This is a genomic window from Hymenobacter norwichensis DSM 15439 (genome assembly GCF_000420705.1).
Lineage (GTDB): Bacteria > Bacteroidota > Bacteroidia > Cytophagales > Hymenobacteraceae > Hymenobacter > Hymenobacter norwichensis.
In genome coordinates, this window is sequence record NZ_ATVL01000010.1 from 57672 (window position 1) to 288357 (window position 230686).

At 56.8% G+C, this 230686-nt stretch carries 199 protein-coding genes, 2 tRNA genes and 1 pseudogene (2 of these 202 only partly in view); 84 read left to right on the top strand and 118 right to left on the bottom strand.

The window, feature by feature from the left end:
* A protein-coding gene (locus G536_RS28705; RefSeq protein ID WP_022825052.1) for a phosphatase PAP2-related protein crosses the window boundary here: on the top strand, positions 1-396 show its 3' portion. It extends 261 nt beyond the left edge of the window; only the last 396 of its 657 coding nucleotides appear in the window; its start codon lies off the left edge, out of view; its stop codon occupies positions 394-396.
* Positions 397-419: 23 nt separating this feature from the next.
* Here G536_RS28705 and G536_RS28710 read toward each other — a convergent pair whose 3' ends face one another.
* The 3 genes from G536_RS28710 to G536_RS0118290 all read right to left on the bottom strand — a co-directional run bounded on the left by G536_RS28710 (position 420) and on the right by G536_RS0118290 (position 3249).
* Complete coding sequence (locus tag G536_RS28710) at positions 420-1376, bottom strand: phytanoyl-CoA dioxygenase family protein (protein WP_022825053.1); 957 nt, start codon at positions 1374-1376, stop codon at positions 420-422.
* Between the two features lie 186 nt (positions 1377-1562).
* Positions 1563-2348, bottom strand: coding sequence for an SDR family NAD(P)-dependent oxidoreductase (locus tag G536_RS0118285; RefSeq protein ID WP_022825054.1), 786 nt, complete (start codon positions 2346-2348; stop codon positions 1563-1565).
* A gap of 85 nt (positions 2349-2433) precedes the next feature.
* The gene (locus G536_RS0118290) at positions 2434-3249 is read right to left on the bottom strand and encodes a phytanoyl-CoA dioxygenase family protein (protein WP_022825055.1); all 816 of its coding nucleotides are present in this window, start codon (positions 3247-3249) and stop codon (positions 2434-2436) included.
* A gap of 168 nt (positions 3250-3417) precedes the next feature.
* Between G536_RS0118290 and G536_RS0118295 the strand changes: the two genes are divergently transcribed.
* The 5 genes from G536_RS0118295 (at position 3418) to G536_RS0118320 (ending at position 7798) form a co-directional block, all read left to right on the top strand.
* Positions 3418-4290, top strand: coding sequence for a WG repeat-containing protein (locus G536_RS0118295; RefSeq protein ID WP_084708697.1), 873 nt, complete (start codon positions 3418-3420; stop codon positions 4288-4290).
* Between the two features lie 125 nt (positions 4291-4415).
* On the top strand, positions 4416-5186 hold the full coding sequence (locus G536_RS30915; RefSeq protein WP_084708698.1) for an energy transducer TonB: 771 nt from the start codon (positions 4416-4418) through the stop codon (positions 5184-5186).
* Positions 5187-5344: 158 nt separating this feature from the next.
* The gene (locus G536_RS30920) at positions 5345-5635 is read left to right on the top strand and encodes an energy transducer TonB (protein WP_169515127.1); all 291 of its coding nucleotides are present in this window, start codon (positions 5345-5347) and stop codon (positions 5633-5635) included.
* Positions 5636-5736: 101 nt separating this feature from the next.
* A complete protein-coding gene (locus G536_RS0118315) occupies positions 5737-7293 on the top strand; it encodes a hydroxymethylglutaryl-CoA reductase (protein WP_022825060.1) in 1557 nt (518 codons plus the stop codon).
* A 43-nt stretch (positions 7294-7336) separates the two neighbouring features.
* Complete coding sequence (locus G536_RS0118320) at positions 7337-7798, top strand: hypothetical protein (RefSeq protein WP_022825061.1); 462 nt, start codon at positions 7337-7339, stop codon at positions 7796-7798.
* A 124-nt stretch (positions 7799-7922) separates the two neighbouring features.
* Here the strand turns inward: G536_RS0118320 and G536_RS0118325 are convergent, their stop codons facing one another.
* Positions 7923-8450: a hypothetical protein gene (locus G536_RS0118325; RefSeq protein WP_022825062.1), complete on the bottom strand. Its 528-nt coding sequence runs from the start codon at positions 8448-8450 to the stop codon at positions 7923-7925.
* A gap of 230 nt (positions 8451-8680) precedes the next feature.
* The gene (locus G536_RS0118330) at positions 8681-9889 is read right to left on the bottom strand and encodes a homogentisate 1,2-dioxygenase (protein ID WP_022825063.1); all 1209 of its coding nucleotides are present in this window, start codon (positions 9887-9889) and stop codon (positions 8681-8683) included.
* Positions 9890-10044: 155 nt separating this feature from the next.
* Here G536_RS0118330 and G536_RS0118335 point away from each other — a divergent pair, with 155 nt between their 5' ends.
* Complete coding sequence (locus tag G536_RS0118335; RefSeq protein ID WP_022825064.1) at positions 10045-11040, top strand: transglutaminase-like domain-containing protein; 996 nt, start codon at positions 10045-10047, stop codon at positions 11038-11040.
* A gap of 283 nt (positions 11041-11323) precedes the next feature.
* Here the strand turns inward: G536_RS0118335 and G536_RS28725 are convergent, their stop codons facing one another.
* Positions 11324-13006: a S41 family peptidase gene (locus tag G536_RS28725; protein ID WP_022825065.1), complete on the bottom strand. Its 1683-nt coding sequence runs from the start codon at positions 13004-13006 to the stop codon at positions 11324-11326.
* Positions 13007-13393: 387 nt separating this feature from the next.
* On the opposite strand from G536_RS28725, the gene ruvX reads away from it, so the two are divergent.
* The 12 genes from ruvX to G536_RS0118400 all read left to right on the top strand — a co-directional run bounded on the left by ruvX (position 13394) and on the right by G536_RS0118400 (position 22579).
* Complete coding sequence (ruvX, locus tag G536_RS0118345; protein ID WP_022825066.1) at positions 13394-13804, top strand: Holliday junction resolvase RuvX; 411 nt, start codon at positions 13394-13396, stop codon at positions 13802-13804.
* Entirely contained in the window at positions 13801-14400 is a 600-nt protein-coding gene (gene def, locus G536_RS0118350; protein ID WP_022825067.1) for a peptide deformylase, read from the top strand. Before ruvX ends, def begins: the two co-directional genes overlap by 4 nt.
* A gap of 109 nt (positions 14401-14509) precedes the next feature.
* Positions 14510-15493, top strand: a complete 984-nt coding sequence (locus G536_RS0118355) for a zinc dependent phospholipase C family protein (protein WP_022825068.1) — start codon at positions 14510-14512, stop codon at positions 15491-15493.
* Between the two features lie 74 nt (positions 15494-15567).
* Positions 15568-15744: a C1orf53 family protein gene (locus G536_RS32510; RefSeq protein ID WP_022825069.1), complete on the top strand. Its 177-nt coding sequence runs from the start codon at positions 15568-15570 to the stop codon at positions 15742-15744.
* 174 nt (positions 15745-15918) lie between these two features.
* Positions 15919-16158 carry a 50S ribosomal protein L28 gene (gene rpmB, locus G536_RS0118365; protein WP_022825070.1) on the top strand — a complete coding sequence of 80 codons (240 nt, stop codon included), beginning with the start codon at positions 15919-15921 and terminating at the stop codon, positions 16156-16158.
* 279 nt (positions 16159-16437) lie between these two features.
* Positions 16438-16620: a 50S ribosomal protein L33 gene (rpmG, locus tag G536_RS0118370; protein WP_022825071.1), complete on the top strand. Its 183-nt coding sequence runs from the start codon at positions 16438-16440 to the stop codon at positions 16618-16620.
* 7 nt (positions 16621-16627) lie between these two features.
* Entirely contained in the window at positions 16628-16789 is a 162-nt protein-coding gene (locus G536_RS31605) for a DUF4295 domain-containing protein (protein WP_022825072.1), read from the top strand.
* 207 nt (positions 16790-16996) lie between these two features.
* Positions 16997-17971: a signal recognition particle-docking protein FtsY gene (gene ftsY / locus G536_RS0118380; RefSeq protein ID WP_022825073.1), complete on the top strand. Its 975-nt coding sequence runs from the start codon at positions 16997-16999 to the stop codon at positions 17969-17971.
* Between the two features lie 270 nt (positions 17972-18241).
* Positions 18242-19555, top strand: a complete 1314-nt coding sequence (gene rimO / locus G536_RS0118385) for a 30S ribosomal protein S12 methylthiotransferase RimO (RefSeq protein WP_022825074.1) — start codon at positions 18242-18244, stop codon at positions 19553-19555.
* Between the two features lie 199 nt (positions 19556-19754).
* Positions 19755-21347, top strand: coding sequence for a bacillithiol biosynthesis cysteine-adding enzyme BshC (bshC, locus tag G536_RS0118390; RefSeq protein ID WP_022825075.1), 1593 nt, complete (start codon positions 19755-19757; stop codon positions 21345-21347).
* Positions 21348-21384: 37 nt separating this feature from the next.
* Positions 21385-21963: a 5-formyltetrahydrofolate cyclo-ligase gene (locus G536_RS0118395; RefSeq protein WP_022825076.1), complete on the top strand. Its 579-nt coding sequence runs from the start codon at positions 21385-21387 to the stop codon at positions 21961-21963.
* Between the two features lie 103 nt (positions 21964-22066).
* Positions 22067-22579, top strand: coding sequence for an ExbD/TolR family protein (locus tag G536_RS0118400; protein ID WP_022825077.1), 513 nt, complete (start codon positions 22067-22069; stop codon positions 22577-22579).
* An 11-nt stretch (positions 22580-22590) separates the two neighbouring features.
* Here G536_RS0118400 and G536_RS0118405 read toward each other — a convergent pair whose 3' ends face one another.
* The 4 genes from G536_RS0118405 to mnmC2 form a co-directional block, all read right to left on the bottom strand.
* Complete coding sequence (locus tag G536_RS0118405) at positions 22591-23019, bottom strand: hypothetical protein (RefSeq protein ID WP_157530755.1); 429 nt, start codon at positions 23017-23019, stop codon at positions 22591-22593.
* A 74-nt stretch (positions 23020-23093) separates the two neighbouring features.
* Complete coding sequence (locus G536_RS0118410) at positions 23094-23696, bottom strand: GDYXXLXY domain-containing protein (RefSeq protein WP_022825079.1); 603 nt, start codon at positions 23694-23696, stop codon at positions 23094-23096.
* Positions 23697-23730: 34 nt separating this feature from the next.
* Complete coding sequence (locus G536_RS0118415) at positions 23731-24939, bottom strand: DUF2157 domain-containing protein (RefSeq protein WP_022825080.1); 1209 nt, start codon at positions 24937-24939, stop codon at positions 23731-23733.
* A 284-nt stretch (positions 24940-25223) separates the two neighbouring features.
* The gene (gene mnmC2, locus G536_RS0118420; protein WP_022825081.1) at positions 25224-25910 is read right to left on the bottom strand and encodes a tRNA (5-methylaminomethyl-2-thiouridine)(34)-methyltransferase MnmC2; all 687 of its coding nucleotides are present in this window, start codon (positions 25908-25910) and stop codon (positions 25224-25226) included.
* Positions 25911-25961: 51 nt separating this feature from the next.
* Here mnmC2 and G536_RS0118425 point away from each other — a divergent pair, with 51 nt between their 5' ends.
* On the top strand, positions 25962-26492 hold the full coding sequence (locus G536_RS0118425; RefSeq protein ID WP_022825082.1) for a thioesterase family protein: 531 nt from the start codon (positions 25962-25964) through the stop codon (positions 26490-26492).
* Positions 26493-26562: 70 nt separating this feature from the next.
* Positions 26563-27630 carry a dual-specificity RNA methyltransferase RlmN gene (gene rlmN / locus G536_RS0118430; RefSeq protein ID WP_026880353.1) on the top strand — a complete coding sequence of 356 codons (1068 nt, stop codon included), beginning with the start codon at positions 26563-26565 and terminating at the stop codon, positions 27628-27630.
* Positions 27631-27636: 6 nt separating this feature from the next.
* Here the strand turns inward: rlmN and G536_RS0118435 are convergent, their stop codons facing one another.
* The 4 genes from G536_RS0118435 to G536_RS0118450 all read right to left on the bottom strand — a co-directional run bounded on the left by G536_RS0118435 (position 27637) and on the right by G536_RS0118450 (position 31878).
* A complete protein-coding gene (locus G536_RS0118435; RefSeq protein WP_157530757.1) occupies positions 27637-28347 on the bottom strand; it encodes a hypothetical protein in 711 nt (236 codons plus the stop codon).
* 106 nt (positions 28348-28453) lie between these two features.
* Positions 28454-29485, bottom strand: a complete 1032-nt coding sequence (locus G536_RS0118440) for a hypothetical protein (protein WP_157530759.1) — start codon at positions 29483-29485, stop codon at positions 28454-28456.
* 505 nt (positions 29486-29990) lie between these two features.
* Positions 29991-30755 carry a type I methionyl aminopeptidase gene (gene map, locus G536_RS0118445; RefSeq protein WP_022825086.1) on the bottom strand — a complete coding sequence of 255 codons (765 nt, stop codon included), beginning with the start codon at positions 30753-30755 and terminating at the stop codon, positions 29991-29993.
* Between the two features lie 154 nt (positions 30756-30909).
* Complete coding sequence (locus tag G536_RS0118450) at positions 30910-31878, bottom strand: YihY/virulence factor BrkB family protein (protein WP_026880354.1); 969 nt, start codon at positions 31876-31878, stop codon at positions 30910-30912.
* Between the two features lie 147 nt (positions 31879-32025).
* Here G536_RS0118450 and G536_RS28730 point away from each other — a divergent pair, with 147 nt between their 5' ends.
* Entirely contained in the window at positions 32026-32868 is an 843-nt protein-coding gene (locus tag G536_RS28730; RefSeq protein ID WP_022825088.1) for a hypothetical protein, read from the top strand.
* A gap of 97 nt (positions 32869-32965) precedes the next feature.
* On the opposite strand, the gene G536_RS0118460 is transcribed toward G536_RS28730, so the two are convergent.
* Entirely contained in the window at positions 32966-33697 is a 732-nt protein-coding gene (locus G536_RS0118460; protein WP_022825089.1) for a DUF3891 family protein, read from the bottom strand.
* A 130-nt stretch (positions 33698-33827) separates the two neighbouring features.
* Positions 33828-34811 (bottom strand): NAD-dependent epimerase/dehydratase family protein, encoded by a 984-nt coding sequence (locus G536_RS0118465; RefSeq protein WP_022825090.1) that lies wholly within the window; start codon positions 34809-34811, stop codon positions 33828-33830.
* 128 nt (positions 34812-34939) lie between these two features.
* Between G536_RS0118465 and G536_RS0118470 the strand changes: the two genes are divergently transcribed.
* Entirely contained in the window at positions 34940-36016 is a 1077-nt protein-coding gene (locus tag G536_RS0118470; protein WP_026880356.1) for a patatin-like phospholipase family protein, read from the top strand.
* Positions 36017-36171: 155 nt separating this feature from the next.
* Here the strand turns inward: G536_RS0118470 and G536_RS0118475 are convergent, their stop codons facing one another.
* The 3 genes from G536_RS0118475 to G536_RS32985 all read right to left on the bottom strand — a co-directional run bounded on the left by G536_RS0118475 (position 36172) and on the right by G536_RS32985 (position 40594).
* Positions 36172-38424 (bottom strand): xanthine dehydrogenase family protein molybdopterin-binding subunit, encoded by a 2253-nt coding sequence (locus G536_RS0118475; RefSeq protein WP_022825092.1) that lies wholly within the window; start codon positions 38422-38424, stop codon positions 36172-36174.
* Positions 38425-38518: 94 nt separating this feature from the next.
* On the bottom strand, positions 38519-39556 hold the full coding sequence (locus tag G536_RS28735; protein ID WP_022825093.1) for an FAD binding domain-containing protein: 1038 nt from the start codon (positions 39554-39556) through the stop codon (positions 38519-38521).
* Between the two features lie 9 nt (positions 39557-39565).
* Positions 39566-40594 (bottom strand): 2Fe-2S iron-sulfur cluster-binding protein, encoded by a 1029-nt coding sequence (locus G536_RS32985; RefSeq protein WP_022825094.1) that lies wholly within the window; start codon positions 40592-40594, stop codon positions 39566-39568.
* A 415-nt stretch (positions 40595-41009) separates the two neighbouring features.
* On the opposite strand from G536_RS32985, the gene G536_RS0118490 reads away from it, so the two are divergent.
* Positions 41010-41396 (top strand): spore germination protein GerW family protein, encoded by a 387-nt coding sequence (locus tag G536_RS0118490; protein WP_026880358.1) that lies wholly within the window; start codon positions 41010-41012, stop codon positions 41394-41396.
* A gap of 121 nt (positions 41397-41517) precedes the next feature.
* On the opposite strand, the gene G536_RS0118495 is transcribed toward G536_RS0118490, so the two are convergent.
* The 4 genes from G536_RS0118495 to G536_RS28740 form a co-directional block, all read right to left on the bottom strand.
* Positions 41518-41880: a hypothetical protein gene (locus G536_RS0118495; protein WP_022825096.1), complete on the bottom strand. Its 363-nt coding sequence runs from the start codon at positions 41878-41880 to the stop codon at positions 41518-41520.
* Between the two features lie 516 nt (positions 41881-42396).
* Positions 42397-42470, bottom strand: a tRNA-Arg gene (locus G536_RS0118505).
* Between the two features lie 125 nt (positions 42471-42595).
* Complete coding sequence (locus G536_RS0118510; RefSeq protein WP_022825097.1) at positions 42596-43306, bottom strand: TVP38/TMEM64 family protein; 711 nt, start codon at positions 43304-43306, stop codon at positions 42596-42598.
* Positions 43307-43378: 72 nt separating this feature from the next.
* On the bottom strand, positions 43379-44305 hold the full coding sequence (locus tag G536_RS28740) for a DUF2167 domain-containing protein (protein WP_022825098.1): 927 nt from the start codon (positions 44303-44305) through the stop codon (positions 43379-43381).
* 213 nt (positions 44306-44518) lie between these two features.
* Between G536_RS28740 and G536_RS0118520 the strand changes: the two genes are divergently transcribed.
* Together G536_RS0118520 and G536_RS0118525 are read left to right on the top strand one after the other, a co-directional pair.
* Positions 44519-45658, top strand: coding sequence for a cystathionine gamma-synthase (locus G536_RS0118520; protein WP_022825099.1), 1140 nt, complete (start codon positions 44519-44521; stop codon positions 45656-45658).
* A gap of 136 nt (positions 45659-45794) precedes the next feature.
* Positions 45795-46787, top strand: a complete 993-nt coding sequence (locus G536_RS0118525) for an MBL fold metallo-hydrolase (RefSeq protein ID WP_026880360.1) — start codon at positions 45795-45797, stop codon at positions 46785-46787.
* 74 nt (positions 46788-46861) lie between these two features.
* Here the strand turns inward: G536_RS0118525 and G536_RS0118530 are convergent, their stop codons facing one another.
* Positions 46862-48409: a T9SS type A sorting domain-containing protein gene (locus G536_RS0118530; RefSeq protein WP_022825100.1), complete on the bottom strand. Its 1548-nt coding sequence runs from the start codon at positions 48407-48409 to the stop codon at positions 46862-46864.
* Between the two features lie 175 nt (positions 48410-48584).
* Complete coding sequence (locus tag G536_RS0118535; protein WP_022825101.1) at positions 48585-49358, bottom strand: TerC family protein; 774 nt, start codon at positions 49356-49358, stop codon at positions 48585-48587.
* 268 nt (positions 49359-49626) lie between these two features.
* On the opposite strand from G536_RS0118535, the gene kbl reads away from it, so the two are divergent.
* Positions 49627-50874, top strand: coding sequence for a glycine C-acetyltransferase (gene kbl, locus G536_RS28745; RefSeq protein WP_022825102.1), 1248 nt, complete (start codon positions 49627-49629; stop codon positions 50872-50874).
* Positions 50875-51010: 136 nt separating this feature from the next.
* On the opposite strand, the gene G536_RS28750 is transcribed toward kbl, so the two are convergent.
* The 4 genes from G536_RS28750 to folP form a co-directional block, all read right to left on the bottom strand.
* Entirely contained in the window at positions 51011-52459 is a 1449-nt protein-coding gene (locus tag G536_RS28750; protein ID WP_022825103.1) for a patatin-like phospholipase family protein, read from the bottom strand.
* Between the two features lie 144 nt (positions 52460-52603).
* Positions 52604-54034 carry a membrane dipeptidase gene (locus tag G536_RS0118550; protein WP_022825104.1) on the bottom strand — a complete coding sequence of 477 codons (1431 nt, stop codon included), beginning with the start codon at positions 54032-54034 and terminating at the stop codon, positions 52604-52606.
* Positions 54035-54493: 459 nt separating this feature from the next.
* Positions 54494-55339, bottom strand: coding sequence for a diadenylate cyclase CdaA (cdaA, locus tag G536_RS0118555; protein WP_022825105.1), 846 nt, complete (start codon positions 55337-55339; stop codon positions 54494-54496).
* The gene (gene folP / locus G536_RS28755) at positions 55336-56217 is read right to left on the bottom strand and encodes a dihydropteroate synthase (protein ID WP_022825106.1); all 882 of its coding nucleotides are present in this window, start codon (positions 56215-56217) and stop codon (positions 55336-55338) included. The genes cdaA and folP overlap by 4 nt, the downstream gene beginning before the upstream one ends.
* Positions 56218-56386: 169 nt before the next feature.
* Between folP and G536_RS0118565 the strand changes: the two genes are divergently transcribed.
* The 6 genes from G536_RS0118565 (at position 56387) to G536_RS30925 (ending at position 63435) form a co-directional block, all read left to right on the top strand.
* Positions 56387-56932 carry a DUF1599 domain-containing protein gene (locus G536_RS0118565; RefSeq protein ID WP_022825107.1) on the top strand — a complete coding sequence of 182 codons (546 nt, stop codon included), beginning with the start codon at positions 56387-56389 and terminating at the stop codon, positions 56930-56932.
* Between the two features lie 139 nt (positions 56933-57071).
* Positions 57072-58172 carry a BT_3928 family protein gene (locus G536_RS0118570; RefSeq protein WP_022825108.1) on the top strand — a complete coding sequence of 367 codons (1101 nt, stop codon included), beginning with the start codon at positions 57072-57074 and terminating at the stop codon, positions 58170-58172.
* A gap of 110 nt (positions 58173-58282) precedes the next feature.
* Positions 58283-59338: an ABC transporter permease gene (locus tag G536_RS0118575; RefSeq protein ID WP_022825109.1), complete on the top strand. Its 1056-nt coding sequence runs from the start codon at positions 58283-58285 to the stop codon at positions 59336-59338.
* A 125-nt stretch (positions 59339-59463) separates the two neighbouring features.
* Complete coding sequence (locus G536_RS28760; protein WP_022825110.1) at positions 59464-59985, top strand: shikimate kinase; 522 nt, start codon at positions 59464-59466, stop codon at positions 59983-59985.
* A 73-nt stretch (positions 59986-60058) separates the two neighbouring features.
* Positions 60059-60733 carry a sterol desaturase family protein gene (locus tag G536_RS0118585; RefSeq protein ID WP_084708700.1) on the top strand — a complete coding sequence of 225 codons (675 nt, stop codon included), beginning with the start codon at positions 60059-60061 and terminating at the stop codon, positions 60731-60733.
* A gap of 275 nt (positions 60734-61008) precedes the next feature.
* Entirely contained in the window at positions 61009-63435 is a 2427-nt protein-coding gene (locus tag G536_RS30925; RefSeq protein WP_157530761.1) for a T9SS type A sorting domain-containing protein, read from the top strand.
* Positions 63436-63517: 82 nt separating this feature from the next.
* Here G536_RS30925 and G536_RS32910 read toward each other — a convergent pair whose 3' ends face one another.
* The 3 genes from G536_RS32910 to nhaA all read right to left on the bottom strand — a co-directional run bounded on the left by G536_RS32910 (position 63518) and on the right by nhaA (position 66154).
* Positions 63518-63649: a hypothetical protein gene (locus tag G536_RS32910; protein ID WP_281170622.1), complete on the bottom strand. Its 132-nt coding sequence runs from the start codon at positions 63647-63649 to the stop codon at positions 63518-63520.
* 193 nt (positions 63650-63842) lie between these two features.
* Positions 63843-64661 carry a phosphatase PAP2 family protein gene (locus tag G536_RS28775; protein ID WP_022825114.1) on the bottom strand — a complete coding sequence of 273 codons (819 nt, stop codon included), beginning with the start codon at positions 64659-64661 and terminating at the stop codon, positions 63843-63845.
* A gap of 179 nt (positions 64662-64840) precedes the next feature.
* The gene (nhaA, locus tag G536_RS0118605) at positions 64841-66154 is read right to left on the bottom strand and encodes a Na+/H+ antiporter NhaA (RefSeq protein ID WP_022825115.1); all 1314 of its coding nucleotides are present in this window, start codon (positions 66152-66154) and stop codon (positions 64841-64843) included.
* A 174-nt stretch (positions 66155-66328) separates the two neighbouring features.
* Between nhaA and G536_RS0118610 the strand changes: the two genes are divergently transcribed.
* The 8 genes from G536_RS0118610 to G536_RS0118650 all read left to right on the top strand — a co-directional run bounded on the left by G536_RS0118610 (position 66329) and on the right by G536_RS0118650 (position 77789).
* On the top strand, positions 66329-67684 hold the full coding sequence (locus G536_RS0118610; protein WP_022825116.1) for a sigma-54-dependent transcriptional regulator: 1356 nt from the start codon (positions 66329-66331) through the stop codon (positions 67682-67684).
* A gap of 587 nt (positions 67685-68271) precedes the next feature.
* Entirely contained in the window at positions 68272-68349 is a 78-nt protein-coding gene (gene kdpF / locus G536_RS33105) for a K(+)-transporting ATPase subunit F (protein ID WP_425402142.1), read from the top strand.
* 82 nt (positions 68350-68431) lie between these two features.
* Positions 68432-70132 (top strand): potassium-transporting ATPase subunit KdpA, encoded by a 1701-nt coding sequence (gene kdpA / locus G536_RS0118625; protein ID WP_022825118.1) that lies wholly within the window; start codon positions 68432-68434, stop codon positions 70130-70132.
* 178 nt (positions 70133-70310) lie between these two features.
* Complete coding sequence (gene kdpB, locus G536_RS0118630; RefSeq protein ID WP_022825119.1) at positions 70311-72356, top strand: potassium-transporting ATPase subunit KdpB; 2046 nt, start codon at positions 70311-70313, stop codon at positions 72354-72356.
* A gap of 307 nt (positions 72357-72663) precedes the next feature.
* Positions 72664-73239, top strand: coding sequence for a potassium-transporting ATPase subunit KdpC (gene kdpC / locus G536_RS0118635; protein ID WP_022825120.1), 576 nt, complete (start codon positions 72664-72666; stop codon positions 73237-73239).
* Positions 73240-73356: 117 nt separating this feature from the next.
* Positions 73357-74499, top strand: coding sequence for a porin (locus tag G536_RS0118640; RefSeq protein ID WP_022825121.1), 1143 nt, complete (start codon positions 73357-73359; stop codon positions 74497-74499).
* 140 nt (positions 74500-74639) lie between these two features.
* Entirely contained in the window at positions 74640-75818 is a 1179-nt protein-coding gene (locus G536_RS0118645) for a histidine kinase (RefSeq protein WP_022825122.1), read from the top strand.
* 174 nt (positions 75819-75992) lie between these two features.
* Positions 75993-77789 (top strand): HAMP domain-containing sensor histidine kinase, encoded by a 1797-nt coding sequence (locus tag G536_RS0118650; protein WP_022825123.1) that lies wholly within the window; start codon positions 75993-75995, stop codon positions 77787-77789.
* Between the two features lie 147 nt (positions 77790-77936).
* Here the strand turns inward: G536_RS0118650 and G536_RS0118655 are convergent, their stop codons facing one another.
* The 27 genes from G536_RS0118655 to G536_RS0118790 form a co-directional block, all read right to left on the bottom strand.
* Positions 77937-79568 (bottom strand): glycoside hydrolase family 32 protein, encoded by a 1632-nt coding sequence (locus G536_RS0118655; protein ID WP_022825124.1) that lies wholly within the window; start codon positions 79566-79568, stop codon positions 77937-77939.
* A 68-nt stretch (positions 79569-79636) separates the two neighbouring features.
* On the bottom strand, positions 79637-81202 hold the full coding sequence (locus G536_RS28785; RefSeq protein WP_022825125.1) for a glycoside hydrolase family 32 protein: 1566 nt from the start codon (positions 81200-81202) through the stop codon (positions 79637-79639).
* A 174-nt stretch (positions 81203-81376) separates the two neighbouring features.
* On the bottom strand, positions 81377-82267 hold the full coding sequence (locus G536_RS0118670; protein ID WP_022825127.1) for a carbohydrate kinase family protein: 891 nt from the start codon (positions 82265-82267) through the stop codon (positions 81377-81379).
* A gap of 134 nt (positions 82268-82401) precedes the next feature.
* Positions 82402-83736 (bottom strand): sugar porter family MFS transporter, encoded by a 1335-nt coding sequence (locus G536_RS0118675; protein ID WP_022825128.1) that lies wholly within the window; start codon positions 83734-83736, stop codon positions 82402-82404.
* Positions 83737-83911: 175 nt separating this feature from the next.
* A complete protein-coding gene (locus G536_RS0118680; protein ID WP_022825129.1) occupies positions 83912-85636 on the bottom strand; it encodes a RagB/SusD family nutrient uptake outer membrane protein in 1725 nt (574 codons plus the stop codon).
* 151 nt (positions 85637-85787) lie between these two features.
* A complete protein-coding gene (locus tag G536_RS0118685; RefSeq protein WP_022825130.1) occupies positions 85788-88949 on the bottom strand; it encodes a SusC/RagA family TonB-linked outer membrane protein in 3162 nt (1053 codons plus the stop codon).
* 345 nt (positions 88950-89294) lie between these two features.
* Positions 89295-92102 (bottom strand): substrate-binding domain-containing protein, encoded by a 2808-nt coding sequence (locus tag G536_RS0118690; protein ID WP_051167037.1) that lies wholly within the window; start codon positions 92100-92102, stop codon positions 89295-89297.
* Between the two features lie 78 nt (positions 92103-92180).
* Entirely contained in the window at positions 92181-93452 is a 1272-nt protein-coding gene (locus G536_RS0118695) for an MFS transporter (protein WP_022825132.1), read from the bottom strand.
* A 24-nt stretch (positions 93453-93476) separates the two neighbouring features.
* Complete coding sequence (locus G536_RS0118700; RefSeq protein ID WP_022825133.1) at positions 93477-93848, bottom strand: DMT family protein; 372 nt, start codon at positions 93846-93848, stop codon at positions 93477-93479.
* Positions 93849-93899: 51 nt separating this feature from the next.
* Positions 93900-95228, bottom strand: a complete 1329-nt coding sequence (locus G536_RS30930) for a HAMP domain-containing sensor histidine kinase (protein ID WP_022825134.1) — start codon at positions 95226-95228, stop codon at positions 93900-93902.
* Positions 95225-95917: a response regulator transcription factor gene (locus G536_RS0118710; RefSeq protein ID WP_022825135.1), complete on the bottom strand. Its 693-nt coding sequence runs from the start codon at positions 95915-95917 to the stop codon at positions 95225-95227. The genes G536_RS30930 and G536_RS0118710 overlap by 4 nt, the downstream gene beginning before the upstream one ends.
* A gap of 162 nt (positions 95918-96079) precedes the next feature.
* Positions 96080-96886 carry an OB-fold nucleic acid binding domain-containing protein gene (locus tag G536_RS28795; RefSeq protein ID WP_022825136.1) on the bottom strand — a complete coding sequence of 269 codons (807 nt, stop codon included), beginning with the start codon at positions 96884-96886 and terminating at the stop codon, positions 96080-96082.
* Positions 96887-97081: 195 nt separating this feature from the next.
* Positions 97082-97855, bottom strand: coding sequence for an enoyl-CoA hydratase/isomerase family protein (locus tag G536_RS0118720; protein WP_022825137.1), 774 nt, complete (start codon positions 97853-97855; stop codon positions 97082-97084).
* A 138-nt stretch (positions 97856-97993) separates the two neighbouring features.
* Positions 97994-100042: a phenylacetic acid degradation bifunctional protein PaaZ gene (gene paaZ, locus G536_RS0118725; RefSeq protein WP_022825138.1), complete on the bottom strand. Its 2049-nt coding sequence runs from the start codon at positions 100040-100042 to the stop codon at positions 97994-97996.
* Between the two features lie 99 nt (positions 100043-100141).
* Positions 100142-101293: a 3-hydroxyacyl-CoA dehydrogenase NAD-binding domain-containing protein gene (locus G536_RS0118730; protein ID WP_022825139.1), complete on the bottom strand. Its 1152-nt coding sequence runs from the start codon at positions 101291-101293 to the stop codon at positions 100142-100144.
* A complete protein-coding gene (locus tag G536_RS0118735) occupies positions 101290-102075 on the bottom strand; it encodes an enoyl-CoA hydratase-related protein (protein ID WP_022825140.1) in 786 nt (261 codons plus the stop codon). Before G536_RS0118735 ends, G536_RS0118730 begins: the two co-directional genes overlap by 4 nt.
* A 159-nt stretch (positions 102076-102234) precedes the next feature.
* Positions 102235-102741 carry a 1,2-phenylacetyl-CoA epoxidase subunit PaaD gene (paaD, locus tag G536_RS0118740; RefSeq protein WP_022825141.1) on the bottom strand — a complete coding sequence of 169 codons (507 nt, stop codon included), beginning with the start codon at positions 102739-102741 and terminating at the stop codon, positions 102235-102237.
* Positions 102735-103526, bottom strand: a complete 792-nt coding sequence (gene paaC, locus G536_RS0118745) for a 1,2-phenylacetyl-CoA epoxidase subunit PaaC (RefSeq protein WP_022825142.1) — start codon at positions 103524-103526, stop codon at positions 102735-102737. Before paaC ends, paaD begins: the two co-directional genes overlap by 7 nt.
* Positions 103526-103813 carry a 1,2-phenylacetyl-CoA epoxidase subunit PaaB gene (gene paaB / locus G536_RS0118750; protein WP_022825143.1) on the bottom strand — a complete coding sequence of 96 codons (288 nt, stop codon included), beginning with the start codon at positions 103811-103813 and terminating at the stop codon, positions 103526-103528. The genes paaC and paaB overlap by 1 nt, the downstream gene beginning before the upstream one ends.
* Before the next feature lie 164 nt (positions 103814-103977).
* A complete protein-coding gene (gene paaA / locus G536_RS0118755; protein WP_022825144.1) occupies positions 103978-104916 on the bottom strand; it encodes a 1,2-phenylacetyl-CoA epoxidase subunit PaaA in 939 nt (312 codons plus the stop codon).
* A 242-nt stretch (positions 104917-105158) separates the two neighbouring features.
* Positions 105159-105320, bottom strand: a complete 162-nt coding sequence (locus tag G536_RS32990; RefSeq protein WP_342664767.1) for a low molecular weight phosphatase family protein — start codon at positions 105318-105320, stop codon at positions 105159-105161.
* Positions 105321-105448: 128 nt separating this feature from the next.
* Positions 105449-105607 (bottom strand): arsenate reductase/protein-tyrosine-phosphatase family protein, encoded by a 159-nt coding sequence (locus G536_RS32995; RefSeq protein WP_342664768.1) that lies wholly within the window; start codon positions 105605-105607, stop codon positions 105449-105451.
* A gap of 1 nt (position 105608) precedes the next feature.
* Positions 105609-106103 carry a GNAT family N-acetyltransferase gene (locus G536_RS0118770; protein ID WP_022825145.1) on the bottom strand — a complete coding sequence of 165 codons (495 nt, stop codon included), beginning with the start codon at positions 106101-106103 and terminating at the stop codon, positions 105609-105611.
* Between the two features lie 54 nt (positions 106104-106157).
* Positions 106158-106616 (bottom strand): DUF6428 family protein, encoded by a 459-nt coding sequence (locus G536_RS0118775; protein ID WP_022825146.1) that lies wholly within the window; start codon positions 106614-106616, stop codon positions 106158-106160.
* 27 nt (positions 106617-106643) lie between these two features.
* Entirely contained in the window at positions 106644-107030 is a 387-nt protein-coding gene (locus G536_RS0118780) for an ArsR/SmtB family transcription factor (RefSeq protein WP_022825147.1), read from the bottom strand.
* Positions 107031-107174: 144 nt separating this feature from the next.
* Positions 107175-108143: an arsenosugar biosynthesis arsenite methyltransferase ArsM gene (gene arsM, locus G536_RS0118785; protein WP_022825148.1), complete on the bottom strand. Its 969-nt coding sequence runs from the start codon at positions 108141-108143 to the stop codon at positions 107175-107177.
* 28 nt (positions 108144-108171) lie between these two features.
* Positions 108172-108981, bottom strand: a complete 810-nt coding sequence (locus tag G536_RS0118790; RefSeq protein ID WP_022825149.1) for a DUF547 domain-containing protein — start codon at positions 108979-108981, stop codon at positions 108172-108174.
* Between the two features lie 185 nt (positions 108982-109166).
* On the opposite strand from G536_RS0118790, the gene G536_RS0118795 reads away from it, so the two are divergent.
* The 6 genes from G536_RS0118795 to G536_RS28820 all read left to right on the top strand — a co-directional run bounded on the left by G536_RS0118795 (position 109167) and on the right by G536_RS28820 (position 118126).
* A complete protein-coding gene (locus G536_RS0118795; protein ID WP_022825150.1) occupies positions 109167-109499 on the top strand; it encodes an arsenosugar biosynthesis-associated peroxidase-like protein in 333 nt (110 codons plus the stop codon).
* Between the two features lie 44 nt (positions 109500-109543).
* Positions 109544-110590: an arsenosugar biosynthesis radical SAM (seleno)protein ArsS gene (gene arsS, locus G536_RS0118800; protein ID WP_026880368.1), complete on the top strand. Its 1047-nt coding sequence runs from the start codon at positions 109544-109546 to the stop codon at positions 110588-110590.
* 162 nt (positions 110591-110752) lie between these two features.
* Positions 110753-111436, top strand: coding sequence for an MIP/aquaporin family protein (locus G536_RS28805; protein WP_071837769.1), 684 nt, complete (start codon positions 110753-110755; stop codon positions 111434-111436).
* Positions 111437-111939: 503 nt separating this feature from the next.
* The gene (locus G536_RS28810) at positions 111940-113622 is read left to right on the top strand and encodes a T9SS type A sorting domain-containing protein (protein ID WP_022825153.1); all 1683 of its coding nucleotides are present in this window, start codon (positions 111940-111942) and stop codon (positions 113620-113622) included.
* Positions 113623-113702: 80 nt separating this feature from the next.
* Positions 113703-116288 (top strand): pectinesterase family protein, encoded by a 2586-nt coding sequence (locus G536_RS30935; RefSeq protein ID WP_022825154.1) that lies wholly within the window; start codon positions 113703-113705, stop codon positions 116286-116288.
* Positions 116289-116407: 119 nt separating this feature from the next.
* Complete coding sequence (locus G536_RS28820) at positions 116408-118126, top strand: T9SS type A sorting domain-containing protein (RefSeq protein ID WP_169515128.1); 1719 nt, start codon at positions 116408-116410, stop codon at positions 118124-118126.
* A 145-nt stretch (positions 118127-118271) separates the two neighbouring features.
* Here G536_RS28820 and G536_RS0118825 read toward each other — a convergent pair.
* The 3 genes from G536_RS0118825 to pheS all read right to left on the bottom strand — a co-directional run bounded on the left by G536_RS0118825 (position 118272) and on the right by pheS (position 120009).
* A tRNA-Asn gene (locus G536_RS0118825) sits at positions 118272-118348 on the bottom strand.
* Positions 118349-118444: 96 nt separating this feature from the next.
* Positions 118445-118918, bottom strand: a complete 474-nt coding sequence (locus tag G536_RS0118830; RefSeq protein WP_022825156.1) for a Rieske (2Fe-2S) protein — start codon at positions 118916-118918, stop codon at positions 118445-118447.
* A gap of 53 nt (positions 118919-118971) precedes the next feature.
* Complete coding sequence (gene pheS, locus G536_RS0118835) at positions 118972-120009, bottom strand: phenylalanine--tRNA ligase subunit alpha (RefSeq protein ID WP_022825157.1); 1038 nt, start codon at positions 120007-120009, stop codon at positions 118972-118974.
* A 252-nt stretch (positions 120010-120261) separates the two neighbouring features.
* Here pheS and G536_RS0118840 point away from each other — a divergent pair, with 252 nt between their 5' ends.
* From G536_RS0118840 to G536_RS0118850, 3 genes are all read left to right on the top strand, one after another.
* Complete coding sequence (locus tag G536_RS0118840) at positions 120262-120723, top strand: hypothetical protein (RefSeq protein ID WP_022825158.1); 462 nt, start codon at positions 120262-120264, stop codon at positions 120721-120723.
* Positions 120724-120791: 68 nt separating this feature from the next.
* On the top strand, positions 120792-121175 hold the full coding sequence (locus G536_RS0118845) for a hypothetical protein (protein ID WP_022825159.1): 384 nt from the start codon (positions 120792-120794) through the stop codon (positions 121173-121175).
* A 304-nt stretch (positions 121176-121479) separates the two neighbouring features.
* Positions 121480-122106, top strand: a complete 627-nt coding sequence (locus G536_RS0118850; RefSeq protein WP_157530763.1) for a hypothetical protein — start codon at positions 121480-121482, stop codon at positions 122104-122106.
* Positions 122107-122238: 132 nt separating this feature from the next.
* Here G536_RS0118850 and G536_RS0118855 read toward each other — a convergent pair whose 3' ends face one another.
* The 6 genes from G536_RS0118855 to G536_RS0118880 all read right to left on the bottom strand — a co-directional run bounded on the left by G536_RS0118855 (position 122239) and on the right by G536_RS0118880 (position 131466).
* Positions 122239-123525: a M16 family metallopeptidase gene (locus tag G536_RS0118855; protein WP_022825161.1), complete on the bottom strand. Its 1287-nt coding sequence runs from the start codon at positions 123523-123525 to the stop codon at positions 122239-122241.
* Positions 123526-123597: 72 nt separating this feature from the next.
* Entirely contained in the window at positions 123598-125043 is a 1446-nt protein-coding gene (locus G536_RS0118860) for a hypothetical protein (RefSeq protein ID WP_022825162.1), read from the bottom strand.
* A gap of 86 nt (positions 125044-125129) precedes the next feature.
* Positions 125130-126665, bottom strand: coding sequence for a hypothetical protein (locus G536_RS0118865; protein WP_022825163.1), 1536 nt, complete (start codon positions 126663-126665; stop codon positions 125130-125132).
* 479 nt (positions 126666-127144) lie between these two features.
* On the bottom strand, positions 127145-129808 hold the full coding sequence (locus G536_RS0118870; RefSeq protein ID WP_033370539.1) for a TonB-dependent receptor plug domain-containing protein: 2664 nt from the start codon (positions 129806-129808) through the stop codon (positions 127145-127147).
* A gap of 231 nt (positions 129809-130039) precedes the next feature.
* On the bottom strand, positions 130040-130831 hold the full coding sequence (locus G536_RS0118875; RefSeq protein ID WP_022825165.1) for a sensor histidine kinase: 792 nt from the start codon (positions 130829-130831) through the stop codon (positions 130040-130042).
* Positions 130810-131466 carry a hypothetical protein gene (locus G536_RS0118880; protein ID WP_022825166.1) on the bottom strand — a complete coding sequence of 219 codons (657 nt, stop codon included), beginning with the start codon at positions 131464-131466 and terminating at the stop codon, positions 130810-130812. The genes G536_RS0118875 and G536_RS0118880 overlap by 22 nt, the downstream gene beginning before the upstream one ends.
* Positions 131467-131845: 379 nt before the next feature.
* Here G536_RS0118880 and G536_RS0118885 point away from each other — a divergent pair, with 379 nt between their 5' ends.
* The 4 genes from G536_RS0118885 (at position 131846) to ytxJ (ending at position 135083) form a co-directional block, all read left to right on the top strand.
* The gene (locus G536_RS0118885) at positions 131846-133834 is read left to right on the top strand and encodes an alpha-ketoacid dehydrogenase subunit alpha/beta (RefSeq protein ID WP_026880371.1); all 1989 of its coding nucleotides are present in this window, start codon (positions 131846-131848) and stop codon (positions 133832-133834) included.
* A gap of 95 nt (positions 133835-133929) precedes the next feature.
* Positions 133930-134235 (top strand): hypothetical protein, encoded by a 306-nt coding sequence (locus G536_RS0118890; protein ID WP_157530767.1) that lies wholly within the window; start codon positions 133930-133932, stop codon positions 134233-134235.
* A 119-nt stretch (positions 134236-134354) separates the two neighbouring features.
* Positions 134355-134657, top strand: a complete 303-nt coding sequence (locus tag G536_RS0118895; protein ID WP_022825169.1) for a hypothetical protein — start codon at positions 134355-134357, stop codon at positions 134655-134657.
* Between the two features lie 84 nt (positions 134658-134741).
* Entirely contained in the window at positions 134742-135083 is a 342-nt protein-coding gene (gene ytxJ, locus G536_RS0118900; protein ID WP_022825170.1) for a bacillithiol system redox-active protein YtxJ, read from the top strand.
* Between the two features lie 112 nt (positions 135084-135195).
* Here ytxJ and G536_RS0118905 read toward each other — a convergent pair whose 3' ends face one another.
* Positions 135196-135603 (bottom strand): OsmC family protein, encoded by a 408-nt coding sequence (locus G536_RS0118905; RefSeq protein WP_022825171.1) that lies wholly within the window; start codon positions 135601-135603, stop codon positions 135196-135198.
* 120 nt (positions 135604-135723) lie between these two features.
* Here G536_RS0118905 and G536_RS0118910 point away from each other — a divergent pair, with 120 nt between their 5' ends.
* Entirely contained in the window at positions 135724-136512 is a 789-nt protein-coding gene (locus G536_RS0118910; RefSeq protein WP_157530769.1) for a hypothetical protein, read from the top strand.
* 200 nt (positions 136513-136712) lie between these two features.
* On the top strand, positions 136713-137606 hold the full coding sequence (gene lipA, locus G536_RS0118915) for a lipoyl synthase (RefSeq protein ID WP_026880374.1): 894 nt from the start codon (positions 136713-136715) through the stop codon (positions 137604-137606).
* Between the two features lie 75 nt (positions 137607-137681).
* Here the strand turns inward: lipA and G536_RS0118920 are convergent, their stop codons facing one another.
* The 3 genes from G536_RS0118920 to G536_RS0118930 all read right to left on the bottom strand — a co-directional run bounded on the left by G536_RS0118920 (position 137682) and on the right by G536_RS0118930 (position 141080).
* A complete protein-coding gene (locus tag G536_RS0118920; RefSeq protein WP_022825174.1) occupies positions 137682-138332 on the bottom strand; it encodes a hypothetical protein in 651 nt (216 codons plus the stop codon).
* Positions 138333-138398: 66 nt separating this feature from the next.
* A complete protein-coding gene (locus G536_RS32285) occupies positions 138399-140357 on the bottom strand; it encodes a hypothetical protein (protein WP_157530771.1) in 1959 nt (652 codons plus the stop codon).
* A 123-nt stretch (positions 140358-140480) separates the two neighbouring features.
* Positions 140481-141080, bottom strand: coding sequence for a DUF4136 domain-containing protein (locus G536_RS0118930; protein ID WP_022825176.1), 600 nt, complete (start codon positions 141078-141080; stop codon positions 140481-140483).
* A gap of 215 nt (positions 141081-141295) precedes the next feature.
* Here G536_RS0118930 and G536_RS0118935 point away from each other — a divergent pair, with 215 nt between their 5' ends.
* Complete coding sequence (locus G536_RS0118935; RefSeq protein WP_022825177.1) at positions 141296-141592, top strand: hypothetical protein; 297 nt, start codon at positions 141296-141298, stop codon at positions 141590-141592.
* A 140-nt stretch (positions 141593-141732) separates the two neighbouring features.
* On the opposite strand, the gene G536_RS0118940 is transcribed toward G536_RS0118935, so the two are convergent.
* A complete protein-coding gene (locus G536_RS0118940) occupies positions 141733-144180 on the bottom strand; it encodes a TonB-dependent receptor (protein WP_022825178.1) in 2448 nt (815 codons plus the stop codon).
* 193 nt (positions 144181-144373) lie between these two features.
* Here G536_RS0118940 and G536_RS28825 point away from each other — a divergent pair, with 193 nt between their 5' ends.
* Positions 144374-145114, top strand: a complete 741-nt coding sequence (locus G536_RS28825) for a MarR family winged helix-turn-helix transcriptional regulator (RefSeq protein WP_022825179.1) — start codon at positions 144374-144376, stop codon at positions 145112-145114.
* A gap of 102 nt (positions 145115-145216) precedes the next feature.
* Here the strand turns inward: G536_RS28825 and gcvP are convergent, their stop codons facing one another.
* Complete coding sequence (gcvP, locus tag G536_RS0118950) at positions 145217-148132, bottom strand: aminomethyl-transferring glycine dehydrogenase (protein WP_022825180.1); 2916 nt, start codon at positions 148130-148132, stop codon at positions 145217-145219.
* A 216-nt stretch (positions 148133-148348) separates the two neighbouring features.
* Here gcvP and G536_RS0118955 point away from each other — a divergent pair, with 216 nt between their 5' ends.
* On the top strand, positions 148349-149566 hold the full coding sequence (locus G536_RS0118955) for an NAD(P)-dependent oxidoreductase (protein ID WP_022825181.1): 1218 nt from the start codon (positions 148349-148351) through the stop codon (positions 149564-149566).
* 42 nt (positions 149567-149608) lie between these two features.
* Here the strand turns inward: G536_RS0118955 and G536_RS0118960 are convergent, their stop codons facing one another.
* The 5 genes from G536_RS0118960 to G536_RS0118980 form a co-directional block, all read right to left on the bottom strand.
* Complete coding sequence (locus G536_RS0118960; RefSeq protein ID WP_022825182.1) at positions 149609-150205, bottom strand: hypothetical protein; 597 nt, start codon at positions 150203-150205, stop codon at positions 149609-149611.
* A 30-nt stretch (positions 150206-150235) separates the two neighbouring features.
* Positions 150236-150985: a hypothetical protein gene (locus tag G536_RS0118965; protein ID WP_033370542.1), complete on the bottom strand. Its 750-nt coding sequence runs from the start codon at positions 150983-150985 to the stop codon at positions 150236-150238.
* Between the two features lie 315 nt (positions 150986-151300).
* Positions 151301-152131, bottom strand: coding sequence for a DUF1206 domain-containing protein (locus G536_RS0118970; protein ID WP_022825184.1), 831 nt, complete (start codon positions 152129-152131; stop codon positions 151301-151303).
* 47 nt (positions 152132-152178) lie between these two features.
* Positions 152179-152775 carry a hypothetical protein gene (locus G536_RS28830; RefSeq protein ID WP_022825185.1) on the bottom strand — a complete coding sequence of 199 codons (597 nt, stop codon included), beginning with the start codon at positions 152773-152775 and terminating at the stop codon, positions 152179-152181.
* 186 nt (positions 152776-152961) lie between these two features.
* Positions 152962-153180: a CsbD family protein gene (locus G536_RS0118980; protein ID WP_022825186.1), complete on the bottom strand. Its 219-nt coding sequence runs from the start codon at positions 153178-153180 to the stop codon at positions 152962-152964.
* 231 nt (positions 153181-153411) lie between these two features.
* Here G536_RS0118980 and G536_RS28835 point away from each other — a divergent pair, with 231 nt between their 5' ends.
* The gene (locus G536_RS28835; protein ID WP_022825187.1) at positions 153412-154977 is read left to right on the top strand and encodes a hypothetical protein; all 1566 of its coding nucleotides are present in this window, start codon (positions 153412-153414) and stop codon (positions 154975-154977) included.
* Positions 154978-155089: 112 nt separating this feature from the next.
* Here G536_RS28835 and G536_RS30940 read toward each other — a convergent pair whose 3' ends face one another.
* Complete coding sequence (locus tag G536_RS30940) at positions 155090-155434, bottom strand: hypothetical protein (protein ID WP_157530773.1); 345 nt, start codon at positions 155432-155434, stop codon at positions 155090-155092.
* 221 nt (positions 155435-155655) lie between these two features.
* Between G536_RS30940 and G536_RS0118995 the strand changes: the two genes are divergently transcribed.
* Positions 155656-156057 carry a hypothetical protein gene (locus tag G536_RS0118995; RefSeq protein ID WP_022825189.1) on the top strand — a complete coding sequence of 134 codons (402 nt, stop codon included), beginning with the start codon at positions 155656-155658 and terminating at the stop codon, positions 156055-156057.
* A 130-nt stretch (positions 156058-156187) separates the two neighbouring features.
* Entirely contained in the window at positions 156188-157219 is a 1032-nt protein-coding gene (locus G536_RS0119000) for a hypothetical protein (RefSeq protein WP_026880377.1), read from the top strand.
* Positions 157220-157228: 9 nt separating this feature from the next.
* Here G536_RS0119000 and G536_RS32290 read toward each other — a convergent pair whose 3' ends face one another.
* Positions 157229-157681 carry an RlpA-like double-psi beta-barrel domain-containing protein gene (locus G536_RS32290; RefSeq protein ID WP_169515129.1) on the bottom strand — a complete coding sequence of 151 codons (453 nt, stop codon included), beginning with the start codon at positions 157679-157681 and terminating at the stop codon, positions 157229-157231.
* Between the two features lie 514 nt (positions 157682-158195).
* On the opposite strand from G536_RS32290, the gene G536_RS28850 reads away from it, so the two are divergent.
* The 3 genes from G536_RS28850 (at position 158196) to odhB (ending at position 164213) form a co-directional block, all read left to right on the top strand.
* The gene (locus G536_RS28850) at positions 158196-159389 is read left to right on the top strand and encodes an L-dopachrome tautomerase-related protein (RefSeq protein WP_022825192.1); all 1194 of its coding nucleotides are present in this window, start codon (positions 158196-158198) and stop codon (positions 159387-159389) included.
* A 240-nt stretch (positions 159390-159629) separates the two neighbouring features.
* Positions 159630-162476 (top strand): 2-oxoglutarate dehydrogenase E1 component, encoded by a 2847-nt coding sequence (locus G536_RS0119015; RefSeq protein ID WP_022825193.1) that lies wholly within the window; start codon positions 159630-159632, stop codon positions 162474-162476.
* Positions 162477-162539: 63 nt separating this feature from the next.
* A complete protein-coding gene (gene odhB, locus G536_RS0119020) occupies positions 162540-164213 on the top strand; it encodes a 2-oxoglutarate dehydrogenase complex dihydrolipoyllysine-residue succinyltransferase (protein WP_022825194.1) in 1674 nt (557 codons plus the stop codon).
* A 604-nt stretch (positions 164214-164817) separates the two neighbouring features.
* On the opposite strand, the gene G536_RS28860 is transcribed toward odhB, so the two are convergent.
* Both G536_RS28860 and G536_RS30025 read right to left on the bottom strand, forming a co-directional pair.
* A complete protein-coding gene (locus G536_RS28860; protein WP_022825196.1) occupies positions 164818-165210 on the bottom strand; it encodes a group III truncated hemoglobin in 393 nt (130 codons plus the stop codon).
* Between the two features lie 162 nt (positions 165211-165372).
* The gene (locus G536_RS30025) at positions 165373-167874 is read right to left on the bottom strand and encodes an MGH1-like glycoside hydrolase domain-containing protein (protein WP_245575857.1); all 2502 of its coding nucleotides are present in this window, start codon (positions 167872-167874) and stop codon (positions 165373-165375) included.
* Between the two features lie 988 nt (positions 167875-168862).
* On the opposite strand from G536_RS30025, the gene G536_RS28870 reads away from it, so the two are divergent.
* From G536_RS28870 to lpdA, 7 genes are all read left to right on the top strand, one after another.
* On the top strand, positions 168863-169513 hold the full coding sequence (locus tag G536_RS28870) for a Crp/Fnr family transcriptional regulator (protein WP_022825197.1): 651 nt from the start codon (positions 168863-168865) through the stop codon (positions 169511-169513).
* Between the two features lie 472 nt (positions 169514-169985).
* Positions 169986-170297, top strand: a complete 312-nt coding sequence (locus tag G536_RS0119045; RefSeq protein WP_245575858.1) for a hypothetical protein — start codon at positions 169986-169988, stop codon at positions 170295-170297.
* 250 nt (positions 170298-170547) lie between these two features.
* Positions 170548-170997, top strand: coding sequence for a hypothetical protein (locus tag G536_RS0119050; RefSeq protein ID WP_022825199.1), 450 nt, complete (start codon positions 170548-170550; stop codon positions 170995-170997).
* 77 nt (positions 170998-171074) lie between these two features.
* A complete protein-coding gene (locus G536_RS0119055) occupies positions 171075-171767 on the top strand; it encodes a carboxypeptidase-like regulatory domain-containing protein (protein WP_022825200.1) in 693 nt (230 codons plus the stop codon).
* A 40-nt stretch (positions 171768-171807) separates the two neighbouring features.
* Positions 171808-172245, top strand: a complete 438-nt coding sequence (locus G536_RS0119060; protein WP_022825201.1) for a hypothetical protein — start codon at positions 171808-171810, stop codon at positions 172243-172245.
* Positions 172246-172439: 194 nt separating this feature from the next.
* Positions 172440-174146: a M1 family metallopeptidase gene (locus tag G536_RS0119065; protein WP_245575860.1), complete on the top strand. Its 1707-nt coding sequence runs from the start codon at positions 172440-172442 to the stop codon at positions 174144-174146.
* Positions 174147-174379: 233 nt separating this feature from the next.
* Entirely contained in the window at positions 174380-175786 is a 1407-nt protein-coding gene (gene lpdA, locus G536_RS0119070; RefSeq protein ID WP_022825203.1) for a dihydrolipoyl dehydrogenase, read from the top strand.
* A gap of 64 nt (positions 175787-175850) precedes the next feature.
* Here the strand turns inward: lpdA and G536_RS0119075 are convergent, their stop codons facing one another.
* The 5 genes from G536_RS0119075 to G536_RS28880 all read right to left on the bottom strand — a co-directional run bounded on the left by G536_RS0119075 (position 175851) and on the right by G536_RS28880 (position 179842).
* Positions 175851-176606, bottom strand: coding sequence for a PoNe immunity protein domain-containing protein (locus G536_RS0119075; protein WP_022825204.1), 756 nt, complete (start codon positions 176604-176606; stop codon positions 175851-175853).
* Between the two features lie 12 nt (positions 176607-176618).
* On the bottom strand, positions 176619-177560 hold the full coding sequence (tssD, locus tag G536_RS30945) for a type VI secretion system tube protein TssD (protein WP_022825205.1): 942 nt from the start codon (positions 177558-177560) through the stop codon (positions 176619-176621).
* Positions 177561-177846: 286 nt separating this feature from the next.
* Positions 177847-178377 carry an STM3941 family protein gene (locus G536_RS0119090; RefSeq protein WP_022825206.1) on the bottom strand — a complete coding sequence of 177 codons (531 nt, stop codon included), beginning with the start codon at positions 178375-178377 and terminating at the stop codon, positions 177847-177849.
* A gap of 246 nt (positions 178378-178623) precedes the next feature.
* Positions 178624-179040: a hydroxyisourate hydrolase gene (gene uraH / locus G536_RS0119095; protein WP_026880380.1), complete on the bottom strand. Its 417-nt coding sequence runs from the start codon at positions 179038-179040 to the stop codon at positions 178624-178626.
* Positions 179041-179191: 151 nt separating this feature from the next.
* The gene (locus tag G536_RS28880; protein WP_022825208.1) at positions 179192-179842 is read right to left on the bottom strand and encodes a phospholipid scramblase-related protein; all 651 of its coding nucleotides are present in this window, start codon (positions 179840-179842) and stop codon (positions 179192-179194) included.
* 276 nt (positions 179843-180118) lie between these two features.
* Between G536_RS28880 and G536_RS0119105 the strand changes: the two genes are divergently transcribed.
* A complete protein-coding gene (locus G536_RS0119105; protein WP_026880381.1) occupies positions 180119-180706 on the top strand; it encodes a YdeI/OmpD-associated family protein in 588 nt (195 codons plus the stop codon).
* Between the two features lie 40 nt (positions 180707-180746).
* On the opposite strand, the gene G536_RS0119110 is transcribed toward G536_RS0119105, so the two are convergent.
* On the bottom strand, positions 180747-181499 hold the full coding sequence (locus tag G536_RS0119110; protein ID WP_022825210.1) for a hypothetical protein: 753 nt from the start codon (positions 181497-181499) through the stop codon (positions 180747-180749).
* A 271-nt stretch (positions 181500-181770) separates the two neighbouring features.
* Here G536_RS0119110 and G536_RS0119115 point away from each other — a divergent pair, with 271 nt between their 5' ends.
* Complete coding sequence (locus G536_RS0119115; RefSeq protein ID WP_022825211.1) at positions 181771-182898, top strand: putative sensor domain DACNV-containing protein; 1128 nt, start codon at positions 181771-181773, stop codon at positions 182896-182898.
* A 113-nt stretch (positions 182899-183011) separates the two neighbouring features.
* Complete coding sequence (locus G536_RS0119120; protein ID WP_071837771.1) at positions 183012-183677, top strand: porin family protein; 666 nt, start codon at positions 183012-183014, stop codon at positions 183675-183677.
* Positions 183678-183759: 82 nt separating this feature from the next.
* On the opposite strand, the gene G536_RS0119125 is transcribed toward G536_RS0119120, so the two are convergent.
* The 3 genes from G536_RS0119125 to G536_RS30955 form a co-directional block, all read right to left on the bottom strand.
* The gene (locus tag G536_RS0119125) at positions 183760-184221 is read right to left on the bottom strand and encodes a cold-shock protein (protein WP_022825213.1); all 462 of its coding nucleotides are present in this window, start codon (positions 184219-184221) and stop codon (positions 183760-183762) included.
* Positions 184222-184348: 127 nt separating this feature from the next.
* Positions 184349-185884 (bottom strand): TPM domain-containing protein, encoded by a 1536-nt coding sequence (locus tag G536_RS32615; RefSeq protein WP_022825214.1) that lies wholly within the window; start codon positions 185882-185884, stop codon positions 184349-184351.
* A 90-nt stretch (positions 185885-185974) separates the two neighbouring features.
* Entirely contained in the window at positions 185975-186580 is a 606-nt protein-coding gene (locus G536_RS30955; RefSeq protein ID WP_022825215.1) for an SMI1/KNR4 family protein, read from the bottom strand.
* Between the two features lie 280 nt (positions 186581-186860).
* Here G536_RS30955 and G536_RS0119140 point away from each other — a divergent pair, with 280 nt between their 5' ends.
* Positions 186861-187520: a hypothetical protein gene (locus G536_RS0119140; RefSeq protein WP_022825216.1), complete on the top strand. Its 660-nt coding sequence runs from the start codon at positions 186861-186863 to the stop codon at positions 187518-187520.
* 7 nt (positions 187521-187527) lie between these two features.
* Here the strand turns inward: G536_RS0119140 and G536_RS0119145 are convergent, their stop codons facing one another.
* Positions 187528-188151 (bottom strand): DUF4159 domain-containing protein, encoded by a 624-nt coding sequence (locus tag G536_RS0119145; protein ID WP_026880382.1) that lies wholly within the window; start codon positions 188149-188151, stop codon positions 187528-187530.
* A gap of 237 nt (positions 188152-188388) precedes the next feature.
* Here G536_RS0119145 and G536_RS30960 point away from each other — a divergent pair, with 237 nt between their 5' ends.
* Positions 188389-189009: a porin family protein gene (locus tag G536_RS30960; protein WP_022825218.1), complete on the top strand. Its 621-nt coding sequence runs from the start codon at positions 188389-188391 to the stop codon at positions 189007-189009.
* A gap of 238 nt (positions 189010-189247) precedes the next feature.
* Here the strand turns inward: G536_RS30960 and G536_RS0119155 are convergent, their stop codons facing one another.
* The 12 genes from G536_RS0119155 to G536_RS0119210 all read right to left on the bottom strand — a co-directional run bounded on the left by G536_RS0119155 (position 189248) and on the right by G536_RS0119210 (position 208486).
* On the bottom strand, positions 189248-189919 hold the full coding sequence (locus G536_RS0119155) for a hypothetical protein (protein WP_022825219.1): 672 nt from the start codon (positions 189917-189919) through the stop codon (positions 189248-189250).
* A gap of 96 nt (positions 189920-190015) precedes the next feature.
* Complete coding sequence (locus tag G536_RS0119160) at positions 190016-191341, bottom strand: TldD/PmbA family protein (protein WP_022825220.1); 1326 nt, start codon at positions 191339-191341, stop codon at positions 190016-190018.
* Positions 191342-191497: 156 nt separating this feature from the next.
* Complete coding sequence (locus G536_RS0119165) at positions 191498-193147, bottom strand: TldD/PmbA family protein (protein WP_026880383.1); 1650 nt, start codon at positions 193145-193147, stop codon at positions 191498-191500.
* Between the two features lie 333 nt (positions 193148-193480).
* Complete coding sequence (locus tag G536_RS0119170) at positions 193481-195133, bottom strand: TldD/PmbA family protein (protein ID WP_022825222.1); 1653 nt, start codon at positions 195131-195133, stop codon at positions 193481-193483.
* 35 nt (positions 195134-195168) lie between these two features.
* On the bottom strand, positions 195169-196503 hold the full coding sequence (locus G536_RS0119175; protein WP_022825223.1) for a TldD/PmbA family protein: 1335 nt from the start codon (positions 196501-196503) through the stop codon (positions 195169-195171).
* 108 nt (positions 196504-196611) lie between these two features.
* Positions 196612-198261: a TldD/PmbA family protein gene (locus G536_RS0119180; RefSeq protein WP_026880384.1), complete on the bottom strand. Its 1650-nt coding sequence runs from the start codon at positions 198259-198261 to the stop codon at positions 196612-196614.
* A 234-nt stretch (positions 198262-198495) separates the two neighbouring features.
* Entirely contained in the window at positions 198496-199971 is a 1476-nt protein-coding gene (locus G536_RS28900; RefSeq protein WP_245575862.1) for a RagB/SusD family nutrient uptake outer membrane protein, read from the bottom strand.
* Positions 199972-200009: 38 nt separating this feature from the next.
* Positions 200010-203276, bottom strand: coding sequence for a SusC/RagA family TonB-linked outer membrane protein (locus G536_RS0119190; RefSeq protein WP_022825226.1), 3267 nt, complete (start codon positions 203274-203276; stop codon positions 200010-200012).
* Between the two features lie 318 nt (positions 203277-203594).
* The gene (locus G536_RS0119195; RefSeq protein ID WP_022825227.1) at positions 203595-204626 is read right to left on the bottom strand and encodes a 5-methylcytosine restriction system specificity protein McrC; all 1032 of its coding nucleotides are present in this window, start codon (positions 204624-204626) and stop codon (positions 203595-203597) included.
* A 117-nt stretch (positions 204627-204743) separates the two neighbouring features.
* Entirely contained in the window at positions 204744-206081 is a 1338-nt protein-coding gene (locus tag G536_RS28905; RefSeq protein WP_022825228.1) for an AAA family ATPase, read from the bottom strand.
* A gap of 117 nt (positions 206082-206198) precedes the next feature.
* Entirely contained in the window at positions 206199-206321 is a 123-nt protein-coding gene (locus G536_RS32915; protein WP_022825229.1) for a hypothetical protein, read from the bottom strand.
* Positions 206322-206404: 83 nt separating this feature from the next.
* Positions 206405-208486, bottom strand: a complete 2082-nt coding sequence (locus G536_RS0119210) for a sigma 54-interacting transcriptional regulator (RefSeq protein ID WP_022825230.1) — start codon at positions 208484-208486, stop codon at positions 206405-206407.
* Positions 208487-208714: 228 nt separating this feature from the next.
* Here G536_RS0119210 and G536_RS0119215 point away from each other — a divergent pair, with 228 nt between their 5' ends.
* The 3 genes from G536_RS0119215 (at position 208715) to G536_RS0119225 (ending at position 211811) form a co-directional block, all read left to right on the top strand.
* The gene (locus G536_RS0119215; RefSeq protein WP_084708707.1) at positions 208715-210052 is read left to right on the top strand and encodes a TolC family protein; all 1338 of its coding nucleotides are present in this window, start codon (positions 208715-208717) and stop codon (positions 210050-210052) included.
* A 103-nt stretch (positions 210053-210155) separates the two neighbouring features.
* On the top strand, positions 210156-210590 hold the full coding sequence (locus tag G536_RS28910) for a universal stress protein (protein ID WP_022825232.1): 435 nt from the start codon (positions 210156-210158) through the stop codon (positions 210588-210590).
* A 123-nt stretch (positions 210591-210713) separates the two neighbouring features.
* Positions 210714-211811 carry an HlyD family secretion protein gene (locus G536_RS0119225; RefSeq protein ID WP_022825233.1) on the top strand — a complete coding sequence of 366 codons (1098 nt, stop codon included), beginning with the start codon at positions 210714-210716 and terminating at the stop codon, positions 211809-211811.
* Between the two features lie 81 nt (positions 211812-211892).
* Here the strand turns inward: G536_RS0119225 and G536_RS0119230 are convergent.
* Positions 211893-212210, bottom strand: a pseudogene (locus G536_RS0119230) (four helix bundle protein); the annotation flags it as partial.
* Positions 212211-212359: 149 nt separating this feature from the next.
* Between G536_RS0119230 and G536_RS0119235 the strand changes: the two are divergent.
* Positions 212360-213931 carry a DHA2 family efflux MFS transporter permease subunit gene (locus G536_RS0119235; protein ID WP_022825234.1) on the top strand — a complete coding sequence of 524 codons (1572 nt, stop codon included), beginning with the start codon at positions 212360-212362 and terminating at the stop codon, positions 213929-213931.
* Positions 213932-214088: 157 nt separating this feature from the next.
* Here the strand turns inward: G536_RS0119235 and G536_RS0119240 are convergent, their stop codons facing one another.
* The 4 genes from G536_RS0119240 to G536_RS0119255 form a co-directional block, all read right to left on the bottom strand.
* Positions 214089-215081: a hypothetical protein gene (locus G536_RS0119240; RefSeq protein WP_022825235.1), complete on the bottom strand. Its 993-nt coding sequence runs from the start codon at positions 215079-215081 to the stop codon at positions 214089-214091.
* 286 nt (positions 215082-215367) lie between these two features.
* Complete coding sequence (locus tag G536_RS28915; protein ID WP_157530776.1) at positions 215368-216345, bottom strand: hypothetical protein; 978 nt, start codon at positions 216343-216345, stop codon at positions 215368-215370.
* A 185-nt stretch (positions 216346-216530) separates the two neighbouring features.
* Entirely contained in the window at positions 216531-217949 is a 1419-nt protein-coding gene (locus G536_RS30965; RefSeq protein WP_084708708.1) for a M56 family metallopeptidase, read from the bottom strand.
* Complete coding sequence (locus G536_RS0119255) at positions 217915-218325, bottom strand: BlaI/MecI/CopY family transcriptional regulator (protein ID WP_022825238.1); 411 nt, start codon at positions 218323-218325, stop codon at positions 217915-217917. Before G536_RS0119255 ends, G536_RS30965 begins: the two co-directional genes overlap by 35 nt.
* A gap of 193 nt (positions 218326-218518) precedes the next feature.
* On the opposite strand from G536_RS0119255, the gene G536_RS0119260 reads away from it, so the two are divergent.
* The gene (locus G536_RS0119260; RefSeq protein ID WP_022825239.1) at positions 218519-219733 is read left to right on the top strand and encodes an alpha/beta hydrolase family protein; all 1215 of its coding nucleotides are present in this window, start codon (positions 218519-218521) and stop codon (positions 219731-219733) included.
* An 88-nt stretch (positions 219734-219821) separates the two neighbouring features.
* Here the strand turns inward: G536_RS0119260 and G536_RS0119265 are convergent, their stop codons facing one another.
* The 6 genes from G536_RS0119265 to G536_RS30980 form a co-directional block, all read right to left on the bottom strand.
* Positions 219822-220193 carry a hypothetical protein gene (locus G536_RS0119265; RefSeq protein ID WP_022825240.1) on the bottom strand — a complete coding sequence of 124 codons (372 nt, stop codon included), beginning with the start codon at positions 220191-220193 and terminating at the stop codon, positions 219822-219824.
* Positions 220194-220282: 89 nt separating this feature from the next.
* Complete coding sequence (locus G536_RS30970) at positions 220283-221878, bottom strand: TonB family protein (protein ID WP_169515130.1); 1596 nt, start codon at positions 221876-221878, stop codon at positions 220283-220285.
* Between the two features lie 50 nt (positions 221879-221928).
* Positions 221929-224394, bottom strand: a complete 2466-nt coding sequence (locus G536_RS0119275; protein WP_022825242.1) for a penicillin acylase family protein — start codon at positions 224392-224394, stop codon at positions 221929-221931.
* Positions 224395-224517: 123 nt separating this feature from the next.
* The gene (locus tag G536_RS0119280; RefSeq protein WP_022825243.1) at positions 224518-225087 is read right to left on the bottom strand and encodes an outer membrane beta-barrel protein; all 570 of its coding nucleotides are present in this window, start codon (positions 225085-225087) and stop codon (positions 224518-224520) included.
* Positions 225088-225114: 27 nt separating this feature from the next.
* Positions 225115-225705 carry an outer membrane beta-barrel protein gene (locus G536_RS30975; protein ID WP_022825244.1) on the bottom strand — a complete coding sequence of 197 codons (591 nt, stop codon included), beginning with the start codon at positions 225703-225705 and terminating at the stop codon, positions 225115-225117.
* 120 nt (positions 225706-225825) lie between these two features.
* Positions 225826-226578 carry a septal ring lytic transglycosylase RlpA family protein gene (locus G536_RS30980; RefSeq protein WP_051167043.1) on the bottom strand — a complete coding sequence of 251 codons (753 nt, stop codon included), beginning with the start codon at positions 226576-226578 and terminating at the stop codon, positions 225826-225828.
* A gap of 445 nt (positions 226579-227023) precedes the next feature.
* Here G536_RS30980 and G536_RS0119295 point away from each other — a divergent pair, with 445 nt between their 5' ends.
* Both G536_RS0119295 and mgrA read left to right on the top strand, forming a co-directional pair.
* Positions 227024-227935 carry a DUF72 domain-containing protein gene (locus tag G536_RS0119295; RefSeq protein ID WP_022825246.1) on the top strand — a complete coding sequence of 304 codons (912 nt, stop codon included), beginning with the start codon at positions 227024-227026 and terminating at the stop codon, positions 227933-227935.
* A gap of 225 nt (positions 227936-228160) precedes the next feature.
* Positions 228161-229156 (top strand): L-glyceraldehyde 3-phosphate reductase, encoded by a 996-nt coding sequence (mgrA, locus tag G536_RS0119300; RefSeq protein WP_026880387.1) that lies wholly within the window; start codon positions 228161-228163, stop codon positions 229154-229156.
* 146 nt (positions 229157-229302) lie between these two features.
* On the opposite strand, the gene G536_RS0119305 is transcribed toward mgrA, so the two are convergent.
* Together G536_RS0119305 and G536_RS0119310 are read right to left on the bottom strand one after the other, a co-directional pair.
* Complete coding sequence (locus G536_RS0119305; protein ID WP_022825248.1) at positions 229303-230049, bottom strand: hypothetical protein; 747 nt, start codon at positions 230047-230049, stop codon at positions 229303-229305.
* Between the two features lie 22 nt (positions 230050-230071).
* Positions 230072-230686, bottom strand: the 3' portion of a protein-coding gene (locus tag G536_RS0119310) for a DUF4097 family beta strand repeat-containing protein (protein WP_022825249.1). Its footprint extends 327 nt past the window's final position; the window shows 615 of its 942 coding nt (coding positions 328-942); its start codon lies off the right edge, out of view; the stop codon is at positions 230072-230074.

Consider the following 230686-nt stretch of genomic DNA (forward strand, 5'->3'; position numbering starts at 1 on the left):
TATGTGCTGCCGCGGCCCTACGTACTGCTACGCCTGCTGGCCGCCTACTGGCTGATGCACATGAGCCGTGTGATTCTACTTTCCCTGCTGCCATTGGAGCCGCCCATCGGCCTACTCCCCCTCCGCGACCCTATCATCGACACATTCATCTACGTAGCCGCTGGCCCCATCACCAAAGACCTGTTCTTTTCAGGCCACACCGCCACCGTTATGCTGCTGGCCCTGGCAACGAAAGGCACCCGCCGCTGGTGGTTACTGGCGGCTACTGCCGCCGTGGGCCTATTGGTGCTGGTACAGCACGTGCATTACACCTATGATGTGCTGGCCGCCCCGGTCTTTGCGCTCGGCTGCTACTGGCTGGCCGGTTTTTGGGCTAGGTTCGAGAAAAGCGCTTAGGGCTTCCTCTCCTTGAAGTTACGCTATTGTTTAGGCGCAGCTAGGTTCTTCAGGCTGATGAGCGCCGTGCTGGGCAATACCTTTTTGAGGAAGGATAATGCCAAACCCCGAATGGTCTTAGGTAGAATATTCTTTTGCAATAGCCACAAGTCCTGGGGCGACATTGTAGCCACTGATGTCTGTGGAAACGTTGGGTAATTGGCTTTCGAGCCGAACCCTAAATATTTCAGAATTGCCGGGTCGGTATTGTCTACAAAAGACGGGTTAATTAGCAACTGTTCGCCGTGCCCGAGGTGGTTTTCCGAAACGGCATCAATTTGAAAGAGAAAGGTCTTTCTTTTGAAACCCGGTACGTCAAAAGGTTTTGCCCTATGAATTAAATGGGTGTTGCACAAAATCAAACTTCCCTTCGGCGCTTTCACAGATACAATATCGGTGCTGTGAGTTTGGTCGATGTATTTATCAGCAAAAAAGCGCTGGTTATGCTGTGCCGACCACTTATGTGACCCAGGAATTAATTGAAACGGGTTAATTTCGGATACATCAGATAAATAAAATAGAAATAGAATACCCGGCAGTTCATGTTTGCCTTTGAACGTATTGCCGTCCTGAAGATTATTGTCGGTGTGCCAAGGCATGTGTGCCTTGGTATGCGTTTCAAAAATGCGCTGATTGCTAATCTTATGAGGACCAGCAAAAAAGCTGCTGCATATAGCCCTTGCCTTCTCGTGGGTAACTAGGTCGTAGCAGCATTTGGAAACCGCCAGCGTGTGCGAATGAAAATTCATGCTGCTGGCCCGCACCACCCCAACGCTGTTGTTATTAACGAGGTATTCTTTTAACTCAATGCAACTTAGTATTTCAGCAAGAGCGTCTTCCGCAATTATATCTTTGAAAACATAATATCCGTCTCCAACTGTAAGTGCCTGCGCTACTTCAAATGCATTGCAGTCGTTGAAGGCGGCTCTGTATACATCCATAAGTGAAGTAGTTGCGTGTTTATTTCCGGGTATAGTTGCTATTCTTAGATAAATATCCCCAAATAAAATTACTGACGAGCTTCACTGAAAATCAATTGTATATAAGGTTAAAGAGTATTTGAGTTTGTAATAAATAAGAAAGCTAATATAGTATGCGTTGCTTCATTTCTTAGACGAAAGCACTATTTATTTCAAGTGCTTCTCGTAAATGCCCGCCGCAATTTTCTCAGTCAGTGCTTTCGGCACTAAGCCGGTGAGCTTCGAGGAAATCTTGTTCAAGGCTCCCGGAATAACTTCTGCTTCACCGGCTAGTAAAGCGGCAATACCGAACTGTGCCACCTGAGCGGGCGTCATGGATACCTTGTTGGCAGTGGCTTGCAACCCGGCGCTCATACCAGCGCGGTCGGCAAAGTCGGTGGTAGTAGCGCCGGGACTCAGGCAGGTAACGGATACACCGGACTCGCGCAACTCGTAGCGCAGCCCCCGCGAAAAGCTGAGCAAGAAGGCTTTACTGGCTGCGTAGAGCGTGAGTGTGGGCACTGCCTGATACGCCGCGGTGCTGGCCACGTTCAGAACGTAGGCTTTGGGTTGCCGGTGAAGCAATGGCAGCAGCCGGTGCGTGAGGGCCACCGGCAGGTGCATGTTCAGCTGTAGCATGCTTTGCTGCTCGGCTAGCGTCAGCTCCTCGAAACGGCCCCACATACCGTAGCCCGCATTGTTTATCAATACCACTAGCTCCTGGGTCTGGTGGTTCACCCATTCTGTTACTTGCTCGGCGGCACCGGGCGCGGCCAAGTCGCAGGGCAATGTGTGGGCCTTGATGCGGTGCTGCTGCTGGAGCTCGGTGGCTAGCTGTTCCAGCTGGTCGGCGGAGCGGGCTACCAGCAGTACGTCGTAGCCGCGGCCAGCTAGTTCGGTGGCAAACGCCCGACCGATACCACGGGAAGCGCCAGTAATGAGAGCAGTAGGCATAAGGTGAAATAGTGAGGTGGTGAACGGGTGAGTTTGATGTTCTGGTGGCTCAATAAGGCGTCAAACTCACCAGTTCACCACCTCACTATTTCACTAAGTGGAGAAACCGCAGGTAAAACGGCGTGGGGCTGTTTTCCGACTTGGGCTGGTATTTGCCGGCCAAGATGGGAATGTACATCACGCGGCGGCGCGATACCTCACCCACCAGCGGCGACTGTGCTACGCGGTGCCACATACGGCCATCGTGCACGGTCAGGTCGCCGGCTTCGGTTTCCACGGCTATTTCGTTGGGGTCGTGGCTAACGTCCTTGTAGTACTTCTTGCGGAACAGCATCTCGCGCAGGGGCTGGCGGTGCGTGCCGGCAATCAAGCGCAAACCACCGTTGGTAGCTGGTGTGCCATCTAGGTGGAAGCCTACGTTGAGCATGGGCCCGATACGCTTGCCGTAAAACACGTCACGCAATGAGTCGGTGTGCCAGCCCATTTGCGAGAATTCGCTGCCAGGTACGTTCACGTAGTGGTTGATAACCAAGCCATCCTTCTCGTTGATGCCCACCCGGCCGCCGGGCGCTTCCAGCAGTGAAAACAGGGCTTGAAAGCGCGGATCCTCCAGGAATTCGCTCAGCTCGGGGCTGTAGTGGTTGGCGAAGGCAAAACGCTGCACAATAGGCGCGCCATCTACGTCTTTGCCGTATTTGATGGGCACTCCATTCACTTTCTGGATACCCTCAGTTAGCCACTGCTTCTGCACCTGCTCAGAAGCCCGAAGCAGCCGCTGCACCGTGCTGAGGTCGGCAAACCCCTTGAAATGCAGGAAACCGTGTTTTTGAAAGAACGCCAATTGCTCCGCCGTGAGAGCGGAGCCCAAGGTAAAGCGTGGATAATTCTGTAGTGAAGACATAGGGAGCGGAGGCGACCAGAGAATGCGCCTGCGGGCACAAAGATACAAGAGCAAGCGCCGACAGCCACCGGTTGGGCTTGTAGCGGCGTAAAATTAGGGCAACAAACAAAAAGAGGTCAACACCGAAGGGTGAGAAGCCGAGGCAAAATTCAAGTTATGGGGTGAAGAATGTGTGAATCAACCGGCCCGGTGCCGATAGGTTTTGTGGGTGTGCGTACTTTCGTGGCAATGCGTGGTTTTCAGTCTGTTTTGGTTCGATGGCGGCAGGTGGTGGCGGGAATTTTTGTATGGGGCCTGCTGCTCAATGAGGCCCTGGCCCAAACGGCTGGCCCGGGTCTTATCCCGTTCCGGCACGGTAACCGCTGGGGCTACGCCAATGCCCAACGGCACCTAGTGCTGCCGCTAGCCTATGATGATGCCGGCCCTTTTGTAGAAGGTGCCGCCTGGGTACGGCAGGGCCCACGCTACGGCTATATTGACACCACGGGCCGCGCCCTCACTCTACTGCAGTACAGCCGCGCCAGCAATTTCCAGCAGGGGCGCGCTACGGTGGAGCTGGCTGGCAAAACCTTCGCCATCGGCCCTGATGGGCAGCGCCTGAGTACGCCACCCGAACCCGAGTTGGAAACTGATTACCTAGAGCAGGGCGACCTAGTGCGCCGCCAGGGCAAATTCGGTTTCCGCTTCACGGTGGGTTCCGCTACCGTAGTGCCCGCTGAGTACGACGAAATCCGGGACCTGCACCACGATGGGCTACTATTGGTGCGGGAGGGCGCAAAATGGGGCGTACTCAACGGCGAAGGCCAGCTTACGCTGCCGCTAGTGTATGATGCCGTTCAAGCCACGGCCGCCAACGGCTTCGCGTATCCGGTGGTAGAGCAGGCTGGCCGTTTTGGCTATCTAGCTCCCGATGGTAAGCTGCTGACCAGGCTGCAATACGCCGCCGCCGAGCCCTTTGTGGCCGATGTAGCCCGCGTAACCACCCTCGACGGCAAACCCGGCTACCTCGACAGCCACGGCCGGGAATACTGGCAGGAGTAAGTCTCAGGAGCGCAACGCTTTGCCGGGTGCATAAGTCCTACGGTTGCCTAATACGAAGAAGTGAATTTCAGTCGTTTAACTTCAACTGCTTCCTGTATTCTGTGCCTCCCTAGCTTGCCGCTGCCGTGCTTGACCTGCCCATCCTCAACGTCCGCCTGAACGCCTGCCACGAAGACTGGCAGCAGATGACTCCGGTGGAGCAAGGCCACCATTGCACCCAGTGCAACCGCACCGTCATCGACTTCACCTCCCGCACTCAAACCGACCTCAAAGCTGCCTTTCAAACCTCTCCTGATGGCCGCATATGTGGTCGATTCCGGCAAAGCCAACTTGCGCCCACACCACAGTTGCGCCCAAAGCTGCGGCGGTTTCTGGTGGCGCTGGTGCTGGTGTGTGGGCTGGGGTTGACCCGCGGCGAGGCATGGGCGCAGAAGGCTACGCACACGTCGGTCACGCAAAAACCAAGTAAGCCGTTGGCTAGAAAAGCGTTGAAAACACCTGCTCAACCCCAAACAAAGGTTATAGAACAGTCAATCGGTATTGTGGCAGAACCCGCACCTAACCCTAATGCGCAGCAGGTATACGGCTATGTGGAGCAGATGCCGGTTTATAAGAATGGCGGGACAGAAGGGCTAATTCAATTCATACAAAAGAATGTACGCTGGCCTGCGGGTAGTGGAATGCTAGACGCAGAAGGTAAGGTATTTATCGGCTTTGTTGTTGATAAAACCGGTAGGGTACGTGACGCAACAGTGCTGAAAGGCATCTTTCCGTCATTAGATGCCGAAGCCTTGCGGGTGATACAGATGCTGGATGGGCAGTTTGAGCCGGGTCGGCAAAACAAGATGCCAGTAGATGTGCGCTACACTGTCCCTGTCATTTTCAAGCGCGACTAGCAATGTACAGGCTGCTTTTTTCGCTGCTGATATGCGGGGTGTGCTTAGCGAATGGGAAGGCGTGGGCGCAGCTACGGAAACCTTTAACCAGTGAGACTGCTGCTACTAGCAAGTCGAGTGATGGCCCGGAAAACAAGATTGTGTGCTACTTCCCTCCGATGCCAGTTTACAAAGATGGCGGTGGCGAAGGCTTGATGCGTTTCATTGCCGCTAACACTCGGTATCCTGCTGGACACCATGAGAGCGGAAAAGTATTTATTTCTTTTGTAATCACTGAAACTGGAAAAGTAACAGCTGTATACCTGCAAAGAGGTCTTGGAAAGCCTTTTGATGAGGAGGCAGTCAGAGTGGTTAAACTATTGGGTGACTTCACTCCCTATGTGGAGCGAGGTATACCAAGCAAGATTTCTTATACAGTACCCGTCTTCTTTCCTCCAAAACGAAAGTAGAGCAGTTTGCTTGCGCCTCTTTACTCATCTAATTCTCCATTCCCCGAAAAATTCGCACTTTCCCGCTCGCATCGTTCCACGCCCACTCGCTCAGCCCTCCTATGATTTTCACGCCTAGCCCCATGCTGCTCAAGCTGCTCTACACCCGCGGCAGCTTGCACAATACGCCTGAGGGCGTAGCCTTCAGCATCAAAAACCGCCTTGATACGGTGCGCATCACCCGCATCGACCATGTGCAGCTTGATGGCGTGAAGATTGGGGTGGAGCAGATTGCGCTGGATTTGGGCAACGGCGACGTGCGGCCGGCCACCGTGTTCAACGCCGACAGCGCCGGCTTTACGCTGCCGGTGGGGCAGGCGGCCACATTCCATCTGGCCACCGAGCAGCTCTCCGAAGGCATCCATCGGGTGCAAGTGCAGTTCGCCGCCGACCCGTTCGGCGACCTGACTGTGGAAGTGGAAGACGCCATTGCGCATCAGCCCGAAAACCGCACCAAAATTCCGCGCGACGACCAAGACGACTACTCCGAATCCGCCATTCAAGCCCGCCAGCGCTTTGCGGAGGAGTTTTCGGGGCAGGAGTTCCAGCACCTCAAGCACTACTCGTTTGATGCCCACACGCTGCAAGGCAACTGCGAGCATTTTACGGGCGTGGCCCAGATTCCGGTGGGGCTGGCCGGACCGCTACACGTCAACGGGGAGCACGCGCAAGGCGACTTCCTGATTCCGATGGCCACCACCGAAGGCACGCTGGTTGCCAGCTACAACCGCGGTATCCAGGTGCTCAATATGTGCGGCGGCGTGAAGTGCACCGTCATCGGCGACGCCATGCAGCGCGCCCCGGTGTTTGTGTTCGATGATGCCCGTGGGGCCCGGGACTTCGGGCAGTGGGTAGCCGAGGAAATCGACCGGATTCGGCCGGAGGCGGAAAGCACGTCGCGCGTAGCCAAGCTCCAATATATTGATACCTACCTGGCGGGTAAGTTTGCCTACCTACGCTTCAACTACAGTACCGGCGACGCGGCGGGCCAAAACATGGTGGGCCGCGCCACTTTCGCGGCTTGCTCCTGGATTCTGGAAAACTACAAAGGCGCCCCCATCCGGCACTTTTACCTGGAATCCAACTTCGCTACCGACAAAAAAGCGTCCCAAATCAACGTGATGCGCACCCGTGGCAAGCGCGTGGTAGCCGAGGCGTTAATTAAGCGCGAGGTACTACAGCAGCGCATGCGCGTTACGCCCGAGCAACTGGCTTATCACGGGCAAGTCAGCAACGTGGGCGCGTTTCTGAGCGGGGCCAACAACAACGGCGCGCACTCAGCCAACGGTATCACCGCTATGTTCATTGCCACCGGCCAAGATGTGGCCAACGTGTCAGAATCATCGGCCGGCGTGCTGTATTCGGAAGTCACCAAGGAAGGCGACCTGTACCTGAGCATTACTATTCCTTCGCTCATTGTAGCCACTCACGGCGGTGGTACCGGCCTGGCCACCCAAAACGAGTGCCTTCGGATGCTGGGCTGCGTAGGCCGTGGCACGGTCAATAAATTTGCTGAAATAGTGGCCGGTGTGGTATTGGCGGGCGAGCTAAGCCTGGGTGCGGCCATCAGCAGCTCCGACTGGGTAAGCAGCCACGAGCAGTACGGCCGCAACCGATAGGCGATAAGCGCACTTCGTAACTAGCTTCACTTCCTTATTCACCATGACTTCCATTACAACTCATTGCTTCTCCGGCGCAGTTCTGGTTGGCTTGCTGCTACTCGGTACGACCGCAACGGCCCAGACCACTCCCGTGCCCATGCCGAATGCCATGGCGCCCAAACCCGAATTCAAGATGCTGGACGGCCAAAAGGTGTATCAGTACGTGGAGAAGATGCCAGTGTACTTGGATGGAGGACAGGAGGGACTGCAAAACTTTATTGCCAGCCACGTAACCGGCGGGGCCGCCAGTGGCAGTCGGTCCTACGTGTCTTTTATAATCGACCAGACAGGTAACGTGCGTAATCCAGTTTTCGGAGGTAGCAGCGCGGAAGAAGCGGCGGCCGCGGAGCCAGCATTGGCCAGCGCCTTTGCTAGCATCGGTAAGTTCCGGCCCGGCTACCAGAACGGTAAGCCAGTGAATGTAGAGCTGACAATGCCTCTCGTGAAGCGCGTGAAAAAGTAGCACGACGTAGCGCCTGAACATTGCGCTTTCCACTTGAATACGCTTTCTGCAAACTAAACGTGTAGCCACAAAAAAGCCCTCATTCCACACGGAACGAGGGCTTTTTTGTGGCTACACGGCTTGGCTACAACGGATCAGCTGTGACTTTGAAGCGAGTATCACAGCGGAGCGTAATGTCGCTGGATATGGGTTTGCCGATTTCTGCTTTGGTGGTGAGCGTGTAGCTCTTTGCTTTGATGTACTTGTCGAGTACGGCGGTGCTGGGGTCCAGGGTGATGGTTTTGACACCCTGCGGTACTTGCGGCAATGAAGCCAGCAGAATCTGGTCGTTGTTGTCGGTGCTGATGTAGATTTCGATGCGCCGCTGGAAGTCGAAGTTCTCGCTACTCGGGTCGGTGACAGTGAGTGTGAGGCGGTTCAGGCTGACGTTCTTCACCAAATCGGCGCGGGTGCCCTCGTTGCTGAATTTCTCCTCCGACTTAGTTGGGACCGTGAGCGGCGTGAGCGGCACCAACTGCCCGAATGGAAAGCTGCCCGAAACTTTGATGTTCTGGGAGTCTTCAATATAGAAGGTCAGTAGCTTGTCAATCTTCTTGCAACCTACCGATACCAACACAAGCAGCAACGGAATATAGAACAGTACTTTTTTCATGTCGTTTGATTTTTATATTGAAATATACGGCATGAAATAGTTGCCAGACTGACGGCAAAGGCAAGTAAAACGCCTTCCCGAGCAAGTTCAGGAAGGCGTGCAATTTTGTACTAGCAGGGTGCCAGAGGTGAACTAGTGAAATGGTGAAATGGCGAGCTGTTGTTCAGCTTGTACCGCTCACGCAGACTGCACAACCAGAACAAAAACTCGCTATTCCACCATTTCACCACTCAGTCCATCATATCGGCAGACTTGGGTGGATCGGGTACGAAGCCGGGCTGCCAGCTCATGGGGTAGCGCGCATCCACGTATTGCAGCGCCGTTTCGGTGAGGTAAAGCGGCCGGAACGTATCCACCATCACGGCTAGCTCGTGGGTTTCCTTCTTGCCGAGGCTGGCCTCCACGGTACCGGGGTGCGGCCCGTGCGGAATGCCGCTCGGGTGCCACGTAAACGAAGCCAGATCCACACCTTTGCGCGACATGAAATTGCCGGCCACATAGTACAGCACCTCATCCGAATCGACGTTGGAGTGGTTGTAAGGCGCCGGAATACTGAGTGGGTGGTAATCAAACAGCCGCGGCACAAACGAGCAAATCACGAAGTTGTTGGCCTCGAAATGCTGATGCACGGGTGGCGGCTGGTGCAGGCGGCCGGTTATCGGCTCGAAATCATGAATGCTGGTAGCATACGGGTAGAAGTACCCATCCCAGCCCACCACATCGAAAGGCGAGTGGGCGTAAGTGAGGTGGTGCAATTGACCTTCCTTCTTGATTTTCAGCAAGTACTCGCCCGATTCGCGCACGTCATCGGTTATCAGCTCGCTCGGCGGCCTAATGTCCCGCTCGCAATACGGCGAGTGTTCCAGCAACTGCCCGAAGTGGTTGCGGTAGCGCCGACACGTTTCCACCGGGCTAAACGACTCGATTATCAGCAGCCGAACCGGCCCTTCCTCGAAGTGGAATTGGTGAATAATGGTGCGCGGAATCACCACGTAGTCGCCGGGCTCGAATACCACTTTGCCCATTTGGCTCCACAACTCGCCGCGGCCTTCGTGCACGAAAATCACCTCGTCGGCCAGCGCATTTTTGTAGTAGTAGTCCATGCGCCGCTCGGTGGGGTTGCAGATGCTGAGCGTCACGTCGGCGTTGCCAAACATGGTTTGGCGGGCGGCCAGATAGTCGCCGCCGGTGGTGGTTTGGGCCAGGGTGCGAAGGTGACTGGGCTGCAACGGCCGGTCTTTCAGTAGCTTGGGGCTGTAGGGCTCGGGCGTGCCTACCTGCCGGATGTCGGTGGGCGGGTGCTGGTGGTAGAGCAGCGACGAGACGCCGTGGAAGCCCAGCGTGCCCACCAGCTGCTCGGCGTAGAGCGTGCCATCGGGCTGGCGAAACTGGGTGTGGCGCTTGCGCGGAATCTGGCCGAGGCGGTGGTAGTAAGCCATACGAACAGAGTGGGTTTGGGTGGAAGATGGATGGGTAGAGCTTGGTGGGTTGAAGGTAAGAAGGTTTAGGAACAGCCGCATCTATCGGCGGCCGGGGCCGTACCTTTGCATAGGCCAGCTACCGGCTGCTTCTCCCGCCTGACTACCATTGCCTTATGACCTTATTTCCTTGGCTGATTAGCGCGTTGGCGCTGTTACCGTCTTTCAACTCGCGCCCATCCACGCCCCGGGTGCGCACGTTCACCTTCGATTACACCGCCACCTTGCCCGCCGCCCCCGCTGGCACCGACTCGGTGGAACTGTGGCTGCCCATTCCGCACCCCGATGCCTCGCAGGATATCCGGGAGTTGAAAATCAATACCAAAGCGGCCTATACCATCACTGATGCACCTCTCGGCAACAAGGTGCTGCACCTGAAAGTACCTGCCGCGCAAGCCGCTGGTCTTACCGTCGATATGCAGTTTCAGGCCACCCGCCGCGAGCATCAGAACCCGTTTCTGGCCGGTGCCACCACTAAAAAGGTGCGCCCCACTGATGCCCCTGACCCAAACATGACCCGTTGGCTGGCCCCAGACCGCCTCGTGCCCCTCGACCCGAAAATCAAAGGCTGGGCGCAGGAAGTGGTAACGAAAGCCAACGCCAAAACCGACCTCGAAAAAGCCCGCGCCATCTATGAGCACGTCGTGAGCACCGTCACCTACGACAAAACCGGCCAAGGATGGGGCCGCGGCGACATCTACTACGCCTGCGACGCCCGCCGCGGCAACTGCACCGATTTCCACGCCGTGTTCATCGGCTACTGCCGCGCCCTGAGCATTCCGGCCCGGTTCAGCATTGGCTTTCCGCTGCCTACCGAGCGGGGCACCGGCGAAATCAAAGGCTACCACTGCTGGGCCGAGTTCTACACCAAGCAAACCGGCTGGGTGCCCGTCGATGCCTCCGAAGCCGCCAAGGACCCCTCGCGCCGCACCTACTTCTTCGGGGCCCACGACGAAAACCGCGTGGAACTTACCCGCGGCCGCGACTTGGTGCTGAACCCTCGGCAGGAAGGTGCACCGCTCAACTACTTCGTGTACCCCTACGCCGAAGCCGATGGCAAGCCCTTGGAAGGTGTAAAAGGCCAGTTTCGGTACCAGGACGTAGGCAAATAGAGTTGGTGAGCTGAAGCGTAGCAAGGGTTAGGCTAAAAAAGCCTGTCGTCATGCAGAGCAGAGCGAAGCATCTCGCGTGCTGACGCAGGGTTACTACTCTAGCATCAGCACGCGAGATGCTTCGCTCTGCTCTGCATGACGTTCTGTTATTCGGTTTCATACACCCCAAAATCAAAATGCCCGGAGTTCCTCGCTCCGGGCATTTCGCAGTATAGCCTCACCTAATTATAAAATATAAAATCTGAATAGGTCTGGGTAAGTCTCTGGATAGATTGGGTAAAGCCTATTTCATAGATAGTTTTTGGATAGGATTAGCGGAGCCGTTGCCCACGGCTACCAATGCTTGTTTGATTTCAGCGTCCTGCTCGTGCAGCACGGCATAATAGGTGGCCTTGCCGTAAGCGCTGCGCGCGATGTACGCCTTGAGCTGGTTGCGCAATAGGTTGGCGCAAGTCCGCAAATGCGCGGGATTAGCTGGCATTCCATCGTGGGCCGCTAACTCCACCAAGCCTTGCAACTGCGCATCGGTGACGCGGAAAGTGCTTAGGTACTGTTCTGGCCGCAACGCTTCTATTTCTGTTTTGTGCTCCTGGAAGTATTTCAGAGCGTATTCGCGCACCAGATTGTGGCTTTGCAGCCGGGTGTAGTACGCCGAAAACGCCGATGTGTCGCGGGGCACAAATAAGTCGGGCATGATGCCGCCGCCCCCGTACACGGTGCGGCCGTGGTCGGTGTGGTAGCGCAAGGAGTCGGCGAAGCGGATGCTGTCGGCGTGGAACAACTCCCCGTGTCGCAGCCGGTTCTGGAGGTCCTGCTCGTACGCCGCCAGCCCCTTCCGATACGACTTCTGAATGCTGCGGCCCGAAGGTGTGTAATAGCGGGCAATAGTCAGGCGCAGTTCCGAGCCATCGTTTAGCGCAATCGGCTGCTGCACGAGCCCCTTTCCGAACGTGCGGCGGCCTACTACCAGCGCCCGGTCGTGGTCTTGCAAGGCGCCGGCTACCACTTCGGCGGCCGAGGCGCTGCCTTCATCTACCAGCACCACCAGCGGGCCTTCCTCGAACTCGCCGGCTACTCTGGAAAACGTCTGGGTATCATACTGGTCGCCTTTGCCGTCGGTGTACACCAGTTTGCGGGTACCCCCGATGAACTCGTCGGCCAGCTTGGTGGCGCGGTCGAGGTAGCCGCCGGGGTTGCCGCGCAAATCCAGCACTAAGCTGGTCATGCCTTGGCGGCGCAAGTCGCCCAGTGCCTGCTTGAATTCGTCGTAGGTGCCGCTGGCAAAACGGCTGATTTTGATGTAGCCGGTTTGCTTGTCCAGCAGATAAGCCACGTCCACCGAGTTGTTCGGAATCCGGTTGCGAATCAGGGCCACGTTAATAGGTTTCACCTGATGGCGGCGCAGCAACTGCAACACCACCTTCGAGCCCCGGATACCGCGCAGCTTGCCAAACATCTGCTCGGTGGTGATGTGAATACCCGATACCCGCTCGCCGTTCACGGCCATGATCCGGTCGCCGGGCTGCAGGCCCGACAGCTCCGCCGGCCCACCGCTGAGCGGCGCCACCACCGTCACGGTGTCATGGAAAATGTTGAATTCCACCCCCACCCCGTCAAAGTCGCTTTGCAGGAAAGAGGCTGCCTGCTGTTGTTGCTTGGCCGGAATGAACGTGGAGTGCGGGTCGAGTTGCTCCAGCATCCGGCTGATAGCATAATCCGACAGCGCCTCGGCATCCACCGAGTCCACGTAGTCGCGGTCCACGTAGCTCAGAATCTCCTTGAACCTCAGGTAGCCGCGCACCGTGCCATCCGGGTTTTGGCTGGATGGCCGAAACGGATTGGAGCCCAGCAACATCCCACACCCCAGCGCCAAAGCCAGCAGCAGAGGCTGCCGAACCCGCCGCCGCATATGGCGGAGCGGAGCTTCCGGAGTAAGCTCCGGTTGTGGCTTGGGCGCTGAAGTCATGAGACGGTTAGAGAGTAGAGTTTCTGGCTATAGGAGTACTTGTTAGATAAGATATATTAAACTTTAATAAGAATGCGGTGCTTGATAATATACTTGTGATTTTTCTGATAAAACTAAACTTTGATAGTAGTAAAACTTGTCAAATTCTCTGAAAACAAAAGAATATATTTTTGAAAATGTGCTGTAGTGAGTAGCTGGGACAAATGTAGTTTATGAATTTATTAATACTGCGCAGTTTCGGCCAAGAGTACGGAGTACTCGGCCGACCGGATTGTTCTGACCGGTGAGTGAAGTAATTCTGTGTTACTGATTGTGTTGCTTGGTCGTACCTTTGCGGCTGTAGCCACAGTGGCCGCGCTGGAGCCTCACCCTGAATGTCTTGCCGTCATGAGCCGTATTCTCGCCATTGATTATGGCAATAAGCGCGTCGGGCTAGCCGTAACGGACCCACTCCAGCTCATTGCCACCCCCCTCGACACGGTACACAGCAAAGACTTGCTAACCTACCTGAAAGCCTACCACCAGCGCGAGCCGCTGGCCGCCTTGGTGGTGGGCATGCCCAAAACGCTGCTCAACGAAGCCACCGACAGCACCAGCGCCGTAGTGGGCTTGGTGCGGAACTTGCGCCGTGAGTTTCCGGAGGTGCCCGTGCACGAAATAGACGAGCGGTATACCTCGCGTATGGCCCACGCGGCCATGCTGGCCGGCGGCCTCAGCAAAAAGGACCGTCGCGACAAAGCCACCGTCGACCGGGTGTCGGCTACTATCATTCTGCAATCTTTTCTTGAATCCCGATGATTTACCCTATTGTTGCCTTCGGCGACCCAGTGCTTAAAACCCGCACCAAAGACATTCCCGCCGACTTTCCGGCCGATGAACTCAAGCAAATCGTGCACGATATGTACGATACCATGTACCACGCCCACGGCGTAGGGCTGGCCGCGCCCCAGGTTGCCAAGAGCATCCGCCTGTTCGTTATCGACTCGGAGCCGATGATGGACAACGAGGATGAAGAAACCGGCGAGCCGCTACCCGACGCCGAGAAGGGTGTGAAGCGCGCCTTCATCAACCCCCAAATGGTGAGCGAAACCGGCGAGGAATGGGGTTTCGAGGAAGGCTGCCTGAGCATTCCCGGCGTGCGCGAAATGGTGTATCGCCCTGAAACCATCGTGCTGCGCTACGAAGACGAAAACCGCCAGCCCCACGAGGAAACCTTCTCCGGCATGACGGCCCGCGTCATCCAGCACGAGTACGACCACCTGGAAGGTGTGCTGTTCACTGATAAGATTTCGGGCTTCAAAAAGCAGCTCATCAAAGGCAAGCTCAACCGCATCAGCAAAGGCGACGTGAATGCCGATTACCGCATGCGCTTCGCGGGCCAAGGCCGGCGCTAATACAATAGCCGATAGAGGGTTAAGGAGAGCCGTGCCGAATGAGGTACGGCTCTTTTTTTGCATATTGCTACCTGTCGTCTATTGACTTATTTGTAGGGTTGATTAAGTTATGAAGTATCTGCGCAAGATTCTATTTGCACTCTTTCTGCTACCGTTACTGCTATTGCCGCACCAGCCACAGGCGTGGGGCTTCTTCGGGCATCGGCTTCTCAATAGGCTGGCCATATTCACGCTGCCGCCCGAAATGATTGGTTTCTACAAAACCAACATCGAGTACCTCACCGAAAACGCCACCCGCCCCGACTCACGCCGGGCGGTAGTACCCGGCGAAGCCGCCCGCCACTTTCTGGATGCCGATGTGTACGGCGACTCAGCCCTGACGAAGCTGCCCCGCTCGTACGCCGATGCCGTAGCTAAATATGGCGAAGACTCGCTAATGAAGCACGGCATTGTGCCCTGGCAAGTGGTGCGCATGAAAAGCCAGCTCACCGAGGCCTTCCGCACCCGCGACGCCGACCGAATTCTGAGCTTGTCGGCCGACCTGGGCCACTACATTGCCGATGCTTGCGTGCCGCTGCACACCACGCACAACTACAACGGCCAACTTACCGGCCAGCGCGGGATTCACGGCCTTTGGGAATCGCGCCTGCCCGAAATCCTGGCGGCCAACTACGACTTCTTCACCGGCCCGGCACCATATCTGGAGCGGCCTTCCGAAACCATCTGGGCCACCGTGGGCCGCTCCAATGCGGCTCTGGATTCAGTGCTACACTTCGAGAAGGAGTTGACCGAAAAGTTTGCCGAGGATAAAAAGTACGGCTTTGAGGAGCGGGGCAACCAGACGGTGCGGGTGTACTCCAAGGAGTTCAGCCGGGAGTACCACCAGCGCTTGGCGGGCCAAGTGGAGCGGCAGATGCGGCTGGCCCAGCGCCTGATTGGGGCGTTCTGGTACACCTGTTGGGTGGATGCTGGCCAGCCCGACTTGGATGCGTTGCCCAAGCAGCCATCCCAGAAAGAGCAACTCCGGCTGGCTCGAGAAGCCAAAGAGCAGCAGCAAGCTCCCACCGCCACTATTCACGGCCACGAAGAATAAACCGCAACAAACAGTAGTGGCAATTGCGAACCGGACCGGAACTTTACCGCCTGTCCGTTTGCTGCCTACCCTATATGCCCGATTCCACGTTCCAGGCCCAGCCGCTTCAACCCGGCGACTTTTACTTCACGCCGGAAGGCTATATGGTATTCACGGAGCAGTACCACCGGCGGCGCGGGAACTGCTGCGGCAACGGCTGCCGGCATTGCCCGTGGCCAAAGAAAGATTCGGCCACGAAAGGTAAACAGTAGGAGAGGGCCCGAAACCAAGCTGGAAACACTGCCAGTAGCGGGTTTCTTTGCCTCGCCCTTCTTCTTTTATCGTATTATCTCTCATCCTTTTACCGTGCATGTTTGGTTCTATCAAACTTATGCCGATATTTGCGGCCCTGTTTCCAGCACTGTAACCTCAACATAACATATATCATGGCCCGAGTTTGTGATTTGACCGGCAAGCGTACCCGCGTAGGTAACAACGTGTCGCACGCTAACAACAAGACCAAACGCAAATTCTACCCGAATTTGCAGAAGAAGCGCTTCTACATCCCCGAGGAAGATTCTTGGGTGACGTTGAAAGTAGCTACTAGCACGATCCGCACCATCAACAAGAACGGCATCATGTCGGTCCTGAAGAAGGCGAAAGAGCAAGGCTTCATCGTTTACTAGTCCGGCGTAAGTCCCACTACCAAGCGAATTTATTGAAGGCGTATTCCTGAATCGGATAGCTATTTTCGATTTAAGAGTGCGCTTTTTCTTTTTCCAGCTAAGGGCGGAGTTGATTTCGAGGTGTTACAGACGGTTGTGGCTATAAGTATTGAGGGATGAGGTTTTGGCAACAAACCACCACTCAATTACTTAACGAATTAGCTATTTAACAATCAACCGCTTGTCTATTCCAAAAAGACCCGTACCTTTGCAGTCCTTAATCCCAAAAACCCCGTCGAGATGGCTAAGAAAGGAAACCGGGTGCAGGTAATCCTCGAATGCACCGAGCACAAGAACTCGGGTCAGCCGGGCACCTCGCGCTACATCACCACCAAGAACCGCAAGAACACGCCTGAGCGTATCGAGTTGAAGAAATTCAACAATGTGCTCAAGAAGATGACCGTTCACAAGGAAATCAAGTAACTGAGTTATGGCTAAGAAAGTAGTTGCAACCCTGAAAGTAGCTGGCGGCAAAGACTGGGCGAAAGTAATTCGCGCAGTAAAATCCGACAAAACCGGTGCCTACACGTTCCGCGAGGAAATGGTACCCGTTGACAAAGTGCAGGAGTACTTGAGCACCGGCGTTAAGTAGTTCAGCGCCTTCGGGGCTCCCTGACCGAAATGAAGAAGTCCCGCCAGCGTGGGACTTTTTTCGTGTTGGGGTTTTGAGAACCTAGGGTCTTGGGGTTTTAGGTTTTCACTGATTCCAACTGGCATATGGTTGCTGCGGCCCACTAAAAGGGCTCGCAAAGGTATATTGACATCCAAGTCCCCAAGACCCTAAGCCCCCAAGACCCCTATGGGCCTCTTCGATTTTTTCAAGAAAGACAAGGAAAGCAAGGAGCAGCAGCAAGCCCTGGATGAAGGGTTGCAGAAAACGAAAACCAGCTTCTTCGACCAGCTCAGCAAAGCCGTAGTGGGTAAAGCCACCGTGGACGAAGCCGTGCTCGACGACTTGGAAACTCTGCTTGTGCACGCCGACGTGGGAATTGACACGACGGTGAAGGTTATCGACCGGATTGAGAAGCGGGTGGCGCGCGACAAATACGTGAACACCTCGGAACTGGACCGGATTCTGCGCGAGGAAATTGTGGATTTGCTCCAGGACAACCGTGCCTCGGGCTCCAGCGCTATCCTCGACCGGCCCGACAGCCCCGGCCAGCCCTTCGTGATTATGGTGGTGGGCGTAAACGGAGTTGGCAAGACCACCACTATTGGTAAGCTGGCTCACCGGTTCCATAGCGCCGGCAAGAAGGTGGTGCTGGGCGCCGCCGACACCTTCCGGGCTGCCGCTGTAGACCAACTCATCATTTGGGGGCAGCGGGTAGGCGTGCCGGTTATTTCACATGGCATGAACACTGACCCTGCTTCGGTGGCCTATGATGCCATCAAGCAAGGCGTAGAGTTGGGCGCCGATGTAGTGATTATTGACACGGCCGGCCGCTTGCACAACAAGGTGAACTTGATGAACGAGTTGAACAAGATCAAGCGCGTGATGCAGAAGGTGATTCCGGATGCACCGCACGAGGTATTGTTGGTGCTCGATGGCAGCACGGGGCAGAATGCCTTTTTGCAAGCCAAGGAGTTCACCAAAGCCACCGAAGTATCGGCGTTGGCCATTACTAAGCTCGACGGCACGGCCAAGGGTGGCGTCGTGATTGGTATTAGTGACCAGTTGCAAGTGCCGGTGCGCTACATTGGGGTAGGAGAGAAAATGACTGATTTGCAGCTGTTCGACCGGCGCACGTTCGTTAACTCCCTGTTCAAAAAATAGTAACCGCCACCTAGGATTATCAGTCCGAGTGGAGCGAGGAGTTTTGTGGGTCGGCGTTGTGGAAATACCCGAACGTCAGCCCGCAAGATTCCTCGTTCTGCTCGGAATGACTGTTTCCGTACCCAAAGGTTCAGCTGCACAAAGGAACGTTCACCCTAGGAAAAGGCGTTGCCGGGTTCGTACCTTTGCGGTCCGATTTTCGCCGCAGGCCGTAGCGGGCAAGTTTCTCACTCAGAAAGCATTGCCCGGCCGCCTGCCTATCCAATCAGCATGAAAGTAAGAAGCCAACTGGCCAATAAAGTCAACGTTATTACCCTCGGGTGCTCCAAGAACATTGTGGATTCGGAAGTGCTGATGGGGCAACTCCGCGCCAACCAGTTTGACGTGACGCACGAAGCCGAAACCAGTGACGCCAACATCGTCATCATCAATACCTGTGGCTTCATTGATAACGCCAAGCAGGAAAGCATTGATACCATTCTGCGCTACGCCGACGAAAAGGAAGCCGGCAAGCTGCAAAAGCTGTACGTAACGGGCTGCCTCTCGCAGCGCTACAAAGACGACCTAGAGGCCGAAATTCCGCAGGTAGATGCCTATTTCGGCACGCTGGAGTTGCCGCAGCTAATGAAGACGCTGGAAGCCGACTATATGCACGAATTGGTGGGGGAGCGGCTACTGACCACGCCTCAGCACTACGCTTACTTCAAAATTGCGGAAGGCTGCAACCGGCCCTGCTCGTTCTGCGCCATCCCGCTGATGCGCGGCAAGCACGTAGACCGGCCGATTGAAGACCTAGTGCGTGACGCCAAGCGTTTGGCCTTGCAGGGCACCAAGGAGCTGATTCTCATTGCCCAGGACCTAACGTATTATGGCCTGCAAGCCTACGGGGAGCGGAAGCTGGCCGATTTGCTCCGTCACCTCTCCGATGTGGAAGGCATCGACTGGATTCGGATGCAGTATGCGTACCCGTCGCAGTTCCCGATGGATGCGCTGGACGTGATGAACGAACGGAGCAATATCTGCAAGTACCTGGATATGCCGTTGCAGCACGTTTCGGATAACATGCTGAAAACCATGCGCCGCGGTATCAGCCGCCGCCGGACCATTGAGCTGGTGGACACTATTCGGCAGCGGGTGCCGGGCATTGCCTTGCGTACCACGCTCATTGCTGGTCACCCCGGCGAGACGCAGCAGGATTTCGAGGACCTCTACAACTTCGTGGAGGAAACCCGCTTCGACCGGCTCGGCATCTTCACGTACTCGCACGAGGACAACACGCACTCGTACTCGATGCCTGACGACGTGCCGGCCGAGGTGAAGCAGGACCGCGCCGACCAGATTATGGAGTTGCAGCAAGGCATTTCGATGGACCTGAACGAGCAGAAAGTGGGGCAGACCTACAAGGTGCTCTTCGACCGGAAGGAAAGCGGCTACTTCGTGGGCCGCACCGAGTTCGACTCGCCGGAAGTGGACAACGAAGTGCTGGTGCCCGCCACCAAAGATACCTTTGTGCGCCTTGGTGACTTCGCCCAAGTGAAGATCCACGAAGCGTCCGACTTCGATTTGTACGGCACGTTGGTATAGCCTTCGTGAGTTGTTAGCCGTTTGCTATTGGCTGTTAGTTGATGAGGTGCGAAAGTATCTTATCCGCTGACAGCCAATTGTTTTTACTGGTTTTTGATACGCGTAAAGAGCTATCAGCCAACAGCTAAAAGCCAATAGCTGAAAAAGCTCAGTTACTTTGTGGCGGCTGGCCGGTTATAGCCGAACTATTCTCCTCTGTATGTCCGTCACGACCCTGCGCTACGCCGACACCGGCGCGTTTTCCCCGTTGCTTACCGCCTACCTAGACCGGCACGAAGCCCTGACCCCGTTCTATCACCGCTTCCCGGCCCTCGAAGAATTTCAGGCCCAGATAGAGGAAAAGCAGGCGCAGTATACGCCCGAAGCCCGGCAACGGCTGGTAGCGGCCTTACGGGAGCAATACGCCACACTGCCCGAAGTGCATCCGCAGGTGCAGGCCAAGTTGGCGCTGCTGGAAAAGGATACCACCTTTACCATCACCACTGGCCACCAGCTCAACCTACTGACAGGGCCGCTGTACTTCGTGTACAAGATTGTAACGGCCATCAAGCTTAGCCGCCAGCTCAAGGAGCAGTATCCGCAGTACGACTTTGTGCCGCTGTACTGGATGGCCACCGAAGACCACGACTTCGCCGAAATCAACCACTTCCAGTTGTTTGGCAAGAAATACGAGTGGAACGCCACTGACCAAGGCGGACCAGTAGGCCGGATGAAGCTGGATGGGTTGCAGCAAGAGTTGCTCGACCAACTGCCGGCGGATGTACCTGCCGCTTTCCGGGAAGCCTACCAAACGGCCGGGACGCTGGCCGGAGCCACTCGCCAGCTCACGCACAGTTTGTTTGGGGAGTATGGGTTGGTGAGCCTTGATGCCGACGCGCCTGCGTTGAAGCAAGCTCTGGTGCCGGTGCTGGAGCGCGAAATCCTGGAACAAGCCTCCAACAAAGCCGTGCAAGCCTCCGATGCGCAGCTGGAAGCCGCTGGTTTCAAGCCTCAAGTGTATTCGCGCCCGCTCAACCTGTTTTTCCTGACCGATACTGGCAAGCGGGAGCGGCTGGAATACGATGCTGCCGCCGACTGTGTGCAGATAACCGTGCGCAACACCAATCGATGTCATAGCCAGGAAGAGTTACTCGATTTAGCGCGTCAGCACCCCGAGCAATTTAGCCCCAACGTAGTGCTGCGGCCGCTGTACCAGGAAATTCTGCTGCCTAACCTGTGCTACATCGGTGGTGGGGCGGAAGTGGCGTACTGGTTTCAGCTGAAGCAGGTATTTGCCGACAATCAAGTGCCCTATCCAATTCTACTGCTGCGCAACTCGGCTCAGTACATCGGCAAGGCCAACCTGGGTAAATTGCGCAAACTGGGGCTGACAGCTACGGATATTTTCCGGCCGCTGCCGGAGCTGAAGAAGCAAGTGGGCGCCTCGTTGGGGCAGGAAGAAATCAGCCTCGCCGCGCAGCAGCAAGCCTTGGCCGCCGTGTTCAAAGAAGTATCTGACTTGGCCCAGCGCCTTGACCCAACTTTGGTGCGTACGGTGGCCGCAGAGCAGCAAAAAGTGGTAGGGAGCCTCGCCGGCCTGGAAAAGCGCCTCAGCAAGGCTGCCGAAGCCAAGCACGAAACAGCGTACAGCCAGCTTGCGGCCCTCAAAGACAAGCTGATGCCCGACGGCCAGCTGCAAGAACGGGTCGATAACGTGCTCAGCATCATCATCAATAACCCGCAATTCATCGAGCAGCTCCTCGACGCCTTCGACCCGCTGGCGCTGGAATTCACGGTGCTGGAAGAAGAGTAGACTTCGTTTTTCGTTGCTTAAAGAAACAGCTAGTATAATGCTGAAAGCCGAACTGCGTCGTATTGCGTTAGCCCAGCGGAAAGCCTTGTCAGAGAGCGAAGTAGCACAGCGCAGCAGCCAGTTGCGGGAGCAGTTGTTCGCACATTTCGAGGTGGTGAAGTGGGAGTGGCTGCACGTGTTCCTACCGATTCCGCAGCAGCATGAGCCGGACACTTGGCAGATTATCCGTTGGATTTGGACGCATGAGTTACCGGTGCAACTAGCCGTACCCATGGTGCAGGCTGATGGCGTGAGCTTGCGGCACTATCACCTAACGCCTGACACTGCATTGGCAAACAACCGATGGGGTATTCCAGAGCCGATGGGGGCCGCTGAGGTTCAGCCGGCACAGCTGGGCGCCGTGCTAATTCCGCTGTTGGCCTTCGATGAAAATGGGCACCGCGTAGGCTACGGTAAAGGCTTCTACGACCGGTTTCTACAGGAGTGCCAGCCCGATGTGCTGCGGATTGGGTTGAGCTTGGAGCCGCCCGTTCCCATCATTGCGGATGCTTGGCCCGGTGACGTGCCTTTGACTGCATGCGTGACTCCCAGCGGCGTATGGCAGTTTGAACGGTAGCGGAAAAGCTTGGCGTATAGGATATAGTAAGCCGATGAGCAAGCAATAAGCTCCGTGAATGAGCCGTTGGATGGTTATCCATTCACTATATATCCATTCGCTCATGGCTGAAATTGCATCGTCCGCCCCCGCTGGCCGCGGCTCCAAGCCCCGCCGCAAAAAGCTCTCTACTCGTATCGACATGACGCCCATGGTCGATTTGGCGTTTCTACTGTTGACCTTCTTCATCCTGACGGCGTCATTCAGCAAGCCCACCGTTATGGACCTAGCTATGCCAGCCGGCAAAGGCCCTCAAACACCATTATCGGAAAAGAAAGCGCTTACTCTGATACTAGGTAAAGACAGCCAAGTGCATTACTTCTTCGGCCTAAACACCGAAGCCAACCCGGCCAAGCTGTATACTACCACTTTCAGCTCCGATGGATTGCGAAAGGTATTGCTGGAACGGCAGCGCCAGCTACCGGCTCCTACTGTACTCATCAAGGCCGGCCAAGATGCTAAGTATCGCGACCTGGTAGATGCACTGGATGAAATGACCATCACCGACCAGCAGAAGTACGCCTTGGTTGATCTGACTGCCGCCGACCGGGAATTGCTAGAAAAGAATGCGTTGTAAGTAATTGAAAGCTAAGCGCCGCCCGGAGGGGTAGCCTTGTGGGCGGCGCTCAGTTTACCTACGCGGTAGCAGTTATAGCCAAAGAAAAGCAGCGCCAGAAATTGCAGGCCGAAAGCGCTAAAGAGCAGTGACAGGTATGGACCGAATGGTGACGGAGACGGAGTTGGCTCAACATATAATGGTGGATAAATTGTCGGACTGCTGGCTCTGAGAACGATAGTCAGATAGTGACTCATGCACATCAACACTGCGCTGACTGTGGCTAGGAGCAGATGGTTCAGGATGGAGCGCCGACGTAAGAGCAGCATAACGATACCCACAACCAACACTGTGGGTATAAACAACCAACTGATAAAGGACGAGCGCGACAGTACGAAATATGTATTGTGTATCTGAATATCAAGTGCCTGTTGTTGTAGCGCCTCGAAGCCGACCAGCATACCAGCTAGCAAAATCGTTACACTTCCCGATACGAGTAGCCAACAGGCTACAAGCCATAGCCGCTTGGTTAGCATCAAAGAGGGGCTTTCGCTTGCTTGGGAGACGGCAGAATATCCACCTGTTTAATGCGGGCCTGCCCCCAGGGCGCAATACTGACCTGCACCCGCAGCAGTTGCTTCGGTTTTAGCTTCCGGCCGACCTCGGCGGGCACGTAGTACTTCTCGAAGCCATAGCGCAGGCGCATGCTGCGGCGAAATACATCATTCACCCACCCACGCAGCACCACTTGGCCAGCGGGTACCGCGGGTTCCTGTGAGTAGACGGCCACCGCCTCGTAGCGGTCCTGTTGGGGTTCCAGCACCACGTATACGGCCTGTTTGCGGCGGGGCAGGGCACCCCCCTTCCACAAACCGCCCGGAATCTGGCTGATGCTGTAGCTCAGGTTCAGATGGTCGCCGTAGTTCAGGTCGCGCGGGTCGATGGGGGTGGTATGCAGCGTGATGGTTTCGCCGAGGGCTCCGGTAGCATAGCCGGCGACGGCCACGGCCAGCACAAATAGCACCTGGGCCGCCAGCAGCCACCACATACCCACCCGCCGCCGCGCCTCGGGTAAGGCCGACTGGGCCGTCGCTACGGGAGGAATGGAGGTTGGTGAAGAAAAGGTTTCCGAAGGCATCGGCAGGAGAGTTTAAAGGTGAAGCTCTAGGAGCCTACCCAACATTTTTGAAGGTTTGGGCGGCCCGGCGACGCAGCAACAAGCTCAGCCCAAACAGCAGAATACCACCCAACAGGAAAAACAACGACTTATCCATGAAGCCCCACGTCAGCTTGAAATAAGCCACGGCGGTAGTCAGCACAAATAACACCGTGCCCAGCGTAACCCGGTCCTGGTTCTGTTCCTGATGGGCACGGGCCAGCACCGAGCCCGAATACGCATACAGTACCACCACTGTACCCACGGTTAGCGGCAGCCCGCCCGGCAGGTAGAAGCCCGGCAATAACAGCAGCCAATCGGTAGCGCCACTAAGGCGGCCCCGGAGCTTCTTGCCCCACAACGACAGCGCCAGCACTGCCCCCAGCGCCGCCAGATAGGCCAGCAACGGAGGCCGGAGCCGGTCGGTGTAGGCATCGGCCTCGCCGAACAGAGCCAACCCCAGCGTAAAGAGAAACGCAGCTACCAGTGGTGGCCCCTGCAACGCCCGCGCGGCAGGTCGGTCGGTTTGCCAGTCGCCAGCCGTGTATATCAGCATAGCAGGAACAAAGAACCAGGTAATTTTAACGTGCAAATGGTTGATCAGCAAGGCAGTTTGCCAGAGTAGGCCGGTAGCCAGCACGCCCCCCAGCACCGCGTCGGGGCGGCGCCACCAGTAGTAGCCCAGCCCGCCCGCCGTGAGGGCTGCCGTGAAGTAGCTGAATACGCCCAACTGCCCGGTGTTGTATCCCTGCACAATGCCCCCGATAATAACGGTGAGCAGAAACAGAAACCGGCTGCTGTACAGCCACGTCAGCAGGATACCTACCACCGCCCAGGCCAGCAACCCGGTCAGGTCGTAGCCGATAAGCTGGTACATCTGGCTGGTGAGGATAATGCTGGCCCCGAACAGAATCAGCCCCAGTCCCACTAACCCCAATCCCAACGACTCGTACTGGCGGCGTAGGAAGTATTCGGCGGCTACGTAGGAGCCCGCCAGAGAGCCCAGCAGCAACCCCAGCCGCACCAGTTCCGGCAGGTTCTGCCAGCTGGCGGCCACCACGCTCAGCGCGCTCAGCGCAATCAGCAGGCTGCCTAGTAGCGGCAACAGGCCAATGGTAGGCTTTTCGGGCGGGTATAGGTCCAGCAGCTGCGCCTGTTGCTCGGCGCTGATGATGCCCTTTTTCACCCATTCCGCCCCATCCGTTTCAAGTAGTTTCCGACTCATAGCTACCGCAACTTACGCAGGAGTACGCATGAGTAGAATTAGCATTTTATTTCACCATTTATTATTTGTGAAATCTGGGGCAGTATTGCTTCAGGGCATTTGTGAATAATTTCAGAACCTTGCCGATTTCTAGAAATCTTCACTTCATACCCCAATTTTCTTTTTGCGTCTGCTATCCAACAGGTCTTAATAGTTTTATTGAAGTGCTTCCTATAGCAATTTTGTATGGCTTTATATGTCATGAGTTTGCATGTTTAAAAACTGGAATTTATCGATAACCCTTCTTACCCTGCTTTTCGGGCGCGCGTCATTTCGCGCTTGCCGGCGGGACCCGGAATCTTCTCTACCAACCAGCCGGCGGCTTTCAGGCTGCGACGGAAGCTGCCTTTGGCGCAGTAGCTCACTAGTACCCCGCCAGGCGCCGTAGCGTCGTAGAGCTGTTGAAACACCTCGTTGGTCCACATTTCCGGCTGTTTTTCCGGCGCAAAGGCATCGAAGTAGACAACGTGGTAGGTTTCTTCGGAGAGAGGAGTGGCCTGGAGCGTACCGGCAATTTTGTAGAGCGCAAACTGCGGCGTGAGGGCTACGGGCGCCCCCCAGCCGGCCGCGTGCAGCTGCTGGTGGTAATCCAGTAACTCCGGATTTAGCACGTAGCGCTCCACGCCCAGCGTATCGATAACCGCGGGCGGCAGCGGGTGTTTCTCAATTGTATCGTATAGAATAGGGTGGGAACTGCTGAGGCTGCGCTGCAAAGTAAGCAGCGCGTTCAAGCCCGTACCGAACCCCACTTCCAGCACCCACACCATGCCGGTGGCAGCGGCCAATACTGGTTCCAGGCCAGCCCTTAGGTACACGTGCTGGGCCTCCTGTACCGCGCCGTGCGTGCTGTGGTAATGCTCGTCGAGGGCCGGAACATACAAGGTGCTGGAGCCGTCGGCGGTGGTGCGCACTTCTACTTTGGGAGTGGTCATGGAACGGGGAGTGGGAGAGGATGGGAATGGAGGGAAACCGGAGCGAGAAAAATGATGCAAGCAGCACAACTTAGCACGCGTGTAGCCTATTTGCCTACTGGCGCGTACGCTACTACGAGTGCCCACTATTCTGCTGCCAACCAACACGAAGCTATGCCGCGCATCAAGGTAAATCTACCCGAAAATTTTCTGTTCTCGACGGAAATTCATGTGCGCATCACCGACCTCAATTATGGCGCGCATCTCGGCAACGATGCCTTGCTCGGGATTCTGCATGAAGCGCGGGTGAAGTTCTTGCAACAGGTTGGTAGTATGGAGGTTGACCGCGCCACCGGCAAGGGGCATATCATGGCCGACGTGGCCATCGAGTACAAGGGCGAGGCCTTCTATGGCGACGTACTGCGCATTGAAATGGCCGCCAACGACTTTTCCCGGTACGGCTTCGACCTAGTGTACTGGGTGCGTAATCAGGACGGCCGTGAAATTGCCCGCGCCAAAACCGGTATGCTGGCCTTCGACTACAACACCCGCAAGCTAATGCCTTTACCCACCGAATACGCCCAGCGGCTACGCGGCGAGTAACGCGCTCCGCATCAACAAAATCTGCATTCTGGAACCCAACTGCCTCACTCGTTGTATCTTTGCGGCTATGATGATTGACCTGCCCGTAGTTTCCAAGCGCGACATCCGCAAACTCACCCCCGACGAGCTGAAAACCTTTATGGTAGAGCACGGCGAAAAGCCGTTTCGTGCCAAGCAGGTAGGCGAGTGGTTGTGGAAGAACACGGCCTCTTCGTTCGAGGAGATGAACAATATCTCGCTGGCTACCCGGCAATTACTGGCGCAGCACTTCGTAATAAACGGCGTGACGGTGCAAAACAAGCAGCTCTCCAACGACGGTACCATCAAGTCGGCGTTCAAGCTCTACGACGGCAACGTGGTGGAAGGCGTGCTCATTCCGCACGACACGCGCATGACGGCCTGCATCAGCTCACAGGTGGGCTGCTCGCTGACGTGCAAGTTTTGCGCTACCGGCTACATGGACCGTAAGCGTAACTTGGATGCCGCCGAAATCTACGACCAGGTGGTGCGCATTAAGGAGCAGTGCGAGGCCGAGTACGGCACGCCGCTCACCAACATTGTGTACATGGGCATGGGCGAGCCGCTGCTCAACTACGCCAACGTGGTGAAAAGCATTGAGCGTATTACGGCCCCCGATGGCCTGAACATGGCCCCGCGCCGGATTACGGTGAGCACCGCCGGCATTGCCAAGATGATCAAGAAGCTGGCCGACGACGAAGTGAAAGCCAATTTGGCTTTGAGCCTGCACGCGCCCAACGACGCCAAGCGCAACGAAATCATGCCCATCAACGAAGCCAACTCCTTGGCCGCGTTGAAGGAAGCCCTGCAGTACTACCATCAGAAAACCGGCCGCAAAGTCACCTACGAGTACATCGTATTCGAGAACTTCAATGACACGCTACAGGACGCCGAAGAACTGCTCCAAATTTCCAAGTGGCTGCCCTGCAAGGTGAACCTTATCGAGTACAACCCCATCGAAAACGCCGACTACCGCAACACTGGCGAAGAAAAGCTGCTAGTGTTCTTGAAGTATCTCGCCGACCGAGGTGTGCAAACCAACCTGCGCCGCAGCCGTGGCAAAGACATTGACGCCGCCTGCGGCCAGTTAGCCGTGAAAGAGAAGCCCCAGGCTGCGTAGAGCCGCTTATTTGGTTGTTTCGTCGAGGCCTAGCTGGGTTAGATAACCGGGACATTGGTCGGCGAGGAGTAAGGCTATTTTGCGGCCTACTCCTTCCATGTGTGTCTTGTTGCTGATGGCCTTGATGCCGTAGTAGTTGGACAACGTTTCCAAGTGTTTGAGCATGGCCCCTTGCATAGCGGTTTCCATTGCTTGCTGGCGCTCAGTAGCAGAGCGGTTGGTGAACGGCCTTTTGGTGTTTTCGGCATCAAGGCGCTGGCAGATTTCGGTGGCAACAATGACCAGGGTTGGTTTTTCTTCAGCCGTAATGGCGGGCATATTTTTCAGCTGCCCCATCCCGATGTTCATCACCAACGGCTGGCTGATTGGGCATTCCTTTACTAAGAGCAACACCACATCGCGCCCCACCGCTTCGCCGAACTTGCGTGGCTTGCTGACGTGGTTAGCTTCCATAATAGCCGACATTTCATCGATGTGGTCTTGTATGCTGCTTTGCAGCACATCTGTGAATAAGGATTGCGCTTCGGCAGAAGAGAGCTTATTTAAAGGAGCCTTTTTATCTTCTTCGGCTAGCTTGGTGCACACCGTTTGGGATACGTGCTGCACAAAGTGCTTTTGCCCTTTCAGTGTGTCGGCTGCCATGGCGTTGCCGTATACTTGGCCACCAGCCAAGACCAGTAATAGGGAGGATAATAGCAGTGTAGATAGTTTTTTCATCCTCGCAAGATACTATATGGCTCAGGTAGTTACCACCCAGTTTGGGTAGGTTTTCGGGAAGCTGTACGCTAAGGTTATTCTATATAAAGCCATTCACAAAACCCACTTACCGTCGGCTACCCTTGCCGAAGCGGTACACAACATCCATATAGATGGGAAAGCCTATAAAAGCGTCTTCTTTGAAGTTGTGGAAAGGCAATAGATAAATGCCGCCCAGGCCCAAGCTGAAACGGCGGCTCGCGTGCCGGGCGCCAAACAACCCCAGGGTGCCGGGTTCATCGCCTAACAACAGAAAATTCTCACTCACCAACGACCAGCCCCGGCTGATACGTTTCTGGCCGCCGTAGTGCAACACAGGCGTTTTATCGATACCGGTTTTGCTGACAGCGTATCCCAACCCCACGCTCACGTTGTCGTCAGCGGAACCGTACGTGACTACGCCGTAGCCAATACCCGTACGAATAGGTTTGAATTCGGGGTCTAGTTTAGGAAGGCGAGTGTACATCATGCCCCCGCCAATGTGCCATTTATCGGTAAGCTTGGCCGACAGCTTGGGCGTAACTAACAGCACCTGATTGCGGAGTGGTAAGAATGGAATGACGGAAAACAGCACGCCCACCGAGAAATTGTTGGTGAAGCCGTAGCTGGCACCGTACAGGGCGCCATCGGTCTGCTGGAAGTAGCCTTCTCCGCGACGCAGGTTGCGGGCCGTGGGTAGCAGAAATAGCCGGTGCCCATTACCAACATCAAAACGGGTGATAGCGCGGTGTTCCGGCCGGGGTGCGGATTCAAGATGTTCGATGTCAGCGCGCTCCACCACTACCAGGCCCGAATCGAGGGTAAGGAGTTCTAGTTGGGTGTGGTAGCGGGCCAGCAGCTCGCCCTCCACAGTAGCACCAGACCGGAGCTCTGCCCGCAGCCAGCGCGAGGTTGGGAACCGTGGTGTTCGAGTTTTGGGTGCGAGTAGGGGCGGCAGGCTGGTCAATTCCTGCTGTCGGGTTTCGATGGTGGTGCGCACTGCTGCGAAAGCCGCTGGTGTGAAGAGACGCAGCACCGTACGGCCGTCGCGCAGCAGCGTGCGGAGCTGAATGGTGCTGTCGGAGGTTAGGCTTTGCTCGAAACGGGCTTCCGTAAACATATCGGCCGCGTAATATGGAAACAGGCCATACGTTGCTTTCTCCTGCGAATTGATAACCTCGCCTACTACCGGGCTAACAGTAAGTAGCTGAACAGTTGGTTGCTGTGCCTGCGCACGAAAGGCCAGTAGCCACAATAAAAGCCCAGTTCCAACGCACGCAATACGCTGCATAGCCATAAATAAAATAGTCTTGCTAATAAACACACTCTGCCAGACAGCAGAATAATAAAAGCTAAAAGCAAGGATCTAACGCCAGTTTTTTACAAACCGTATAGGACCGTGCTGACTTGGTTACCATATAAATTCAGTAGCTGAAAAACACCTGCTATAGTTTGGCTGCACAATGGCAGGGCCACCTTGGTACGTAGCTGCGCGAAGGAACTTGCCAGCGTAAGCAGTGCGCCAAACACACGGCATAAGTACACAAATAAAAAGGCCTTCCATGTTAGTTGGAAGGCCTTTTTGACACTGTTTTAAATAAGTGAGTCGATAACTCGTGAGCTACTTACTCCCAGATGCAGTTCGCTTCGGTTAGGATGATGGGCTGACCATCGGTAATTACAATGGTATGCTCGTGTTGGGCTACAAAGCTGTTGTCTTTAGTCGTCATAGTCCATCCATCGCTGAGCTGATGAGCCAAGGATGCCCGAGTGGAAATAAAGGTTTCCACAGCCACCACCGAGTTCTTCTTGAAGCGCTTCAGATTATAACGGTCGTAGTAGCAGGGTATTTCTGAGGGCTCTTCGTGCAGGCTGCGACCAATACCGTGCCCCACCAGATTCTTGATAACCCGAAAACCTGCCTTGCGCGCCTCACCCTCGATTAGCCCACCAATGTCCGCAATCCGGACGCCGCCACGAATGCGGCTAAGGGCAGTGCGCAATATCTGCCGGGAAGCATCTACCAAGGGCTGGTGCTGGTGAATGTCATTTCCGAGCACGAATGAACCCCCGTTATCGGCCCAGTAGCCGCCTAGCTCCGCCGATACGTCAATGTTCACCAAATCGCCTTCCTGCAGCACTTTATGCGCTGATGGGATGCCGTGCGCTACTTCGTTGTTGACGCTAATGCACGTCCAGCCTGGGAAGCCATACGCCAGCCGCGGAGCCGATTTGGCACCTAACGCGGCTAGTAGCTGGCCCCCATATTCGTCCAGCTCCTTGGTGGTCATGCCGGGCTGCGCATAATCACGCATATGTTTCAGGGTGGTGCCAACTGCTTCGCTAATATGCTGAAGACCAGTTAAATCTGCTTGGGAGCTGATAGACATAGGGCAAAGGATAAAAGCTTACTCTGTACTACTGTGGTAGAGCCTTGGCAAGTTACCGCAAGGAAAACGACCATAAGCAGCTTTTCCTTGCAAAGCCAATAAACAGTGGCCCCGCCAGTTAGTTGCGGGCCCCAGGCGACTAGCAGCCATTCAATTACCCTTTCCAGCGGCCTTCTGAGCGTGGCCGGCCGGTGGTAATTTCCTCTTTGGATTCGCCTTCGGGTACTTCGCGGGTTTCAATGCGTACGGCGTGGGCTTTGGGTTGCACTTTTTGCCCGAAGGCATCGGCAAATTCCTGGGTGAATTCGGCCCCGAAGAAGATAATCAACGACGAGTAGTTCACCCACAGCAGCAGCACGATGGCCGAACCTGCCGCCCCGAAAGCCGAGCCTGGGTTGGATTGGGCGATGTAAAAGGAAATCAAATACTTACCTAGCAAAAAAAGTAGCGCGGTAATAAATGCGCCCACGCCCACGTCGCGCCAGCGGATAATAGCATCGGGCAGGAACCGGTAGATAAGGGCGAACAGCAACGACGTGATAAAGAGCGACAAGCTGAAATCAACCAAGCGAATCAAAATCAGCGTGACTTCGGGTAGTAGCCGTTGCAAATAATCAGTAAATACGCTGAGTACGGTGCTGATTACAAAGGAGATAAGCAGCAGCAGTGCTACGCTCAAAATTAGGCCGAACGACAAGAGCCGGTCGCGCACGAACTGCCAAATACCGTTGCGTGGCTTTACTTTCAGATTCCAGATGTCGTTGATGCTTTCCTGAAGCGTGACGAAAAACGTGGTAGCGGCAAAAATCAACGTGCCCACACCAATAACAGCCGCCAAGCCGCTCTTTTGCTGCTTAGTGAATTCGGCAATGGAATCCTGCAAAAACTTGGCGGAGTCGGCGCCCAGAAATCCTTTCATCTGGCCATATACTTGTCCGGTCACGGCCTCGGCCCCATAAATGGCGCTAGCAGCCGTAATGACAATGATGAGCAGCGGCGGCAGCGAGAAAATGGTGTAGTACGACAAGGCCGCTGAATGGCGCAACGAGTTGTTGGTCATGAACTCGGATGCCGTGGTTTTAAGGGTGCTGACGACATCGGAGAAGCTGTAATGAGTAGCCATACGTGCGGAGAAATAAAGAAAAAGCGTTGCAGGTAATACGGCCCTGTGGCTTGTGCGTTGGAAATGAGCAAGCAAAACTCACTTGCTAGTACACTGCAAGCCCAACAATCATTAGGATGGAAGTCTATTTTTTCTTTGTTTAGCTATATGAATATTCCTTTTCTAATGCGCCATCTAGCCGGGCTAGGGCCGGTTCTGGTATTGAGCGGCTTAGCTGCATGTACTTCCGCCACCGACAAGCCCGCTACTGGTTCGGCTGCCACGCCACGGGCCGATAGTATTTCGTCGTACCCGCCAGCTGAAGGCTTCGACATGGCTGGTTCCGACGCTCGCGCCCAGGCGTTAGCCGACCAGGTGATGCGCCAAATGGGCGGCTATCAAGCGTGGCAGCAAGCCCGCCTTTTGGGCTGGGATTTTCTGGATAACTCGTATCAGCTCTGGGACAAGCAAACCGGCGACTTTCACTGGCAGAAGGACAGCCTCGTAGCCAACTATAACCTGACTACCAAGCAGGGCCACGCCTACCGTAGCGGCAAGGATATTTCTGACACCGAAGACGGTAAAAAGCTGCTAAGCAAAATGTACCCTATCTGGGTGAATAACTCCTGGTGGCTGCTCATGCCGTTCAAGCTAAAAGACTCAGGCGTTACGCTCACCTACAAAGGGGCTGGTACTTTCATGGATGGCAGCACGCCGGCTGAGGTGCTGAACATGACCTTCAAGAACGTAGGCGTTACGCCCGACAACAAGTACGAAGTGCTGGTCAACCCCAAAACCAATTTGGTGGAGGAGTGGGCCTACTTCCCAAAAGCCACCGACGAAAAGCCAGCCTTTCGCCGCCGTTGGATGGAATACAAGCAGTACGGCCAACTCAAGCTGGCCACCGACCGCACCGACGGTAAAGACGGCCGCCGCCTCGACCACGTGAGCGTGAGTGCTACTGTGCCCGCCGGCATCATGGACAGCAAAGTGCCCGTGCAGAAACTATAGTGTTGTTCCAAGCAAAGAGAGGAATCCGAGTTGCCGCGTTGAGTGGTTTAACTCTGATTTCTTTTTTCGCCTGATGCCTAGCATATCGGAAGAGCAACTAGGGCTTCTGAAAGTTCCAGGTTAGCGTTTCAATAGGAGCCTCCCGTAGAGAAGTAGCTAGCTCGGTATCGTCTTTGAATTGTAGCTGGCGCAGAATGCTAGCCTCCACGCTCACCGTGAAGCTATCCTCCCGGAAAGGCCACGGCGTTACGGTTACGGGGCGGTTGTCACTAGGGCGCACCACGTCGTAGCGCTGGCCGTCCTGACCGGTATAGATTTCGAGGGCGCGGCTCATTTCGGGCAACTCGTGGCGGCATAGAATCAGGCTGAGCCGGTCGCACCAGTGCATGAGGTCGTAGGCTTGCTGGGCTTCCTGCTTGTTGACTTTCAGTTGCTTGCGCCACTGACTTTGGCTGGTTTGCTGGTCATCGAGGAAGGCATCGGTGGTTTTGTTTTCACCGCGCAGGCTTTCGTAGAGTGTACTCAGGTGCATGCTGGTGAGCAAGCTGCGCCACCGCCCCTGGAACCGCGCCGCCCGCATCAAACTTTCGGCCTGCTCCAACGAAAACTCTTTCATGGTGAAGTTGGCGGGAGCCCCGGCGGGCGTAAGTCCATAATGCCCGTCCCAATTGCGCTGCTCATCATCGTGCTGCGCAATGGCTGACAGTAGCCCTACCCACCGGTCGGAGGGGCCGAAGGGCTGCCAGTGCCACGCCAGCTGCGCCGCCAGCTGCCCGTGGGCCTGCTGGTAGATGATTTGCCAGCCGTCGGCGGTGTAGTTTACTATCATGTGGTGCAGGTGCGGGTTCTAAAACAGGAACGCAGCACAGGCACAGAGGTTTCTAGAACGCCTTATACCGCAACGCCCCACCAGGTTTGGTGGGGCGTTGCAATGCACGAGTAGATGGTGATTGTCAGAATTACTGAAGCACTACGGCTTCTTTCAAGTGCAGCAGCATGTCGTCGGTCATTTTATCCAGGGTGAATTGCGGCTGCCAGCCCCAATCCTGGCGGGCCTGGGTGTCGTCGATGCTGGCGGGCCAGGAGTCGGCAATCCGCTGGCGCGAATCGGGCTGGTAGGTGGTTTGGAACTCGGGATAGTGGCGCTGGATGCTGGCGGTAATTTCGGCCGGCGAAAAGCTCATGGCCCCTAGGTTGTAGCTGCTGCGCACCGTTAGGTTGTCGGCGGGGGCGTGCATCAAATCCAACGTAGCCTTCAATGCATCAGGCATGTACATCATGGGCAGGTAGGTGTCTTCCTTCAAGAAGCACTCGTAGGGCTGGCCGGCCACGGCTTTGTGATAGATGTCCACGGCGTAGTCGGTGGTGCCGCCGCCGGGCAAGCTCTTGTAGCCAATGAGGCCGGGGTAGCGCAAACTACGGATGTCGAGCCCGTGCTTGCGGAAGTACCATTCGCACCACTGCTCCCCGGCCAGCTTGCTGATGCCATACACCGTGTTGGGGTTCATGATGGTGAGCTGCGGCGTATTCTGGCGCGGCGTATCGGGCCCAAATACGGCAATGCTGCTCGGCCAATACACCTGCTGCACGCCTAGGTCCACGGCGGCATCCAGCACGTTGAACAGGCCGTCCATGTTCAGCTGCCAGCCAAACTTTGGGTTCTTCTCGGCCGTGGCCGACAATAAGGCCGCCAGATGATATACTTGCTTGGGTTTGTACTGGCGCACCACTTCTTCCAACCGAGGCTTATCGAGCACATCTAGTAGTTCAAATGGGCCGGCCTGCTGTACTTCTACATCCTTGGGGGTGCGTACATCGGCGGCTACCACGTTGCTGGCACCGTACAGTTGCCGCAGTTCCTGAGTGAGCTCCAGGCCCAGCTGGCCCCCGGCCCCGATAACAAGAATAGTGTCAGAGGTAGGCGAGGTGGGACGGGTTTCCATACGAGAGGGGTTGGGTGAAGATGGGGGCCGCAAAGATAACGGGACCGGACGGTTTCGTAGTGGAGCTGCCTGCAACCTCTTCTACGGAAATAGTACCTTCCCTGTGTCTTGCTATTCTTTCTGTTCTTATGTCTATTTCACTGCTCCGGTACCCAATGGTGTGTTTGATAGTTTGCCTGTTGCCTAGTTGGGGGCAGGCGCAAACCACTGTTCCGAAGCCGCCAATGGTGTACCGCAACCTTGTAATGGAAGGCGGCGGTATCCGGGGTATTGCGTACGGCGGGGCACTGGCCGAACTGGAAAAGCAGGGAGTCTTGGCTGGTATTCGGCGGGTAGGCGGCACATCAGCAGGGGCTATTCAGGCGGCCCTGCTGGCAGTGGGTTATTCTCCGCAAGAAATCATTGAGGTAGTGAACCAGACGCCCGTGCAGCGCCTCAACGACGGCCGCCTCATTTTCTTTGGAGGGAGCACCCGCCTAGTGAAGCAATACGGCTGGTATCGTGGCGACCAATTCACGAAATACCTCGGCGAGCTGGTGCAGCGCAAAACTCAGAACCCCAACCTCACGCTCGGCCAACTGCATGCCTTGGTGCAAGCCAACCCCACCCGTTACCGCGACCTATACACTACCGGTACCAACCTCACCACCCAGCGCGTACAGGTGTTCAGCTACGAAACCCACCCCGACTTGCGTGTGGCCGACGCCGTACGCATCAGCATGAGCATTCCGCTGTATTTCCGGGCTGTACTGCTCGACAAACAAGGCCACGTGGTGCGCCAGCCCACCAAAGGCCAGGAAGTGGACGTATTGGTGGACGGCGGCCTGTTGGCTAATTATCCCATCAATCTGTTCGATGATGCCCGGTACTTATCGTCGGGTGAGGCGGCCGGTTTCTTCTTTAACCCCGAAACCCTGGGTTTGCGCCTTGACCGGGCCGAGCAAATACCCTACGACACCCTACCCGGTGGCCGGCGGCAACTGGCGCCCTACCAGATTCAGGATTTCGGCTCTTATATGGGCGCGCTCTACACCGTGGCTATCGAAAATCTCAATGCTCCGCACGCCGAGGATTGGGTGCGAACCGTCAGCATCAGCACCCTTGGCTTCAACCCCAAAATCAAGCGCGTTTCCGATACCCAAAAGCAGCAGCTCATGGACAGTGGCCGACGCGGCGTACAGGCGTTTTTTGCGGTGCGCCATTAAAGAACAGGCATCCACGAAACGGGATGTGCTGAAACTACTGGAGCGCGTGAGTAGCAGAGCAAATCCAGAATTGCTGAAAAGGACGCAGCGATTCTGGATTTGTGGGATGAAAAAATCAAGAACAACGGTGTGTTAGCTACGTTGCGCCCTAACGCTTAGCTCGGCAGAATCTTGTCGGGAGTGAGGGGCAAGGAGCGGAACCGCCGACCGGTGGCATGGTACACAGCATTGGTAATGGCCGCCGGCGTACCTACGCATCCAATTTCGCCAATGCCTCGCGCACCCAACTCGCTAATGTGCGGATCGGGGATGTTAAGCCATTCCACCTGAATATTGGGGGTGTCAGCCATGCTCGGGACGTGGTAGTCGGCTAAGTTGCGAACTACGGCACGGCCGTTGTGCGGGTCGTAGTGAGTTTCCTCCATCAAGGCTGCTCCTAGGCCCATAGCTACGCCCCCAATAATCTGAGAATGCGCGGTTTTGGGGTTCATCAATCGGCCTACGTCGTATACGGCGCACAATTGAGCCACCCGGATGGTACCAGTCAGTTCGTCTACGCGCACCTTCACGAACACCGCTCCAAACGAATAGAACGAATATTTTTCTCGCTCGTCGCCGGGTTTGGCTTCGCCTTCGGCTTCCAGGGAAGGTAGCTTGGCCCGCCGCAGAATGGTTGCGTAATCCTCGCCTTGTGTGGGAGCCGTGGTGCGCACTAGCCGTCCGTCGCGCGGTTCTACAGTGTCTTCCGTTGCCCCATACAGCGGCGACTGCGCATCACGAATAGCAAGGCGCTTGAGAGCCCCCAGCACGTTGCGGCAGGCAGCCAGTGCAGCCGGCCCGATGGTGGCCGTAGTGGCCGAGCCACCGCTGGTGGGCGCGGCTGGCAGCGCAGAGTCGCCTAATTCAAAGCGCACTCGCTCCACTGGCAGCCCCAGCCCATCAGCACTGATTTGGCGGAAGATGGTGTACGCGCCGTTGCCTAGCTCGTGCGTGGCGCTTTGTACTAGGGCGCGGCCATCGGCAAACAGAGTGGCTTTAGCCTTAGCCGGGCGGCGGGCCGCCGGGTACATAGTGGTAGCCATGCCGTAGCCGATGAGGTTGTTGCCCTCACGCATAGAGCGGGGCTTAGGATTGCGTTTGTCCCAGCCAATCATTTCCTGGCCGCGGGCGTAGCACTCGCGCAGGTGCTTGCTGCTCCACGGCTTGCCGGTTTCCGGGTTTTGCTCGGCGTAGTTGCGCAGGCGCAGTTCCACCGGGTCCAAGTTCAACTCGGCCGCTAGCTCATCTATAGCGCACTCTAGCGCCCAGCCGCCCACCGTTTCGCCGGGGCCGCGCATAGGACAAGGCGAGGGCAAATGCAGATGGCTCAGTTGGTGTGCAAAACCCAGATTTGGCACTGCGTACATCATGCGCGAAACCCGGGCGCAGGGCTCAGTGTAGCCACTGGACTGGGAAGCGTGGGTTTGGGTGTCGTGTTGCAGAGCCGTAAGTTTACCGTCGCGGGTGGCCCCGAGGGCGAGGGTTTGGCGGGTGGCAGCGCGCTGGCCAGCCACAGCAAACATATCCTGCCGCCGCCACTCAATCTTGACCGGCCGCTTCACTACTCGTGCGGCCATTACCGTAATCAAAGGCGGCGCAAACAGCCAGCCTTTCGAGCCAAACGCCCCCCCAATAAACGGGCAGACAACATGGACGTTTTCCTTGGGTAAGCTTAGCGAGTGCGATACCACTTCCTGCATGTTTTCGACGCCGCGGGTGGTGTCGTAGAGGGTCAGGAAGTCGGTGCCGTTGCGTGTTTCCCAGCGGGCAATGCTAGCCAGTTGCTCAATTGGATTGTGGTGCGTGATACCCGACTCATATACCTGGGTCAGCTTCACAGGGGCAGCTGCCAGCGCGGCTTTAGGGTCACCTACAGTTACTTGCAGCTTCTCTTCCTTATTGCCAGTGAACGTTTCGGGTAGCGTCCGGCGGCTGGAAGAATCTATGGTCAGTTCGGGTGGGCGCTGCTCATATGTGATGCGCACCAGATTGGCTGCGTGCCGGGCTCGTTCTAGGGTGTCGGCTACTACCACGGCCAAGGGTTGCCCAGCATACTCCACAGTGGCATCTTGCAGGGGCTGGCGGGTTTCCGTAATGCCGCCCTCGCCCCGAAACAAAGAGCCGTTGACTTTCTCGGGAAAGGGTTGAAGGCGGGGGGCGTTTTCGTGCGTAAGCACCGCTAGCACGCCAGGCGCTTGCAGTGCCTCCGCACTGTCGATAGTACGCACCGTGCCGTGGGCCACTGCACTGCTCACAATGGCCCCGTAGGTGAGGCCCGGCACATCCCACTCGGCGCTGTAGCGCGCCGCGCCGGTTACTTTCAGGCGACCATCTACTCGGTCGAGCGGTTTTCCGGTTACTTCTACCATTTTTCTGAGCTGTTAGCTATTAGCCGGTAGCTGTTAGCTTTTTAAGTATTTGTTGCTTGTCCATCATGACAGTCATCAGCTAACCGCCCTGTACTTATTCACCGCCCATGCCGCCTACACTGGCTGCGAAAGCCGTACCAGCAGGGCCTTGCAAGGGCTGCAAGCCGCTGGTTTCTAGTAGGGCGCGTAGCAGCAAATTGCGGCCCATTGGAATTTTATATGCGTTGTGCTCCAGCGGCTTGGCATCAGCAAAGGCTACTTCCGCAGCAGCGCGAAACAACTTTTCTGACGGTTTCTTGCCCGCCAGCATAGCTTCTGCGGCTGGTACCCGCCAAGGCTTGTGGGCCACCCCGCCCAGCGCCACTCGGGCCCGCTTGATTTTCTTGCCGTCCATGTCCAGCGCCACGGCACACGATACTAGGGCAAAGGCATAGCTGGCTCGTTCGCGCACTTTCAGGTAGTGGGAGCGGCCCGTAAAGGCGGGCAGGTCGATGCTGGTGATTAGCTCGCCGTGGGCTAGCGTGGTGTCCTGTTGCGGGGTATCGCCGGGTAGGCGGTGCAAGTCAGGGAAGGCAATGGTGCGGGAGCCGGCAGGGCCAACCACTTGCACTTGAGCATCGAGGACGGCTAGGGCTACGGCTAGGTCGCTGGGGTGAGTGGCCACGCAGGCGGCAGATGCTCCAAAGATGGCGTGCACCTTATTGATGCCCTTGAGCGCCGCACAGCCCGTGCCTGGTTCACGCTTGTTGCAGGCTTGGGCAGGGTCGCGGAAGTAAGGGCAGCGGGTGCGTTGCAGCGGATTGCCGCCCAAGCTGGCCATGTTACGAATCTGGGTGGAAGCCCCGGCTAATAGCGCCTCACTGACAACTGGATAGCGGGTTAACACTTCAGGGTGCATAGCGGCTGCCGTGTTTGAAACACCCGCCCCCAATTGGAGTCCACCTGCCAGTGCGCCAATGGTTTTTAGCGGTAGCGCCGCCACATCCACCAGCAAACTGGGGCGCAGCACCTCTTCCTTCATCAAGTCTAGCTGGGAGGTGCCGCCCGCCACAAAGGCTGCGCTAGGTGCCGGGGCTACGGCTGCCACTGCTTGCGCGGGGGAGGTGGCCCGTTGGTAGTTGAATGGGTGCATGGGCAGCAGCTAGGCGGTTTGGGTTTCCTGAATGGCAGCAATAATATTGGGATAAGCCGCGCACCGGCATAGGTTGCCGCTCATGGCCTCCCTGATTTCGGCAGCCGAGCGGTGCTGCTTATCCTGCACCAGTGCAGTGGCCGCCATAATTTGGCCTGGCGTGCAGTAGCCGCACTGAAAGGCGTCGTGCTTTACAAAGGCCGCCTGCATAGGGTGCAGCGTTGCTCCCTTCGCCAGTCCTTCAATAGTGGTAATTTGCCGGCCCTCACTCATTACAGCCAGCGTAAGGCACGACAACGCGCTTTGCCCATCTAAGTGCACGGTACAGGCGCCGCATTGGCCATGGTCACAGCCTTTCTTAGTGCCAGTTAAGTGCAAGTTTTCGCGCAACGCATCCAGTAAAGCCACGCGGGGCTCTACTTCTAAGCGGTGGGTTTCACCGTTGATGGTTAGCGTAATAGGTATGGTGGCAACAGCAGGAGTAGCAGGCATAGAAGCAGGATGCTTAGGGGGCGTAACTGTTGCGGCCGCCTCTGCAGCCCCAGCCAGTAGCAACAAGGCGGCAGTTGCTAGCGTAGCCGCCAAAAACGTGCGGCGTGATAAGCCGCCAGATGTAATTGGTACTTCTCTGGCTGCCACTGGGGCAATGGGACGTAGGGCTTCCAGGGCTGCTAGTATCTGGCCGGCGCGGGGTTCCTGGCCAGGGCCTATTGCTGTCTGCCAGCGCAATATTCCCTGTTCATCTAGTAGTAGTAAGGTCCGTTGGTCCGTTATGTTAAACTGAGCCGCTACTGGGCCCTGGCAGTCTAGAGAGTACCAAGCTGCCATCGTATCGTCGGATACAGCAATTCCATCGAATGCATGCAGCAGGTGAGCAAAGATGCTGCTCTGGTGAGCTTGAGCAGGATTCCATTCGTCGGGAGCAAAGGCTAGTATTACCGGCTGACCGCGCAGGTCATGCAGGTAAGAGCCGTTGGGTAGCAGGCAATTTGGTACGTGCGCTCCAACCTGGAACGGTGGCCTTGATTCGTCGGGCATAGCAGAGAGCAGAAGCGGGTTCCAGAAGTAATCATACGGAACAGCCGAATAAATGTGTTGCTGCCAACGCCGAAAGAAAGGCGAATACGCTTATAGCAGGGCAGAAACCTCACCGAACTTATTCTGCGCATCCAACCACAGCGGTTCCCTCAAGGGTTAATCAGTCGGTACTGCGGCGGCACTAGCTAGGTCTATGCCAACTTTCGTTGCTAAGTGAAGCGCCTAACAGCTGTGAGTAGGCTTACCGCAATATACAGTGTAGCTTCACTTTCGGTCGGGCGTGTTAAACTAGCGGCTAGTGTTTCTTGCCTAGTAAGTAAGCGTAAAACAGTCTCAACGACGTAAAATATTGCCATCTGAAAGCCATTTGATACGATAGGTGCGGTTACTTTACAGTTCACCATTCCCCAGCAACATGTCCACTTCTTTTACTTCTGTGCCATCTTCACTAGTGGAAAAATTGGCTCACCAGCTTAGCTCTTCCATTTCTGCGCAAACCATCTTTGGTACGCCCGTCGAGCGTGGTGGGGTAACCGTAATTTCGGTGGCCCAGGCTCGCTACGGCTTTGGTGGGGGGGGCGGGAGCGGCGAAAACAAAGAGGAAGACGGCAACCATGCCGGCGGGGGCTCCGGAGGGGGCGGAGGCGTATCACTGATTCCAGTCGGCTACATCGAAATACGGGAGGGCCGAACGCGCTTCCGGCGTATTCATTCCACTACAGTACCCCTAGTAGCGGTAAGCGGCTTAATTGCGCTACTGTTACTGCGCAGTGTACCCAAACTGCTACCTAGCCGCAAATAACGTAGTACTGGCTGTTCGTTCTGCGTGTTGCTAGTTGTTAATGAATCTGGCCTAAGTAACAATAAAAACGAAAAAGCCCACTGGTAGTACCAGCGGGCTTTTTCGTTTAATTAGGCTTTGCTTAAGCCAATACTGCGGTCTGAGACTTCAGAATCTGACGGGCAACGGCCAAGTTGGTGTCGCGGGAATTAACGGCCAGATAAATGAACTTGTCTCCGGTGGGCGACAACTTGATTACGTGCAACTGATCGGTTAGCGTGAGCAGGATGTCCTGCACAGTTTGGTTGAGCTTCAGAGCCTGAATGGCTTTGAGTTTTTGCTTGACAACCTCCGTGTTGTAGGCAGCGGCGGTGTCGATATCAAAATCGGCAATGTTGGAGTGCGCAGCTAACGGCATGCCAGTTTCCGTTTCAACAACGGCTACTGCTAGCAGGGTAGGAAGAGCTTCCAGGATTTCTTTAACAGCTTGCTTAGGCGACGACATACAGGTAAAAAAGAGGAAAAGGATAGAAGAGAAAGGCAGGTGTACAAATGCGGTGTAGCATTCTGTACTTTATGATGCCAAAGTAACCTCATGCGTTATTAAAGTGACCTTGTTTTTAGACGAAATCGATACTTTGCACTCTGAGTAACGATAAAAACAAGGCCAATATAATTATGTGAATTATATTGGATTATAACAGTGCTAATAAAGCACTGCAAAGTAGCCATACGGTAGACCAACAACGCACCCGCATGTAGCAAAGAGTAGACAGCATAAGTTACAAATAGCCACTAGCTGAAGTAAGTCACATACTTTACTGATGACCAATAATTGGGCAAACCAGCGCATCAAATGCCAGTGCAGATAAGTAACACTTGAAATGCGGCTATTACTTGCTTGTAAGTGAAGCTAAGGGCCGCGCCTAGAGCCAGTGTCGCGTGTTCTTCAGCAAATTGCTTTTCCAACTTTCCTGAAAAAGGAAAAAGGCCCTCAGCGTGTAGCTGAGGGCCTTTGAAGTGGTCGTGTAAGGAGTCGAACCTTAAACCTTCTGATTCGTAGTCAGATGCTCTATCCAATTGAGCTACACAACCCTTTTCCTTTGCGGAGCACAAAGATAACAGCTAAAAATTTAGTTCAGCAAGAAGATGTGCTGAATTTATAGCTGAATTGGTCGGTGCAAGCCGCAAACTACTGAAAGTCAGTTTGATTTTTTTTGTTATTCTGGGCTTCTGGTTCCACCTAATGCGCGTTTGAGGGCCCGGTTGAAGAGAAAGTATAGCCCAAATAACGACACAATCACCAGGCCGATAACCAGCAACTTGCCGGTCGTGCCGGTATCGGGGTTATTAAGCAATGCAAACACATCCTGAGCCTTGGTGCCGAGCCAATAAAAGAACAAACTGCGCGGCAGCATACCCACCACCGAGCCCAGCAGAAACCGCCGCCGCTCTACGCGCATCACAGCCAGCACGAATGTCATGAGGGCGAAGGGCAGCACCGGCGAGATGCGGGTGAGAATGATGAGCTGCCAACTGTCGTTTTTCAACTCACGCATCACAGCATCGGCCTTTGGGAAGTGGTGCAGGAAGCGCAGCATCTTGCCGTGGTCGAGGGAGGTGGCAATCTGGTAGCCTACCAGCGCGGCCAGTGCGTACGCCAGCACCATGCCTGGCAGGCCCTGCCAGTCCAGATAAAACCCTGTTACCAGCGCTACAAACGTGGTGGGCGTGATAGCGAATGCCATGGTAAAGGCAATAACCACGAAGTAAATCAGGCTCTGCTCCAGCGTAAGTTGCTCCAATAGGGCTTGGTTACGGTACAGCACATAGCTGAGCGTGGAGCTTCCTAGCACCGGCAGCGCTACCAGCAAAAACATCGACAGTAGGGTGGAGCTGTTTTTTTGAAAAAGCTCTTTCAGAAAAGCCATAGGCAGCAAAAGCAAACGGGCCGGCTTTGTGCGGCCGGCCCGAAGGTATGAACGTAAAAATGGTGCCTACGGCTACGCTTCCGGCTCCGAATCCGGCGCGGGGCCACTGGCTCCGGCTGGCTCCGGCTCTGCTTTGGCCCCGAAAAAGCGGCGGATTGCCGTCCAGGCGGCGGCTAGCAGGCCTAACCCGATTTTCCAGAACTTAAGGATTACGGCGAAGAAGCCAATCTTAGCCAGCACCTTGCCCGCTACCAAACCACCGATACCGTAAGCTGCTACCTCGTCCATGTCGGGGTTGAAATCGGCGTATTGCAGGCCTTTGCTGAACATTACACTTTTAATAACCGCCGGGATGGTGCCGCGCACTTCGGCCAACTGGCCCATCGAGCCCACGGCGTTTAAGTTGAGTACGCCTTTGCGGCCCAGCAGGCGCACGTTATAGTTGAGGGTGTTTTCCGTGGCTTCGCCAAATTTCAATTCCTTGGCCCAGTGCAGCACGTTCAGGCTTTTGTCGTAGAAGGGTTTAGCGGCCCAGCCGACCAGCGCCACCGGCTCATAGCCGGCTTCGGCGCGCTCCTTGTTGGCTTCCTCCGATGATTCCTGCATGTCCTTGAGCAAATCATCGTAGTTGATGTCTTCGGCGTCGTCGTCTTTCACGTAGCCCATCTTCTCGTATTCCACCACAAAGGCCCAGCCGCCTTCGTCGAGTGGGCCTTTGGTGGCCGGAAATAGCATGCCCAGCGACTCGCCGTTGGGGTTGCCCCAAAACTTGGTGAGCACCTGAGTGCTTTGGGCGGCATCGAGGTAGCGGAAGCCGGTGGGAACGGTGATTTCGCCCACGCCGTCGGGGAGTGTTATGCGGCCGGTCTGGTAGTGTAGCGTGGCCTGCATAGAGTCCACGACGGCCTTATAGCGGGCCGCTGAATCGGCGGGAGTGGAGCCGGCGAAACTGAGCGCCGGTAACCAAGCGTAAACCAGGAGGAGTAAGAATTTTTTCAAGCGGATAGATAGAAAAAAGTGAATGATATTTTGCCGGCAAGATAGAAATCAGCCCTGTAAACTGCCGCACAAACAGACACTTGCTAAAAAATAAAGTGGCCGTACGTAGGCGGAAAGCGCTATTGGCGTGTTGTAGCTAGTCGGCGCGCAGAAACGCCTATAGTTCTACCTTTGCGCACCCATCCTCAGGTTCAACCCCCTAAGTCTCTACGAATGAAATTCGGAACTAAAGCCATCCATGCCGGCGTGCATCCCGACCCCGAAACCGGGTCCATCATGACGCCCATCTACCAGACCTCGACCTACGTGCAACGCTCCCCCGGCGACCATAAGGGCTACGAGTATTCGCGCACCCACAATCCTACCCGTACTCAACTTCAGGATGCCGTGGCGGCGCTGGAAAACGGGAAGCACGGGCTGGCGTTTGCCTCGGGCATGGCAGCCATTGATACCATCATCAAACTGCTTCAGCCCGGCGACGAGGTCATCAGCACCAACGATTTGTACGGCGGCTCGTACCGCATCTTCACCAAGGTGTTTGCCAACTACGGCATCAAGTTTCACTTCGTGCCCATGCACGACATGGCGGCGGTAGAAGCCGCAGTAACTGAGAAAACCCGCCTGATTTGGGTGGAAACGCCTACCAACCCGCTGCTCAACGTTATTGATATTGCGGCGGCTTCGGCAGTAGCCAAGAAAGCCGGCGCGCTGCTGGTGGTGGATAATACCTTCTCGACGCCTTACCTGCAAACACCGCTGGACCTGGGCGCCGACATGGTAATGCACTCCCTGACCAAGTACATGGGCGGCCACTCCGACGTGGTGATGGGTGCCGTAGTGGTACAGGACGACGAGCTGCACGAGCGGCTGCGGTTCCTGCAAAACGCCTGCGGTGGTACGCCCGGCCCTCAAGACTGCTTCTTGGTGTTGCGCGGCCTCAAAACGTTGCACATCCGCATGCAGCGCCACTGCGAAAACGGCCGTGCTGTAGCCGAGTATCTGAAGGCTCACCCCAAAGTGGAAAAGGTATTCTGGCCCGGCTTCTCTGACCATCCTAACCACGAGGTAGCCGCCCGCCAGATGCGCGACTTTGGGGGCATGATTTCCTTTGTGCTGAAAGGTGACAAGAAGGAAGATGCCGTGGCCGTACTTGAAAAGCTGGAGTTGTTTACGCTGGCCGAAAGCCTGGGCGGCGTGGAAAGCCTTTCCGGTCACCCCGCCACCATGACCCACGCCAGCATTCCGGCCGAGGAGCGTCGCAAAGCCGGCCTCTCCGACTCACTGATTCGGTTGAGCGTGGGCATCGAGGACATTGAGGACTTGCTGGAAGATTTGAAACAAGCTATAGGTTAGGCGCTTAGCTTTTTGCCACTTTGCAAGAAAAGCCGCTCGATGCCGTAAGGTGTCGAGCGGCTTTTGGGGTTTTAAAGTAAATCCAACGGCTCGGCGTCTGCGTCGGCACAAAAACAATCTGTTGCCTTCTCCGCACATGAAAACCCCTTCTCAGTTTACTGGCAAAAAGTACCTCAACGTAGTGCCCACCAGTATTGCTGGGGATTATGGCCTGATGCTGCGCCGGCAGCTGTTTGGCAAAGAGGAACGGGTACCACGCCGCCCGCTAGGTCCGTTCCGGGCTGATGCTACTGCGCTGGCCGAGCCGGTACCGAGCAGTGCCTTGCGTGTAACGTGGTTCGGGCATTCCAGCACGCTGCTGGAAATTGATGGCAAACGGTTCCTGACCGATCCGGTGTGGCGGCTGCGGGCTTCGCCGGTAGGAGTGGGCCCAAAACGGTTTTTCGCGCCGCCATTGCCACTCGCCGATCTGCCGCTGCTGGATGGGGTACTCCTCTCGCACGACCACTACGACCACCTCGATAAAGATGCCATCTGGCAGTTGGCGGGCACGGGCGTACCGTTTTTCTGCCCGTTGGGCGTGGGTGGGCACCTGCGCCGCTGGGGCGTGGCAGCTAGCCAAATACACGAGTTGGACTGGTGGCAGGAAATAGCGGTAGGCACCACCCATACGTTGGCTGCCACCCCGGCGCGGCACTTTTCCGGCCGCGGCCTCACTCGTGATAATACCCTTTGGGCCTCGTGGTGCATCCTGGGGCCCACGCACCGCGCATTTTTCGGGGGTGACTCAGGTCCGTTCGAGCAGGGCTTCCGGGAAATAGGTGCGGCGTATGGGCCCTTCGATTTGGTGATGCTGGAAGTGGGCGCCTACGATGAGCAATGGGCGGAAATTCACATGGGCCCCGACCACGCCCTGGCAGCGCATCGGGCCTTGGGTGGCGGTGCGCTACTGCCGCTGCACTGGGCTACGTTCAACCTGGCTTTTCACAGCTGGCACGAGCCCGCCGACCGGCTGCTGGCTGCCGCCGGCCCGGAAGTGCCGTTGCTCCTGCCCGCACCTGGCCAGCGCGTTGCGGTTGCCGAGGGGCCATTGCCAAGCAACTGGTGGCAAACGTATTCTGTGAAATAGGCTCTTGCGCAAGAAGGCCAGCTCCAAACTGGGCCGGCCTTCTTGCCCCAAATCTGTACTTACTTGTGAGGCTGCTACTGCCGCAATAACCGGCAGACATAACCACCACCAGTGGGCCGGGCAAAGTAGATGCCTGGTGCTACAGAGGCAGTGGGTTGCCACTGCACGCTACCATCGGGGCGGCTGGTGATAGTGTCTACTAAGCGGCCTAAATTGTCGGTAATGACTACGGTTTGTACGGCAGTGACAGGGAGCTTGAACTGTACCTGGTCGTGGAAGGGCACCGGATACGCCGTTAGCTCTTTGGTGCTGGAGGCACGGGTGCTCAGGGGCCGTCCTGATACTACGAAATTGATGGTGCGTACTTCCGAGCCTATGATGGGGCAGCTGTTGTCGGCGGCGGTTACCGTGAGGCTGTAGCGGCCCGGCGGGAGGGTAGCTGGCACTTGCCAAGTGAGTACGCCCTGGTTGGAGCCCTGCGTTTGAAAGGATGCCCCTGGCACAGCTGTGGCTACGTCGCTGCTGAGTTGTAGGGTTTGGCCTGCATCTGGGTCGGTGGCCGTGAGCGTGAGTGAAACGGTTTGGCCGGGCGCTACCGCAATAGCCTGATCGGTGGGTTGGGAAGTGGACGCACCCGCAACGGTAAGGCCCGTAAAACTAGGATTGCGGTTGCCGGCACCATTGAGTAGCAGATAAATAACGTCCCGCGTAACGCTGCCAATCTTGGTCCAGCTGCCATTTAGGCGGCGATACTCATTTACCCGCACGGCCACCGTGTAATAGCCGACCTGCATGATGGGCGTCGTAAGCAAGTCGCCGTTGGCGGTATTCAAATCAAACTGAGGAACCGCCACGCCGTTTAGTGCCCGAAATGACGGCAGAGGAAAGCCAGTGGTAAACTGCCCAGCCAAATACGATGCAGTCTGCCCGTTCACCGGGTCCTGAAACTGACCTGCCGGATAGCCTGCGTATGCTATGGGTGTTCCACAGTCCGGTGAGCCAATCAAGCCTGCTACTGGCTGCACAGACTCATATACCAAGGAATCACCATCGGCCTCAAACGTGCTGAAGCTGTACCGGTAAGGTTGAGCACTACACACGTAAGGCAAAGTGAAAGAAGTGAAGCGGGGGGAGGAGTTGGTCAGGCCGCTGGAGTTATCCAGAAACGCGCTTATCTGCGAACCGCTGGAACCAGAGTTAACTAGGTTGCGAATGCCAGCGGCCCGGTTTTCACTGACTACACTTATCGTCCACTGGCCCGGTAGCAGCGTTACGTCAGTTTCATAGGTGTTTACCAGATAAGCAGCAATACTACCTGGGCATCCTAGCGTTCTAGGCGTGGTCTGGTTACGCGTAATGGTAAGGAATAAGCTGCCAGACTGAGTAGGAGAACAGCCGTTGCGCAGAAATACCAGGTGAGCCTGAACCTGATCAGGACAGTTCCCGCAAGCGGCCGGGTCGCGGGCATACAGCCGAGCGGTAATGTGGTACCGTGAGGCTGAGCCGGGGATGTAGGTGTAGGAAATGTCGCCGCCCAAAACGTGAGTGGCTGTTGCGCTCTGCATGCCTCCGAGGCCGAACAACGCAAAAAACAAGAAGCGGAACAGTAGAGCAGTGCGCATAAGCCGAAAATAAATAGTGTAAATAAAAGAGGGCAGCCAACCGTAAAAGGCTGGCTGCTAGGATAATAAACGAAATAATAGCTGAAATAGCCGAAGCTAAATCCACCTATTTATTTGCGCTAAGTGTCGCTGCGGGCAGAGGCTATAAGCTGTGCAGTTGCCGCCGCCCGCAGCACTACGACACCGGCTGGCGGCGGGGCCGGTTGAAGAGCAGGGAAGTAAGGATGGGCACCAGAAACATAGCTACCGTCAGCACGGTCAGGCCGACTTCGGCGATATGGCTGCCCAAAAACCGGCTGAAAACGGAATCTGGCTGGAAATGCTCCACCAACGAGAGCAACAACTTCAGGCCCAGCAAGCCAATCACCAGAAACGCCGCCGTTTCCAGGAAGGGGTAACGAGCCATGAGCACCACGAAGCCTTGCGCCACCAGCCGCATGGCCAGAATGCCAATGAACACGCCCAGGCAAATCAAAATCAGGTTGTCGGTGAAGGCCACTACGGCAAATACATTGTCGATGGAGAAGGCCAGGTCCATCAGCTCAATCAAGGCCACGGTAGCCCAAAACGGCCCGAACAGTCCCAGGGTGCGGCGGTAAAGCCAGCTTTTTTGCTTGTCGGGGTGGTCGTCTTCGTCGGAGGTAAGCTTGCTTTTCGGTTTGAAATAGTCGTAGGCCAGATACAAGAGGTAGAGGCCACCAAGCGGCTTAAGAAACCAAAACTCAATCAAAAACGAGGCGAACAGAATGCACAGCCCCCGAAACACATAGGCCCCAATGATGCCGTAGCGCAACGCTTTCTGGCGCTGCTCCTTGGGTAAGTCGCCGACCATCGTGGCCAGTACCGCCGCATTGTCCACCGACAGCAGGCTTTCGATAATAACCAGGTTGCCCACCACGGCCAGGGCCGCCAGCGGGTTGTCGATGATTTGTTGCAGGTGTTCGTTCATGCGGAAAGGAAAGCCAGGCGCCCAGGGTGTGGGCGGCCAGTAATGAAGTAGCCACCGTGAAAATCAGCCACTCTAAACAGTACAGTAGTTGTGGGGCTATAAGTTGCATCAATAATACGGCCCAAGCAGTATGAACAGTGGGGTAGGGGCCTGTTTCCAGCGTATAGTAATTGTAGGTAAGCAACTGCCCGCCGGCTGCGTATCTTGATGGGTAGCCGTACCTTTGCCCCAAGCCTACCTTCCGTATCCACTCACTTTTCCACCGCCCATGTACACTACCCTCCAGCCCGACCTCGAACAGCAGCTTCAGGAAATCAAAGACGCCGGCCTTTACAAGAAGGAACGCATTATCACCTCGCCGCAGGGCGCTGAAATTACCACACAGGAAGGGGGCGAAGTGCTGAATTTCTGCGCCAACAACTACCTAGGCTTGTCGTCGCACCCCGAGGTGGTGAAGGCTGCCAAAGAAGCCATCGATACGCACGGCTACGGCATGTCGTCGGTGCGCTTTATCTGCGGCACTCAGGATATTCATAAGCAGCTGGAAGCCAAGCTGGCCGAGTTTCTGGGTACCGAGGACACCATTCTGTACGCCGCCGCTTTCGATGCCAATGGAGGCGTGTTCGAGCCGCTATTCAACGAGCAGGACGCCATTATCAGCGACGCGCTGAACCATGCCAGCATCATTGATGGCGTGCGTTTGTGCAAGGCCCAGCGCTACCGCTACGCCCACAACGACATGGCCGATCTGGAAAAGCAGCTTCAGGACGCCAAGGAGAAAGGCACCCGCCACCGCATTATCGTCACGGACGGTTCGTTCAGCATGGATGGCACCATCGCGCAGCTCGACAAAATCTGTGACCTGGCCGATAAGTACGAGGCGCTAGTGATGATCGACGAGTGCCACTCCATGGGCTTCCTAGGGGCAACTGGCCGCGGCACCCACGAGTACCGCAACGTGCTCGGCCGCGTAGATATCATTACAGGCACGCTGGGCAAGGCCCTCGGCGGGGCAATGGGCGGTTTCACGTCGGGCCGTAAAGAGGTGATTGAGATGTTGCGCCAACGCAGCCGCCCGTACCTGTTCAGCAACACGCTGGCCCCGGCCATTGTGGGCGCCAGTTTGCGGGTACTGGAGCTGCTCACCGAAAGCACCCAGCTCCGCGACCAGCTCGAAGAAAACACCAAGTATTTCCGGCACAAGATGACCGAGGCGGGCTTCGACATCAAGCCTGGTGAGCACCCCATTGTGCCGGTTATGCTCTATGATGCCAAGTTGGCTCAGGAGTTTGCCGCCAAAATGCTCGACAAAGGCATTTACGTAGTCGGTTTCTACTTCCCGGTGGTGCCCAAAGGCCAGGCCCGTATCCGGGTGCAGCTCTCGGCCGCTCACACCCGCGAGCATCTAGACAAGGCCATTGCTGCCTTCATTGAAGTAGGGCAGGAGCTTGGCACCCTCAAAGACCGCGCCGCCGCCCAGCCCGAAGCTGGCCAGGTGGTAACCAACACGCCGTAAGGGAATTAACAAGCAAGGAATATAAACACAACGCCCGGCATGACAGCCGGGCGTTGTGTTTTAAGTGGGCGGTAGTGAGTAGTTGAAATCCTGATTCCACCTACTGTCCAGCTACTTAGGGTACCGTTGCTACCAATCAGGTTTCCTGCATGGCGGGGGGCAGCATGCCGCCGGGCCACTCCAAGTTGATGGCGTCCGGGTCGGGGGCGAAGGTGAGGGGCGCTACCATGCGGGCCGAGCGTTTCACTACTTCCACCTTGGCTTTGCGCAGCTTCTGATAGTTTTCCCAGTCGAACTCCTTCAGAAACGCCACGGCGCCCCGCACGCCCACCCGGAACAAATCCAGCTTCTGCTCGTCGGGCATGTTGAAAGCCAGCCAGTTGAAGCCATCCACGTTCAGGCAGTGCACCAGGTGGCGGTAGTCGGAATTGCGGCGAATGAAGTCGGCGTCGTACTGCGAGCGAGCCGCGTCGAAGATGGCGCCCAGGTATTGCAGCACCGAATCGGTGGATTGGTAAGTGGCCCGGTCGATACCCAGCTTCACGCCGAAGGTGGGCGCAGCCGGTACCTGGGTGTTGTCGTGAAACACGTTGATGGGGAAGTTGGAGATGATGCCGCCATCCACGAACAGCGCCTCCTTCGGGATGGGGCCGAGGTAGCCTAGCGCGTCCCAGGCCTTGCGGTATTCGGTGTGCTGCTCCTCCGACTCGTGGCCGGGCACATTGGTGCAGCGGTACGGGTGGAAAAACAACGGTATCGACATGGAGGCGCGTACCAGCAGGGCCGGGCTGATGCTGCGCCAGTCCTGCCAGTACAGTGGGGCCATTTCCGGGAATACCACTTTGGTTTGGGTGGTAATGTCGGCGGTGATGATGGCCAAGCGGCTTAGCGAAGCCGAGGTATAGGCCGTTTCCTCGCGCACCCCGCTTACTTTGGAGGCTAGGCGCCGCAGCCCGCCGGTAGGCACTTCCGCCCGCCGGTGCAGCAGCTCGTCAATGCTGTTAACGCCCCGCTCTTTCAATAGCTGTTCCAGCCACGCCGTGAATTTGCGGCCCGGATGCAGACCAAAGTCTCGGCTGATATGTTTCCGCACCGAAAACGCCGAGGCCGCATCTTCGGCGGTGTCGAGCTTGCGCTTCAGCCAGCCTATCACACCGGTATCGGTAATGTCGGGCTCCAGCAGCTCCTCGGTGAAGCTGCGCGCGTTCTGGTCGCCGTCTACAAAATCGTAGAAGTTCTTGTTGGCCAGCTGCTGCAAAAGCCACTCCGATGAGGTTTCGTGGCGCGGGGCAGCGGCGGCCATCAGCAGGGCGTTGATGGAGCCTGCCGAAGTACCGCCCAACTGCAAAAACCGGATGCCCACCTGCTCCAGCGCGTACACGTAGCCTACCAGCGCAATACCCAGCATGCCGCCGCCTTCCATCACCAGGTCCACGTACTGATGGCGGTAGCCGCGGGCATCGGGCGGCAGCTGGTCGGTCACGTCGGAAATGCGCCATTTGGGCTTTGGGGCCAGATGCTGGTGCAGCTCGTGCATATCGGCGTGCACGTAGCTTTTAAAGTCTTGAGCTGTGAGCGTTTTCATAGTAGTCACTGTGATAGTTCGGGTTGCTTATCAAGAGGCTGATCAATAGTTGCGAACCAAAAGAGCCGCGCAGTTTTAGCTTTTCAGGCCGCAGGATGCCGTGCTACACTCTCTTGGCTTACTCCAAAGCCGCGTTCCACTTGGTTACGCCCCGTTTTCGGCCGGCAGATATTTCAGCAGAAAGGCCAAGGCATTGTCGGCCATGATGCGGCTTACCACTTCTTCGGCGTCTAGGGCACGGTTGGCGGCTAGTTTCAGAGGCGGGCTACCGGCACTGGTTAAGTAGTTGTATGCGTGCTTTAGCAAGTAGTCGCTGAGCAGCGGGAGTTCCTCGTGGGTCCAGTAGCCGTTGATGGGGTCCACAATGCCATCGAAGTCGGTACCTAGCGCCAAGGTGCCCCAGGCGAATAGGTTGTGGCTATCAAGCAGTTCGGCAACGTGCTGTACCTGGTTCCAAACCAAAGCAGCCCAGTGAAACAGAATTTTTCGGCGCTGCAAATGTCCTTTGGCCTTGCGTAGCGCGGCCGGCGAACCTACGCGTCGCTCATCCAGTTGCAAGCCCAGCAGCCCACCCGAGCGGGCAATGCGCAGCAAATCCTCGTCGTAGAAGTTGATGTCGAAATCCCAGAACAGATGCCGGTCGGTGTCATTGCCGGTTACGGCGCCGTGGCTGGCCACAATTGGAATATCCTGGCCGGCGTACTCGGCATCGAGCAATGCATAGTAGTGCTGACGGCTGAGCCGGCTCATGTGCTTGACATCAATCAGAATGCGGCGGCCGGCAGTGTCATCCAGCAGCTCGCGGAGCACTGCCCGGCCCAGGTCCGTCAGGCCTGTTCCCAAGCCCATACTTTGGTCGGCGAATTTGGCTACAAGGCCCGTGAGGCTGGTTGCGTGGCCTGCCAGCTCGTTGTAGAAGTGGTGGGCGAAGGTGATAAACAGCGGGCAATGCGGCCACGTCTTTACTTCCCGAATGTGGGTCTGCAACGTGGCTAGCTGCGCTGGTTGCTGGGTGGGGTTGAGGCCGCAGCCAAACGCGTGGGCACCTTCAATGCTCAGCAGCACGGCCAGGGTATTGGGTTCCTGTAATGCCGCCTCCAAGGTAGCGCGAGTGCCACAAAGCCGGTAGCGCGCCTTCTCGCCCGAAGGCAGCGTCACGACCTGCCCATCCAGGCCCCGCAGAAACTCATATTCGGCCTGCAAATCCAGGAAATAGTCTTGCTGCTTCTGAATGGCCTGAATGCGCTTGTGGCCTAGGCCTGTAGCCAAATCTAGGGCTGTGTCGCCTACAGGGCCAGTGCCGAGCTTGTTCACAAAGAAGCCACGCTCCGGCGGATACAGGGCCGCTACCGTTACCCGCACTTGGCCGGCCCGGCTACTTACAAAGTCGCTCTGCCGGAATTTAGTGAGCTGAGCCACGAAGTTCAGGGCTTTATCCAACAGGGTGGGCCGGTCGTGGTACCAGGCGCAGGCCGGCGACGATGGGCGGGCGTTTTGTTGCTGATGGTCGGCCTTGAAGCTGTGCCCAAACGGCTTCATACTGGGGTGGCAATGCAAGTCGATGATGAGGTCCATAGGATGGATGACGTAGAATAAAGCGTAGCATCTGGCCCCTAAGCCAGCAATAAAAGCCCATTACCAAGTCCGCTGACCCGCAGCAAGCAGGCCAGCCTCGGAGGGCGGTACGACGAACGGTGGACCCGGCGCAGCGTACGCGCAACCAGGATAGGAAGAAGCGGCCAGGAGGCCGCAAGTACGGGAAACAGAAACCCTAAAACAGCACACAGCAGCAGTTGCTGCGCCGGAGCAAAGTACTCAGGCAGGCACAAACAGCACGGAAAGCACTGTTAATATATGAAAATACTATTATTTATAACAGCATCTAGACATATCCTGTCGAAAAGCTCGTGCTAGCAATGGGCAAACGCCAACGTGAAGCAGAATGCGCATAGAAATAGTTACCTCAAGGCCCATACTATACTAGGCTTGATTGAGTTGGTTTGCGTGCTACAATTGAGCTGGGTGCACTACAGATTACGCGGCCACTTCGGCGGGAGTGGTGCCGGTGGCGGCGCGGGGTTTGGGGGCAATATCGAACAGGAACTCGTTGAGGCGGGCGCGCAGGTCGGCGGGAGCCAAGTTGCGGAACACTTCCCCGCCACGTACCAACGAAATCTGACCAGTTTCCTCACTCACTACCAGTACTACGGCATCGGTTATTTCGCTCAGGCCGATGGCCGCACGGTGGCGCAAGCCTAGGGCAGCCGGTACGTCGGGGTTTTCGCTCACCGGCAGAATGCAGCGCGCCGCCTGAATCCGGCCCCGGCTGATGATAACGGCGCCGTCGTGCAGCGGGCTGGTTTTGTTGAAGATGCTCATCAGCAACCGTTTGCTTACGGTGGCATCAATCAAGTCGCCGGAGTTGGCGAAGACCGTAAGGTCGGAGGCCAGGTTGAAGGCAATGAGGGCGCCGGTGTTCTTGCCGGCCAAGCTTTTGGCGGCTTCCACGAAGGGCGTGATGTTCATACGCTCAGAAGCAGCAGCTGAGTCGCGACGCCAGGCAAAGTTGCGCATCTTCTCGAAAGCCGTGGCCTTGCCGATATTCAGCAGAAACCGCCGGATTTCCTGCTGAAACAGGATGATGCCGGCTAGCACGCCCACGCTCATAAACTGCCCCAAAATGCTGGTCAGCAGCTCCATGCCTGCCGCCTTCACTACCAGATAAAACAGGTAGATGGACATGAAGCCCAGAAAAATCTTCAGCGCGACGCTCCCCGTCAGCAGCTTGTAGAGCTGATAAAACAGCACCGTAACTAGCAGCACGTCAATGACGTCTATCCAGCCGATGCGCAGGAAGCCGATGCCAAAGGAGCCAATCACGGGGAAGCGGGCGGGAAGGTGGGAGAAAGGAGCTGAATGGTTTGTACGGCCTCGGCCACATCGTGTACGCGCAGCAGCCGGGCCCCGTTTAGCACGGCCAGAGCATTGACGGCAATAGTACCGGTCAGGGCTGCATCGGGAGTAAGGTCAAGTGGCTTGTACACCATACTTTTTCGGGAAAGGCCCGCCAGAATGGGCAAGCCCAGCACCGCCAGCTCAGGCAAGCGGCGCAGTAGCTCGTGGCTTTGGGCGGGCGTTTTGGCAAACCCGAAACCAGGGTCTAATACTACGTCGGTTACGCCATAGCGGCGCAGTTCGGTGAGCTTGTCGCGGAAGTAGCGCACCAGTTCCAGCACAATGTCGCCCTCGTATTGGGTGTGCTGGGTCATGGTCTGGGGCGTGCCGCGCATGTGCATCAGAATGTAGGGCACCCCCAGCCGGCCGGCGGTAGGTAGCATATCGGCATCGAGGGTGCCGCCGCTGATGTCGTTGAGGATGTCGGCGCCGGTGGCTACGGCTTCGGCGGCCACGTCGGCCCGGAAGGTATCCACCGAAACGAAGGACTTGGGAAACGCCTGCTTGATGGCGGCCACGGCGGGCAGCAGGCGGCGCTTCTCCTCGTCGGCGCTGATGTGCTCGGCGCCGGGCCGCGAGGAATAACCGCCCAAATCGAGGATGGCGGCGCCGGCTTTTAGCATGGCCTCAGCGCGGGGCAGCAGGTCGTCAGTGGACGGCACGCGGCTATCGGCAAAAAACGAATCGGGCGTGAGGTTGAGGATGCCCATCACCTGTGGCCGACTGATATCGAGTACCCGCCCATGCGGGCAGCGCAGGGTTTGCGCGGCCGGAAAACACGTATCTTGCGGGGCCTGGAACATGGGTTTTGGGGGCTTAGGGTCTTGGTTTGTTGGGAGCCTGGAACCAGGTAATTGCCCTGAGTAAGCATGAGTGATGCCCCTCCCTCAAACGGGTAATCGGCAGCCAAACAAAGCTCCTAAGACCCTAGCAAGCCAAGACCCCAACACCCAACAAAATAGGCGTAAAAACTTGGAGAATCAAACCCAACTCGAGTACGACCGGATAATAGAGCAGTGCCGGACGCTGTTTCTGGCCAAAACCCACGACTACGGCACGGCCTGGCGCATCATGCGCCTACCCAGCATCACCGACCAGATTTATATCAAAGCTCAGCGTATCCGGAGCATCCAGGAGAAGGGCACCCAGCTGGTAGCCGACGACGTGGATGGCGAGTTCGTGGCCATCATCAACTACTGCGTTATTGCCCTGATGCAGCTGCGCCTGCCCGCCGACGCGCCTCTCGACCTGGACCCGGCTGCCGTGGCCGAAGCCTACGACCAGGAAACCGCCGAAAACCGCCGCCTGCTGTTCGCCAAAAACCATGACTACGGCGAAGCCTGGCGGCAGATGCGCATCGAGAGCATCACCGACATTATTCTGATGAAGCTGCACCGCACCAAGCAGATTGAAGATTTGGCGGGTCGCACGCAGGTATCGGAGGGCGTGGAGGCCAACTACCGCGACATGCTCAACTACGCCGTGTTTGTGCTGATTAAAAAAGGATTTAGTGCGTAGTGCTTGGTGCGTAGTGCATCGGCGGCATCGAAATGTGCTGTTTCGTTGAGTAACTTGCACAGCCTAGCATTACGTAGCAGCAATCTGTGTTCCGGAATTGACACTAAGCATTAGGCACCAAGTACTACGCACTACCTACATGAAACAAATTACCCGAATCTGCTGGCTGCTGCTGGGCGTGATATTTATTTTCTCGGGGCTGATCAAGCTGAACGACCCCGTTGGTACGGCCTTGAAGCTGGAGGAGTACTTCGAGGTGTTTGCCGAAGATTTTGGCCGGTTCTTCCTGGCTTTCAAGCCCTATTCTCGCACGTTCAGCATTGTGCTCAGCTCCTTGGAGGTGATACTAGGCGTGGCGCTGCTGCTGCGCTGGATGCTGCGCAAAACGCTGTGGGTGCTGCTGGCGCTGCTGGTGTTCTTCGGCTTCCTCACGTTCTATTCGGCCGCTTTCAATAAGGTAACGGACTGCGGCTGCTTCGGCGACTTTATCAAGCTCACCCCTTGGACCTCGTTCTTCAAAGACCTGTTCCTGCTGGGCCTCTGGGCGGTGGTATTCATGAACCAGCGCTTCCTGCGCCGAGTGTTTGCCAAAGGTCAGCTAGGCGTGATGTACATCACCATTGCCTCGGCGGTGGCTATTGGCATTGGAGTGCGGGCGCTGGGGCACCTGCCCTACTTCGATTTCCTGCCTTACAAGGTCGGCAACAACATTGGGCAACTGATGAAGCCCTCGGCGCCTATTAAGTACAAGTACACGATGGAGCGCAACGGCGAAACCAAGGACTTCACCGAGTACCCCACCGATTCCACCTGGAAGTACAAGGAAATGACGGCACTCAACCCCGAAGCCGGCCCGAAAATCACCGATTTCCGGGTGTGGAACGACGATGGCGACTTCACGCAGGAATTGCTGCAAGGCAACCGGCTGATTCTAATTGTGCAGGGCACCGAAAAAGCCGACCGGGACAGGTTCAAGTTGATCAACCAGTTGTTTGCGGCGGCGCAAAAGTCGCGCAAGCGGATTTCGGTGCTAGTGCTCACCAGTAGCAGCCCCGCCGCCTTCGATGCCTTCCGGCACGATGTAAACCTGGCCGCGCCGTTTTACTACGCCGATGCCACCGTGCTCAAGTCCATGATCCGCTCGAACCCCGGCCTGATTCTGCTGCAAAACGGCACCGTGAAAGGCAAGTACCACTACCACGACATTCCAGCCATCGGCGACGTGGAGAAGAAATTGTAAATAGGATCTTGGGATCTTAAGGTCTTGAGAACTTGGTTTCACTGGTCTTACGTAGGGCCCGGTAACCATTCCAAGCCGCTAAGTCCCCAAGCTCCCAAGACCCTGATAGCTTGCTAACTTTTGTTCTTCGTCGTCTGGGGCAGGGCCTGCTGATATTGGCGGGCGTCGCGTGCACGGTATTCTTCCTGTTTCAGGTGCTGCCCGGCGACCCGGTGGCGCTGCTGGCCGGCCAACGCTCCGACGCTGCCACTCGCGCCGCCATTGCTGCCGACCTCGGCCTCAATGAGAGTATGCCCGTACAGCTCGGCGGCTACCTCAACGACATTTCGCCCATAGGCGTGCACCCGCGTGACTCGGCGGGTGTGGCCAAGTACGGCGGCACAACCTTGCTGCCGCTGGGCAACAAGGCTGTGGTGCTGAAAAAACCCTACCTGCGCCGTTCGTTTCAAAGTAACAAGGCCGTGCTCAGCATCCTGCTAGACCACTTCACGGGTACGCTGTGGCTCGCCCTGGCGGCTATGCTGCTGGCGGCGGTGCTGGGTATTGCCTTCGGGGTAGTGGCCGCCCTTAAGCCGCACTCCTGGCTGGATAGAACCCTGATTACTACCTCGGTGCTGGGTATTTCGGTGCCGTCATTTGTGGCGGGTATCCTGATTGCCATTACGTTCGGGTTCTACTGGAGCCACTGGACCGGTCTCAACCTCACCGGCCAGCTCTACGAAACCGACCCGTTTACGGGCCGCCATTTGGTGCTGCGCAACCTGCTGTTGCCGGCTTTTGCGTTGGGCATCCGGCCGCTGGCAGTTATCACTCAGCTCACCCGCTCCTCCATGCTCGACGTGCTCAGCCAGGACTACATCCGCACGGCGCGGGCCAAGGGCTTGTCAGGCTACCACATAGTGGTGGGGCACGCCCTTAAAAACGCACTGAACCCGGTGGTAACGGCCGTGTCGGGCTGGCTGGCCTCCCTGATGGCGGGGGCGTTTTTCATCGAATATATCTTCAACTGGAAGGGCCTAGGCACGGTCACATTACGTGCCGTGGAGAACCTGGATTTTCCGGTCGTTATGGGCTCTACCATCTTCATTGCGGCCCTGTTTGTACTCGTCAATATTGCCGTGGATGTGCTCTACGCCATCCTCGACCCGCGGGTACGGCTGAGTTGATGTGCTGATGTTGTGATTGACAATTGTTGGTTGTTGTTCCAGCTGGCAATGGCCGTCAAATAAGTAATGCTTCAACAATCAACAGCTAGTAACCAATCAACAATTATCACATCAGTAATCAACAAATGCGCCTTTACCTGATTGGCATGCCGGGAGCCGGCAAAACCACCCTGGGCCGAGGGCTGGCCGTGGCCTATGAAGTGCCATTTGTAGACCTCGATGAAGAAATAGTGCGCCAGGAAAACCGGAGTATTCCGGAGATTTTTGCTACTGAAGGCGAAGCTTATTTTCGGCAGCGGGAAGCGGCGGTGCTGCGCGAGGTAATAGCCCAAAAGGAGCAGATGGTACTGGCTACTGGCGGTGGCACGCCCTGTTTCCACAATAGTCTGGAAGTACTACTTGAAACCGGCCTGACACTGTACCTAGAGGTGCCCGTTGAGAAGTTGGTGAGCCGTATTCTGGCCGTGCGCAACAGCCGCCCGCTGCTGGCCAATGCCCCCGATGCGTCGGCACTCATTGCGCAGCTAACTGAAACCTTACGCTTACGGCATCAGTTTTATACCCGCGCACCACTGTGCTGCCAGGCTGCCACTTGCACCGTGCACGCCGTGCGTCAGTTGGTGGCGCAGTACCAAGCTTCGGCCTGATTACGGGTATCGTTTCCAACCTTTGTGCTGCGTTGCGTACTTTTGTGTCCAGAAAATAAGCATAGTATCTACGATGTCACTAGAAACTGTTACTTCCCCTGCACCGACTCCCACGGTAGCCAAAGCGCCTGAGAATGTGAAGCCTAAACATAAAGGCTCGGCTCAGCTGTTTAAAAACCCGGTGCTGGAGCGTCTTTCGCACACGCACATTGCCCTCCCGACTTCGATTTTTATTATTACGGCTGGGGTGAGCCTGTATTACGGCATCACGCAGGGCTTCACTACCGGCTTGGCGGCTTTTGGGCAGTTCTTGGGCGGCTGGTTCCTGTTTACGTTTGTGGAGTACGCCATGCACCGCTACCTCTACCACATTCCAGCTACGTCGCCGGGACGCATCAAGTTCCAGTACACCATGCACGGCGTACACCACGAATATCCGAAAGACAAGACCCGGCTGGCTATGCCGCCTATTGTAACCGTGTTTGTGGCATCGTTGCTGTTCTTCTTGTTCCGCTTCATTTTTGGTAGCGCCGCATTTGGCGTACTGGCTGGTTTTGTGTTCGGCTATGCGCTATACCTGTTTGTGCACTACGCCATTCACATGTATGCGCCACCAAAGAACTTTCTGAAAGTATGGTGGACCCACCACGCCCAGCACCACTATCGGCAAGACGAAATTGCCTTTGGCGTGAGCAGCACCCTTTGGGACCATATCATCGGGACCATGCCCAGCAAGGCAAAGAAGTAGTCCTGCTTCAGTTACTACCTGAATTATATTCAAAAGACCTGTCAGTAAATGGTAGGTCTTTTTTTTGTGGTTGCGAGTGAAAATATTCGATTAGTGTATTTTTAAATATTCCAGTAAATAATAAAATGAAGATCTGAAAATACGCATAAACAGCAGTTTTAAAGGGTTTTAAGTTGAAGCTAATTTATACTATCCGTAGATTTGGGGGTCGGATATGTTACGGTTGAGCTTGTGCTTTGCTGAGCAAACTTCTTGAAAACTACCCTCTATATCATATGAGAAAAATCTACAGCTTATTCACTGCGCTTTTAGGCGCCGGTCTTAGCAGTATGCCCGCCGCGGCCCAACACACCTGGACGGATGCCAACAACTTGGTGCCGTACACCCAGAACTTCAATACGCTGACGGGTGCGGCCAGCTTTGCCAACAATACCACGGCCAATTTGCGGGGCGTGTACGCGGAGGCCGAGTTTCCGGGATTCACCTATTCGCCGCCCTCATTTGCTGCCAACGACGGCTCCAACACCAATGCCAATTACTACCACTTCGGGGATGCTACGGGCGCGCTAAGCACCGACCGCTCCTTTGGTGGTATTGCCGCCACTACCACCGGCAACGGCATAGGGCATGTGGGAATCCGGCTGAAAAACGGCACCAATACCACCATCCGTAACCTGGATATTGTGTATGCTATGGAGCACTGGTACAACTCCGGCAAGCAGGATCGAGCCCGCGTGGATGTAACGTACCGCAAGTCGGCGGTAGCGGGTACGGTGGAAAGCCTGTTCAACGGTTCGGGCACCTGGACCAGCATTGCCGACCTGGGGGTAGATGCTCCTTCCACCGCCACTGTTATTGCCAGCCGCGACGGTAACTCCCCCACCAACCGCCGGGTTCGCCAAAGCACGCTGAGTGGTATCGACTTGTTGCCGAACCAAGAGATTATGATTCGGTGGAGCTACGTGCTCAATAACACCACCAACGGCAACGGCTTGTCCATCGACGATGTGACTATCTCCGCTTTCACCAATATTTTCTACTCAAAAACCAGCGGCAACCTGGAAGAGGCTGCCACCTGGAGCACCACGGCCAACGGTACGGGGCCTCTACCTAGCAACTTTAGCTTTTCGCTACCCAATGCCACGTATTACGTGCAGGGCAATACCACAACCAACAACGCGGCGGCTAGCCGTATCAATGGTGCCGCCGGGGGCGCAACTACCACCTGGACCGTGAATGGGGCCAATTCCAAGATTGTAGTGGGGCTACCAGGCGCTACTACCGCCAACCCGACCCGGTTATATCTCTATAACAACGACAACATTGCGGGGAGAGTAGAGGTGGAGTCCAATGCCACATTAGCTGTGCAGCAGCCCGGTTACGCCTTCACATTCGGTGAACTGGACCCAGCCAGCACGGTGGAATACCTGACCACCAACAGCAGCATAAACATTGCGCCCGTGGCGTACGGTAACCTTAAGCTCACGGGAGCTGGTGAAAAGCTATTAGTGGGCAATACCCTAGTTAATGGTAACCTAACTTTTGCAAGCGCCAACGGCTCAGCGGAGCCAGACCTATTTCTAGGCAACAACAACCTAACCTTGCAGCGGGGCGGTCAAATTCAAGGCTACACTTCCACAGCGTTTGTTGTGACCAACGGCAAAGGCACCCTGCGGCAGTCGGTAGCCAATACCGGAGTTGATGTGTTGTTTCCGGTGGGCAACTCAGCCACTAGCTACACGCCAGCTTGGTTGAAGCAGCCCAACAGTACCACCGCTCGCAACGAAGACGTATTTTCAGTGCGGGTACTCGACAAGATGTACACCAACTACGACGCTGAGGAGAATGGCGTAGTGGAAGTGCTGAACCAAAACGTGAAGAAAACTTGGCTCGTGGATGAGGAAGTGGCAGGTAACTCTAACGTAACCATGTCGTTGCAATGGAACCTTGCCGACCAGATGGCCGGTGGGGCCGAAGGAACCAACTTTGACCGTACTAAGGGCTACATCAGCCACTACATCAGCACCGGCGCCAAGCCCTACTTTGATAAAGTTGGCCCGACGGCGGCGGCAGTTGGTACAGTGCCCAACAGCTACAAGCTCACCCGTGTGGGCCTGACCTCGTTTTCACCCTATGCAGTATCGTCTAACCCCGCGGCACCACTGCCGGTGGAGCTAGTGTCTTTCGAGGCCGAGCGGACAAGCTCAGGGGTGCAGTGCAGTTGGAAAACGGCTTCTGAGAAAAACAACAGCCATTTCGAAGTAGAACGCAGTGCTGATGGTCATCAGTTTGAGAAAGTAGGCAGAGTGGCGGGCAAAGGGTCGTTGGCGGGCACTCATAGCTACAACCTATACGACGCCAAAGCGCCTAACCGTACGCTCTACTACCGCCTGCGGCAAGTGGACCTCGATGGTACTGCTACCTACTCGCCAGTGGTTGTAGTGCAAGGCTGCTCTACCTGCCAAGCAGCTCCAGTTACGCTGGCTGTAGTACCCAACCCTAGTACCGGTTACGTACGCGTACTGGCATCCAACGGGGCTGCTATTCCACTTTTTGGTACGCTGTACACCGTGCACGGTGCCACCCGCCTCCACCTATCTGGCGCCACAGCCCTCGACCTACACGATCAGCCGGCCGGAGTATACATGTTGCATTTGCGCACCGAGCAAGGACCAGTTTCGTTGCGCATAGTGAAAGAGTAGCCAGCAGTTAGGCTTAAATACAACACAAAAGGCGGCTTCCTAATGCAGGAAGCCGCCTTTTGTGTTGTATGTGTAGCAACCGTTAGCGGCTGCGCATTTTGGTGACGATGAACCAGAGCAGCAGCACTACCAGGAAAACCCCGATAAGGCCCGTCCAGGCGCCTGCTTTGAAAATGGTGCCAATGGCGTCGCAGCTGCTAACAGAGAACATCAAGGCGAGGAGGCAAAATGCGAGTATGGGGCGGTAAGTAGTCATGGCAGTGTGGATGAGGAAAGGAAGGGCGCCTGCTTCAGTGCAGAGCAGTATGTGTAGATACTGCGTCCGTTGGAAAAAGTTGGTTATCAGTTGCCCATTGTCAGGCATCAACAAAAAGCAAACTGGTAGTCCGCAACGGGCAACTGACAACTTACTGCGGACGCCAGGTGAAAGTGAGACCCGTAGCGCCCTGGTAGTACATGGGGGAAAAGCTAGTGCCTTCCAGCAAGCGAGGCTTACGGCCCCAGCGGTTGCGGTGGGAAAGGTAGGCCAGGTGTGCCGACAAAATTCCGAAACCCGCGCCGGCCACCACGTCGCTTTGCCAGTGCTTGTTGTTGAGCATGCGCAGGGCCGCTACGCTGGTGGCAATACCATAAGCGCCTACCCCGTACCACTGGCTTTTGTCGCGAAACTCAGCGTGCACGATGCTGGCCGCCAGAAACGCCTGTGCAGTGTGCCCCGACGGAAACGACTGATTGTCGGAACCGTCAGGACGGGTGACGTTGGTGACGCTCTTCAGCGCAAATACGCTCACCAGCATAAACGCCTCGGCCTTGCCAATGATGAGCAGCGTATTAATCCGGTCATTGCGCGACTCTACGCCGGCCAGCGCCACGGCCCCCAACTCCAGATACGGCGCAAAAATCAGAGCATCATCCACGCGGGTGTGGAAGTTGGGAAACTGCTTTTGGATGTCGCGCCGGGCATCGTAGCTGCTGTAAATGCCGTTGCCATTGATGGTGCTGATGCCGTAGCCAATCATCAGGGCCGGTATAATGGTGGCTTTCACCAACTTGCCCCTATACCAAGGCTTGGCAACTGGCGAGGAAACGCCGTTGGGGTTCTCGAATTTGCGAAGCGTGTCGGTGGCAGCAGGCGTGGGGTTGGCCGGAACCTGGGCGTAAGCGGGAGCAAATGAGCCGAGCAGTAGCAGCAGGGCCGTTGTGTGGGCTAGTAGAAAAGAGCGCATTCCAAAGAAGTGAAAGCAGAGAATACTCGGTGAAATACGCTTCTACGCGACTTATTTACTGGAAGTGAAGTATGTTAAGAAATTGTGAACAAATCGGTATGTGAAATAGCTGAAAAAGGCTGTTAATCAAATGGATATAAAGACTTAAATAATATACAAGGTTACGTCCGTGATGCTGGTTATGGAGAAGTGCTAGGGGTAGAGCGGAGCAGCAGATAGCCCACTGTGCCTGAGGTGAGCGAGGCTAACAGGATAGCTAATTTCGCCACCGCTTCGCCTTCGGAATGTTCGCCCAGTGCCAGCAGCGTCACGAACAGGGCCATGGTGAAGCCAATGCCGGCCAATACGCCCGCGCCCCACAGGTGCCGCCATGTTACGCCGGTTGGTAGTTCGGCCCAGCCAAGCCGTACGGTGGTCCACGCCAACAGCCCAATGCCTAGGGGCTTACCTAGCACCAAGCCGGCCAGAATGCCCAAACCCAGCGGCGAAAACAGTTGCCCGAATACCGAAGCATCAATGGCTAGGCTGGTATTGGCAAAGGCGAAAAGCGGAATGATGCCGAAGGCTACCACCGAGTGCAGCCTCTGCTCCAGCTTCTGGGCCGGCGAGCTGATGGAGTCCGACAAGTGCTCCAGTTCTTCGCTAATGGTGCGCGGGTCGGCGTCGGCGCCATGTACTTCGTGGTTCAGAAACCGTAGACGCTCATCTAGCAGCCGCAGCAACGCGTTGCGGTCTAGACCAATGCGGGAAGGTATGGCCAGCGCCAGCAGCACCCCCGCAATAGTGGCATGGATGCCAGATTCCAACGTGAAATACCATAGCACTACGCCTAACCCCAGATACAGCCACAAACTGCGGAAGCCCAGTAGGTTGAGAGCAATCAATGATGCCCAGGTGCCTAGCGCCAGGTACAGGTAGTGTAGGTCCAAATCGGCTGTGTAGAAGCCCGCTATAACCAGCACCGCGCCCAAATCATCGACGATGGCCAGCGCCGTGAGGAATACCTTGAGGCCGAGCGGTACCCGGGAGCCCAGCAACTGCAATACGGCCAGCGCAAACGCAATATCAGTAGCCATCGGAATGCCCCAGCCGCCCGCCGTAACGGTGCCGTGGTTGAACACCGAGTAAAGCAGGGCCGGCAGTAGCATGCCACCTAAGGCCCCTGCAATGGGTAAGGCCGCCTGCCGCACCGAGGCTAGCTCGCCTTCCAGCACTTCCCGCTTGATTTCCAGCCCTACAATCAGAAAAAACACGGTCATCAGGCCGTCATTAATCCAGTGCAGCAGGCTCTTGTCGAGCACTAAGCCGTTGAAGCCAATGCGCAGGTGTTGGTCCCAGATGGTGGGGAAGTAGCGGGCAACGCCCCACTCGGTATTGGCTAGCACCAGCGCTAGTACCGCGCTAATCATCAAGATAATACCTCCCGCAGCCTCCCGGCGAAAGAATTCGGCGAAAGGCCGCACCAGCGGCCGAATAAGTTGGGCTACAGCCATACTACACTACAAGGGAAAAAGCGCCTGATGAAGGCTGTTCTACGGGGAAGCTAGCGGCATAGACAAGCGCGCAGCATATTCGCGGCCCCGCCGGTTAGTTGGGGCCAGGAAGGTAGCTCCTTTGGTGGAAAGCGGGTTTTGCGTACTCTTGCGCCCTGCCTTTGCCTATCCGCCATGCCCCAGTCTAATACCATCCTGCTCATCGACGACGAAAATAGCCTACGCCAAGTGGTCGGGCGGGTGCTGGAGCTGGAAGGCTACACCGTGCTGATGGCAGCCAACGCCCAGCGCGGCTTGGAACTATTGCGCCAGCATGCTGAGGAAGTGCTGGTAGTTCTCTCCGATGTGAAACTGCCCGACGGTCACGGCTTGAGCTTGCTGCCGCGCTATAAAGCTGTGGCCCCACTGGCTGAGGTAATTTTGATGACAGCCTACGGCACCATTGCCGATGGGGTGCAAGCCATGAAATCCGGCGCCTTCGACTACCTCACCAAAGGCGACTCCGACGACCAGCTGGTAGTAGTAGTGGAACGCGCCGCCGACAAAGCGCGCCTGCAACGCCGCGTGGCCGAGCTGGAAAAGCAGCTGGCCCCGCAGTTCACCTTCGACTCCATGATTGGCGGTTCCGTACCGCTGGCGCAGGCTAAAGCGCTGGCTTTGCGCGTGTCGCCGACGGACAGCACCGTATTGCTGGAAGGCCCCACGGGCTCAGGCAAAGAGCTGTTTGCGCAGGCTATTCACGCCGCCAGTCCGCGCCGCACCAAGCCGTTTGTGGCCGTCAATTGCAGCGCCTTTCCCAAAGACTTGTTGGAATCGGAGCTGCTGGGCTACCGCAAAGGCGCCTTCACTGGGGCGCTAGCGGACAAGCGCGGGCTGATGGAAGAAGCTAACGGCGGCACCTTGTTTCTGGATGAAATAGGGGAACTGCCGCTGGAGCTACAGGCCAAGCTGCTGCGCGTGCTCGAAACCCAAAGCTTCACCAAAATCGGGGACACCAAGCCTATATCCGTGAACGTGCGGATTGTGGCCGCCACCAACCGCAACTTGCGCCAGGAAGCCGACGAAGGTCATTTCCGCCCCGACCTGTACTACCGGCTGGCCGTTTTCACGGTGGCCGTGCCGCCGCTCAACGCCCGCCGCGAAGACATCGAACCACTAGCCACCTACTTCCTGCATTTCTACGCCGCCAAGCTGCGCAAGCGCCTGCGCGGCCTGGAACCGGAAGCTCTAACGCAGCTGCAGCGCCACGACTGGCGCGGCAATGTGCGGGAGCTGAAAAACGTGCTGGAACGCGCCGCCATCCTCGCCGACACCGACACGCTAACCATTGACGACCTGCCCACCGAGTTTCAGTATTTCACGGCGGAGCCAGCCGCCGATGAAGCCTCCGACAAAACCCTCCGCACTCTAGAAAAGCGCCAGATCCGGACGGTGCTGCAAGAAACCGGCGGCAACAAAATGGAAGCCGCCCGCCAACTCGGCATCGGTACCAAAACCCTCTACCGCAAGATTCAGGAGTATGGGTTGTAGAGACGCGACACTTTGCATCTCGGTATTGAACGACGTGTATAGTTAGGCAATGCTGCTTTTTACACAGGTTAACCCCGCATAAAAGGCCCGTCATGCAGAGCGCAGCGAAGCATCTCGCGTGCTGACTCAAGATTAGCAACCATACGTCAGCACGCAAGATGCTTCGCTGCGCTCTGCATGACGGTCTTTCTTAGTACTCTTCTACTTCTCACACCCAATAGATAGCCCCGCCTAAACAACCTCAGCAACGCCGAGACGCGAAGTGTTGCGTCTATATACTATTCAAACCGGGTTATTCTGACCGACGCACCGGGTCAGAATGACCCGGTTTTTTTGTGTCTGCATGGTTCTGTATTCACTGTGTTGGAAATATAGTCGCTGATAATCAGCGTGATGTACTGATTAGAGTGTGGTGAGGAGCAAATCGGGTCGGGATTGGCAAGTGGGAATGCGCACGTCAACAATCTGGCACCTATGGCACCTGCTCTTATGATTCCCTTGCTCACCGCGGCCAGCTGCGCTGGCTTCTGGCTCTTCTTTAAATCCGTCGAGTTTTTCGACCACATCTAGCCCCGGCCTTCCCCATGATGATTACCCTCTTTGTCTTGTCGCTGGCCGTGTTTGTCTACCTGGTGTACGTGCTGCTCAAGCCCGAACGATTCTAACTTTTTTGGTTGCCCACGAGGGGCCGCCTGGCCGCTGCCGCCTCGTGGAAACCGGCAACTGGCACCCGCATTTTCAACTGATATGAATTCTGAACTACTGGGCATCATCGGCATTTACCTGCTGACGCTGGTGCTGGCCATTCCGCTGGGGCGCTACTTGGCGCGCGTATTCAAAGGCGAAAAAAACGCCCTGGATTTTCTGGCACCCGTCGAAAACGGCCTGTTCCGTCTGGCGGGCATCGACTCCAAGCGCGACATGACCTGGCAGCAGCACATGACGACGCTACTCACCATCAACCTGGTGTGGTTCCTGCTGGCCATGGTGGTGCTCTGCACGCAAGGTGCCTTGCCACTCAACCCCGACGGCAACCCCTCCATGACTCCCGATCTGGCGTTCAACACGGCCATTTCGTTTCTGGTGAACTGTAACCTGCAGCATTACTCCGGTGAATCGGGGTTGAGCTACCTTTCCCAAATGGTGGTTATCACCTTCCTGCAATTTGTGTCGGCGGCTACCGGTATTGCCGCTGCGGTGGTGGTAATCAACGCCTTGCAGACCCGCACGACCGAGAAGCTGGGCAACTTCTACGAGTACTTCGTGAAGAGCATTACGCGCCTGCTGCTCCCCGGCTCCTTAATCTTGGCCCTGATTCTGGTGTTCAACGGCTCCCCGATGACATTACAGGGCAAGCAGCAACTCATAACGGTGCAGGGCGACTCGGTGGCCGTATCACGCGGGCCAGTGGCGGCTATGGTGGCTATCAAGGAATTGGGTACCAACGGCGGCGGCTTCTTCGGGGCCAACTCGGCGCATCCGCTCGAAAATCCCAACTACCTCACCAATGCCGCTGAAAACATTGCCCTGACCATCATTCCGATAGCTATGGTGTTTGCGCTGGGTTTCTACCTGAAACGCCGCCGCTTGTCGCTGATGATATTTGGCGTCATGACCGTCGGTTTCATGGTGCTGCTGGCCCCGACTGTGTATTATGAAATGCACGGCAACCCCGCCATCAGCCACATGGGCATCGACCAAAGCTTGGGCGCGCTGGAAGGCAAAGAAATGCGCTTTGGCGTGGTAGCTTCCGCTTACTGGTCTATCACCAACACCATTATCAGCTGCGGGTCCGTCAACTCCATGCACGACTCGTTCATGCCGATTTCGGGGATGAGCCAGCTGCTGGGCATGATGACCAACGCCTTTTATGGTGGCTGCGGCGTGGGGTTGCTCAACTTCTTTGCCTACCTCATCATTGCCGTGTTCGTGGCCGGGTTGATGGTGGGTCGCACGCCCGAATTTCTGGGCAAGAAGATTGAAGCCCGCGAAATGAAAATTGCCATCATCGTGACGCTGCTTCACCCGCTGCTGATTCTGGCGGGCACGGCCCTAGCGGCCCATACCTACGTGGGCAACCCCACCGAATACGCCGGCTGGCTGGCCAACCCTGGTTACCACGGCTTCTCGGAAATGCTCTACGAGTACACCTCCGCGGCTGCCAACAACGGCTCCGGTTTCGAGGGCCTCGGCGACAATACACCGTTCTGGAACATCACCACCGGCGTCATTTTGCTCTTGTCACGCTACCTGCCCATCATCGGGCCTGTGGCTATTGCCGGCCTGCTGGCCCGCAAGAAATACACCCCCGAAGGCGCCGGCACGCTGCCCGCCGACACGGCCACTTTCGGGGTGATGGTGCTGGCTGTCATTGTCATCATTGCCGCCCTGGCCTTCTTCCCGGCCCTGGCGCTAGGCCCGCTGGCCGAGCATTTCTCCTTGTACTAGCGCGGCCGATTGGCCTCACCCCTAGCCCCTCTCCTCAACGAAGAGGGGAACTAGAATAGCTTTTAGTCTTCGCCTTTTCATTGCTCACTCTCGCACTAGCTCTAGCAGCTAGAAGCTAGTTCCCCTCTTTTTTGGAGAGGGGCTAGGGGTGAGGCGTCCCGCAAGAACTTCCCCGATAATGGCCTCCAAATCTCAATCCTTATTTCAACCTGCGCTGGTTTCCGAAGCTGTGAAACAGGCTTTCGTGAAGCTCGATCCGCGCATCATGTTCCGCAATCCGGTGATGTTCACCGTGGAAATCGGGACGGTGGTGATGCTGCTCGTGACGCTCGGGCTGCTGGTGCAACCCGATGCCGCGCAAGGCAGCTTCGGTTACAACTTCACCGTATTTCTGGTGCTGTTTCTGACCTTGCTGTTCGCCAATTTCGCCGAGGCCATTGCCGAAGCGCGCGGTAAAGCCCAAGCCGAAAGCCTGCGCAAAACCCGCGAGGAAACGCCCGCCCGCGTCATCGATGACAAAGGCAACGTCACTTCCGTATCGTCGTCGCAGCTCCAGAAAGGCCAGATGTTCTTGGTGGAAGCTGGCGAAATCATTCCCACCGACGGCGAGATTATCGAAGGCTTGGCTACCATCGACGAGTCGGCCATTACCGGCGAATCAGCCCCGGTGATACGGGAGGCCGGCGGCGACAAATCTTCCGTGACGGGTGGTACCAAAGTGCTGTCGGACCGCATTAAAGTGGTGGTGACGACGGCGCCTGGCGAGTCGTTCCTCGACAAGATGATTGCGCTGGTGGAAGGCGCTTCGCGGCAGAAAACGCCCAATGAAATTGCCCTCACCATCTTGCTGGCGGGCTTCACGCTGGTCTTCGTGATTGTGTGCGTGACCCTGGCGCCGTTTGCTGATTACTCGAAAACCCCCATTGCCATTTCCGCCTTCATTGCGCTGTTCGTGTGCCTGATTCCGACCACCATTGGCGGCTTGCTCTCGGCCATCGGTATTGCAGGCATGGACCGGGCGTTGCGCGCCAACGTCATCACCAAGAGCGGCAAAGCCGTGGAAACGGCCGGCGACATCGACGTGCTGCTGCTCGACAAAACGGGTACCATCACCATCGGCAACCGCAAAGCCACGCACTTCTGGCCGGCCCCCGGCGTCGATGAGCGGGAGTTCATTGAGTTTGCCGCCGTCTCGTCGCTCACCGACGAAACGCCCGAAGGCAAGTCCATCGTGGAGCTGGCCCGCGAAAAGCAAGTGGACCCGCAAGCCCTGCGCAGCCGCCTCGACGGCGCTGAGCTCATCAAGTTCACGGCCGAAACCCGCAGCAGCGGCGTGACGCTGGCCAACGGTACCCGCATCCGCAAGGGCGCCTCCGATGCCATCCGCCAGCTAGCCGTGAAAGCCAACCAGCCCTACCCGCAGGAAGTCACGCAGCGCACCGACGCCGTGGCCAGCAACGGCGGTACGCCCCTGGTAGTCAGCGAAAATGACCGGGTGCTTGGGGTAGTGGAGCTGCAAGACATCATCAAGCCCGGCATTCAGGAGCGGTTTGAGCGCCTGCGCAAAATGGGCATCAAAACCGTGATGGTCACCGGCGACAACCCCCTCACCGCCAAGTTCATTGCCGAGAAATCGGGCGTCGATGACTTCATTGCCGAAGCCAAGCCCGAGGACAAGATGACCTACATTCGCAACGAGCAGCAGCAAGGCAAACTGGTAGCCATGATGGGCGACGGCACCAACGACGCCCCCGCCCTGGCCCAAGCCGACGTGGGAGTGGCCATGAACTCGGGCACCCAAGCCGCCAAAGAAGCCGGCAATATGGTCGACCTCGACAACGACCCTACCAAGCTCATCGAAATTGTGGAAATCGGCAAGCAGTTGCTCATGACCCGCGGCACGCTCACGACCTTCAGCATCGCCAACGACGTGGCCAAGTACTTCGCCATCGTGCCGGCCTTGTTCATGGTTGCCGTTCCGGCCCTCGGTGCCCTGAATATCATGGGGTTGAAGTCGCCGCAGTCGGCCATCCTGAGCGCCGTGATTTTCAACGCCATCATCATCCCGGTTCTGGTGCCGCTGGCCTTGCGCGGCGTGGCCTACAAACCCATCGGGGCCTCCGCTTTGCTGCGCCGCAACCTGCTCATCTACGGCCTCGGCGGCGTTATCGTGCCCTTCATCGGCATCAAGCTGATTGACTTGGTGGTAGGCGCATTTCTGTAGTCAGTCAACTGATTGACAGCACGAAACTCCCCTCCTCAGATAAGGAGGGGACGCGGTGGCGAAGCCGCCGCAGGGGTGGTTGACCTCGTTGCTGATGTTGTTTGTAATGAACGACTTGGCAGTGCGATTCAGCCACCAGATGAAACAACAACTCAAGTTTCCGTCGATTCATTCGCAAGTCGTTCAAACGGCTTTACCACCCCGCCCTCCGGGCACCCCTCCTTGAAAAAAGGAGGGGAACTAGCTTCTAGTCTTAGCTCATAGGGCTAACCGATTCTAGCTCCAAACTCCTAGCTTCTACTTTCTCATGAAAAATAACCTGCTTCCTGCTTTTCGTCTTTCCTTGGCCATGCTTGTGCTGTGCTGTGTGGTGTACCCTGCTATTGTGTGGGGCGCGGCGCAACTTTCACCTGGTAAGGGGGAGGGTGTACAACTGAGCCACAAGGGCCGCGTGGTGGGCTTCGCCAACGTCGGCCAAAAGTTCGATAAGCCCGAGTATTTCAACACCCGGCCTTCGGCTGTTGACTACAACGCCAGCGGCTCGGCGGGCTCCAACAAAGGCCCGAGCAACCCCGAGTACCTGAAAGAAGTGCAGACCCGGGCGGGTGCCTTTTTGCAGCAAAACCCCACGGTGACCCGCGACCAAGTGCCTGCCGAACTAGTCACGGCCAGCGGCTCGGGCCTCGATCCGCACTTGTCGCCGGCCGGGGCATATATGCAGGTGGACCGGGTGGCTCGTCTGCGGGGCTTGCCAGCAGAGCGGGTTCGGCAGTTAGTGAAGGAACATATTGATGAGCCCATTATCGTGTTCTTTGGTCCGGCCACCGTCAACGTATTGCGTCTGAACCTAGCCCTGGACGAGCTGGCACCTGTTCGTAAATAACTGTGCAGGTACTCGGCACCTTTCATTCTTCCCACAGCATCACCTAAACAGCTAGTTTGCCTGCTCATCGGCAGCAACGTCAGCCTCTACTCGCCTCGTAACCGTAGGCGCTCCTGCATGAACTACCTATTGACCTTGGGCCTCGCCCTCACTGCCGCTTCTGTTACCACGAATGCGCTGGCGCAAACAACTTCCGTAACGGATACCGCGCAGGTCGTGCCGCCGCCAGCCGCACCCGCCACTGCCACCCTAAACCCGCTGACTTTCTACGGCTTTGTGGATGGCTACTACGGCTATGATTTCAAGCACGCCGACACCCAAGACCGCCCCGGCTTCCTATACTCGCACGACCGGCAAAACGAATTTACCGTCAACAACGCCATCATTGGGATGCGCTACGACAACGGGCAGGTACGCGGCGCTTTGGGGCTGCATGCCGGTACCTACGTAACGGCCAATTACGCCGCCGAAGACCAAGTATTCAAGCACATCTACGAAGCTTACGCCGGTTTCCGGCCGTTCGAGAAGGCTTGGCTGGACGCTGGTATTTTCGGTTCGCACATCGGGTTTGAGTCGGCTATCAGCAAAGACAACTGGACGCTGACCCGCTCCCTGATGGCCGAGAACTCGCCGTACTACGAAGCTGGCGTACGGTTCACGTACGAAGTGGACCCCAAGCTGACCTTGACCGGGTTGGTACTGAACGGCTGGCAGAACATCCGCGAAAACAACCAGAAGAAGGCTATTGGCACTCAAATTCAGTGGAAGCCTACCGATAAGCTGCTCATCAACAGCAGCACGTTCTACGGCAACGAGCAGCCCCAAGACCTAGCCCGCCGCCGCCGCTACTTCCACGATTTCTATGCCACTTACGCCGCCACCGACCGTCTAAGCCTGGCCGTGGTATTCGATGTGGGCAAACAGGAACGCGCCGAGCGCGGCGGCAAAGATGACACCTGGCACACCGGCGCCGTTTTCGTGCGCTACAAGCTGGCCGATAAATGGAGCACCACCCTCCGTGGCGAGTACTACAACGCCGACCGCGGCGTCATCATCAGCTCGATTTCCCCAATGGCTTCCGACGCTGACTTGAAAGTACACGCCGCTTCCCTCAACCTCGATTACGCCCCCACCAGCAACGTGGTAGTACGCATCGAAGGCCGCGGCTTCCGCTCCCCCCAATCCTTCCTAACCGACCGCAACGGCCAACCCACCGACAACTACGGCAACCTGACCAGCAGCATCGCCATTTCGTTTTGATAGGCGGTATGTCTACAAAAAAGGCCGTCATGCAGAGCAGAGCGAAGCATCTCGCGTGCTGACGTCAGAATAGTAATCTAGCATCAGCACGCGAGATGCTTCGCTCCGCTCTGCATGACCGTTGAAATTGAATCGTTCTTATGCTGCCTTCCGCAACCAACGAAAACCAACAGCGCGACCAGTCTGCCGAGCGGTTTCTGCGGCTGGTGCAGGAGCGGCGGCGCGGGCGGCTGAAAATCTACATTGGGCTGGCGGCCGGCGTGGGCAAAACCTACCGCATGCTGCAAGAAGCCCACGATTTGCTTCAGCACGGCGTGGATGTGGTGCTAGGCTACGTTGTGACGCACGGCCGGGCCGGCACCGAGGCCCAGTTGCAAGGCCTACCCGTGCTGCCGCGCAAGCAGATTTTCTACAAAGGTCGGATGCTAGAAGAAATGGACGTGCAGGCCATTTTGCAACGCCGGCCCTCTGTGGTGGTGGTGGACGAGCTAGCCCACACCAACGTGCCGGGCTCCCTCAACGAGAAGCGGTGGCAGGATGTGGAGCAGCTTGTGAAGGCCGGTATTTCGGTGATTACGGCCGTGAATGTGCAGCATCTGGAAAGCCTGCACGACCAGGTGCAGAAGATAACCGGCACCGACGTGCAGGAGCGGGTACCCGACCAGGTGTTTAAGCTGGCCGACGAGGTAGTGAACGTAGACCTCACCGTGCCCGAACTGCGCACCCGCTTGGAGGAAGGCAAAATCTACGACCCGCAGAAGGTGCCCTCGGCGCTGAAGAACTTCTTCCAGCCCGAAAACCTGCTTCAACTGCGCGAATTGGCCCTGAGGGAAGTAGCCAACCAGCTCGGCCGCCAGATAGACACTGACGCCGGAGGTGCCCCTGCCGTGGCACCCCAGCGCCGCAACGCCGACCGGCTGCTGGCCTGCATCAACACCAACGCACAGGCCGCCAAGGAAATCATCCGCAAAACATCTCGCCTCGCCGACCGTCTTGGTGGGGCCAAGTGGTACGTACTCTATGTGCAAACCGGCAAAGAATCGGCGGATAGGGTAGGGCTAGCGGCGCAACGGCACCTCATCAACAACCTCCAGCTAGCCACCGAGCTAGGCGGCCAGATTCTGCGGGTGAAAGCCGACGATATTGTAGCCCAAGTAACGCGCGTAGCCGCCGAAAAAAACGTGTCGCTGCTGATCTGCGGCGTGACCGGCAGCAAAAACTGGTGGGCCCGCCTCACCCGCCGCGGCGTCACCAACGACCTAATCCGGCAAGTAGCCCGCCACACCCAAGACCTAGATATTTATTTGGTGACGTATTGATGGCTATCGATAGAATGAGACACATTGACCATCGTCATGCAGAGCAGAGCGAAGCATCTCGCCTGCTGAGGTTGCAATGCTAATCCGACGTCAGCAGGCGAGATGCTTCGCTCTGCTCTGCATGACGTTCTATCAATTATCAGTCTATCAGTCCCCAAGCTCCTACCCCAACGCATGACCCTCAAAACCAAAATCACGCTGGCTTTTACAACCATGCTGCTGTTGCTGCTGGCAGTGAGCGGTTACATGCTGTACGCACTCGACCGGCTGGACCGTACTTCGCGTAATGTGCTTAAAGACAACCTATACTCGGTGGAGCTCGGCCAGCACATGCTACAGGCGCTGGACCGCCTGCCGTACGGTGCCGACTCCGCCGACCCGCAAGGCAAGCCGCGCTTTGAAATGCTACTGGCCCACGAAGCCGGCAACGTAACCGAGCCCGGCGAGCAGCAGATAGTTGACAAGTTGTTTGAAGACGTGGGGAGTTTCAACCGACTGCTGGCCTCTGATACTACGTCGGCAAAGCTGTGGAACGATGCGGTGGGGCGCCTGCGGCAGGATACCTACGCTATGATGAGCCTGAACAGGCAGGCGCTAACGCACAAAAACGAAGCTGCTAACCGTACCGCCCTGCAACAGCGGCGCTACGTGCTGGCGCTGCTGACCTTCGCTATCCTGACCTCCCTACTGTTTGTATTAAGTGTGCCCGAGGCAGCCGTTGTGCCTTTGCGCCGCCTCTCGGCCAGTATCGACCACGCTGCCAACCAAGATTTCACAGCCTCGATTCCGGTGGAAGGGCACGACGAGTTTGCCACGGTAGGCCGCAGTTTCAACCAGATGCTGGTGCAGTTGCAAAGCTACCGTACCTCCTCATTGGCCGAGTTGATGGCTGAGCGTAACCGAGTAGCCAGCATCGTCAATACGCTTGATGAAGGCTTGCTGCTGGTTGACCAAAACCGGCGCCTGATTGTGGTGAACCCCGTGGCTAGCGCCTTGCTGGCGGTGCCGGCTGCCCAGCTGCTTGGCCGGCGAGTGGACGAGGTGGCCGCCGAAAACGACCTGTTCCGGGAGATGCTACGTTATTTGGACGTGCCGCCGCCCAAGCGCGAGCAGGAAACGCCGCTGATTACCATCGCGCAGCAAGGTGAGGAAGTGTATTACCGCCTGAGCGTGCACGATGTAGTAGGGTTCAACCAAGCCCTCGACAAAAACGAGTTTGTTGGCTCCATTCTGACGTTGCGCAACATCTCGGAGTTCAAGAAGCTCGACCAGGCCAAATCCAACTTCTTGGCCACCGTGTCGCACGAGTTGAAAACGCCACTTTCCAGCATCAACTTCAGCCTGAAGCTCTTGCAAAACGGCAAAGTCGGCCCGCTCAACCCCGAGCAGCAAAACATTGTGCTCACGCTCAAGCAGGAAAACCAGCGCCTGCTGAAACTGGTAGGCGAGCTAATCGACGTATCGCGCCTGGAATCAGGCAACATTCAGCTCAACTTCCAGCCCAGCCACATCCACGACATCGTGCAGTTTGCCGCCGATACCATTCAGCTCCAGCTCAAGCCCAAGCAACTCACGCTGAACGTACAGGTACCCACCAATCTGCCCCCTGTGCGCGCCGACATCGAGAAAACCACGTGGGTACTGCTCAACCTGCTAGCCAACGCCATCCGCTATTCGCCCGAGCAAGAGCAAATCCGCATTTACGCCGCCGTGGCTCCCGACGGCCAGCAAGTACAGGTGAGCGTGCAGGACAGCGGCCCCGGTATCGCCCCGCAGTATCAGGAGAAGATCTTCCAGCGCTTCGTCCAGATTCCTGATAAGAACGGCTACAAAGGCGGCTCCGGCCTGGGCTTGAGCATTGCCCGCGAGTTCATTACCAGCCAGGGCGGCCAACTCTGGGTAAGCAGTGAGCTGGGCGCCGGCAGCACGTTCGTTTTCACACTACCAGTGGCTGGTAAAGCAGAAGTATAACCCAAGCAGTACCGGCGCAAAAAAGCCCGTCATGCAGAGGCGCAGCCGAAGCATCTCGCGTGCTGACGTCAGGTTGCTACCCTCACATCAGCACGCGAGATGCTTCGGCTGCGCCTCTGCATGACGGGCTACCGGGAAGACTTTCGTTTAGGGTTTGGTGACGGTGATGTTCTTGAAAGTGGCAGTGCTGTTATCCACGAAGAGGCCCCAAGAGGTACCGGCGGCGCGATACACGCGGGAGCTGAGCGCCACCTCGTTGTTGAGGTACACCACTACCATCGAGTTTTCGAACACGATATCCACCCTATACTCGGTGTCGGGCGCGAGCGGGAACGGCACGTCGTTGGTGGCAACGGTTGTCGTCGTTAGGGCCGAGCGGCGCGTTTTATCCAGGCTGAACCGTTGCTGGCCGGGCACGAACCGCAGGCTGTATACGTCGTCGTACCCGTCGCAGGCCCCGAGTAAGAAGCCGAAATCCTTGTTAGCGCTGCTGTACGATACGGTGGCGTGCAGCTTGTAGCGCACCGGAGCTATGGGGTTGAACAGCACATTGGCCACGTCCTGGTTGGCGGGGCTGCTGAGGGTGTAGGAATGCGTATTCGGGGTGATATTCGTGACGTTGCCCCACTGGCTGTCCTTGATAAGTGGTTCGGATTGGGCTTCCAGGTGGCTTTTCAGGGTGTGCGGGATGCTTACGGCCAGGTCCTTGTTGGCTTTCTGGTAGAGCTTGTGAGCCACCAGGTTGCCGCCCCACTGCCAGTTGCCGCCGTCAGTGCTGCCGCCCAGGCGGTTGGTCCACCCAAACAGATACCGGTCGTAGTTGTCGGCGGCGGTTTTGGCGGCGTAGATGCCGTTGCCCTCGAACCGGTCGGGGCCGGTGGGCAAACTCCAGGGGCCGGTGGCGCTGGGGCCCTTGCGGTAGTACACGTGCTTTGTATCGATGTCGGAAAACAGCAGGTAGTAGGTGTCGCCCAGCTTGAAGACTTCCGGCGTTTCCAGCATGAAGTAGTTGGTGGCCCCGCCGTCGTAGAGGATGCCGGCGTAGGTCCAGCTTTTCAGATTAGGCGAGGTGTAGCGGGCAATGACGCCGCGCCAGGTGCCGTTCACGTTCTTGCGCGCCGATACCAGCATCTGGTAGCGGTTGCTGGCATCATCCCGAAATACGAACGGGTCCCGGAAGTTGTCCTGCTCATCAAAACCCTGCCCGGTGGGCGCGTAAATGGTGGTAAAGCCCGGGTCCTTCGCAAATTTCTGCCCCAGCCCGCGCGAAGTAGCCAGCATCACGCCCTCCTTATGGCTCACGCACCCCGACGGATAGTTGGGGTTGTGGCCGGTATAGTAGGCGTAGTAGGTGCTGCCTTTTTTGGTGATGCTGCCCGTGCCCAACGCGTAATCCTGCTCGCAGCCCTGGGTGCTACAGCTTAGCGCCTCGCCCACCGGCAGTCCGGCGTAGCTCACGAAGTTGCTGGTGCTGAGGCCCCACCACGGATGCCGCTGATGCGTAGCGTCGTTCCAGATGTCTTTGAGGTAATACACTTTGAAGGCATTGGCCTCCGAATCGAAGTAGGGCATCACGTCGCCGATGGGGGCCAGCTGGTCGCCGAGCGGGTAGAGCTGGTAGTCCGACGATTCGGGGCGCGGGCCGCAGACGAGGGCGCTGCTGGTAGGCGCCGCCGTGGGCGCAGTGGCAGGAACGGCCGTTTCCTGGGCGCAGCTACCGAAAAGTAGCGACACACCAAAGAGCCCGGCCTTTCCCAGCGGGGAAAAGCAGGTGTTCATAGTGGTGGAAATTGGAAGGTTGGAAAAGAAAAAGCCCAGACCGTGGGGTCTGGGCTTCCGTGGAAAGACTATTTCACTTCCTGACTCAACTTGGTGTAAGTCAGCGCGTCTACGGTGAGGCCGCTGGCTGATTTCAGCTTGAGCGTGGTGTAGGGCTGCGTGGGGAAGAACAGCTCGGTCATGGTGGTGAGGCCGCCGTCGGCAAATACTTCCACCGACGTGGCATCGAAGAGCAGCGTGAGGTCGGCGGCGGGGGTGGTGGCTAGGCGCGGGGCGGGGTGGCGGCCGGCGAATTTGTCGCTGAAGGCCATCTGGCCGGCTTTGCTTCGGTCGATGTAGTATTGGTTGGCTTGCTTATCGTAGCCGATAACCAGTTCCTCGCCTTTGGCATTGCCTAGCACCAGCGCAAAATCCTGAAGTTGCTTGGTGCTCATCTTCAGCTGAAACTGCGGCGTTAGAGCCGGGATTTTACCGTCCAAGATTAGCTCCGGTTTCACCGTCAGGTTGTTCAGGGTCTGGCCGGCCTGGGCTATCTTGGCTACTTCCTTGACGGGCGTGGAGGTCAGGTAGATTTCCGAGCCGACTTGCTTGAGGGATAGGTCGCGCGGCGCGGTCATGGCGTTGCGCCAGGGCGAGGTAGGCACTTGGTTGGCGTACTCCCAGTTGCTCATCCAGCCGAGGAAGATTTTGCGGGCGCCGGTGTTGCCCCAGGTTATGCCGGCGTAGTCGTCTTTGCCCCAGTCCACCCACTTCTGGGTGGTAGTAGTGGGCGTGAAGGTTCTGCCATCAAACTGACCCACAAAGTATTGCGTGGCCGAGCCGCCGTTGGGGCCGCCGGGGTTGATACTTATCAGCAGCACCCAGTGGGTTTTGCCGTTCAAGGTCAGCGGAAACAAATCGGGGCACTCCCACACGCCGCCGTGGGCACCCAGCTTCTCGCCGAACTCGCTCAGCTTGGTCCAGTCCTTCAGGTTCGGCGACGAATAGAACGTAATCCGGTCCTTGGTGGCCAGGGTCATCACCCACTTCTTGGCCACCTCGTTCCAGCTCACTTTCGGGTCGCGGAAGTCAGGAATGCCGGGGTTGGGTAGCACCGGGTTGCCAGCGTACTTCTTCCAGGTTTTGCCTTCGTCGAGGCTGTAGGCGAGGCTCTGGTACTGGTGCTTGTTGGTTTTCTTTTTCTCTTCGGGGTCGTTGTGGTGGGTGAAGATGGCCACCATGGCGTTCTTGCCGAAGCCGGCCGTGTTGTCTTTGTCAATAACCGCGCTGCCCGAGAAAATCCAGCCCAGCGAGTCGGGGTACAGCGCAATGGGCTGCTCCTGCCAGCTTACCAAGTCTTTGCTGGTGGCGTGGCCCCAGTGCATCGGGCCCCACTCCATGCCATCGGGGTAGTGCTGGAAGAACAGGTGGTAGGTGCCGTTGTAGTACACCATGCCGTTGGGGTCGTTCATCCAATGCGCAGCCGGGCTGAAGTGGTAGGCCGGGCGGTACTGCGGCGTGGCAGGCGGCACCGAATCGGACGCGGCCTTGGTGCTGGCATCGGTGGTAGTAGCAGCCGTATCAGTCGTTTTGGCGTCGGGGGTGCACGCAGCGAGGCTAGCTGCCGCCAGCGCCAGAAGAAGCGTTTTTTTCATGGGTGGGGAAGTAGGGGAGAGGGAAAGCACCAAAGTCACCGTCATGCAGAGGCGGAGCCGAAGCATCTCGCGGGCTGATGTTGAGGTAGGAAACCGGTGTCAGCACGCGAGATTCCTCGCTGCACTCGGAATGACGGCCTTTTAGATATCGGAAAGCAAGCTGTGATAGAGGAACTACACTGCCTGCGCGGCTAGCAGCTCGCGCACGTCGGTTTCAGTGAAGGCGGGAGTAGCGCCCTGGTGAGTGGCTACCAGAGCGCCGGTGGCGCAGGCGAAGCGGAGCATTTCGCCGGGTTCCTGGCCAGCCAGCCAGCCTTTGAGCAGCGCCGCCAGAAACGAGTCACCGCTACCGATGGTGTCTTTCACTTCCACCGACACGCCGGGGGCGCGGTAGAGCTGGTTGTTGGCCCAGAGCATGGCTCCGTCGGCGCCGCAGGTTACGCACACGGCTTGCAAATCGAAGCGGGTGGCTAGCCACTGCATAGCGGTGGGCCGGTCGGTTTCCTGACCGAACCAGGCCATGATTTCGGCTAGCTCGTGGTGGTTCATCTTCACCAGATTGGTTTTTTCGAGCAGGTATTTCACTACCTCCTTGTGGTAGTGCGGGGGACGCATATTCACGTCGAATACCTTGAAATTGGCGTGCTCCAGCAAGCGGTACAGCGTTTCGCGGGTAGGAGCCTGGCGGGCGGCGAGGCTGCCGAATACGAATACCTCGGCCTGCTCCACCAGCTTTTCCACGGTGGCATCGTACTGGATGTAGTCCCAGGCTACGGGCTGTACAATCTTGTAGGTCACCTCGTTGCTGTCGTCTACGTTGGCTTTTACCACGCCGGTGAGGTGGGTTTTGCCGTGCTGCACGTAGTCGGTACGCAAGCCCTTCGACTCAATGAAATCGAGCAGTTCCGTGCCCAGGTCGTCGTCGCCGACGCGGCTGATTAGGTCCACGGATTGACCGAGCTGGTGCAGGTGCACGGCCACGTTGAAGGGCGCGCCGCCGGGCTGCTTGCCGCTCGGCAGCACGTCCCACAGAATTTCACCGAAGCAGACTATCTTATCAGACATGAGATGTTGGGATTTAAAGGTCAGATGGGAACGTCATGCAGAGGCGGAGCCGAAGCATCTCGCGTGCTGATGTACGATTACTAACTCAACGATTCGAGCGAGATGCTTCGGCTGCGCCCCTGCATGACGGGCTACTAGTGAATTACGAGCGTTTTCTCCAGCTGTTCGAGGCTGGTGCCTTTGGTTTCGGGCATCATGCGCCACACGAAGAGCAACTGGAGCACCATCATGCCGCAGAAGAAGGCGAAGGTGTGGCCACCGCCTAGCTTTTCGGCCAGGGGCGGGAAGGCGAAGGCAATAACGGCTGCCATCACCCAGTGCGTGCTCGAACCCAGGGCCTGCCCTTTGGCGCGCACCGTGTTAGGGAAGATTTCCGAGATGAACACCCAGATAACCGCGCCCTGCGAGAAAGCGAAAAAGGCAATGTACACGAACAGCAAGATGGGCACCAGCATGCCATTCAAGGCGCTGAAGCTCTGGGTGTAAAATGCCCACGACACCAGCCCCAGCGTAGCAATCAGCCCATAAGAGCCAATAAGCATCAGCTTGCGGCGCCCGAACTGGTCGATGACCTGGCGGGCCAGCAGCGTGAAGGCGAAGTTCACCAAGCCAATACCCGCCGACGAGAGCAGCGCCGCACCCTGGCCCAACCCCGTCATTTCGAAGATGCGCGGGGCGAAGTAGATGATGGCGTTGATGCCCGACACCTGGTTGAAGACGGCAAACAGCACGGCCAGTATGACAGGGGTGCGGTACTGTGGTGCAAACAACGATTTGCCGCCTACCATGGCATCATCGGATGCATTGGTAGTCAATACGTTGGCTACTTCCTGGTCGGCGGTGGCGGGGTTGATGAGCTGGAACACCTGGCGGCCTTCTTCTACGCGGCCCCGGCCCAGCAGCCAGCGGGGGCTTTCTGGAACGCGGAACAGCAGCAGGAAAAACGCGGCAGCCGGCACCACCTGCACGCCCAGCATCCAGCGCCAATCGTTTTCGCCCACGCCGGTCAGCAGGTAGTTGGAGAGGTAGGCGGCGAGGATGCCGAACACGATGTTGAATTGGAACATGGCCACCATCTGCCCCCGCTTCTCGGCCGGCGACACTTCCGAAATGTAGAGCGGGGCCGTCACCGACGATGCCCCTACGCCCAGCCCGCCCAGGAACCGGAACACCATGAACAGCACCCAGTTGGAGGTAACGGCCGCGCCCAGCGCCGACACGAAGTAGAGCACCGCAATCCAGATGAGCGTCTGGCGGCGGCCCAGCTTATCGGACGGAATACCGCCGAAGATGGCCCCGAACACCGTGCCAATCAGGGCAATAGCAATAGTGAAGCCGTGCTCCACCGGGCTTAGCCCCCAGAGCTGCTGGATGGCTTTTTCGGCCCCGGAAATAACGGCGGTGTCGAAGCCGAACAAGAAGCCGCCCAGCGCCACGACCAGGGACCAAAAGAATACGTTGTTTTTCATCGGGAATTTGGTTCGATGTCGGGCGCCTCACCCCTAGCCCCTCTCCGAAAAAGGAGAGGGGACTAGCTCTAATATTTAAAAGCTAGTTGAAGAAGTGGGCAATGAAATAAAATCTAGAATCTAGTTCCCCTCTCCTTTTCGGAGAGGGGTTAGGCCCTACGCTTGGGCCACTATGCTAGTTCCAGCCGGGGTTCTGCTTGTACACGCCTTTGCTGAAGTTGATTTGGTTGAGCGGAATCGGCAGGTACTCGTCGCGGCCGGCGGTGAAACGGGCGGTTTGCAGGTACTGGCGCTTGTTTTTCTCTACGTTGAAGTAGGTGTTCAGCGTGTTGGCGGCAATGCCCCAGCGGGTGAGGTCGAAGAAGCGGTAGCCTTCCATGGCAAACTCCAGGCGGCGCTCGTAGCGCAAGGCTTCGCGGGCGTAGGCTTGGGTCCAGCCGGTGCTTGGGTACTGACCAATGCGGTAGTTGGAGGTGTTGCCACCGGCCGCGTTTTTCAGGCGAGCAGTGCTGGCGGCGGCGCGCTGCCGAACTTGGTTGATGATGGGCAGCGCCTCCGCTTGCCGACCCAGCTCAATCAGGGCTTCGGCCTTCCAGAGCAGCACATCGGCGTAGCGGATGATGGTCCAGTTCTTCGAGGTGGTCATGAACGGCGGGGTTTTCTGGAAGCTCGGGTCAGAAGGTAACACATTCTCCTTCATCGACATGTACACGCCGTACGTGTTCCGGTCGCGTAGCCACGAATTCTCGAACACGAACGTGGGCAGGTACTTGTAAGGGTGGCTCGGAATGGCCACCGTGTGGTCGAGGCGCGGGTCTACGGTGTTGTTCTGGAAGTCGGCCGGCGTGGTTATGTCCGAGTTGTTGAAGGTGGTGAACAGCGGCAAGCCCTGGGCATCGGTCTTGTAGGCATTCACCAGGTTCTGGCTGGGCTGGTGGAACCCGCAGCAGCCGTAGTCGGGGTTCATGGGGTAGTTCAGGCAGTTGCCCCGGTCGGTGCGGCCCTTGGGCGTGCCGTCGTTGCGCGAAAACTGGATGGCAAACACCGATTCCGTGCCGTTGTCGCCCACGGTCAGGAAGTTGGTAGCGTAATCGGGGTGCAAGGAGTACTTGCCCGACGCGGCAATCTGGTTGGTCAGCGTTACTACTTCGTTCAGCTTCCCTTGGTCTACGCTCGTTACGGCGTGGTTGTCGCTCTGCACGTAGGCCTGGTAGAGCAGCGTTTTGGCCAGGTAGGCCTGCGCTGCCGACTTATTGGCCCGTCCGATTTCGGGCTGAGTATCCGGCAGGTTCGCTACTGCAAAGCGGAAATCCTCGGCAATCTTGGTCCACAGCTCGTCGTTGCTTAAGGCCACGTTCGAGATGGTACCGTACTGGTCGGTCGGGATGGTTTGGTCGATGTAAGGCACCCGCTTGAACAGCTCTTTCAGCAGGAAGTAGTAGTGCCCGCGCAGGAAGCGCACCTCGCCCTGGCGCACCGCTTTGGTGGGCATGGCGGCAGCGTCCACGGCATCGAGACGGCGCAACGCATCGTTGCAGCGCGACACGCCGATGTAAATCAGGAACCACAGCTCGTCGGTGTTGCCCACGTCCACGCGGTTGAAGCTGAAGGTTTCGTAGAAGTGAAACGCATCCACGTCGGCGGTGCCGTTGCCGCCCTTGTAGGCGTCGCCGGCGCGCACGTTGCCGTAGGGCCACATGCTGGTGTAGGGGGCGCGGTACACGTCGTTGCCGAGCTGGGAGTAGGCCGCAATGACCTGCTTTTCAATGTTGGCCGGGGTGTTGAGCTGCTCGTCGCTCAGGGCGCCGATAGGGTTTACATCCAGGAATTTTTCGTCGTTGCAGCTGGAAGCAAAGGCCAGCAGCGACAAGGCAAGTATGGTAGGCTTAAAGAATTTCATGGGAAGGTGGGCTATATGATGGGGACTGTGGATGGTCTGTCATGCTGAGCCTGTCGAAGCATCTCTACCGCTTCGTTACAGTGGCTCAGACGAAGCGGTAGAGATGCTTCGGCAAGCTCAGCATGACCGCCTAAGAAAGGCCATCAGGTAGTTAGAAAGACACATTCAGGCCGGTGGAGAAAATGCGGGGCACCGGGTACTGGTAGTTGGTTACTTCTGGGTCGGCGCCGGTGAACTCCTTGCTCTTCACCGTGAACAGGTTCTGGCCTTGCACGTAGATGCGGACGCCCTGCACTTTCACCTTGCTGAACAGGCTGTTCGGCAGCGAGTAGCCGAGCTGGAAGTTGCGCAGCTTCATGTAAGAAGCGTTTTCGATGAAGTAGGTAGAAGCGCGGCCCTCGTTGTTGGTGTTGATGAGCGTAGCGGCCGGAATGGAAGAGCCGGAGTTGGTTGGCGTCCAGGCGTCGAGCAGCCGTTCCCCCCAGTTTTCGCCGGAAGCCAGCGAGGCGAAGTCGGTGCGGAATTTGGCGTTGTTGAAGGATTGCAAACCTTGCACGCCCTGGAAGAAAATCTGCATGTCGAAGCCCTTGAAGCCGGCGCCCAGGTTGAGGCCGTAGTTGAAATCGGGCACGCCTTCCGTAATCCAGGTTTGGTCGAAGTTGTCCACGCGGCCGTCGCCGTTCAGGTCTTTGTAGCGCAGGCGGCCGGGAGCGGCACCCACTTGGGTGGCGTGACTGGTCACCTCGCCTTCGTTCTGGAAAATACCGTCGGCTTCGTAGCCAAACACCGCGTTGATGGAGTGACCCAGGCGCGTTACGTCCTGGCCGTTGCCGCCGTAAGCGTTTATCACCTCATCGGGCAAGTAAGTCAGCTTGTTGCGGTACGTCGAGAGGTTGCCCGAGATGTTGTAGGTCAGCCCGTTAGTCAGCTCGTTCTGATAGCCGAGCACGAATTCCCAGCCCTTGTTTTGGATGGACGCCCCGTTCACGAACTTGTCGCCCCCTTCGCCTACCACGGCCAGAAACGGCAGGTTCACCAGAATGTCCTTGCTATTCTTGACGAAGTAGTCAACCGAGCCCGAGAGCTTGTTTTGCAGCAGCCCGAAGTCCACGCCCACGTTGGTTTGGGTGGTGGTTTCCCACTTCAGCGCCGGGTTGGCGCGCTGGAAGCGGCGGTAGCCCGACGGCAGGTTGATGTCGTTGCCGTAGATGTCGTAGGCAGTACCCCGGTCGTACTCGAAGTTCGGGTCGATGGTGCCCAGCAACGACTGGTACAAGCCCCGCGAGGCGAAGTTGGCAATGTCCTGGTTGCCGGTCTGGCCCCAGCCGGCGCGCAGCTTCAAGTCGGTGAAAATCGGCGTGTTGTCTTTCACAAACGCCTCCTCGCTCAAACGCCAGCCGCCCGATACGGCCGGAAACACGCCAAACTTGTTGTCTTCCCCGAACCGCGACGACCCATCCCGGCGCAGCGTACCCGACAGCAAATACCGGTCGGCGAAGGAGTAGTTGACTTTGGCAAACGTGGACGCCAGCCGGTAGGCCGTGGCCCCGCCGCCGTTGTCTTTGTTGGCCGCGCCCGCATCTAGGTAGGCGTAGTTGAGGTCTTCGCTGGCGAAGTTGGTGCGCGAGGCGTACGAGCTTTCGTCGTAGTAGCTGATGCGCTCGGCCCCGGCCAGCACGCCCAACTGGTGCTTGCCGCCCAGCAGAATATCGTAGTTAATGGTGTTCTGCCACACCCAGTTACCCCAGAACCGGTCGTTGTTGGTGACGCGGTTGTTGGCTTCGGAGAGGAAGCCGGCCTGGTAGGTTTTGTAGATCTGGCGGAACTTGTAGATGCTGTAGTCGATACCGAAGCTGCTGCGCACGTGCAAGCCCTTCAGGATTTCAGCGTCGGCGAAGAAGTTACCGAACGCCCGGCCCGTGTTCGAGCGGTTTTGCTTGTTGTCGGTGAGCAGGCGCAGCGGGTTGTCCCGGTCGCTCATGCCCGCCACGGGGCCGCCCCAGCCCACGCCATCCTCGGTGCGCACCGGCACAATAGAGGGCAGCTGGGTGGTCCGGTCGCGCACCAGGTTCAAGTCGAACTCGGCCCGCTGCGACTTCACTATGGTTAGGTTTTCCCCGATTTTCAGGCGGCCGTTCAGGAAGTTGTAATCGGTGTTAAGGCGCGCCGTGTACCGGTCGAAGCCCGAGTATTTCAGCGTACCGGAGTTGTCGTAGTAGTTCACCGAGAACAAGGCGCTGCCCCGCTCGCCGCCGCTACTCACGCTCAGGTTGTAGCTCTGAATGAGGGCGTTCTGCTGCGTTTCCTTAAACCAGTCGGTATCGGAAGCGCGCTGGGTGCGGCCGGCGTCGATGAACTCGGGCACGGTCACGCCGTTGAGTACCGGGCGGCCGTTGGCGCCGATGCTGGTTTGGAAGTTGTAGTAGGGCAGGCTGGGCGTGGTGCCGTCGTTGATGGCGGCCTGGCCGTACACCCGGCCGTAGTCCAGGGTGTTGAGCAGTTTGATATGCGGGCCCGGCGTTTGGAGCGTGAAGAAGGTCGAGAAATCAACCTTGGTAGCACCGAGCTTGCCGCGCTTGGTGGTGATGATAATCACGCCGTTGGAAGCGCGCGAGCCGTAGATGCTGGCCGCCGAGGCGTCCTTCAGCACCTGGATGCTCTCGATGTCGTTCTGGTTGATTTGGTTGATGCCTTCCCGCGTCGGGATGCCGTCGATAACGTAGAGCGGGTCGTTGTTGCCGAGCGTACCGATACCCCGGATACGCACCGTAGCCGAGCTGCCCGGCGCCCCATCGGAGTTGATTTGCACGCCGGCCACCCGGCCTTGCAGGTTGCGGGTGACATCGTTGGAAGCCATGTCCCGGATTTCCTCGGTTTTCACCACCGCCACCGCGCCAGTCAGATCGGCTTTGCGCTGGGTCTGGTAGCCGGTTACCACTACTTCGTCGAGCGCCGCCGCGTCGGTGACCAGCGTAATGGTGAACGTCGTGCGGCCGGTTACAGGTACCTCCTGGGGCTTGTAGCCGATGTAGGAAACGAGCAGGGTAGCGTCTTCGGGAACGGTGAGTTTGAAGTCGCCATCGGGGCCGGTACTGGTGCCAATGGTTGTGCCTTTCACCACCACCGTTACGCCCGGCAGCGCGCTGCCTTTGTCGTCGGTTACGCGGCCACTGATGGTTACATCGGCCAGCGTGCCGGCCTCGGTTGCGGCGGTAAGGGCGGCAGCTTGGGCGGGGGCAGCAGCGGCCAGCGGCAGGGCGGAAAGCAACGTCAGCCCGACGGCTTGCCGCAGCAAGGGTACAGTATGTTTCATGGGAATTGAGTGGATAAGGAAGACTGAGAAAAGTGGGGTTCGGCAGGCAGCCGCGGCTACCCTACAGCACCGCCGCGCCGCCCGCTGCCTGGCCCATACAAGGGACGAGAGCAACGAGCGGCGCGGCGACGAACTAAGGAGCGGGAGTTGTTTTCATGGCTGAATCGATACCCAAATCTCCGGGTAAAGTCAGCCTTGGTCTTGCTTTAATCACTCAAAGTCTTTCAATAATTACACGTGATTTAATTAAAGTGTAACGCATTGATATACAATGTTATAAACGAAAAAAGCGGCACCTGTATCAGGCGCCGCTTTCAGTAATGATACCCGATTTCAACTTTTGATTCACACGCTGGGCGTGGTATGCAGGGCCCGGAACTCGGAGGGCGACACTTGGTAGCGCGCCTTGAAGCTGGTGGAGAAGTAAGACGGCGATGAGAAGCCCAATTGGTAGGCCACTTCGGCAATGGTTTGCTCGTCGTCGAGCAGCAGTTGGCGGGCCTTGGTGAGCCGGATACCCTGGATGAAATCAGTAACGCCAGTGCCGAGCACGGCCTTCACTTTGCGGTAGAGTTGCACCCTCGAGATACCCAAACTGCGGGCCACATCCTCCACACTTAAATCGGAACGGCCGAGGTTGGCTTCCACAATGGCGGTGAGGTCGGCCAGGAATTTTTGGTCCACCCGCTGGGGCGCCACCGTCACGGTATCCACGCTCAACTCGCGCCGGAAATGCTCGCGCATTTTGTCGCGGTTGGCCAGCAAGGTGCGTAGGCTTTCCAGCAGAAAAGTAGGGTTGAACGGCTTGGTCAAATACAGGTCGGCGCCGGCTTGCACGCCTTCTACCTGCTGCTCGGGCGCGTTGCGGGCTGTGAGCAGCACCACCGGAATGTGGGAGGTACGCCAGTCGCCTTTCAGCTGGGCCACCACTTCCAGCCCACTGATTTCGGGCAGCATCACGTCGCACACAATCAGGTCGGGAATGGCTTCGGCGGCCAGACGCAACCCGGTGGCCCCGTCGAAGGCCGTACTGACTTGGAAATGCGGTTGCAGCTTCTGAGTGAGGAAGGCGTTGACGTCGGGGTTGTCTTCAATCACCAGCACCAGCGCCTCGCTGCTGGCCAGGGTCGGCAACTCGCTGGGCGCCAAGGCCGCGGTGATGCCTTCTTCCAACGCAAACGCGGGGGTGGCCTGCGGGGCGGCGTCCAGCAGTTTCAGGGCGGGCGGCAGTTCCAGCGGCAGCGTGGCCACGAACGTGCTGCCCTGGCCCGGCTGGCTGGTGAACGTCAGCTGGCCCAGGTGCAGGCGCGTGAGGCCCAGCGCCAAGGCCAAGCCCATGCCCGAGCCGCGCGCCGCCGACTGCTGGCCCTGGTAGAACCACTCGAAAATGTGCGCCCGGTCCTGCTCCGAGATACCCCGGCCGTTGTCTTCTACGCTCACCCGCACGCTATTCTCGGCGGGCACCAGCTGAATGCTGACCGTAATCTGGCCCCGGTCGGGCGTGAATTTGAGGGCGTTGCTTAGCAAGTTGAAGAACACCTTGTCCAGAATGTTCACGTCGAACCACAGCCGAATAACCGGCTCGGCGGGCAGGAAACGCAAACTGATACCGCGCTGGCGGGCCGGCTTCTCGAACACGTCCATGATTTCGCGCACGAAAGCCACCAAGTTGCCCTCGGTGGCGCGCACCGGCATCTTGCCCACGTCAATCTTGCGGAAATCCATGAGCTGATTCACGAGCTGCAACAGCCGCTGGGCGTTGCGCCGGATCAGGCCCAGGTCGTGGCGGTGGGTGGCGGGCAGGTCGGTGGGGCCAGTTAGCATTTCCTCCACCGGCCCCAGAATCAGGGTGAGCGGGGTGCGCAGCTCGTGCGAGAAGTTGGTGAAGAAGCGCAGCTTGGCCTCGGTTTCCACCTTGGCGCGCTCGGCAAACTCCTGCAACTGGTTGCGCTGGGACCTGATTTCCTGGTTTTGCTTGCCCAGCGTCTGGTTGATGCGGCGGTTCACCCGGAACGCCCGGAACGCCAGCAACCCCAACACCGCCGCCCCAAGCAGCGCGGCGGCTAGCACGTACAGCACCGTTTGCTGGCTGGCGTAGGTGTCGCGCTGCTGCCGCAAAAGCTGCTGCTGCCGCTGAATGTCCTGCTGCTGGCTGGCGAGCTTCTCGGTCTGGAGCTTCATAATCAGCACGTTGGTCGAGTCGATGACCAGCGTGCCGAGGGTGTTTTCCTTGTCGTAAGGTTGCTTGCGCAAAATGCGCATGGCCGTCCGGATGGCCTCTTCGCCGCCTGGTGAATAAAGCAGCGTGGCGTTGATTACGCCGTCTTGCACCAACTGAATGCCGCCGTGGATGCCCGGTAGGCCGTCTACACCCACAATCTTCACCCGCTCACTTAAGCCCAACTGCTTGCATACCTGGTAAGCGCCCAGCGCCAGCCGGTCGTTGTGGGCGAAAATCAGGTCTACATCGGGGTGTTGGCGCAGCACGTTGGGCAGGCGTTCCAGCACCGAAGGCCGCTCCCAGTTGCTGTTCACCTGTGCTGCCAGCTGCACGTTGGGGTAGGCGGCCAGGGCCTTTGTGAAGCCGCGGTGCCGGTCTACGGCAGGGGAGGTGCCGGGCGCGCCCAGCACCTCTAGCACCTGGCCGCGCTGGCCCAGCAGGTTGGCCACGTAGTTGCCGGCCATGCGGCCCACTTCCTCATTGTTGCCGCCCACATAGGCCGTATACAGCTTGGAGGTGGTGCGTCTATCCAGGATAACCACCGGAATGCCGCGGTTGTAGACTTCCTCCACAATGGGCGTTACCGGCTCGGTTTCGTTGGCCGAAACAATCAGTAAGTCAATGCCTTCCTGCAAAAACTCCTTGATCTGCTGCTCCTGCAAGGCGCTGTTGTATTTGGCGTCCTTCATGCGGAAGCTGACTTCGGGGTAGAAGCTCAGCTCCTTCTTCATGCCCGCCAGCATGGCCTGCCGCCAAGCATCCCCATTGGTGCACTGCGAAAACCCAATACGGTAGGTGGGGGTTGGCTTCTCCTGCGAGCAGCCAGCCAGTACCCCCAGTAAGCTGAACAGTAGTAGCGAGTACGCATAGAACACCCAGCGCAATCGTTTTCTCGGAGAGAAGAGGAAAAGGGGGCCCGGCGTTGCTTTCATAGCGAAGACTCTCGCACTAAGAGTGTATCAAAGCTAAAGAAGTTTTCAGCTCCCGGTCCAATTACGCGGCGCGGCGGGCTAAGGCAAAGCCGGAGCCGGCACTACGAGCGGGATTTCAACGGGAGCGGCAGCACCGGTTTCCGGAACCAGCATCCAGAACACAACCAGCGCCACGCCCGCAATAGCCGCCAAGCCCAAAAACGCCGCATTGTAGCCCAAGTACTGTACCACGTAGCCGGCGGCCAAGGTGCTAAGCGCCGCGCCCAGCCCGGTGGCTGTGCCCAGCGCGCCTTGCACTAGGTTGAAGCGGCCGGTACCCTTGGTCAGGTCGGCGACTACCAGCAGAATCACCACCCCGAAAATGCCCGCCGCAATACCATCCAGCACCTGCACCGACACCAAGTAGTACGGGTTGTCCCAGAGGGTGTAGAGCACGCCGCGCACCGGCAACAGCAGAAAGGCCAGCAGCAGCACCGGCTTGCGGCCCCGCTTGCTGGCCGCCCGCCCCGCCCAACTCGTTGAGCCAATCATGACCAGCTGGGCCACGATAATACAGGCCGACATATACAACGAAGCCCCAGTAGAATGTCCTTCCGACAGCCGCTGGCCCACCAATGGCAGCATGGCCGCGTTAGCGAAGTGAAATAGCACGGCCGCCAACGAAAACACCAGCACCCGCTTATCCGCCAGCAACGCCGCTAACCCACTCACTGCCAGACCCGCTGCGTCGGCTGCGGTGTCAGGAGCGGGGCTGGCGTCGGCGCCGCGGGCTACGTCGTGGTCAATTTCCGTTTCTTTGATGAAGAACACGCTCCCAATACTGAGCACCGCCATAACGGCCACCAAGTAGAAAATGTATTCGCGCCCGACATAGTGCCCCAGCAGCCCAGCCAAGGCCGCAGCCATCACGTTGCCGCCGTGGTTCCAGGCTTCGTTGCGGCCCACGCGCCTATCGAGGCGGCGCCGGCCCACCAGCCCCAGCGTAATGGCGGCCACGGCGGGTCCCACCACGGCGGCCGCCACGCCCACCAGAATCTGGCCGACTATTACGGAGGTCATGGTAGTTTTCAGCACCATCAGCAGGCAGCCCACCGCCACAAAGGTGGCTGCAATAGCCACTAGCCACCGCTTGGCCCGCAGCCTATCCACGAGGGCGCCAGCCGGCGTTTGGGCCACCACTCCCGCAATGCCCGACACCGACATGGCCAGCCCAATATCGGCGGGGTGCCAGTGGTGGGTAGCCAGCAGATAGATGGCCAGATAAGGACCCACCCCATCGCGCACATCGGCCAGAAAGAAATTTACACTGTCGAGGGCACGCAGGCTGCGCACGCTGGGAGTAAGGGGCATGAGGCTGAGGCTACTACGGGAGAATTACCACTTCTTGAAGATGACGTACACGGCCGCCACCAGCAGCGCAAAACCCACCAAGTGGTTCCAGCCCAGCTTGTCGGTTTTGAAAACGTACACGGCGCACAGCGTGAACACGCTCAGCGAAATAACTTCCTGTATCACCTTGAGCTGGAATAGGTTGAACGGGCCGCCGTTTTCCTCGAACCCGATGCGGTTGGCGGGCACCTGAAACACGTACTCGAAAAAGGCCAAGCCCCAGCTAATTAGAATTACACCTACCAGGCCCAGCCCATGCAGCCAGGTGATTTTCTTGAACTGCAAATGCCCGTACCAGGCAAACGTCATGAACAGGTTGGAAATGGTGAGCAGCCCAACGGTATACAGGGTTTTCATGCGGAAAAAAGTGTGGTTGTGAGAAGGAGAAGTGCTGGCTGTACGTGCGGGCTACTGTCGTGTTTGGGGCGGTAACCGCAACCGGGCGGTGAAGTATTGGTTGTGCTCTTGCAGCAGCAGCGGCGCGCCGTGCAGCTCGGCAATCCGGTTGCTGAGCCACAAGCCCAGGCCCGCGCCTTCGCTGAGCACGTTGGCTTGGTAGTACGCCGCCGTCAGGCGCGACAAGTCGCCGAGGGGCTGGCTGATGTGGTTGCCGACTTCCGCGAATAGCCAGCCGGTGTCGGGCTCCCGGTCCAGGGTGAGGCGCACTTCGGTGTTGGGAACGGCGTGGCGCAGAGCGTTTTCCAGTAGGTTGCCGAGCACGGTGGTGAGCTTGTCGGCGTCGGCTTGCACGGTGTAGTCGGGCAGGTCTTCGGCAATGGTGAGTTGCAGCGGCCGGCCGGCTTCCCGGAAGCGGGGCAGCAGCCGGTCGGCTACGCTGAGGGCTATTTCATCGAGCGGCACCGGATGCAGGGTGAGGGGTAAGCTGTTGGCCTGCAAGCGGCTAACCAGCAGAAAGTCGTCAACCAAACGGCTCAGGCGCCGCAGCTCATCCAGCTGCACGGCCAGCATGGGCTGGAGGTGAGCGGGCAAATCGGGGGCGCGGCCGGTTACTTCAAGCCCGGCCTGCATGACGGCCAGCGGAGTGCGCAGCTCGTGGGCGGCAGCGGCTAGGAAATTGTCTTGGAGCTGTGCGCCTTCACGCAGGCGGTCCAGCATTTGGTTGAGGGTGCGGGCCAGCTCCTGCACTTCGTCACCGGTGTCGGGTTCGGGTAGCCGCTCGTCGCCGGGGCGGCTTTGGATGCGGCTGGCTTGGGCACTGATGCGCCGCAATGGTCGGAGAGCCCAGCCGCCCACCACCCAGGCCAGCCCAGCCGCCAGCGCCAGACTGCCCACCAATGCCACCAGCAAGCCGCGCCGTACTCGGCTCAAATCGGCTTGCAGCGGTGCCGCCGGGTGGGCCAGCCACAGCCGCACCCGCCGCGGCGGACTGCTGCCCGGTACTGGCTCGGTGAGCTCCACGGTGCGCCAGTGGTTCGCGGGGTTGGTTGTTGCGAAGAAACCGGGCGAGTGAAATATTTCCTGGGGCTGCTGGCCGGGCGTTTCCAGCACCACCCGCATCTTCTCGCCGAGGCCAGGCAACGGCACCACCAACTGCGGCTCCACTTCCACGCGGGCCAGCAACGTGGCGGCGCGGGCTCGGAGGCGCAACTTGTCGCCTTGGTTGAGGACCTGCCCCACCTGCCGGTATTGCGCCAGGGCAGCCAAGCCGGCTACCACCCCAAACACCACCGTAAACACCAGGGCCAGCTTGCCCCGTAAGCCGCGCAGCGCCTTCATCGGGTGGCGGCGGGGTCGTGGAGGCGGTAGCCGTGGCCGACAGCGGTTTCCAGCAGCGGCGGCAACTCGGGAAAGGCGCGGTCCAGCTTGCGGCGCAGCTGCGACATGTGCACCTCAATAACGTTGGAGCCCATGTCGAAATCAACTTCCCACACTTTCTCGGCAATGCGCGTTTTGGTAACCACCCGGTTGGCGTTGCGGAGCAGCAGCTCCAGCAAAGCAAACTCGCGGTTGGTGAGGCGCAGCACCTGGCCGGCGCGGGTGGCCCGGCGTTGCAGCGGGTCCAGCTCTAAATCGGCGAGGCGAAGCATTAGCGCTTCGGCGGGAGCGTCGGTTTTACGCTGCACAATGCGCAGGCGCGCTAGTAGCTCCTCGAACTCGAACGGCTTGCGTAGGTAATCCACCGCCCCGGCATCCAACCCCTTGATTACGTGTTCGGTGGAGCTGAGCGCACTTAGGATGATAACCGGCGTGTGCAGCCCGAACTCGCGCAGGTTGCGCAACACCTCGAAGCCGTTTTGTCCGGGTAGCATCAAGTCGAGCAGCAGCACATCGTAGGCGAGGGTAGCAGCCATTTCCAGGCCGGTGGCGCCGTTATCGGCCACGTCGGCTACATGGCCGGCGTGTTCCAGCCCCTGCCGGATGAATTCGGCCAGCCGTCTTTCGTCTTCAACTACCAGAACGCGCATGGGCAACTACCGAATTACAGATGAGCTTGTATGTACGCAAACTGGGTTCGAGCGGCCTAATGAGCAGCCACTTTATGCACACAGCAGAGACACGTATTTGCGCCTCTGCTGTGTGCGGAAAATAGTAGCGCGAAACGGTGGGCGCGCCGCCAGAAACCTGAGCTAGTGTACCAGAAACTGCACGCCATCCAGCGTGAGGGTTTCGGCGCGCACCACGCGCACGGGGCGGACGGCTACCTCGCCGGGGCGCAGGCTGTGGAGCGTGCCCGTAGCGGCAATGGTGGCGCCTACTTTCAGCTTTTCGCTGAGCTGTTCGGCAGCTGGCGGGGGTAGGCACAACACGGTGCCATCATTGAGGACGAGTGCCTGGGTGCGGCCTTTGGAGTCTTGGCGCAAGCTGCTAACGGTGCCGCGTACGGTGGTGGCTTCCTCGGTGGGCGGCGTGGCGGGCGGGGTGGGGCGCTGGTCCACGATGGTCTGGGTACCTGCCTTGACACTCACCAAATGAAACACGGTCTGGCCTTCGGGGTTGGTGTCGCGAAAACCCGTAACGGTGACGGCCCCGCCGGCTTTGGCGGTTTCCATGAGGCGCTGGCCGAGGTGGCGCGGGAATCGCACGGTTTCGGTGGCGGTGCTGGTTTTCAGCGTGAAGGCATCGTACACCTGGTCGTCGTTGGTGGCGGTGTAGGCGGTGAGGGTGCCGCTCAGGTCGGTGAGGGCCTGCACCCGGCCAGCTTTCGGGGGCTTGGGACCGGGCTGGTTCGGGCCGGCTCCGGGCCGGGGGCCACCGGCTGGTGGAGGAGGCGGAGCCAGTTGGGTGCCGGGGGCCGCGGGTGCCGTAGTGGCACGGGCGGCCTTGCGGGTGGCTTTGTCGGACTTGGTGCTGCTGGTGCTGGTTTGGGCGTAGGTGGCCGAGCCGGCGAGTAGGAAGGCGGCGAGCAGGAGGTTGGATTTCAGGGAATTAGGCATCGGTGAGAAAGTGGTTGTGCAACCGGGTTGTTCCAGTTGCTTGCCTCAAACTTCCGACAGCAAGCTAAAGAGCACCTGAACCCTAGATTAATTTTTCTTCAGCCCGCATAACGACGCACAACCGCTACTACAACCCGCTCCCAACGTAGTACCCGAAACCGAGCCGCAGATGCCGCGGCCCGGACTTTGAAGTATCTAGCGGGCCTTGAATTGCTGAATGGCGGTGCGGGTGAACTCCGACAGCACCAGCCGGCCACTGATGGCGGCACGCTCCACGAGCAGCGTATCCCAGTGCTCGGTACCCGCCCAAATCACGCGCTTCAGGTCGGCCAGGGCCTCGGGGTTGTAGCTGGCAAGCTTGGTGGCAAACGCCTGCACCGCAGCGTCCAGGGCTTCGATGGTGTCCAGCACTTGCGCATAAAGGCCTTTCTCCTGCGCCCAAGCGGCCGAGCGGAACTCGGCGGCATCCAACGCCAGCTGGGCAAAGGCAGCCGTCCCAATTTTGCGCTCCACGGCCGGCCCCACCACAAACGGCCCAATGCCTACCACCAACTCACTGAGCTTCACGGCCGCCTGGGCGGTAGCAAAGCAGTAATCGTTAGCGGCGGCAACGCCCACGCCGCCGCCAATGGCTTTGCCCTGGACCCGGCCCACCACAATTTTAGGCGAAGTCCGGCAGGCGTTAATCACCTTCGCGAAGCCCGAGAAAAAGGCCAGTCCCTGCGCCTCGTCCTCAATGGCAATCAGCTCATCGAAGCTGGCCCCGGCGCAAAACGTCTTTTCGCCTTCGCTCTTCAGAACAATGACCTTGGTTTGCGCGTCCTGCCCAGCATCGGTTATGGCCTGCGCCAGCGCCGTGAGCAGCGCCCCCGGCAACGAGTTGTGCGACGGGTGAAAGAAGGTGATAGTCGTGACGCCGTGCGGATCGGTGGTAGCGGCTACGGTACCAGTAGGGGATAGTTGGGTCATGTGAGAGTGAGCTTTTGAAAGAACGTCATGCAGAGCGCAGCGAAGCATCTCGCGTGCTGACGCAGGATTACTAACCTAGCGTCAGCACGCGAGATGCTTCGCTGCGCTCTGCATGACGAACTGGAGTAATGCAATGGTTTACTCCTGGTTTTTCTTTTTCACCATCGTCAAGATGGTGGCTACGGCTACGGTTTCGCCGGTTTCGTCGGACACGTCCACTAGCCAGCGCACGATGCCTTTGGCTACGTCGGTTTCGTCGCGCTTTTCCTGGGCTATTTTCTCTTTCACCGTGAGCTTCACGCCGATGGTCATGCCGGGGTATACGGGCTTGGTGAAGCGGCATTCATCGAGGCCGTAGTTAAGCAAGACTGGGCCTTTGCGCGGGTCCACGAACATGCCAGCGGCCTTGCTCAGAATGTAGTAGCCGTGCGCCACCCGGCCCGTGAAGAGTGTGCCTTCTATGGAAGTAGCATCTACGTGAGCGTAGAAATTGTCGCCCGATACTTGGGCGAAGCTGCTGATGTCGGCCTCCGTAACAGTGTGGCGGTGCGTGGTGTACGTCTGCCCGATTTCCAGCTCCTCGAAGTAGTGCTGAAACGGGTGCTTGTCCTTTTCTATCTGCTTGGCATTCTGCTGATACACCTCCGTAATGGCCGTAATCATGGTAGGCGAACCTTGGATGGCTACCCGCTGCATGAAGTGCTCGACCCCACGGATACCACCCATTTCCTGCCCGCCGCCGGCCCGGCCAGGGCCGCCGTGGATGAGCAGTGGCAGCGGCGAGCCGTGCCCGGTGCTTTCCTTCGCCACCTCCTCGTTGATAACCAGAATCCGGCCGTGGTGGGTGGCTGCGCCCAACACAAACTCCTGCGCCGTGCGTGGGTCGGCAGTAGCCACCGAGCACACCAGGGAGCCTTTTCCGAGGTTCGCTAGCTGAATGGCCTCGTCCACATCATGGTAGGGCATGAGCGTAGCCACCGGCCCGAAGGCTTCGATTTCGTGGGTGTCGGTGAACTTGAACGGCTCGGAGTTCAGCAGCACAATCGGCGACATAAACGCGCCCACCTTGCAGTCGGCCCCAATCACCGATACGTCGTCGAGGTTGCCGTACACGATGGGCGTGTTTTTAGCGAGTAGCTCCACTCGTTCGCGCACCCGCTGCACCTGCTCCCGGCCGGCCAGTGCGCCCATGCGCACCCCTTCGGCCAGCGGGTGCCCGATGGTGGTTTGGGCCAGCGCCTTGCCCAGCGCAATCTGCACGTCTTCCAGCACGTTGTCGGGCACGATGACGCGGCGGATGGCGGTGCATTTCTGCCCGGCTTTGGCCGTCATTTCCTTGCGAATTTCCTTGATAAACAAGTCAAACTCCACGGTGCCCGGCACGGCATCCGGCCCCAGTACGGCGGCGTTCAGCGAGTCGGCTTCCATAGTAAAGGGCACTGCCTCCGACAGAATGCGCGGGTGGCCTTTCAGCTTACGGCCCGTTTCGGCCGAGCCGGTGAACGTCACCACGTCCTGGTACGTGACGTGGTCCAGAATGCCTTGGCCGGTGCCCACTACCAACTGCAACGCGCCTTCGGGCAGAATTTTGGAGGCAATGATTTCACGCACCACGGCCTCGGTGAGGTAGGCCGAGGGCACGGCCGGCTTCACAATGGCGGGCATGCCGGCCAGTAGGTTCACCGCAATTTTCTCCAGCATCCCCCAAATCGGGAAGTTGTAGGCGTTGATGTGGATGGCCACGCCTTCCCGGGGCACCATGATGTGGTGGCCGATAAAGTTGCCGCCCTTCGACAGCGCAATCGGGTCACCGTCCACGTAGAACGGCTTATCAGGGAATTTGCGGCGCAGGGAAGCGTTGGCAAACAGGTTACCGATGCCGCCCTCAATGTCAATCCAGGAGTCGGCGCGGGTGGCGCCGCTGCGGTAGCTGAGGGTGTAGAAATCCTCTTTTTTGCTGTCGAGGTGCAGGGCCAGCGCCTTAAGCATGCGGCCCCGCTCGTGGAAGGTCATTTTGCGGAGCGCCCGGTTGCCTTTCTGGCGGGCGTAGTCCATCATGGCGGCGTAGTCCAGCCCTTCGCCACTAGTTACGGCCACTATTTCGCCGGTGGATGCGTCGTAGAGTTCTTGCTGCTGACCCTGGCCCGCCGTCCAGCGGCCGAGGGCGTAATTTTCGAGCGTAGTCATGTTTTTTGGCTGTTAGCTAATGGCTATTAGCTGTTGGCTTTCTTTGAGCTGATGTAGCTGATGGCTGATGTGCGTGAAAAAGCTAATAGCTAGCAGCCATCAGCTAACGGCTCCACTTTTCGCCATGCGGCGTAGCAGCGGGCTGGCGCGGTACCGGTCTTCATGGTATTCATCGTAGAGGGCGTCGAGGGTGCCGAGTACTTGCGGCAAGCCCAACTCATCGGCCCAGGCCAGTAGTCCTTTGGGGTAGTTGACGCCCTTGGTCATGGCCAGTTCCAGGTCGGGGCGGGAGGCCACGTTCAGAAACAGGGCGTCCACGGCTTCATTGATGAGCATGGCCAGAATGCGCTGTACAATGCGCTGGCCCAGTTCAGCGTCGCGGTTCGGCTCGGGCAGGATAGCGCCGGGAGCGTAGCTGTAGAAGCCGCGTCCCGCTTTGCGCCCGTAGTAGCCGGCCTCGAACAGCCGCTTTTGGGTGAAGGACGGCTTGTAGCGCGGGTCGAAGAAGAAGGCCGTGAAAACCGACTCCGTAACTCGGTAGTTGACATCGTGGCCGATGAAATCCATGAGCGCAAATGGTCCCATGCGGAACCCACCCATCTCGGTCATGGCCCAGTCGATGGTGGCCGCGTCGGCTACGCCTTCTTCCAGCAGCCGGATGGCCTCGCCATAGAACGGCCGCGCCACCCGGTTCACGATAAAGCCCGGCGTGTCTTTGGCCAATACCGGCAGCTTGCCCCAGCTTTCCACCAGCGCCCGCACTTCCTCGGCCAACCCCGCGCGCGTTTGCACCGCCGGAATAATTTCCACCAACTGCATCAGCGGGGCCGGGTTGAAGAAGTGAATCCCGATGCACTGCTCGGGCCGCTGGCAGGCAGCTGCAATGGAGGCAATGGACAAGGAAGAGGTATTGCTGGCCAAGATGCAGTTGTCTGTTACCACCATTTCCAGCTCCCGAAACAGCTGCTGCTTCACGGCCAAATCTTCCACAATGGCTTCCAGCACCAACTCGCAGTCCATAAACGACTGAATATCCTGGGTCAGGTGCAGGCGCTGCATGCTGCTGGCCGCGGCCTCGGCAGTGAGTTTGCCTTTCTCCGTCAGCTTGTTGAGGCTAACTTCAATGGTCTGGCCTGCGCGTTCCAACGCCTGCGCATTTTGGTCGAGTAGGCGCACGGTGTGGCCGGCCGTAGCCACCACCTGCGCGATGCCCGAACCCATAGCGCCGCTGCCAATAATGCCGATAATCATTGGCCTTTGAAAGTAGGTTGACGTTTCTCTAAGAATGCGCTGACGCCTTCCCGGTAGTCGGTGGTGTGGCCGGCGCGGAGCTGGTAGTCGGCTTCGTTGCGGAGCTGCTGGGCGAGGTCGTTGCCGAAGGTGCCGTTGAGGAGCTGCTTGGTGTAGGCGAGGCCCTTGGTGGGCATAGCTGCCAGCTTGCGTACCAGCGCCGACACTTCCTGGTCAAAGGATTCGTCAGAGAAAACCTTGTAAATCATGCCCATCTGCGCGGCTTCGGTGGCCGATACTTTGTCGCCGGTCAGCATAAGGGCCGAGGCGCGCTGCATGCCAATTAGGCGCGGTAGAAAGTAGGTGCCACCGCTGTCCGGAATCAGCCCAATCTTGCTGAAGGCCTGAATAAACGAGGCTGACTCCTTGGCTACCACCACATCACAAGCCAACGCCAGATTAGCTCCCGCACCCGCCGCTACGCCGTTCACAGCGGCTACCACCGGCTTGTCCAAGTCCCGGATCAGTTGCACGATGGGGTTGTAATGCTTCTCCACAATTTCGGCCACCTCGGGGCTGTTCGGACCGGTAATTTCGGCTAGGTCTTGGCCGGCGCAGAAGGCTTTGCCGGTACCCGTGAGGAGCACGGCACGTACCTCGGGGTTCTGCTGGCAGTCGCGCAGGTGCTGCTGCATGGCCAGCACTACTTCCTTATTGACGCTGTTGAAAACCTGGGGCCGGTTGAAGCACAGCGTGGCTACGCCGGCGTCGAGGGAGAAGAGAAGGGAGGCGTTTTCGGGCATGAGTAGGGTGGAAGTTATATCAGTTTAGAACTTAGCTCCCCTCCTTTTTTAAGGAGGGGTCGGGGGTGGTAAAACCGTTAGAATGGCATTTAGCTCTAGCTTCTAGCTAATCACCCCCAGCCCCTCCTTGAAAAAAGGAGGGGGGCTAAGTTCTAGTATTTAATGGCACTTGAAATAATCGAAGGGTTCCTGGCAGTCGTCGCACTGGTAGGAGGCTTTGCAGGCGGTGGACCCGAACTGGCTGACTAGGTGCGTGTGCTCGGACTTGCAGAGGGGGCAGCGCACGGCGGTATCTTGCCCGAACAGGTTGAGCAGGTGGCCGGTGGCGGTACCGTCAACGGGCGGGGCAATGCCGTATTCCTCCAGCTTTTCGCGGCCGGCCTTGGTCATCCAGTCGGTGGTCCAGGCGGGGCTGAGCTGGTTGTGGATGGTCAGCTGGGTGATGCCCTCGGCCAGCAGCCGCAGCCGGATGTCAGTGGCAATGGTATTCATGGCCGGGCACCCCGAGTAGGTGGGCGTAATGGTAACGTGCACCGTTTCGCCTTTCAGTTGCACGGCGCGCACAATGCCCAGGTCGAGGATGCTCAGCACTGGCACTTCCGGGTCGGAAACCTCTTCCAGAAGCTGCCAGATACGTTCCTCGGTCGGCGCTTGCGTAGCTACCATGTCAGGCCCGGATAGGTGCGTTGCATATATTGCAGCTCGGTGAGCAGGTAGCCGAGGTACTCGGTGTGGCGGCCATCTTTGCCGCCTTTCTGCATGAACACGCCTTGCGGCACGGGCAGCGTAGCTTCGGCAAATACGCGTGCTATGTGAGCTTCCATTTGGGGCAGCATAGCAGTGTAATCAGGCACGAGGCCAGCGGCTTGCAGCTCCTTTTCCGTGGGGTTGGGGGTAGTCAGTTCACCGGCGTAGCGCCAGAGGCCGGCTATGGCCTGCTCCACCCGGCGGCGGCTTTCCTCGGTGCCGTCGCCCAGCCGGATAACCCACTCCGAACTCCACTTCAAATGGTACGCCGCCTCCTTCACCGACTTCTCGGCAATGGCTGCTAGTTGCGTATCGGGGCCAGCTTGCAGCTGTTGAAGCAAGTGGTAATGGAACGTGTCGTAGATAAACTGCCGCACGATGGTCGCCGCGAAGTCGCCGTTCGGTTGCTCCACCAACAGCGGATTGCGGTACTCCACGGCGCTGCGCAAATAGGCCAAATCGTCCTCGGTGCGGCCCTGGCCTTCTAGCTCGGCAGCGTACTGGTAGTAACTGCGGGCTTCGCCCAAAAAGTCCAGCGCAATGTTGGCCAGCGCTAGGTCCTGCTCCAGAATAGGACCGTGCCCGCACCACTCGCTCAGGCGGTGGGCCAGAATCAAGCTGGTATCGGCTAGCTGCACCACGTAGTGGAACAGCTGAGTTTGGGTTTCGGTGGGAATTGGGGCGGTAGTCAGAGAATCAGCCATTACATGTGCTTGATGGAGTCCGGTACCTGGTAGAAGGTCGGGTGGCGGTAGATTTTGTCGTTGGCGGGCTCGTAGAAAGCCGCCGCATCGTCGGGGTTGGAGGCGTGCACGTGGCCGGACTCCACCACCCAAATGCTCACGCCTTCGAGGCGGCGCGTGTACACGTCGCGGGCGTTTTGGATGGCCATTTCCGCATCGGCGGCGTGCAAACTGCCCACGTGCTTATGGTCGAGACCTTGCTTGCTGCGGATGAAAACTTCCCACAAAGGCCACTCGGATTGGTTCATGTTTTGGTAGGGTATGGGGGTGGGAGGGTAAGAGGGTACGGGTTTAGGAGAGTGCAGAATCAAAGGTTAAAAGCGCGGGGGTGTATCAGGCAAGATGGATGGAAGCGGTTAAAGAAATCCTGTTAACTCTTACCCCCACACCCGCCAACTCTCATACCCTAACTCTATCCTCTTGCCTTTCTTTTCTCGGCGTGGGCCATAGCGGCTTCACGTACCCAGGCTCCTTCTTCGTGGGCTTTCACGCGGGCACCCAGGCGCTCCTGATTACAGAGGCCGTTGCCCTTTACCACGTTCCAAAACTCCTCCCAGTCCACGTCGCCGAAATCGTAGCCGTTCTTGGTGTCATTCCACTGCACCTTTTCATCGGGCACGGTCAGGCCCAGGAACTCGGCTTGCGGCACCATCATATCCACAAATTTCTGGCGCAGCTCGTCGTTGGTGAACCGCTTGATGCGCCAGTTCATCGACTGCGCCGTGTTTGGCGAATCCGCGTCGGCCGGCCCGAACATCATCAGCGTAGGCCACCACCAACGGTTGAGGGCTTCTTGCGCCATTGCTTTCTGCGTTGGCGCGCCTTCGCACAGCGTCTGCATAATCTCGAAGCCTTGGCGCTGATGGAAGCTTTCCTCCTTACATACCCGCACCATGGCGCGGGCATAGGGGCCGTACGAGGTGCGGCACAGTGGCACTTGGTTGAGAATGGCGGCTCCATCCACCAGCCAACCCACGCAGCCCATATCGGCCCAGCTAAGGGTAGGGTAGTTGAAGATGCTGGAATATTTGGCCTTGCCGGAGTGCAGGTCGGCCAGCATTTGGTCGCGCGAGGCACCCAACGTTTCGGCGGCGCTGTACAGGTACAGGCCGTGGCCCGCTTCGTCCTGCACCTTGGCCAGCAAAATGGATTTGCGCTTCAGCGAAGGAGCTCGGGTAATCCAGTTGCCTTCGGGCAGCATACCTACCAGCTCGGAGTGCGCGTGCTGCGAAATCTGCCGGATCAGCGTTTTGCGGTAGGCATCGGGCATCCAATCCTTGGGCTCGATGCGAATGTCCGCGTCAATGCGGGCCTGAAACTGCTCTTCCTGGGTGAGTTCTAACGTTTCCATACCGCTTCAACAAAGTTTAACTAACAAGCGTTAGTTAAAAGTAAGAAAAATTTACTGACCTTCTCCTTTACGCTTCTGGCTTGAACACAGACATAGTCTGTTAAGGATCCGGTACCGCAATAAATCAGGCCATAAAAAAGCCCGCCGAGCATCGGCAGGCTTTTTTTCATTTAGAACGGCAAAGCTGGTTTTAGTAGTCAGCCGAACGGCACCCAACCCAAATACATAAGCGAAAATATTCGCTACGCACTTCCGGCAAACTCTTGCCGCACGAAATTGCGGGCGTAGGCTTTCACCTGGTCGCGGACCAGCCGGAACTGAGTTAGTATCTGTTCTTCTGTGCCGGTTGCTTTGGCCGGGTCCGGGAAGTCGTGGTGCAGTTTCCGGGCCGTTGCAGGAGACACTGGACAAACATCGTTGGCATGGTCACAGAAGGTAATGACGTAATTGAAAGGCACGGCGGCATACTCTTCTACGTGGTTGCTGGTGTGGTGTGCAGGTGTGCAATATCCACACCGTCTTCGCGCATCATCTAGACAGCCCGCGGGTTCAAACCGTGGGTTTCCATACCGGCGCTGTAGACGGTGGTAGCATCGCCAAGCAATTGCGTGAGGTAGCCGTGGAGAAGCTGGCTGCGGCAGGAGTTGCCAGTGCACAGCACCAGTATATTCTTTTTCTGGGTCGTCGTCATACTAACCAAGTCCAATGATGGTGCTGCGGCGCTCCAGCAGCAGGGTGTCACGCCATTGGGTGCCCATCTTGCCAATTCGCTCCCGCCGGCCCACCTGCCGGAAGCCCACTGCTGCGTGTAGCCGAAGGCTGGCTTCGTTTTCGGGGAAGATGCCCGCCTGCAAGGTCCACATGTTGTGTTGCTCCGACTCGTGAATGAGAGCTTCCAGCAGGTGCCGGCCCACGCCTTTCCCCCGGGCCGTATCAGCCACATACACGCTCACCTCAGCCACGCCTCCATACACGCAGCGGCTCGACACTGGCGACAGCGCCGCCCAGCCCACCACTTGTCCATCGGCCGCAACGGCTACCAATCGGCTATGCGGCAGGTGCGCTTGGTCCCAGTCCACCCAGTTGGGGGCGGCGGTGGCGAAGGTGGCATGGCCGGTAGCAATACCCGCTTCATAAATGGCGGCGGCGGCAGGCCAGTGTTCGGGCGCGAAAGGCTGCAAGATCATAACACACAGAACAATATGGTGTGAACGAACAAGTAAAATGTAGGTAAAAACCAGCTAACAGCACCCGCCCCCAGGTGTGCAGCGGGCTATCTGCAACTGCGGTAGCTCAATTTGGTGGGCCGGAATGCCGCAGGCGTCCTGGGCTAGGCAGGCCGTTTGCTTGGATGTTAAAACGAAATCCGTGCCGTCGAAGGTCAAGCCGAACTTGCCGATGGTGGCCTGCTGGTATTCCACCTCAATGTCGAGGTCGTTGGGGCCCAGAATCTTGTCGGAGAGCTTCAGGATGTGCAGAAACTTCTCGGGCGCCAAGCGGTGGTCGTAGTCGCCGGCTTCCCAGAGCTGGAAGTTGGCCACGGTTTCTTGGCGCTCTACGCCGCCACAGTCAATAAAATGCTTGCTCACAAGGCCCACTTCCGTTACGTGGAAATGCGCTGGCAGATAGGTACCATCGGGCAGCCGGAAAGTAACTGTATCCAGCCCTTGCAAGGACTGCTTCATCTCAGAAATTCTCATAAGCAAGGAAAGTAGAAGTGAGAAAAATCAGCAGGCGCACCCAGTATCCGGGCCGCAAGGCTCGTTGGCAGTGGCTTCAACAAAAAAGGCCGTGAACTGCTGATGTACCTGTTGAAGTAGCTTGGTATTAAGGCAGTAGCAGACGGTAAGGCCTTCAATCTCGCCTCGAATTAGGTCCAGCGCCTTCAACTCCTGCAAGTGCTGCGAAACGGTGGTGCGCGACAACGGTAGCTCGGCGGCAATGTCGCCGGAGATGCACGTTCGTTTCGAGGCCAGCAACTGAATAATAGCTACCCGCGCTGGATGCGCCAACGCTTTAGCAATGCGGGCCAGCTGTTGCTGTTCTTCAGTGAATGCAGTGGTTTTGGCGTAGGTCATGGGCGCGTTATGCAGTATGTCGTAAATATACGACATAGAATGACGAGTTGTTTTCCTGTGTGCTTTGCTTGTTGCTGAAAGGGTAAATGGCTGTTCTCCTGAATGGCCTAGGTCAGGCCTATTAAAACGCAAACGCCCGACTGATACAGAACCAGTCGGGCGTTTCAAGGCAGTTATTGCTTAGCAGCATCCGCCGCCATCATAATGGTAGGTGGAAGGTGAAACAAAGATGTCGTTGCGGCCTAGGGCTAGCAGGGCACCAGCGGTTTTGTCGCACACGGCCAGGGGCTGGTTCTGGAGTAATACGTGGCCTTTCTGGTCGTCGAAGTACTCCTCGCCGCCGTAGTAAATGGCAGTGCGGCCAGTGAAGATGCAAGGGCCATCGGCGGGCATGGGGTCCTTTATGGCGCACACCTCCACACTCTCAATGTATATTAGCTCATCGGTGGCGTAGTGCTGGGGCGAAAGCACCCGGTAGGCGCGCCGAGCCCGCACTTCCACCGTGCCAAAGCCTACTGACGTTATCAAATCTAAGTACTGCTGCAATGGTAATGAGCCGGTGAGGCACAACGCGCGCAGCCGCTCATCGGCACGCAGTTCCTCACTCATCGGTTGCTCGCAGGTGGGGTCCGACATCACTAGGCGGCCGTGTGGCTTGAGTGCCCGGTAGGTTTCCTGTAAGGCGCGCTTAAGGTCGTCGAGCTTGAAGATGTTGAACAAACAGTTTTGGGCTGCCACGTCCACGCTGGCGTCTGCTACCGGCAGGTGCAGCGCGTCGCCAGCTCGCAGGTCCACGTAATCCGAGCTGAACCACTCGTTCTGGGCTTCGGCTTCCAGCATGTTGGCGCGCGAGGCGTCCAGCATTTCTGGCACTACATCTACCCCGATAACCGCACCCGGCCGGCGGCTGAAATACGCAAATTGCAGTAACTCCATGCCGCCGCCCACGCCTACGTAGAGCACGGTGGGGCTGTTAGTTAGGTCGCGCGGGTTCACGGTGCTGCCGCAACCGTAGTTCATGGCCAGCATGCGCTGCGGTATGCTCAGGCCAGGCAACTGCCACACGGGGTTGGTGGTGCAGCAAAGGCCCACCTGGGGCTCTTGGGCCGCTTGGCGGTAAACGTCGACCGTGGTTTCGAGGTAACTCATAGATTAGAAGATAGTGCGGCTGAAGGACTTACTGCTTGTTCAGGTTCCAATTGTAGTCAAGGTAACTCACGGTGGCGTTGGCATCCATCTTGGTGGTTGAGTATTTGTTCACCCACTGCGCCACCGACTGCCCGTTCTGCGTCCAATCGGCCTTGTACCAGTCGAAATAACTGGAAAGCTGCGCCTTAGTTTTGCCTACGTTGTTTTTTGCGGGGTTATTTAGAAAGTCCCGCCCCTGGTCGTCGAGCTGCCGGTCGAGCTTGGCGGCGGTGAAAGCCTCGTTGCGCAGGCGGGGGCAGGAAATGGACGCGCACACCAGCGCAAAATGAATGCGCGGGTCGTTGTATTTCTTGCGCAATATGCCGTGCTCGATATTGTCGAGGCTCATTTTCTCGCCACCGATGCTGAAAAACTTGATGGCCCAGGGCGTGGTGACGAAGGGAATCTTGATTTTCGAGCCGATGTCCTTGATACTTGCCACCGGATAGTGGTCAAGGATAAGGCGAATGGTATAGGCGTTGTAGGCATTGATCCAGAACGCCATTTGCTCGGGCTTGCTGGCGGTGGTTGCGGGCGGGTTTTTGCTAAGCTGGTCGAGGTACTGATTGAGCTGCTTCTCGTCGGTTTTGAAGCCCTGGTAATCCACTAGGCCTTTAGTATCGACGTGTTTTTTCAGCAGTTGCTCGTACGCGCTATGGTCGAGCGGAACACCAACGGCCGGGACTTTGTAGTTAGGTGTGGAAACGAAGTTGAGGTGGCCGGTGCCCAGCGCTAGAGCCGTGAGGGCGCCGCCGCTCAGAGCCAGCAAGGCCAGCAGAAATTTAGTGGTTGATTTCATTGACGGGATATACGGTAAGGCAAGCAACAAAAGACGCAGGTGGCAGCAAACTTTTACAGCCGATACGTGCGGCCCACTACTAGCGCTGGCTGCGTGGCAGGAGTTGCGGCAAAGGCGCAGATTTTATAGATAACTTCCGCCAAATTCATCGGTTTTTCTTTCTCATTCAGTCTTAACCCTACGCCATGTCAACCTACTATAACCCCGCCGACTTAGCCAAATTTGGCAACATCACCGAGTGGCAAGCCGAAGCTGGCCGGAAGTTTTTCGATTATTACGGCGAGGTGTTCAAGGAGGGCGCCCTCACGGAGCGCGAAAAATCCCTGATTGCGCTGGCCGTAGCCCACGCCGTACAGTGCCCGTATTGCATTGATGCTTACACCTCCGATTCATTGCAAAAAGGTGCCGACGAAGCCCAGATGATGGAAGCTGTGCACGTAGCTGCAGCCATCAAAGGCGGCGCGGTGTTGGTGCACGGCGTACAGATGATGAACAAAGCCAAAGAGCTATCCATGTAGGCCAAGGCCACTAGCCGTGACCCGCGCCGTTTTTGCCCGTTATGATTAAATCCCTCAAAGCCACTGGCAATCAGCTGGCTGACCCCGCGTTCCAGCTGACTGTGCTTCGCTCAGAGCAGGCAGAAGGCGCCCACCTGCCGTCGTTCCACGAGAAAATGCGCGCTGCTGGGCTGTTTCCGTTGCGCCCAACGGAGGCCACGGTGCTGCAAATCAACGTGGGCAAGATGTGCAACCAAGTGTGCCGCCACTGCCACGTAGATGCCGGGCCGGACCGCAAGGAAATCATGACCCGCGAAACCATGCAGCTCTGCCTGGATGCGCTGGCCCAGACCACTATCCCGACGGTGGACCTGACTGGCGGCGCGCCGGAGATGAACCCCGATTTTCGCTGGTTTGTGGAGCAGTTGCACGCGCTGGGCCGCCACATCATTGTGCGCTGCAACCTGACCATTATCGTAGCCAACAAAAAGTACCACGACCTGCCCGAGTTCTTCCGAGCGCACGGAGTGGAAGTAGTTAGCTCCCTGCCGTTCTACAACGCCAAAACCACTGACCGGCAGCGCGGGGACGGCGTGTTTGATGATTCCATCAAAGCTCTGAAAATGCTCAACGCCGTCGGCTACGGCATTGAGGGTAGCGGCCTGAGGCTGAACTTGGTGTACAACCCCAATGGTGCGTTCTTGCCGGGCTCCCAGAAAGGCCTGCAAGACCAGTTCAAGCGCGCCCTGAGCAAGGATTTCGGCATCGTGTTCAATGAGCTGTACGCCATTACCAACATCCCCGTCAGCCGCTACCTCGACTTCCTGCTGGAGTCGGGCAACTACGCGGGCTACATGGACAAGCTGGTAACAGCCTTCAACCCTGCCGCGGCGGCCGGCGTGATGTGCCGCAGCACCATCTCCGTCAGTTGGGATGGCTACCTCTACGACTGCGACTTCAACCAAATGCTGGACCTGAAAGTGGCCAGCGCCGTGCAGCATATCCGCGACTTTTCGGCTAGTACGCTGGCCGAGCGCGCCGTGGTGGTCAATCAGCATTGCTACGGTTGCACTGCTGGCAGCGGCTCTAGCTGCGGCGGGGCCACGGCCTGAGCGGCACCATACTTACCAACAGTTCCTCATCTTTACATCCCGCAGCAACTGAGAGTTGTCTGCGGGATGTTTGTGTTTACTTCACTCATTGTTTGTGGCTTTCTGTTTACCTGAATCCAGCGGGTGCGCCGTGCTATTCACTATGCTTATTTCCGCTGCTGTATGAGAACAATGTTGCGTCACTGTCTATTTGCAGAAGCGCTGGGTACAGCAGTGCTATTACTATTCGGAACGGGGGCGGTAGTTGTCAATGAGCAGACCCACGCGCTGGGGCACGGCGGTATTGCCGCCGCCTTCGGGCTAGTGGTACTGATTCTGATTCAGGGGTTGGGCCACGTGAGCGGGGCGCACGTCAATCCGGCCGTGACACTGGGCTTCTGGGTGGCCGGGCGGTTTCCGGGGCGGCGAGTGCTGCCCTACGTGGTGGCGCAGCTGGCGGGTGCGTTTGTGGGCAGTGGCCTAGTGAAACTGCTGGCTACCCCCAACTCAACGCTGGGCGCTACCCTGCCGGCACACAGCGCCGGGCAGGCGTTTGGTATCGAGGTGTTCCTCACGTTCTGGCTGATGCTGGTTATTCTGCGGGTTACGTCCAGTTTCTATGAGCAGGGCCTGCTGGTGGGCATTACCATCAGTGCTACGGTAGGGCTGGAAGCCTTAGTAGGTGGTCCGCTGAGCGGAGCCTCCATGAACCCCGCCCGCTCATTGGCGCCGGCCTTCGTGAGCGGGCACCTAGAGGCCGCCTGGGTGTACGTAGTGGCCCCGGTAGCCGGCGTACTGCTGGCCGTAGCAGTCGACCGGCTGCTGGAGTTGCGTACGCCACCGGTGTCGGGTCAAACACCGCAATAGCTGTGGATTCCGTTGTTAACTGCGTTTTAGTGCAATTTGAAGCCGATGCTGAATGGGGGAGTGAAGCTAGGTTTACAGCGAATAGCAATCCTCGGCGCTTCTGAATATTGAGTATAAGCGGGTTTGAATTTTAGCTATAGGCTTGCTGTCAATAACCACTGCTAGGGTTTGTTTGACATGGTTTTGATTAAGTGTAAATGCTCTGTGCATCAATAAGATAGCAGAGGTGGTGGAAAGTGGCTTCAGTTACTCTGAAACCAATTTTTTAGGGAGTAGAAAGCAGAGAATAGCTAGGTCTCAGGTAGTGGCAACGTTCCCGGTAACGTTGCCACTACTTATTTCCAGCCAATGGTTGGCGTGCTATACAATCCTATTCATATTCAGTTGCTGCAATCGTTTTCGGCACTCTTCTATTCCTCACCTTCTGGCTTAGGACTATTATGATTTCATCTCTACTTCCCAAAGCTATTCGCTACTCGTTCGTGCTTGCTTCTGCCTGCGGAATGCTGCTTGTTCAAGCTGCTGAGGCACAACGGCTAAGTGCATTTCCAGGGGCGGAAGGCGCGGGCAAGTACACCTCGGGTGGGCGCGGTACCACGGCGGTGCCTACTACCGTTTTTGCGGTAACATCCCTGGCCGATACCAATACGCCGGGCACGTTGCGCTACGCCCTGAGCCAGTCGGCAACGGCGGCGCCGCACCGTACCATTGTGTTTCGGGTGTGCGGCACCATCCGGCTCACTTCCGGCTTGCGCATTCCGGCCAACACCACTATTGCCGGCCAAACCGCGCCCGGTGAAGGCATTTGCCTCGCTGACCAGGAAGTGACGGTGAACGGCAACAATGTCATTGTGCGGTTTATGCGCTTCCGCCTCGGCGACCGGTACCAGAACGGTGGCATGGTGAACGGCAGCGGCGACGATGACGCGTTTGGGGGGCGCTTCAACACCAAAACCATCATCGACCACTGCTCGATGAGCTGGAGTACCGACGAGGCTTTCTCGTTCTACCAGGGCGACAGTACCACCTTGCAATGGAACCTGATCAGTGAGCCGCTCAACTACTCGTACCACTTCGAAACTGGTGACACCGATTTCGAGGAGCACGGCTACGGTGGGGTGTGGGGCTCGCGCAATGGCTCGTTTCACCACAACCTGATTGCGCATTGCAAAGGCCGCATGCCCCGGTTTTCGGGTAGTGGGGGCCTGACGCCGGCCGTGCAAGGCGCCGAAAAGTGCGACTTCCGCAACAACGTTATCTACAACTGGGTGTCGTACAGCACCAACGGGGGCGAAGGGGGTTACTACAACGTGGTCAACAACTACTACAAGTACGGCCCCAATACCCAAACCGCCAGCACCAGCGGCGTGCCGCGGCGCCAGATGATTATGAATCCCAGCATCTCGTCGGCGCTGCCCTACCCGATGGTGTACCTGACGGGCAACTACGTGGACGGTTCGGCAGCCGTTACCAGCCGCAACTGGCGCGGCATTGCCATGGCCGGCGGCACCCAAGCCGACACGGTGCAGTCGAAAGCCACAACGCCGTTTTCAGTTATTGCAGTGCCCACCCAGGCCGCTACCGATGCCTACGAAGCGGTGCTCAACAACGCCGGCTGCGTGCTGCCCGCCCGCGATACGCTCGACCAGCGCATTGTCAGGAATGTGCGCAACCGTACGGGCCGGGTGATTGATGTGCAGGGCGGTTACCCGCACGGGACGCCCTTTGCTACCACCCAGGGTGCGTGGCCGGCCCTCACCTGCGCCGCCGCCCCCCTCGACACCGACCAAGACGGTATGCCCGACGGTTGGGAAACCAGCAATGGCCTGAACCCCAACAATGCCACCGACCGACAAGGCATTGCCACCAACGGCTACACCAACCTGGAAAACTACCTCAACGGCATTGCCGCCGTGGTAATGGGCAACAAGGCCCCCACGAAAGAACTGCGTTTGGGTGTGTACCCCAATCCAACCCAAGAACAGGTTACCCTAACGCACCCCAGCAGCCGCAAGCCCGCCCAGGCGGAGGTGTTCACCTTCGATGGCCGGCGCGTGGCGCAGCTAGTGGTACCGGCCGGCACCACGGAAACCGTTGTTGCGGTGGGGCAACTGGCGCGGGGCAACTACTTCATCCGGTATTCGGGGGAAGCTGGTGAGCTGTCTGCCAAGCTCCTGCGCGAATAGTCTTGCACGTAGTGTCTGCTGGCAGATAGCGCCGGCGGCGCCTGTGCCTTTGTTGTTCCACCACTTCCAAATTCCCTTCTATGAAACAACTGCTTACTCCCATTTCGCGCAGTGTGGTCGTGCTGATGCTGTTGCTGCTGAGCGTAGTTGCGCGGGCGCAAACCACCTACGATGCCGTAGTGGCTAAAGACGGCTCGGGCACGTTTACTACGGTGCAGGCGGCCGTGAATGCCGCGCCCACCGGCCGCACCACGCCGTACACCATATTCATCAAAAACGGCAAGTACCGCGAGAAGCTGACTATCCCGATTAACAAGCCATTTTTGCAGCTCATCGGGGAAAGCGCAGCCAACACGCTCATCACTTGGAACGACGCCAATACGCCCACTTTTCCGGGCAACTCGTCCACAGTCATCATCAATGCCTCCGACATCACGGCCGTAAACATCACCTTCGAGAATTCCTATGGGGATTCGCCGCAGGCCTTGGCCATGTACACCACCGGCGACCGGATAGCCTTCAAGAACTGCCGGTTTCTGGGGGGACAGGATACGGTGCAGCTCAACTCGAATGCGGGCAACCGCAACTACTTCAAAGACTGCTACATTGATGGCGTAGTCGATTTTATTTTCGGCAGCGCCCGGGGCGTGTTTGAGGGTTGCATGATTTACCCCAAAACGCGCCTGAACGGCGGTACGGGCGGCTACATCACGGCGGCCAATACGCAGGCAGGTCAGCCATACGGCTTTGTGTTCCGAAAGTGCACCATCCTCAACAACCGGGGCACCACTACCTACACGCTCGGCCGCCCCTGGCAGAACGACTCCGGCTCGACGCCCACGGACCGCTCGCATACCAAGGTAGTGTGGCTGAACACCATCATGGGCTCGACTATAAAACCGGTGGGCTGGCAGCTGTGGGACGCCGGCACTGTAACGAGCGTAATTACCTACGCCGAATACAAAAGCCGGGAGTTCAATGGCTCCCTGGTAGACATCAGCCAGCGTATTCCATGGTCTATTCAGCTGGCCGACACCGATACCGCCCAATACACCCGCGCCGCCGTGCTAGGCACCTGGAACCCTTGCGCCCTGCTGGCCGGCTTCTGCACCAGTATGCCCTCTGAAATTGCCGTGTCCAATTTCCAGGCCGTGAAAGGGACGAGTACCACGCCTTCGAGCTTCACCTGGAACCTGAGCTGGCCCATTGCCGGGGTGCAGTACCAGGTGCTACGCAGCAGCACACGCAGGGGCACCTACACGCCCGTGTATACTACCACCTCAACGGTAGCTACCGACGTCAACTTTGCTACCACCGACCCTACTCCGGCGCCTGGTGTATCGTACTATTACTACGTGCAGGCCAGCAAAACCGGACTCGCCACGCACGTCACCGATACGCTGCAAGTTTCCAGTACGCCCACTATTACCACTGCGGGCACTCTCCAAAGCTTCCTGCAAGGCGGTGGCCAGCCGTCGGCGGCGCAAAGCCTCCTGGTGGCCGGCGAGAACCTGACCACGGCACTGGTAGTTACGCCGCCTGCTAACTTCCAGGTATCAGCCAACGGAGGCACCACCTGGAACACCAGCACTTCTCCGCTCACGCTTGCTCCCAGCAGCACGGGCACAGTGGCCAATACCATAGTTAGCGTGCGGCTGAACGCGGCCACCGTAGGTGCCTTCAGCGGCAACCTTACCTTGGCCAGCACCGGAGCGGCTACCGTTACGCTGCCGCTAATGGGCACTACGCAGGCGGCCGCGCTGCCCCAATCAGCACCCTTGCAGTGGTGGCCCATGACGCGCAACAACCAAGACAGTATTGCTGTGCGCGCCTCAGCCGTGCAGGCTACCACCCCTACATTTCGCAAGTTTGTGGTATCCAATGGTTCGGCTACGGCCAGCATCCCGCCGTACTCGGCGCGCTACGGGCAGGCCTTCTCTCCTTCGGCCGAGGGCGGCTGGACGGCGGCGGTGGGCGGCAACGGCTCTAACCTGAACCGTGCCTACTACGAGCAGTTCACGGTAGCCGGAGTGGCCGGCCGCAGTCTGCGCCTCGATTCGCTGCTGCTGACCACCTACGTAACCGGCTCAACCAGCGGTACCAAGCTGGCAGTGGTGTGGTCGAAAACCGGGTTTACTACCGCCGACTCCACCAACGTGAGTGGGGGCGTTGGGCCTGCCGGTACCCTGCTGAGCACGGCCAACGGCGCTTTTGCTACGCCTATTCTGCTGGGCTCTCAAAGCACTTACCGGTTGGCATTTGCCGGGCCTACTGGCGTAACCTTGCAGCCCGGCCAGCGGCTGACTTTCCGGCTGTATTATAGCTGCGGCTCCACCACCACTACTACCCGCTTTGCCACCCTGCGAAACGTGGTAGTGAAAGGCGAAGCTCTTACCGTAATGAGCACATCCCGCCCCGCCACCGACGTGCAGCTGGGGGTGTACCCCAATCCTGGCGCCAGCGCTATGCTGCTGCTGCACCCGGCTGCCACAGCCGAAGCCAGCGTGGCAGTGTATTCCCTCACGGGCCAGCAGGTGGCACAGTTGGCCTGCAAAGCCGGAATTACCCAAACCAGCCTCGATGTATCGCGCCTGGCTACGGGCAGCTACTTACTGGTTTTCCGCAACGGCGAGCAGCGACTCACTACGCATATAGTAAGGCAGTAAACAGCTTGCGCGCAGCCCCGTTCCGGTACTGCTTTTTTATGGGCAGGGGCAGGTTATACCTCCTGGTTAGGCGGGCCACCTAGTGCTACCACCGTATCATCCACCAATTCAATTCCCATATGATTACTCTACACTCTCTTTCGACGCGGTTGCCGCTGGCCGTTGGGGTCATGCTTTTAGCCGCTAACGTCTCTGGTGCTTTGCAGGCGCAGCAACTCGTGGCTTTTCCAGGGGCCGAGGGCTACGGCCGCTTTGCTACGGGGGGCCGCGGCGGGCAGGTAGTTGAAGTCACCAACCTGAATGACTCGGGGGCGGGCAGCTTCCGCGACGCCTTCAACCAGTATCCGGGGCAGCCGATTACCATCGTGTTCCGGGTGGGCGGCATCATCGAGTTGAACACGCCGTTGCGCCCCACCCGCTCCAACCTGACCATTGCTGGCCAAACGGCTCCTGGGGACGGAATCTGCCTGAAAAGGAGCACGTTCAAGCTGTTCGGCAACAACATCATTGTGCGCTACATCCGTACCCGCCCCGGCGATATAAAAGGCTCCAACAGCCCGGCGGTGTATGGGATGAACATGGAGAACTGCAAGAACTTCATTGTCGACCACTGCTCGATGAGCTGGGCAATTGAAGAAGCCGCCACCTTCTACGACAACAACAACTCCACGGTGCAGTGGTGCCTGATAAGCGAAAGTCTCAATTCATCATTCAATGGCAAAGGCGACCACGGCTACGCGGGCGTGTGGGGCGGACAGTATTCCTCGTACCACCACAACCTGATTGCGCACCATCACAGCCGTACTATCCGCTTCAACGGTGCTCGCGCCCACGACACTGTTGCGGTAGTGGACTACCGCAACAACGTTATCTACAACTGGGGCAATAACAATGCGGCCTACGGCAACGAAGTGGAAATCAACGGCGGCTCGGCCCAACTGAATCTGGTAAACAACTACTACAAAGCTGGTCCGGCCACGCCGGCCTCCCGCGCCACCAATATCTTCGACATTACGGAGGCCTACAATGCCGCCACGCCCAACAAGCCCACGGGCAAAGTGTACGCCGATGGCAACTACGTGGACGGCTACCCCACCATAACGGCCGACAACTGGAGCGGAGGAATTAAAATCCGGTATTACCCGGCCAGCACGCTGTTGCAGTTCAAGCAGGCGGCGCCCACTCCCAGCCTGGCCCCGGTTACCACCCAAACCGCGCAGGCGGCCTACACCAGCGTGCTGGCCCAGGCCGGTGCCACCCTCCCGCGCCGCGACGTGGTAGATGCGCGCATAGTAAACGAAACCAGTACCGGCACGGCCACCGGCAGCAGCCCCCAGGGTAGCACCACCTACGGCCTCAACCAAGGCATCATCGACTCGCAGGCGGACGTGGGCGGCTGGCCGGCCTATGTGGGCGGTGCTGCCCCCCTCGATACCGACCAAGACGGCATGCCTGACGCTTGGGAAACGTCCATGGGCCTGAGCCCCAACCTGGCTACGGACCGCAACACGGTGGGGGCTAACGGCTACACCATGCTGGAAAACTACCTGAATGGCATCGTCGCCACGCCGCTGTCCACCAAGAAGCCGGCCGATGCATTAGGGCTGACGGTGTATCCTAACCCCGCCCACGACCAGTTTACGCTGGTGCACCCGGTGGCTACGGCTGGCGCCCAGGTGGAGGTTTATAGCTTCGATGGCAAAAAGATAGCCACGGTGGCTAGCGTGGCCGGTACGCAGCAAACCGTCCTCCACCTAAGCGGACTGGCTTCCGGCAATTATCTGCTGCTGTTCGGCAACGGGCAGCAACGGGGCTCCACCACCATAGTGAAAGAGTAGCAATGCTAAATGTAACGGGTAGCCTCTGTCAGCCAGGGCTACCCGTCAAGGCGTTAAGGGCCGACGAGAACAAAAAAACGAAGCGCCGTATCGGCTGAGTTAAAAACGAAAATGCCCGCCGGTTACCGGCGGGCATTTTCGTTTTTGGCGCTCCCTCCTGGGCTCGAACCAGGGACCCTCTGATTAACAGTCAGATGCTCTAACCGGCTGAGCTAAGGAAGCGGTTATGGCGACGTTTATCTGTCGTTGCGGGTGCAATATTAGTGCATGGGGCCAGTCTGTGCAAACATTCGCCCTAAAAAAATCAAGAAAAAATGACTAGTTGGTGATATTCAGGATGTTCCCGGAAAGCGTAGTAGTGTATTGCCGCAACGAACGACTAGCCGGGCCACTCTGTGGGCGCCCCTGCAAATCGAACTGGGAGTTGCAACAAGCATCTTTCAGAAACAGCCGCGACGGGTCGATTCTAACGCGGGCGCAGGTATCATTGACGCGGAACGAGCAGTTCCGATCAAAGGCTACATACGTGTTAGTACTCTGTCGAACCACTATTAGGCCCCGCAAGCCGCCCGTAACGTAAGCTGCGCCATTGTCGGTGCGGAGTGCCACGTACTGCTGATTGGTGAGGTTAATGCTTTCAGAGAAGCTAACGTAAGGTATCTGTGGCTCCACATTGTTGGAATCGGAGCCACAGGCTGTCAGCAGCCCACTCAAACACACTACCGCCAGTACGCGCCGCTTACGGAACGTACCGCGTACTGGTAGGATAGTGGCTACTGATTTGTTGTGCATCTCAATTGAATAAGTTTGTAGAGGCAACGAAAAGGGCATTCTCTGCCGCTTTACTATTGCACGGCCTCGAACTGCCGTAAGAATCGCAGGTCGTTTTCCGTGAACAGGCGCAAATCCTTGATCTGGTACTTGAGCATTGTAATTCGCTCGATGCCCATGCCCCAGGCGTAGCCCGAATAACGCTCCGGGTCAATACCAGATTGTTCGAGTACGGCCGGATCAACCATGCCGCAACCCCCGATTTCAACCCAGCCGGTGTATTTGCAGATATTGCAGCCCTTGCCTTTGCAGATTAAGCAGGTGATATCGATTTCGGCGCTGGGTTCGGTGAAGGGAAAGAACGACGGCCGGAATCGCACCTGCACATCAGAACCGAATAGCTCCTGCACGAAGTAGTACACCGTTTGTTTGAGGTCGGCGAAACTCACGTTTTCGTCCACGAACAGCGCTTCCACCTGATGGAACATCATGTGCGCGCGGGCCGAAATGGCTTCGTTGCGGTATACGCGGCCGGGCATAATGCTGCGGATGGGTGGCTTCTGGCTTTGCATTACGCGCACCTGCACCGGGCTGGTGTGCGTGCGCAGCAGCCATTCCGGCTCACCGGGCGTGCGATGCACGAAAAACGTATCCTGCATGTCGCGCGCCGGGTGGTTCTCGGGGAAGTTGAGGGCCGTGAAGTTGTGCCAGTCGTCCTCAATTTCGGGTCCCTCGGCCACGTTGAAGCCGATGCGCGACAAGATGCGCACGATTTCCTCGCGCACCAGATTCAGGGGGTGGCGGGTACCCAACTGATTGGGAACGGCAGGCAGCGTGTAATCGAAAGTGGGGTCGGCGGGAGCGTTGCGGGTAGCGGCTTCTAGTTCCTGCTGGCGCTCCTCGAACCGGGCTAGGGCCTGCTGTTTCAGTTGGTTTAGCTCCTGCCCCACAGCACGGCGCTGTTCCTGCGGCACGGTTTTCAGCTGCTCGAAAAGATCGGCTAGTTGGCCTTTGCGGCCAGTATAGGCAATACGAAACTGGTCGAGCAGTTCGGGCGTGCTCAGGTCGTAGGCTTCGATTTCGGCGCGTAGCCGCGAGATATTCTCCTGCATAGTAAGGCAAAGATAAGCGGCTGACTGCTGGTTTTAGGTGTTTGCCGGATACTATCAATTCACTCAGTGCGTAGCGACTAAATTAAAATTACGCAGTTGGTTCCTGGAAAATGAAAAGTTGGTACGGTTGCTGCAAAAGCACCTATCAGCAGCGGCTTGCAGCCGGAACGCGGGGCGCCACCCGTTCAGTTGAGTTGCTGTTAATCAAGGTCTTGTATTAGATTTTCTTTCCTTCTTCTGCCTTCTCTTGTTATGAAAACTCTCCTGCTCTCTGCTTTCCTGGTGGCTGCCTCCTTCAGCACTTCTTTCGCTCAAACCCAAGCTTCCGTTGCTACTGACTCTTGGGCCGATATGCCCGCTGCTACCGAAGAAACTCCCCAATACAACATGGGTTGGAGCACTGCTCCTGGCCAGCCTTTAAGCTTGCACGGCAAGCCTACTACCGACTACTGGGGCCGGCCGCTCAAGAAGAAATCGAAAAACTTGACCACCGTTGCTGCCGCTCGCGAAGCTGCTTACACTGATGAGGAAAGCACTGACCCCATGATGCGTTCTTCTGGCGTAATGGCGGCGCCAGGCATGAGTTCGTCGCCATACCGCAAGCCAAGCACTGATTATTGGGGCCGGCCGCTCAAGAAAAAAACTACATCTACTGTAGCTGCCAAAACAAGCAAGGCTAATTCTGTGGCTGCCAATAGCTCAACGAGCTGGTAAGAACGACCAAGGAAAGGGGATTTGCGTAAGTGAAATTCCATGATCGTTTTCACTTAACCAACATGTCCATGCGCCTCTTTTCCCTTTCAGGTTTGCTGCTTGCTCTATTGAGTGTTTTCTGCGTTGCGGAAGCCCAGGCGCAAAAAGTAACCCGCCCATCAGGCACTAAGAAAGCAGCTAACGGCTACCACCGGACCAGCAATGCCAAAGCCAGGGCTCGTTCGGGCGCCTACGCCCGCTACGACCGTTCGGGGCGGCGCAACGAAGACGATATGAAGCTGGCGCCGGGCCTGCGCCTGAACATGCCCAGCCCGCCTACTACCGATTACATGGGTCGGCCGCTAAAAAAGAAGGCTCCCAAAGTTGCGGCTACTAGCGCCACCTCTATGTCATCGGAGAAAACCACGCCCACCAAAACAGTGCCGGCTGCTACTAAAAGAAAGAAGCGGTAAGTGAATTCACTGGTCAAATAAGAGTGTAAAAGATTATATGGCTTTGTGCCATAGCAAAGCGAAGAGCAGCCTCTGTCCGGTAAGGATGGAGCCGCTCTTCGCTGTTTAGCGCTACCAGTTGCAATACTAAGACCGCAAACCGAGCGTTGTATATGGGCTGTAAGTGCCAGAAAAATTACTGCTTCTGTCTTTTAAGAAGGGGAACTTCTCTTTTGCCAAGGTGTTTGGAGAGAATGTGCTACCGGGCTTTCTTAGCTGTATGAAGGTCTGTAACTTGCACAATTATATTCAACGACTTACTCCTATGAAGCGTCTCGTTCTACCGTTGTTGCTGGCCGCTGTTGCAATGCTGGCAGCACCAGCCCAGGCCCAAACCAAAAAGAAATCGTCGGATGGGTGGGGCTCCTCCGATGGATGGGGCGCTCCAGAGCCAGCTAAAAAAGCGGCAACCACCAAGAAAGCAACTGCTGCTCCAGCTGCGGCCGTCGAAGAAGCTCCCGCTGCTCCAGCAGCTCCCGCTGTGGAAAACGAAATGACCTCCGGTAAAGGTGGTTTTGGTGGCGCTGCTGCCGCCAGCGCCGCGCCAACTGAAATGCAGCCGGGTGGTTCGGTGGTAGCACCTGGCTTCACAGCCGCACCTTCGCACCGCGTAACTACCGACTACCGTGGCCGCCCCATTGCGCCTTATATACGCCGCAGTACTCGTCGCCCCGATCCAGTGGTAACGCCGGCCCCGGCTCCCGAGCCAGAACCCGCCCCGATTGTAGAAACGCCAGCCCCTGCTGCGCCCGTAGCAGCATCGGCATCAGCTACTAAGGCATCGGGTGGTGCAGCAGCGGCTACCAAGAAAGCAGCTGCTCCGGCTAAGAAAGCCGCAGCTCCAACCAAGAAAAAAGATGATGGCTGGGGATCCGGCGGCAGCGGCTGGTAAACTCCACCGTAGCCACAAGCCAGTGAGCTAGTGTATAACCTTGCCACAAATAAGAAGGCCAGCCCGATCCATCGGGCTGGCCTTCTTTGTGGTTAATGATTAAATAAGATGCTGTGTCAGCACGGGACTCAACTATTCAATGGCAGCTACAGTCTCCTCTACTACTGCTAGGGTGGCTGCAAGAGCTTGGGCCCGGTAATAAAGCGTTGTGCAATTATCAGGGCGCAAAATCTCGCGGGCTGCGGCTTGCACATCGGAGGGCGTTACGGCTTGCAACTTGGCGCCTTCTTCGTTTACCAAGTTGGCATTGCCCATGAGCTTGCTGTACGCCAGGTTCATGGCCCGGTTCAGCAACTCAATCTCGCTGAACACAATACTAGCTTCGGCCTGATTCTTTACTTTTTCCAGCTCTTCGGCCGCAACAGGCTCGTGGTGCAAGGCCGCTACCAACTTTTCCACGGCGGCATCGGCGGCTTCTAGGGTTACGCCGGCATTAAGTTTGCCGCTTATCACCAGCAGGCCCGGCTCCAAAGAGCCCGTGGCAGTGGCCGATATAGAGTTGAACAACTGCTGGTCTTTTACAAGCTGCTGATACAACCGGCTGGATTTGCCACGGCCCAACAAGTCGCCCAACAGGTCGGCGGCGTAGTAGCCATCGGCGGTGCGGCCGGGCATGTGGTACACTTTGTACAGCGCATTCAGCGGTACGTCAGCGGTTATTTCTAAGAAGCGCGGCTCAGTCTGCCGGGGCTCCACGGGCAATTGCCGCTCGTAGCGAGGGCCGCCCGGAATTGGGCCAAACCATTTCTCGGCCAAGCGGCGGGCTTCGGCTTCGGTTACGGCTCCGGCCACCACCAGAATGGCGTTCTGCGGTGCATAATGCTTTTTGAAGAAGGCCCGTACATCGTCCATCACCGCGTTTTCGATGTGGCTGATTTCCTTGCCGATGGTAGCCCAGCGGTATGGGTGGTGCTGGTAAGCTACTGGGCGCAGCTTCAGCCATACGTCGCCGTATGGCTGGTTAAGGTAATTCTGCTTGAATTCTTCAACCACCACTTTGCGCTGAACTTCCAGGCCGTTCTCGGAGAAAGCTAGGTTCAGCATCCGGTCAGATTCCAGCCAGAAGCCGGTTTCCAGGTTGGCCGCCGATACGGTAAGGTAGTAGTTGGTAACGTCGGGGGAGGTGAAGGCGTTGTTTTCGCCGCCAACGCGCTGCAAGGGCTCATCGTAGCTGGGAATGTTGATGGAGCCCGAAAACATCAGGTGCTCAAATAAATGCGCAAAGCCAGTGTGTGAAGCATCCTCGTCGCGCGAGCCTACGTCGTAAAGAACATCCAGCACAGCCATTGGGGTGGTGTGGTCTTCGTGTACGATGCAGCGCAGACCATTGGCCAGCGTAAATTCTTTGAAATGAATCATAAGGCGAAAGTAAGAGCGTAATCAGCAAACCACCGATAAAGGCGTCAGGTTCGATTGGGCTAGAAGTTGGAGTTACCAGCCTTGGTGATAATACAACTTCTTGCCTTTGGTAATGCCCCAATACTCCAAGAGCTGTGCGCTGGTTTCCGAGTACTCGGGGGAGTTTATTTTCCACCACGCCATTACTGCGCACTCGGCACTTACCCGCACTACTGGCTCAGTAGCTTCGGCCAGCCGCTCCAGCCCTTGCCGTTCACACACGTTACTGGCCACTTGAGGAAGTTTAAAACTGTCGGCATTGATATAGATGGCTGCAAACAGCACAACACCTACTATATACCACCGACGAATTTGGGCAGGCAGGTGATAGATCAGGAAATAAGTGGAAAGCCCGTAGAACGCAATAGCCCCCAGGATAAGTGGCATAATAGAGTCGCGGCGAACGATGAGAGGACGATACTCCCGGTAGCCTCCCAGCGGCAGCAGCAACAAATAAATCAGGGAAAACAGAGTTAGCCATTTCAGAATCAGCAGAATGCGCTGGCCTTCTGGTGTAGCAGGCAGCTTACGGCTGATAAAATACGTGTTAACGCCAATGGCAACGACCAGTAGCGGCAGCCCTAACTTCCGAAACTGCCAAAACAACCCCGACGGAATACGAGTGTACCGCTCCAACAGGGGCAGAACATGACCAACGCTCTCCTTCTCATTGAGGCCAATGAAGAGCGAATAAAGGCACAGCAGTGTAAATATGCCCAGTAAAGTAGCAGGCAGTACAGGAATCCGTTGTACCCACTGAACTGGGTTGAAACCACCGCTCACCTGCCATTGGCGAAGTACCCAATGCAGCCCAATGCCAAAAAAAAGGACGGCCACTACGCCGGTGATGATGGCCCCGTTGAAGGCCAGTACCACCATCAGTCCCACCAAGGCCAGACGACTCGGCCAGCTCAGGCGTAGCGGTTGCCCCTTTACCGCAGCCAGGAAAAACGGCAGCAGCAAGAGCAACAGCAAGGTCATTGGGAAGGCGTAGAAGAAGGTATAGGTGATAGAGTGGTCGATAATGCCCATCTGGTCGTTGTAGCCCGCTATTTGAAATAACGGGGCCAGCAGCGCCATAACCAGCCAATTGTTTAGTTTATTGAGATGATAATTTCTTGTTATATAAACACTTAACACGTAGAGCAACAACGCTTGCACGGCCACGGCGAAGAGGGCGCAGGCGGCATAAACGCTGCTGATGGGGCTGACCAGGCGCTGCAAGGCAAAGGGCACGGACTTGAAGTAAGTGACCATGGCCGCGTGGGCGAAGAAGCGGTTGGGGGCCACGTACACCTCGTTGCGCGTGAGCACGGCCCACCCAAACGGATCTTGCAGAACCTGTTGGCACTCGGCATCGGGCAATACAATGGAAGGTAAGTCGCCTTCGAGCGGGAGTTGGTATGCCTGCAGGAACGTGTAGCCCAAGTCGAAGAGCACAAACAAAACCAGCAGCGGAAACAAGAAATTCTTCTTCATCAGGTAAGCTAAGCTACCTACAAAGTTGGCTTTTGCAGGCAGTTATTCAACCTACTAAGGCGAGAATGTTGTTCCTAGAGTGCCCGCTACTGAAGACTGTTTCGCCGCACAGACTTATTCAGCCAGCTAGTCGAGGCAGTAGGCAAAACTGAAGTTGGATGTGGTACACACTTCGTAAAGTAAAGTTTTTTTTCGGGCGTGATGTTCCAGTAATGCAGCATTTGCGCCGCAGTTTCCGAGTTTTCGGGTGTCTCCGTTCTGCCCCAGTCCACCACGTTGCACTCACTGCAAAGCGGCACCACCGACTCGCGGGCCTGTGCTAGTTGAACCAAACTTTGCCGCTCACAGGTGTTATTTTCTTTCAGCCAGGGTTTGTTGGCGTTCAAGAAAATAGCGGAAAACAGTAGTACTCCTAGGGTGTACCAGCGGCGGCTGCGGCCATGCAAGTACGTGAGCAAGAAACACGTAGATAGGCCATAAAAAAACATCAAGCACAGAACAATTGGCATGTCCGAGTCGCGGCGCACAATAAGCGGACGATACTCCCGGTAGCCGCCCAAGGGTAGCAGCAGCACGTATACCAAGGCAAACAGCCCCACCCATTTCAGAATCCGCACTAGTCGCTCGGTGGTAGCCGTAGCGGGCAGAAGCCGCCGGATAAACTGCACGTTGGCCAAACAAGCGAGCAGTAGCAGGGGCAGCCCTAATTTCCGAAACTGCCAGAAAATACCTAGCGGAATGCGTAGGTACCGTTCCCAGAGTGGAGGCGAAGGAATATGGCTTTCTTTCTCGTTGATGCCAATAAAAAGCGAGTAAAGGCAGAGTAGCGTAAACAGGCCCAGCAAAACAACCGGCTGCCGAGGCGTCTGGCGTAATCGGGTTAGCCAGTGTGCAGCGCGGAAATAGTTTCCTTTCTGCTTGTGCTGCATGAGCCAGTGCATAACGATGCCAAAGAAAAGGACGGCCACCACGCCGGTGATGATGGCCCCGTTGAAGGCCAGCACCACCATCAGTCCTATCAAGGCTAGGCGGCGCGGCCAGTTCAGCCGCAGCGGTTGGCCCTGGTACGCGGCCCGATAAAACGGCAGCAGCAGCAAGAGCAGCAGCGCCATGGGGAAAGCGTAGAAGAAGGTATAGGTGATGGAGTGGTCGACAATACCCATCTGGTCGTTGTAACCAGCAAGCTGAAACAATGGAGCCAGCAGCGCAGCCGCCAGCCAAAGCCGGACAGCCCGTAGGCTGTAGGTGCCGCTGATGTACACGCCCAGCACGTAGAGCAACAACGCTTGCACGGCCACGGCGAAGAGGGCGCAGGCAGCATAAACGCTGCTGATGGGGCTGACCAGGCGCTGCAAGGCAAAGGGCACGGACTTGAAGTAAGTGACCATGGCCGCGTGGGCGAAGAAGCGGTTGGGGGCCACGTACACCTCGTTGCGCGTGAGGACGGCCCACCCGAACGGATCTTGCAGAACCTGTTGGCAGGTTGCGTGAGGCAATACAATGGCGGGCAGGTCGCCTTCGAGCGGGAGTTGGTACGCCTGTAGGAACGTGTAACCTAAATCCAGAACAACAAACGAAATCAAGAGTAAAAGCACCAAGCGCTTTTTCACTGGGTAAGGCATTCGGGTAATCGGGGGAATTTGGAGTGGGGGTACTAGGCAGAGCGGGAGGTACGAAACCCAGGTTTGGGCGAATTCTACAGTAGGAGTAGGCTAAAAGAAGTGGCGCCTACCTAGAGCAAAGCTTCAGACCGAAGCTCCCGCCAGCCAGCAGGTTCATCGGCAGCAAAGGACATTGGTGATTGCACTAGCCCACGCACTACAAGGGCCCGCAATGAGCGAGGTTGTCGGTCAGGCCAGAAGCAGCCGCACAAGCAATAGCACACTTGTTTAGTTGCGCCGTAAAGCGTGGTAGTAAAGGAAAGAAGCCACATGAGGTAAGCTCACAAAAGAAAGGAGTGACAGCAGAAGCCACCACAAAGCTACCCCGAAGCTCATCAATAAATATGGGTTCAGCAAGGGCATCCGGGCCAATCATCTAAACTCGGCGGTGAATGACCTGTTGGAGTATTCCAACGACAAAAAATGATGCAGTGGCTTCGCTAGAACTGCCCCCGCACACCCACCTGCCATACCCGCGCTACAGGATACACGCTGGCGTCGCGGCCGGCATACATAGGGGCTGCGCCGCCGCTGCTCACGTTGGGGTCGTAGCCGCGGTACTTGCCGGTTACCAGCAGGTTTTGGCCGCCCACCCACACGCTGGCCTTGCGCGAGCCAGTGCTAGTGCTCAACATTTCGTAGCTGACTTGCAGCTGCGAGAGCCGTAGGTGGTTGCCACTGGCCAGATTCTGGCTGGTAGCAGTGTAGTAAGCTGAAGAAGCCGTGCGGCCGGGCCGTGGGACGGGCGTGTTCTGGTTGGTGGGCGTCCAGTAAGTGAGGGCGCGGGTGGAGGCGTTGTTGATGCCGAGGGGCGCATCGAGGCTGACGAGCGTGGGGTTGAGTAGCTGGTAGCCGAATAGACCATCGAGCTGGGCAGTCAGGCTCCACTTTTTCCACTCAAGCTGTTGGCTGATAGTGAGAGTGTAGCGAGGCAGGCCGTTACCCTGCGGGCTGCGGGCCGATAGGCGCGCCGAGCCGGCTTGCGGGTCGCCGGCGGGGTAGGTGCCGTCTTGCCCGGCCACCCACAGCCGGTCGATGGGCTGGCCGGCTTCTAGGGTGGGGTGGGTGTAGCCCTTTCCATCGAGGGTGCGCAGGGCGGTCAGCTGGTTGCGGTTGGTGGCCGCTGCCAGCGTGCTGCTGCCCCGGAGCGGCCCGGCTAGCCAAGTGCTGCTTAGCGCCAGCTCCAGGCCTCTGTTGCGCAGGTCCACATCGAGGGGGGGCACAAACGCGCTGCTGCCCCCGGTTCGCACGGCGGCCTGTGCGTGGGTGGTGCGCCGCTCATACACCGTGGCGTCCAGCGTCAGTTGGCCGCGGAACAAGCCCAGGTGCACCCCCGCATCAAGGTGGATGGTGCGGTCGGGGGCCAGGTCCTTGCGCTGGATGTTGGCCATGTTCGTCGGATCGAAGATGTAGACGTAGGGCCGCTTCAGGTACGGGTTGAAGAGCGAGCTGTTGGTGTAGCCCAGACCGGCCTGCACCGTGAGGGCGCTCAGCCCCGGCACGTCCCGCAGAAACGCCTCCTGGTGCAGATGCCAGCGCACGGCCGCCCCCGGAAACCAGAAATACTGGCTTTTCAGGGCCTCCTTTTTCAGGGTGAAGTCGGAGCGGAGGGAGGCTTGCAGCTCGTAGCGCCCGCCGTATACGTAGGTAAGCGCCGCCACGGGGCTCTGAATCGGTACCGACTCTATCTGCTTCCAGTAGTAGCTGGTACTAAGGCTGCTACCAACGTTGAAGCGCGGGTCGATATTAGGGTCCGTGACTCGTTCCTCCGTGGTGCGCCGCTGCTCTAGGGCGTACTGCTGCCGCCAATACGTGAAGCTGGCCGTGAAGGCGTGGCGCTCGGCCACCGTGCGCTGGTAGCGCAGCTCGGCCCCTGCCACCCAGTTTTTCACGTCCACCGTTGCTGAGTCGGTTTGCTGGTAGCGCCGGGTGCTGGGGGGCCTAGTGCCGTTAAAGGTAGTCGTGTAGTCGGAGCGGTACAGGTCGTCGGTGGCCGCGCGCTCATAGCCGCTAAAGGCGCGGAGTGTAAGGGCGGGGGTTAGCTGATAGGTGGCGTGCAGCTGCGCGAGCAGGCGGCGGGTGCGGGGGGTGCGGCCGGCTACGTTGGCTTCCCGTAGCGGATCAACCGGGAAGGTAATGCCATCGGCGTTGCGGGCCGGTACGGCCGGCGGCGCCACCAATACCTGCCGCAGCAACGGCCCCGCGTCGGGCTCGTAGCCGGGCTGGTGCTGATTGCTCTGGCTGCCCGACACCCGCAACCCCACCGTGAGCTTGCTCCCGAATTGCTGCTCCAAATTAGTGCGCACACTGTAGCGGCTCAGGTCAGATTTTAGCAACACTCCCGATTGGCGTAGGTAGTCGGCCGCCACGTAGTAGCGGGTGTGGTGAGCAGTGAGGCCATCCACGCTGAGGTTGTGGCTCTGCATGCTGGCCACCCGCAGGGCCTTGTCCTGCCAGTCTTCCTCCCCCAGGTTGGCCAAATCGGTAGCGGAGTAAGGAGGGGCCGGATAACTGTTGTTGGCGGCGGCCACGTTGATCAGGTCGGCGTACTGGCGGGCGTTCAGCAGGTTGTAGCGCTGACGCACCTGCTGCACCCCGGCCCAGCCCGCGTAGCGTACCCGCAGCGGCTGCGCCGGGGCGTTGCCATCGGCCCCGCGCCGGGTACTGATGCGGATGATGCCGTTGGTGCCCTGGCCGCCGTATTGCGCCGTAGCCGCCGCGCCCTTCACCACTTCAATGGAGGCAATGTTTTCCAGCGGCATATCCAGTAGCGGGTTGGGCGCGGGCGAAAACGGCGTGGCCAGACTGGCATTGAATTGCCCATCGTTGGGGAAATAGGCATTGCCGTTCCAGCTTTCGGGCGTGGCATCGTAGTTATACACCGGCACCCCATCCACCACGTACAGCGGCTGGCTGCTGTCCGTCACGTTGGCCACCCCCCGGATACGTACCGTGTTCCATGCCCCCGGCGCCCCCGAATACGGCGTTACCTGCACTCCAGCTATGCGGCTAAGTACCGGCTGGATGGTGGTGAAGGTGGGCCAAACAAATGAAGTTGTGATTATTTCAGGGTTGCAGTATATACGGCGGCGATTCTTACCCAAATGGTCCGGCAAACTATCTGAAGCAGGAACTACAAGTGCTGAACCACGAGTAGTTAGCGAGTCAACTAATGTTGATGTTTGCGCATGAGTAACCGTAGCAGCAGTTAATAATAAGAGACTGGTAGGTAGAATTCGAATCATAAATAAGAGGATAAGTGGCAACTGCTAAGGTAGATGCCGTACGTCTTCTATTTCCACATAGGCATTAGAAATATGTTGGAATTACTAGGGCTATTTATCTACTGAGAGAGGTAATGTCACCTCGGTACGGGTGCCTTGCCCAAGCGCGGAATGCTGATGAAGCTGTGCTTGTAGCATTTGCACCCGGAGTGCAATGCTGCGCAAACCCATACCCGGATTGACGTCGGGCGTAAAGCCACAGCCGTTATCTTTCACCAATAGGGTGAGCTGCACATTGGTTTGTTGCAGACTAACCGACAGCTGGGTTGCACCCTGAGCATGCCGAAGGCTGTTGGCAATCAGCTCCTGGCAGATGCGGTATAAAGCCAGCTCCTGCGGTAGTGCCGATGGCTTCGGGTAGTGCACCTCCAGCGTTACCGGCATTCTGCCGGATTCGTTGGAGACCAACACCAAATTGCGGAGCGCTTCTGCCAACCCGAAGCGGCTAAGCAAAATAGGGTACAAATCACGCGAGATGCTGCGCACATCGTACACGGCACTCACCAGCAGTTCTTCTACCAGTGGCAGCAACTCATGCGCATTAGGCGGGGCGGGCACGTCGCGCAGGCGGCTAACCAGCAGCTTGGCCGTCGAGACGGTGGAGCCGATGCTGTCGTGCAGGTCCTGCCCAATGCGTTTGCGCTCGGTTTCCTGAGCTTCAATTAAAGCAGTGAGCATCTGCTGCTGGTGCCGGGCCTCAGTGGCGCGCAGTTGCTGCTGCTGCTGCAACAGGCGCTGCCGATGGAAAACAAAAAACACAATCAGCGCCCCGGCTGCCAGTATCATAAAGGCAACACCCAGCAGAAACAAGTAACTAAACGTTACCTCCGATGGGGCAGACATAGCGCCAGAGAGTAGCAACCGTACAGGGCAATAAACAAGACGGAGTGAATTCCCCAAACCAACTGGTTGAACTCCTGGGAGTAGCGCATGAGGTATTCGCCAAATAAGGCAATCTGTAAGTAGCCCAAAAAGTACAACAGCAAGCCCGCTGACACCCAGAACATGGGATCTTGCTGGAGCGGAACGGCGCGGAGTTCGCGCAGCAGCTTGCGGAAATACAGCAACGCGAAGAACAGCACTAGCACGCACTGCACTACTTGCTGCCCTGGCCGGAATATAGTGAGCCGGTTGAGTTGTAGGCTATCAAACAACACGTATGCCGCAAAACCACCTGCCAGCCACGGTACCAGCCGGTTGAACGAACTTGATTGCAGCCCATGGCGGTACACCAAAGCCAGCAGGGCTAGCTCGCCAACTGTATAAATGGGCATAATAAACAGATTGTTGTGCCTTTGCATCATCAGCACCATTCCGAGCGTATTTAGTGGCAGCACAAACCACATAAGACCCGTGAGGTAGCGCAAGGCCGGCGGTAAGTAGCGGAACCGTACTAAGCCAAGTAGCCCAGCCAGCAGGATGGGCACCAGAGTCAGGCGCATCAGGATTTGGGGTAGCGAAAGGGTACTAAAATCCATGGGCGCTACGCTAAAGCTTGCAAGGGTGAGTAAGAGGGCCTAGCTCAGCAGTAAGCTAGCAGATAAGTTGGTAAGTGGTCTGTGCACCAGCTCAGGCAGGGCCTATAACAAGCCGACAAATTTACAATGTGGATCTGCTATGTACGCTGCTAAGCGCTACAAAGAAGGTAGCGGCGCTTATTGCCAGGGTAGCGCTTAAGCTACCCAAACCGGCGCAAGTTGCCAGCTCCGTAGCGAGTAGTGTGGTTAGGAGGAGTACCTTTGAATAGAATAATTTCAGCTACCACGGCTGCCCGTCGGAACAAAAGGTATGATTTATCCCACCTACGGTCCAATCCGTTACTTTTGGCCCCGATACCTAGCCCATTCGCTCCGCCCCATGCATTTCGACCGGAAAGACTACGCCAACGACACGCTACTTTACCTCTATCAGCACCTGCTGAAGCCGCGTCTGATTGAGGAAAAAATGCTGATTCTGCTGCGGCAGGGTAAGGTAAGCAAGTGGTTTTCGGGCATTGGGCAGGAAGCCATTTCGGTGGGTAGCACGCTGGCCCTAGAGCCCGACGAGTACATCCTGCCACTGCACCGCAACCTTGGCGTGTTCACGGGCCGCAACGTGCCCCTCGACCGGCTGTTTGCGCAGTGGCAAGGCAAAACCACCGGCTACACCAAGGGCCGCGACCGAAGCTTCCACTTTGGGACCAACGAACACCACATTGTGGGCATGATTTCGCACCTCGGCCCCCAACTGGCCGTGGCCGATGGCATTGCCCTGGCCGATTTGCTGGACCGCCGTCAGAAAGTAACCGTGACGTATTCCGGCGATGGAGGCGCCAGTGAAGGCGACTTCCACGAGGCCCTAAATGTAGCCGCCGTGTGGCAGCTACCCGTCATCTTCATCATTGAAAACAACGGCTACGGCCTGAGCACGCCCAGCCGGGAGCAGTTCCGCTGCAACTACTTCATCGATAAAGGCCCCGCTTACGGCATGGAGGCCCTGCAAATCGATGGCAACAACGTGCTGGAAGTGTACGACACCGTAACCCGGCTGGCCGAAGACATGCGCCGTAACCCCCGCCCTGTGTTGCTGGAAGCCCTCACGTTTCGGATGCGCGGGCACGAGGAAGCCAGCGGCACCAAGTACGTACCGCAGGAGCTGTTTGAGGAGTGGGCCCAGCGCGACCCGGTGGAAACCTACGAGAAGTGGCTGCTCGCCGAAGGCATTCTCGACGAAGAAGCCCGCATGCGCTTCCGCGAAACCATCAAGCGCGAAATCGAGGAAGGCTTGAAGGTGGTTGACGCCGTGCCCATGCCTACGGCCCAGGTAGAGGAGGAGGTAGGCGACATGTATCGCGCCTTTGAGCCGGATACTTCCCTGAACCTAGCTCCCAACAACCAGCAACCAACCACCGATAAGCGTTACGTTGATGCTATTTCCGATGGATTGCGGCAAAGCATGGAGCGCTACCCCGAACTGGTGCTCATGGGCCAGGATATTGCCGATTATGGCGGGGTGTTCAAAATTACTGAGGGCTTTGTAGCGCAGTTTGGCAAAAGCCGGGTGCGCAACACGCCGCTCTGCGAATCGGCTATTATCGGGGCTGGACTAGGGCTGAGTGTCAAGGGGAAGAAGGCTATGGTGGAAATGCAGTTTGCTGATTTCGTGACCTGCGGCTTCAACCAGATTGTAAACAACCTCGCCAAAAGCCACTACCGCTGGGGCCAAAACGCCGACGTAGTGGTGCGCATGCCTACCGGCGCGGGCACGGCCGCTGGCCCGTTCCACTCGCAAAGCAATGAGGCGTGGTTTACGCATACGCCTGGCCTGAAAGTGGTATACCCCAGCAACCCCCACGACGCCAAAGGCCTGCTCTGCGCCGCCTTCGAAGACCCGAACCCGGTGCTGTACTTCGAGCATAAATTGCTGTACCGCAGCGTGTCGGCGCCAGTGCCCGATGCATATTACACCACGCCCATTGGCAAAGCGGCGCTGGTGCGGCAGGGCGAAACCATCAGCATTATCACCTACGGGGCGGGCGTGCATTGGGCCTTGGCTTTGGCCGACGAGCTGAACCTCGACGCCGACATTTTGGATTTGCGCACCCTGCTGCCCTGGGACCAGGAAGCCGTGCGCGAAACCGTGAACAAGAACGGCCGGGTGCTGCTGCTGCATGAAGACACGCTCACGGGCGGCCTAGGCGGCGAAATCGGGGCTTGGATTGCCGAACACTGCTTTGAGCACCTCGATGCTCCCATTCAGCGCGTGGGCTCCCTGGATACCGCTATTCCATTTTCGCCCACCCTCGAAAAGCAGTTCCTGCCTCAGCAGCGCCTGCGCGAAGCCGTGGACAGGCTGCTGAACTACTAAGAAATGGTTGGCGGCTTAGTGGAGCGTTCCGCTAAGCCGCCCAGATTAGGCCCGGCAACTATAGCGCATTATATAGGCTCAATACGTAGTAAATCATGAAAGTAAAAAATCTATCTATTCTATTAATCAGTGGCTTACTAGTGCTTACAGAAGCCGGCTGCCACCGCTACGCGCTGCCCAGCCCCAAAGGCCCGCCGCAGCCTAAAGTGAAGAAAGCGGCCAAAGGCTCCGACGACGCCAATGCCGATGGTAGCGCTGCTAGTGCGGAACCAGTGGAAGTGAAACCCCAGAAAAACAGCTACGACAAAAACGGTTTGCTCAAAAAACCTAAATACGAGCGGCGCCGACGCACTCACAAAGTGGGGCAACGCAAGTTTTTGGGCATTGTGCTGCCGTTCTAAGTGCCTCACAGCTGCTTGGTTCTGCTTTAGAGTGGCGGCACTGTTTGGATAGATTTTTGCCTACGGAGCAGCTTGTGGTATATCGTTCTTTCTGTTTCTCCTTTAGTATTCCCGGTTAGATGCGCGCTTTTATTTTACTCCTGGCACTGGCGCTAAGCAGCAGTGCGGCCTTCGCCCAAACTGTTGAGGTTAAGCAGCGGGCCGCCAACCGCCGCGCCCTGCGCGACGCCCGTAAGTATCCGGCTCCTTACAAAGATTCGCATCTCGACGTAGAAAAGTCCGACCTCAAGCAGGGTGGCGGAGGCCGGCAAGAACAGCCTAATGATGGCCGGGAAAGCTACCGGTTCGACAACACCGGGGCAGCGCGCGTAAGTGAACCTAGCACCATTAATCTGCGTCTTCGTAAGAAGAAAAAAGAATAGCAAATACCGTGAGTAGCTGGGCGGGGTTGGTAACGCACCACGCAAGCCCTGCTCAGCTTCTCAGTTACTCAATTAACTTTCCCCATGATCCCCTGGCAACCCCTAACCCAACCCGAGCAGCTACAGGAAATTGTGCGCGAATCGCACGAGCAGCCGGTGCTTATCTTCAAGCACAGCACAAGTTGCTCTATTAGCGCCGCCGCCAAAGGCAAAATCGAGCGGCAGTGGGCCGATGCTGGCCTTGCCGATACCAAGCTCTACTACCTAGATTTGCTCCGCTTCCGGCCGATTTCCAGTGAAATTGCCGAGCAGTTCGGCGTACGGCACGAGTCGCCGCAGCTGTTGCTCATCCGCGACGGGGAATGCCAGTACAACGCCTCACACATGGGCATCCGGCTGAGCGACGTAAAAAGTGCGGTTGGTTAATTTCGCTTAAAAATTCCGGCGTACACGTACGAATAGCTCACTCTAAACCAACTGGTTGGCCTTGGCCGGCCTCTTTGGTTTAGAGTGGGCTATTGCACTTCAACTCATTTACTTAACCTACGTATTCGAACTGAACCTCCTGCCGGATTTCCGGGTTGAGGCTAAGAGCCACCGGGCAAGTACGGGCCGCGTTTTCCAGCGTAGCGCGTTCTTTGGAGCTAAGCGTAGCAGGCAGCTTGAATTGCACATCAATCTGCCGGATGCGCCGGGGCTCAGCGGCCATGTGTTTCGTCACGTCATACGTAACACCAGCCAGATCAACATTGAGGCGTTCGGCCACAATACCCATAATGGTCATCATGCAGCTTCCCAAAGCAGCACTTACCAAATCGGTCGGCGAAAAAGCTTCGCCCCGACCGTGGTTATCGACGGGTGCGTCGGTGAGGATGGTGTTGCCGGAGGCAGTGTGCGTGGCTTCGGTACGTAAATTACCGGCGTAGCGGGCGGTGGCGGTGTTCATATTTCAGGAAGTAAGCTAGGTAACAAGATGATGCCCGTAAATTTACGTACTTTCGATAGGGTAGGCCCAGGCTTCCCTTACAGTTCCGTTTGCCAGCCCACTTTAGCTCCCCCGCTTCCCTTGCGACATCTACTTTCTCTGACCGGTTTATTGGCTGTACTGACCAGCTCCGCGGCTCAGGCTCAAGGTTCGTCCTCTCCCGCCAACGATGATCCTTCGTACCGCAAGGAGTTTGTGTACGGCCTCAATTTCAACACCCGTGGTGGTCTGATTGGTGGTGTTTCGGTGCGTTCCACCCGCGTGCTCACCGAAAACTGGGCGCGCTACTGGTCTATTGAAATGGTGGAGGTGAAGCACCGTAAAGAGCAGCGCCTAGCCAGCTACAATGGCGGCACGTTTGTGCTTGACAAGGCCAACTATTTCTTTGTGCTGCGCCCTTCCGTTGGCGCGCAACGCGTGGTATTCCGTAAGGCCGCCGAATCGGGGGTGCAGGTGAATGCCTTGGCATCGGTGGGGCCATCCATCGGGTTGGAAATGCCTTACTACATTTATTACGACTACACCCAGCGCGATTCGCGGGGCAATCCTATCGGCGGTGAGGATATTCGTACCGAGCAGTTCGACCCGAATATTCATACAAACCCTGGTACCTACGTCATCGACCGAGCGCCGCTTTTCACCGGAGCCAGCGAGATAAAGCCTCGTATTGGTGCCCACCTACGGGCAGCCCTTAGCTTTGAATACGGCCGCTACCGCGACGCGGTAGCCGGTATTGAAACGGGTGTGCTCCTAGAAATGTATGGGCAGCGCCCTATCATTCTGCGTGCTCCTAACGTGGCCGACAAAGACATCAATAACCGCTTTTATCCTTCGGTGTACCTCACCATCTATCTGGGGTCGAGAAGTTGATTGAAAGACGATTTCAACTTGCCTGTGAGAGGTAAGAGTTGTTTCAGCGGCGTGGAAGCGCCTGTTGGAACAATTCTTACCTCTCGTTTCTTATAAGGCACTGCCTAGCGGAGCGGGCCTACGTTACAGGTCACATTTCAGTTTCGTTTATAGGCGCTTACTTCTGCGTTCTACTGTACCTTTGTATTATGGATGATCTGTTGTTGACTTTGCCCATAATCCAGCCGGCCCCACCTGCGCCTGCTAAGGCCCGTAAACCCGACTGGCTGCGTGTGAAGCTACCCGTTGGTCCCGAGTACGCCGCCGTGCGCCGCCTCGTTGACGAGCACAAGCTGCACACCATCTGCGAAAGTGGCAACTGCCCGAATATGGGTGAGTGCTGGGGTGCTGGTACGGCTACCTTCATGATTCTGGGCAATGTGTGCACCCGCTCGTGCTCGTTCTGCGCCGTGGCTACCGGCCGCCCCACTGAGTACGACACCGATGAGCCCCGCCGCGTAGCCGAAGCTATTCAACTGATGGGGGTGAAGCACGCCGTTATCACCAGCGTCAACCGCGACGAGTTGAAAGACCGGGGTGCTAGTATCTGGAACGAAACGGTGGTGCGTATCAAGCAGCTTTCGCCTACTACTACCATCGAAACGTTGATTCCGGATGTGAAAGCCAACTGGGAAGCGCTAGATCTGATGATTGCCGGCGGCCAGGAAGTGGTATCACACAACGTGGAGACTGTGGGTAGCCTCTACCGCCTCGTGCGCCCACAAGCCAAATACGACCGGAGCCTGGAGCAAATCCGGCGCACCAAGGATGCCGGCAAGCGCACCAAGTCGGGCATCATGCTTGGCCTAGGCGAAACTAAAGACGAGATGTATAAAGCTATGGACGACCTAGTAGCCCACGGCCTCGACATCCTGACCCTGGGCCAGTACCTGCAACCAACCAAGCGCCACCTCGAAGTAGCCGAATTCATTCACCCTGACTTGTTTGCGCACTACCGCGAAGAGGGCTTGGCGCGCGGCCTGAAGTATGTGGAAAGCGGCCCGCTAGTACGAAGCAGCTACCACGCCGAGCGCCACGTAAACGTGCCCATCTAGAGCCTGTAAGTGAACTTCACTTGATATTACAAAAAAGCCAGACCTGCACGGGTCTGGCTTTTTTGTAAGTGCTTTCTAAAGCCCTACATGCCTTAGATAGGCGTCGTTGTTGACGTACATAATGTATGTTTTTTGGCCGGTGGGGGCACGTTCCAGGTTCTTTTGAGCCGCGGCCAGCAAGCGGCGGCTCTGCCGGCCCATGCGGTGGCTCCAGAACACCACCACCGTATAGTCGGCCAACGACTCCATGGCCTGTATGCGGCTACCTCCCACTGTCCGCAGAAACGGCGCCAACTTCGTGAAGGAAAGCATGCTGTCAGTGGGAGCCTGTGAGACGGGTGGGAATACCTCTAGCTGGTCGTTGTGGTTCCAGTCGAGGTTAGGAAAGCCACCGGCGTAGCAATTCACATAATACGAAATAAGCTGACCAGCGCGGTTGTAGTACAGCAGTTGTAAGGGCTGGGCGTGGTTTTTGGCCACATCCTGCAAGGCCAGCGGCTGCCGCTTCAGGAACTCGTAGTAGCTGACATCCAGCGCAAAGCTTTTGCCGGGTGCCACCCCCACACCGTACTCCTGCGCGTACTCACTTACCTGCGGGTAGTCAACAGCATCGGGCTGCCGCATGCCATACATGCTTTCGGCCACGGTGGTGCAGCCCGTAAGGCCTTGGCTGGCGAGCCAAAGCAGTGTAGCAATCAGCCAACAGGAACGCGGGGTGGAAGTCATAGTATAAGGTACAAAAAAAGCCTCTTCGAATGGAAGAGGCTTTTCAGAAATGTTCAACGGGTGCAACTACCTGTTTGGTCTTTTAAAAACGGTTATATTTTCTCTCTGTCCATTAGAAAATATGATGTGTAGTATATAGGTGCCAGCAGTAAATCTGTCTGTATTAATACGGGCTATTGATTGATTATTGATGTTTAATTGCCCTGTATATGCAGTGCGACCTACGATATCTGTTACAGATAAATAAGCAGGCCCACTCAAGCCTTGTGGAATATTAATATAAAGCTCTTGATCAAACGGTACTGGCCATGTCTGCAAACCTATTTTAGCAGAGTGTGGAGATAAATTATTAAGGACGCTATTAAATTCGTAAGCCCCTACATCAGGCGATACACTGCTTCGTATATTACCCAATATGTCAGTGTTAATATCGCTGATGCGAGTGCCCATATTATCCAAGGCTAAATTAGTGGGTAATAATGCTAGCCTACCTGTAAAATTAGGATCATCATTACGTGATTGTATATCACGGCCAGTAGCGACTTTCCAGTTAGATAATGTAGCATGTGAAGTAAGGCTATTAATAAATAAGTTGCCTGTTACAACATGTGGGCTGACGGAAACTACTAACGCATTATTATCCCAAATCACGGGTGCTATTCCAGAAGGACTTTGGTTTCGTGGAATACTCCAATCAACTACAGAATGGTACGATGATGAATTTATTGCCGTAACTGTTGTGCGGTTTACTAATAAATTATTAACCACTTGTAAGGGGGAATTTGAAGCATCAGAGTAATTTACAGATAATGCGGCGCTACTATAACCAACCCATGGTGCGCCAGTTACTTCCACCGTATTATGATTTATGCGTAACGAGTTAGTTGTATATACTCCTGCCGACACAAACAACCCTACTGTATTGCCCCCACGTGTAGGGGCAGGAGTAGAAGCCGTTACAACATGGCGTAGGCTTTGGATTTCATTGTTATAGACAGAAACCTGGTTTGGTACTCCGGCGGTAGCACCTTGCCGAATATAAATGCCGGCTATATTACAGGAAGGATATGTTGTGCCTGCGCTAGGGTAGTGGAATTCCAAGTCGCGTATTCTGTTACCTGATACGATAGTTTTTCCTGAGGCAGTATTAATGTCGATTCCGTACACAATATTATTTTGACCGCATATCCCCTGGATTATATTATTCTGTATACGTAATCCTTTTATGTTACTAAAACTCATGCCATACGCTTCATATCCACCGGATAAATAACCAATGTTGCGTAATGTTCCATCACCCACTGTAGTGTTTAGTACCTCTACATCGTAATCTGCAAGGCCTTGAAATGAATTTGATTCAATTCGGATTCCGCGAACAGCTTGGCGGATAAGTATATTTTCGTAACGCGTATGAGCATTTGATGCTAACGTGTCGGTAGTACCAGGAAGCGTATAACTATTTTGTCGTATTCCAGTACTGCCACTTCTACTCTGGCTGAGAGTGATGGTAGAGTTTTTTATAATGATATAACGTGCGCCATCACTATAAGCATAATTCTTGATATAGAAGCCATTATCTGGTCCGCCATTGACACTGGCTACATCGATGCCATCAAATGTTATATGGTCTGCTCCTTCAATGATAAATCCAGCTGTCACATATCCTACTGCCACTACTGGATTTAAACCAATTCCGGCTTTCTGAAAGGTCACAGGATGGAGGTTGTCGTGCTCTATTGTTGGCGGCTGCTCTACAAAAGTTTGTCCGGCTGCTACATTGAAAATAACTGGAGCAGAAGTATTCTCTGTCCGAAGTGCCTCTATAGCCGCTGTAAAGCTTTGGTAATTTCTAGCACTAGCTGGTAGATTCTGATTAATAGTATACGATCCAGCTAAAGCTGTGCTTGTTCCACCAGCTCTGTTGGAAAAAGCTAGCGGTAAATTATAACCTGACCGTGCATATTGCTTGCCCATAACCGTAGCACAAGCTAGCCAAACAAAAAGACTGAGTAAGCTTTTTCTCATGTGAATATAAATTTACAATAGCGCAAATTAAGCTATAAAATGCATAAGTATTTAAATGCAAAAAACCGTTTCCTCAACTTTGAGAAAACGGTTTTTAAATCTTATGCTATCTAAAAGCAGTTCTTAACGGCGGGCGTTGGTATCGGTGGGAGGGTATGTGCCCAGAATACCGTTAACAATGCGGTGCACTTCTTCTTCGGAAATGCTCTGGTTGTCAACCTGCGCCTGGCCGCTGCCACGCCATGCTAGTTCTTTACGCTTGGCATCCACTAGGTCGATAATAACGGTGCCGGCTTTGTATTGCGTAACGGGCGTGTAAGCACCGCGGCCGTAATAGCCGTAACCATAATAGGGGTAGCCCAGGCCGTTGTAATAAGGCGAAACCTGCTGCTTCTCCTCAACCTTAGCGCTGTAGGCTACAAACAGGTCAGGGTTCTTGTCTACGCGGGTCAGGCCCTTGGTGGACAACTCCCGCTCCACGGCGGCTTGCAGGCGCTGGTCCAAGAACGACTCATAGCCTCTAGCAGGGCCGCCCTCGGCATCTACCGTTTGCTGTGGGTACCAGGCCCAAGTTTTATAAGCCCGGAAATTTACAGAATGGTCGAAGTCGGAGGTAACCCCAACGCGGGACGACGTAGCGCAACCCGTAACACCTAGAAGCAGGGAAAAACCGATAGCCACCAATGCGGCTGGTCGGGCAAAGAGGCGAGTGATGAATTTCATAATACAAAGAAGGTGGAGAAAAGAAACATTTAGCACTCAAAAACTGTGCCCAGTGGCCAGAATCAGGCTTTGTGTTGCTTGCTACTTTAACGTTTGCGGCACTGCCAATGTTCCCGCCAACCGGATATAGAGAGGCTATGCTATTAAAATTATTCCGAGAAAACACTCTTCCTATTTGAGAATCTATTTACCTTCCCAAACCTTAATTCCCGATAATGAACAAAACTGTACTCTTCCTTACTAGCCTACTAGGTTTAGCAGCGTGCACCGCTGCCAAAGAAAACACCAGCAGTGTGAGTTCCAGCACGAAAGTGGTAACGCACAATACCATTGTGGACTGCGTGCTATACGACGGCATGACCAAAGAATCGGCGCAACTGCTGAGCGTTGGTCCGGGTGCGCAGGTACAGGTAACTGATACCGTGGACGTATACTTTGTGAAAGCCCGCGTCATTAAAGACGGCAAAACTATCAGCGGCTTTATGTACCGCACTTGCTTCCCACAGCGGTAGTATAAGTAGCAACAGTGCCCGTGGGGTGTTGCTGCTGCGTACGCGCATAGTATGTCTAGTTCTTCTCTGTAATACGGAACAGCGCCTGGTGGCAATCCAGGCGCTGTTCCGTATTGGTGTTCAATTCAATAGACAGCGCCTTAAAACTCCAGGATGAAGCCGATGGTAGGCGTCACGGTGGCGTCGGTGTCTTCGAGCAGCAGCGGGATGCCGTTGGAGCCATCGGGGCGGATGGGCTGCCCGTCCGTAGTGGCGAAGCCAGAGTTGTCGGGTAGGCGCTGGAACGTGTAGTCGGGAGGGCCGGGGTTGACGAGCACGAAGGCATTCTGGATGTCGATGAACAGGTCTAGCGACACGCGGTTCCAGTTAAGGCGTTTATCCAGCCGGAAATCGAACTGCTGGAAGTTGCTCAGGCGCTGGATGTTGAGCTGGTTGTAGTCGAGTACGCCGCGGCCCGTGGCAAGGTAGCTGGCCTGCGAAGCGGGCAGGTTGTAGGGCGTGAATGGCGAACCACCCGCAAAGCGGTACTTGAAGCCGGTTTCCCAGCCCCGGTTGAACTTGCGCCCGAGCAGAGCCGACGCCAGAAACCGAGAATCCCAAGCCGAAGGCTTGTATTGACCATTTAGGCCTGTAAACTCCGACCGGAAGCCGGTTAAAGAAACCACCGCAAACACCTTTTTGGTAAGCTTCTGCTGAAAGAACAACTCCAGCCCGTAGGCCCGGCCCCGGCCCGTACTCGTGACGGCCTCGTTGCCCAAGGCCGCAAAGTCGCCGCCAAGGTTGGCCAGACTCAGCCCGTCGCGCACCGACACGGGGTAGTAACGGTACTTCTTGTAGAAGCCTTCCAGCGTGAAACGGGTTGCGGCGGCGGGCAGCCATTCCAGGCCGGTCACGTAGTGGTCGGAGCGGATGTAGCGGTTGCCTTTGTTCACCAAGCGGCCTGCCTCGTCGTGGAAGCCCAGAATGGTGCTCGGCGGAATCTTGTAATAGCGGCCTACCGAGGCATTCAGGTTCAGCTTCGGGAGCAGCGCGTAGGACGCCGACACCCGGGGCGAGAGGGTCCGGAGCAGGTTGCGGCCGTCGTCGGTGAACGAGTTGCCATCGGTGCGGATGCCGCCGGAAAGCGTCAGCCGGTCACCTTCCAGAAACGCGCGGGTGAGCTGGGTGAAGGCCCCAAACCGAGCAAAGTCTACGTCGGTCTGGAACCGGACATCGAGGCCCGGCTGCAAGGTGTTGCCCTGCGCATCGAGCACGGGCCGGCGTACTCGGTTGAAAAAGCGGTTGTCGTATTCGATGTACTGGCCCACAACGCCGTAGCTGTAGCGCCACTTGCCCAGGCTGCGATTCACGTCGGCGCGGAGCTTGGTTTCCACTTCGCCGGAGCGCGTAAGCAAAATGCGCTGGCTTTCATCGTCTTCCTTACCGTCCTGAAACAAATCCAGCTTGTTGTTGAGCTGGGTGCGGCTCAGCGCCACGTTCAAATAGCCGTTTTCAATGAGGTGGCGCAACGACAGCCCCACCGTGTAGTTCCACTGCTTGATTTTGGGCGTTCGGCGTAGTGTAATTTCCTTTTCCGGGCTGGAATTTTTGGGCACAGCCAACTCAAAATCATCGATGGCCCCAATGCCGAGGCTGGTAAGAGTGGTTTTGGGGCTGAGCTTGGTGGTGGTTTTGAACTGGAAATCCCAGTAGCCAGGCCGGATGGGAATGTCGAGTACCTGAAACAACAGTTGCAGGTAGGAGCGGCGGGCTGAAGCCAGGAACGTGGTGTTTTTGGTGAGCGGGCCTTCCAGCGTACCAGCCACTTCGGTGCCACTCAGGCGCAGATTGCCCTGGAGCCGGTCGGGGTTGCCGTCGCGCTGCCGGAACTGGAGCACCGAGCTGAGCGTGTTGTCGTAGCGGGCATTGAAGGCCGAGGAACTCAGCGTCACGTCTTCGATAAAGGACACGTTCAGAATGCCCGTTGGGCCGCCCGCGCTGCCTTGGGTTTGGAAGTGGTTGATAACCGGCACTTCAATACCGTCGAGGTAGTACACGTTTTCGTTGGGCGCCCCGCCCCGGATGATAATGTCGTTGCGGAAACCAGATGTGCCGCCGGTGCCCCCGCCTCCCACACCGGGCAGGCTCTGCACCACCTTCGAAATGTCGAAGTTGCCGCCGGGGTTGCTCTTGATTTCCTCGCTGTTGACGCGCTGTACGCTCAGCGGCGTTTCGGCCGTGGCCACCCGAATGGCGCGGTTGGCTACCACTTGCACCTCGCCCAACTGCTGTGCCCCAGTGGCTAACTCTAGGTCGATGATGTTAGCGTTGCCGCTGTTTACCTGCACGTTAGCTCGTAGTAACGCCTCGTAGCCCAAGAAAATGGCGCGTAGGTTGTAGCTGCCCGTCGGGATGTTGGTGAGGCGGTAGCGGCCAGTAGCATCGGTGCTGGTGGCTAGTTCCGTGTTTTCCAGTAGCACCGTCACCCCCGGAAGTACTTCCTGGGTGGCCCGGTCACGCACGATGCCCGTAATGACGCCCGTAGTCTGTGCCGAAGCAGCAATGCTCAGCAAGCAACACCAAGTAAAAAGGAGAAGAAGTAGACGCATAGTGCAAGCAAGAAGAGAGAGTTTTTCACCTCTAGGGCGACAGGCAACTTAAACTTGATTGACTGTATAATGTTTGTAAACATGCCAAATGTGTAAGATGTGATATGGTAACACATAGTATAAGTATTGTCTACTCCTTTGATCAAGGCTTTTTTGTTGCTTTGTAGTAGCTGCTCCACTCGGAGACATTAATATGGATTACTCGCTTTTGCGCTTGCTGCTGCCTTACCTGGAAGACTACCAACGCCAACAGACGGCAGCAGCCAGCACCCCAGTTGCCGATGCCGCTCAGCTGGCGGGTTTCGCTACGTGGCTGCACCAGCAGCTTACGCCCCAGCAGCACCTCGACGCTGTGGCGCGCCAGGACCGCCGACCGGGTGAAACCTACGAGTCGCAGATTGCCATGTACAATACGTTTCTCTACCGCTACGCCCGCAGCTATTCCCGGCTAGCGCTAGAAGACACGCCCCTCGTTTCCTTCGACGATTTCACGTACCTGGCTACCGTTTACGGTCGGGGGCCACTCAGCAAAACCGAACTGATTCAGCGCAACATTCACGAGAAGCCCGCCGGAACCGAGGTAATCAAGCGGCTGCTCAAAAACGAGTTGGTCCAGGAAGAAAACAGCCCAACCGACCGGCGCAGCAAGCTGCTCACCATCACCGACAGCGGCAAGAAGCTGCTGTTCGTGCTGCTGGCCCGCATGAGCCAAGTGGCCGAAATGAGTGCCGGAAACCTTTCCCCTGACGAGCGTCATCAGCTAGTAGCGCTGCTGCTCAAGCTCGATGCCTTCCACAACCCGATTTTCCTGGCCCCCCGCGCCAGCTCGCTCGAAGAGTTGCAGGCCCGGTTCTTCCCAAACGTGCCGCCCCCTTTCTGGCCAACCCCGGAAGCAGATAGCACCCATACCGCCCCCGAAACACCTATGGAGTAGGAAGCCAGCGTGGGCTATACTGTAGGTGGAAAGCAGCCAGACGTAAAGTGAAAAGGCCCGGAACATATTGTTCCGGGCCTTTTCACTTTACTTGAGACATGCCTAGTACGACGGTCCTTTATCGGTTTCTACCAGCTTCTCTTCGGCGTCGGCGTATTCTTCCACCGAGGTGCACGAGCAGATCAGGTTCCGGTCACCGTAGGCCGAGTCGATGCGCGATACGCTAGGCCAGAACTTGGCGGCGCGTACATACTCGGTGGGGTACACGGCCTGCTCGCGGGTGTAGGGGCGGTTCCACTCTTCGGTCAGGACGGTGGCGGCGGTGTGCGGCGCGTGCTTGAGCAGGTTGTCTTTGGCATCGGCGCGGCCAGCTTCCACCTCGGCAATTTCCTTGCGGATGCTTACCATGGCTTCAATGAAGCGGTCCAGCTCCTCCTTGCTTTCCGACTCAGTAGGCTCCACCATCAGCGTGCCCGCCACCGGGAACGATACGGTGGGCGCGTGGAAGCCGTAGTCCATGAGGCGCTTGGCAATATCTTCTACCTCGATGCCCGCCTTCTTGAACTGCCGGCAGTCCAGAATCATTTCGTGGGCGCAGCGGCCGTTAGCGCCGGTGTACAGCACGGGGTAGTGCTCCTCCAACTTGGCTTTGATGTAGTTGGCATTCAGAATAGCCATACGGGTGGCTTCCGTCAAACCCTCGCCGCCCATCATGCTGATGTAGGCGTAGCTGATAGGCAGGATGCTAGCCGAGCCCCACGGCGCCGACGATACGGCTCCCGTGGTACGGCCATCGGCATCAACTACTACGTGGCCTGGCAGGTAAGGCGCCAAATCAGCAACTACGCCAATGGGGCCAACGCCGGGTCCGCCGCCGCCGTGCGGGATGCAAAATGTTTTGTGCAGGTTCAGGTGGCACACGTCGGCCCCGATAGTGGCAGGCGAGGTGAGGCCCACTTGGGCGTTCATGTTGGCGCCGTCCATATACACGCGGCCGCCGTGCTGATGAATGGTTTCGCAGATGTCGATGATGGTTTCCTCGTACACGCCGTGCGTGCTCGGGTAGGTCACCATCAGGCAGCTCAGCTTGTCGGCGTACTGCGCGGCTTTGGCTTTCAGGTCGGCCACATCGATGTTGCCTTCCTCAGTGCTTTTCACCACTACTACCTGCATGCCCGCCATAACGGCCGAAGCGGGGTTGGTACCGTGGGCCGAAGCTGGAATCAGGGCAATGTTGCGGTGCTGGTCGCCGCGGGCATCGTGGTAGCCTTTGATGGCTAGCAGGCCGGCGTATTCACCCTGGGCCCCGGAGTTTGGCTGCAAGCTCACGGCATCGAAGCCGGTTACTTCGCAGAGCCAGGCTTCCAAGTCCTTGAAAATTTGGGTGTAGCCCTGGGCCTGCTCGCGCGGCGCGAAGGGGTGCAACCCACCGATTTCTGGCCAGGTTACCGGAATCATTTCGGCGGTGGCGTTCAGCTTCATGGTGCACGAGCCGAGTGCAATCATGGAGTGCGCCAGGCTGAGGTCCTTATTTTCGAGCTGCTTCATGTAGCGCAGCATCTCGTGCTCGGAGTGGTGCGTGTTGAACACCGGGTGCGTCAGGTATTTGCTAGTGCGCAGCAGAGCCACGGGCCAGTTCACCGAAATTTCGGCGGGCAGATCGGTGGCAGATGCCTCTTTGCCCAGCACCTTAGCGAATACGGCCACGATGTCGGCTACGTCCTCAATTTCGGTGTTTTGGTGCAGCGAAATGCCTACCTGCGTGTCGCCGAAGTAGCGGAAGTTGATGCCAGCGGCTTCGGCTTCTTTCCGCACGGCGGCTTGCAGCTCGGCGCTTTCCAGTTGAATATCCAGCGTGTCGAAGTAGAATTCGTTGCTCTGCTCCAAGCCCAGCGTTTTCAATGCCTGCTCCAGCACTTGGGTGTGAGCGTGTACGTTGGTGGCAATCTGCTTGATGCGCTGCGGCCCGTGGTAGACGGCATACATGCCGGCCAGCACCGACAGCAGTACCTGCGCGGTGCAGATGTTGCTGGTGGCTTTTTCGCGGCGGATGTGCTGCTCGCGGGTTTGCAGCGCCATGCGGTAGGCCTTGTTGCCGGCGGCGTCAATACTCTGGCCGATAATACGGCCCGGGATTACGCGCTTGAACTGGTCTTTAGTGGACAGGAAACCGGCGTGCGGCCCGCCGTAGCCCATCGGTACGCCAAAGCGCTGCGAGTTGCCCACGCAGGCATCGGCGCCCATTTCGCCGGGAGGCGTGAGCAGCGTCAGGGACAGCAAATCGGTGGCCACGGTTACGAACAGGTTGCTGTCGTGGGCTTTGGAAATGAAGTCGGTGTAGTCGTACACGGCGCCGTCGGCGGCGGGGTATTGCAATATGGCGCCGAATAGGCTCTCGTCGGTGAGGTCGGCGGTGCGGTGGTCACCTACTACCAGCTCAATGCCGAGCGGCGTGGCGCGGGTGCGCAGCACGTCAATGGTTTGGGGCAACACCTGCTCCGACACGAAGTAGCGCGTGGCGTTTTTCTTCTTGCTGAGCGAGTGGAACATGTGCAGCGTTTCGGCGGCGGCAGTGCCTTCGTCGAGCAAGCTGGCGTTGGCAATTTCCAGGCCCGTCAGGTCAATTACCATGGTCTGGTAGTTGATGAGGGCTTCGAGGCGGCCTTGCGCAATTTCGGCTTGGTAGGGCGTGTAAGCGGTGTACCAGCCTGGGTTTTCCAGGATGTTGCGCTGGATTACGCCCGGCAGTTGGGTGTCGTGGTAGCCCAAGCCAATGTAGTTTTTGAACAGGCGGTTCTGGCCGGCAATGCCTTTGAACTTCGCCAAAAAAGCCCGCTCCGTGAGGGCAGCGGGCAAGTTCAGCGGCTGTTTCAGGCGGATAGCGGCCGGCACGGTTTCGTCGATAAGCTGGTCGAGCGAATCGACACCGATGGCGCGTAGCATGTCGGCCACGGCAGCGGAATCAGGTCCGTTATGACGGTCAATGAATACGTCGGCGGCCTTGGGTTGGAGCAACATAAAGGAAAGAAGTCAGGTGGCACGAATGAGCGGCTGTGAGGCCTCAACAAAGGTAACTTGAAAAAAGCTTCCTCTGCTTGGTTTGCTTCCTTAATCGATTGACTGCTTAAAAGTTTGAGCAACGAAAGCAAGTGACCAGATTATACACCCCATAGCTCGGCGTTGGACTCGGCAAAACCTATAGATTTGACCCCGATTCCCACCCCACCCCAACCTATGCGTCCTATCACCATCGGCCTAATTAGAGAAGGCAAAAACCCACCCGACAAGCGCGTACCGCTCACTCCCAAGAAATGCGCGGAAGCCCAAGAGCAGTATCCCGGCCTACGCATCATCGTGCAGGAAAGCCCCCACCGCTGCTTCTCCGACCAAGAGTACCGGGACCTAGGGCTGGAAGTACGTGCCGATGTAGCCGACTGCGACATTCTGATGGGCGTGAAGGAAGTGCCTGCATCCGACCTGATTCCCAACAAAACCTATCTGTTTTTCTCCCACACTGTCAAGAAGCAGCCCGCCAACAGGGAATTGCTAAAAACCGTGTTGCGCCAAAACATCACGCTTATTGATTATGAGCTGATGACCAACCACGACGGCGGAGAGCGGATAGTAGCGTTTGGGCGCTGGGCTGGTATTGTGGGCGCTTACAACGGTCTACTCACCTATGGCCGCAAGCACGGCCTCTACAAGCTCAAGCCGGCTTATAAGTGCGTGGACATGGAGGACATGCAGGAGGAATTCTTCAAGGTGAAGCGCTTGCCGCCCATCAAGATGGTGGTAACGGGCACGGGCCGGGTGGCGCAAGGCGCGCTGGAGGTGCTGGATTTGATGGGGTTTCGGCGGGTGAGCGTCTACGATTACCTGTACCTCGATTTCAACGAGCCAGTGTATACCCAACTTCGTAGCTCCGACTACAACCGCCGCCGCGACGGCCGCGTGTGGGATACGCCCGATTTTCACCGCAACCCGCAGGAGTATGAGTCTACGTTCAGCAATTTTCTGCCTGTTACTGACCTGCTGATTGCCTGCGCCTACTGGCACCCGGCCGCGCCCCAGCTTTTTACAGAAACCGATACCCAGCGTTCTGACTTCCGCATCAACACTATTGCCGATGTAACCTGCGACGTAAACGGCTCCATCCCGACCACCAAGCGCAGCACCACCATCCCGGAGCCCGCTTTCGACTACAATCCGCAAACTGGTGAGCTGGAGCCGGCGTATTCCCAAGCCTTCAACATCACCATTATGGCCGTGGACAACCTGCCGTGTGAGCTACCCCGCAACGCCAGCCGCGACTTTGGCCGCCAGCTTCTCGACAACGTGTTTCCGCATCTGCTGGGTGAGCAGGGGCAAGACGACGTAGTGGAACGCGCCACTATTGCGCGTGCTGGCCAGCTCATGCCGCGCTACCAGTACCTGGTCGATTACGTAGCGTGAGTGTACGTAGGCTACCCGAGTGCAGTAATCATACATGCAATATTACCAATGGGCACCCACTAGTAGGAGTCCCACCACTGTAACAAATACTGCCAAAGTACCTACCCCAGCGCCGAAGCCTCCCGCTGCACTCCCAATTTTTCTGTTTTGTGCCTGCCGCTGATATCCCGATACGTAGTTGGGGTCTTGTAGCAGCTTAGCTTCTGGTGCTATGAAGTTGCGAGGTTTGGGCTTGGAAGCGGCCACAACTACTCCTACGATTGGGCCGCCGTAACCGGTCAAGACGGTAGCGCTATAGGTGCCCCAAAAGGCTCCGGGGGCCCGGTAATATTTGCGGGCATCAAGGCGACCTTTGGCATAAGCTTCTTCTTTAGACATGGGCTGCTCGGTAGGAGTCGCCATGGATTTCGTTATTACTTCCTTGGTGCCGTTGGCGTAGCGAATCAGAAAGACACTGCTAGCTGCTATGTGCAACGTGTCGAAGCGGCCGGCTTCACTGCTTAGGTATGCAATAGAATCGGGGGTGATAGTCAGTACTTTACCGGGTAGTTCTTCGCCGTTGGTTTGCAGAATAACATCCTGGGCGTGGCTTTGGGCAGCGAGTAGTAGCAGGATGCAAAGAATGAATAAGTGGCGCATACGATCTGAAAAGAATAGAAAGCTGAAAAACTAGCGGGTGCGGGAGTTGAACCCAAATAGCAAACTGAATCGGGCTCCACCGTCGCCGGGCACCACGGCAAGATTGACGGGGAAGTTGATGCCGTTGCTACGGAAGGAAGTGCCCACTGCTAAGGCAATATGGGCCCCCGCCGGTGATACATTCGGACCTAAGCCAAATTCCAATCCCTTAGGCCCACGAATACCAATAAGAGCACTCAAACTCGGAAGAAATTTGCCTTGTTCCAACCCGCCAATGAGGGGTACTATCTCCAGAAGGCCTGCCGTACCATTGGGCATGCGGAAAATGCGGGTTTCAAACTGCCAACCAAACTGCGTTAGAAAAGGGTTGAGACTAAGTTCTCGGTCGGCGCGTGTGGCAACGCCACCGGTCAGTACCGTAACGCCTATCCGCGGGCCATTCAGGTGAATCTCTTCGAAAGCCGGTGCCTCGTCGCCAGGAACGGTAGGGCCAGTGGTATAAGGAGTGGCTGGTTTGGCAGAAGGAGGGCCAGTGGAAACTCCGGTACCCAGTACTTCTTTAGTGCCATTGGCGTAGCGCACCATAAATACATCACTACGACGCACAGTAATAAGCGGGCCATCCGGATTATCAGTGCGCTTGTAGCGTACTTCGGTAGGAGTTATTTCCAACACCTTCACGTTCAATTCGTCACCGTTGGTTTTGGTCAGCACATCCTGCGCCCGTGCCGATAAACTCAATAGTAACAGTGAAAACAGGACAGTAAAGAGACGTGTCATATGCAGTAAGTGTTGAGAAGCGTGGTATAGGAAAGTTGCACCTCTTAGTACTAATTATAACAACCATATTTATCTATGTTAAGACTTTTGATAATGGTTTGGAATGATTGTAAAATAATGAATAACAAATGTTTAAGTAGTAGAAAATAGGCTTTGTAGATAACTTGCCCATCCTTTAGTATCTACAAGATTCTACCTGCATTCTACCTGGCTGTGTCTACTTAGCCCTCTTGATTGTATGATATAAAAAAAGCGAGGTTCCGAAACACTACTGTTTCAGAACCTCGCTTCTGAGGAATATATGCAGGAAGGTTATTACACGCCGCGCAGCACCGGATAGCGGGCTTGAACAAGCATATATAGGCCATAAGCCATTAGGCCTAGCGCCACTATGCCCAGCACCACTGGTCCCATAGTAGCCAGCAAGTCAAAGGCTTCATCGGTGCTACCAGTAGCCGAGGCGCGCGACTGACGGCCGGCTTGCACGAAAAAGTAGCCGATGATAGCCATGACAATGCCACGAGCCGTGTAGCCTATTTGGCCAGTCCGGTACACGATATTTTGTTGGTTGGCTGGCAGGTCGCTGGCGTTTACGTGCTTATGAAAGCTACCCGAATACGCTTTAATAATCTGATAGATACCACCACCAATAATGGCTGCTCCTACGGCCATAATAATCCAGTTGCCGCCGGGCCAACCGAGTACTGTAGCCGTGAGAGTTTGCTGACTGTTGCTGCCACCGTCGGCGCTGCCTTGCCATGCCAGCTGCGCCGCAAACCACGCCAAGCTGGCGTATAGCAAGCCACTACCAGCATAGCCTATCCGCCGCCCGAGGCCCTTGGCATCCGAGCCTTTATTTTCAGTGTCGCGTACGGCTTGCACAAAGCGCCATACAATGTAGCCGACCAGGCCAAAGGCAATAAAGCCCAATAGAAACGGGCCGCCTGGCAAATCTTGCAAGGTCTGTACGGCCTGTTTTTTATCGGCCGTTTGGCCGCCGCGCTGGCCGGTAGCAGCTAGCAACGCCAGCAGCCCCATTAGCAGATATACTAAGCCTTTGGCAGCAAAGCCAAAGCGGGCCAGCGCCCGAATGCCTGCCGAAGGCGCTCCAGCTGCTGCAGTGGAAAGGGAAGAAGCAACCGACATAATACGTAGGGTTCAGGTGGAAATACCTGCCATACGCAGAAACTGTCTTACAAGGTTAAATTACCCGGCCGAGGAGGGCAGGGCTTTGGCCGGCCCAATACCCCGGCTGGGCGAAATGGAATAGCGCCGCGCTGAAGTAGCGGGTCATTTACTGGCAAATCGAGAGTGTAAATAGGTTTGCCTTGCGCTACTGGGTGCGCCAGAAGCCGCTCGATATTGCCGCTGGCCGTCATATAGGGTACAAAAAACTGGTCGGCTAAATCAGCTACCATGAGGTTGCGAATCTCGGCAGTTTCGGTGGTGATGTTGCGGACTTGGCTCTCAAAGAGCGTGATAAACAGCAGGCGCCCAGCTTCAATCTCAGTCCCATATTCAAAACGCACATTGTTCTGAATACCACGGCCTAAGGCATACACTATTGGCTGCTCAGGCCCCTGCAACAAGTAGCGGAATACGGCCTGCTCCAGCTTTGAGTGAAACCCAGAAAGCACACAGTTCTGGTCATAGCGCTGCTCTAAAGCCCACAGGTAAGTAGGCTTTTCAATAGCTTCTGGGTACTCGCGTGAGCAAAAGAAGGCTGTTTTAGGCCGTTGCAGCAGCGCTGGGTTCCCCAGGGTGCGTAATTCCTCTGGATGGATGTTCATGGCAGCGGGGACCGAAACTAGTCCAGACAAATGTACAGGGATAATTATATTAATAATAGGTATATGAAAACTTTAAATGTTAAATTGTCTAAATAAGCAACGCGCTTCCTGCATCATACTCACAAAGAAATGCCCTAAGCAGTTAAGCCTAGGGCATTTCCTGTTGGTTTACAACCACTGAAACGCTTAGAAGGTGCGTTTGAACCAAGATTTTATATCGTCGATGGTTTCACCGGTTTTCTGCTGAAGATTACCGAACCATTCGTCTTGTTTGCCTTCTTCGTAGGTCAAATCGTCGTCGGTCAGGTTAGCCCATTTCTTCTTGGTTTCACCTTTGATTTCGTTCCAGTTGCCACGAGCCCGCAGTTCAGTGCTGTCGTCGATGCCGTTGTTGTTAGCGTCCATGAGTGGGAGAAGTTAAGTGGAGAATAGTGGGTTGTACGGTTGTGCTTCAAGCACGGCTAATAATGCCTGAATTTTGATACTCGACAGTAGTTGCCAGAAGATAAGCGGCGGTTAGTTGAACAAGCTTGAATATCACCGGGAAGCTGTTTTCTTTAGCGTGGCAACTTGTGGCAGTTCTTCATTAAGCTGCTAAACTTGCTCTTATCCACTCATTCTTTCTGTTGATTCAGTATGGACGACCTTCGGACTACGCTGGCTACCTTCTCGCCCGAAGACCGCAAAGATTTCATTCAGTTTATTCAGCGCCAGAAACGCAAGCAAAAAGGCCGCATGGACCTACGCTTGTGCGAGTTGCTGCTGCACCAGAAAGAATACACTACGCCACAACTGTTAGCTAAGCTCTACCCCGAGGAACCCAACGCCACCGCATACTACGCCCTACGCAAGCGCCTGCTCCGCCACCTCACCGACTATCTGCTGCTCCGCCAGCGCCAGCACGACCCTACCGCAGCTTCTTCGGTACGGAGCCTGCTTACGCTGGCCCAATATCTGTTTGAGGCTGGAGTGCAGCGGCTGGCCTGGAATACATTGCGCAAAGCCGAAAATTCAGCCCGTGTAAACGAGCAGTACGACCTACTGAACACCGTGTATAATGTTCAGATAGCACAGGCTGGCTCCGAGCACGCCGACCCACTGGAAGATATTATCCGGCGGCGTAACCTCAATAAAAAAGCGGCCGATGAAGAAGAGCGGGCCGGCATTGCCGACAGCCTGATTCGGCAACGCCTGCGGCAGGCCCGGGTAAAAGGGCGCGCCGGCGAGGCCTTCGATGGTATTTTGCAGGACGTACTGCGCGAATATGATTTGCAGGAGGCCTTTGCCCGCCGGCCGGCCTTGCTCTACCGCCTTATGTCTATTGCCCGCAATGCCATGCTCGTGCGCCGCGACTTTGCCTCGTTCACCCCCTTTGTGCTGCGCTGCTACCACCTCATGGAAAAGCGCCACGGGTTTCAGCCGGCCCAACGCTACTACCAAGTTGGCCTGCTTTATATGATTGCGCACGCACTATACCGGGTACGGCGCTTCGAAGAATCGGTGCGGTACTTGGGGCTGCTACTGGCGGCGCTAGCCGAGGAGGGAGGTGCCAGCTACCGGGCCGAGTGGCTACCACGGTACACGTTTCTGCTGGCGGCCAATTACGCTTTCATGCGCCGCAATGCCGAGAGTATCAGGCTACTAGAGCAGGCCCTGAAACCACCGGTGGCTCTGTCGCCGCGCGACCAACTTACGGCGCGGCTGGGGCTGGCCTTCCATTATTTTGCCGAAGGCAAATTCACCAAAACCAACCAGACGCTCATCAATATGGGCCGCTCCGACCATTGGTGCGAGCAGGAAATGGGGCTGGAATGGCTGGTCAACAAGAACATCGGTGAGATGCTAGCCCAGTTTGAAATGGGTAATTCCGACTTGGCCCTGAACCGGTTACGCGCCATTGAACGCCTGCTGCGGGAGCGGAGCGGCGATGCCGAGGCCGGCCCGTACGCTCACGTAATCACCTATCTAGACCTAGTACGCGAAATAATTGAAGATCCCGCCGCGCTACGCCATCGTGGCTTTATGGAGCGCGTGTACCAAATGCCTGACCTAGTGCCGCAGCAGCGCGAAGATTTGCAGCTGATGAGCTTCTATGCTTGGCTCCGTGCCCGTGCGCAGCATCGGCCCTACTATGAGGTCCTGCTGGAGTTGGCCGACGTGCCCTCGGTAGCCGAGCTGAAAAAGCCTCTCGGAAGAGTCTGATATTCAGGATAATACTTGCTGGTCGCTAAAATAAAAACCCGCCTATGCGGCCTGACGGCACAGCATAAGCGGGTTTTCTAATACCGTAAAAGCAGTGAAGCTGCTCTCTGGTTTACTTGATTTCTTCTTTTGCTTCAGCAGCAGCTTTGTCCATTTTGGCGTCGGCTTTCTGAGCGGCTTCTTTGGTTTCGGCGGCGGTTTTGTCGGCAGCGTTTTCAATGGCGTCGCCGGTTTTTTCGGCAGCGGCTTCAGTGCTGGCGGCGGCGTTTTCTACGGCATTTTCGGTGGCGTTGGCAGCGTTGCTAGCCTCGGCAGCAGCGGCGTCGCCGGCATTTTCAGCAGCGGCTTCGGTGTGCTCACCAGCGGCTTCGGCGTTTTGTTTGCCGGTTTCGGTGCAGGAAGTGGCGGCGAAGGCAACAACAGCAGCTACAAACAAAGATTTAACAGACAGTTTCATAAAAGCAGGAATGTTGATGGTGGAAGAAGTACGTGCCCCCTTTATAGTCGCGGCCCAAAAAAAGTAACCCAACAGTAGCCGCGTATTTTTTGTAACCCACACAGGAGCTTCACTCACACGGCAAATAGCAGTTCGCTGATTCTCGCTTTCACCAACTCAACTTTTCCGGAAAAGAGGGAGTATAGCATTGCAACCCTTTCCGCTCAACTACTCAACCTGCCATGGACTCCACTGCCTCCACTCCCCAAACGCCAGCTACACCCATCGTACCGCTTGACGTAACCGACCAGCAGAATAGTGCGCTGCTCGACGATACGCTGGCTCTCCTCAACGCAGGTGTGCCCGATAAGCCAGACAAACACGGCCTATCTGAAATCGACCGGTGGGAAGCTGTATTGCAAGCTTCTGAGCGGCCCGGGTTAGCCAAAATCATTCAAGAACTGGCTATTCTGCGGGAGCAGCTAACCGCTTCCGATACCAAAACGCACGACCTGGCCGAAACCCTCGCCACGCTGGGTGCCGAAACCAGCAAAGTAGCCGACGAATCCACCGATGACTATGCGGCTCCGCTTGGTCAACTGAGTAAGCTGCTCATCAAAATGGGCTCCTCGCTTTCTCGCTAGCTATAACGTTTATCAACACAAAGCGCCCCGACTACCTAAGTAGCCGGGGCGCTTTGTGTTGGTGGAAAGTTGGAACGCGCCACTCACGCTTAGGGCTTACCTTTGCGGCCTTTCTATCACTTTGCTTGTTATGGCCGCTTCTCCTTCGCCTTCCGCTCCCAACGATTTCACGTTTTACGACCCATTCGATGGAATGCGTTTTGGAGCACGGCAGTGCTTTCTTTGCGGAACGCCCACTACACCTAGGGGTGATGTGGTACCTGTGTTCGGAGAGTGGCTGATGAACCGCTACCACTTGCACGAACGGCAAATCAAGCTGCTCGACTTAAGTATAGTAGCCTACAAAGACTTACAAATTGCGTGCTGTCCGCGCTGCCGTACCCAGCACGTTGAGCCGCTGGAACAGCAAGTACAAGCAGCTGCCAGCCAAGGAGCAGTCGGTCTGAGGAGCCTCCCCGACCAAACCTTGTTTTTGTGGCTAGGCAAGATGATGTACGGTGTGCTGGTAACGGAGCTGCTTAATGAGTTAGAGCCACTGGCTGTGCCGCAATATCCACTAGCCGAAAACGCCAAGATGCTACGTCGGTTTCAGGCTTTTTTTCAACCGTTTCAGGCGTTGCGCATACCTATTGAGTTCGACGATTTCACGCCGGCCTCAGTGTTCGTGTTGGAAGTGGATCCAGCGCAGGACGATATGCCGTTTGAATACGACGACGACTTAAGCACACTAGCTTTCAGCATCAAACTCGACAATGCTGTCGTAACAGCTTGCCTAGTCGACAATGGAATTATTCGGCAGGCTATGCGCCGTGTGTATCAGGATGCGCAACGGCCCTTGCATCCGGTGCAAGTAGCTGAATTTAAGGCGCGTGTATACTACGCGGCTTACATCCTGAACGTGGTACCTGATTACTATGCGCGTCCGTTGCAGCCTGGCGCTACCCAACTGGTAATGGACACGGTTATCGACGACGTTACCGGCGACATTTTCAACCCTTGGGAAAATGCAGCCTACGGGCAATCATTACTGGAAATGTGGAAACGGTGGCAGATTCCGTTAGAGGAAATCATGCACGACCCTGAGCAGCCACTCAGCTTTCTATACACTGCTGATGGTGAAGTGCAGCACCTAACGCATTATCCGACAGTGGATAAGGCTTAGGTATAGGGGCTAGCCTGCCAACCAAATTGGCTTGGGGGCAATCTTGGTTACTTTAATTTCAGTCCAGCGGCCTTCCATGCCGGACTTGCACTCTTTCTCGTTCACTAACACATCCACGCAGTGGTGGTGGCGGCGGTTCATTGTGTCGTGGATTGTATATACCCCGTCGAGAGCTTCGGAAATACCTTGTACTCGTACTTTTTCGCCGTAGCTAAATGGACCACCTGCTTTGGTAAGCATGTCGCGGGAAACGGCTATCCAACGCGTGCGGCTGGAGTGGCGCTTAGGGATGATGGACCCATCAGCGGTTTCCATCGGGTTATCGTCTGTTTGACCGGGTTCAGGCCAATAAGTAGTTGCCGTAACAGTATACGACAAGGTTTTAGGAAGCTGTTTGATAGGCTCCAGTGGTACCGCTACGGGTACCGAGCGAGGGCTCAAACTGGCTACAGTGGAAGGCAAAGCCAGTGCAGGAGTTGATAGCGTACGGGGAGGGAACAGAAAAGTTAGTAGGAACAGCGCAATAGACATGGCGTGTGGGTTCGTGCACTCTCAACTTAGTCCGGAGAGGATAGACAGCCGGCCCGACTCGGCTTCTGGGAGGGCCATAACTTCCTCGATAGAGAAAAGGTTGCCCTTGTTTTTTATGTGAGCAGCCAAATGGCTGAAACAAGCGTTTTAGACAGGGAAAGAACTGTAAAATCAGATAATTGCTATAAAATATTGCACTTATTAGCGCTTTTTGGTAAAGCAGGGCTCAAAGGTACGACAAAAAAATTAGTGAGCCTTTGGCTGCCCAAAGATGGCCTTTATGCCTTTGATAGACAGATAAGCTCAACAGGATCTGCTAGTTGCTACAGAAAAGACGCCTATTCACTGAACTTGGTGCATTCGTGGCCGTACTAACGGCATTGGCTACCACCTGTCCGGCCGGTTGGAGTAGCCGTAAGCTTCTGATTAATATTAAAAAGATAACATGTTCTGCACCAAACCACACTTCGCTGTGCGGCCATTGCTGAGCTTCACTGGCTTCGCGCTAGTGCTGCTAGCTAGCGCCTGCTCGTCTCCAACTTCTGATGGCCGGGCTACTACCGGTGTTTCCACTGACTCAACTGCTACAGGAACTCCACAAGCACCAACCAACTCACCATTGCAAGTGGTAGCTGCATTTCGGGAACCACAGATTGTAGGCGTAGCCGTGCTGCCCAATGGCCGCGTGTTCGGCGACTTTCCGCGCTGGGACAACAACCCCGTTAACCCAATTGCTGAAATCGGCACTGATGGTTCAGTGAAACCTTACCCGGACGCTAACTGGTGCATCTGGAACGAGACGGTGCGCAACGAGCCGCAAAAGCACTGGATCTGCCCCCAAAGCGTGTACGCCGATAAAGCAGGTATGCTTTGGGTCCTCGACCCCGCTTCGCCTGGTTTGAAAGGTACAGTTCCTGGCGGGCCCAAACTGGTAAAGATTGACCCCAGCACCAACAAGGTGGTGCAGAATATAAGCTTCCCGGAAAGCGTAGCAGCCCGCAAATCCTATCTCAACGATGTGCGAGTTGACACGCAAAACAACTTCGCTTACATCACTGAATCGGGAATTGGGGCGCTGGTAGTAATAGATTTAAAATCAGGTAAGGCGCGCAAGGTGCTAGAAAAGCACCCGTCTATGCTGGCTGATACTACATTGAATATCAAGGCTGATGGCCAATTGCTGCGCGACCCAATGGGCAAGCAAGCCGCTTTCAATGCCGATGGTATTGCGCTAAGCCAGGATATGCAGTACTTATACTGGAAGCCTCTAACCAGCTATAGCCTATTCCGCATCAAAACAGAAGCGTTGCGTAATGCAGCTCTATCAGATGCTCAATTAGCCCAACAAATCGAAGACTTAGGTAAGGTGCCAGCTTGTGACGGAATGGAAATTGATGCTGCCAACAATCTGTATATGAGCACCTTTGAAGACCACTCTATCAAGCGCCGGACGCCGGCGGGGAAAATAGAAATGGTTGTGCAAGACCCGCGCCTTGAATGGCCTGACACATTTGCTTTCGGCCCTGAAGGCATGTTATACGTCACCAATTCCGCTATTCATAAAACCCTGACTTGGAATAAAGGCATAGGCAAACAAGACCAGTCTTACCACATTTTCAAGATGAAGCTGGCACAGTAAATCTGGGTATGCATATGCTTGCAATGGGTTGCATTTCAAGCCAGTTAGAAAGCCTTTCCTTGTTTTAGGGAAAGGCTTTTCGCTTTATTTTGAATAGATTGGAATCCCCTTTTACTGCTGCAACAACAGTTGATTGAGGGGACAGTATTGGTTATGAGACGTATTCGTAAACTCGAATACAGGTTTTTGGCTTATAATCAGGCTGCTTACCTTTGCCATCGACCTACAAGCTCCCACCGCATGGATGCATACTCTTATATCGCCAATGCCCACGGCGACTACATCGACCAACTCTACCAGACCTATAAGAACGACCCAGAGGCGGTTGACTTTGGCTGGCGCAAGTTTTTCGAGGGCTTCGATTTTTCGCAGCAGTACCCCGATGGCGACCTGCCACAGGCTACGGGCGAAGGCGTACTCACGCAAGCCGCTTCTACCAACGACGCCGGCCAAGTCCGCGCCGTTGACACGGTATCAGCCGATAAGGAAACCCAGGTGCGCAACCTTATTTACGCCTTCCGCAGCCGCGGCCACCTAGTAGCCAAAACCAACCCCGTGCGCGAGCGGAAAGACCGTAAAGCCTTACTAAGCCTTAGTGATTTCGGGCTCAGCGACGCCGACCTGGACACGCCTTTCAAAAACGGTGAGGTAATAGGCCTAGGTACGGAAGCAAAACTGCGCGACATTTTGGCCGCGCTACAAAAGGTGTACACCCGCACCATTGGCTTCGAGTATATGTACATCCGCGACCCCCAGATCCTCGACTGGTTCCGGGAGAAGGTGGAAAAGGACTCGTTGAGCTTCAACCCGAGCATCGACTATAAGAAGCGCATCCTCAGCAAGCTGAACGAGGCGGTGGTGTTCGAGAACTTCCTGCATACCAAATTCTTGGGGCAAAAGCGGTTCTCGCTGGAAGGTGGCGAAACCACTATTCCGGCGCTTGATGCCATCATCCAGCGCGGTGCCGAGCTGGGCGTAGAGGAAGTGGTGATTGGCATGGCCCACCGCGGCCGCCTGAACGTGCTGGCTAACATCATGGGCAAAACCTACGAGCAGATCTTCTCGGAATTTGAGGGCACTGCCGTACCGGATTTGACCATGGGCGACGGCGACGTGAAGTATCACATGGGCTACAGCAGCCAAGTGGATGCCGCCGGCCGCACTGTGAACCTGAAGCTGGCTCCGAACCCTTCGCACCTAGAGGCAGTGAACCCAGTGGTAGAAGGCTTCGTGCGGGCCAAGCTCGACCACGGCTACGCCAACGATTACACGAAGATGCTGCCCATCCTGATCCACGGCGACGCTGCGTTGGCAGGTCAGGGCATCGGGTTTGAGGTAACACAGATGTCGCAGCTGGAAGGCTATAAGACGGGCGGTACCATCCACTTCGTTATTAATAACCAAGTTGGTTTTACCACCGACTTCGAGGACGCCCGCTCGTCCATCTATAGCACCGACCTCGCTAAGATTATCGATGCGCCCGTAATTCACGTCAACGGCGACGACCCGGAGGCAGTAGTATTTGCCGTGCGGCTCGCTACCGAGTACCGGCAGCAGTTCCACACCGATATCTTTATTGATATGGTGTGCTACCGCCGCCACGGCCACAACGAGTCGGATGAGCCGAAGTTCACCCAGCCTACGCTCTACAACATCATCAGCAAGCACCAGAACCCGCGCGAAGTGTACAACGCCACGCTGGTACAGCGCGGTGACGTAGACGCTGAGCTGGCGCAGCAGATGGACAAGGAGTTCCGCGACACTCTGCAAGCCCGCTTGGATTTGGTGAAGCAGAAGCCGCTGCCGTACAACTACCAGGCGCTGGAAAACGAGTGGCGTAGTTTGCGCCGCAGCAAGCCCGAAGACTTCGAGCAGTCGCCGGAAACCGGTATCAGCGAAGAAGTAGTAGCGAAGGTAGGCAAGGCCCTGACTACGTTGCCAGAAGGCTTCCGTCCTTTGAAGCAGATCGAGAAGCTGCTGGAAGAGCGCAAGAAGATGTTCTTCGAAACGCGCGTGCTGAACTGGGCGGCTGGTGAGCTATTGGCCTACGGGTCGTTGCTGGCCGAGAAGCACATTGTGCGGGTGAGCGGCCAGGACGTGCAGCGTGGTACCTTCTCGCACCGTCATGCCGTATTGCACGATGCTGAAACGTCGGCTCCTTACAACTCACTGAACTACATTGGTGAAGGCCAGGAGAAGCTGAACATCTACAACTCGCTACTGAGCGAGTACGGTGTGTTGGGCTTTGAATTCGGCTACGCCATGGCCAACCCCACGGCGCTGGTGGTATGGGAAGCGCAGTTCGGTGACTTCGCCAACGGTGCCCAAACGATGATCGACCAGTTCATTGTGTCGTCGGAAAGCAAGTGGCAGCGCATGAACGGCGTAGTGATGCTGTTGCCCCACGGCTACGAAGGCCAGGGCCCCGAGCACTCCAACGCCCGCCCCGAGCGGTTCCTGCAACTGGCTGCCGAAAACAACATCATCGTGGCCAACATGACCACGCCGGCCAACTTCTTTCACGCCCTGCGTCGGCAGTTGATGTGGGAGTTCCGCAAGCCGCTGGTGGTGATGTCGCCGAAGTCGATGCTGCGCCACCCGCTGTGCGTATCGCCAGTGGAGGAATTTACTTCCGGCAACTTCCGCGAGGTACTCGGCGACGTGTACGCCGACGACAAGAAAGTGAAGCGCGTGCTGTTGTGCTCTGGCAAAGTGTACTTCGACCTGTTAGAAGAACAGCAGAAGTCGGAGCGCAAAGACATAGCTATTGTACGATTGGAGCAGCTGCACCCCTTCCCCAAAAAGCAGTTGGATGCTGAGCTGGCGAAGTATCCAAAAGCGAAAGTGTACTGGGTTCAAGAAGAGCCCGAGAACATGGGCTACTGGAACTACCTGCTGCGCTTCATGCGCCGCGAGCTGGAAGATGTGATTTCGCGCAAGCCTTCCGCATCGCCAGCTACCGGTTACAACAAGGTGCACATCAAGGAACAGAAAGAGCTGGTGGCTCGTGCTTTCGACAAGCCCCGTGAAGAAGTAGCCGATTCCATTATCAAGGAAACGGCAGCCAAGGCTCAAAAAACCGACTAACCTTTTTGAGCTAGTAGCTAACAGCCAACATACTCCCACCGAAACTCTTCAAAACTCCCACTTATGGGTCTGGAAATTAAAATCCCCGCCGTCGGCGAATCCATCACCGAAGTAACTATTGCCAAGTGGCTGAAAGCCGATGGTGACACCGTGAAGCGCGACGAAGTAATTGCCGAACTGGAATCCGACAAAGCCACGTTTGAGTTGCCTGCCGAAACCGACGGTGTACTGAAAATTCGCGTGGCTGAAGGCGAAACCATCGGCATCGGTACCGTCATTGCCGACATTGGCGGGGATGGTGCTGCTGCATCTAACGGTGCGGCACCCGCTTCAGCAGCTACGGCTGCCTCAACCCCAGCTGCTGACCCGCTATCAAAAGGTGAAGAAAATCCACAAGCCAGCAACCAGAGCGGCTACGGTGGCTCACAAGCTGGCTCGGCCGATACGCCAACCGCAACTGCTGCTCCGGCTACTGGTGGTGCCAACGGTGGTGGCGCGACGGTGGAAATGAAGATTCCAGCCGTTGGCGAATCTATTACCGAAGTAACGGTGGCCAAGTGGCTGAAAGAAGACGGCGCACAAGTACAGCGCGACGAAATCATTGCTGAATTAGAGTCGGACAAGGCTACGTTTGAGCTGCCTGCTGAAGGTACTGGCACCCTGCGCCATGCCGCCAAGGAAGGTGAAACTATTGGTATTGGTGCTACTATCGCCCGCATTGAGGGTGGCAGCGGTGCTTCCGCTACTTCGGCTCCAGCAGCTTCCGCACCATCAGCTACTCAAGCGGCTCCGGCTGCTGCCACTCCGGTTACTTCGGCCACTACCAGCTACGCTACGGGCACGCCTTCGCCGGCGGCCGGCAAAATTCTCGGTGAGAAGGGCATCAGCCCAGGTGATGTGCAAGGCTCCGGCCGCGACGGTCGTATCACGAAGGAGGACGCTCAAAACGCCCAAGCTAAACCTGCTGCACCGGCTCCAGCAGCGGCTCCAGCTAAGCCAGCTGCTGCACCGCAGGCGGCTCCTGCTGCCAGCGGCAACCGCAACGTGCGCCGTGAGCGGATGAGCAACTTGCGCAAGACGGTAGCCCGCCGTTTGGTGTCGGTGAAAAATGAAACGGCCATGCTCACCACTTTCAACGAGGTGAACATGCAGCCCATTATGGACCTGCGCACCAAGTTCAAAGACAAGTTCAAGGAGAAAAACGGTGTGGGCCTCGGCTTCATGTCGTTCTTCACCAAGGCTGTTTGCGTGGCCCTGAAAGAGTGGCCATCGGTAAACGCGCAAATCGACGGTACCGACATCGTTTTCAACGACTTCTGCGACATCAGCATTGCTGTATCAGCTCCAAAAGGGCTGGTGGTACCGGTAATCCGCAACGCCGAGGAGTTGTCGTTTGATGGCATTGAGAAGGAAGTGGTGCGCCTAGCTACCCTGGCGCGCGACAACAAGCTCACCATCGAGCAGATGACTGGCGGTACGTTCACCATCACCAACGGTGGTGTATTCGGCTCGATGATGAGCACACCTATCATCAACGCTCCGCAGTCGGCCATCCTGGGGATGCACAACATCGTGCAGCGTCCGATAGCCGAAAACGGCCAAGTGGTGATTCGCCCGATGATGTACCTGGCGCTGAGCTACGACCACCGCATCATCGACGGCCGCGAATCGGTATCGTTCCTGGTGCGCGTGAAAGAGCTCCTCGAAGACCCAACCCGCTTACTATTGGGTGTGTAAATAATTGCGCAACAGAACAGAAAAGCCGTGCTCTTAATAGGGCACGGCTTTTTATGTGCTGACTCTGATATCACTTATGATTCAAATAGAATCAAACAACACCGTCACGAAGCTAGGGTGTTATGTGTTGATTGGCATGAGTGTGTTGCTATGCTGTATCATTTTGAGCTCAATTGAGCCAGGTAAACCTTCTGGTGAAGCTTGGCAAGGAGTTATGCTAGTGATACTTGTTGGGATAGTTCCTATAAAGTGGTATCTGGCCACTTTAAAGAGGTATAGAGTTACTATTACGAAGCAAGACTTCACATTCGAGCAGCTTCCGGATAAGATACTTGATTGTCAACCAATGAATACCTTGGTTAGATGGTGGATAACACAGCATCCGAATCAAGCAAATACTGGAAGGTATTTACACTTGGACTTCAAGTATAGCAGCCGGGTAGTGCTTCTGGGTATAGAGTATGCTGACTTCGACAAAGTACTACATCACCTAGTGGTACATTATAAGCACAAGCAATTTGTCGCTAAGTAACCGGCTATATTCATTCAAAAAGCCCTTCAAATTCATCTTTGAAGGGCTTTTAAATAATAAGAAAGTAGAAAGTTAGTCTACAGGCAGCTCGCGGGAGCGGATGAGGCCGATTTTGGAGGCCATTTGATGGGCTACTTTCTTGGCTTCCTCAGCCTTGGAACCAGCAAAATGCTCTTCTACGGTCGAGGAGAAGAGGTTGAGCCAATGCTCAATGTGTGCCCCACTACGTGGCATCACTACTTGTTCAGGAAGAGGTTCACCGCCTTCGCCAGCACCCTGGCCCAGCAACGTATTGCTCCAATAGCGGTACTGCGAGGTCAGGTAATGCGGCCAGTGAATACGAGCGGCAGCCCCAAAGCTGGCTCCCAACAACGTGTCGTTAGTTGCCTTATAGCAAAGCGTGTCGACCAGGGTTTTGATATCTCCCTCGGTTTGAATGTCGTGTAAGCTAGGTATCGTCTTCATGGCCGGTAGTGGTGTAGTGGGGTAACAGATACGTAGCGAATTTACGCAGGTTGTGGTGGTTTCGCTAGCAATTAATTATAGAAATTTTACAATACAATTAGAGTTGCATTTTAGCCCTAGTAAAGCATTATGGTATCGGAATGTTTAAATTCATCGAAAAGCCTAGTCGATTTTAATAAGTCGCAGGCAATCAAGTATAGCTTGGTTTACCTCACTATTCATATTGGTATTGGCTGCTTCTAAGCTGAGTGTCAGCGGGTAAGTGCCTCTTTCTAGATGTACTATCACTGGGTTTGTAAAGCCCCAGTTCGACCACTCATTCACTCCGCGCTGGGGCATTACTACGGTGCCTAAGTATTGCTGGCCTTTGCGCAGAGTGCGGATTGCGCATTTGTTGCTGGTGTTGATTGGGCCGTTACCATTAGCATAACGGAAATCTAGCGCATATGTACCAGTGGCAGGCACGGTTATGCGCAAGGTGAGAAGCCGATTTCGGGTTGTGCTAATTTCCAAGAGGCCACTGCCTGAATAGCTTTTGCCAGCAAAATCTGTATTGCTGATTTCTGGCTCAATAGCTATTCCTTCTACTTCTAACCGCTCATGTAGCTGAGCTCCTACTGGCAAAGGCTCACTGGCAAAACTCTCGAAGCCTTGCGCATCAATGGCTATTACTTGATATTCTGTGTAGCTAGTAGAAGCGGAAACCACGAAACTGGTTTCTGTGGTTTGACCGGCGAACTGACCATTACGCAGTACTTGGTAGGCTTTGGCTTGGTCAATTGCTGCCCAGCTTAAGTGGCCAGCAGTATGCGTAACGGCTGGCGTAGCAGGAGCAACGTGGTGAGCAACTTTGTTCTGAACGGTTGCCGCTGGTGCCTGATTCGTAATCTCGATGCGGATGCTGTGTGTGCCAGTCAGCGTGGTGGGCACGGTGGCATCGGTCAATGGCTGTCCATCCATCGTAATGCTACGGATGATATTGCCAAAGCCCTGCATTTCCACATCCAGCACTGCTCCCCGATAACGGAACCCCGTAAGTTTGCGCTGGCCTTGTAGGGCCTGTGGCACAAAAGGCCGGAACGTAAGGCCGTCAACTTGTAAGTGCATGCCAAACAACCCTTTGTAGGTTAGGCCTAGCGTCCCCGATAAGCTCCAGAGCATTACACTGCTGTTCACCTGCGTACCAGCAAAGTCGCCGTTGCTAGCTACGAAGTTTTCCTTGTTTGTCATAAACATAGCTGCTGGCCGAGCCACAGCGGCTATGCTCTCCATAAATGCCGTTTCGTTACCTACTTTAGCAGCTGCCAATCCCCAATAACTCTGCACGAAGGGCCATACTGCATTGTTGTGGTAAGGCGGAATGTCCGGAATTTGAGGATAGATGCACGGAACGCCGTAGTCCATGACCGGAGTGTGAGCTACTACCGTGCGGGCACGTTCAGTATCAGCCACGTCAAATAATACCGCTAAGGCTTCACCCAATGCTTCTGCCTTCGGTGAAAGTTGCTGGAACACGCGGCCGTACCGGTACTGGCCGTAATAGCCTTTGTCAGGTAGCCACAAGTAGGTGTTGATACCTATTTTAATACGGTCAGCCCGCTTAGTAGCTTTGTGAGCTACGTCGGGCTGGCCCAGTTTTTTGGCTATGGCTGCCAGCACCACGTTGCCCTGGAAATGCATGGCATTAGTGCCTAGGCTTTCACTCTGATAGATATCCGCAGGTTGCATCCATTCCGGGTAGGTCTGCTCGCGCCAATCCAAAAAGGACGATTCGCCACGGACTAAGCCACTAGCAACATTATAGGCTACTTGCTCATCATCTTCGATGGAGTTCTTGATAATAGGATACACTTGGCGCAGCCAACTCTCGTCGCCGGTAACCTTGTAAATTTCCCAGGCGGCCACAGCCCACACAATCCGGTCGGTGGAGCAGGGGTAGGCACCACCAGTGCCGGTGTCCTGCACGATGCGTCCCTCAGGTGTCACCTTGCGCAGTAAGCTGGTTTTGGCTACTTCCGGTTGCAAAAGCGCCTGCGACAAGATGATGCTGTAGCTAATGTCGCGGGTCCAGACACCGGCCCATTCCTGGCCGGTACGAAACGTGCCATCTGGTTCCACAGCCCGTTTGGCTTCCTCCAGCGCCAGATTATATAGTGCGTCTAGCAATGGATAGTCGGAGGTGAGTTGCGGAAATGCCGATACATCAAGCGTCTGCTTCCACGGGCCAGCAGTGGTTTTTACATCGACTTCGGCGTTGAGCACCACGGTGGTTTCGTAGATACCGTTGCCATCGAGGTCTTTCAGCTCAAATTGCGGTTCGTTTAGCAGATTGTCGAAGTCCCAACTTAATGGCGCCGTGTTACCCACTACTAGCACATGCTTAAGGTCGTCCTTGTAAAGCTTCTGGCCATTATATAAGGTGTAGAAGCCTTGTTGCTGAAAAGCCGCCAGCATCGGCCGCAAATCCAGCCTAATCTTAAGAGGCATGTTGAGCGCTAAGAAGGTGCTGGCTGGTACAGGATGTTGGTCCACGTACTGTTCGCCAAACACAATAATCGGTGTTTCTAATGTGGTATCACCAGCTGGTAGCAGCGCTGTAATAATGTGGTCCTGACCAGGTGGCATTTCATTGTCTTTGCCGTTGATACTGAATTTGAAGCTCACACGTGGGCTTTGAAACTTATTGGCGGGGCTGCAGTAATCTGACGTTAGCTCTTGGCGTGATATGGCTCGAGCGGTATAGTTGCCCTGCACCAAATAGTCGGGGTAAATAGTGTAAGCCGCCGACTGCCATACAGGGAGCGAAGACGCAACAAACTCAGTAGCTATGGGAGAAGAGGTTTTCGACATCTAGCAAGCGCTCAGCAAGCCAAGCGTAAGTAGGGAAAGGTTAAAAAGAACAGACTTGAGCATGCAATAAACGTAACGCACCAGCTGCAAAAAGCAGCAACGGCATTCCGCTCTACTACTTGAAACGCAATACTAGAACCTAATGGCTTTGGATCTACAGTGTAGTCTGTCCGGCTAGTCATCAGGATATCAGGAGTAATACTAGCGGCGCTTTTCCCTGCTATAACCTGCAGGTTGGTGTTTCGCCCATGCATATCGGCGTACCAATAGGTAAAAGAATAGTAAAAGCAGTAAGTGGTGCGATATGGAAAATCGAAGAAATTATCTGCCTATTCAGTTATTGCCTTCTGCAAGAAATAAGAGCAACAGTGACACGAGAAAACTAAGTTGAATGTATGCATGTCATTTGCCAGCATAAAGTAGTGAATGAACGTCTTTGTCTTATTTCTAGAAATAAGATTTTCAATATGGGACTTAACGGTTTTCAAGGAGGCTAATAAATGCCTTGCAATTCGTTGTATGCATTATAAATAGTCTATGCACGAACAAGCTTCTATAAAATAATTTGTACTTTTGCCTGGCAAGGGTGAGTCGATGAAATGGTGGGCACTTTCAGTATCTGCAATAGCGTCAGCTTGATCTGGCTCGCGCTGCGTTGACAGCAATTTGTTGTATTATTATAAGATAAGTTGTTTGTCGCTTCTACAGCTGGGCTGTTCACTTCAATTGATTATTAACGTCTATGCCTCTCATGCCATCGGCACCAACTAGCTGCCAAGACTGCCCCTACCTTCGGCATTCGTTGCTGGGCACTTGCCAGGTTAGCGAACTGGCGCATATTGCTGGCGGCAAAGTTTCGCAGCAGTACCAGCGTGGTCAGGTAATTTATCAAGAAGGCAATAGCCCAGCCGGCCTCTATTGTATCAATCAGGGCAAGGTAAAAGTCTCGAAGCAGAACAGCGAAGGCAAAGAACAGATTGTGAAGTTGCGCAGAGAGGGAGATGTGCTAGGCTTTCAAGCCCTAACAGCTACTAACAACCACTGCTCATCGGCAGTGGCTCTCACTGATTGCGTGGTATGTATGGTGCCGCGTTCCGATTTCTTCAGCATAATCGCCCAGAACTCACAGTTTTCGCACGCGCTGATGCACCTATTATCGGCGGCACTTGGGCAGGCAGAAAAGCATATGCTACACATTGCCTACAAACCCGTGCGTGAACGGTTAGCTGAAGCACTGGTGCAGCTATATTACTTCTTCCAGCCCGCTACTCAAGAGGCATTCAGTATTCCTATCTCACGTGAAGACTTGGCAGCCCTTATGAGTACGGCAAAGGAAACTGCCAGCCGCCTTCTTTCCGATTTTCGCGACGAAGGATTAGTAGCTACTCAAGGAAGCCGCATTACAGTTCTTAACCTTGAAAAGCTGCAAAAGATATCAGCAATGAGTGGCTGAGTTTAATATAGAAAAAGTGCTAATTGAAGGACGTTCTAACACTAAAACACCATGCTAAAGCACTTTTTTTAGTTTGTTGGTATTGAGTGAGTAGAAATTTTAATTATTCTGCTCTCATAATGATTCCAAGCTTGTCGGAGGTGGGAAAAGTTTGATTGAAATCATTTTGTAAGCTGATTACAATCATTTTGTATTCGTATTCTGCAGAGGATATTTGTATAGTAGGATAAGCTATTATCTGAGAGATACTTGTAGGTCAGGTTCCTCGTAAAGTATTATTAGCAGAAGCCAACGGCTTAATTGATTGGTCAACGCGTGGACCGATACCGTGCTTCTAGGAAATACGACAAATAGCTATCAATTAGTTTTTCACTCCAATCTTTTTTTACAAGTATTTCTTATCATGGCTTATTCAGTGAGCAACCCTGCAGGCAAAGTAGTACAAGATGTAATTACCGATCTGCCAAGCCTAGTGGCAATTGCTGTTGTAGATACCAACTCGGGCATGAGCCTGGCATCACACTCCAACTCTCCTTCCCTCAACCCCGATACTGCTGCTGCTTACAACACGGAAGTGGTAAAGCAAAAGCAAAAGGCCATGGCCGCGCTGAAGCTGACCGGTGAAACTATTCAAGATATTCTCATTACTCTGTCCAACCAGATTCACTTGTTGAAGCTGAATGACAATGGCACCAAGTTCATCTATTTGGTAGTGAATTCGCGGGATACCAACCTTGCTATTGCCCGCGAAGTGCTGCGTAATCACGCCAGCCAGCTCAACTAAATTAGTTAGTGGTGTTTCGCTGGTTACGCGCGACAACATATTGATTGTGAATTAGCTATAAAGCAGCTAGTAGTCGGTCGCATTCACCATTCCAAGGTGTATGCAGGATGCGTCCGATGCCGTTCTACCTGCCTTACTCCCACACGGCCGAGGGAGTAGTGCGGCAAGGTTCACCTCAGAGGGATGAACTGAACGGAGCTAGTTGCCTGTCGTTGGGAGCCCAGGGGACCTGGGTAAATCATAGGCTGTCATGCCAATACCATTTCTTCAGCGCCTGCAAACCCTCACGGGACCGGCCATTAATAAAATAGTATCCACGGGTTCAGGACCTGACACTGCCGCCGCTGAGCAACTGCTGCAGCGGGTGTTAGCCGGGCTACCTGAACTGATAGCCGCTGCAGTAGTGGAGGTAGAGTCGGGGCAGGCCCTAGCTACCTACACCACCGCCCGCGACTTCAACGTTGGCAAAGTGTTGGATTTCAATGCCGAAGTAGTTCGGCAGCAGCGCCGTGCCATGCAGGCTCTTGGGCTCCCAATAGAAGAGGAACTGTCTGAAATCCTGATTACGCTCAGCAACCAACTGCATCTGCTGTGGCTGCTAGCTGATGGCCAGCGCTTTCTCTATACCGTGGTGGATTGCCGCGACACCAACTTGGGCATTGCCCGCTCCGTGATTCGCGCCTGTGAATTACCTGACTGAGGTAGATTCCAGCACCTTTCTTCTGCTAATACATACATAAGTTTTCTTTTCCCTTCTCACTCAAAATCCTTACGCGTATGAAATTGACGGCTTCTCCTTTCGATCCGCAAACCGGCGAACTGTTGCCAGTATACCGGGATGCTTACCTGAACGGCGACCTGAGCCGGTCGTCGGCGCAGGCAGTGGAAAAATACCTAGGTCGGGATGCCGACCAGGCACACGACACCCTCAACCGCTGGCAGGAACTGCACACCGCTGAGGCGGTAGCAGCGCCAACCTGGGTGCAAAAGCAAGTGCAGTATATTCGGGCCGAGCCCGTGCGCTTCCGCCGCCGGTCTACCACTATTGTAGCCGCTACAGCCTTACTATGCACGATGGTATTCGCAGGCACCAAAATGCCGACCGAGCGGGTGCCAACCGAAAACGTACCAACTGAAGTTTTTGCCGCGCCTGCCGCACTAGAAGCTGCTGAAGCTGCTACAGCCGCCACGGCTGCCTCCTCTATGCGCATGATTTCCGTGCGGGGTCGTATCCTCAACGAAGATGGTGCTCCTCTCATTGGTGCCACAGTGCTGCATCCTGGCAGCGGCAAAGGCGTATCAACCAACGCACAAGGTGAATACTCGATGGTGGTGCCAGCTGGTACCAGCACCCTCAAGTATGGCTACGGTGGCTACCAAGACGAGGAACTGACCGTGAAAGGCAGCACTACGACCAACATAACACTGTTGCCACAGGCTAAGCAGAAGCGCCACTGGTGGCAGTTCTAGGGTAGGTAGGGATTGAGTATTTCAAGTAGAGCTAGCTTGTGTGAAACCGAAATCGTATCGTAGAAAAGCGTCGCGTCAGTCTAAATCGTCCTCAACCCAACCTATTGCCCCCGATCCACTGGCTGCCCAGGTGGTGCAGCAGGTGTTGGCCGAGCTGCCGGAATTGTTGGCTGTAGCCGTAGTAGATGTAGCATCGGGTGCCAACCTGGCTGCTCACGCTACGGCCGCCATTGAGCCCGGTACCGCTGCTTCTTTCAACGCGGAAGTAGTGAAGCTCAAGCAGAAGGCCATGACTGCCCTGAAGCTGACCGGCGAGTGTCTCAACGATATCCTTATCACGCTGTCCAACCAGCTGCACTTGCTGCAACTTACTCCCGACGGCTCCCGCTTTATTTATCTGGTAGTAGCCACCCAAAGCACCAACCTGGGTATTGCCCGCGCCGTACTGCGCGAGCAGATAGGCCAGCTTGAAGGGTAGCTGCACCGGCGTGGTATTCCAAGTGAAAAGCTCTTTCCCAAGTGGGGAAAGAGCTTTTCTGGTTTCCAAGGCTTGGTTTTTCGATGCGGTAGGCGCACTAACAAAGGCTTGCGCCGCCACCGCGTTGCTTGGCGCAACCAGAAGTGTAGCCGGTAAATTAGTTGAAGCGCAACGTTGATGGTATGGCAGAGTCTATGCTTCGTCTCATCTTTGGGCTTCGCTTTGCCTTTTCGTTTATGACGCGCCTCTTCCTGCTGCTTGCCCTAGTTTTTTGTTTCTGCAGCCACGTAGCCCCGGCTCAGTTGATGCAGCCCAAGCCAGGCTTCACCCGCGCCGACTCGTTGCGGGGCGGCCTCACGCCGTTGCGCACCTGCTACGACATCAACTACTACCACCTAGATGTTAAGCTGGACATCGACCGGAAAACCCTCAGCGGCTCCAACCTCTTTGCCTTCACGGCCACTCAGGATTTCACCCGGCTGCAATTTGATTTGTTTGCCAACCTGAACGTGGACAAGGTGGAGTATCAGGGGAAGCCGGTGTCGTTTACGCGGGAAGCCAACGCGGTATTCGTCACGTTTCCGCAGCCTATCCGGCAGGGGGGGCGCGCGTCTTTCACGGTGTTTTACTCCGGCCAGCCCACGGTAGCCAAGCACGCGCCCTGGGACGGCGGCCTAGTGTTTACCAACGATGCGCAAGGCAAGCCGTGGGTGGCGTCGGCCTGCCAGGGCGTGGGCGCCAGCATCTGGTGGCCCACCAAAGACCACCAGGCCGACGAGGTAGACAGCATGCTCATCAGTATTGCGGTGCCGAAGGGGCTGAAAGACGTGTCGAATGGGCGGCTGCGCAAAACCACTAAGCTGAAAGGCGGCTACACCCGCTTCGACTGGTTTGTGAGTAACCCCATCAACAACTACGACGTGGCCCTGAACGTGGGCGACTACCAGCATTTTAGCGGCGGTACCTACGCCGGTGAGGCGGGCCCACTTTCCGTTGACTATTGGGTGTTGCCCGAAAACTTGGCCAAAGCCAAAACGCATTTCGCCGCCAACGTACCGCCCATGCTCAAGAGCCTAGAAAGCTGGTTTGGCCCCTACCCGTTCTACAAGGACGGCTACAAGCTAGTAGACGCCCCGCACCTGGGTATGGAGCACCAGAGCGCCGTGGCCTACGGCAACAAATACCAGAACGGCTACCTCGGCCAGGACCGTTCCAACACCGGCTGGGGCAGCAAGTGGGACTTTATTATCATCCACGAAAGCGGCCACGAGTGGTTCGGCAACAACATCACCAGCAAGGACATTGCCGATATGTGGGTGCACGAAAGCTTCACTTGCTACTCCGAGGCACTGTTCGTAGAAAGCCAATTTGGTAAGCAGGCAGCCCAAGAATACATCCACGGGCAGCGGCGCAACATCCGCAACACCGGCCCCATCATCGGGCAGTACGGCGTAAACCAGGAGGGCTCCGGCGACATGTACGACAAGGGCAGCAACCTGCTCAATATGGTTCGCACCGCCTACGTCCCCGACGATACCAAGTGGCGCGAAATTCTGCGCGGCCTCAATAAAACGTTCTACCACCAAACCGTCACCACTGAGCAGATTGTGGGCTACCTCAGCCAACAAATTGGCCACAACCTCACGCCCATTTTCGACCAGTATCTACGCCACACCACCCTGGCCACGCTCGAAGTACGCTTCGAGAAGGACAAGGTGCTAGCTCACTGGATTACAGATGTAACGGGGTTCGATCTGCCAGTTCGGCTGCGCACGAAAGGCGGCGAGTACATCATGGTGCCTGTTACTACCACCATGCAGCCCGTTACCTTACCGGGCCTCACCAAGGAAAACCTAGAGGTAGATACCCAGAACTACTACATCGGGGTGCTGGTAGAGTAGGAAGTAAAGCAGGAGTGGAGGTTCTTCTATTCTCCTCATCCGTCATGCAGAGACGGCGCCGAAGCATCTCGCTCGAATCGTTGAGGTGGTTTCGTAACGTCAGCACGCGAAACGCTTCGGCGCCGCTTCTGCATGACGAGGTGCTTCCAAACATCAGTTCACAATTTCACCATTTCACAATTTCACCGTGCGTACCTTCGCCCCTAGTTGATTCTCACCGAATTCACCTTAGCATGAACCAATACGACGTTACCGTCATCGGCTCCGGGCCCGGCGGCTATGTGGCGGCCATCCGCTGCTCCCAGTTGGGCCTCAAAACCGCCCTCATCGAGAAGTACGACACCCTAGGCGGCACCTGCCTCAATGTGGGCTGTATCCCCAGCAAGGCCCTGCTCGACTCGACGGAGCACTTCCACAATGCCGGCCACACCTTCAAGGAGCACGGCATTGAGCTGAGCGACTTGCAGATCAACATGAACCAGCTCATCGACCGCAAAAACGGCGTTGTGAAGGCCAATACCGACGGGATTCAGTTCCTGATGAAGAAAAACAAAATCGACGTCATCCACGGCGTCGGTTCGTTCGTGGATAAGAACCACATCAGCATCGCGCCCACGGCGGGCGGCGAGGCCCAGCAGATTGAAACCAAGAACGTCATCATTGCCACCGGCTCCAAGCCCACGGTGTTGCCGTTCATTGCCCAGGACAAGGAGCGCATCATCACCAGCACTGAGGCCCTGAACATCCGGGAAGTGCCCAAGCACATGATTGTGATTGGCGGCGGCGTAATCGGGTTAGAAATGGCGTCTGTGTACGCCCGCCTCGGCGCGAAAGTGTCAGTGGTGGAGTTCCTGGATTCCTTGATTCCGACCATGGACCGCGGCCTCGGCAAGGAGCTGAAGCGCATCCTGGGCAAAATCGGCATCGATTTTTTTCTGAGCCACAAAGTAACTGGCGCTACCCGCGAGGGCGACGCCGTGACCGTGACTGCTACCAACCCGAAAGGCGAGGAAGTGAAGTTTGAAGGCGACTACTGCCTGGTAGCCGTGGGCCGTGCACCCTACACCGCCGGCCTGAACCTGGAAGCGGCCGGCGTGGCTATGGAAGAGCGCGGCCGCATCAAGGTCGACGAGCACCTGCAAACCAACGTGCCCGGCATCTACGCCATCGGCGACGTGGTGCGCGGCGCCATGCTGGCCCACAAGGCCGAGGAAGAAGGCGTGTTCGTGGCTGAAACCATAGCGGGCCAGAAGCCGCACGTCAACTACCTGCTCATCCCCGGCGTGGTGTACACCTGGCCGGAAGTGGCCGGCGTAGGCTACACCGAAGAACAGCTGAAGGAGCAGGGCAAGGCCTACAAAACCGGCTCGTTCCCGTTCCGCGCCTCGGGCCGCGCCCGCGCCTCCATGGACCTCGACGGCTTCGTGAAAGTGCTGGCCGACAAAGAAACCGACGAAATCCTGGGGGTACACATGATTGGCCCGCGCATCGCCGACCTCATTGCCGAAGCCGTAACGGCCATGGAGTTCCGCGCCTCCGCCGAGGACGTCGCCCGCATGAGCCACGCGCACCCCACCTACGCCGAAGCCATGAAGGAAGCCTGCTTAGCAGCTACAGAGAACCGCGCGATTCACATGTAATTCCGCACTTACGGTAAAACACACGAGCCCGTTCTGTTCGCAGAGCGGGCTCGTGTGTTTTATGTTAGGGAGTCGGGAATGGCTTGCGGCCGAAAGCGTAGTCGGCCAGGTCTTTGGGGTAGTAGCGCATAGGTTGTAGTTCGGTGTCATTCAGGCCCAGGCTGTAAGCGGCGGCGGCGGCTTCCCAGCACCAGTAGCCGGTGAAGCCGGCGGCATCGGTGCGGTGAGCGTGGATGTTATACCAAACCGTGTCGAGGCTCTCGTACCAGCCGGCCAGAAAGCTGCGCAGCAGTTGCGGTTGGAGGTCGGGTGGAGCCTGCAGGGCGTCGCGCAGGCGGGCGTAGGTTTTAGGGAAGAGTAGTTTGGTGGTGGTAGGCCGGCGCTCGGGCAGGCGGCGACTGACCAGCCATTCCAGCACGTAGTCTTGTCCTGTGACCCCAATGGCGTCAGCCAAGCGGCGGAATACATCCACCTCTACGTGTAGCAGCAGCGCGATAGATAATAACGCTACCGCTTGCATATACTCATCTTGCTCGCCGTTGAAGAAGAATTCCTCGGCCTGCGGATGCTGCTTGTAGTGTTCCAAGGTCTCAATAACGGCCAACAACTCTTGTTTCACCTCTTCGACGGGGTAGCCCCGCGAGTACTTTAGTGAGATGTTTTCATAATGTAATCCATGCAGGATAAAGTAACCTAACTCAATTTTCATGTCTTCTTCGGGATGAAGCAGAGCAGTTTCGTAAAAGGATATTTCCTCCTGATTTACTTCGATAGTTTCATCAAAGAAAGATTCGGTAAGTAGCGGTTCTCTTTTTTGCATGATGGCAAGATGTTAGAGCAAAATAGTTTCTTCAAGTCGACCCGTTGAGTCCACTTTATGGAGTCGTTTTTCCACACGCCCGGAGAAGAAGGCACGCCTAATAGCAGCAGCTTCCCTCTTGTTGGTTGCTTTTCCCAGCCGTCCGCTTCCCAGTATCCACGTGTCACTCATCTGGCGGCCATCCAGGGTCATACCCAGGCGGCTCTTGCCATACTTGGCTTCCGTGATGATGTAGTCGGGTGGCGGGTTGCCGTGCTTCCACACCCCGTCGATGCCGTTGCCGCGCGCCGTGCCGCCGGGAGGGGGCGGGGTCACCAAGCCGCCATCATTGAGCTTGGTATGCCCTTGCGCCCGCATGTACGTGTCGGAAATATGCTCGCCATAGACTCCCTTTTCGGAGTTGCTGCTTAAGTTGGGTGGTACTACGGCAGCAGGCGCCTGCACGGTAGGCAACTCTTTAGGTGCAGCCACGGCGCGGGCGGCCGCCACGTTGCTTTCGTCGCCGAGGATGCGGGCCCGGCGGCGCACTTCTTCCGATGCATCCCAGGGTAGCACGCTGTGCGATTCGATGGTCATGCCATCTAGGGTTAAGGCCGCCGCTGTCAGGCGCAAAGTAATGGTCTCGCCAGGCCAGCCGGCCGGGTCGCCTGGGGCGAACTGGCTATGCAACCCCACGCAGTGCGCGGCCTGAATGTGCAGCCGATGCAGCACGGACCCGTCGGGGCGACGTTGCTCTAATTGGCTGCCCGCCCGCTGGTAGGGGTTGAGCATATAGCTGCTCAGGCGGGCATCTTCGTCGGAGGCGTCAAGCGTAAGCGTCACGACCTGGGGCCTTACTGTAGTACTGGGCCGACCGGCGTGGTCGGTGCCTTGCCGGAATCCATAGTGACCCTGTAGCACCTTATAGCTGCGGCCATTGAAAAGCCAGGTAATTAGTTCAAGCGTAACCGCCATAGCAGTTGAATAATGGATGGGCGGATAACGTGGGTAAAGACCATCTAATATAGAAGCCAGCACCGAACTCGAAACACTCCAACCCATCGGCCGAGAACGTAGCCCACATGCGCCATGCCTACCCCACCTACGCCGAAGCCATAAAGGAAGCGTGTTTGGCGGCTACCGAGAACCGGGCCATCCACATGTAAATCTTGAGCTGAAAGGCTAAACGCAAACGCGGCGCTAACTCCCAGGAGTTAGCGCCGCGTCTGTTTTTATAGGTAATGCACAGCAAAGCCAACGGCTATTGCGTGGTGAGCCGGGCAACAAGCATAGCCTTCAGCTCATCGGGCGTGCACTGGAGCATGGTGGTTGAAAGCAATACGGGTGAGCCATATTGCTTCTGATAATTTTCAAACAGTTGCCGGGTAGCACTTTTGGTTGGCCGGCCGATATACTTGGCTGGGTCGCGGAGCATCACTGCAATGAAGCGGGAAAACCCGATTTTAATCTCTCGCAGCCCAACAATATCTTCCCAGGCTACTAGTCCTGTTGCTGCTCCTGAAGTGTTATCGATAAAACCTTCCGCATTTAATACCAAACCAGGACTTTTGCTGAGCAGCTGCTTCGTAAATAAAAAACCTAGCAGCGCCAGTAGCACCGCTCCAGCTATTCCAATGCCTCGCACCAGCGGCGGATTATACACACCATTGAGCACGATGTGCGCTGCATCATAGGCTATGTAGAGGCAGCCGCAGGCCGACAGGTACATCAGCCCCGCAAAAAGACCCGTTTTGCGAGTACTGCGAGGAATTTCGATAGTAGAAGCAGTCATAGCAGGGGAGTAGGCAGCGCAGGTTTTAGTGTTCCCATTGTAGAGGAATAGGAATTGAATGGCTAGATACAAACAATCAATGAGCCTATACGCGCCTGTTGTGTTATCCAACCACACACCACTTCGCCGCTACGGAGAACCGGGCCATCCACATGTAGTTCTTGAGGTGAAAGGCATAAACGCAAACGCGGCTGTACCTCTCAGGAGATACAGCCGCGTTTGCGTTCAGTATGCAACAAGGTGGCTTCAGCTGCCGCGGTAAGTGGAGTAGCCGTAGGGCGACAGAGTGATGGGCACGTGGTAGTGCGCGCCATCCTTAATCTCGAATACTATCTCAATGAAGGGATAGAACGACTGTTGCTTCTTGCTTTCGAAGTAGGGCTGAGTCACGAAGGTGAGCTTGTAGGTGCCGGGCGCACCGGTGGCACTGCTTGAAGGTAGAAAATCGGGGATGCGGCCAGCGGCGTCGGTCTTCTTCTCGGCCACGGTGGTCCAAGTTTTTTGGGCGGTGTTGTAGCGGTGCAGGCTCACCGTTACGCCAGGGGCCGGCTGGCCGGTGCTGATGTCGAGGATGTGGGTACTGAGCTGGTTTTTAGGCGGGGTGGCCTGAGCCAGACCCAGTAAGGGCAGCACACTAAGCAGGCAAGCCAGGAGAATTTTCACGGTTTGGAGAGGAAAAAGAGGGGGATAAGACAAAGGCCGTCGTGTGGAGCTTGGTAAAGCATCTCTGCCGAACGATTTTAGTTAACTGAAGCGGCAGAAATACTTCAACCAGTACCGCACGACGCGCTGGGCATTTGCCTGGCCATACGGCCTAGGCGGGGGTATAGGTGAAGTCTTGGGTAAGGGTACCGGTGGCTTGGCTGCGGGTTTCCTTGTAGAGCGTATCAATGGCTAGGCCGGCGGCCAGCAGCAGGGCGGCGGTGGCGGGCTGAGCAGTACCCCGGTCGGAGAGGGAAATGAGGTAGTTGTCGGCGGTGGTGAACAGCTCCCGGCCCGCGCCGGCCCACTTTTTAGTCACCAGCCCTAGCTCTTGGCCGGCCGCGTCCAGAAAGCGGAAGTCCCAGCCAATCCAGTTGCCTTTGATGTCGGCTATCCGCGCACCGTGGGCGTTGTAGACGTGGAAGCCCCCGCCTAAGGTCAAAATCTTGCTTTCGAAATAGCCAAGCAATTCATTATGTTCGTCGAGCACCTCCACGCGCGAGCGGAGGAAGCGCCAGCCCCGTTTCAGGCGCAGCACGGCGGCATTGTCGGAGAGGCGGCGCACCACTACGGTAGTGGGCATGCGGTGCTTTTGCAGCAGCAGGCGCGTCCAGTTCAGCCAGGCCGGATTTTCCTCGGTGGCGTAGCCCAGGTGCTCCTTGGTTTCAGCGTCGAGGACGTCGAAGGTGTCCTTGAGCTTCAGGAAGCCAATATGCTCCCGGATGAAGTAGGCGTGGCGGTTGAACAACTGAGTGGAATCCATACAGGCAGCTGGAGGGTACGGTAGCGCTTACGGATAAACGCCAGCCAGGGTGGTCAGGCCACAACTCGCCCAACGCCGATACCAGCATTTGGCAGCCAGAAACCAGAAAAGCGCCGCCCGGTCTCTGTCCTGAAGCGGCCAAGTAACAGTTGCCCGCCGTGGCTTTTTCAGGATAGAGCGGTTACTTTGGCAGCTAACCGGATGCCGGCCGCATGCCGGGCAGGCTGCCATGCCGCGCTGGCCGCCTGTGTCGCCTCACCCAACATGCCCCGCTATATGCCCCGTACCGATTCCTACGCCCAAACCCAGCCCGCCAGCCGTGCCGCGTGGCGGCAGTGGCTTCAAGAGCACCACGCCAGTGGCCCTGGTGTGTGGCTGGTATATTGCAAAAAGAGCAGCGGCCAGCCCAGCCTCACGTACGCCGAGGCCGTGGAAGAAGCCTTGTGCTTCGGCTGGATTGACTCGCACCCGCGCAAGCTCGACGCCGACCGGACCCAGCTGCTGTTTACGCCCCGCAAGCCCCGCAGCGGCTGGAGCCGCGTGAACAAAGAGCGGCTGGAGCGCTTGGAAGCAGCCGGCCAGCTTATGCCCGCTGGTTTGGCCGCCATTGCCCGAGCCAAGCAGAATGGCGCCTGGGAAAGCCTCGATGCCGCCGAAGCCGGCCTCGTGCCCGACGACTTAGCCGCTGCCCTGGCCGCAAATGCTCCGGCAGCCCAGTACTTCGCAGCCTTCTCGCCCTCGGCCCGCAAAATGATTCTGACCTGGGTGCTGGCCGCCAAACAGCCCGAAACCCGCGCCCGCCGCATCAGCGAAACCGTGCGGCTGGCCGCCCTGAACAAGCGCGCCAACCTTGACCGAGAGTAGCAGGTAACTAAAACAGCTCTCAACTATGGCCTGCCCCGCGTTACCGAGCCGCGGATGACGCTATTTTGGCTTGGATGGTCTCAACCAGCACGTCGGTTTTCGCGCCACGAGGGCCGGTAGCTTTCACTAGGGCCAGCAGCTCCCGGGCTAGGCTTTCCTTGCCGATGTAGGATGTGGCGGGTAAATCGGCGAAGACCACCAGCGTGTTGTACAGGGCCAGCGGCGTACGAGTGTTGTCGCGCGCAAAAAGCAGCAGGTCGTTGAGTAGCTCCGGGTCGCTGCTCCAGGTGGTGCCCAACTCATGTGCCGCTTCCCAGCGCTTGCGGGCATCCGGGGCTACTAGTTGGGCCACCAGTCCTTTGCGCTTCACGGTGAGCTGGTTATAGGCATATTTGTCGTCGAGGCTGATGGCTTCCACCACCTGCCGCCCCGACTCGCCGCAGGCATGCAGCGCAATATTGATGGCCAGTTGCCGCTCCGAGGGCTTCTGGCTCAGCATGGACTGCATCAGGGTGGTGAGCAGCTTGCTTTGCTCGATCTTCTGAGCCGATTCCTGCCGCGAATCCCTGATTTTCTCCAGCTCGATGTCCAGGTTTTCCTTCTGGTGGTTGAGTGAGGTGGTCAGTGCCGCGCTGTCGGCGGCCATGGAGCGCTGCACGAAAAAGCCGCCCACCAGCAGAATAATGGGCGTGAGGATAGTGGCTACGTCCTTGACGTGTACCCACGGGCTATTTTTGGCGGACAGCGCCGACAACTGGGTGCGTAGTTCCTGAATTGTTTCCTGGTCCGACATGGCAGTACGGCGTGGAAGGGTTGCAACTGGTATGGCTACGGGCAGAGCCAACTCCAGCCCGTGGCCGCATGAAAGGTTGGGCGGGGCCCGCGGGCCCCAGCCGGCCGCTACACAGCTCGCCGGAGAATCCGCCGTGTAATATAGGGTTTGTTATATAAATTCCGGCTGCAAGCCTGCTACTGAGTGAGTTGCAGCCGTCGGATCACTTTTCCGGGAGCCACCGTTGCTGGGTGTAGTATCTCTTGCCTGAAAACCCCCGTACTTGGCAGCTATGCTCTCCGAACCCACCTATCTGGCTGCCCGTGTGGTGGCCCCCATGGTTGAAACGCACTTTGCGCGCCACCGCGTGGCCGCGTCCCCCTCCGATGCCGACCGGTTGGCGGCACCTCCTTCCGCTAGTCTAGTAGAAGCCATTATTGATGCTGCGTTCTGGGCCAGCCTGCGCCGGGAAGAAGGCCACCCACCCCGCATTTCGCTGGCGCTACTTGAGCCTCACCAAGCCACGCAGCCAGTGGTATTCAGCAAGCGCCGCCTCATTCCATACAACCTACTGAAACTGGCTCCGGCCGTCGAGCAGCCCGGTATTCACTTGGGGGTGTGGTACGACGACGAGGGGCTGTACGTGTGGGGTACGGCCACCGGTATTCCGCCGCTGTGCTTTGTGCTGGAAGTAATTGAGCCGGGCTTGCTGGTAGTGAAGCACCGCCGCGCCGATGGGTTTGGCAAGTTTGTGAACGTAGCCATTCTGCGCGGCGACCAACTACAGTTGGTGGACGCCGAGAATATGTTGGCCGACGACTGCCCGGCGCTGCAACGGTTCCTGCCGGGCCGGGAACTGCCCTCGGCCACCGGCCAAACCGACAACGTGCTGGTGGAACTGTCGGCGGTGATGCGTGCCCACGGGCGGGGCGGGTTGGTGCTGGTAGTGCCGCCTGGCTCTACGCGGTGGCAGGAATCCATTGTGCAGCCCATAACCTATCCGGTGTTGCCCGCTTACATCGGCATTGCCGAAGGCCAGCAGGAGCAGGCTCGCTGGAAATGGCAGGAAGACATTCGGCGTGCCATTGGCATTGTAGGTGGTTTCACGGCTGTTGATGGAGCCACCGTCATCACCAACGACTACCATATGTTGGCCTTTGGAGCGAAGGTATCCCGTGCCGAATCCAGCACGCCCGTGGATAAGATGGTGCTCACCGAGCCCGTAGTGGACAGCGTGCCACGCTACCTGCATCCGGCCCAGAATGGCGGTACCCGCCACCTGGCCGCCGCCCAATTCGTGCACGACCAGCGCGACTCTCTAGCTCTGGTAGCGTCGCAGGACGGGTACTTCACGGTGTTTGCGTGGTCAACGAAGCTGGAAATGGTACATGCTCACCGGGTGGATGTACTGCTGCTCTGAGGTGAACTGACCGGCAGAGCGCGGGTGTACCTCATATTTAAGAATAGCAGATGCAACTATCGGGTGGCTATATAGGCTCCGGTAGCTATACGTTTCCACCTCACTCTTCTATCATGCGTTCCGTACTACTTACTTTAGGAAGCTTGCTGCTAGCGGCCAGCGGAGCCCAGGCGCAATTCGGCATACGGGCTGGTCTGAATACCACTACGCTTACCACCAAGGCCGTCCGGACGGGCCAAGAGGGCAGTGCCAAGGCACGCACCGGCTATCAGGTCGGCGTATTTTATGAGCAAAAGCTGAGTGAGCATCTAGCCGTAGTCCCCGAGCTACAGTTCAGCCGCCAAAGTACAAACTTGGATATCGAAGACTATTCTGTAGCTGATGGTGGCTATGCAGCTATGTACAAGTTGCAAACCAGCTATTTGCATTTGCCGGTACTAATGCGCGGGCATGTCGGCCGTTTCTATGCCGAGCTAGGTCCGCAGGCTAGCTTGCTGGTGGCAGCCCACGAGAAAGGTACCGAAACGATTGGCTCCTTTAGTGGCTCCTACAGCCGAGCATTTGACCGGCCGGCCACCGACCAATACCGCCGCTTCGATGTGGGCGTGGTAGCGGGCTTGGGCGTGCAGTTGCCGGCTGGGCTAGCTATAGGCATACGGGCCAGCACCGGGCTACTTTCCCTTACCTCAGCGCAACGCAGCCACCCCGGCTACGACGGCGAATTGCGCAGTCAAGTGCTCCAAGCTTCAGTAAGCTACCAGTTCGGGTCTCGCTCATAGCCAACCATAGACGGTAACAACGCAAAGCGGCGACAGCTCCTGAGAGCTGCCGCCGCTTTTTTATGATTCGGTGAGCAGGAAACTACTCCGTAGCCTTTTTCACTGCGAAGGCGCTAGGGCCTTTCGGACCCATTTCCACCTCGAAGGTTACTTTGTCGTTCTCCTTGATAGTGATGCCGCCTAGGCTGTTGGCGTGCACGAAGATGCTTTCCTGGGTTTGGGCGTCTTTGATGAAGCCGTAGCCCTTGGAATCATTGAAGAACGTAACGCTGCCTTTGCGCACCGTTTCAACGGGCTCTTGGTCTTCCTGGCGGATTGCGCCAATGCGCACGTCCTCCACGTTGATTTCCTTCTTCTTAGTAGGATCCGGAGGCGTAGCAGAGATGTTGCCATTCTCGTCTACATAAGCAAGCATCTCGTCGAGGCTCTGCCCGCTTTTAGCGGCAGCCTGGCGCTCTTCCTTGCGCTCCTCTTTCTCCTGCTTCTTTTTCTGGCGCTTTTTCTCGTTTTCCTTTTTACCGAAGCTTGCTTGGGATTTCCCCATAGGTTGTGTGGTTGTTTGGTCTGTATGCTTTCACCCTAAAGCTAAGCATTTCAAATATAGTATAGAGTAGTACAGCGAAGCCGGGGCTAAAGTTCAGCTCTTTCCCGAAGAAGCCGTGCCACCCCACTTACCAACTGCTGCCTGCACCCCCACCCCCCGACGAGCCCCCGCTACTGGACGAACTGCTGCTAGAAGAAGAGGAGCTGCCAGACGATGAACTCCCCCCGGAAGAGCTGCCAGAAGAAGTGGAAATCTGGGCAATAGTAAACCGCTCTTCGTGCTTGTGGTCACAAAACTCGCACTGAAAATATAGCAAACCCCAACCCGATGCAGAGGTAGTGGCGGCCTTCATCACGCGGCGGCGCTTCTGGCGGTAGGTGCGGTGTTGGCACTTAGAGCAGGGCTCGGCATCGGAGGCTAGGTTACGGTAGCCCAGTACCAGCTTCTGGGAACACTGCGGGCACTGCCACACGTCGTAATCCACCGACTCAATCATTTCTTCGGCCACCTGGCCCAGTTCCAATTGCTCATCGTCGGCTTGCTCCGGAAGCCGGTACATGGGTACGGCGCAGTCGGGGCAGGGATAGGGCGTGTCGCGCAGGTGCGCCATGCGGCGGCGGTGCCAGGGCCAGTAGGCGGCCAGCAGTACCGGAAACACATAGGCGCTGAACTCGAGCTGGTAGTGTAGCGGGTGCAGGTAGGTGTACTGGGCGTGGCGGCCCTTGGGGGCATACCGGGTGCGGTTCAGAAAGTTGATTACCGCCAAGTAACCGTGCAGATACAGCATCGGCCCCAGGTACGCCACGCCCGCCACAAACCAAAAGCTCACGTTCCCATCAGCCGAAAAAGCCAGCACGAAAAGCAATACCGGCAGAAGCAGGGCAAGGGCCAGCACCCACCGGAACACGCTGCTGGTAGCGGTAGTGAAAAACCACAGCGCTAAGTACAACGGCAGCGCCAGCAAACCCGCCAGCCCAATGCCAATCGACCATAACGTGCTGGTGTCGGTTTCTGCGGGAGCATAGGGTTGAGTTATTTCCGGCGCGGTTTCCAGTAGATGCTCCTGCATTTCCGGATGCGTGACGGCTTCCATCATCGAATCGAGTTGGGCGCTGGTACTGAGTCGTTTGGCTTCCATGGAGCCGGTAGTAAGCTGCCGGATGGCGGCCGCCACGCCTTGCTCCACAGCCTGGTCGTAGTTGCCGGCGCGGGCAGCGGGCAGCATGTAGCGCTGCTGAATCCGGTAGCAAAGCGCGTCGGGCAGGTCAGCTTCCAGCCCGTAGCCGGTTTCAAACTCGATGCGGCGCTGGTCGAGAACCAGCAGAATGAGTAGGCCGTTGTCTTTGGCCGGGTCGCCGATTTTCCAGCGGTTGAATAGCGCGTGGGCCGCCGTTTTCGGTACTTCCTCGCCAATGCTATTGGTCAGCACCACGTCGATGTGGGCCCGCCCCGCTTGGTCGAGGGCTTGTAGCGTGTCGTTGAGGGCACCGACGGTAGCCGGGCTGAGCACGTGGTCAGGGTCGCTGACGTAGCTCTCGCCCAGCGTTTTGGGGTCGGGGATGGTGGTGAGGTAGCTGGGCGGCGCCGCCGATTTGGGCTCGCCACAGGCGCTGAGCACCAAACACACCACTAGCACACGTAGGTAAAGCAGACGAAATAGCATAGCCAGAACAGTAGGGGCGGGCTAAGGTAGAAAGGCAGTGCTGGAAAGAATTGCCGCTATTGCCTAGCCTTATATCAGTCGGGGCTTTGATTAGCTGTTATCAAAGGTCGAGCACCAGGCCGCGTAGTAAGTTGGGGCCCATTGCTGGATGCGGGGAAACAGCCAGGCAGCTGGTTCCGGTGCCAAGTTGAAGCCGCTGGCATCGTCAATAATAGGGTCGTTGGTGAAGTAGGTTAACGCGTGGTGTAAGGCAGCGCTGCAAAGCAGAAACTGCCCAATAGAATCGGCAATATTCTCTCCTTCTTCCCAGTCGCCGGCTCCGTGGTAGAGCTTGCGTACGCCAGTCTCCGGGGCCTGTAAATCGATAATAACCGGGTCGGCGCCTTCATCAGCCAACATAAACCAATGCGCTGGCCAGTCGGGTATTTCCTGGTTGGTAACAGAGTTGAAATTGTAGCCGTCCTGTCGGTGTTGCAGCTTCGGCAGGCCATATATTTCCATTGGGTTGCCCACCATATTAAACAGGAAATTCTGCGCCGGAGCCACTGCCAGATACTCACGCAAGTTTGGGGGCAACTCGTAGTTGAATTCCTGACTGATTCTGGCTATTTCCTGCGGATTGGTACCCTGCTCAAAAGGCCAGGCCGGCTCGCGCCAGAACTCTTTGATTGTGCGAAATGCCTCTTGTAGTTGCATAGGTAATAGCTTCTGGTTTTGTCGGTTGTCCGCTGGATGGTTTTCTGCAAACCAACTTTGATGGCGGCTAAAGCTACTGCAAATCAGTACGGAAAGTGCAGTTCCCGCAACAGCCTTTATGGTCTGTAAACCAGTTGCCGTAAAGTCAGAAATGCTAGTTGCCAGACAGTGAATTCAGGGCTGATTCAGGTCTTTAGGATGAATTTACTTGCTAGGGCAGAAGTCTGATTGACTTGCTGAATGGTTTGTCTTCCCGCGTAGTAAAAACCTACTTCGAAGCATGATACGCACCTGCTTCTCCCGCGCCAAGTATTTGGCTGTTCTGCTACCCTTCGCTGGCCTGTGCCAAAGCCAGGCCCACGCCCAAACCATTCCTGGCTTGGTGCAAACGGCCCACTCCGAGTTCCGCAATGCGGTGCGCCTTGATGTAGGCGGCATATTCGCCCGAAACATGGCCTATAACATCCTCAACTCCAATCCGCAGTTTCTGCTGCCGCTGCTGGTTGGCTATGAGCGACAACTGGCACCCCGGCTGAGTGGCAACGCCGAAGTGCTGCTAAATGGTGGGCAGCCAGATGAGCGAATGGCTGGGCTGGCGCTACAAGGCCGCTACTATTTTTATCAGGGGCGCAAAACGGGCCTGAACGGTTTCTACGCAGCGCCTACCCTGAGCTACCGCGCCGTGCGGCAGTTGCACTACTATAGCATCAGCCCGGAGCGACGCAAGTTAGGAGGGGCTGGTGTGCTACTCGGTGCGCAGGTGCCGCTGGGCAGCCGGTTGCTGCTCGATGCGTCGGGTGGGGTCATGAGTTGGAGCCGGCTCGACCAGCAGTCAGCCGACGAGGCGGCTTCAAACCTTTATTACCGAGACAGCCGGACGTACTACGAAAGAGAAAAAGTGGTGTTCGATGGCCGCCTCAGCCTCGGCTACCGCTTCTAGCAGAGCGCTAGGCCGTGAGGGCATAGAGCAAGATATTGACACCGAACTTCGTGTTGTCTTCGGCTAGAAAGCGCTTATTGCGGAAGTCGTAGTCCCACTCGCAGCCGTAGTCTTTGTTGGAGTAGAGCACGCCCAGGCGGCCGTTGAATTCGATGCCTTTCAGGTAGTCGTGCACTAGGTCGTCGCCCCAGCCGTTGAGCTCGAACGAGGTGGGCGGCGGACCGTCGGGGAACTTGAAAAACTGCGAGTAGATGGCGTGCGTTTTCGGTAGCTTCTTCAGCGCCCCCGTCCCGAAGCACTGCCGCATTTGCTCCTCGAAGGAGCGGGCGAATAGCCCATCGATGTCGTGGTTGCAGTCGTCGACGAACACGAAGCCGCCGTTGCGCACGTACTGCGTGAAATTCGCCTTTTCCTGCGCCGAGAACTGCACCAGCCTATGCCCCGAGAGGTAGCAGAATGGGTGCCGGAATAGCTCCGGCGAATCGAGAGCCACCACTTTCTCTTTCTGATTGACTGGAATTTTGGTGTACTGAATAAGCGAATGGAGCAGGTTGGTGGGCATCCGCTCGTCTACGCCATCCCAGTCGCCGGAGCGGTATTGCAGGCGCACGAAAGTGAAAGGAACTGGCACGAAAGAGTAACTGAGTAACGAGTAGCGGAGTAAGGTAAGAGGCAGCCATTGCCGAAACAACTCCAATATAGACGCAAGTGGCCTCGGCAAGGTGACTTTTCAGCAGCGGATTACCAGGAAAATTGTGGCACGGCGGTGGAGTAAGCTCCTGCCAAAAAGATGTTGGTAGGGAAAGTATGCGAGTGGCACGAAATTTTCGTTTACCCGCTAACGTCAAACCAATCTGCTTTTCCTACTATGAAACTGACTCGCTTACTTCCCCTGCTTTCTGTGCTGCTGCTGGCGGGTATCAGCCAGGCCCAGGCCCAATTCGGCATCAAAGCCGGCATCAACCAAGCCGTACTCGACGGCCAGAACATCAACATGGACACCGACTACAAGACCACCTACCACGTGGGGGCGTTTGTGCGGCTGCCCGTGCTGGGGCCGCTGTCCATCCAACCCGAAGTGCTGTATTCGTTGCAGGGTTCGGAGTTTAAATCGGCCGTGTCCAACTACGATACCAAACTGCACTACCTCAATATCCCGGTGCTGGCCCACGTGAAAGTGGGACCGGTATACGTGGAAGGCGGTCCGCAATTCGGTGTGCTGCTGGGGGCTCGTGAAAATGGTACCCTCCGCATCAGCGCTGCCGACGGCTACGGCCCCGTAAACCGCGGCGCCGACAACAACTACAAGAAAGGCGACTTTGCGCTAGCCGCCGGCGCTGGCTTAGAGCTAGGTAGTCTGATTCTGGGCGTCCGGTACACCGCCGGCCTCAACAACATCAACGACGTAGCCGACCTGAACGGCGCTAACGACCCCCGCCTGAAAAACCGCGTGGTACAGGCTTCCGTGGGGATTAAGTTCGGAAAATAACACTGCCGCCAACACATAAAAAAGCCTGTTCCAATGCACGAAACAGGCTTTTTTGTGCGTGATAGATTTTTCTAAACTAACTAAGGTGTACGGATACTGAGTCTTTCTGATAAAAACCGAACTTTCATGCAGAGGCGCCGCCGAAGCATCTCGCGGGCTGATGTAGCAGGTTACTGCACTAGCGAGATGCTTCGCCGCCTCTGCATGACAGTTCTTTTCGTTTGCTGGTTTACAAAGCCTAGTTCGTGCTGCCGCCAGCAGGGCTGTTGGTTAGCTTGTTGTACTCGGATATGATGAGCACCATGTCCTGGTAATGGTAGTATTTGTCTTTGTTTTTCACCTTGGCAGCTAGTTCGGGCTGGGCCTTTAGGTACTCGCTGATCTGCTCCTCGAACTTGCCGCGCTTCACTTCCGTCACTACGCCAGCGCGGCGCAGGTACCAGTGGTTTTTGGTGTACGGAATACCTGCCATCGGCACCAGCATGGCCCCTGGTATGGGAATCGGGACTGGCACCGATTTGGCCTCGGCAAAGTTGAACAGTTCCACCGGCCCATCCACCAGGCGGGCCGCCAGCAGGTGCAGGCTCTTGCCGTTCATTTCCAGCGTTTCCGAATACTGGCCTCGCACCGTCATGTTATTTATCTTATCGACGCTGATGTAGTGCGGTTTCGGGAAGGGGCGCACCTCGGGGTGGGTGTTGTAGTAAGAAATGGTCTTCTCGAACCCGTTGATGCTGTGCGGAAAGTAGGCCTGCACCACCTTGCCTTCCGGCGTTACCACCTCACCAGGGGCGTAGTCGCTGCGGCGGCTGGTTTCGGTGGAATCGGTAGGGCTGCTGGCCGGCGTCTGCTGCGCCTGGCTGGCTACGCCCGTGCTTAGCAGTAGTACACTGAATAGAAAGTGCTTCATAGAAATTGATAATGTTAAATAATACAACAAGAACAGCCTGCATTCACTCAGGCAGAATGAACACAGGCTGCAAATTACTATTTCTTTGCTAGTGGCCTATACCGCGTCAGACAAGCTGGTGAACGTGAAGTCCCGGATTTTTAGCGGGGGTACCATGTTGCCGCCGAGGCGTACTGGTTTGCCCATCGCCTCAATGTTGTTGAGCATGATGATGGGGCTTTCGTTGAAGCGCATGTTTTTGATAGGATGCTTGATTTTGCCGTTTTCGATATAGAACGTGCCGTCGCGGGTGAGGCCGGTAACTAGCAGGGTTTGCGGGTCCACGTCGCGGATGTACCACAGCCGCGTGACTAGGATGCCCTTAGCGGTGCCTTTGATGAGGTCTTCCACGCTTTGGGTGCCGCCTTCCATAATCCAGCCGCTGGGGAAAGCCGTGGCGGGTTTCTTGCTTTTCTCGGCCCAATAGCGCGAGTAGTACAGGTTCTTCATCACGCCTTTTTCCACCCAGTTCATGCGCTTTACGGGCAGTCCGTCGCCGTCGAACACGCGGCCGGGGGCGGTGGCGTTGAGCGGGTCGGAGTAGATGCTCACGCGCGAGTCGAAGAGCTTCTCACCGAGCTTGTTGCCGCCGCCTTTCTTGCTCAGGAAACTGCGGCCCTCGTCGGCCTCCCGGGCATCGAGGGCGTACATCAGCCGGTTCAGAATACCCTCGTCGGACACCAGCGCGGCGGGCTCCAGAATGACGGTGTACTTGCCGGGCTCAATGGCCTTGGCGCCCACCGAGCCAGCGGCTTTGGCGGCGGCTAGGCTGGTGAGACTCTTGGCGTTGAACTTGGCTACGTCGGTGTAATCGGCCACGGCATAGCCCGAGCCGGTGCCGTCGGCGGTGCGCACCGTTACCGAGAAATCCACCTGCGTGAATTGCTGGTAGCCTTCCAGCCCTTTGTTGTTGCGGATGGCCACGAAGCTGGGGCCGTCTTCGAGGTAGCCGGCGGCCGTGAGCTTGCGCGGCTCGCAGAGCGCAATGCTGTCGGCGGCCACTTGGGCGCGGTAGTCGGCGGTGATGCCGGCGGTAGCGGCGGCGTAGGTGGTGGGCGTCAGGAATTGCTGCGGCCCGAGCATGGGCATGTACTCGGGGTCTTCGGGCGCGAGCCGGGCAATTTCTTCGGCCCGCTGCACGCAGCGGCGCAACGTGGCATCGTCAAACTGGTTGCAGGTAGCCACCCCCGAGCGTTTGCCAAATCGTGCTTCCACGGCCAGACTTACGTTGTCGGATGAGCCAGCGGTGCTCACGTTGTTGCGGGCGTAGCGGATATTGCCGGTGGTGCGGCCGTTAAGCTGGCCCGCGCACTCGTCGGCGGTGCTGAAGCCAAGGACCTTCTTGAGGATGGCCTGCGCTTCGTCTTTGGAAAGTATTGCCATGGGTTGATGTGCTGATTGATGTGGGTTGATCGGTTGCTGCTAGCACGTCATTCCGAGTGCAGCGAGGAATCTCGCGTGCTGAGGTCTGATTACTAATCCTGTGTTAGCACGCGAGATTCCTCGCTGCACTCGGAATGACAGTTCCTGCAAATAAGCTCAGCCGATTTTGCGGGCGGTGTTAATGACGTTGACGCCGTTGAAACGGGTGGTGCTGGAGCCGTGGCTCACCGCCGAGCTTTGCGAAGGCTGGCCTTTGCCGTCGAAGAACGTGCCCATAAGTTGGTAGTTGGACTGGTCGCAGGAGCCGGCGCAGGAGTTCCAGAACTCCTGGGTGTTGGCCTGGTAGGCCACGTCTTCAATCATGTTGGTAATCTTGCCTTTCTCGATGGCATAGAACACCTGCCCGCCAAACTGAAAGTTGTAGCGCTGCTGGTCGATGGAGTAGGAGCCCGCGCCGGAGATAAAGATGCCTTTGTCCACCTTGCTGATCATTTCATCCACGCTGAGCTTGGCGTTACCGGGCTTCAAGCTCACGTTGGGCATGCGCTGGAACTGCACATCCTGCCACGACTGCGAGTAGCAGCACCCGTCTGATTCCTGCTGGCCGACCATGTGCGCTTGGTCCCGGATCTTCTGGTAATTCACCAGCTTACCTTCCTTAATCAGGTCCCACTCTTTCGTTTTCACGCCTTCATCATCGTAGCCTACTGCCCCGAGGGAACCCGGTTGCAACTTATCGGCCACGATGTTGACTTGCTTGGAGCCGTACGGAATGTTCTTGGCCTTCCAGTCCAGCGTCGCGAAGCTGGTGCCAGCGAAATTGGCCTCGTAGCCCAGCACCCGGTCTAGTTCGGTCGGGTGGCCTACGCTTTCATGGATGGTGAGGCCTAGGTGAGCGGGGTCGAGCACTAGGTCGTACTTGCCGGGTACTACGCTTTTGGCTGTTAGCTTTTCCTTGGCATGCTTGGCCGCCTGCGCGGCATCCGCTAGTATGTCGTAGCGCTGCCGGTAGCCAACCACCGTCGTGCCAGCGGGGCCGGCTATTTTTTCACTGGCGCGCGGGGTGAGGTACTCGTAGCCCAAGCCCATAGCCGCCGACATAGCCTCGCGGGAGCGGAACTTGCCGGTGGCTTTGTCGATGGCCGTGACGGTGAACGTGGGCCAGATGCGGTGCACGTCCTGGTCGATGTAGGAGCCGTCGGTGCTGGCAAAGTACTTCTGCTCGTTCACCTGAAACAGGGCCGAGTTGATGTAGTTGGCGCCGTTTTCCAAGGCTTTGGCGTTGGCCGCCAGCAGTAGTTCCACCTTCTCCTTTACGGGCACCTCAAAGGCATTTTTCTCGATGGGCGTTTTCCAGCTGACCTCACCGTAGCCACGTTGCGGGGCCAGTTGCACGGGTTGTTTCTGCACCTTCTGGTTGGCTTTGGCAATGGCCACCGCCGAACTGGCCGCCGCCGCAATGCCGGCTTCCGTCACGATGTTAGTGGAGGCAAAACCCCACGCCCCGTTAACCAGAGCACGCACGCCGGCCCCGAGGCTTTCGGTACTGGTGATGTTCTGCACCTGTTTCTCGCGAGTGAAAACGTACTGGTTGAGGTAGCGGCCAATCCGCACATCGGCGTACGACGCGCCGGCGGCTTTGGCGGCGTTTAGCGCGGCGTCGGCGAGGCGCTTTTTCAGGGCGGGGTCCATTACCTCCAGTAGTTGCTCAGGGTCCACGAGCATGCCACCCAGGCTGGGCACGCTCGGTAGCAGCAGGCCCCCGGCCGCCAGGCCGGTCAGCCCCATAAAGTCACGTCTTTTCAAGGTGATTGGGGTTTGGAAAGTGAAGGGTTTTGAGGTGAGGTAGCAGCAATAGGATGCAATAAAATCGTCCGTCATGCTGAGCTTGTCGAAGCATCTCACGTGCTAATGTTGTGGTGCTAAATGACTTTACCACACTAGCGAGATGCTTCGACAAGCTCAGCATGACGTTCTATTTGTACGCATCTACTTTCGCCAACCAGCTAATAGATGGCGGTTGGTAAAGCAGAATTGTTTGGGCGCTAGTGAAATATTCGTAAAATCTAATGATAAAGCAAAACCGCCCGCTCGATTTAGGTCGAGCGGGCGGTTCTTACTGGAAATCAGCCAGGAAATCTAGCCGATTTTACGGGCGGTATTAATGACGTTGACGCCGTTGAAGCGAGTGGTAGCCGAGCCGTGGCTCACGGCCGAGCTTTGACCCGGCTGGCCCTTACCGTCGTTGAAGGCCCCAAACAAACGGTAGTCGGACTGGTCACAGATGGCCGAGCACGAGTTCCAGAACTCCTGGGTGTTGGCCTGGTAGGCCACGTCTTCGAGCATGCCGGTGATCTTGCCTTTCTCAATGGCATAGAACACCTGGCCGCCGAACTGGAAGTTGTAGCGCTGCTGGTCAATCGAGAACGAGCCGTTGCCGGCAATGTAGATGCCCTTGTCCACTTTGCTCACCAGTTCATCCACGCTGAGCTTAGTGGTGCCGGGCTTCAAACTCACGTTGGGCATGCGCTGGAACTGCACGTCCTGCCACGACTGCGAGTAGCAGCACCCATCCGACTCCTTCTGGCCCACAATGTGCGCCTGGTCCCGGATTTTCTGATAGTCCACCAGTTTGCCCTCCGTAATGAGGTTCCACTCCTTGGTTTTCACGCCCTCATCATCATAACCGACGGCGCCCAGAGAGTTCGGCTGGAGCTTATCAGCTACAATATTGACCAGCTTCGAGCCGTACGGAATGTTCTTGGCCTTCCACTCCAAGGTGGCAAACGAAGTGCCGGCGTAGTTGGCCTCGTAGCCCAACACCCGGTCTAGCTCGGTCGGGTGGCCCACCGATTCATGGATGGTGAGGCCCAGGTGGTGCGGGTCAAGTACTAGGTCGTATTTGCCGGGCGTCACGCTTTTGGCCGTGAGCTTCTGCTTCACCTGCTTGGTGGCACTTACTACGTCTTCCAGCATGTCGTAGCTGTTTTTGTAGCCCACTATATCGGAGCCGCTGGGGCCGGCAATCTTGTCGGCGGCTTTTGGCGTGAGGTACTCGTAGCCCATGCCCATGGGTGAGCTGAGCGCCTGCCGGGTCCGGAACTTGCCCGAGGCCCGATCAATGGCCGTGACCCCGAACGAGGGGTAGATGCGGTGAATATCCTGGTCGATGTAGGAACCGTCGGTGCTGGCGAAGTACTTCTGCTCGTTCACCTGAAACAGCACCGAATTTACAAACGAAGCACCTTGCTCCAGTGCCTTTGCATTGACGGCCAGCAGCAAGTCCACCTTGTCCTTGATGGGCACCTCGAAGGCGTTCTGCTGAATGGGAGCCTTCCAGCTGACCTCGCCGTAGCCTTTCTGGGGTGCTAGCTGCACCTGTGCTTTTTGCACCTTGGCGTTGGCCTTAGCAATCTGCACGGCCAATTGCGCGGCTTTGGCCAGTCCGGCTTCAGTTACGATGTTGGTAGCCGCAAAGCCCCAAGTACCGTCGGCAATAACCCGCACGCCCGCGCCGTAGCTTTCGGTGCTGCTGATGCCTTGCACCTGCTTTTCACGGGTGAAAACGCCCTGGTTGAGGTAGCGCCCAATGCGCACATCGGTATAAGTGGCCCCGGCACTTTTGGCGGCGTTCAAAGCTGCGTCGGCCAGCCGTTTCTTAATGGCCGGGTCTACAGCTTCCAACAGCCGCAGCGGGTCCACTTCCACGCCATTGCCGAAACCTGGGATGTTCGGTATAAACAGAGCCCCGGACGCTAGTCCGGTAAGCCCCACAAAATCACGTCTTTTCATACTATTAATTCAGGATAGAGTATGGAGCAGTTCTTTTATACCGCGTCGGAAAGGCTAGTGAAGGTGAAATCCCGAATTTTGAGGGGCGGCACGAGGTTGCCGTTCACGCGCACTGGTTTGCCAATGGCTTCCAGGTTGTTGAGCATGATAATTGGCGACTCATTGAAGCGGAAGTTCTTCACTGGGTGCTTGATTTTGCCGTTCTCGATGTAGAAGGTTCCGTCGCGGGTAAGGCCCGTGTACAGCAGCGTTTGGGGGTCAACGGGGCGGATATACCACAAGCGCGTTACCAGAATACCTTTGGCAGTACCTTTAATCATGTCCTGCACGCTCTGAGTGCCGCCTTCCATAATCCAGCCGCCGGGCCGCGGGATGTCCGGAATACCAGCTTTCTTGGCCCAGAACTGCGAGGTGTAGAGGTTTTTCACCACGCCCTTCTCAATCCAGGTCATTTTCTTTTGCGGACGGCCGTCGCCGGCAAAGGTGAGGCTGGCAATTTCGGCGTTGGCGGGGTCGGAATAGATGGTTACCCGCTCGTCGAACAGCTTTTCGCCTTTGCGGTTGCCGCCGCCCTTCTTGCTCAGGAAGCTGCGGCCTTCGTCGGCGTTACGGGCATCGAGGGCGCCCATCAAAGCAGCCATCAACGAAGCATCGGAGTTGGCTACCAAGGCTGCTGGCTCCAGGATAACGGTGTACTTACCGGGCTCAATAGCCTTGGCGTTGCGCGAGTTAGCGGCTTTTTCGGCGGCGGTCAAGGTTAGCTTGCCAGCATCAAAGGCGGCGGCATCAATGAAATCGGCAGTGGCATAGCCCGAGCCGGTGCCGTCGGGGGTACGTACCGTAATGCTGAACTCCACGTTGGAATACTGCTGGTAAGCCTCCAAGCCCTTGTTGTTGCGCTTGGCTACAAAACCAGCTTCGTCGTTAAGAAACGCTGCCGACGTTACCTTTTTCTCGTCGCAGATTTTCATGGTTTTGCCGATCTGGGTGGCGCGGAAATCGGGCGTGATGCCGGCCGTAGCGGCGGCAAACGACTTAGGCGCAGCCACGTAGGTTTGCGGGCCCAGCAGCGGCATGTACTCGGGACTTTCGGGCGCGAGCCGGGCAATTTCTTCGGCCCGCTGCACACAACGGCGCAACGTGGCATCGTCGAACTCGTTGCAAGTTGCTACGCCTGAGCGTTTGCCGAAGCGCGCTTCTACGCCCAAGCTCACGTTGTCGACGGCACCGCTGGTGCTGATGGCATTGCGGGCCGAGCGTACGTTGCCGCCGTTGCTGCCGCTCAGCGTGGCTTCGCACTCATCGGCGGTACTGAAGCTGAGTACCTTCTTGAGGATGGCTTGGGACTCGTCTTTGGAAAGGATGGCCATGGGGTTGATATGGTGATTGTTAATTGTGGATAGTTGGTTGTCGGTTGCTGTGAGTGGCTGTTAGCTAGAGTTCTAGCTTTGCGTCAATCAGCAATTAACAATCAACCATCATCCTATTTTTCTAGCGGTGTTGATGACGTTGACGCCGTTGAAGCGGGTGGTGGCCGAACCATGGCTCACGGCCGATACTTGGCTGGGCTGGCCCTTGCCATCGAAGAACGAGCCGAACAAGCGGTAGTCGGACTGGTCGCAGGAGCCGGCGCAACTGTTCCAGAATTCCTGGGTGTTAGCCTGGTAGGCTACGTCCTCCACCATACCGGTGATTTTGCCTTTCTCAATGGCATAGAACACTTGGCCCCCAAACTGGAAGTTGTAGCGCTGCTGATCAATGGAGTAGGAGCCACGGCCTGCAATGTAGATGCCCTTGTCCACCTTACTCACCATCTCATCTACGCTCATTTTCTCTTTGCCGGGGAGCAGGCTCACGTTGGGCATGCGCTGGAACTGCACCGAACTCCAAGAGTCGGCATAGCAGCACCCATCAGACTCGTTCTGCCCCACAATGTGTGCTTGGTCCCGAATCTTCTGGTAGTCCACCAGCTTGCCTTCCTTAATCAGGTCCCACTGCTTGGTTTTCACCCCCTCGTCGTCGTAGCCTACCGCCCCAAGAGAGCCAGGTTGCAGCTTATCGGCCACGATGTTTACTTGCTTGGAGCCAAACGGAATGTTCTTGGCCTTCCATTCCTGTGTTGCGAAGGAAGTACCAGCATAGTTGGCCTCGTAGCCGAGTACCCGGTCCAGCTCGGTAGGGTGACCCACCGATTCATGAATGGTGAGGCCTAAATGGTTAGGGTCGAGTACTAAGTCATACTTGCCGGGAACTACACTTTTAGCCGTCAGCTTGGTACGCGCGTGTTTGGCCGCTTGGGCGGCATCTTCCAGTATGTCGTAGCTATTGCGGTAGCCGATGATGTCGGTGCCAGCGGGGCCGGCAATTTTGTCGGCAGCTTTGGGCGTAAGGTATTCGTAGCCCATGCCTACGGGGGCACTCATGGCGTCGCGCGAGCGAAACTTGCCGGTAGCTTTGTCAATGGCCGTGACGCTGAACGTAGGCCAAATACGGTGCACATCCTGGTTGATGTAGGAACCGTCGGTGCTGGCGAAGTATTTTTGCTCGTTGATCTGAAACAGCGAGGAATTCACGAACGAAGCGCCGTTTTCTAGTGCCTTGGCATTGGCAGCTAGCAGTAGGTCGGCTTTCTGCTTTACGGGCACTTCAAAGGCATTTTGCTGGATTGGCGTTTTCCAGCTGACTTCGCCGTAGCCTTGTTGCGGGGCCAGCTTCACAGGGTCTTTCTGCACCTTGGCGTTGGCCTTGGCAATCTGCACGGCCAACTGAGCGGCTTTCACCAGCCCGGCTTCGGTTACAGTGTTGGTAGCGGCAAAGCCCCAGGTGCCATTGGCAATAACTCGCACTCCAGCCCCAAAACTCTCGCCACTCACAATGTTTTGCACCTGCTTTTCGCGGGTAAAGATGCTCTGGTTGAGGTAACGCCCGATACGTACATCTGCGTAAGAAGCTCCGGCACTTTTGGCGGCATTCAAGGCAGCGTCGGCTAGGCGCTTGCTAACCGCCGGGTCCACAGATGCCAGCAGCCGAGCTGGGTCTACAAGGTCGCCGCCCAAACTCGGGAACGAAGGCAGAAATAGCGCCCCGCTCGCCAAACCAGTTAGGCCTACAAAGTCACGTCTTTTCAAAGAAAGGAAAGGTTTGGTTGGAAAGGAAAGAGAAGAACGGGCAGTTTAGGCAGAGTATTCGCAATCTGCAACTCAAGGACGCGAGTCGTAGGAGGGGGCTGCATATGTATAGGGCACTGGGGGCAGGATTGCCAGCACTCACCACTTGCGAGACAAACTGCTGGCCTGCTAAGCAGTAAAAAAAGAGGCCTCCTATATATTAAGGAAGCCTCTTTTATAGCAATCGGTGAAGCGTTAGTACCCTTCGTTTTGCACAATCAGTGCGTTGGTTTGAATTTCCGCGGCCGGTATTGGCCATACATAGCGGGGGTCGGAAGTAGGAATTGCCGGAACCGAGCTTTTAGCTGGAATGGTTTGGTTGAGCCGCATAATATCGATGTTGCGGATACCTTCTCCAACGAATTCGATCCGACGTTCCAGCAAAATAGCATTAATCAAATCCTGCTGAGAAATAGTAGCTGGGTAGAGGCTGCCATTAGAGCGGCCTCGCACGGCGTTCAGCAATTCCAGGGCGCGTGGAATATTCGTTGCGCTGGTTCGTGCCAGTCCTTCTGCTAAGTTCAGCATCACTTCGGCATAGCGAATTACTGGCGACTTATCCAGATAGGGGGTGCCGCTGGCGTATTTGCGTAAGTAAGAAGCGCCGCCAGAAACAAACACGAAGCTGGTTCTGCGGGCATCAGTAGCTGCCCATGCCGCATTGCCCAAAATACCGCTGGTATTCAGGAAAAACTCGCCATTGCCTACGGGTGTCGGTGTGAAATACCCCGCTAGTTGGTTTTGGGTGCCGGGTGCGTTCTGTGCTGTGAAGGGAAAGCTGAATATGCTCTCTGATGTCTCCTGTGGCGAAGCAAATACGGCGGCTATAGAGGCATTTAAGGCATTTGGCACCCCCGTTGTGGCCGTGAATGGTGCTGACGCCGAAACAATCTTGTTGGCCTCCGTCACTACATCAGCGTAACGCTGCATGCTCAGCAAAACTCGCGTTTTGAGGGCAATGGCAGTGTTCCGGTGAGCCCGCGTAATATTGGGTGCGGCAGCGGCGTTTCCGGTATATGTGAGTGGTAAGTTAGTTTCGGCAAATTGCAGATCCGCCAAAATCTGGGTGTACACTTCGGCCACTGTGCTGCGTGCTAAGTCGTTGCCTGGCAGAGAGTTTTCGGCCTGCAAGCGGAGCGGCAAACCCAATTTGCTGCCCGCGCCGTCGGCATAAGGCCGGGCGTAAAGCTGGAGCAATGAGTAGTAGCTCAGGGCACGTAGTAGCCGGGCCTCAGCTTTGTACTGCTCGGCAGTAGTAGCGAAGGTGGCTGGGAAAGTGGGAGCGACAAACTTGACCGAGTTGGCATCCATGCCGGCCAGGAATACATTGGCCTGGTTGATGGCCTGGTAAGCTGCTGACCATAAGTTCACTACATCGTTCTGCGATGTCGGCGTTAAGGCATGGGCCCACACGCCAAAGGCTGTTACACTGTTAGTGGTTCGGTTAATGAAATCATCAGCCCGTACATCATTATATACAGTGTAGCGCCCGCCGTAGAAAGCCCCTGTTTTGACGTAGGCGTACAGGTTGTTTACCTGAAGCTCAATTCGGGCAGGAGTATCAAATACAACCTGATCGGAGATGAGGGTTTCGGGAATGGGGTTCAGGTTGTCATCATTGCAGGCCGCTGTTCCAAGGCCCAGCAGTGCTGTGCAAAAAGCAACCGCCAACTTATTTCTGAGTGTGCTATTCATCGGAGATTATGCTTTTAGAAACCAATATTGAGCCCTACAGTGTAGGTGCGAGCCTGCCCCACGGAGTTGCGGTCAACGCCAGCTGCGCTGTTGCTGCCACCATTAGTGGAGATTTCCGGATCAATACCCGAGTAATTGGTAAACAAAGCGGCATTCTGCACCTGCACATAGAACCGGGCGCTACTCATGCTGAAACGCGTTATGAGGTCCTTGTTCAGCGTATAGCCCAGCGACACGTTACGCAGACGCACAAAATCTCCCTTTTCCACGTTCGACGACATAATCAGGGCCGAGCCGTTGGATACGTTGTCGTTGAATACCACCCGGGGCCACGAGCCATTGGGGTTCTCGGGCGTCCAACGGTCCATTATATCGGCGTCGTTATTCCAGAAGCGCTGATCGTGCAGCCCGGCCTTGGTGCCGTTGTAAATGTAGTTGCCGCCTGAATACTGAAGGAAAACGCCTAAGTCGAAGTTTTTGAAGCGGAAGCTGTTGTCGAGGCCACCGTACCACTTAGGTATCGTTGGGCCGTAGTACTCGCCGTCCGCTTGTTGGTTTGGAGCAGTTGCCGTAGTACCGTCTAGGAACGTCCAGCCGGTGCCAGCTCCTTGATGGTTGTACTGCACTTCCCGTACGTCGGTAACAACACCCTCGGCGTTTCTGATTTTCTTGAGAAACTTCCGCTGGCCATTTTCTGGGTTAATACCCGTTGTGGGTACTGCTAGTATGCGCCCGATAGAGCCACCTACTTCAGTGAAGTTCACTGTTTCGAGTCCAGAGGTAGCTGTGCCGAACCGTTGTCCTTGGGTTACCAAGGTAAGTACCTCGTTCTTCTGAGTAGTCAAGTTGCCGCTTACTGTCCAGGAGAAATTGGTGCTTTGAACAGGGCTATAGCGCAGGTTGAGCTCAATCCCGGTATTGCGCATTGAGCCAATGTTGGCAGCAATAGAGTTGATAGCCGTTAAATCGCCAGGACCCGCTGAACCGGCCGGAATACCACGCGAGGGAGCAGTAGGGGCATCCAGAATCAACCCGTCAACTAGGTTGCGGTAGTAGGAAAAGTCCCCCGTTACCTTGTCTTCCAAAATACCGAAGGACAAGCCTACGTCAGTTTTTTTGCTGGTTTCCCACGTCAGATTACGGTTACCAGGCCGCGAGAAATACAGCGTAGGGGAGGCCGCATACAGGCCCGAGCCATACGTAGCCAACGACACGAAGTCGGAAATACCATTTGCGTTGCCTACTTCACCGTAGCTTCCAGTGAACTTCAGGAAGCTAACAACAGAGGAGAAAGGAGCATTTTTCCAGAAATCCTCTTCTGAAATAATATAGCCGGCTGAGGCCCCATAGAAAGTGCCTCTTTTTTTGGCCCAAGCGGAATATTCGTCGCTGCGTACGTTAAGCGAAACCAGATACTTCTTCGAGAAGTCGTATGTGAAACGTCCGAAATAGGAATTCAAAAAGTTCTCACCTTGAAAGTTGCCAGACGCAGTGATGTTGGTGTAGTTGCCCTGGAAGGTGTTGAAGAATATGTCAGCCACTTGGGTTCTATTGGCGCCCCAGCGCTGAATATCCGTTTTCTGCTGCTCAGAGCCGATGAGCAAACCAAAGTTGTGTTTCTCGCCTACGGTCCGGTCGTATTGCAGCGTATTTTGCCAGTTCCAGCGCTTGTTGGTACGGTAGAAGTTGGAGGCCGAGCCACCAGTAGAAAAACCGTCACCGGCCAGCGGCGTGTTAAATGACTTGTCTTCGAAAGCCAGATTGTTGATGCCGTAGTTGGTACGCAGGTTTAGCCCACTAACAATTTCCCAGTTGGCATATACACTACCTTGGATTTCGTTGCCCTCAGAAGTGAAATAGTTGCTTTCTATGTCTACAATAGGGTTGTAGTAGCCAGGTATGAGCGGGGCATAAGTTAGCGGGTTAGTGCTGGCCGGCAACGGGTTCAAGTTGGCACCGGCACCTACGTTAGCAGTTTGTGGCGTCAGGTTGGGCGTACCATCTGGGTTGCGGGCCGGGATGTTGGGTGGCAAAACGAGTGGCGCACGGCCTAGGCCTGCCACACTGAAAGCGGCATCACCAACTGACCCTGAGTTGGGGGAAGCATTTCGGCTGTTGGAATAGCTAACGCGCGTACCTACCGTGAAATTCTTGTACACGCGGTGGTCGATATTCAGGCGCGCCGACATACGCTTGAACTCGTTTTTCTCCAGCATTCCCTGCTGCCCAGTGTAGCCAACCGAAGAGTAGAAAGTGGTTTTTTCAGTGCCGCCGGAAAAGCCAACGTTGTTGGAATGTGAGAAGCCTGTCCGGTACACTTCATCGTACCAGCGAGTGTCTATTACGTTGCCATTAGCATCTAAGGTAGGGCGGAAGGCTCCTTCCAGGTTATTGGCCGCGCCACCAGCCGCTCGCCGGTTATCATTTAAGTTACGAACGGCTTCGTTCTTAATTTCGATGTACTGCTCGGCATTCAGCAAGTCGTAAAGCCGCACTGGATTTGATATGCCTACCCATGAATCAAGGGTCACCTTGCTTTGACCGCGCCGACCCTTCTTGGTGGTTATTTGGATAACGCCGCCCGCCGCTCGTGAGCCGTAGATGGCGCTAGCAGCAGCATCTTTCAGCACCTCTACACTCTCAATATCATTGGGGTTGAGGTTACTAAGCGGGTTGTTGGCCACGTTAGCTACTGCCGACTGGTTGCCACTATATGCCGGGATGCCGTCAATTACATAAAGTGGATCTGAACTCAAGTTGATGGAGTTCACCCCGCGGATGCGCACTACTGGTGGGTTGTTCAGCACTCCGTTTGGAGTAGTGATATTGAGGCCTGGTGCTTGGCCCTGTAAAGCTTGCTCGAAACTTTGTACTGGTTTTTGAGCTATTACTCCACCTTTAATAGAGGAAATAGAGCCAGTTAGCTCCCGCCTATTTTGGCCGCTTCCGTAGCCTACTACTACCACTTCATCAAGCCCGGTAGTGGTGGTGGCTAAAGTGGCATTGATAGCCGACTGCGAACCAATGGCTACTTCCTTGGAGTCGAAACCAACGGATGAGAAAACTAGCGTAGAAGCCCCGGCTGGCACCGACAAACTGTAACGGCCTTCGCCATCGGTGGCGGTACCTTGGGAGGTGCCTTTGGCTACTACCGTAACGCCAGGAAGCCCGGCTCCATCGGTACCGAGTACCCGGCCGGTAACGGTCCGCGCCTGGGCCAGCACATCATGGCTGGCCAGCGCGAGTACGGCAATAGGTAATGAGAGTAGGGTTCTTCTCATGTGGTGAGTGATGAATTAAAAGGGTTTTAATGTTTTTTAGGAAAAGCCACTGCATTGGCAACCTCAGCAAGTATATGTTATTGTTTTGTTAATAGAAAGTATGAATGCCGAATAAAATTATCATTCCCTATAATTGAGCCAAGTAAGTAACTTAATACTCACTATAGACATAATCCTACTCCTCTTGAGGAGTACAATAAGGTAAGTTTCATGCGTTGGTTTCAAGAGAATCAACAAGATACAGGAGAGCCCCACTTTATAGCCGTAGCTAACGACGATAGAGTGGGGCTTGAGTTGATGCGGAGAGAGAGAGAAGCGTTAGCTAATCAGTTCCAGCAGATCGGCGGCAATACTTGACCAGGGCTGGGCGAGGTCGAGTGTGACGATGCGCACGGGGTGGCCGCCGAGCGTGTAGCGCACGTCGAGGGTGTGGCTGGCGGCGGGATACAGGAGGATGCCTTCTAGGTGCTGGCCGGGGGCTACGGGCTGGTTTTGGAGGTAGGCGTACAGCTGGTAGAGGTGAGGCGAAATCAGCTTCTGCTGGTCGTAGCGCGGGCGTAAGGCGGCAGCGTAGTACTTAGTGTCCAGGATGATTTTACGGTCCGGCGCTTCCAACGTGGTGTCGGTAATCATGGCCGGCAGCAGGTCGAAGGCGGCCGGGGAATCTGCTTCGGCCTGCCAACGGATGGTTTCCGACAGCACCCGGAAACGGCGCTGCTCTAGCTTGTAGAAGTTGCGGACAAACTGCTCGAACAGGCGTGCCATCAGTGGCTCGTCGCGGCGGAAGTCGCGGAAGCGGGGGCGGCCGGTGGCGCTGGGCGCGGGCAAGGCACTGTGGTACACCAACTCACACACGTTCAGTAGGAAAGCTGCTATACCAGTGGGGCGTAGCCGGTGTACCGTTCGCAATGTGGCAGCAGAAAGCGGCAGCGGCTCTACACCTGCCGGAAACCGGCGTTGGGTTATGCGCAACTCGTGGCGCAGAGCAGCGGGTAGTACGCGGGTGCGGGCAAGCTGCAGCAACGTACCTAGTAATAGCTGGTTGAGCGGCGCATTGGCACTTAGCTCATCGTAGCTGCAAATGGCCCGGCCTCGGCTAAGCAGGTTGCGGGTTACGCTGGGTGCTAACAGCACGCGGCCGCGCAGTTCCGGCAGTTCCTCTTCCCGTTCAGTATACGCCACCGGTAACCCTTGGCGCAGCAACCGGCGGGTACCCCTCAGAAGCACGTGGGCCAGCAGTTCTTGGGGGCGGTGAAATGTATCAGCCTCTACTGCCAGCAGTTCCGCCTGTTCCGGTAGCCGATTCCAGGCGTAGCACAACAGGTAGTAGAGGTTCTGAATCGGAATCATGGGAGTGGCGAATTCGTGAAATGGTGAACTTGTGAGTTGATATTCCTCTGGTGCAGAGCCAGCTGGCGCAGTTGGCTAGAAGGGGCTTCGCAACTTCGCTTTTCACAACTTCACTACTTACCGCAGTAATCGTTTCTTTTGGGCAGCGGCCTTGGTGGGCTGGTCCAACCAGTAGTCATCCAAAAGAGGCGCTATTTCCTGCTCCAGAATCAGGCGTAGCCAAGTATCGGCGGCGGCAGGGCTGGGGGGCGGCTGACAGAAGTAGCTGTGGCCGATGCGGTAATCGGGGCCGAGTTCCGGGTCATCGGCAATAACCTGGTTTAGTTCGGTGAGGCGTGCTACCAGATGCTCAACAACCGGGGCGGGTACGCCTTGCGCTTGCAGAAACCCCTGCAACGGCGCCCCAAACTCCGGAGCCAGTTCCACAAAGGCGAAACGGCGTCGCAACGCGTAATCCAGCGGGGCCAAACTCCGGTCGGCTAGGTTCATGGTGCCGACAACAAACACGTTAGCGGGTACGAAGAAACGCGGGGCATCGGCGGACGCATAAGGCAGGCGCACGGCGTGAGCGGGGCCGCGCTTGTCGGCTTCCAGCAGCAGCAGCAGCTCCCCGAAAATGCGGCTCAGGTTGCCCCGGTTCAGTTCGTCAATCAGCAGGAAGTACGGCCGCTCGGGGTCTTGGGCAGCCCGTTGGCAGAAAGCCAGTAGCACCCCATCCTGCAACCGAAACGCGCCCTGCGCATCGGGCCGAAAGCCCTGCACAAAATCCTCGTAGCTGTAGCTCGGATGAAACTGCACCAACTCCACACGGGCGGCATCGGTAGCACCTAATTCCAGCCAAGCTAGCCGCCGCGCCAGAAACGTTTTGCCGGTGCCCGGTGGGCCTTGTAGAATCAGGTTGCGGCGGCGGTGCAGGGCCGCCAGCGCAGCATCCAACTGTGTTTCCGACACAAACAGCTCATCAAGGGCCGTCTGCCGGTTGTAGGGCGTAGCCGGCAGCGTATCGTGGGAGTAGGGAGCAAGTGGCTCTTCCACAACGAATGCAGTGGGCTCAGTGGCTTCCGACGTGCTAGGAGGCGCTGCTAGGCTAGGTGGCTTGGCCTTGCTGCGGGTGATGCCCGTGTGCAGCTCCTGCATGGCCTCCTGAGCGGCGACGTCGCCATCCAAGGTGGAATTTTCGAGGGTAGGACGCTTGGTGGCAATGGTGAAATCAAGCTGCTCCAGCACCCGGTTGGTGGCCGCGCCCGCCGGTAGGGGCCAAGTAGCTTTCGGCTGCTCCGTAGCCAGCCGATACGCCAGCTGCGCCACCGCCCGCGGGGCGTACCTCCGGCCTTGGTACACCAAGTCATACACAGTGCTCAGCGGCATGCGCGGGCCTTCTTGATCCAGCTGTTGCAGCGCCTGTAGCACCTGCTCGCGGGTTAGTAAACTCAGGTCGGGTTCAGGTTTTGCCATTCGTTTAAAAGTACGGGTAAAACCCATTTATGGCAGGTTTAGGTCCCGTTGGGCTACTTCTTAAACGCAAAAAAGCCCGGCTGCTACCTGCAAACCGGGCTCTGACGCAAAGCAAGCCTACTTGGCTTGCGTGGTCTTCTTTTTGCCGTCGGGCTTGTCCTTTACGGTTTCTTCGTTTTGCTTTTCCTTGTTCTTGGTGGCAGGATCGGTATGCTGGGGCGTGGTGGTGGGCTGAGCCATGAGGATGCTGGTTAAGAGGAATGGATAGTATAGGCAGCTATACGAGTGGCAAGCAAATACCGCCGAGCTTTGCTGAAATCCTGTTAGTCGGCTACGCCCACCATGCGCTGAATGCCCAGCTTTTTCATGCGGGCTTCCAGGGTTTTGGGGTTGATGTCGAGGAGCACGGCCGCACCGTTGGGGCCGCTGACCCGGCCGCCGGTACGGTGCAGCGCCGCCAGAATATGGTCGCGCTCCTGCTCCTTTAGGGTTTTGAGTGGGCCGCCGGTTTCGAGTGGGGCCACGCTGGGGCGGGTGGCCGAGAAGCCCGCAAATTCCAGAAACGGCCCCTCACTCACAATAACGGCTTGCTCCAGCACGTGCTCCAATTCGCGCACGTTGCCGGGCCAGCTGTATTGCCGCAACCCTCGCAAATCCCGCTCCCGCAGGCCGCGCACGGGCTTGCCCATCTGCTTGGTGAAGCGCTCCAGAAAGTGCCGCATCAAGGGCTCAATATCGTCAGGCCGCTCACGCAGGGCGGGTAAGCGGACGGGAAACACGTTGAGGCGGTAGTACAAGTCGGCGCGGAAGCGGCCGGCGGCTACCTCGTCTTCGAGTATGCGGTTGGTGGCCGCAATTACCCGCGCGTCGCTCTTGATGACGCGCCGCCCACCAATCCGCTCGAACTCCTTTTCCTGCAACACCCGCAGCAATTTGGCCTGCAAATCCAGCGGCAGTTCGCCCACTTCATCCAAGAAAATAGTGCCGCCATCGGCCATTTCAAACTTACCGATGCGCCGGTCGTGGGCGCCCGTAAACGCGCCTTTCTCGTGGCCGAACAGCTCACTCTCAATCAACTGGGCCGGCAGCGCGGCGCAGTTGAGTTTGATAAGCGCCCGCTCTTTGCGCGGCGACAAATTGTGCAGGGCGCGAGCGGCCAACTCCTTGCCGGTGCCGGTTTCGCCCTGAATCAGCACGGTGGTATCGGTGGAGGCTACCTGCCGGATGCGGGTCTGCACCTGCTGCATGACGGCGCTGGGCCCCACGAAATCCTCGAACTTGGCCGTGGTGTTGATTTCGTCGATGAGGTAGGTTTTCTCCTGCTCCAACTGTGCCCGTAGCGCTTCAATCTGCTCGAAGGCAAACAGGTTTTGCATGGCCAGCGTGAACTGCGGCACCAGGCTGCGCACCAGGTCCAAGTCGGCGGGCGTGAAGTTGTGGGGGTTGCGGCTGGCCAGCACCAGCACCGCCATCTGGTCTTGCTTCACCCACAGCGGCACCCCCAGCATCGAGCGGGTGCTGTGCTGCTCGGCGGCGTGGCGCAGCATCCGGTAGCGGGCCGTGAGGGCAATGAAATCCTCGCCGGTGTGAATGGCCGGCTCAGCAAATAGTCCGAACGTTTCGGCCTGCATGGCCTCCCGGCCTTCCAGCCCTTCCCACCGGTCCTCGCTTAAGGCCTGAAAGGTGGTGCCGTCTAGCTTGGCGAATTCGGCGAAGCTCTCGGTGGCCGCGCCGCGCCGCTGAATGCGCAGCCCAAAATAGTCGCAGGGCACGAGGCGGTCTAACTCGGTGGCAACGGTTTGGAACAGCTGCTCCCGGTTTTTGCTGCTCAGCAATGCATTGTTGATGGACAGCTGCACCGATTTCTCCTGCTCCCGGCGGGCCACTTCCTCGAAAGCCAGCGCGTTACTGACGGCTACGGCAATCAGGCTGCCAATTTTTTCCAGCAGCGTCAGGTCCTCGGGCGCGAAAGTGGGGCGGCGGCGGGCAGCCATGACCAGCAAGCCCACCAATTGGCCGCTGGTGCGCAGCGGCGAAATGGTGAGGTTGGGCATTTCCCGTTTGTACATGCGCTTAAATGGCAGGTAGTCGGGGTATTGGTTTAGCAGATCGGCAATGTCAACCTGCTGCACGTGCGGTTCGCGTAGGAAAAGCTCAATGGGCGAACCCGCAATGGGCGTGGCATCGGGCTGGTCGGACATGATGGGCGGTGCCCCGTCGAGCAAGTCGCGCAGGAAAATGCGCTTCTGCTGGAGCGTGCTATCAAAGGTGATAATGGCAATGCTGTCGAACGGGAAAATCAGCCGCAACTTCTCGGTCACTATCTTAAATAGCTTTTCTTTGGTGCGGGTGGTGGCAATAGCTTCGTTGAGATAAAGCAGCAACGATTCGTCCTGATTATTCATGGCTGAGCTATAAGAAGCAAGAGAAATAATCCTCAAATATCAGGATTTATATTGAGTAATTTCTGATATATGAGGAAATAAAATGCATATGGTACTGATTGGTTAGCAGTAGTAGAAAAAAATAATCTGCCTTTAAACGCCGTGAACGAGGATTTTATGATGTATTAAACAGATTTTAATGCTTTGGCACATGATTGGGTAAGAGGCTGGCACCAACAAGTTGAATTTATGATGCTTTCCCGATCAACTTTAGCTGCTCCTCTCCTCACAACCCTCGGGTTGCTGGTGGGCACTGCAGCCTATGCCCAGGTACCGATTGCCACGGCAACTGCCGGCGACTCCCTGTCGCTGGAATCTACGGTGCGCTCGGTGCTGGATGCCAACCCCGCTATCAATGCCCTGCAGGAGGAAGTGAACCAAGCCCAAAGCCGCCTCAACGAAACGCGCACCTACTTGAAGCCGGTAATAGATGGTACCGCCAGCTATACCCGCATCGACCCGGTGGTGAAGATTCCGCTGGGGGATGCCACGTTCCAGTTGGCCCCGGCCAACAACTACGACACGCACATATCGGCCCGGTATACGCTGCTGGATTTCGGCCGGGCTAATGCGGCTATTGAAGCCGCTAAAAACCGCGCCCTCACGGCTTCCGACCAAATCAACGTAACCCGCCGCGACCTAGCGTATGCTGCCGCGCAGAGCTACTACAGCATCTTGTTTGCGCGTGAAGCCATCCGGGTACAAGACGCCCAGATTACCTCCTTGCGCCAGCACCAGCGCGAAATGGAAAAGCGGGTACAAGGTGGCGTGAGCACCAACTTTGACGTGACCACCACGCAGGTGCGCATTGCCCAGGCCCAGGACCGTAAGATTGACTTGCAGAACCAGCTTCGCAACCAGGAAATTCAGCTGGCCCGCTTGCTGCACCGCCCCGAAAACGAAGTAACGCCCGTACGCGGCCGGTTCGAGTACAACCCGCAGGCCGTAGACGTAAACGCAGCGCTGTTGAAAGGCTCGGAAAACCGGCCCGAAGTGAAGCTAGCCAAGGATGCGGAGCGGACTGCCACTGCCCAGCTGCGGGTGGCCGAAGTAAGCAACAAGCCCACGCTGAACGTGCTGGCCCAGGCCGGCGGTAAAAACGGTTACATCGTGCCAAACCTGGAGCGGTACCGTTTCAACACCGTAGCCGGGGCGCAGCTTTCCATTCCAATTTACGACGGGGGGCGCAATAAATACGAGCGTATCACGGCGCAGTCGGCTATCAAAGGTGCGCAGGCGCGCACCCAGGACACCCAGGAGCAAGTACGCGCCGACGTGTTGCAGGCTGTGAACAACATGCAAACCAGCACCGCCCGCTACGACAACTCCGAGGTGCAGATTGGGCAAGCCACCGACGCCCTCACCCGCGCCAAGTCGCGCTACCGTTACGGGGTCGGCAACAACCTCGACGTACTCGACGCCGAAACCCAGCTGGCTCAGTCGCGCCTCTCGCGCCTCCAGTCCATCTACAATTACACCCTCGGCCAGTACCAGCTCCGCCGCGCCACGGGCGAGCAAATTTGGTAAGTGGAGAAGTTGCGAAGAGTGAAGTTGCGAAAACTCTGTGTAACAGGGGTTAGCAACTTCCTCCAAAACGTCACCATTTCACAACTTCACCATTTCACCTCCCATGACCCTTACATCCATTCTTTGTCCGATTGATTTTTCGGCGGCGACGGGGCCATTGGTGGCGTATGCAACGGCCCTGGCGGCCGGTACCAGCGCCAAGCTGCTGCTACTGCACGTGTTGGAGCAACAGCCCATGCTGGCCGGCCCCACCGACCTGGATCTGGCACAGCAACTGGCTGGCTACCACGCCAGCGCCGAGCTGGCTGGGGCTCAAGTGAGCACCGCCATTGTGCCCGGCACCGACGCTGCTACGGAAATAGTAGCCGCCGCCCAGCGCTACGCCGCCGACATGATTGTGATTGGGGCGCACGGCCGCACCGGCCTCACCCGCTTCCTGATGGGTAGCACCGCCGAAGGAGTCGTCCGTACGGCTGCCTGCGTCACGTTGCTCGTGAAGTCGCCCACCGAATCGGGCGCTTACCGCAAATCAGCTTAATCTTATTTGTAGGCTTTTCGGTTGATAACCAAGTAGTCAGCTGCCGAAAAGCAACAGCAAATCCCTCTTTGTCTTCGTAGAAGAACAAGTAACCAACAACCAGAAACCAGCAATTCTTACCATATGGCAACCTCCGTTCAACAAAATCCAGCTGTAGCTCCCAACTCTTACGCGGAGCCAGTGGAAGAGCAGCCAGCGGGCCGCTCGAAGCGCCCGTTTGTTTTCATTATCCTGGCGCTGGTACTACTGGTGGGCGGCTACTTCGGCTGGCAGCGCTATCAGTTCAGCCAGGCGCACGAAGAAACCGATGATGCCCAAGTGGAAGGCGACGTGTATCCCATCATCCCGCGCGTAGGTGGTCCAGTACTGGAAGTGAAAGTACAGGACAACCAGCAGGTGAAGAAAGGTGACGTGCTTGTGACCTTGGATGCCGCTGACTACCAGCAGCGCGTGAATGCCGCTGAAGCTGGTTTGGCCGCTGCTAAAGCCAACGTAATAGCCGCCCAAGCGGCCGTAGGTACCGCCCAGGCCAACGTGCGCACGGCCCAAGCTACTATCGGCGTGAGTGCCGCCACCCGTTCCCGCCTCCAGAAAGATTTGAAACGTAGTGAGTTTCTGCGCAAAGAAGACATCATCCCACAAAGCGACCTAGACGCGGTGCAGGCTAACCTGCAATCCACTTCGGCGCAGGCTACCACTGCGCAGCAGCAGGTAGCCGTAGCCCGGCAGCAAGTAACCGCCGCGCAGCAGCAAGTAGCGGTAGCGCAAGCCGTAGTAAAACAGCGCCAGTCGGAACTCGACAATGCCAAGTTGCAACTCAGCTACACCACGATTGTAGCGCCCGGCAACGGCGTAGTAAGCAAAAAGAACGTGCAGCCCGGCCAGGTAGTAGGCCCTGGCCAGCAGCTGATGGGCTTGGTAGCCAGCAGCCAAACCTGGGTAATTGCCAACTTCAAGGAAACCCAGCTCGGTGAGATGCGCGAAGGCCAGCCCGTTAAGATAGAGGTGGATGCCTACCCCGGCCGCGAGTTCGAAGGCAAGATTCAGTCGTTGTCGGCTGCTACCGGCGCCCGTTTCGCCCTGCTGCCCCCCGATAACGCCAGCGGTAACTTCGTGAAAGTAACCCAGCGCGTCCCCGTCAAAATCGTGCTCGACAAAGTAGACCCCGAGCACCCCCTCCGCGCTGGTATGAGCGTGGTAGCTACGGTAAAGGTGAAATAGTTAACTAGTGAAATGGTGATTTTGATGTTCCGGTGGCGTGAGTCTGCGCAAATAGAATGTCAAACTCACTAGTTCACCACTTTACCGCGGCTTGGCTTTCTTGCGAGTGGTAGCTAGCACAGATAGAATCTCGATGTATTCTTGCTCCAGGCCGAATAATCGGTCTTTAGGTAGAATGCCAGCGTCACCAATTAGTTCGAGCCAAAAAAGGGTCTCATCTGCTTCTTCCACGCAGATACATAGCTTAGCGTACCACTCGGCAGCTGAGCGGCCCCGGCAGGCAGCTCGAAAATTAGCAGCCACCGAAGTAGCTGAACGTAATAATTGCTTGCCCAATGTAGCAGCCTCGCCTGTGCGAGGAAGATGCTGAAACAGTCTGATCACTCGCAACGAGGCTTCTTTAGTTCTCTTTCGATAGGTCTTCGATAGGTCTCATTGAATGACACGTTGGGTATAGCTTCCTCTTCCATAAAGTGAATAAATGAGCTGATGTATCACAAATAAGAACATCAAACTCACTAGTTCACTATCTCACCATATCACCGTTCATGGAAACCGGATTTACCAAGTGGATCATCGTCGTTACGGTGGTGATGTGCTGCTTGCTGGAGCTTATTGATACCAGTATTGTAAACGTGGCCCTGACCCAGATGATGGGCAACCTGTCGGCCACGCAACAGGAGGTGACCTGGGTAATTGCCTCGTATGGCATTGCCAACGTAATCGTCATTCCGATGACGGGCTTCCTGGCCGAGCAGTTCGGCCGCAAAAACTACTACCTCGTGTCGGTGGTCATCTTTACGCTGGCCTCCATTGCCTGCGGCCAGAGTACCAACATCTGGGAACTGGTGGCCTTCCGTTTCATCCAAGGCATTGGCGGCGGAGCGCTCATGGCTACCTCGCAGGCCATCCTCGTGGATACGTTCCCGCCCAAGCAGTTGCCCTTGGGGCAGGCTTTGTTCGGTATGGGCGTCATCATCGGCCCGACCATCGGCCCAACGCTCGGTGGATATATTGTGGATAACTACGACTGGCCCTGGATTTTCTACGTGAACGTGCCGGTTGGTATTCTGGCATCCATTTTCACGCTGCTCTTCATCCGGGACCCCGAGCGGATCAAGAACGCCATTCCGCGGCCCTTGCGCGAAATTGACTGGGCTGGTATTTTCCTGCTGATTCTGGGCGTCGGGTCGTTGCAGCTGGTGCTGGAGCAGGGCGAAACTGAGGACTGGTTTGAAAGTCTTTATATCAACACGTTTGCCTTGTTGGCCGCCATTGGCCTTATCGGTTTCGTATGGCGCGAGCTTACCGCTCGGCAGCCTATTGTGGACTTGCGCATCTTGGGCCGTAGCCGCAATCTAGCGGTTGGCGCGGTGTTGTCGTTCGTGCTGGGCTTTGGTATGTTTGCGTCGGTGTTCATCTTCCCAATTTTCACCCAGCGTATCCTAGGCTTTACGGCCGCCCAAACCGGTCTGATCTTGTTGCCGGGTGCGTTGGCTTCTGGCTTTATGATGCCCGTCATCGGGAAGATGCTGCAAGCCGGGGTGCCCCAGAAATTCATGATTCCAGTGGGCTTCCTAATCTTCTTCGTCTTCACGTTCTGGATGGCGCAAATCATTTCGCCCACCGCCGGCGAATCCGACTTCTTCTGGCCGCTGATGGTGCGCGGCTTGGGTATGGGTTTGATTTTCCTGCCCATTACTACCATGAGCTTGGCCGGCCTGAGCGGTAAAGACGCCGGGCAGGCAGCCGGCCTCACCGGCATGATCCGTCAGTTGGGCGGCTCTTTTGGAGTAGCTATTGTAGGCACGTACCTGGAGCGCAGTATTGCCCAGAACCGCATCGGGCCCCTAGCCAACATTTCGCTCTACGACACCAACACGGTGGAGCGTATTCAGGCCTTCACTCAAAACTTCATGTCGCGCGGCTTCACCCTGGAGCAGGCCCGTCAGCAAGCCTACGCAGCCCTCGAAGGCATCCTGATGAAGCAGGTATCCATCATCACCTACTCGCAGGTGTTTACCATGATTGGCTTGTTCTTCGTTGTCTGCCTGCCGCTGGTGCTGCTCATCAAGCGCGCCCGCCGCGGCGAAGTCATCGACCTAAACGCCGCACACTAAGGTGTAGGGTTTGAGGATAGAAGGGTAAGAGTTTACTAGTTATTTAGCCAAGTAAAAAGCCCCAACCGAGTTTCGGTTGGGGCTTTTGCTTTGTAGCTCTCACACCGCTGACTTGAGAACTGTACTTCACTCATTCGCTCAATTACTTATTCATTCTTTATTGATACTGAATGTAGAGCGGTGAAGGAGTCAGCGCAATAACCTCCGCGGGGGTCATGATGTGGTGGGGTTTAGGCCGGGCATCATACTCGTAGAATAGTTTAAAACCCGTGTACTGCACTGGCTCCGCCTTGATGTAGGCATCGTACGAGTCCTTTTTCAGGACAGGGTCACCGTGGCCATCCATGTGCATCACAATCTGCACGCGCGGGTCGAGCTTGATATTTTTGTAGTTGGAAATCATTTTCCGAGTGAAGCGGTGCACCGTCAATACCTTAGGTGGTAGCTTATTTTCACTCACGATGCGGGCCAGGAAATTCACCGTGAAGTTCACGTCTTTGGCGTCGAGGGTGCCAATGCGCTGGTTGGGGCGCACGCCGGGCATGGTAGCGAGTGAAAACTCGGGGTCGATGCCTAGGTGAACGATGGGGTCTTTGAGGTATTGCTCCAGCTTGGGCAGTTCGGCTTCCAAAGTACTGTGGCCGGGCTGCACGTCCAGAAACAGGAGGCAGTTGTGCTCTTTGGCCCAGCTTAGCACTTCTTCGATAGTTGCTTTGGAGTTCATTAGGCGCCACTTGCCATCTTTGCCGGGAGTGCCCTGAGCCGTGATGGTTACGTTGTGTAAGGCAGCCTGCACCGGAATGCTAGGGTCGGCGGCCTGCCATTCCTTCAGCACCCCAGCGAACTTGCGGAACATCTGCTCCTTGGGTTCGCGGCCCAGAATGCCCATGCCTTTCGAGCGAATATTGCCGTAGAACGCTATGATGCGGTGGCCTGGCAAGATAGCGCCGGGCAACTGCCCGCTCTTCTTCACGATAGAATCGGCCTTGAGCGAGTCGCGGCGCATGGCGGCGCGTTTCAGGGCCAGGGTATCAACTACCGCGGGCTTGGTGGTGTCGGCAATGGTGGCGGAATCGGCAGATTCGGTGCCGGAGCGGGAGCCGCAGCCCGATAAGGTGGTCAGGGATAAGGCAATGCCCAGGCCGGACAATGCAAGGCTAAGAGAAGAGATATACCGCACTACAGGAGGCTGAGAGTAGGAAGGAAAGTGCCGGAAAGGTACACTTTTATTCCTGCGCCTGTAAATAGGATATAGCAGATAAGGCCGGCTACCTACGTGATGAATAGCAGGCGTATATGACAGCGGAAAATGCCTTGCCTGACGTAATAAAACACTGCTGGTCAGTAGTTAATTCGTGCTGTTTCTTCTGCTAAGCTCAACAGTAAAAAGGAAATAAACAGCCGGTTGGTGGTGGCCGGCGCAACCCGATTAAATCTTACTGATACTGAATGTAGAGCGGCGAAGGTGTGAGGGCGGCCACTTCCTCAGAAGTCATAAGGCGTGAGTTGGCCCGCAGGTCGTTTTTTAGGAAGATTTTAAAGCCGGTGTACTCCACAGGCTCCTGCTTGATGAACTTGCGGTAAGAGCTGCGCTTCACCTTGGGCGTGCCCCAGCCATCCATGTGCATCACAATCTGCACGCGCGGGTCGAGCTTGATATTCTGGTAGTTGGTTACCATATCCTGCCGGAAGCGATGCACCACCAGCACTTTAGGCGGCAGTTGGTTTTCACTCACTACCCGGGCCAGAAACTGCCGGGCATAGTTGATGTCGGCGGCGTCGAACTCGCCCACCTCAGTGCCCGGCCGCCGCCCCGATTTCATCGAGAATTCTGGGTCGATGCCGAGGTGCACAAACGGTAATTGCAGGTACTTTTTCAGCTTGGGGAGTTCGTGCTGCAAGTCGCTAAGGCCTACTTGCACGTCCAGAAATACCAGCGCGTTCCGCTCCCGGCCCCATTCTACTACCCGCCGGATGGTGCTGTCGGGCAGGGCCTGGCGGTACTTGCCGTCGGCACCGGAGTCGCGCTGGGCAATGACGGCCGTCATGTGCAGGGCTGGCCGCACCGGCAGCGAGTCAGTTTGCTGCCACACGGCCACCCGCCGGTCCAGGCGGCGCAGCATTTCGTCTTTCGGGTATTGGCCCAGAATGCCCATAGCCTTATGCAGCGGGTTGCCATAAAAGGCCACAATGCGGGCATCGGGCAGAATGGCGCCTGGCAATTGCCCGCCCACTCGCGCCACCGAATCGGCCCGAAGCGAGTCGTGGCGCACGGCCTCCAGCTTGCGTTTGTCCAAGGCTGCCGCGCTGACTTTGGTGGGAGTGGATTCGCAGCCTACCAGGCCAAACGAAACGAGGGAGCAGCCAGCTACGACGAGTAGCAGGCTGGCAAGACGGTAAACAGTAGAGAGCACTAACACCAAAGCAAGCGAATTGGAAGACGAACTACAGCAACAACCAGTGGGCTTTTTAGGGTCGGAAGCGCGCGGGGAAAAGTCGAGGCTTGGAATGTAAGGTACAATTCAATCAACGAAAAAGCCAGCCCTAAGCCTTACGACGTAGGTACTGGCTATGGTTTCGAAAAATGTTAAGAGGCAGCTTATTGCTGTTGCGCTGGATACGAAATCGATACTGTTTTCTGGTTTGGCAGCTTCACCTGAGCTTGGTCTAAGGCGAAGGCAATAGGTACGGTATATGCCACGGCTACCTGTTTACCATCCTGGCGGCCGGGCGTCCACTTGCCCGGCAAAGTACGCACGGCGGCTAAAGCGGCTTCGTTCATGGCTTGGGCTGCTGGTGCCAAGTCAGGTGGGGCGCTTATTCCCTTTTTGAGGCTAACTGCCTGCATGCTTCCATCCGAGGCTATAATAAAGTCAACGAATACTTTGCCCTCCAGTTCGGCCTTCAGTGCCGCCGCTGGGTAGCGTAGCTGCTGCGTTATGTCGGTCAGTAGTTTGGTCATGCCACCTGCATACTCCGGCATATGCTCTACAAAGTTGTAAATGGCAGGCGGTGGTGGTGGCGGCGGTAGGGCAGGCGGTGGCGGTGGCGGGGGTAGTAGGTGGCTGTCTGACGAGGTGTCGGCAGTGGGCGCAGTTGGTTCAGCGGCCTTCTCGCAGGAGATAGTAACGAGCAGCACCGCGCTAACGGGCAAAATAAGCCACTGTTTCCAGCGGCGCACAGGGGGGGATGATTGAAGCATGGCAATACGGGTTAGAATGGGCGAATGGGTGAAGGAATGAGGTAGAGGTAGGGGCGGATATAGCCGCCGAAGCGCCAGACGGGCCAGCAGTGCCACGTAAGTAGCTGAAGTAGTGGAAGGGGGAGCACCTTCAAGCACGGCGGCATCGGCGAGGTACTCATGGGTGAGTGCCAAGGCTCGTGGATAGCAATGCACAAAGGGGTTGAACCACAGCACAGCTTGCAGTACTCGTAGGTTGAGTTGCTCCCACGTGTGGCCCTGCTGCACGTGCACTAGTTCGTGGTAGAGCACTTGCTGCGCTTCGGCGGGCGTCAGGTCGGCGGTTTCATCCCAGAACACAAGGCGGCCGAATGAGCTGATAGGAAGCTGCCCGCTGGTTGACACCAAGGTATAGCCAGCGCGTGGCTCGCGCGGCAGCCGGCGCGTGGTTTGCCACAGGCGGAATACCTGCCAGCCTAAGCGGGCCACACCTAGCCCGACACCAGTCCCGTACACTATCGGTAACCACGCCCAGAAGGTAGCAGGCGAAGTGCCGGTAGTACCTACCACTGCGGTAGGCAACACAAAGGCTGGAGCAAGCAACGCAGAGGAAGCCGCCTGAGTTGGTAGCCAGCTACCCAACTTGGGCACAAGCACAGTCAGGAGGGGAGGCAGGAGCAGCGCCAGCCACGGGGTGTAGCGCAGAAACTGCCGGTTGTACTGAAAGTGGGTTTCCCGGCGCAGGGCCAGCCAATAAAGCAGCCAGCAGGCCCCTAGGCACAGGGTGCTTTGCCACATCCAGTTAAGCAGGGCGGCTGTTGTTGGCAGGAGCATCATCGTCGGGGCTAAGGTCTTGCTGGGCGTGGCGTAGTAGCTCTTCCAATTGCTTGGCGTCGAGGTCCTCTTCCTTTGCAAAAAAGGAAAGCAGCCGGCTGAACGAGCCCCCAAAGTGTCCGCCGAGCAGCTTGCGCAACGAGAAACGCCGGTAGTCGTCTTGGGCTACCAAGGCGTGGTAGCGGTGGGTGCGCCCGAAGGCCTCATGGCCCACAAACCCCTTTTGCTCTAGAATGCGGATGATGGTGGACACGGTGTTGTAAGCGGGCGGTGGGGCGGGCATGTCGGCCAGCACGTCCTTCACGAAGGAGGGGCCGCGCTGCCAGAGCACCTGCATCACCTGTTCTTCGGCGCGGGTGAGTTCGGGGAAGGTTTGCATAGAGTATCAGTGGTTGAATCGAATGTATAACTAAATAATTAGTTATACAACTAATATTTTAGGTAATGCAATTGATGTAGATTCTTTGAGCTGCATAGGGTGGTTGTTGGAATAGTGCAGTTCAAGGCTGTTTAACAGGAAATCTTTTCGCGCAAGTGGTGTTATCAGGTTGACAATCACCTATCTCTTGCCTGTGTTTTTTAAGTCTGATTTCTATTTCCGCCGGTTGCGGCTCACCGTTCTGCTGTGGGCGGGCCTGGGCGTGGCCGCCGGTAGCAGCTGTACCAAAGACGACGCGCCGCTAACCGAAACCCCAGTTGCCCCCGAAACCCACCTCGTCAGTAGCACCCTTATCGGGGAGTACAGTACTACGGCGCTGGCTGGCCGGGTATCCACTATTCCGATAGCCGGGGCGCTGGTGCGCTACCCCATTCGGGTGTACAAGCTGACGTACACCACCCGCAACACCGATGGCCAGTCGGTAACGGCTTCGGGTGCGTTGCTGGTGCCGGTAACCACTGCGGCGTTGCCGCTGCTCAGCTACCAGCACGGCACCATCCGGCCCGATGATGAAGACCGCGCACCATCTTACTACAGCACTAGCAGTGAGGTGTATTCGGCCGTGTCGGTGCTGGCGTCTACGGGCTACATCGTGTCGGCACCCGACTACCTGGGCTATGGGGCCAGCAAGGCGCTGCCGCACCCGTATGAGCACGGCGAGTCGTTGGCATCGGCCTCATTGGATATGCTGCGGGCAGCCAAGGAGTTTTGCGAGAAAGAGAAGGTGACGCTCAACAAAAAGAACTTCCTGCTGGGCTACTCCGAAGGCGGCTACGCCACTATGGCTTTGCATAAGCTGATGGAGGAAAAGCACGCCACCGAATTCACTGTGACAGCCAGCGCGCCGGGGGCTGGGGCCTACCACAAATCCGCCTTTGCCGACTACATTCTGGCTTCCACGCAGCCACTGAATTTCCTGAGTACCTACGTGTGGGTGCTGGATACCTACAACCGCGTGTACGGTATCAACCGGCCCTTGACTTATTACTACAACCCACCCTACGCCGCCCAGCTACAAGCCAACCCTTTTAGCGCCGTGCCCGACCGCGCCAACGAGCTGTTCACGACGGGCTTCCGTACCGGCATCCTTAACAAAGCCGACGCCCCAATGGCCGCCGCCTTCCGCGCCAACGACCTCCACGACTGGAAGCCCAAAGCTCCGCTGGCTCTCTTCCACGGTACCGCCGACGATTACGTGCCCTACTTCAACTCCGAAAACACCTACCGCGCTATGCGCGCCCGCGGGGCCACGCAGGTATCGTTGCACCCCATCCAAGGTGGCAACCACTTCACCTCGGTAGCGCAATACACGCTGGAAGCCCTGGGCTTCATTACACAGTATTACTAACTGGTAATTAATTGATACTCCCGCAAACGGCAAGGCCGATTCTCCACCTGGAAGAATCGGCCTTGCCGTTTGCGGGAGTATCATGGTGTCAGCTTTGGATAAGCTGAACTGGTGCCACGGCCTGCCGTGCCCACGCGCCGGCCAGCGCTGCCAAGCCACCTACCAAACCACCCACCACTGCCGTGACCAGCACCAGTAGCCAAGCCTGACCACCCAGCGGCAGTAGCTGCGCCACCCGGTGCGCCAGCAATCCGTCGTTCTGGATATTCAGCCAGCCGGCTAGTAGTAACCAGCCCAGCCCTACGCCCAGAAAGCCCGCCCAAAAGGCTTTGCCGCCCGTGCTGCCTAGTGCCGCCGCCAGCCCGAAACACAACGGTGTAATCACCCACCACGGCAAGAGTAGCTGCGCCACAAACGCCAGCACCAAAATCAGTAGGAATAGCAGGGGTAAGGACTTCATAGCAAACAAGACGGTGATGGAGTGAAGGGTAACTCGTGGCCGAGGTAACTAGTCGGCTACACTTGCTGATAAAAGTTGCTGTGTTTCACTCAGCCGGTGCTACCGGGCGGCAGCTTGGCGGCCGGGGCCGGCATCCGAATGTGTAGAGTCTGGCGCACTGAAACCGGCTGGTCGGCGGCGTTACGGGCGGGCGTCCAGCGGGGCATGTCGCGGACTAAGCGCAGGGCTTCTTCGTCGCAGCTGCGGCAAAGGGGGCGCACCACTTCGGCGGCGCCTATCTTGCCATCGGCCTGCACCACGAAGCGCACTTCCACCGTGCCCGCCAGGTTTTCCTGTTTCAACACTTTCGGCTCGCGCATCTTCTCGGTGAGGTAGTTACGTAGAGCCGTTTCGTTGCCGGGAAAGGTGGCCTGCGTGGTGACCTGGTGGTATTCGAAGACGTGGTTGGGACCGTACATCACCACCGGTATAGTCATTTGCACGGATACTGTTTTGCCGTTCTGCTTGCCCGGTGTCAGGTGGGGCAACGCCTTCACGGCAGCCAACGCGGCCTGGTCGCAGGTGGGGCAGAGGCTGCGCACCACTTTGGCATCGGAGGTTGAGCCGTCGGGGCGCACCACAAAGTTCACGTAGACTTGCCCTTCACTTTTTCCTTCCCGCACCTCGGCTGGCAACACCAACGCCGCCTGTAGCGCCGTGCTGATGCTCACCATAGTGGGAGCACCGGGGATAGTAGGCATCTGTTCCACGTAGGTGTACACCTTTTCTTCGGGCACCACCGGAGTAGAGGGCGTGGTTGTAGCGCCGCTTGCTGGTGATGAGTTCACGGTGAAGGTAACCGGCACGGTATAGCTGACGGTCACTGTGCGGCCGTTCTGCTTGCCCGGTGTCCAGGTGGGCATGCTGTTGATAACGCGCACCGCTTCTTCGTCGCAGCCCGAGCCGATGCCTTTCAGTACCTTAACATCACTTACACTGCCATCGGGCTTCACCACGAAAGCTACGAACACCCGGCCCTCTACCTGATTGCGCAACGCCAACGCCGGATACCTGGTGTTGCTTTGAATGTGCTTCATCATCGCCTCGCGGCCGCCCGGAAATTCGGGCATTTGCTCTACGTAGGTGTAGACTTTGTTTTCCACCACCTCTTCTGTCACCCGGTGGTCTGGCGCCAGACTGGAAAGATCAGGGGCTGACTGCTGCGTAACAGCCTCCATGGGCTTCTGAAACCGGACTTCCAGCGCATAGCGGGTAGCCACGGCTTCGTCGTTGCGGCGACCGGGACGCCAGCTGGGCATAGCCTGTATGAGCCGAAGCGCCTCGGCATTGGTGGCCGCACTTAGGCCCCGCGCGACAAATACGTCGGTCAGGCGGCCGGTGGGGCGTACCACAAAGTTCACGAACACCGCACCTTGCACGCGGCCTTCCTTCACTTCGGCGGGTAGCCGGGCACCTTTCAAATACTGCTGCAAAGCAAACTGCCCCGCCGCGTATTCGGGCTTGATTTGCAGCTGATAGGCTTCGTACACCGTTTCGGAAGGGGCAGTAAAAGTGGTGGGTTTAGTGGTTCTAGGGGGAGCTTTTTTTGCAGCCGATTTGGTTTGCGCCGCAGCGGGTAGCAACGGCAGTGCCACAAGCAGCCCCGCCAACAACCGACGGCGCACTGAGCTAGATAAGGTGAACATAGATAGAATAGAAATGGAATGTTGCCAGTGAAGGTACGCAACCATACTGGCTAGCGTGACAAGGTCCAGGCAGCCCGAACGCGCGAATTGGACTCGCCGGCGCTGCGCAGAAATACCAGCTCGTTGAGCTTACCTACGCGCCAAGTTTCCAGCATATCATCATAGGCGGCCGAGCCGGGGTTGCCGCTTTGCCCACCGGGAAACACGCCGTAGGCCTTCACCTGCGGCCCCAGCGCCACCACCATGCGCCACGACGGCCCGGTGCGGTTGGTGGTAGCATTCACAATGCCCGCGCCGCCGCCACAGTCCAAGTCCATGTGGCCGAAGCCCGGTATCTGAAGCATGTGCAGGATGTCAGTGCTTTTCTGGTTTTTCCAGGCCCATTTGGGGCTGATGGGGCCGTATTTGCGAGTAAGAGAGTCGGTAGCGAAGCGTAGGCTCTGGCGTACCAGCTGTGGCAGGGTTTCGCGCTGCGGCGTGCGCCGGTCGTCTATCCAACGGCTGTTTTCCTGGTGCAGAATGAGCTGCTTATTCCGGTCACGGGCCGGAACGCGCATTTCCAGGCCGGTGGCTTTCAGCCCGAAATCATCGGCCCAAATGCGCTTGACGAGGTTGGCGTACCATAAATCATACACACTCGGCGCCAATGCGTCGGCAGAGTACTGGTAGTTCCAGCGGCGCATTTCGGTGAGCACGCGGGCCTCAGGCGAATTGCTAGCTATCAGCGTATCACCGTTGGCGGGGCCGGCTGTCAGTTCCAGTAACCGAGGCATCAGTTGTTGAGCCGTGACGTTGAGGTTGTCGTTTTGCAGCATGCGGAGGCTGTTTGGCGTCACTTGGCTCATGGCCGTTAGCCGCTCGTTGATGCGGTGCGACCGGTCGTAGCTGCCGTCGCCGTAGTCCCAGTTCAGGTAGTAGGGGTAGTCGGGGCCGGTGGAAAATTGGTTGGCCGACGCCACAAAGTTGCGCGGCGGGTTCTTCACGTGCGGATTCTGCGCGGCCGGAATCCAGCCCTGCCAGTCGTAAGCCGGGTCGGTGCCATCGAGAATAAACTTGCCCTGATTGCGCCACTTCAGCGGAAACCGGCCGTTGGGCCAAATGGCAATATCCTTCTCGGCACTCGCAAAAATGAAGTTCTGAGCGGGCGCGCCGTAGGTGCTTAGCGCGGCGGTGTAATCCTGGTAGTTGTGGGCGCGGTTGAGGCGGTAAAACGTCTGGAACTCGTTGGCCGCGTCGTGGGCGGTCCAGCGCATGGCGTGAGCAATGGGCGTTTGGGCCAAGAAGGGCTTCTCCGGCTTGTCGTACACGATGGGGCCGTGGTGGGTGTAGAGCACCGTATCGAGGCGGTCGGGCTGGCCGCGTACTTTGATATGTTCCACCACCCGGCGCACCGGTTTCCAACGGTTGTCGTGCCAGTATTCGCGCCGGGTGTGGTCCCGGAACTTGATTTGGTACCAGTCCAGCACGTCGGCGGCCACGTTGGTCACGCCCCAGGCCACTTGCTCGTTGAAGCCGATAATGGCAAACGGCACGCCCGGAATACTCACGCCGTACACGTTCACGCCGGGTCCCGCTAGCTGCACCTGATACCAGATGCTAGGCAGATTCAGCTGCAAGTGCGGGTCGTTGGCCAGCAGCGGAAAGCCCGAAACCGACTTCGCCCCGCTCACCGCAAAGTTGTTGGAGCCCAGCTCCGGGTCCGGCTCGTTCTGTGGCACCTTATCAGACATGGCCGCCGTGAAGCTAGGCGGCGTGGCCGGTACCGGCAGCGGCTTGAAATCCAGCGGCGTGCCCACCGGCACAATGGGTTCTTCCTGCACCGGATAGTCGGGAAACAGGTCCTTCACCACCGCCGGGCCGTACTTGGCCAGCGCGTTGCTCATGCGCAAATCGTCGGAGCGGCCACTTAAATCGAAGGCCATGTACTTCAGGATCAACGAGCATTTCAGTGGGCTCCAAGGCTCGGGCGCGTAGTCGAGCAGCTTGTACTCGAAGGGCATGGTTTTCGGCGTGAGCGTATTAATGTAGGCATTCACCCCATCCGAATACGAAGTCAGTACCCCGCGGACCAGCGGGTCGGTCATGGCCGAATCCAAGGACTTTTGCGCCCCGTAGGGCAAGCCCATGCGCCGAAAAAACCGGTCGGTTTCCAGCCGCGCCGGCCCCACGATTTCCGCGAGCCGCCCGGCTGCTACGTGGGTGATGAAATCCATCTGCCAAAGCCGGTCTTGGGCCGTGAGGTAGCCCTGGGTGTAGTACAGGTCGTGGTCGTTCTGGGCGAAGATGTGCGGCACCCGCTTATCGTCGAAGCGCACTTGCACGGGCTGTTGCAGGCCGGGCAGCCGCAAGGTTTGCTGCTCCGGGAAGGCGTCGGCGGTTTCGCCGTTCTGCCAGAACCCGCGGAACGGGCTCAGCAGCTTGCCAATCGGTGGGATGTCGCCGTGCTTGGTATTGAGTACCCACGTAAGGGTTAGGGCAACAACAGTGGCCAGCACGGCCCGAACGTAATGCAGCATAAGTCAGGCAGGTAAGGTGTCCGCCTCACAACATTCGACAAAAAAACGCGGCGCGCAAACCATAACTAGGTCGCACGCCGCGTTGACGCTGAATCAGGACGGTATTGCGCCGGGGTAGGTTGCTTACTTTGACGGCAAGAACACCGAGAAGCCCGCCCGTACGTCAAGGTAGCCGATGGTAGGATTCGGGCCGTTGTTGTCGCGGCCGTAACCGGCAACAACTTCTAGGGCCGCACCGGGAGTTAAAAAGTAGTTGTAGCCTAGGCCAACCGCAAAGTTTTTATTGGTGCTAGAATACTTCTCATTGTAATCAACTTCAACCTTGGTATTGCTGCGTTCAATCCCGACGCTTGCCTGCCCGAAAAAGCGGTGTGGCGTAGTGCCCGCGAAATAATAGCGCGCAAAAGGGGCCAAGCCGTAGGAAACAGTACGACGGCTATATTCCTGAAAAGAGCCATTGTCGCTGCTAAGCCGCTGATAGCCCAGCGTCACGCTAGTGCCAAGTAAGAAATCATCGGTTAAAAAGACGCCCGCCGACGGAAACAGTGTTACGCCTATGCCACTGTCGTTTTGGCTTTGGGTGTAGTCGAGGCTGCCAATGTTGACCCCGATGAATTTAGAGCCTTTGGTGGTTTGGGCCATGGCCGATGTGCACAATATGCCGCAGGCTCCCAGTAGGAATAGCTTTTTCATGTTCAAATAGATAGGAGGATACGCTGACTATTCAGTAGGCACAGTGGCGGCTTGGCGGGAGGGCAGGAAAATGGCAAAACCCGCCCGGATACTGAAGGTGCCGTTCGAAGTGCCATCGACGCCGTTGCGGTTGTAGCCAGCTGTTGCTTCTAGGGCCGCACCCGGCGTCAGAAAGTAGTTGTAGCCTAAGCCCAAACCTAGTATGCCATAGGGATTGGTGTTTGAACTCGACCCGAAGGACCCTTCACTCTTAGTATTTAGCCAAACCAGCCCGGCGTTCAACTGCCCGAAAAGTCGGTGCTTGTCCGCGCCCACAAGGTAATACCGGGCAAACGGTACCGCTCCGTAGGTGATTTGGCGTATCGAACTGTCGTAGAACCCCTCGCGCTTTGAGTTCCTGTACCCCAAGTCGGCAGTTACACCCAGCAGAAACTTGTCGGCCACGAACTTGCCCACCGTCGGGTACAGCGACACTGCGAAGTTGCTGTTTTGTTGTTTGACTTTGCTGTAGCGCAGGTTGCCTAGGCTAGCACCCCAGTAGGTAGTGCCTTTTTCGGTTTGCGCCGAGGCAGTGGTGAAGGCCAGCCCACCCAGGGCTAGCAGTAGTAATTTCTTCATTGAAGAATAATTGTCGTTAGGAATAGGACGTAGTTAGGCAAAAGATAAGGCCGACCAACGCAAAAAAGCCGCTGACACACGTGGTGTCAACGGCTCTTGCACGGATTGTAGTATAGCTGCTTACAGATTTTCGCCCTGCCGAACCAGACCCGTTACGCCCACTTTGGTGAGGCGGGCACACAATGCCTTGGCTTCGGCGGGAGTAGCGAAGCGGCCTACTACCACGCGGCTTAGGGTTTTGCCTTCGGGGGTGCTGGTGGCCACAGTGGTAGCCAAGAGCTTGGGGTCAAGGGCTTGAATCCGGTCAATCATGGCTTGGGCGTTGCGTACGTCGCCAAAGGTTCCAGCCTGTACCACGTAGGTGGCAGTGGGTTCGGGCAGGCGTGCTATGTCGTCGGCTTCGGTACCACCCGCTACGATGTCGGTATGCAAGCTGGCTTCTGTTACGCTAGCTGGGTTGTCGAGCAATAACGCTAGGTCGGCGGGTGCTTGGGTGATGCCGAGGGGGGTGTCTTCAGGTACTATTTCAGCCAGCACCGATACAGCGCCCTGCGTGACAATGCCTAGCGGGCGAGCGGCTACTTCCGATAGGTCGAGGATACGCTGATGGCGGAAAGGGCCCCGGTCGGAAACCCGCACCACAACGGATGCGGAGGTTTCGGGATTGGTTACGCGCAGCTTGGTGCCAAAGGGCAGCGTCTTGTGGGCGCAGGTGAATTTGTTGCGGTCGAACCGCTCGCCGCTACTAGTTGGCTTGCCTTGGTGCTCCCGGCCGTACCAAGAGGCGCGGCCCCGGAGCAGGGCTGCCCGGCGGGCAGCCATAGCCGTTGTTTTATCGTCGTCGGGGGCAGCTTGTACTACAGTAGCAAACAAGAGTAACCAGGAAAAACACAATCGGATAAGGAAGCTCGAAGAACTCAGTTGTAGAGGCAACTTCATTGGTGGGCTATAATGATGAACATGTCAAAGCTAACCGAGCCCAGCAAATTTCAACCTCACGGATGGGGCAGCACCAGCTTATGCTGGTCTGTAAATTGTCTTTTTCGTATAAAACTTGCATTTAAGTAATTCTATGTGGTAATACGTGAAAAGGTGGTTGTGTTTAGTTGAGCCGTGTTTAGCACTATTAAAAGACAATCGGCTTATGCCATTTTAAATAAGATTATCTGCCGCTTAAAAAATTTTGGCTTGCAGCGCAGCTGTATTGCAAATGGCGGGTTGCATAAGTCGCGGAATTTTCATAAGAGAAGTAAAGGTATGCCTCTGGTGTCGGTGCTTCGTTTTCAGCCCATCCGTCAATTTCGCCGTAAGTTGCTGTATGGATTTTGGCCGCCTTTCCGACCTGCGTTACGTTGATTTTCGCCTCCCCCCCGACCACCCCGACACGGCTGCTGTGCTGGCCCGAGCGGCCACGACCCCTGCCCCGCCTCAGGTGTTCGTGGGCTGCCCCATCTGGACCAACAAGGCGTGGCTGGGCTCGTATTTCCCGGCCGGCATCCGCGACGCCGAGTACCTGCACCACTACGCCCGGCAGTTCAACAGCCTGGAGCTAAATACCACGCATTACCGCATCCCCGACGCACCCACCGTGCGCAAGTGGCGCGATGCTGTACCGGTTGGTTTCAAGTTCTGCCCCAAGCTGCCCCAGGTTATCAGCCACGACCGGGCCCTATATAATGTGGACGACCTCACGGTTAGCTTTTGCCGTTCTATCCGGGAACTGAACGAGCGGCTTGGCTGGTGCTTGTTGCAGCTGCCGCCCACCTTCGGCCCCGAGCACCTGAGCCGCTTGGAACGGTATCTGCTCGACTTCCCGGCGGATATTCCGCTGGCCGTAGAACTGCGCCACCCCGGCTGGTACACCGATAAGGTGGCATTTGCGGCGGTGGCAGCCATGCTCGAAGCCATCAACAAAACGCTGGTTATTTCGGATGTAGCTGGCCGCCGCGACGTGCTGGCCATGCGCCTGACCACGCCCACGGCGTTTATCCGCTTCAACGGTCACGGCCTCATCCAGTCCGACTACCAGCGCGCTGACTACTGGGCCACGCGCATTGCCGAGTGGTTGCAACAGGGCCTGCACACCGTGTATTTCTTTGTGCACCAGAAGGACATCATGCACACCCCACTCTGGACGCAGTATTTTCTGGAAAAGCTGAACGGCCTCACCGGCCTCACTGTGCCCGCGCCGCGCATCATTCCGCAGCCAGTGCAAGGCAGCTTGTTTTAGGTGGTGGCTGATTGATGATGGCTGGTTGTTGATTGGTAATTTCAGCAACAGCAAAACGAACAACGGCGAGACGCCATACCTAACGTCTCGCCGTTGAACAACCAAAACCGCGCCGTTGAAAACAATATCAGCAACGCCGAAACGCGAACCGAAAGTCAGCAAATCAAGTGTCACGTCTTTACATCGGACGGTAACAATCAACTACCACCAACCACCAATCCAACCATGCACTACCTGCCTTCGCCTGCCCGCTACCAGCACATGACCTACCGCCGCAGTGGCCGCAGCGGCCTAAAGCTCCCGGCCGTATCGTTGGGGCTGTGGCACAATTTCGGGGACGTAGACCAGCTAGCCAACTTCCGCGCCATTTTGCACCGAGCTTTTGATAGCGGCGTTACGCATTTTGATCTGGCCAACAATTACGGTCCGCCGCCCGGCTCGGCGGAAATCAACTTCGGGCGGATTCTGAAAGAGGATTTCCAGGGTTACCGCGACGAGCTGATTATCTCTTCGAAAGCTGGCTACACCATGTGGGACGGGCCGTACGGCGACTGGGGCTCGCGGAAGTACTTGGTGTCGAGCCTCGACCAAAGCCTCAAGCGCATGGGCCTCGACTACGTGGACATCTTCTACCACCACCGCCCCGACCCCGAAACGCCACTCTACGAAACCATGAGTACCCTCGACTTACTGGTGCGACAGGGCAAGGCGCTGTACGTGGGCTTAAGCAACTACCAGCCCGCCGAGGCCGCCGAGGCCATCCGAATTCTGCGCGAGTTGGGCACGCCCTGCCTTATTCACCAGCCCAAATACTCTATCTTCGAGCGGTGGGTGGAAGATGGCCTGCTGGATTTGCTGGGCGAGGAAGGGGTAGGCTGCATCCCGTTTTCGCCCCTGGCCCAAGGCCTGCTCACCGACAAGTACCTGCACGGCGTCCCCAGTGATTCTAGAGTGGCAAAAGGTGTAGGCTTCCTAACTTCAACCCAACTCACGCCGGAGCGCCTAGAGCAAATTCGGCAGTTAAACGAACTGGCGAAGTCGCGCAACCAAAGCCTGGCTCAAATGGCGCTGGCCTGGATTCTGAAAGACGAGCGGGTTACGTCGGTCCTCATCGGGGCCAGCAAGCCCGAGCAGCTTACCGACTCGCTCCGTAGCTTGGAAAACACCACGTTCAGTGCCGAGGAACTAGCGATAATTGATAAGCAGTCGGGTAAGCAGTAGTGTGTAAAAAAAGTTTTACATAAGCCATCATGCAGAGGCGGAGCCGAAGCATTTCGCCTGTTGACGTTAGTTTACTAACCAACATCAGCACGCGAGATGCTTTGGCTCCGCCTCTGTATGACGAGCCTTTTCAATAGACGAACCACTTACCGCCCCAGCGCCAGCCCGATGCGGAAGCTGCCGGCCAAATCAAAGTCATCGACTTCAGGGACCAGCTTGGTGCACACACCGATGTTGAAATCGACGAAGCCATATTGGCCCAGGCGGCGCTGCAAGCCGTAGAGTAGCGCCATATCGGCCCGCACGAGGGGTTTGGTGGTTTCGTAGTAGTAAAATGGGGTTTCGTGAGAGTAGCGGCCGAAGCCACTACCAACGGCTACGGATAGGTAGTTGGCCGAGAAATTACTGGCGCTTTTGCCCTTCCGAATCCGCTCATCCAAGTTGTAGTAGAAACGGCCTGCCACTTGGGAGCGGACACTGAAACTACGGCGTACCGGCCCGCCCACAAACCGGCGGAACCGGGTGAAATCCGGACTCAATTCGGTCATTATGGATACGTCGGGGCGCAGTTTCTGTTCATAAATCAGGTACACGCCGAAGCGGGCGTAGGCTTCGTCATATTCCAGATTAGAAAGCGGCGCGTCCAAGTTGTTCAAGCCCAATTTCCAGAGGCGTTGTTCTTCCACTTGCAACCGCGCCAGCTTGCTATACGCCCGGCCCAACTGCCTGCGCGGGGGCTCGGTTTCCAGTACGGTTTCCTCACTGTAGCGAATCCGAGCGGTGTCGGGGGCAGTGGTTTGAGCCGCTACTGGGCGCAAGCCGCCTGCCAGCAGCGCCCCACAGAACAAGACAACACGCACTAGTACTGAGCTGGAAAAGGGAACTTGAATCATGGGGGCAAGGTAGGCAACCCGGCTACGGCCGCACAAGCAGCGGCTGAGTTTGGAGCGTAATGGGGGCGTAGGAGGTAATCACGCGGATGAGCGGCAGCTTGGCATCGTTGGTGACTTCCAGTAGGTTGCGGCCAGTAAGCGTACGTTTAGAAGTGTAGCTGGCCGGGATGGTGAGCTTGCCTTGGTTGGTGGTGAGGTGGTAGTTGAAGCTGCTCAGCCGCGGCACGCCCACGGTTACCTCGGTGCGCGACGCATCCACAAACGCACTTTTCAGTTCGTCGCTGGGCTCTAGCACAATGCTGCCGTAGGCGTTGCTGATGGCGTAGGTGCCGCCGGCCCCAGTCAGCTGCACCGCCGACTTATCGGCCCGGCAGATGAAGGCGCAGTTGAGGTTGGAGCCGGTTAGCTCGGCGTAGCGCACAGTAGCTTCCAGGCTGCCGCGCAGGTTACTAAGCGTAACCGCCCCGAAATCCTGAGTTAGCAGTTGGCGGCCGGTCAGGTCCGACAGCTCGGTCTGGCCGTAGGCATTGATGATTTCCAGCGGGTTGCCAGCCGGCATCATCACCACATATTCGGCGCGTAAGTCGCTCCGCACGGGCGGCATACCCGGCGTTACGGCAAAGTAGTTCACTAGGTC

Excerpts from the sequence above, each read along its gene's own strand:
- G536_RS28710 (WP_022825053.1), bottom strand. The coding sequence starts at position 1,376 with ATGGATGTATACAGAGCCGCCTTCAACGACTGCAATGCATTTGAAGTA.
- G536_RS0118285 (WP_022825054.1), bottom strand. The coding sequence starts at position 2,348 with ATGCCTACTGCTCTCATTACTGGCGCTTCCCGTGGTATCGGTCGGGCG.
- G536_RS0118290 (WP_022825055.1), bottom strand. The coding sequence starts at position 3,249 with ATGTCTTCACTACAGAATTATCCACGCTTTACCTTGGGCTCCGCTCTC.
- G536_RS0118295 (WP_084708697.1), top strand. The coding sequence starts at position 3,418 with ATGTGTGAATCAACCGGCCCGGTGCCGATAGGTTTTGTGGGTGTGCGT.
- G536_RS30920 (WP_169515127.1), top strand. The coding sequence starts at position 5,345 with ATGCCAGTTTACAAAGATGGCGGTGGCGAAGGCTTGATGCGTTTCATT.
- G536_RS0118315 (WP_022825060.1), top strand. The coding sequence starts at position 5,737 with ATGATTTTCACGCCTAGCCCCATGCTGCTCAAGCTGCTCTACACCCGC.
- G536_RS0118320 (WP_022825061.1), top strand. The coding sequence starts at position 7,337 with ATGACTTCCATTACAACTCATTGCTTCTCCGGCGCAGTTCTGGTTGGC.
- G536_RS0118325 (WP_022825062.1), bottom strand. The coding sequence starts at position 8,450 with ATGAAAAAAGTACTGTTCTATATTCCGTTGCTGCTTGTGTTGGTATCG.
- G536_RS0118330 (WP_022825063.1), bottom strand. The coding sequence starts at position 9,889 with ATGGCTTACTACCACCGCCTCGGCCAGATTCCGCGCAAGCGCCACACC.
- G536_RS0118335 (WP_022825064.1), top strand. The coding sequence starts at position 10,045 with ATGACCTTATTTCCTTGGCTGATTAGCGCGTTGGCGCTGTTACCGTCT.
- G536_RS28725 (WP_022825065.1), bottom strand. The coding sequence starts at position 13,006 with ATGACTTCAGCGCCCAAGCCACAACCGGAGCTTACTCCGGAAGCTCCG.
- ruvX (WP_022825066.1), top strand. The coding sequence starts at position 13,394 with ATGAGCCGTATTCTCGCCATTGATTATGGCAATAAGCGCGTCGGGCTA.
- def (WP_022825067.1), top strand. The coding sequence starts at position 13,801 with ATGATTTACCCTATTGTTGCCTTCGGCGACCCAGTGCTTAAAACCCGC.
- G536_RS0118355 (WP_022825068.1), top strand. The coding sequence starts at position 14,510 with ATGAAGTATCTGCGCAAGATTCTATTTGCACTCTTTCTGCTACCGTTA.
- G536_RS32510 (WP_022825069.1), top strand. The coding sequence starts at position 15,568 with ATGCCCGATTCCACGTTCCAGGCCCAGCCGCTTCAACCCGGCGACTTT.
- rpmB (WP_022825070.1), top strand. The coding sequence starts at position 15,919 with ATGGCCCGAGTTTGTGATTTGACCGGCAAGCGTACCCGCGTAGGTAAC.
- rpmG (WP_022825071.1), top strand. The coding sequence starts at position 16,438 with ATGGCTAAGAAAGGAAACCGGGTGCAGGTAATCCTCGAATGCACCGAG.
- G536_RS31605 (WP_022825072.1), top strand. The coding sequence starts at position 16,628 with ATGGCTAAGAAAGTAGTTGCAACCCTGAAAGTAGCTGGCGGCAAAGAC.
- ftsY (WP_022825073.1), top strand. The coding sequence starts at position 16,997 with ATGGGCCTCTTCGATTTTTTCAAGAAAGACAAGGAAAGCAAGGAGCAG.
- rimO (WP_022825074.1), top strand. The coding sequence starts at position 18,242 with ATGAAAGTAAGAAGCCAACTGGCCAATAAAGTCAACGTTATTACCCTC.
- bshC (WP_022825075.1), top strand. The coding sequence starts at position 19,755 with ATGTCCGTCACGACCCTGCGCTACGCCGACACCGGCGCGTTTTCCCCG.
- G536_RS0118395 (WP_022825076.1), top strand. The coding sequence starts at position 21,385 with ATGCTGAAAGCCGAACTGCGTCGTATTGCGTTAGCCCAGCGGAAAGCC.
- G536_RS0118400 (WP_022825077.1), top strand. The coding sequence starts at position 22,067 with ATGGCTGAAATTGCATCGTCCGCCCCCGCTGGCCGCGGCTCCAAGCCC.
- G536_RS0118405 (WP_157530755.1), bottom strand. The coding sequence starts at position 23,019 with ATGCTGGTCGGCTTCGAGGCGCTACAACAACAGGCACTTGATATTCAG.
- G536_RS0118410 (WP_022825079.1), bottom strand. The coding sequence starts at position 23,696 with ATGCCTTCGGAAACCTTTTCTTCACCAACCTCCATTCCTCCCGTAGCG.
- G536_RS0118415 (WP_022825080.1), bottom strand. The coding sequence starts at position 24,939 with ATGAGTCGGAAACTACTTGAAACGGATGGGGCGGAATGGGTGAAAAAG.
- mnmC2 (WP_022825081.1), bottom strand. The coding sequence starts at position 25,910 with ATGACCACTCCCAAAGTAGAAGTGCGCACCACCGCCGACGGCTCCAGC.
- G536_RS0118425 (WP_022825082.1), top strand. The coding sequence starts at position 25,962 with ATGATGCAAGCAGCACAACTTAGCACGCGTGTAGCCTATTTGCCTACT.
- rlmN (WP_026880353.1), top strand. The coding sequence starts at position 26,563 with ATGATTGACCTGCCCGTAGTTTCCAAGCGCGACATCCGCAAACTCACC.
- G536_RS0118435 (WP_157530757.1), bottom strand. The coding sequence starts at position 28,347 with ATGAAAAAACTATCTACACTGCTATTATCCTCCCTATTACTGGTCTTG.
- G536_RS0118440 (WP_157530759.1), bottom strand. The coding sequence starts at position 29,485 with ATGTTTACGGAAGCCCGTTTCGAGCAAAGCCTAACCTCCGACAGCACC.
- map (WP_022825086.1), bottom strand. The coding sequence starts at position 30,755 with ATGTCTATCAGCTCCCAAGCAGATTTAACTGGTCTTCAGCATATTAGC.
- G536_RS0118450 (WP_026880354.1), bottom strand. The coding sequence starts at position 31,878 with ATGGCTACTCATTACAGCTTCTCCGATGTCGTCAGCACCCTTAAAACC.
- G536_RS28730 (WP_022825088.1), top strand. The coding sequence starts at position 32,026 with ATGAATATTCCTTTTCTAATGCGCCATCTAGCCGGGCTAGGGCCGGTT.
- G536_RS0118460 (WP_022825089.1), bottom strand. The coding sequence starts at position 33,697 with ATGATAGTAAACTACACCGCCGACGGCTGGCAAATCATCTACCAGCAG.
- G536_RS0118465 (WP_022825090.1), bottom strand. The coding sequence starts at position 34,811 with ATGGAAACCCGTCCCACCTCGCCTACCTCTGACACTATTCTTGTTATC.
- G536_RS0118470 (WP_026880356.1), top strand. The coding sequence starts at position 34,940 with ATGTCTATTTCACTGCTCCGGTACCCAATGGTGTGTTTGATAGTTTGC.
- G536_RS0118475 (WP_022825092.1), bottom strand. The coding sequence starts at position 38,424 with ATGGTAGAAGTAACCGGAAAACCGCTCGACCGAGTAGATGGTCGCCTG.
- G536_RS28735 (WP_022825093.1), bottom strand. The coding sequence starts at position 39,556 with ATGCACCCATTCAACTACCAACGGGCCACCTCCCCCGCGCAAGCAGTG.
- G536_RS32985 (WP_022825094.1), bottom strand. The coding sequence starts at position 40,594 with ATGCCCGACGAATCAAGGCCACCGTTCCAGGTTGGAGCGCACGTACCA.
- G536_RS0118490 (WP_026880358.1), top strand. The coding sequence starts at position 41,010 with ATGTCCACTTCTTTTACTTCTGTGCCATCTTCACTAGTGGAAAAATTG.
- G536_RS0118495 (WP_022825096.1), bottom strand. The coding sequence starts at position 41,880 with ATGTCGTCGCCTAAGCAAGCTGTTAAAGAAATCCTGGAAGCTCTTCCT.
- G536_RS0118510 (WP_022825097.1), bottom strand. The coding sequence starts at position 43,306 with ATGGCTTTTCTGAAAGAGCTTTTTCAAAAAAACAGCTCCACCCTACTG.
- G536_RS0118520 (WP_022825099.1), top strand. The coding sequence starts at position 44,519 with ATGAAATTCGGAACTAAAGCCATCCATGCCGGCGTGCATCCCGACCCC.
- G536_RS0118525 (WP_026880360.1), top strand. The coding sequence starts at position 45,795 with ATGAAAACCCCTTCTCAGTTTACTGGCAAAAAGTACCTCAACGTAGTG.
- G536_RS0118530 (WP_022825100.1), bottom strand. The coding sequence starts at position 48,409 with ATGCGCACTGCTCTACTGTTCCGCTTCTTGTTTTTTGCGTTGTTCGGC.
- G536_RS0118535 (WP_022825101.1), bottom strand. The coding sequence starts at position 49,358 with ATGAACGAACACCTGCAACAAATCATCGACAACCCGCTGGCGGCCCTG.
- kbl (WP_022825102.1), top strand. The coding sequence starts at position 49,627 with ATGTACACTACCCTCCAGCCCGACCTCGAACAGCAGCTTCAGGAAATC.
- G536_RS28750 (WP_022825103.1), bottom strand. The coding sequence starts at position 52,459 with ATGAAAACGCTCACAGCTCAAGACTTTAAAAGCTACGTGCACGCCGAT.
- G536_RS0118550 (WP_022825104.1), bottom strand. The coding sequence starts at position 54,034 with ATGGACCTCATCATCGACTTGCATTGCCACCCCAGTATGAAGCCGTTT.
- folP (WP_022825106.1), bottom strand. The coding sequence starts at position 56,217 with ATGTTCCAGGCCCCGCAAGATACGTGTTTTCCGGCCGCGCAAACCCTG.
- G536_RS0118570 (WP_022825108.1), top strand. The coding sequence starts at position 57,072 with ATGAAACAAATTACCCGAATCTGCTGGCTGCTGCTGGGCGTGATATTT.
- G536_RS28760 (WP_022825110.1), top strand. The coding sequence starts at position 59,464 with ATGCGCCTTTACCTGATTGGCATGCCGGGAGCCGGCAAAACCACCCTG.
- G536_RS0118585 (WP_084708700.1), top strand. The coding sequence starts at position 60,059 with ATGTCACTAGAAACTGTTACTTCCCCTGCACCGACTCCCACGGTAGCC.
- G536_RS30925 (WP_157530761.1), top strand. The coding sequence starts at position 61,009 with ATGAGAAAAATCTACAGCTTATTCACTGCGCTTTTAGGCGCCGGTCTT.
- G536_RS28775 (WP_022825114.1), bottom strand. The coding sequence starts at position 64,661 with ATGCGCTCTTTTCTACTAGCCCACACAACGGCCCTGCTGCTACTGCTC.
- nhaA (WP_022825115.1), bottom strand. The coding sequence starts at position 66,154 with ATGGCTGTAGCCCAACTTATTCGGCCGCTGGTGCGGCCTTTCGCCGAA.
- G536_RS0118610 (WP_022825116.1), top strand. The coding sequence starts at position 66,329 with ATGCCCCAGTCTAATACCATCCTGCTCATCGACGACGAAAATAGCCTA.
- kdpF (WP_425402142.1), top strand. The coding sequence starts at position 68,272 with ATGATTACCCTCTTTGTCTTGTCGCTGGCCGTGTTTGTCTACCTGGTG.
- kdpA (WP_022825118.1), top strand. The coding sequence starts at position 68,432 with ATGAATTCTGAACTACTGGGCATCATCGGCATTTACCTGCTGACGCTG.
- kdpB (WP_022825119.1), top strand. The coding sequence starts at position 70,311 with ATGGCCTCCAAATCTCAATCCTTATTTCAACCTGCGCTGGTTTCCGAA.
- kdpC (WP_022825120.1), top strand. The coding sequence starts at position 72,664 with ATGAAAAATAACCTGCTTCCTGCTTTTCGTCTTTCCTTGGCCATGCTT.
- G536_RS0118640 (WP_022825121.1), top strand. The coding sequence starts at position 73,357 with ATGAACTACCTATTGACCTTGGGCCTCGCCCTCACTGCCGCTTCTGTT.
- G536_RS0118645 (WP_022825122.1), top strand. The coding sequence starts at position 74,640 with ATGCTGCCTTCCGCAACCAACGAAAACCAACAGCGCGACCAGTCTGCC.
- G536_RS0118650 (WP_022825123.1), top strand. The coding sequence starts at position 75,993 with ATGACCCTCAAAACCAAAATCACGCTGGCTTTTACAACCATGCTGCTG.
- G536_RS0118655 (WP_022825124.1), bottom strand. The coding sequence starts at position 79,568 with ATGAACACCTGCTTTTCCCCGCTGGGAAAGGCCGGGCTCTTTGGTGTG.
- G536_RS28785 (WP_022825125.1), bottom strand. The coding sequence starts at position 81,202 with ATGAAAAAAACGCTTCTTCTGGCGCTGGCGGCAGCTAGCCTCGCTGCG.
- G536_RS0118670 (WP_022825127.1), bottom strand. The coding sequence starts at position 82,267 with ATGTCTGATAAGATAGTCTGCTTCGGTGAAATTCTGTGGGACGTGCTG.
- G536_RS0118675 (WP_022825128.1), bottom strand. The coding sequence starts at position 83,736 with ATGAAAAACAACGTATTCTTTTGGTCCCTGGTCGTGGCGCTGGGCGGC.
- G536_RS0118680 (WP_022825129.1), bottom strand. The coding sequence starts at position 85,636 with ATGAAATTCTTTAAGCCTACCATACTTGCCTTGTCGCTGCTGGCCTTT.
- G536_RS0118685 (WP_022825130.1), bottom strand. The coding sequence starts at position 88,949 with ATGAAACATACTGTACCCTTGCTGCGGCAAGCCGTCGGGCTGACGTTG.
- G536_RS0118690 (WP_051167037.1), bottom strand. The coding sequence starts at position 92,102 with ATGAAAGCAACGCCGGGCCCCCTTTTCCTCTTCTCTCCGAGAAAACGA.
- G536_RS0118695 (WP_022825132.1), bottom strand. The coding sequence starts at position 93,452 with ATGCCCCTTACTCCCAGCGTGCGCAGCCTGCGTGCCCTCGACAGTGTA.
- G536_RS0118700 (WP_022825133.1), bottom strand. The coding sequence starts at position 93,848 with ATGAAAACCCTGTATACCGTTGGGCTGCTCACCATTTCCAACCTGTTC.
- G536_RS30930 (WP_022825134.1), bottom strand. The coding sequence starts at position 95,228 with ATGAAGGCGCTGCGCGGCTTACGGGGCAAGCTGGCCCTGGTGTTTACG.
- G536_RS0118710 (WP_022825135.1), bottom strand. The coding sequence starts at position 95,917 with ATGCGCGTTCTGGTAGTTGAAGACGAAAGACGGCTGGCCGAATTCATC.
- G536_RS28795 (WP_022825136.1), bottom strand. The coding sequence starts at position 96,886 with ATGCCTAATTCCCTGAAATCCAACCTCCTGCTCGCCGCCTTCCTACTC.
- G536_RS0118720 (WP_022825137.1), bottom strand. The coding sequence starts at position 97,855 with ATGACCCAACTATCCCCTACTGGTACCGTAGCCGCTACCACCGATCCG.
- paaZ (WP_022825138.1), bottom strand. The coding sequence starts at position 100,042 with ATGACTACGCTCGAAAATTACGCCCTCGGCCGCTGGACGGCGGGCCAG.
- G536_RS0118730 (WP_022825139.1), bottom strand. The coding sequence starts at position 101,293 with ATGATTATCGGCATTATTGGCAGCGGCGCTATGGGTTCGGGCATCGCG.
- G536_RS0118735 (WP_022825140.1), bottom strand. The coding sequence starts at position 102,075 with ATGCCCGAAAACGCCTCCCTTCTCTTCTCCCTCGACGCCGGCGTAGCC.
- paaD (WP_022825141.1), bottom strand. The coding sequence starts at position 102,741 with ATGGTAGCTACGCAAGCGCCGACCGAGGAACGTATCTGGCAGCTTCTG.
- paaC (WP_022825142.1), bottom strand. The coding sequence starts at position 103,526 with ATGGCTGATTCTCTGACTACCGCCCCAATTCCCACCGAAACCCAAACT.
- paaB (WP_022825143.1), bottom strand. The coding sequence starts at position 103,813 with ATGAACCAATCCGAGTGGCCTTTGTGGGAAGTTTTCATCCGCAGCAAG.
- paaA (WP_022825144.1), bottom strand. The coding sequence starts at position 104,916 with ATGGAAACGTTAGAACTCACCCAGGAAGAGCAGTTTCAGGCCCGCATT.
- G536_RS32995 (WP_342664768.1), bottom strand. The coding sequence starts at position 105,607 with ATGACGACGACCCAGAAAAAGAATATACTGGTGCTGTGCACTGGCAAC.
- G536_RS0118770 (WP_022825145.1), bottom strand. The coding sequence starts at position 106,103 with ATGATCTTGCAGCCTTTCGCGCCCGAACACTGGCCTGCCGCCGCCGCC.
- G536_RS0118775 (WP_022825146.1), bottom strand. The coding sequence starts at position 106,616 with ATGAGAATTTCTGAGATGAAGCAGTCCTTGCAAGGGCTGGATACAGTT.
- G536_RS0118780 (WP_022825147.1), bottom strand. The coding sequence starts at position 107,030 with ATGTCGTATATTTACGACATACTGCATAACGCGCCCATGACCTACGCC.
- arsM (WP_022825148.1), bottom strand. The coding sequence starts at position 108,143 with ATGAGTTACCTCGAAACCACGGTCGACGTTTACCGCCAAGCGGCCCAA.
- G536_RS0118790 (WP_022825149.1), bottom strand. The coding sequence starts at position 108,981 with ATGAAATCAACCACTAAATTTCTGCTGGCCTTGCTGGCTCTGAGCGGC.
- G536_RS0118795 (WP_022825150.1), top strand. The coding sequence starts at position 109,167 with ATGTCAACCTACTATAACCCCGCCGACTTAGCCAAATTTGGCAACATC.
- G536_RS28805 (WP_071837769.1), top strand. The coding sequence starts at position 110,753 with ATGAGAACAATGTTGCGTCACTGTCTATTTGCAGAAGCGCTGGGTACA.
- G536_RS28810 (WP_022825153.1), top strand. The coding sequence starts at position 111,940 with ATGCTGCTTGTTCAAGCTGCTGAGGCACAACGGCTAAGTGCATTTCCA.
- G536_RS30935 (WP_022825154.1), top strand. The coding sequence starts at position 113,703 with ATGAAACAACTGCTTACTCCCATTTCGCGCAGTGTGGTCGTGCTGATG.
- G536_RS28820 (WP_169515128.1), top strand. The coding sequence starts at position 116,408 with ATGATTACTCTACACTCTCTTTCGACGCGGTTGCCGCTGGCCGTTGGG.
- G536_RS0118830 (WP_022825156.1), bottom strand. The coding sequence starts at position 118,918 with ATGCACAACAAATCAGTAGCCACTATCCTACCAGTACGCGGTACGTTC.
- pheS (WP_022825157.1), bottom strand. The coding sequence starts at position 120,009 with ATGCAGGAGAATATCTCGCGGCTACGCGCCGAAATCGAAGCCTACGAC.
- G536_RS0118840 (WP_022825158.1), top strand. The coding sequence starts at position 120,262 with ATGAAAACTCTCCTGCTCTCTGCTTTCCTGGTGGCTGCCTCCTTCAGC.
- G536_RS0118845 (WP_022825159.1), top strand. The coding sequence starts at position 120,792 with ATGCGCCTCTTTTCCCTTTCAGGTTTGCTGCTTGCTCTATTGAGTGTT.
- G536_RS0118850 (WP_157530763.1), top strand. The coding sequence starts at position 121,480 with ATGAAGCGTCTCGTTCTACCGTTGTTGCTGGCCGCTGTTGCAATGCTG.
- G536_RS0118855 (WP_022825161.1), bottom strand. The coding sequence starts at position 123,525 with ATGATTCATTTCAAAGAATTTACGCTGGCCAATGGTCTGCGCTGCATC.
- G536_RS0118860 (WP_022825162.1), bottom strand. The coding sequence starts at position 125,043 with ATGAAGAAGAATTTCTTGTTTCCGCTGCTGGTTTTGTTTGTGCTCTTC.
- G536_RS0118865 (WP_022825163.1), bottom strand. The coding sequence starts at position 126,665 with ATGCCTTACCCAGTGAAAAAGCGCTTGGTGCTTTTACTCTTGATTTCG.
- G536_RS0118875 (WP_022825165.1), bottom strand. The coding sequence starts at position 130,831 with ATGTCTGCCCCATCGGAGGTAACGTTTAGTTACTTGTTTCTGCTGGGT.
- G536_RS0118880 (WP_022825166.1), bottom strand. The coding sequence starts at position 131,466 with ATGGATTTTAGTACCCTTTCGCTACCCCAAATCCTGATGCGCCTGACT.
- G536_RS0118885 (WP_026880371.1), top strand. The coding sequence starts at position 131,846 with ATGCATTTCGACCGGAAAGACTACGCCAACGACACGCTACTTTACCTC.
- G536_RS0118890 (WP_157530767.1), top strand. The coding sequence starts at position 133,930 with ATGAAAGTAAAAAATCTATCTATTCTATTAATCAGTGGCTTACTAGTG.
- G536_RS0118895 (WP_022825169.1), top strand. The coding sequence starts at position 134,355 with ATGCGCGCTTTTATTTTACTCCTGGCACTGGCGCTAAGCAGCAGTGCG.
- ytxJ (WP_022825170.1), top strand. The coding sequence starts at position 134,742 with ATGATCCCCTGGCAACCCCTAACCCAACCCGAGCAGCTACAGGAAATT.
- G536_RS0118905 (WP_022825171.1), bottom strand. The coding sequence starts at position 135,603 with ATGAACACCGCCACCGCCCGCTACGCCGGTAATTTACGTACCGAAGCC.
- G536_RS0118920 (WP_022825174.1), bottom strand. The coding sequence starts at position 138,332 with ATGACTTCCACCCCGCGTTCCTGTTGGCTGATTGCTACACTGCTTTGG.
- G536_RS32285 (WP_157530771.1), bottom strand. The coding sequence starts at position 140,357 with ATGAGAAAAAGCTTACTCAGTCTTTTTGTTTGGCTAGCTTGTGCTACG.
- G536_RS0118930 (WP_022825176.1), bottom strand. The coding sequence starts at position 141,080 with ATGAAATTCATCACTCGCCTCTTTGCCCGACCAGCCGCATTGGTGGCT.
- G536_RS0118935 (WP_022825177.1), top strand. The coding sequence starts at position 141,296 with ATGAACAAAACTGTACTCTTCCTTACTAGCCTACTAGGTTTAGCAGCG.
- G536_RS0118940 (WP_022825178.1), bottom strand. The coding sequence starts at position 144,180 with ATGCGTCTACTTCTTCTCCTTTTTACTTGGTGTTGCTTGCTGAGCATT.
- G536_RS28825 (WP_022825179.1), top strand. The coding sequence starts at position 144,374 with ATGGATTACTCGCTTTTGCGCTTGCTGCTGCCTTACCTGGAAGACTAC.
- gcvP (WP_022825180.1), bottom strand. The coding sequence starts at position 148,132 with ATGTTGCTCCAACCCAAGGCCGCCGACGTATTCATTGACCGTCATAAC.
- G536_RS0118955 (WP_022825181.1), top strand. The coding sequence starts at position 148,349 with ATGCGTCCTATCACCATCGGCCTAATTAGAGAAGGCAAAAACCCACCC.
- G536_RS0118960 (WP_022825182.1), bottom strand. The coding sequence starts at position 150,205 with ATGCGCCACTTATTCATTCTTTGCATCCTGCTACTACTCGCTGCCCAA.
- G536_RS0118965 (WP_033370542.1), bottom strand. The coding sequence starts at position 150,985 with ATGACACGTCTCTTTACTGTCCTGTTTTCACTGTTACTATTGAGTTTA.
- G536_RS0118970 (WP_022825184.1), bottom strand. The coding sequence starts at position 152,131 with ATGTCGGTTGCTTCTTCCCTTTCCACTGCAGCAGCTGGAGCGCCTTCG.
- G536_RS28830 (WP_022825185.1), bottom strand. The coding sequence starts at position 152,775 with ATGAACATCCATCCAGAGGAATTACGCACCCTGGGGAACCCAGCGCTG.
- G536_RS0118980 (WP_022825186.1), bottom strand. The coding sequence starts at position 153,180 with ATGGACGCTAACAACAACGGCATCGACGACAGCACTGAACTGCGGGCT.
- G536_RS28835 (WP_022825187.1), top strand. The coding sequence starts at position 153,412 with ATGGACGACCTTCGGACTACGCTGGCTACCTTCTCGCCCGAAGACCGC.
- G536_RS30940 (WP_157530773.1), bottom strand. The coding sequence starts at position 155,434 with ATGAAACTGTCTGTTAAATCTTTGTTTGTAGCTGCTGTTGTTGCCTTC.
- G536_RS0118995 (WP_022825189.1), top strand. The coding sequence starts at position 155,656 with ATGGACTCCACTGCCTCCACTCCCCAAACGCCAGCTACACCCATCGTA.
- G536_RS0119000 (WP_026880377.1), top strand. The coding sequence starts at position 156,188 with ATGGCCGCTTCTCCTTCGCCTTCCGCTCCCAACGATTTCACGTTTTAC.
- G536_RS28850 (WP_022825192.1), top strand. The coding sequence starts at position 158,196 with ATGTTCTGCACCAAACCACACTTCGCTGTGCGGCCATTGCTGAGCTTC.
- G536_RS0119015 (WP_022825193.1), top strand. The coding sequence starts at position 159,630 with ATGGATGCATACTCTTATATCGCCAATGCCCACGGCGACTACATCGAC.
- odhB (WP_022825194.1), top strand. The coding sequence starts at position 162,540 with ATGGGTCTGGAAATTAAAATCCCCGCCGTCGGCGAATCCATCACCGAA.
- G536_RS28860 (WP_022825196.1), bottom strand. The coding sequence starts at position 165,210 with ATGAAGACGATACCTAGCTTACACGACATTCAAACCGAGGGAGATATC.
- G536_RS0119050 (WP_022825199.1), top strand. The coding sequence starts at position 170,548 with ATGCCAATACCATTTCTTCAGCGCCTGCAAACCCTCACGGGACCGGCC.
- G536_RS0119055 (WP_022825200.1), top strand. The coding sequence starts at position 171,075 with ATGAAATTGACGGCTTCTCCTTTCGATCCGCAAACCGGCGAACTGTTG.
- G536_RS0119065 (WP_245575860.1), top strand. The coding sequence starts at position 172,440 with ATGCTTCGTCTCATCTTTGGGCTTCGCTTTGCCTTTTCGTTTATGACG.
- lpdA (WP_022825203.1), top strand. The coding sequence starts at position 174,380 with ATGAACCAATACGACGTTACCGTCATCGGCTCCGGGCCCGGCGGCTAT.
- G536_RS0119075 (WP_022825204.1), bottom strand. The coding sequence starts at position 176,606 with ATGCAAAAAAGAGAACCGCTACTTACCGAATCTTTCTTTGATGAAACT.
- tssD (WP_022825205.1), bottom strand. The coding sequence starts at position 177,560 with ATGGCGGTTACGCTTGAACTAATTACCTGGCTTTTCAATGGCCGCAGC.
- G536_RS0119090 (WP_022825206.1), bottom strand. The coding sequence starts at position 178,377 with ATGACTGCTTCTACTATCGAAATTCCTCGCAGTACTCGCAAAACGGGT.
- G536_RS28880 (WP_022825208.1), bottom strand. The coding sequence starts at position 179,842 with ATGGATTCCACTCAGTTGTTCAACCGCCACGCCTACTTCATCCGGGAG.
- G536_RS0119105 (WP_026880381.1), top strand. The coding sequence starts at position 180,119 with ATGCCCCGTACCGATTCCTACGCCCAAACCCAGCCCGCCAGCCGTGCC.
- G536_RS0119110 (WP_022825210.1), bottom strand. The coding sequence starts at position 181,499 with ATGTCGGACCAGGAAACAATTCAGGAACTACGCACCCAGTTGTCGGCG.
- G536_RS0119115 (WP_022825211.1), top strand. The coding sequence starts at position 181,771 with ATGCTCTCCGAACCCACCTATCTGGCTGCCCGTGTGGTGGCCCCCATG.
- G536_RS0119120 (WP_071837771.1), top strand. The coding sequence starts at position 183,012 with ATGCGTTCCGTACTACTTACTTTAGGAAGCTTGCTGCTAGCGGCCAGC.
- G536_RS0119125 (WP_022825213.1), bottom strand. The coding sequence starts at position 184,221 with ATGGGGAAATCCCAAGCAAGCTTCGGTAAAAAGGAAAACGAGAAAAAG.
- G536_RS32615 (WP_022825214.1), bottom strand. The coding sequence starts at position 185,884 with ATGCTATTTCGTCTGCTTTACCTACGTGTGCTAGTGGTGTGTTTGGTG.
- G536_RS30955 (WP_022825215.1), bottom strand. The coding sequence starts at position 186,580 with ATGCAACTACAAGAGGCATTTCGCACAATCAAAGAGTTCTGGCGCGAG.
- G536_RS0119140 (WP_022825216.1), top strand. The coding sequence starts at position 186,861 with ATGATACGCACCTGCTTCTCCCGCGCCAAGTATTTGGCTGTTCTGCTA.
- G536_RS30960 (WP_022825218.1), top strand. The coding sequence starts at position 188,389 with ATGAAACTGACTCGCTTACTTCCCCTGCTTTCTGTGCTGCTGCTGGCG.
- G536_RS0119155 (WP_022825219.1), bottom strand. The coding sequence starts at position 189,919 with ATGAAGCACTTTCTATTCAGTGTACTACTGCTAAGCACGGGCGTAGCC.
- G536_RS0119160 (WP_022825220.1), bottom strand. The coding sequence starts at position 191,341 with ATGGCAATACTTTCCAAAGACGAAGCGCAGGCCATCCTCAAGAAGGTC.
- G536_RS0119170 (WP_022825222.1), bottom strand. The coding sequence starts at position 195,133 with ATGAAAAGACGTGATTTTGTGGGGCTTACCGGACTAGCGTCCGGGGCT.
- G536_RS0119175 (WP_022825223.1), bottom strand. The coding sequence starts at position 196,503 with ATGGCCATCCTTTCCAAAGACGAGTCCCAAGCCATCCTCAAGAAGGTA.
- G536_RS0119190 (WP_022825226.1), bottom strand. The coding sequence starts at position 203,276 with ATGAGAAGAACCCTACTCTCATTACCTATTGCCGTACTCGCGCTGGCC.
- G536_RS0119195 (WP_022825227.1), bottom strand. The coding sequence starts at position 204,626 with ATGATTCCGATTCAGAACCTCTACTACCTGTTGTGCTACGCCTGGAAT.
- G536_RS28905 (WP_022825228.1), bottom strand. The coding sequence starts at position 206,081 with ATGGCAAAACCTGAACCCGACCTGAGTTTACTAACCCGCGAGCAGGTG.
- G536_RS32915 (WP_022825229.1), bottom strand. The coding sequence starts at position 206,321 with ATGGCTCAGCCCACCACCACGCCCCAGCATACCGATCCTGCCACCAAG.
- G536_RS0119210 (WP_022825230.1), bottom strand. The coding sequence starts at position 208,486 with ATGAATAATCAGGACGAATCGTTGCTGCTTTATCTCAACGAAGCTATT.
- G536_RS0119215 (WP_084708707.1), top strand. The coding sequence starts at position 208,715 with ATGATGCTTTCCCGATCAACTTTAGCTGCTCCTCTCCTCACAACCCTC.
- G536_RS28910 (WP_022825232.1), top strand. The coding sequence starts at position 210,156 with ATGACCCTTACATCCATTCTTTGTCCGATTGATTTTTCGGCGGCGACG.
- G536_RS0119225 (WP_022825233.1), top strand. The coding sequence starts at position 210,714 with ATGGCAACCTCCGTTCAACAAAATCCAGCTGTAGCTCCCAACTCTTAC.
- G536_RS0119235 (WP_022825234.1), top strand. The coding sequence starts at position 212,360 with ATGGAAACCGGATTTACCAAGTGGATCATCGTCGTTACGGTGGTGATG.
- G536_RS30965 (WP_084708708.1), bottom strand. The coding sequence starts at position 217,949 with ATGATGCTCCTGCCAACAACAGCCGCCCTGCTTAACTGGATGTGGCAA.
- G536_RS0119255 (WP_022825238.1), bottom strand. The coding sequence starts at position 218,325 with ATGCAAACCTTCCCCGAACTCACCCGCGCCGAAGAACAGGTGATGCAG.
- G536_RS0119265 (WP_022825240.1), bottom strand. The coding sequence starts at position 220,193 with ATGAAGTCCTTACCCCTGCTATTCCTACTGATTTTGGTGCTGGCGTTT.
- G536_RS30970 (WP_169515130.1), bottom strand. The coding sequence starts at position 221,878 with ATGTTCACCTTATCTAGCTCAGTGCGCCGTCGGTTGTTGGCGGGGCTG.
- G536_RS0119275 (WP_022825242.1), bottom strand. The coding sequence starts at position 224,394 with ATGCTGCATTACGTTCGGGCCGTGCTGGCCACTGTTGTTGCCCTAACC.
- G536_RS0119280 (WP_022825243.1), bottom strand. The coding sequence starts at position 225,087 with ATGAAAAAGCTATTCCTACTGGGAGCCTGCGGCATATTGTGCACATCG.
- G536_RS30975 (WP_022825244.1), bottom strand. The coding sequence starts at position 225,705 with ATGAAGAAATTACTACTGCTAGCCCTGGGTGGGCTGGCCTTCACCACT.
- G536_RS0119295 (WP_022825246.1), top strand. The coding sequence starts at position 227,024 with ATGGATTTTGGCCGCCTTTCCGACCTGCGTTACGTTGATTTTCGCCTC.
- mgrA (WP_026880387.1), top strand. The coding sequence starts at position 228,161 with ATGCACTACCTGCCTTCGCCTGCCCGCTACCAGCACATGACCTACCGC.
- G536_RS0119305 (WP_022825248.1), bottom strand. The coding sequence starts at position 230,049 with ATGATTCAAGTTCCCTTTTCCAGCTCAGTACTAGTGCGTGTTGTCTTG.